Raw genomic sequence first — 225138 nt, forward strand, 5'->3', positions numbered from 1 at the left:
CCGCGACCGGCGACATGACCGCGTACACCCTGGATTTTGGCTATCTTGCTTCGGGCGGCGTGTTCGCCGCGGTGATCTGCGTGGCTGCTCTTGGGTATTGGCGTGGCCGGCTAGGGGCGATATCGTCGTTTTGGTTCGCGTACATCCTCACCCGGCCGCTCGGGGCGTCCTTCGCCGACTGGACGGCTGTTTCCGTCGATCGCGGCGGTCTGGGTTGGGGGACCGGCCCTGTCAGTCTGGGCCTCGCCGTGTGCATCGCGGCACTGGTCACCTATCTGTCCATCGCGGGTAAGAGAAACGCTTCCGCTTAGGTGGCTCACGTTGTGGGCAGGCAGCCGTGATTTCATTCGCGGCGTACTTCGGGGCAAAGCGGAGCGAACCCGGCAGCCCCCGGTGTACCAGGGCAGGGTCCGGGCCAGCGCAGCCACTCCAAAGATGACCTGGCTGATTCTGATCGTACGGCTGGGACGGGCCGCGCCCCGCTATCGGCGCCGCGTGGCTGCTGAGCGTTGGGCTGCAGGTGGTGTCCCTGTCTCCGACGGGTGTGGGCCGTCCCTGGCACCGGGTTCCACCGCGCGGGTGTGAACGATCGGCTTCTGCATGCGGGACTTCTTGGCTCGCGTCAGCTTCGCTGTGCGATGCTTTAAGTGTTGGCCGCTATCCAACACACAGTAGAAAGGGAGCGTCCTGGTCCATACCGGGGCGCTCCCTTTGCTCTGGTTGGGGAAATAGGCCGTAGGCCGTGGTCCTATTTCGGTGCTGACCTGCTGTTCATGGTTGCGATTGAAGTGGGGCCTCCTTTGATGCCTGGCGCTCTCGGGCCGTCAATGGAGACGGCACCGGCTCCCCTTCAAAACCAGGTTTTTGAATGGCTATTCGGCAAGCTTGGCTACTGCCTGTGCCCAGAGGAAGAACTTGTTCGTGCCCAGATCCTTGACCGTCTTGATCCCGAGTGCGGACTGAAGCTTTTCGGCGTCCGTATCCGAGAGGCCCTGAAGGGCTCCGACGGGTGCCTTAGCCAGGTCTTCCACGCTCTTGCCCTCGTAGGCCTTATCGAACTTCTTATCCAAACCTGCCATGGTTGATCCTCCGTTTCACGGCGGCCGACAGCATGCCGGTGTTATGCGTCGCAGGGTTTGGCGGTGGGGGCGTCTTTGCCGGTGACGATGCAGGTTTTCCCCGGGGTGTCTTGATTTAGTGCCGTTGGCGGCGTCAGGCTGACGATGACCGGATAGGACGAACGGCCCGGCGTGAGGTTTCGAAGGTCCACGCCGGGCCGTTCTGACGCGTAAAGGGCGCGCTGATGCTCACGGTAAATCATGATGCTTTCTCTGTCGAGTCGGATCTTCTGACCGGACGTCTGGCCTGCCCGGGATGCCGGGGTGTGCTGCGCCCGTGGGGGTGGGCGCGGGAGCGCCGGATCCGCCATGGCACCGGCATGGGTCAGGACCTGCAAAACCACCGTCCGCGCCGCGGACGCTGCGCCGGGTGCTCGGGCACCCATGTGCTCCTGGGCGTGGAACTGGCGGCCCGAAGGGCCGATGAGGCGGCGGTGATCGCCGCCGCCGTCGAGGCCAAAACCGCCGCGGGCCACGGGCACCGGAGGATCGCGGCCCGGCTGGGCCGGCCCGCGTCCACGGTGCGCGGCTGGCTGCGCTCTTTCGCGGCCTCCGCCGGCCCGATCCTGCGCGCCTTCACCGCACTGGCCCACCGCGACGGGGCCGATCCTGCCGGGCTCTGGCCCGCCCCGGCCCGGACCCCGGCAGGGGCGGCGCTGGCCGCGGTCACCGCATACGCGTCGGTGCTCGCGGACCGGTTCGCCGTCGCCGCGCTGCCGTGGCAGAGCACCGGGCTCGCCGCGTCCGGCCCGTTCTTCTTCAGCACCGGACGGTGGCAACACGAATTGGCCCTTACCCCGGCCGCCGGGGACGGCAAGGGTGAAGGAAGCTCCGGCTGACCTGGCCGGGGCCATCGCATTCTGAGCCTTTTGAAAGGACAGCGTCCCCAGTGCCAGAGGGCACTGTTGCCCAGTCAATCACACCGCGTGGCACGCGATCAGAATGCCGGCCAGCGTCGGCTCCTTAACCCGCCGGCTGTTGATGAATTCAACGTCCTACGTGCGGCAGATGCTTCAGCCTGCTCCACCGCGGTGGGCCGCTATTTACCGAGCAGGGAGACGGCGTGGGCGATGACGAGTGCCAGCAGCACGAAGCCGCCGAAGGCCTCCATCCCCATAAGCGATTTCGCCCGGGCGGAAAGCGGCATGGTGTCCGTCGGGCTTAAGGCCATGGAATTGGACAAGGAGAAGTAGACGTAGTCGATGAACGCGGCCGGCTCTCGGATGGGTCGGACCCGCGAAAAGTACGTCGCCCACGCCCGGCGCCTCCGGGGCACGCCAGGCAACCGGGGCGCAAGGACCGCGTCCACGGGCCGGGACGAGACCCAAAGGATCCGGGACTGGGCCAAAGCCCACGGCTATAACCCCAGCGCCAGGGGACGAATCAGCCAGGACATCAAAAAGGCCTACGACGCAGCCCAGGCATAAAGCGACGACCGGTCAGTCGCCGCTTACCGCACCGGTCCTCGAATCCCCGGGCACGACGTATGCGCTGTTATCGGCGTTGGACTGCCGGCCCCTTACCTCCGGGGCAGCCGCAAGGTGTCGGCCTTGCTATGTGTGCCCCAGCGCTGGAGCGAGCTGGCCAAGGTAATAGTTCTTCGGCCAGTGCCTGAGCCGTTGCGGAAGCAGCGGATAAACCCTGGCCAAAAGATTTATCGTGCGTTCGAAACACAGACGGTGCCGCCGGTTCCACGGCAGCCGGAAGTCCTTCCGAAGCTGGCGCGGCAGGAGCCCTGCCGTGATCAGGCGCGCCAGGGGCATGACCAGGCGCATCACGGCCGGTCCGGCGGACGGATAAAGCAGGTCGCGTGCGACGCGCACCGCGACCTCGTCGGCTTCCAGTCCGGCCAGGGTGCGGTTCCAGTATTCGCGGAAGGCCGCCCTGTCAGCCGGCCACATCTTCTCCGGCAACTGCAGGGCAGTGCCGATCTTGGCGTACTCGCGGTAGACAACATCGGCCGAGGCGTCGTCGAGCGGACCGTGGATTTTCTCGTGGACCGTGACCATTGTGTCGTACAGGGTTGCAACTACCCAGAGCTGGGTTTCGGCATCGAAGGCGTTGTACCCCCTCGAGGTGGCGTCCGGCTGGCGGAGGACACGGGCATGGGCCCGGTTCACGACACGCCTGACGGCGGCCACCTGGCCCGAGGTGCCGTAGACCACGGCGTAGACATAGCTCATCGTGCTGCGGAGCCTGTCCAACGGGCGCTCGGAGAAGTTGCTGTGCTCAGCGATGGCATGACCGATGGCAGGATGGGCGATCTGCAGCAACACGGCGCGCCCCGCGCCGGCAAGCAAAACACCCTCCGCCCCGATGTCGGCAAGTCCACGAACCATTCAAACACTGTACCCGAGCGGTTTTCCGGGGCTGTGGCAGGTCCGGATGGCCCCGGCAGGACGTTCTCATTCCTAGCCCCGGCTCACTGCAAGGCCCGTACCCGGAGGGGCGCCGCTGGCACGGCCGGCTGCTGGGGTCAGGTGCGTCGATGCAGTGTGTGGACACCTTTTGTAGGGACTATCGGCCCCTGTCTCAGTAAACGATCCATTGCTGAGATGACCGGCGGGCGAAGTGGCCAGGATCCGCAAGTTCCCAAATCGGCAACTGACTGCCAGGTGGCCCGTGCCCGGTAGAGGGGAGGCGTTATCCGTGCTGCGGGTCCGCCGTGAGGTACCGGTTCCTTGTCTCGATGAGTTTCTGGAGGTAGCCGGCCAGCACCAGTTTCTCGACCACCCGCCCGACTGGACCGAACGGGGCCGCGAACTCGATCCGGTCCACCATCAGGGTCCCCTCGGAATCCTCCCCGAACTCATGGACGTGCCGGAAGCGCCGGAGCGGCCCCTGAAACATTTGGGCTGCTGCGGCGCGCATTGAGACCTTGAACTTCGAGTCCGACCGTGCCCACCATGCGCTGTTGGCCGCAGTCAAGGCCGCACAGGCCGAAGACATGCCGCTGGAGCTGATAGCCGCCGCCGCGGGGAAGTCAGTGGCCGGTGTCCTTAAGGTATTGAGCAGGTCCAGCGCCGAACTCGTCGGCTGAACACATACACGGACCGCTTCAATCCGGGAAAAGCGGACCCGTCCCGTTCACCGCGGCGGTGGCCCGTTCTCGGGGCACGGCCATTCCAATTGATCATTATCAGGTTGCGCCCCCCGCTGCCCCTGGAGGATACCGGTTCCGGCGCAGCGTCCGGGTTGACGGGCGCCCAGGGATTAGCCAAGGTGTAACAGTGCCCGCGAAATCTGAACAACCCGTGCCCGCCCGGCCGCTGCCGGGCAAACCGGGCACCGGCCATCAGATTGCGGCGCTGCTGGGTTTTCTTGCCCTGTCCCACGCGGTGTCGTTCCTGGGCTCGCTGGCGATCATCGCGAACGCCCACGGCTGGTACGCGGCAGCTAACAAGGCGCTCTGGACACCCCCGGACTGGGTCTTCGGGACCGTCTGGACGGTGCTCTACACGGCGATGGCCATAGCCGCCTGGCTCGTATGGCGCCAGCGGTCCGGCCGCCGCCGCGGCGCCCTATCGGCCTACGGGGTCCAGCTGGCCCTGAACCTGGCCTGGGCACCGGCCTTCTTCGGCATGTATCCCATGCTCGGAACCGCCGCCCTGTGGCTGGCTTTCCTCGTCATCACGGCCCTGACCCTTGCAGTAAGCCTTACCGTTCTCCGCTTCGGCCCCCTCAGCAGGACCGCCGGACTCCTGATGCTCCCCTACATTTCCTGGATCATCTTCTCCGCGAGCCTGAACCTCTACGCGGCAACCACCAACTGACCCCGATACCCCTGCGGGGAGCCACGAGTTGAACCACGCCCGACACGTCAGGCGGCCGGCGCGGGGCCGCGGATTCCCCGGCTGGACGGCCGGGAAACGTCGTGCTGCGTTTTGGGACCGGCGGTGGCACACACGCTGCGCGGGCGTACCCACTGATTCCTCGAATACCGCCACGCTGGGCATCTTTGATGAGTTATCGTTTCGTGACCGGCCGGCGCGGCCAGCGGGAAACTGGGGAGGTGAATATGGACGATGAATCGAAAGCCGTCGACAATGTGGTCGAACGCCTCGCCGAACGATTCCCGCATATTCCGCGCCCGAGCATTGAACAGGCTGTCCGGGAGGAACACCAGGCTTTGGACGGGGGCCGGATACGTGACTATGTACCCGTTCTCGTTGAGCACGCAGCCAAGGCCCGCTTGTCCCGCTGACCGCGCAGCCAAGGGCCCGCTCACTTGATCAATCGGTGCGGCATTGTGACAGGATGGGCGTCCACCGAAGGCGAGGGACCATGAGCGACACCGTTGAGTTCAACACCCCGGATGAGGCTGTGACGTTCGTGCGGGAAGGCCGGAAGGCACTTCATCTGACCCGTGCCCATCTGGCTGAGAGGGCAGGCGTTTCGCGCGAATTCGTCGTTGCCCTCGAACGCGGCCAGACGAACAACGAGCCCGACCAGACACTGCAGGTGCTGACAGCCGTCGGTTTCCGGATCCGCGCCTGACGCACCGCGGCCCCGTCCGCCTGGTCGATGATCTTCAAGGTCGGGACAGCTCGGAGCGACATGCGCAGGTTCGCTCCTAGCCTAGGAGCGCGCCAGCGCATAAAAGCCGGCCGGCCTTTTGGACGGACTGGATCTCTCGTCCGAGACGACCGGCGGCACGGAGGCCTGGCCTCCCGTGGCTAGTTCACCGTGCACTGTGTCAGCGGAGACAGTGACCGATCAGGGTTCCCCTTCCGGACACTCAGTGACGCGTTGCCTTGGCAAACAGCGAGTTTTCCTCTTCCATTTCTTGAGCTGACCGAGTAGATACCTGCCTCCGAACACCCCTTAGCGTACGAGGCGGCCCCTTATGCCAATAGTAGCCACGCCGGATAGCGCGACTGCCTGCCCGCATGGTGTGCGGGCAGGCAGTCTGTCCTGGCCGATGTACCGGTTCCTCTCAGCCCCTTCTATCAGGACCGGGATCGCCGGGGTCGTTCTCTGGGTCAGGGGCGGAAGAGCTCCTCGAAGGTGCCCGATGTGGTGGGCGAGCACGTGTTGGCCAGGCAGCCCAGGTGCCACAGGTGCTCGATGGTGGAGAGCAGGCTGTAGTGGTCCGAAAGCTGGGTTGTCGTCTTGTGCGGGCCTTCAGCAGAGTTGATCACGATCATCGGTGCGTGGCCGCCGCCGAGGACGGCCCCGTTCTGCCCGACCGGGCTGCCCGGGCCGCCAGAGGATCCGGAGTAGTCGTTCTCGTCCCATGCGAGGACGATGCTGGACTTGGTCGTCTTCCACGTCGGGGAGCTCATGATCTGCTGGACCGTCTGGTTGACATAGTTGTCCCCGAGCTGGATCGCGCCGTGATCGAGGCCGGAGTCGGGGTAGCCGCACTGGGGCAGGTTGATGAGGGCCGCCCCGGAGGGGGAGATTCCGTGCATGTCGTGGCACTGGTTCGGGCTGATCCAGACGAAGTTCGGCACGGTGCCGTTCGCTAGGTCGGTCTTTAGGTTGTTCTCGAGCGGCACGATGTTTTGCAGGCGCGGGCTGTCCGGGTAGTTGATGTCCGAGAAGTACATGAAGGGGTTGTGCTTTTGCGCGTACAGCTTCACTGTTGTCGAGCCGATCGTAGGCGCGTATTCGACCTGCGAGCCGGCGCTCGGGAGGTTCTCCATGTACGCCTTCCAGCTCAGCCCCTTGTTCTCGAGCTGGTCAACAATGGTCTGGCCCGAGAACATGTGCGGAGTGGATGAGGCGCTGGCGGCCTGCTCCGGGGTGAGGCTCCCGGTGACACCCGCCTCGCCGGAACCCGGGACAAACTCCTCGGGGGCGCACGTGACATTCGCGCCGGCCTTGCAGTCATCCCAGATGCCCTGGGGGCTTCCCGAAATGGTTGCAAGGTAGTTCGGCAGGCTCGGGTGGGTCACGCCGTGGTAATTCGCCGCAGTGTTGTAGCGCTGGGCGAGTGAATTGATGTACGGCGCGTCGGAGGTGTTGCCGATGACCTGGTCGTAGCCGTGGTTCTCCATCATGATGACGAAAACATGGTCAGGACCGTTCGCCCCCTGCCCGCTGGCATGGGCCACAGTGCCCGACGTCGTTTGCGCGTCCGCGGGCGCAGCCGCACCAACGGCTGCGAATCCAGTGAACGCGACGGTGGCAGCAAGCGCCGCTGCGCCTGCCCTCCGGCTTTTCAACATATTGGGCATTGAATAATCCTTTCGGGTTGCGCCCCGGGACGGAGCGCCTGTTTCTCGGGTAAAGCAGCAAGGTAAGGCCCAGTTGCCTGCGGAGGGAACGTCGGCTATCAGCCTTCGCTCCGATGCTCGTGCGGTCATCGGCCCAGTTGGGGGTCGCTTGTGAGCGCGTGGCTGTTCTCGAGCCGGCCGGCCAGGACGCGGATGAGCTTCGGGTCGCCGGCGGACGTGATCGTCAGGTCGTACCAGCCGCCTTGGGTCGGGATGACGACCGTCTTGCCCTGGCCCGGGTTGAGCGAGAGCGTCTGGGAGCCGGCGCCGTAGGCGTCCTTGAGGGTTAGGGCCATGCCCGTGGGGCCGGTGTTCTCGATTCGGAACTGTGCGTGCGGCGACGTGCCGTCAGCGGTGACTGCCACGCGGAGGTCCGCGGCCGCGGTCGTGCCGGCGAGGCGCCGGTACCAGCCGGCCGGGCCGTGCATGTGTACGTCATACTCGGCGCCGAGTGCCCAGGATGCGTCGAGCGAAGCCTTGGCTCCGATGGTGTATGAGTATGGAGCCTGCGGCAGGAGGTTGGAGCGGACCTGCACGTGCGCACCGAGCGGGCCGTGGTTGGACCAGTGGGCGGTGAGCGTGCCGCCTGCAATGGTGGCCTCGACGTCGAGGGCGTAGCCGAGCGGACGGGACGGGCGCGTGCCTTTCTCCTGGGACGGCATACTGTTCACGGCCGGCGGAGTCGGAACGTAGTTCGGGTGGCGGTTGTGGTCCGCCGGCTTGTATGTGGACGTGTCCGGCAGGGCCGGCGCCGCGCCGCCGGCGGCGGTGAAGTCGAACGCGCTGGTGAGGTCGCCGCTGACCGTGCGGCGCCACGGTGTGATGTTCGGCGAGGCGACGCCGAAGCGGGTCTCGAGGAACCGGATGATCGATGTGTGGTCGAACGTCTCCGAACAGACCCAGCCGCCCATGCTCCACGGGGAGGCCACGATCATCGGCACGCGCATACCCAGGCCGAAGTGTCCCGGGACGTCCTTGCTGCCGTAGAAGGTCGGGGTGCCGTCGTACCATTCACCTGCGGTCGAGACGGTGGACGCACCCGGGATCTGCGGGGTGTTCGGGTGCGGCGGGACGATGTGGTCGAAGAAGCCGTCGTTCTCGTCGTACATGAAGAGCACAGCCGTCTTGCTCCAGACGTCCGGGTTGGAGGTGAGGATATCCAGGATGTTCGCTGCGTACCAGGCGCCGAAGTTCGGCGGCCAGTTCGAGTGCTCCGTGTAGGCCTCGGGGGCCACGATGTAGGACACCTGAGGGAGCTTCCCCGAGGCGACATCCTCGCGGAAGATGCTGAAGAGGTCCTCTCCGGCCTTGGCGTTCGTGCCGGTGCGCGCCTTCTCGTACAACGGAGTTCCGGGCTTCGCGTCCTGGTACTGCTTAAAGTACAGGAGCGAGTTGTCGCCGTAGTTGCCGATGTACGCGTCGTTGGTCCAGCCCTCGTAGTGCGCCGGGTCGAGGCCCTCCCCGATGTCCTGGTAGACCTTCCACGACACGCCCGCCTTCTCGAGCTCCTCGGGATAGGTGCTCCACCAGTAGCCCTTCTCGTCGTTCCACAGGTCCGGGCCGCCGCCCTTGCGCTCCGGGTCGTCGCCGCCGGCGAACATGAAATAGCGGTTCGGGTCCGTGGGGCCGAGCACTGAGCAGTGGTACTGGTCACATACCGTGAACGCGTCCGCGAGGGCGAAATGGAATGGAATGTCCTGGCGCCCGTAAAAGGCCATGGTCGCGTCCGACTTCGCGGGCAGCCACCGGTCGTACTTGCCCGCGTTGAAGGCCTCGTGGGTCATCTTCCATGAGTGGTCGAGGTCCTCCATGAACTGCATGCCCAGGTTCGGCGCGTCCGGGTGGTACGGGAGGACATCACGCGTGCCGTTGTTCTGGTGGAAGGCGTCCTTGCCGCTGGGCAGGACCGCGGGGTGCGGGTCCGAGAACCCGCGCACACCCTTCAACGTGCCGAAGTAGTGATCGAATGCGCGGTTCTCCTGCATGAAGATCACCACATGCTCAACATCCTTGATCGAGCCGGTGGCCCTGTTGGCCGGGATCGAGGCAGCGCGTGCAACGCTTTGGCCGAGCATCTCGGCGATCGCGGTGCTCGCAGCACCCGCTCCCGCGAGCTGAAGAAAACGTCGACGATCGAGACCGGGCATGAACTTCTCCTCATACTTGATTACTGGCAAACCCCCGAGGCAGTGTTCCAGCACCAGGTAAAGCACAGGTTTCGACACGGCAAACTCTCGGCGGAGCCCACGGTGGGCGAGCACCAATAGCAACCACCGGCAATGAACCTCCACCCAACGAACGCTCATGACGCAAAGACGTTCCCGACCAACTGGTCCACCGCTAGAGGCACCAGTGACCTCACCAACCAAACATGGCATCAGTCTGCCGGGTTTTCCGGTATCAGTTGTGCCCTGACTCAAGTCTTTGGCTGGGTGGTCTGATGGGCGTCAAACAAGCCCGCGTTTCTCACTCCATTGTTCGGGCCCTATTTCTAATTTTTTTGGAACTAACGGATCCCGGCCACTCGTCCACTGCCGTCTCAGCAAAGGATCCTTTGCTGAGACGGCCGGGTGGACAGGATTTTCAGTGACAAGGCCTTGGCCACGACCGTCCAACATCCGGTCATCCGGTCATTCGGGCATCAGGCGAACTGACGAGTTCATGTACCTGTGGTGGGGTCAGCCGTCAAAGCGCAGGATGATTACCAGGCTGATCAGCGCGAGCACGCCGGCCAGGAGCATCGCCGACGCGGGGTTGCCGAAGTTGAGGGTCCATCCGAGACCGAACCGGCGCGGGACCATCAGCGTGGGGTCTTCGCGGTTGATGTAGAAGAGGCCGCCGCGCCAGTTCTTGTCGTCGTCGCGGTGGGTCAGGCCGGTGTCCCGCTCGCCGACGTCGCGCTCCCGGTTGTTCCTGGCCAGGACGACGAGGGTCACAACGACGGCGGCCAGGATCGGGAGCGCCACTACCAGCGGCGCCCACCGCGTAAGAGTGCCGGTCCACATCAGCAGCGATGATCCGAGCATTCCCAGGTCGATCATCGCAACCAGTCCGAGCAGTGCTTTGACGCCCAGTGACATGTACTGGCGGTACCAGCGCGAGGAGCCGACCGGGTGCGCCGGGTCGATGTCGGGGCGGCTGCGGTAGATGGCCGCCGCGATACCTACGAGCAGCGCGGTCATGCCGAGCTGCACGAACACCAAAGAGAAAGCGGTGCCGACCGACTTGGCGGCCACCCGGTCGGGCACGCCCTTCGCGCCGGAGTGCACCGCGAGTATCTCGGGCATCGACGGATAGCTGATCACGCCGATCACCACCGTAGTGATCGTGACGATCAGGGCCGGGGCCAGCCAGAGCCAGGGAAACCGCGGTGGATCGGTCCGCAGTCCCGTATCCACCGCAATGCCCTGGTGCACGCCCTCGAACCAGCCCCCGGCAGCCTTCGCGGCACGGATCTCGTTGTTGGCCAGGAAGAAGCAGCCATACCAGATACCGACGAGCACCAGCACAGACAACGGCAGCAGCAATGTTTCGCCGGTCACGCCGTAGATGACGGCGCCGGCCCCGGCCGCAACGATCCCTCCGGAGAGCACCCGCCGCCGGTAGATGCGGGTCTGCCTGAGCACCGCCGGGTCATACGCATGCCGGGCCGGTACCCGGACCCCGAACGGTACGGTCGGGCTGTTGATCGAGGGCAGCACCAGGGCGACGACGACCACGAGGGTCAACAACCCGGAGATCAGGACGATGGTAACGGTCATGGCGTGTCCTCTGGCTGCGTTGCATTAAATGAATCGAGTACGGACCGGCAGGTTGTGAGAACCTCGTCCGCCGGCACTCCCTGGGCGACGGCCTCGGCCAGCAGCGTCCGTGCCCTCGCGGTCCACTCCGCGCGGAACGGCGAGTCCGCTGAAGCAGCGATCACTACCGCTCCGGTCTTGCGGTTGAGCCGGATCAGGCCCTGCTGGCGCAGGAGGTCGTAGGCCTTGTTCACAGTATGGAAGTTGATCCCGAAGTCCGCAGCAAGAGCCCTGGTGGCCGGCAACGAACTGCCCTCGACCAGCACGCCCTCAGCGATCGCCTCCGTGATCCGGTCCCGAAGCTGCTGGTAGATCGGCACCCCACTGGCCAGATCGACGCTAAGGATCACCACTCCCACCTCCCGTCTTTACTCTATAAGTTGTAGAACAAAGAGCTACTGGTGGCAACGCCAAACCACCTGCCCAGACGTTGCGTCCACGGCGGAGTACGGGAGCCGGATCTGGGAACAAACACCACATCTGGGACGGTTTGATCGGCCGTCCGGGAATGGGAACTGTTCGCGAGACCACCGCTTGGGTCTATATTGACCGTGTCCGGTGAGTCGGACGTCGGACCGGTCGGCGGGTGGGAGTGCTCGACGCCGGGCTGACGGAACGACACGGACGGCGCAGCATCCGGCAGTTGTCTTTTGCCGGTGATGAGTGTCTGCCGTCGCGAACCGGCAGACACTGCGGGGCCGTGCCGTGCCGTGCCGGGCGGCCCCGCAGCCCTTCCATTCCACTCGGTGGGCGGCGGCCGCCGCGCGCCCGGAGCAGGACTTGACGTTCCCCCTCAACCGCCCCACCTCGGCGCCCATGCCCGCCGCCGTGCCCAGCACTGTTCCCACGCTGCCCAACGCCACAGTTCCCATCGCGCAATCGCCGTCCGGGTTCGATACCGCCCTGCCGGCCGCTGTAGTCATTGGCTTCGGCACACGCAATACTGCGATCATCGGGGGCGCGGCGTTTCACCTCCGCACGAAACATCGGAACCCCCCGACCGCACCGGTGAAGCGGGTACACCTGTTGGAGGGCACGGCTTGGGTACGGGGCGTACCCAAGGTAGCGTGGGCCGGGCAGACCGCGGCTCCGCCGCTGCGACTTCTAAGGAGCAACCATCAGCAGGTCACACCGGACATCGACCCATGAAGCCGACAGCGCAGTTGAGCTGAACCCCTTGTTTAGCCGGCCCGGGGAATCCACCATCTTCCCTCGTTTCACGATTCCCGAGGGAGAGTCGCTGCCCTCGACGGCCTATCAGGTTGTCCACGACGAGGCGATGCTGGACGGGAACTCCCGGCTGAATCTGGCGACCTTCGTGGGCACGTGGATGGAAGCGGAAGCTTCGAAACTTTACGCTGAGACCTTCGACAAGAACATGATCGACAAGGATGAATACCCGCAGACGGCCCAGATCGAGACGCGGTGCTGGCGGATGCTCGCGGACCTGTGGAATGCGCCCGATGCGGCCAAAACCGTCGGGGCTTCAACGATCGGTTCCTCCGAGGCCTGCATGCTCGGCGGCCTGGCCCTCAAACGCAGATGGCAGCATGCCAGACGCTCCGCTGGCCGTTCGGCGGACAAACCCAACCTCGTCCTGAGTTCCGCGGTGCAGGTGTGCTGGGAGAAGTTCTGCAATTACTGGGACGTGGAAGCCCGTTTTGTTCCTGTGTCGAAGGAGCACCAGATGCTCGACGGACACGATCTGGACCGGTACGTCGATGAGAACACTATCGGCGTCGTCGCCATCATGGGTGTGACCTACACCGGAGTATACGAACCTGTAGAAAAAATCTCGGCGGCGCTGGACGAAATCCAGGCACGCCGCGGCCTGGATATTCCCATCCATGTGGACGGGGCCTCCGGGGCCATGATCGCGCCGTTCCTGCAGCCAGACACCGTCTGGGACTTCCGCCTCCCGCGGGTCGCTTCGATCAACACCTCGGGCCACAAATACGGTTTGGTCTACCCGGGCCTTGGCTGGATCATCTGGCGGGACGAAGAGGCGCTCCCCGAAGACCTGATTTTCCACGTCAGTTATCTTGGCGGGGACATGCCTACCTTCGCACTGAACTTTTCCCGTCCCGGCGCCCAGGTGCTGCTGCAGTATTACCTCTTCCTCCGGCTCGGATTTGCCGGATACAAGTCCGTTCAGGCAACTTCGCGGGACGTGGCGCTCTTTCTGTCAGGCGAAATCGGAGCAATGGAGCCCTTTACTCTGTGGAGCGACGGATCTGACATTCCTGTCTTCGCGTGGCAGCTCGCTGACGGCCACACGGCAAACTGGGACCTTCACCACCTCTCCGAACGACTGCGGATGAACGGATGGCTCGTCCCGGCTTATCCCCTGCCCGAGGGACTGGGTGAGATCACTGTGCAAAGGATCGTGGTCCGTAACGGCTTCACCCGCGACCTCGCATCCAGTTTCCTGAGTGACCTGAAGAAGGAAGTCGCCTATCTGGACGCGCTCACCGCACCGATGCCCGACGGTGGGCAAACTCAGGCGTTCCACCACTAGGTGCGTGGGTCAGTAGTCGATTTTGCCGATTTTTTGTGTTGAGAATCAACAAGAAGTTGGGCTTATTCGGCGCAAAATGGCTTCGGATTTGTAGGATTCATCAACCAGTCTCCATTACTGACCCACGCTCCTAGCCCAGCGGGCCCCAACTAAGGATCCCCCTATGTGCCGACTATTCGGCCTGCACGCTGGCCCCCGGCGCGTCCGTGCCACATTCTGGCTGCTGGACGCCCCGGACAGCCTGTCCGACCAAAGCAGGCGCGAGCCGGACGGCGCCGGCATCGGCACCTACGACGCCGACCGCAGAGCCCATGTGGCTAAGCAACCGCTCGCCGCCTGGGAGGACCATGCATTTGCCCGCGAGGCCAGAGATCTGAAGAGCACCACATTCCTGGCCCACGTCCGGTATGCCAGCACCGGTGCACACACGATGGTCAACACGCACCCGTTTGAGCAGGATGGACGGCTGTTCGCCCACAACGGCGCCTTCGGTGGCCTCGAGCGTCTCGATCAGCGTCTGGCCCAGCTCGGGGTCGCCGGTCTCGTGCACGGACAGACCGACAGCGAACGGCTCTTTGCCCTCATCACCGCCGAGAGCCGGCGGGCCGGCGGCGACGTCGGAGAAGGCATCACCCGCGCAGTCACCTGGATCGCCAAGGAGTTGCCCGTGTTAAGCCTGAACCTCATAGTGACGACCGCGACGGATCTTTGGGCGCTCAGGTACCCCGCCACCCATGAGCTGCACGTCCTGGAACGGGACCCCGCCGGTGGCCCCGGCCAGGGAGCGCCGCTGGACGCACGGAGCCCGCGTATCCACGCCCGCAGTGAAGAGCTCGCCAACTCCTCGCATGTCCTCATTGCCACCGAACCGATGGATCAGAACCCCGGGTGGCGACCCTTGGCGGCCGGTGAACTGGTGCACGTCGGCCCGAACCTTGCACTCACAGCCAGCTTTCCCTTTCCGGATGCCCCGGCGCATCCGCTCAGCCTGTCCGATCTTGACCCGGCCGCCGCGGCATCTCAAAAACCCTGACCCCGGCCCCCTGCGCCGTAGGGGGCAACCGGGCCGCTGAGGCGCAGCCGGCCCGGTTGCCGCCCGCGTTACGGCGCAAGGGGTCCCGGTATCCGTCAGCGAATCCGTGGCTGTTGATGGGAAGCACCGGTTGAAGCCGGCCCGACGGGTATGACGGGCCAGCGGGCAACCAGTCAGTCTACGATCGAATCAATCCGTTGAAGCACATTCCAGGCCAGCTGGCCGTTGACTCCTGCGTTCACGAAGTGAACGCAGGAGGACTGGTAACCGCGCTGGAACATCGACATCCAGACCCGGCTGACGTCGCCCGGGGTGATGCTGTCGGCTCGAATGGCAGCGAACGCTGCCGCAGCTGTATGCCTACCTATATCTACGGCCCGGACCGCGGTATCGGGTGCTCGGCGAGGCCCGACAGAAGGCGTCCCGCGATCCCGCGACTCGCTTCACGACGCTTCCCAGAAGTACTTACAAACGCTCGACGTTTAGGGGCGTTAACCTCGGCCCGGTAGAGGGACCCTAGAGGTCCGTCCGGCCGGCTCGTTCGTCGTCTAGGCGCGGTGAGCGCTTGCCGGCCGGGGCTCCGGTGGAGCGCAGGCAGCATTGTGGTCCTTTGACGGCGGGCACGGAGAACCAGACGAAACACTGCATTTGTTCCACATCCCGATGCCCAGGACGGCGCCGTCCAGCGGCCTTTGGCTTCCATGAAGAGTCCTGTCGCCGGAACGGCGCCTCGTGCCAGCGTTAGACGGAGACGGCGACCAAATCCATGCTTGGGCTTGTCGTTTCTCCGTCCCCTTCGAGGAACGGTTCGCCGAGGCTGGAGTAGCCGGCGGGTTCCTGGTGAGTGAGGCCGGTGGCGTGGGCGACGACGTCGGCGAGTCTGCCGTGGCGGTCGAACGCTTGCCGCTGCCGGCCGGCCCCCGTGCCCTGATCAAGGATCCTTTGCAGTGACTGTGCGACGTAGGCGGCATCGCCGGTATCTTCCAGGGCCTCCCGGACATGGCCGTAGAGTGCGTCGAAGACATTTCTTGCGGTGTCTGGCCGGTGCGTTACCGGGTGGAGGAGCTCCCCGTCCGTGCCCCAACGGCTGGCGCGCCAGGCTCCCTGACGCAGGATTGTGGCGGGAACCATGTCCGGTGACTGTCCGGCCTCCCATTCCCGGGCGGCGGTCTCCACCAGCGCCCGCACCAACGCGGCGATCAGTGCGGCGTCGCGGGTATCAAGGCAAACATCGGCCACCCGGACCTCGACGGTCGGGTGCCGGATGGACAGGCGCGCGTCAAAATCCGGGCTGGTTACGACCCCTGTGCCCGACAGGTCCTCCACCAGCGAGTGGTAGGCCTGTGCCGAGCCGAAGACCTCTGTGGGCCCGGCTGTGGACCACCGGTTCCACGCCTGGGTTCGGAAACTGGAGTAGCCGGTGTCTGTGCCGTTCCAGAACGGGGAATTTGAGCTCAATGCTATGAGCGGCGGCAGCCAGGATCTGATCCGGTCCAGGACCGCGACGCCTTCCTCATCGGAGTCCACGGAGACATGGACGTGGTATCCGCAGGTCAGTTGCTCGCGGGCCGTAAGAGCGTACTTTTCCATCAAGGCGTCATAGCGGTCGTTGCGGGTGGCGTGCGGTATGGCCGGCAGCGGAGACGTGGCCAAGGCAGCGATCCTCGCGCCCGCCGTCCGGGCCAGCGAATCGGCATAGGCCCGACCCGCCCGTATCTCGGCCGAGAGTCCGCTCAGGCTGCCATGCGGGTGGGTGATGACTTCGAGCTGCTCCTGGTGAAGCTCGGCGGCCAGCATCTGGAGGGGTGCCAGGTGGTTCGCCGCTTGGCGACCGGGATCGTGCAGGCGAAGCACCTCTCCGGCCAGGGGCAGAGGGTACCCGCTGTCGGGATCCACGATCAGGAATTCTTCTTCAACACCAAAAGTACGCACGTGCTAAGTGTGACCGACGAAAATGACAGCGGACGACCACGAGTCAGCATCGGCGCGCAGGGGCTGTCGAACTCCCCCAAAGCGAACGCCAGCCTTGCCCTCAACACTATTTCACTTCCAACACCATCGAGACCGCAGACCAATCGTCAGGTACTGTCTGCGGGCTCGCCGGCGGCGAGTGTCAGCGTGGCCCCATAGATCCTCTCGGCAAGGTGTCGGGAAATGCCACATCAGACCCCAGTCTGTCGCGAGTGTGGACAATTGCCTGACGCCAGGTTGAGGTATACCCCAACCGGACGATGAAATGCCCCTTCTGGCCCGAACGCCCTCTTGTCGGATTGTGTATCGTGAACGAACCCCGACACACTCAGGCAGCCTTTGGCGCTACTTTTCTGCGCGTTGGTCCCCGATCCGTGATAAAGCAAGCACTACCAGCGGCTAGAGGCCGAGGTCCTTGAGCGCAGTGGTCCAGTTCCTGGCGATCGCGTTCTGCGCATCGGCGAGCTTCACTTTATGGTCGCAGACCGCCTTGTGCAGGGTGTTCTCCACGGCATCCTTCGGGTTCGTCGTCCCGGTGGCCCCCACATGGTTCATTTCCGGCCACAGGTTCGAGGCCGAGTTGGTGCCTCCCAATTCCAAGGAGACCAGGTGGTCCAGCTCGATGGTGGACTCGGTGGGCTCGCCGTACGCACGGAGGCTGATTGCCTTGAACTTGTCTGTATCCGAGGCCGGCGGGCGGACCGTGGAGCTGTAGCCGGACTTGCAGACCGTGGAGTCGATGTTGTCCTGGGTGACGGCCGGGTCGATAGCGCCGGGGGTGCAGGAAGGGTCCGGGAGGTAGTCGCCCTTGGCGGCGTCCAGGACCTGGGCCTTGCAGGAGGTCAGCTGCTCGTCCATGGCGACCACACCGGGCGAGTGGACCTGCTTGACGCCCGGCCATCCGGAGACGGCCGCGCCGGGGGCCGGGACGTTCGCGGTCTTCAGGGCGCTGTCGGTTGCCGTGGCAGCCGATGACGTCGCAGTCTCCGCCTTGTTCGCCGTTGAACACCCGGTGGCAGTAGCCAGCAGGAGCAAGACGGCGGCAGTGGTCAGGATGCGCTGTGTGGTCTTCATGATCCTCACATGTACGGCAGATTGAAAGTGTATGCCCGGCAGGAGTCCTGCTTACCGTGCGGGCCAGAGGACCTGCGGGGCACTGTATGCATACGGGCCGCCCCCGGGAGGCAGTCGGTCCGTGCTTGTCTTTTACTACTGTCCTGGCTGACGGGCGATGAATCCCGCCATCCCGGGCACGGTGAAGGCTATGACACCGTGCTCCGGAGCGTACACGAGACCCTTCCCGATCAGGCTCGCCCGGATCGGACCGAGGCTGGCCGCACTGCGGCCAAGCCGCGCGGCGATTTCTCCCGAGGAGCTGCCGTTGTCTCCGTCTTCGGCCATCGCCCGCAGGTACCCCTGTTCGGCCCGGGTCGCACGGTCCCACCGGGCCCGGAAAAATCCGCTGTCCAGTGCCGCCCTGCCGTTGGCCGCACCGACCCGGGCATCGTCATAGGTTATTCTCGGACCGGCGGCCGCGTTCCACGTATCCTGCCCGAACTGCTGCAGGAAGTACGGATACCCCGCGCTTTCGCCGACGATAAGCTCAACAGCCGACTCCTCCCAGCCGACACCGTCCTCGGCAGCCGGCTTTGTCAGCGCGTCTGAGGCGAGGGATCCGCGGAGCTCTTCGATCTTCTCGTAGTTGAACCGCTCCGCGTAGGACTTCGCTTCGGCCAGTACCCGGGGAAGACTTGGCAAACCGGCCAACGCAAAGAGCACCCGCCAGTCGTCCTGAGCCGCCGCATGCGCAATCGCGCAAATGGCCACCCGCTCCGATGGCTTCAGATCCTGAGCTTCATCGATCAGAATTGCCAGGCCCACCCCTTCCTCTTCGGCCGCGGCGGCCAGGTCGTGGATAAGCTTGCGGAGATCTGTTTCCAAGACGCCGGTGTCTGCCCCTCCGCCGGAGGCCCCGGACAGGTCGAGCCCGAAGTTCCAGGTCCCTGCCGGGTCGTAGGATGCTTTAAAGCTGAGCGCCGTCTTGAGGGCCTTAATTAGACGCCGCCCCGCCGACGGCCGCGCGAGATCGGCCAGCGAAGCGTGCAGTGCCTCACCCAACGCCTCCCGCAGCGATTTCCCCGCACCCGCTTCTACCTGTGCGACAAGCCATTCGCGATCGACCGCAGCCCGCCGGAAATCCGACAGCAGAACCGTCTTCCCGACGCCGCGCAGTCCGTAGAGCACGAACGGCTGGGCTGACCGGCCGATTTCCACCCGGTCCAGCGCGACCGTCCAATTTGACCGGGGATGGTCCCGCCCGACGAGAGCGGCCGGCTTACGGCCCGCCCCAGGAGAGTACGGGTTAAGTACCGGATCCATCACGCCTCATCTCTATCGAAATCTACAGAAGTATAGCAAATTGCTAGATTTGAATAGATTTTTGTAGAGTCTTCGTCAAAGCTGTCCGGCAGAGGCCTCCTCTGGCGGCACCGCAGAACCGCACCAAGGGGCGATTACCCCATCTCGCCCCGACTTCCCTGCGGCAATGCGTGCGTGCCAAGTGTCCAGCAAAAACTCCGTCACAGTCACGGTGCTATTCAGCGCAAGCCTCGCATGGCGAGGATGAAGGTTGCTCCGCGTCGTCCGTCCATGACCCAGTCCTAGCTGGTTGCGTAGCTCGCTAATTCCTTGAATCGTCGTCGTCATGGCCCGAAGGATCAATTGGCTGCTCTGGCTCCCGCGTGTGTCTCCATCCACAGCTTCGGCATTGAGCGAGAGCAAGACTGAGACCTTCTTGTAGAGCGCGGGCAGGTCGTCGCTCTTCTTGTACTCGGTCTGGCTGTGGTCGAGGATGAGCTTGCACAGCGTCTCAATCAGCTCTTTGCATGATCCGATTGCAGCCGGCGGGTCAATCTCAACCCCACGTTCGATGCGGTCGAGAAGCGCGAGACAACGCGCTGCGAGCGTCTCGGCCCATCATGCTGGTAGTGGCCGTTATTCAAGTGGTCTGTGTTCGTCGGTGTTTTGATGTCCGGCCTGGGTTGGTTGGTCGTGGGTCCCTGGTGCGTAGCCGGCCCAGGGCGATCCGGCTTCGGCGGCGATCCTGATGGTGCTGGTGTGGTGGTAGCCCAGTGCCTGGGCGAGGACGGGGGCCGGGGCCTGGAGTACCAGGTGTCGTATTGCTGAGGTTCGTCCGCGTTGGGGCGGGATGCCGAGTTTTTGCAGGAAAGCCCGGAGGGTGGCCGGGTGAATTGGCTCTCCGGCGCGTTGTCCTGGGAATAGCCAGCGGGATCCGGGGTTGGTTGCCGTGTCCAGGTTGGGGCGGTTTTCCAGGTAGTTCTGCAGGAGCCGGGCCAGTGGGGCGGGTACCGGTGTTGGCGGATCGCCCAGGCGGATTGTGGTAGTGGTCCCGTCGTTGATGACGTCGCTGGTCGTGAGTCTGACGATGCGTGTTGCCGGTTGGGCGTAGAGCAGGATCAGCAGGCCGGCGATTCTGGAGTGAAGTGGGATGCTCTCCTCGGTGAGGAGGCGCTGGATGGTGCTGATTCTGTGGTGTTGGCTCATCGGAGCCTGGGTCGTTGTCTGGCGGGAATGGGTGGTTAGGACGGGCATGTTGCCGTTCTTCATGCACCAGGTCAGGAATGCGTGGGATGGCCGGCGCGTGGAGTATTTCTCGCTTTGCCAGGCGTCCAGATCGGCTTGCCGGGTGCGGTCGAGGGCAGTGCTGCGGCGGGTGAGCCAGGCCAGGAACGCCAGGGCCTGGGTCTGTTGTTCGCGGGCTTCCTTCGCCGGTGAACCGCCCAACGGGGCTTTGTTTGCTTTGGCCCGTAATTTGCGGAGCTGGTGCCATGTGGCAAAGCGGTGCAGGAGCCGGCCGTGTTCGGGGTCAGCCACGGCGGCCAGATGGACGGCCAGCCACCGTTCGAAGAGCAGGAGTTGCCGGTCCTTGAGGGGCAGGACGCCGCTTTGCATGAGCAGGTCGCGTAGATAGGCGGCGGTTCTCCAGTTGGGCAGTTGTTGGAACGCTTCGTGGGTCAGGGCGAGCCGTCCGGCGGCAAGATCCTCCAGCATGGTCCGGGGCTGGGCGCTCTGGATCCAGCCCAGCCCCAGGACTGGCCGTTGCATGGTCCTTATCTGGTCAAAGAGCGGGATCAGGGGTGGGTGGATGCGGCCGCTGCCATCATCGAGCAGCGTGCTCAGCAGGTCGGTGAGGGTGCATCGTTCGCACAGTCTGCCACCGAGCAATCGTCCTTCGAAGCGGCAACGGTTGCAGAAGAAATCGCGGGTAATTCCTGCACAGTCCCGGCAGGCGGGCGCGCCTGCACTGTCCCGGCCCGGCAGCAGACGCCCGGCACCACAGCCGGGGCAGGGACCGTAGGTGCGGGTGGCCTTGTCCAGGCAGGTCCGGCAGATTGGTCCATCCGACCAGTTCGCCGCCTTGGCGGCCTGTCGGCCGCAGCGGGCACAGGTGCGTATATGCCACCGCTCATATTTCTCGCGGGTGTTGTAGGCCGGGCTCACCGCTCGGGGGTGATCCTGGCACGCTTGGGCCGGATGGTGGAGGCAAGGTCCACGACCGCGGCGCCCGCGGCGGCCGTGCGGCGCGGGGCTACCGCTTCTGCCCGGGTGGCTATCAGCTCGGCGGGGGTCACTTCCAGGATGTCGCAGAGCGCGGCGAGGACCGGCAGCGAGAGTCGCTCGGGGATCTGGGTGACCAGCCGCCAGACCTGCACAGGGGACAGGGCAATACCGCGCTGGGCCAGCAGGGGGGACAGATCCGAGGCAGTGAAGATCCCGCGGGTGGCCATCACCTCGCGCAACCTCCACTGATAACTGACTTGGCGTTTCATTGCGGCTTCCTTTCAAGCTGCAGAGCAGCAGTAATCGTGGTGTCCAGGACCCGGCGGAGAGTCCTGGTGCGGAAATCGGAAGAGACGCAGGTGTAGATCGAGGTGGTGGACGCGTGCTCGTGGCCGACCTGTTCCTGGACGAACCGGGCGTCCCAGCCGTCCTCGATCAGGTGCGTGACGTAGGACCTTCGAAAGGAATGGAAATCCAGCCCCCTGTCCAGGCCAAGGCTGTCCCGGTAGGTGCCGAAGCGGGTGTTCATCTGGGTGAAGCCCACGCGTGCGGAGCGTTCCGAGGGCCATAGTGCTCCGGGCTTGGCCGTCGGGAACAACGGACGGACCTCTTCATTCCATTGCTGCAGGATCTCCGCTGACCAGTCGAAGACCGTCAGCACGCTGCGGCGCTTGGGCGGGGAGCCCTTCTTCGCCTTGCCGTGGCGGACGTAGAGGACGCCGTACTCCCCGAACTCCGGTCCCCGGGGGTTGCGGCCGAAGTCCACCACATCGAGCATCCGCGCCTCGTTGCGGCGCAGACCGAAGGCATAGGCGGTCTTGAAGAGCATCGCGTCACGGAAGGCCGGCAGCCAGCCCTTGCGTCCGAGCCCGCGCACCCGGCCGACCTGTTTATCCGCATGGTCGAAGAACGCCTGCAGCTCATCGCGGGTGAAGGCACGCTTGGCCGGGTCTGCCTCGGCCTCCTGGACATGCCACGGCGGCGTTCCACTCATGGACCACCTGCACCGGGTGGGTGCCGAACCGTTTCTGGCAGATGCCGGCCCAGCCGTAGGCGGGGTCGGTAAGGAAGGCACAGAAGGAGCGGATGGTCCCCTGGTAGTTCCGCAGCGTGGAGCGGCGCAGGTTCCGGACCGAGCGCAGATCACCCATCCACTCATCAACCATCTGCGGTGACCAGGCCCACGGGAAGGCATCGGCCTGGCGGGTAAACGCCCGCACCGCCTTCTCGCGGCCCTCGATCGTGGAGAACGCCAGGTTCCGGGCCAGCTGCTGGTTGCGCCAGCCGTCCAACATGGCCGTGAAGACCTGTTCCTCGGGCCGCAGCAACGGCAGACCGCCGACCAGATGCAGGCCCACCGCCCCCGGCGCAAAGCTGTTTCCAACCATCAAAAGCCACCCCTCCGCCGCTTGCATCAGATGAACACATCTTTCATCAGATGCAATCTGATTGCAAACGGGCAGGTCAGGGGCGTTTCCATGGCCGCGCGGGCCCGGGCCGGGAGGCGCACTTGATGGAAATCCCCGGCCCACAAAGAGGCCCTGACCTGCGCGAATGGTGACAGATCCCGGAATGTTCAAACCGAACGCAGTAGTACACCTGATGAAATTGCGGCCAGAACGAACAATGGAACAGGATCCGGCGCTAACGGCTCTGGCATCAACAGGGTCGTTACCGCGAAACCACTTTAGGGAGAATCAATGCGTGAGCCAATACAGCACCCAATCTCACAATTGGGTTTCTTCACCGAGTACACCGGTTCATGGCTTGTCGAAGTCAGCGAAGCCGCAGCATCGCTGGAAGAGGCCCGCAAGAAACCGCATGTCCTCACTGACAATGATGTGGCCCAGGTTCGCAGGGGCTACACCAAACAAGCCGATGACCTCGTCTTGTTCGAGGACACTGCGGCTCGGTGGGCAGCCCAAACAAACCTCACCGCTGAACAGCGCGCAGGGCTTGATGTCTTGGAGGGCAATCTTGCCCGGCTCAGGAAACTCAACACTTCCGCTCAAGAGTTGGTTGCCTATCTTGAACCACGCACGATCGACCGCGTCCTGGCAACCCCCGACATCGAGCTAGGCTTCAACACACTTCTGAAATACCTGGCAGACGAAAACCCAAAACCAACGCCCTGATCTATTTGACCTCATCGTTAACGGACGTTGAGGTTTGCCCGTGGCCCCTTTCCGCCGTATCTCGGCTGGACCCCTCCCACACCCGCACACAACCTCTCGCCCCACGAGAGCCCTCCACCCCCGCCAGGGCAACCAGGTCAACAAGTCCGAGTCCGCTAGCGCCGGATCCTGTTCCGTTGCTCGTGATGGGCCGAGTTCCTCCGGCCATCATCGGCCCTTGGCCAGGGCCACCGCCGAAGGTCCCCAATAATCCTGCGGGCGCCTTTCGGGCCGTATTCTGTTCTTGTTCACTGCTAGGGCGTGTCTCCTAATCGTGTGCTCCAGATGACGACGGCGTGCAGAACGGCCGCTGAGCGGTAGGTGAGGGCCACAGTCGTAGCGAGTGGCCAGGGAGCGCCATTGCTTGAGGGTGTTGAAACTGCGTTCGACGACATTGCGCCGCTTGTACGCGTCCTTGTCGTAGGTGACGGGCCGTCCTCCGGAGGAGCCCCTGCGTTTCCGGTTGGCTTTCTGGTCGTCCTTTTCGGGGATGACGCATTCAATGCCACGCCCGCGCAGGTAGCTCCTGATCGCTTTGGATGAGTAGGCTTTGTCAGCCATGGCCCGGTCCGGGCGGCTGCGGGGCCGGCCGGGACCTTCCCGTTCGACCTTCAGGGCATCCATGAGGTTTTCAAACATGGGCGAGTCCCCGCCCTGCCCGGGCCCCAGGAGCAGGACCAAGGGGCGCATGTTGCCGTCAACCAGGGCATGGATCTTCGTGGTCAGGCCGCCGCGGGAGCGTCCGACGGCATGATCATCCGGCTCATCAAGCAGATTCCTGTAATTCGAGAGGTCCCCCTGTGTGGCGGGGAAGGTTCGTGCCGTGCTGGTGGGCACGGTTGACCGTGGAGTCCACCGACACCTCCCAGTTGATCAGCCCTTGTGCGTCGGCACGGGTCAACAGCGCAGCCAGCACCCTGTCCCAGGTCCCGCTGGCGCTGTTGCGGCGGTGGTGCTTCCACACGGTCTTCCACGACCCGAAATGGGAAGGGAGATCCCGCCACGGGATACCTGCCCGGTAGCGGTAGATGATGCCCTCTGTCATCAACCGGTGGTCATTGAACGGCCGCCCCGGTTTCCCCGACGAATCAGGCATCAACGGGGCAATGAACTCCCACTGGGCATCGGACAACAAGGCATAACGCGAACTCACCACTCAATTTTGCCAAAAAGCCACCCCCAGCATTAGGAGACACGCCCTAGGAGGCTGCTGAAAAACGTGGTTGTGGGGCGGGCGGAACGCCACCAATGGCCGTCAAGCGGCGTGTTCTGGTCAGCACCCTTGGGTGCGACAACGGGGTCGTTCCGCCCGCTTGATTCATTGTGCCGCAGATGTGGGGCGTCATCCAGTGGTGGGATTGGACGGGTTCGAACGGATGGTTCATCCCAGCGTCCATGAGCCTTCGTTCACGGTCAGTCCGAGTGTGAGCAGGCGTCGCAGGTTTAGTCCCGCGATCCGCAGTTGCAGCCAGGCGTTGTTGCGGCTGGTGCCGCGGTGGGGAACGCGGCGGTTGCCGCGGGTGAGCCAGGCGATGGACCGTTCGACCATGGGCCGGTGGGTACGGTAGTTCTCCTGGAAGGCCGGGTCCGTGGCGCGTTGGCGGTGTTCGCGCTGCAACGCGTCGTGTTCGTGGAGGATAATCTTCCGTCCCCGTGGTGAGGTGGTGCACCGGGCCCGGAACGGGCAGCCGTTGCAGGCCGCTCCGAACGTGACCCGGCGTTTAGCGGTGATCCTGCGGGTGATCTTGTTCGGGCAGGTCATGGTCCCGGCTGCCTCATCGACGGCGAAGTCATCGAGGGTGAACCCGCCGTCGACGGCAGGGCGCAACGGCCAGGGTTTGATCACCGGGGTATGGGCGGTCAGGGCGAGGGCGGCGAGCATCTCCCCGGAACCGTAGGCCGAATCCGCCAGGACCTGCACGCTGGTACCGGTGATCGTGGGGTCCGCCGCGAGAAGCCGCGCACCAACGGTCCCGTCGCTGTTCTCCGGTCCGGAAGCCTTCGTCAGTTCCGCGGCGGTGATCAGCCCGGTATCGGGCTCGATCACGATGTGGGCCTTGAATCCGTCCTGCTGACGGGACTGGGTCTTATGCGCATGCCGGGTATCCGGGTCAACGGTGGAGATCATTCGGTCCGAGGCGACCCTGCGGGCGATCCGCCACCGCCCGTCGGTCCCGTCCGAGTCCTCGGCCGGTTCCACGTCCTGCCCGGCCACGAGGGCCAGCAGCGCGTACGCATCAGCGGCCTTGCCCTCGAGGGTGTCGGGATCGACCGCTCCCAGCAGGGCAAGCGCGTCGCTGACGAGCGCCGAGATCAACCGGTCTTTGGCGTCCTGGTCATCCCAGGCGATGTCCGGTTTGCCGGTGCGGGTGTAGTCGTACCCGGTAGCGTGGGTAGCCACCAGTTCCTGGCCGCCGGGGACTTCACGTCCGAAACGCCGGACACCGGCGATCAGCTGGGTGACCGTGTCCTGCCTCGCGACCGCGTCATCAAGGACCGTTGAATCCACTGCCCGCCGGCGCTTGCCCTTCAATACCCCGGTCCCTGCGACGACCTCGGCGATCGCCTCCATGATCCGGTGCGGGTTTCTCGATCCGGCCAGACGCCTCCGCCAATACGTCAGCGTGCTCGGGTGGAACGCCGTGTCGGTCAGCCCGTACCCGCACGCGGCCTTCCATCGCAGGTCAAAGGTCAACGCCTCCGCCGTTTCGCGGTCAGAGAGCCCCTGCAATGCCTGTAGCACCAGCACCGAACCAATCACCGGCGCCGGAACAGATGGCCGTCCTCGCCGCGACGGGAAGAGGTCCTCCATCATCGAATCCGGGAACAACCGCCCCCGATGTTTGGCCAGAAAAGCAAAGACGCTGCCCGGGGCCAACAACTCCCCGGCCAGCGCCTCAACATCCAAATACCCGCGTTGCGCGTCCTCACGTCCCTGCATAAGACCAGTCTTAACCACCAGCCCCACCAATCCAGCCGACGCGCCTTAACGCCCGCGACTTAATTCAGCAGCCTCCTAGTGGGTGGCGTAGCCTCCGTCGATGATGAGTTCTTCGCCTGTGACGAATTTTGCCTCGTCGGAGGCGAGGTAAAGGATGCCGTAGCCGATGTCGGACGACTCTCCGATGTGAGGAGGGAGCGTCACGTTGACCGGGTCCGCCGCTTGTTCCTCGGTGATGCCGTAGTTGGACATGAGGCTGGTGTAGATCGGGCCCGGGTGTACGGAGTTGACTCGGATTCTGTCTTTCGCGAACCACTGGGCTGCGTGTTTCGTCAGGGATCGCACGGGCCCTTTCGATGCCGAGTATGCGGCGCCGCCGCCGACCGCGGGGCCCGAGATGATGGCTGCGAGCGATGACACGTTCACGATCGACCCGTGGCCAGCCTTCTGCATGATGGGCAGGACGTTCTTCATGCCGAGCCACGTGCCGGTCGCGTTGATCGCCAGCACCGAGATTGTGGTTGAAGTGGCGCACCGGACCTCTATCCTGCCCTGGGTACTGGCAGGCGTAGGCCACGCGGTGATGCCTTCCTCGTGGGCGGCGGCCACCCATAAAGCCCGGTTGCGAACCCTGCTGATCGAGCCCGTCTCCATCTCGAAGTGGCATCCTCAGCCGGAAGGACGACCTGCCCCCTGCCCCCCGCGTTCCTCAAGGTAGCCCAACTGCATGCGGCAACGAAGGCCGGGCCCGAGACGCCTCCTAATCCATAAGCTCTGTCTATTTAGCGGATCGAATTTTGGTTTTGGACGTCACGTGACGGCAACCCGTCTACTTGAAGAGGAAAGAAACAGTGTGACCGCGCAGGCGGTGCGGTTCGCGGACAGGCTGGTGGTCGCGATCGATGGCACCCTCTAGCTCGCGCATGGAATAGATGTCGAGGCCGAGTTCGCCGGTGGCGAAGGCATGCGCGAGGACAGCGAGGAAGACAAGCGCCAGCGTGGGCGTTAGCTGGCGAATATTTGGCCGATTGACTCGCGCTTTTCAGCCTGGAAGCGCTCTTCGGCCCTGCCGTACGCCCAATAAGCCGAAAGGGACATCGAGCGCCGATCGAGTCCCCAACCGACTTGGAATGTTTCCCTTATGGATTTGATCGCCCCTTGTTCACCATGGGCAAAGACTTCAATGGTGCCCTCAACCGGGCAGCGGACGGGTACGACTGGATGGACACCCTCGAGGGCACCGCATGGTCGGTCCTGCCGAACTGAGCCATCCTGGGATGCCGAGCGGCACCGCCAACATCCGTTGACAACATCATTGAGATTCCTTATACAGCAGGGCACCCGCGGATTACGACCGGCCCCCGGAGCGACCTTCCCGGCGGATCCGGGCTCATAAGGGACCGGGATGCCGAACCTACCTACTCATGGTCGAGTTCTCCACCTACGATGAGGGCATGGAAAACTCGAACCGCCCCGAGACAGGAGAGTTCGCAGCATTCCTGGCCGGGATCTGCGACGGCCACCTCGCGTTCCGCAACCTCGACCTGCTCCGCGAAGAAGACCTGTAGGTCGGCGCCCGCGGGGAGGTCGCAATCCGGGTTCGGCCGCATCAAGCTGAAGAAATGTGAAGCTGCTGATCACCTCAATTATCTCAGGAAACAGGAGAAGTCAGATGACTTGGAACCCCTACGAGAACCTTCCCGCAGCGGCCTCGTTCTCACTGACCAGCAGCGACCTGCGGGAGGGCGAGAAGCTGGCGATGCCGCAAGTCAGCCGCATCTTCGGCGCCGGCGGCGAGGACGTTTCCCCGCAGCTCTCCTGGAGCGGGTTCCCGCCAGGGACGCAGAGCTTCGTGGTCACCATGTGCGACCCCGAAGCGCCCACGGTCACCGGTTTCTGGCACTGGGCCGTGGTGAACATTCCCGCCAACGTCACCGAGCTGCCCGCAGGCGCCGGCGACGAGTCGGGCTCGGGGCTCCCGCCGGGCGCCTTTCAGCTCCCGAACGACGCCAGGCTGAAGCGCTACGTCGGCGCCGGGCCTCCGGAGGGCACCGGGAAACACCGCTACATCTTTGCGGTCCTCGCCCTCCCCGCCGAGAAGATCGAGATTGACCCAGAGGCGACGCCCGCTCTGCTGATGTTCAACCTGTTCAACGGCACCCTTGGACGCGCCTTCCTCGAGGGCTGGTACGAGAGGTAGGCCTCCTTCGGCACCACTCAGAGGTGGCAGGACGGCGCCCGTCCGCGATCGCTCGTAGCGGGTGATCCCAGCCGGTTCGCCTCGTCGCATTGCCTACAGCGACACCTCCCGCATCAGTCAGCCCCCACTGGCGGATATCTTCCAGAACACGGTTGAGGAAACGCACGGAGCGTTGTTGCCCGCTGCGGCTGAGCAACGCGGCTTCGCGGAGTTGTCCCAGCCGGATCAGATGCGCCGTGGCCGGCAGAGCACCCTCGGTGATTGCGAACCGGTAAATCTCACGCACGGCGACGAGGATCCGGTTGGCCCGACCCGCCGTCCGGGGCGAGCCGGCATTCCGCCCGGATGTCAGGGGTTTTGTCGCGAGGTAGGCCGCGAACAGGTGAAGGTTTCGGGCTGCCTGCTCAAGGTCCCGTCCGCTCTAGCGTGCCCAAGTCAGGAATAAGGCGATGGAGCTGGCGTACTGCGCGCTGGTTGTTTCAGCTTGTGCCGTCCGAAGAAACGGACTTCAAGCCAGCGGGACGCGAGCTCGTGGGGCCGGTACTCCTCGTCGACCACGCCGTAGTGGGCCCCAAGGTTCGGGGTCAGGATGCGCAGACGTCGGTAGGCCACCGCCATGGCAACAGGATAGGAGCCTGTGTAAGCGGTACCGAGAACGTCCCCCGCGTGTCGCTTGAACGGGCATCCGGCCAGTGACGACCAGTGTTCAGCCGGTACCGAAACCAGGCCGTTGGACACAAGGGCAATGCTCGCAGGGGCTCGCACCCCTTCGGGCGTCCGCTGGCGCGGCCGGCTATTGGGTCCAGTGCCGTCCGTCGCAGAGCTCCGGACGCCCTGGCCCTGTGTGTTTACGACGATGCTCCTATAGGCGTCAAATCGTGTGGCGACGGCTTCTTTGGCCTGTTGGCGCAGTGAATTAGTGCAGTTTAAGCATTACCTCGTGACGTGGTCGATGAGGATCAAGACAGCGGGCAGGGTTGCCGCCGCGAGGACGGTTTGCGCGCCGGTGATGGAGGCCATTAGTCGGGTGTCCCCACCCATCTTGCTGGCCAGTACGTAGGCGGAAGGTGCCGTGGGGATGGCACAGATGAGTACGATGCTGGTTAGTGTCGCGCCGGTGGTGCCAAGGGGGATGGCGATCGCAGCGGCAGAGAGGGGCAACAATATGAGCTTGAGGATCACGGCAAGCCCGATGTCGACAGGGTCGCGTTTGCGGAAGCTGAAGTGAAGGGCGGCTCCTGCGATAAGGGTGCCGCAGGCCAGTGCCGGGGCTGCGAGCATGGTTAGGCTTGTCGCCAAGAAATCCGGCAGGGGAATGCCGGCAAGGCTCAGGGTAAATCCGATGGCGCAGCCCTGGAGGAGAGGGTTCTCCAGAAATTCGCGCCACACCGGGATATGGCGTGATGCGGCTGATTTGTCGCCGTAGACCGCCAGGGTGCTGACGCAGATGATGTTCACGAGGGGTACGACGACGGCGCTGGCGAGGGCGAAGGTGGCGACGCCTTCCTGGCCGTGCAGCGCGGTTGCGAAGATCAGGCCGATGTAGGTGTTGATCCGAACCGAGCCCTGCACGAGCGAAGTCAGCTGGGGACCGTTTGCGCGGAGGGGGCGGCGCAGGACGATTACCAGGCCGGCGGCCGAGACGATCGGAACGGTCAGGCTCAGCAGCAATGGGCCGGGCGAAACAGCGGTGAGGTCGGTGCCGGCGATGGAGGTGATGAACAGTGCCGGCGTGAAGACGCGGTAACTCATCCATTCCAGACCGCGCCAGAAAGCAGGTTCTGTGAGGAAGCGATGGCGCAGGAGGGCGCCTACGGCCAGGATGAGCACGACCGGGACGATCGCAGTGGTCACTAGAGTCATGAGTAGAACTGTGATGCAATGGGTTAGTGCAGTTCAACCATGATAACATGACTGGCCCGTTGCTCGCGGCCGACCTCGTTAATCTCGCCCGGGGCGGTGAGTGGACTCCCGGGGCCGCCAAGCAGATCCTAGACGGGCACCAGATCCGCAGGACGGCCCTGACCTCATCGTCCTCCGAACAGCTCAGGCAATGGTCGCTGCGGTTGCTGACCGCGTTCGAACCGACCAGTGTTGAGGCGCGCTGCGCGGCGATCAACGGGCTGCTCGAGAGGGGGACCTCCCGGGCCTATCTGACGACCCATGACCAGTTGCGGCCGCACCTGCATTTCGCGTCGGACGAGGATGACGTCGTCGCGCGCGTGAAGGCAGTCACAGCCGGAGGCCTTGCGATCTTCGCTGTTGGATCCGATGCATTAAGGCTCGGGGTCTGCCTCCGGGCCGGCTGTGGCATCGCCTTCGTGGACACTAGCCGAAACGGGCTTCGGTCCTACTGTTCGGCGCGGTGCGGGAACAACGACGCCGTCCAACGCCACCGAAAGGCGGCGTCAAAAGTCAACGTCTGACCTGAACTTTTCCCTGAAATGGTCAGGTATTGCAATTAACGTCAACTCACGCGCTGACAGTTGTCTGTTCGGTCAGCCATCGGCGGTAGGCCGCGGCGAGGGCATCGTTGCGGAGGAGGCCTCGTTCCAGGAGGGAAATTTTGGAGGGCCATTGGCCAAGTTCGCGGGCTGCGGTCGTGATGGTGACGCCGAGTGTGGTGCGCATTGGGCGCAGATCAGAGTTGTTTGGGGCTGCTTGGGGGTTGGTGATCTGGCGGTAAATTTCCCGGGCTGCGTAGCGTTTTAGGCAGCGCATGATTTCCCGTTTGCTCTTGCCCTCCGCGGTGCGTTTGGCCACGTAGTCCTTGGTCCGTTGGCACGAGGCCATGCGGACCAAGACGACCTGGTACAGGGCGTGGTTGGCGTTGCGGTCGCCGCCTCTGCTGAGCCGGTGACGGGTGGTTTTGCCTGAGGACGCGGGTATGGGTGCGACCCCGACGAGGGCGGCGAACTGGGCCTCATTTTCAAGGCGGTCCGGGTTGTCTCCGACGGTGACGAGGAGCTGGCTGGCTACTTCCGTTCCGACACCTGGAAGGTCACAGAGCATCGGTGCGTAGGTGTCGAGGATTTCCTGGACCGCGGCGTCAGCGGTGGCGATTTCTTCAGTAAGTGAGTGCCAGCGCGTTGCCAGGGCTTTCAGTGTCAGCAGGCACACGTACTCGGGGTCCGCCATATGGCCTGAAGGCCTGGTGCGCTGCAGTGCGGTGATTATCGCCGAGGTTCCGAGCCCTCTGTATTTCGCCCGGAGTTTGTCCGGAGCTGAAACGAGCAGGCCCCTGATCTGATTGATGGCTGCGGTGCGGGCCTTTAGGGCCGATGTGCGGCCGGCACGCAGGATTCGCAGGCATTCAACGGGACTGACTTTGGATTTCGGGACCGATTTGGTCCGGCCGTCGAGTACGGATTGGGCGGCTTGGTAGGCGTCCAGCGGATCGGATTTGCCCTTCAGCCGGCGCGCGGCCCGGTCTGGACGATTCACTTCCAGCACGCACAGTCCTTCACCGCGCAGGGTTCTGGCGATTTCGGCCCCGTAGGAGCCTGTTCCTTCGACCCCTACGGCGGTGACTGTGCCGTAGCTGGTGATGAAATCCACAATCTTCCGGTAGCCGGATCCCACGGCCAGGAATTCCCTGTCCGCGAGCGGCTTGCCGTGTTCGTTGATGACGGCCACGTGGTGTGTGTCGGCGTGGGTGTCGATACCGGCGATGACGCTGGTTGTTTCGGTTGCCAAGATGGAAGTTGCCCCCAGTCAGATTAATGGCTGATGAATGGGGTGCGGGCCAGGTGGGCAGACAAAACGGTAATGGGACTGGTCGAATCAGGCTCCTATGAAGTCATGTCCGCCTGGCGCAACACCCCCTTTGACGGACCTTGAGCCGGCAGACAAATCGTCGGTAAGACAGTGCGCAAAGCACGTCAGTTTTTTGCTGAGTCAAACCGGCTCAAGACCATTTCCAGTATTACCGTTTTTTGGCTGCTGTCCTGGCGGATTGTACGTGTCAGCTCCGGCCCGTCCAGCCCCTGTCGTTCCTCCGGGGCCTGCGGCCCGCACAATCGGCTCCGGCGCTCCTTCGTCGCTGATTTCCTTGAGCAGATTCCACGGTCAGGGTCCCCCTTACGGACCTGAGGGGCGACAGGGGCTGCTGTGTCCACCGTGAACTTCTTGGATCCGACAGATGATGACATGCCCTGTTGATCGGAGGTCTGGTACTCCAGCGTAAAGCTAAAGCCGCATGGAGGCATGGCGGAACAGGAATGGTTCTGTCCTCAACCGGGGCGGCGTTGGCTCTCATCGCAAGCGGTGGATGGAAAGACGGCGGTGAGTACCACCTGTCCCGGAACGCTTATCGGCTTCGCCCCGGCAAATGCCCGCATGACCGGAGTCGAGCTGGACCCTCTCACCGCATCCATCTCTCGCGGTCTGTACCCGGATGCGAACATCCGCAGCGAATCCTTCGCGGAGACCCGATCACGGCCATCTCCTTTACCTCGCTGTTGGAATGTCCCGTTCAGCAAGGGCGCCCTCTACGACAAGCCGCACAACCCGGACTCCGGCACTCCATGCACAACCACCTCATCCTGAAGAGCCTGGCCGCGGTTAATCCCGGCGGATACGTCGCCATGCTGACCTAAAGCTTCACCATGGACGCCGACTGCATATGTTCTGGTACAACAGCCACAGCCACAGCACCACCGGAGCTGGCCGTCGTCACGGCCACATGGCTCGAGGGAAACGATCCGGTCTCCGCCGTCAGGACTAAAGTGTTCGCCGGGTGGTCCCGGAGGAAGGCCGCCGTTGAGACCTCGGTAAGAACCAGGCCGGCGACACCGGCTGCCGCAGCGAAGATTTTCGTCTGCGGCCGGTTCCGGACCAGGAGCGCCAGCGCGAGCAACCCGTTGGCCACCAGGACGCCCCGGTAGCTGGCCAGATTCAGGAAGCGGTTGATGGCGCCCCGGAACGGTTGTGCAGGGTGCCCATGAACCGGCCCAGCCTTCGCCCAGGCCCTGGAACGGCGCCCGCGAAACGTTGGCCAGAAGGCCCGGCAGTAAGGTGGTCAGATGCGAAGCATGCTGAGGAAGGCGCCGGGCCGGCTGGAGAAGTTCGACCGGAAACTCGTGCGTGCAGTGTCGGCCCTGCCCGGCGGGAGCCATGACGAGTTCTTCCGGCTCTTGTCCGCGGCCGCGAACAACGGCAAGCTGTGGCTCGGGATGGCCGCCGTCATGGCGCTGGTGCCGGGCAAGACCCGGCGGGCTGCCCTGCACGGTGTCCTGGCACAGGGCGTGGCCTCCGGTGTGACCAGCCTGGTGTTCAAGACCCTCCTGCCCCGGGCGCGCCCCCTGCCCGAACATCTGCCGGCCTTCCGTTTCGTCCGCCCGCAACCCACGAGTTCCTCCATGCCCTCGGGCCACTCCGCCTCGGCTTTTGCCTTCGCGCTCGGCGTCGGAATGGTGCGCCCGGCCCTGGGTGCGGCGCTGGCGCCCGTCGCCGCGGGCGTGGCCTACTCCCGGGTCCACACCGGGGCCCACTGGCCCTCAGACGTGCTGTTCGGCTCGGCCATTGGAGCCGGAGCGGCCTTGGCGACAAGGAAATGGTGGCCTGTCCGGCCTCCGTTCCCGCAGACCCGCCGCACCCCTGTCCGGGCCGCGGAACTGCCGGACGGGCACGGGCTGGGCATCGCGGTGAACACCCTCGGCGGCTCCTACGCCGACGAAACCACGGACGCCCTCCAAAAAGTATTCCCCAAGGCGTATATTAAGGAAATCGCCCAGGACGAGGACGTCGCTGCCGAAATTGCCGGAGTCGCGGCCCGCCCCGGCATCGTGGCCCTCGGCGTCTGGGGCGGCGACGGGACGGTGGGCAGCGCGGCGGCCGCCGCCGTCGAACATTCCCTCCCGCTGCTGGTGCTCCCGGGCGGAACGCTCAACCACTTTGCCCGAGACGCCGGCACTCTGACCCTGGAAGCAGCCGTAGAAGCGGCCTCCCGCGGGGAGGCCGCACTGGCCGACGTGGGTAAGGTGGCCGTGGAGCGCGGACGCCCAGGCAGCCCGGGGCACCTCGAGCTGACCATGCTCAACACGGCCAGCGTCGGCCTCTACCCGAACCTGGTGCGCCGGCGGGAACAGCTCCAGCCGGCGCTGGGCAAACCCTTGGCCGGTGTGGTGGCCATGTTCAGGACCTTCGCCGCCGGCAAGCCCACCACGCTGATCGTGAACGGCGTGCGGCACAAACTCTGGATCCTTTACATCGGCCGGGGCCGCTACTACCCCCGGGACCACGCCCCGCTGGTGCGTCCGGTGCTGGACGACGGCGTCCTGGACCTGCGGATGATCACCGCCGACGAGTCCTTTGCGCGGCTGCGCCTGCTCTGGTCGGTGCTGACCGGCACGGTGGCGACCTCCAGGATCACGCACCTCAGCGAAACCAGCCGGATCATCGTGGAACGCACGGAATCGACCATGGTTCTGGCCGTGGACGGCGAGGTCGTGCCGGGCGTGCGGAGCGTCGACTTCACGGTCCGCCGTGGCGCGCTGACCTACTACTCGCCGACGCACGGACGGGCCTGAACCTTCTGGACCCCGACTCGTCATCCTCCCGGACTACCCTGATTCGCCCCTGAATCATCCCTGAGACCGGCGCAATCCGCGTGTCGCGTCGGTAGCGTGGTGTGTGCACACGGACCCGTGATTATGGCGGTCCCGAAATCCCCGCTACGCAAAGGAACGCTTCCATGATCGAAGCAAGAGGCCTGACCAAGGTTTACGGCGACAAGACCGCCGTCGCCGGCGTCAACTTCACTGTCGAAGCCGGCCGGGTCACCGGCTTCCTGGGCCCCAACGGAGCCGGCAAATCCACCACCATGCGCATGATCATGGGACTGGACCGACCGACGTCGGGCTCGGTGACCGTCAACGGTTCGCCGTTCGCCCGGCACGCCGCTCCGCTGCGCGACGTCGGCGCGTTGCTCGATGCCAAAGCCGTCCACACCAGCCGGTCCGCCCACAACCACCTCCTGGCGATGGCCGCCACGCACAGCATTCCCAAGAAGCGCGTGCACGAAGTCATCGAGATGACGGGCCTGGCCGAAGTGGCCAAGAAGAAGGTCAAGGGCTTCTCGCTCGGCATGGGGCAGCGGCTCGGCATCGCCGCCGCGCTGCTGGGCGACCCGCAGACCATCATCCTGGACGAGCCCGTCAACGGCCTCGACCCGGAGGGTGTGGTCTGGGTCCGGAACCTGGTCAGGTACCTGGCCTCCGAGGGGCGCACCGTTTTCCTCTCCAGCCACCTCATGAGTGAAATGGCCGTCACGGCCGACCACCTGATCGTGATCGGCCGCGGCCGGATCATCGCCGACGCCCCGATCCAGGAGATCATCACCGGCAAGGGCCAGGGCCGCACCCGCGTCCGCACCGATCAGCCGGACCAGCTGATGACACTGCTGGCCGGAACCGGAGTCTCGGTGGAGGTCCAGGACAACGAACTGCTCGAGGTCAAGGGCCTGGATCCGCGGCAGATTGCCCGCACCGCTCTCGACAGCCACGTCATGATCTACGAACTCACCCCGCTTCAGGCCAGCCTCGAGGAGGCCTACATGGAACTGACCAAGGATGAAGTCGAATACCACTCGCTGATCACCACGGGTGCCGCCGCCCCCGTCCAGTCCGGAGGCAACTAAGCCATGAGCTCCACCACCCTTGAACCCACGCCCTCCCGCCGAGGCGCACACTCCGCAAGCGACGTCAGCCATAAACGGTCCGGCAACAGCAACAGCACCAGTTCCGGCCCGGGCCCGGGCTTCCTGCGCGTGCTCAACTCCGAATTCATCAAGTTCCGCACCCTGCTGTCCACGCTGATCCTGCTCGGCTCGACCGTCCTGGTCATGGTGGGCTTCGGTGCCCTCTCCGCCTGGGGAACGGGACAGTTCTCGCAGGGAGCGGGCAGGGACCCGCAGGCGGCCGCCAGGATCGCAGCTCAGGGCGGCGACCTCGCCGTCGGCGTGCCCACTTCCGGCATCGCCTTCGCCCAGCTGATCCTCGGTTCGCTCGGTGTGCTGCTGATGAGCTCCGAGTTCACCACCGGTATGGCGCGGTCGACGTTCGCGGCAGTGCCGAAGCGGATCCCCGCGTTCGTCGCCAAGCTGCTCGTGGTCATGGCGACCGCATTCATCGTGACCGCCGTCTCCGTGTACCTCGCGGCCCTGGTGTCGCTGCCGATACTGGACAACTACAACCTCAAGCTGGATCTCGCCAGCTCCCAGTCGGTCAGGCTGCTGCTGGTCAACAGCCTCTACGTGGCAGCCGTCGCCGCCATCGGCATGTCGCTGGGCGCCCTGGTCCGCAACTCCGCGGGCGGCATTATGAGCCTGGTCGGCCTGTTCTTCGTGGCACCGATCGCCTTCCAGCTGATTCCGGGCGACTTCTTCGTCGAGGCCCGCAAGTACCTTCCCGGCAACACCGTGGAGCCGATGACGGCGGTGCAGCACGTCCCCGACACCCTGGAAGCCTGGCAGGCCGCCCTCGTCCTGGGCGCCTGGGTTGTCCTCCCGCTCCTCCTCGCCGGGATCCTGCTGAAGAAGCGGGACGTCTAGGCCTCGTCTAGGCCGGCCGCCGGTCCCGACCCTCTAGGCTCAGGACATGATCGATGCTGTACCTGTGAAGGACGCGCCAGCCGGGCAGGCTGACGCGTCCTTCGCCGAAATCACCGCCCGCCGGCGCGGCCGGCTCCGGCGCTATCTGTTCCAGCACCCGCGGGTCATGGATGGCCTGGTGGCGCTCTGCTACCTGCTCTTGGTCACTCCGACCGCGGTGGAAGCGGTGACCGACGGCGCCTGGCCGGCGGCGGCGCTGCTCGCGGGGGCCGCCGCGGCCCTGTTCTTCCGGCGCGATCGTCCGGTGCCGGTGGTGGCTGCCGTGGCGGCACTGGAAGTGGCCGTCACCCTGCTGCACCCCTGGGGATCCAACATCTCGGCCGGACTCTGGTTTTCGCTGTACGCCGTGGCCCTCGTCCGGACCAGGCGTTACGCCCTCGGCGCCCTGGCCCTGGCCACGGCGCCGCTGGCGCTCCTGTATTTCCTGATGGCGGTGGGACCGATGGACGGGCGGCTTCCGGACACGGCCGTCAGCACCCGGGAGAACTTCCAGCTCATCACTAGCATCGCGGCCGGGATCAGCATGACCCTCTCGAATGTGATCGCGACAGGAATCGGCATCTCGGTCCGGCAGCGGCGCGAGCACGAGCACGAGATCGCCGCCTGGGCAGCCCGGGCCGCGCGGCTGGGCTCGGTCAATGAACGCAACCGGATCGCCCGCGAAATGCACGATGTCGTGGCGCATTCACTGACCGTGATGATCAGCCTTTCGGACGGGGCCGCCGTCGTCGTCGGGAAAAATCCCCAGCGCGCCGCCGAAGTGCTCGGCGAACTCTCCCGCACGGGCCGCACGGCCATGGCGGACATGCGGCGCGTACGCGGGGTGCTGCGCGACGACTCGGCCGCGGGACATGCCCCCCGCGAGCCCCTCGTGGCGGGCGACAACCTGGCCAAGCTACTGGAGGGATTCCGCACTGCCGGCTTGCCGCTGCACTACACGCACACCGGCCCTTCGCTGCCCGGGGACGCCGCGTTCCAGCTGACCGTGTACCGGATCGTGCAGGAATCGCTGACCAACGTGCTGCGCTACGGCCGCTCGCTGGGCCGGGTGGATGTGAACATTGCCCGGGACGGCGATACTGTCACCATTGACGTGGTCGACGACGGCAAGGGGACCGTTGACTCCGGCGGGTCCGGTGCCGGTCCGCAGGGGCCGCCCGATTCCCTCGGCTCCCTGGGCTCCGGCCAGGGCCTGGCCGGGATGAGGGAACGGACCAGGATCTTTGCGGGTACCGTGGAGGCCGGGCGCACCATCGACGGCGGCTGGCGCGTGCACGCCGTCCTGAACTGCAACGGCGACAAGGGGGAATAGTGGACGAAATTGGACCCATACGCATTCTGCTGGTGGACGATCAGCCGCTCCTACGGATGGGCTTCCGCCTGATCCTGGAGGGCGAGGACGATGTGTGCATTGTGGGGGAGGCGTCCGACGGCGCCGAGGCGGTGCGCCGGGTCCGGGAACTCACTCCTGACGTGGTGCTGATGGATGTGCGGATGCTCGTGCTGGACGGAATCGAGGCCGCGCGGGCCATCACCGCCTCGGGATCGTCCAGGGTCATCATCCTGACCACATTCGACCTGGACGAGTACGCCTTTGCCGGGCTGCAGGCGGGCGCCTCGGCTTTCCTGCTCAAGGACGTGGCCCCCGCGGAACTGATCAGCGCCGTGCGGGTGGTGGCCAGCGGCGACGCCGTCGTGGCACCCCGCGTAACGCGGCGCCTCCTCGAGACCTACGTCCGCGGTGCCGTCCGGGCGGCCGGGGCAGCCGAGGGCCGGCCGCGCCCGGCCGCCGGGGAACGCCCCCTGCGGGACCCGCTGCTGGAGGACCTCACCCCGCGTGAGACCGAGATGCTGGAGGCCATGGCCGAGGCACTGTCCAACGCTGAGATCGCCCGCAAGTTCTTCCTCTCCGAGGCCACCGTCAAGACGCATGTGCGCCGCATCCTGACTAAACTCCACCTCCGCGACCGGGTCCAGGCTGTGGTGTACGCGTACGAGACCGGCCTGGTGGTCCCGAGCAACGCGGACTACTGACCGGTAGCCCTGAAGCAGTGGTTTCAGGCACATAACAGAATTGCCCTGAAGGCAACTTTCGTTGCCCTCTATGCTTTCTTGTTGGAGTGTCGCCCGGTTTCGTGCTGCGTCCTTTGTGGGGATGCACAGCCGGGGGCGCTCCCGTGCCGGTCTAGGGTGGGGACGACAGTGTGGCCCGCCACACAGCACATCACCGCGCGTCACCGCGCGTCACCACGCAAGCGGGACCAGACAATCCACGAAGAACGGCGCTTCCATGCACGCTGACCAGCAGCTCTCAAAATCCCTGAAACCCAGGCATCTGTCCATGATCGCTATTGCCGGCGTGATCGGCGCCGGACTCTTTGTCGGATCCGGTGCCGCCATCCAGCAGGCCGGACCCGGCATCCTGGTCGCCTACATGGCGGCGGGGCTGGTGGTCATCCTTGTCATGCGAATGCTGGGCGAAATGGCCGCAGCCAACCCGGAAACCGGCTCCTTCTCCACCTACGCGGACAAGGCGCTGGGCCGCTGGGCAGGGTTCAGCATCGGCTGGCTCTACGCCTGGTTCTGGATCATCGTCCTGGGCATCGAGGCCACGGCAGGAGCCGCGATCATGCACCGCTGGGTGCCGGGCATCGATCAATGGGTCTGGGCGCTGCTCCTGATGGTGCTGCTGACCCTCACCAACCTGGGTTCCGTGAAGTCCTTCGGCGAGTTTGAATTCTGGTTCGCTTCCATCAAGGTGGCCGCCATCTCGCTGTTCCTGCTCTTCGGCGTGGCGGCGATCCTCGGCCTCATTCCCGGCGTACCGGCCCCGGGACTGAGCAACTTGACCGAAAACGGCGGTTTCATGCCCAACGGCCCCGGCGCGGTCCTGGCCGGCATCCTCGTGGTTGTCTTCTCCTTCTTCGGCGCTGAAATCGCCACCATCGCCGCCGGCGAATCCGAGAACCCGGTCGACGCCGTCAAGAAGGCCGTGAAGTCCACCGTCTGGCGCATCCTCGTCTTCTATATCGGCTCCATCGCCGTTGTAGTCACCCTGCTGCCCTGGAACTCCGCCTCCGTGGCCAAGAGCCCCTACGTCGCCGTGATCGAGCTCTTCGGTATCCCGGGCGCCGGCACCATCATGGACATCGTAGTGCTGACCTCCGTGCTGTCCTGCCTGAACTCCGGCCTGTACACCGCCAGCCGGATGCTGTTCTCGCTGTCCCGGCGCGGAGACGCCCCCCGGGCGTGGATGCGGATCTCCAATCGCGGCGTTCCGGCCGCTGCGGTGCTGGCTTCCACCGTCGTCGGCTTCATCACCGTCGGCCTGAACTACATTGCCCCGGACTCGGTGTTCCTCTTCCTGGTCAACACCTCCGGTGCCATCGCCTTGTTCGTGTGGCTCGTGATCGCGGGTTCCCAGCTGATCCTGCGCCGCCGCATGGGTGCCGCAGCCAAGGACCTTGAGCTGAAAATGTGGCTTTTCCCGTACCTGACGTGGGTGGCCATCATCAGCATCGTCGCGCTGCTGATCGGGATGGTGATCCTGGAATCCACCCGCGAATCGCTGCTACTCTCACTGGCCCTCGCTGCGGTCGTGGTGGGCATCGGGCTCTGGCGCTACCGCAAGCACGGCGCGAAGGCCTCGGTTCCTGCCGCCGGCACGACCGCCGCCGAAGCGCCGGCCGAGGATGCCGCCGTCGGAGTCGGACCGGCGTCGTAATTGTCTCCCGGGCGCCGGAGCTGTTCCGGACCAAGGGACATGCCCAGCTCCGGCGCCAAAGGGTGGACATAGTGGCAATATGTCCAGTCCTGCACTGCTGGGGAGGGCATGTCCCCAACGGGCCGGAGGACATGTCCAGTCCTCCACCGCAAGGGAGGGCAGGTCCCGGGGCCGGGGCCGGGGCCACGGCCCAGCCGGCATACCGGGTGTGCATGTCCAAGCCACAGCGGCTTCACAGGAACGCCCTAGCCGCGGCATAGCCCTCCGGGGTTCCATGGAGCCATGAACACTTCAGCGCAGCCCCCGCACGAGCCGCACCCCAACCACGACCGCGGCCTGGAATTCGACCTCTCCACCCTGATCAGCCGCCGCTCGCTGGGCCTGGTCTTCGGGGCCGGCACGGCGGCCGCGCTTGCGGCCTGCACGCCGGGCGGTTCGGGCACCGCCACCGGATCAGGCGCCTCCACCGCCGCGCCGTCGGCCGGTTCGACGCCGGCAGCCTCCGGAAGTGTCGCAGCCAGCACGACGCCGTCCGCCTCCGGCTCTCCCACCCTCACGCGCGCGATTGCCGAGTGCGGCGTGCAAATCCCGCAGGAGACGGCAGGCCCGTACCCCGGCGACGGTTCGAACGGGCCCAATGCGCTGGAGGCCTCCGGCGTGGTCCGGCAGGACATCACCTCGAGCTTCGGGACCTCCACCACCGCCGCCGACGGCGTGCCGCTGACGGTCACGCTGACCCTGCTCGACGGTTCAACTAACAGCGGGTCAAACGGCTGTACACCCCTGGCCGGTGCCGCCGTCTATGCCTGGCACTGTGACCGGAGCGGCAGGTACTCCATGTACGATTCCGGACTCAAGAATGAGAACTACCTCCGCGGCGTCCAGGAGGCCGACGCGAACGGGCAGGTGACCTTCAAGACCATTTACCCGGGCGCCTACAGCGGACGCTGGCCGCACATCCACTTTGAAGTATTCGAGTCCATGAGCAACGCCACGGCGGCCGGCCAGGTCCTCACGGTCTCCCAGATCGCGCTGGCGGAGGCCGCCTGCAAGGATGTCTACGCCACCGCCGGCTACGAATCCAGCGCACAGAGCTTTCCCCGCACCACACTGAAATCCGACAACGTCTTCGGCAACGACGGCGGCATCTACCAGCTGGCCACCATGAGCGGCTCGGTGTCCGCAGGCTACGCGGCCGGGCTCAACGTCACGGTGTAGCCCGGCGCGGGACGCGGGCGGCACCGGACCGGCGCGGCGCTAGACTCGGAGCCATGCCAACACCGAGCACCGCCGCAGATCACATCCACGACCTCGGCGCGTATGTCAGCGCGTCGCCGTCGAGCTTCCATGCCGTCCACGAGGCCGCCCGCCGGCTGGACGAGGCGGGCTTCACGGGCCTGGACGAGCTGCAGCCGTGGAACGGTGTTTCAGACCCCGGCGCCGCACCCGCCGCCGCAACCTCCGCTGCCGCCGCAACCTCCGCAGCCGGCAAGTTCTATGTGATCCGCGACGGCGCCCTCATCGCGTGGGTGTTGCCGGACAGCGCCGGGCCCACCACGGGCTTCAATATCCTCGGTGCGCACACCGACTCGCCCTCGTTCAAACTCAAGCCGAAACCCACCACGGGCAGGTTCGGCTGGCTGCAGGCCGGCGTCGAGGTCTATGGCGGTCCCCTCCTGAACTCGTGGCTGGACCGCGAACTCCAGCTCGCCGGCCGCCTCGTGATGCTGGACGGCACGCAGCACCTCACCGCCACCGGCCCGCTGCTGCGCTTCCCCCAGCTGGCCATCCACCTGGACCGTGCGGTGAACGACGGCCTGGCCCTGGACAAGCAGCAGCACATGAATCCGGTCTTCGGGCTCGGCGATCCGGCCGGCGAGGACCTGCTGGGGCTGCTCGCGGGGCGGGTGCCGGGCTCGGAAGTGGATCCCGCGCAGATCGGCGGCTACGACGTCGTCATTGCCGACACCCAGGCGCCCGCGGTTTTCGGGGCGAAGGGTGAGTTCTTCGCCTCCGGCCGGCTGGACAACCTCTCGGCGACGCACGCCGGACTCACGGCGCTGATCGCCCACGCCTCGGCGCCGCTGCCGGACGGCGCGCCGATCGCCGTGCTGGCCGCCTTCGATCACGAGGAAATCGGTTCCGCGTCCCGCTCCGGCGCCTGCGGTCCCATCCTCGAGGACGTCCTAGTGCGCATCTCCGACGGGCTGGGAGCCTCGGCGAGCCAGCGGCGGCAGGCCTTCGCGGCGTCGTTCTGCGTCTCCGCCGACGCCGGCCACGCCGTGCACCCCAACTACGCCGAGCGGCACGACCCCGCCAACCGGCCTGCCCTGAACGGCGGCCCGCTGCTGAAGATCAACGCCAACCAGCGCTACGCGACGGACGCCGCCGGGGCCGCGCTCTGGGCGCGGCTGTGCACCGACGCCGGCATCCCGTACCAGGAATTCGTCTCCAACAACGTGATGCCGTGCGGCTCCACGATCGGCCCGCTGACAGCCACCCGCCTCGGCATCAGGACGGTCGACGTCGGCGTGCCGCTGCTGTCCATGCACTCGGCACGCGAGCTCTGCGGAGTCGAGGACCCCTACCGGCTGGCGAAGGTGACCGAGCTGTTCTTCCGGACGGCGTAGCCCGGATCAACGCTCAGGCGGCCAGCCCGATCACGAGGTTGATGGTGGTAGCCAGGATGACGGTGCCGAACAGGTAGGACAGCAGGCTGTGCTTGAGGGCCTCGGTACGCATGCCGTGGTTCTCAAGGGCGGTATCGGAGACCTGGTAGGTCATGCCGAGGCTCGTGGCGAGGTAGGCGAAGTCGGTGTACTGCGGCGGCCCATCCTGGTTGAAGTTGATGCCCCCGACCGCCGCCCCGGCCTTCTGCCCTGTGCCGTAGTAGAGCTCGGCATAACGCAGCGTGAAGAGCGTCTGCACGAGCATCCAGGACAGCGCCACCGAGGCCAGTGCCAGCAGGCCGCCGCCAAGGCGGGACCCGCCGTCGTTGCTGTGCGAATCGACGACGACGGCGGCGACAGCCACGAGGCTGGCGACGTTGGCGGCCAGGATGAGCAGGTCCGTGACGCTGCGCGAGGGGTCCTCGGATGTGGCGTGGGCCCGGGTTTCGGCGGGATCCAGCCGTCCCACCACGAGCCAGACCCAGAGCACGTAGCTCGCTGCCGCGCTGCTCCAGCCGACCGCCGGGGCCTCCACCCAATGCCCTGACAGCCCTGACGCGGCCCCTGCGAGCAGTCCTGCCAGGAGCATGACGGCGAAACGGAGGCGGCTTCGCCGGATGGTGCGGGCGGTGCCGCGGGGCGGGAATCCGGGGTTCATTCCCCGATCATGGCACAGCGCGGGCGCCCGGCCGGTGCGACGCGGCGCCCGGCGTCCCGGCCCGGGCCCGGGCAGTGATCCGTCCCGGCGGTTATCCACATGGCCGTCCCAGCGGCTTCCCGCCGTCCGGTGGTTGCGCCTACCGTGGGCACTCAAGGAATCGCCGAAACCGGTCAGGATGCACTAAGATATTGAAGTCTGTGCTGCGCCCTGCCTCCGTTCCGGCGGCCGAGCACCGCATGGCACCGCAAATGAACCTCCTGTTACGGAAATGCCGTAACCGCTTAGCCCAAAGGAGGTGGGTTCACATATGCGTCCTTACGAATTGATGGTAATCATCGACCCCGAGGTCGAAGAGCGTACCGTTGAGCCGTCGCTTCAGAAGTTCCTGAACGTCATCACCAACGATGGTGGAACCATCGAAAAGGTTGACATCTGGGGCCGTCGTCGCCTGGCTTACGAAATCCAGAAGAAGTCCGAAGGTATCTACGCCGTGGTGAACTTCACCGCTGAGCCGGCTACCGCCAAGGAACTTGACCGCCAGCTGAGTCTCAACGAGACCATCATGCGCACCAAGATCACCCGCCCCGAAGAGCAGAAGGTTGTTGCTGAGTAATTCAGCTCCTCAACTTTCAATCTTTATCCCCGCAGGAACGAACAAGGAGGCAGTAGATGGCAGGCGAAACCACTATTACGGTCATCGGTAATCTCACCAATGACCCCGAACTGAGGTTCACACCGTCAGGTTCGGCAGTAGCGAACTTCACCATCGCTTCTACTCCCCGCACCTTCGACCGCCAGTCCAATGAGTGGAAGGACGGGGAAACCCTGTTCCTCCGCGCGTCGGTATGGCGCGAAGCAGCCGAAAACGTCGCCGAATCCCTGACCAAGGGCATGCGCGTGATCGTTTCCGGCCGCCTGAAGAGCCGTTCCTACGAAACCAAAGAAGGCGAGAAGCGCACCGTTATCGAGCTCGAGGTCGATGAAATCGGCCCGAGCCTGCGGTACGCCAATGCCAAGGTCAACCGCACCCAGCGCTCCGGCGGTCAGGGTGGCCAGGGCGGCTTCGGCGGCGGCAACAGCGGCGGCTTCGGTGGCAACTCTGGTGGAAACCAGGGCGGCAACACCGGCGGAACGTGGGGCGGCAACCAGCCCGCAGCGCAGGAAGACCCCTGGGCCACGCCCGGTGTCAGCAATGCAGGCGGCGGCTGGGGCAACGGCCCGGATTCCGAACCTCCCTTCTAAACAACATCTAAGGTCCGACGACGGAACCCGCCAGGACGCCGCAACGCGGCCGGGCGCAGACGGCGTCGGATCACCACCATCCCGTGGATCAATATCCACGGGCTCCATCGAATAGGAGCTCCACGATGGCTAAGGCTGAACTCCGTAAGCCCAAACCAAAGTCCAACCCCTTGAAGGCCGCTGACATCACTGTCATCGACTACAAGGACGTAGCATTGCTGCGCAAGTTCATCTCCGACCGCGGAAAGATCCGCGCCCGTCGCGTCACCGGCGTCACGGTGCAGGAACAGCGCAAGATCGCCCAGGCAATCAAGAACGCCCGCGAAGTTGCTCTGCTGCCTTACTCCGGCGCTGGCCGCGGCTAAGGAAGGGATTAACTAACATGGCAAAGCTCATTCTGACCCACGAAGTAACCGGTCTCGGTGCTGCCGGCGATGTTGTCGAGGTCAAGGACGGTTACGCACGTAACTACCTGCTGCCCCGCAACTTCGCCCTGACCTGGTCCAAGGGCGGCGAGAAGCAGGTTGAGTCCATCAAGGCTGCCCGCGTTGCCCGCGAGCACGCTTCCCTGGAAGACGCTCAGAAGCAGGCCGCTGCACTCTCCGCCAAGCCGGTCAAGCTCGTCGTCAAGGCTGGCGAGACCGGACGCCTGTTCGGCACCGTCAAGCAGGGCGACGTGGCCGACGCTGTTGAGGCCGCTGGCCTTGGCCGCATCGACAAGCGCAAGGTTGAACTGCCGGCACACATCAAGTCGGTCGGTTCCTACCAGGCCAACGTCCGTCTGCACGACGACGTCGCCGCTGTGATCGAACTCGACGTCGTCGCCAGCAAGTAGCGCAGGGTTCCCTGAAACCGAGCTAGCGAGGTTTTAGGGGGCGCTACGAGCGCGAGTAGTCTTTTCGACTACCGCCGCTTCGGCCAAGCAGTCCTGAACTGCTGGAAGGCCCCCGCCTTCGGATTCCTCTTAGGAACCGGCGCCGGGGGCCTTCTGCGTTTCAGGCAGTCCGGCGCGCCTTGATGCAGCACCGCGGCCACGTGCCTGTAGCCGGCCCTGATCAGTTCCGCCAGCACGGCCTCGTCGACGTCGTCAAGCTTGTTGAGATACAGGCAGCCCGCGCCCATCTTGTGCTTGCCCAGCCTGCCCGGCAGCTCGGCCGACTCCGGACCGTACGCCAGGCCGTAGAGCGAGAGGCTGGCCTTTCTGGGCGAGAAGCCCACGGCCGCAGAGTCGCCTTCGCGGCCGCTCCCGTACTTGTAGTCGTAGCGGCCGAACCCCACAATCGTCGGCCCCCACATTTCCGCCTTTTCGCCCGTCAGCTCGGACATGAGCGACAGCAGCCGGAATCCGTCCCGGCGGCGGACGGGATGCTCGACGGCGGCAAGGAAGTCCTCGACCGGCGCGCCGGTCGCCTGGGTCCTATTTTCAGCCATGAGGGCAGTGTGGCACAGCCGGCCCCCGTTGCCCTATCACTTGTAGTTGCCATGCCGCCTCCTTGACGACCGAAAGTGATAGCGCAACGGGTGAGGGAATAAATCCCGGTGCCCGCTCCTTGTGTAGGTAGATGCAAACGCATGTATTACTTGGAATTACCTGACACTAGGAGCACCCCGTGGAAACCCGCCGCATCACCGTCCTCTCCGCCGGACTCGGCGTCCCGTCGTCGAGCCGCCTGCTGGCGGACCAGCTGGCAGCCTCGGCTGAACGGCAGCTGGCTGCGTCGGGCTATGCCGCCACCGTCGAAGTCGTGGAGCTGCGGGACCTCGCGGTGGAGATCGCCAACAACTTCGTGACAGGCTACGCTGCTCCGCGCCTGGCTGAGGTATTAGCCGGCGTCGATGCCTCGGACGGCATCATCGCCGTCAGCCCCGTGTTCAGCGCCTCGTACAGCGGCCTGTTCAAATCGTTCATCGATGTCCTGGACCCTAAGTCCCTGGAGGGCAAGGCTGTCCTGCTTGGCGCGACAGCCGGCACGGACCGGCACCAGATGGTGCTGGACTTCGCGATGCGGCCCCTCTTCACCTACCTGCGCACCCGCGTCGCGTCCACTGCAGTCTTCGCCGGCCCGCAGGATTGGGGGAACACCGACGACGGCGGCTCGCCGCTCTCGTCGCGGATCGACCGGGCGGCGGGGGAGTTCGCCCGCCTGCTGCAGGGATCGGAGCCGCAGCAGAAGCCGGCGGTGCTCGAGTCCCTGCCGTTCGAACAGCTGCTCGCCGGAATCTCGGGCGGGCAGTAGCAGTCCGGTCCCGGTACGCCGGCGTGAACTTATCGGCGGACCCGGTCGTTGTGCGGTACATGAAGTGTCCTGTGGATTCTGTAGACCTGATCATGAGCGAACGCAGCGGAGTCGAGATCGACTACTGCCCCCAATGCCGTGGCGTGTGGCTGGACCGTGGGGAGCTCGACAAGATCATCGACCGCGCGGCGGACGCGATGGGCCCCACGGTTTCCGCCGTCCCCGCGGCACGGCCGGCGGTGCCGACCCCGCCCGGGCACATCCCGCCGCCGCTGTACAGCAACCAGGGCCCAATTCGGGGCGTAAGCCGTCCAGCAGTAAGCCGTCCGGCGGTCAGTCGTCGAGCAGTCAGTCGTCGAGCAGGGCGATGAATTCCCTGGCCTGCTTCATGGAGATATCCGAGTGGCGCGTCAGCGCTGTCGCGGCCGCCTCGGTGTCGCCACTCTTGGCCAGGGTGCGGATCCTGCCGTAGATCTCGTCGTTGAGCATGTTGCTGCTCACCTCGCGCGTGACATCGCCCTTGCTGGCGATCGCCCGGTAACGGTAGGGGAAGCGCTGCGGCGCGTCGTCGTCGTCGCTTGCGGCTTGCTGGGGAGCCTCCGGGGCGCGGAACGGCTGCGGGTGCGCTGCCAGGGCGCCGACGGCGTCACGGGAGGCGCGGAGGCCCTCTCCGGTGGCCTCGAAGTAAAGCTTGATGGCGGCCATGGCCTGTCCCTGCGCGATCAGGGCGTACAGCCGGCGGTGCTGCTCCTGGGTCAGCTTGGCTGCTGCCGCGCGCGCAAGCTCCACGGGATCCCGCCCCGGCTGCGGCATGGCCTCCGGCCGTGGCCGGGCCCCGCGGCGGCCCAAGGCCCGGTACGCCAGCAGTACGCCCGCGCCGGCGAGGACCAGGATCAGGATGGGAATGAGCAGGGATTCCATGTACTACAGCCGATCTACATAATTCTTGGCGGTCAAGAGATCTGAGCGGGTTGCCTGACGCAGCAGCCTGATGGCCTGGACTTTCTTGCCGGTCCGGGCCAGCGACTGAAGCTGCAGGGCGAACTGGGGGTTCAGCTGTCCGCCAGGCAAAACGGCGCCCTGGTAGCCGGGCTGCCCCATGGCAGGCGCGGAGCCCGCCTGGGCCTGCAGGGCCGCCCGGGCATGATCCGCTTGCTGTGACTGCTGTTGTTCGTTCTGGCTGGGCCGTGTGGTCGCATCCACCCGGGCGCGTGCAGCCGTGGCGGCCTGAACCTGCGCCGCATAGTGGGCCTGGGATCGGGCAGCCAGTTCCAGCTGGTAGCGCTCCGCGTCCGAGATGCCAAAATCCCGTGGCTTGAGTGCCGTGACCAACGCCCAGAGGACTGCCGCCAGAATGAGGGCAGGAAAGATGACCAGCAGTACATCGCCCATGACTAGAGCTTATGCCAGATAGCAGTTATCCACAGCATGTCCCGCGGATTGCATACAGCGCGCCCCGCCAGCCGTCAATTCGGCCTCCGCCCGTGAGGCCGATCACAAAATGCGCATATTTTCCGCAGTTTGTGGCCCTGATTCCTGCCGCTATCCCCAGCCTCAGGCTGCAGGCTGTGGATGAAGGTTGGCGAAAATAGTTTAGTGTCCACAAGGTTAACCCGGTGTTTCCGCAGGTCAACGCTCGATTTCGGGCCTAACTATTTTTCTATCCACAGGTGTTCCCACAGGCTGTGCACAAGCACCAAGCAGTAGTGCACAGCTTATCCACAGGGGAGCCCTCGGGTCGGGTTGGTCCCTGTGCGATCGGGGGATAACGTAGCTGGATATCGGGCTTCGGCTAGGGACATCCGCCGGTCGCTGCACGATGCGTCCAGACAGTCTGGACGGTTTCCACTCCGGAATGGAGCTGTGGATAACGAGGCCCGGTAAATCCGGTAACACGGCAAAACAGTCGGTGCCCGCTGATAGTACTTAAGCGGACGGTGCGCCGGGTTTGACGCCAATGGCCACCTAGGCACATGGCTTACGCGCCGCGGGCGAACGAATATCCGCAGCGGCACACAATGGAGGACGGCAGTTTTGTCAGTTACGCATCTGGACTCAATCGAGGGCGCCCGGGGATCCGAAGGCAGCCGCAAGCCGCCGCAGGACATCCCCGCCGAGCAGTCCGTGCTGGGCGGCATGATGCTGTCCAAGGACGCCATTGCCGACGTCGTCGAAATCCTGCGTGGCCAGGACTTCTACCGCCCGGCCCACGAGACCATCTACGAGGCCATCATCGACCTCTACGGCCGCGGAGAACCGGCCGACGCCGTGACCGTCTCGGACGAGCTGACCAAACGCGGTGAGATCAACAGGATCGGCGGACCCGCCTACCTGCACGAACTCATCCAGACCGTCCCCACCGCCGCCAACGCCGGCTACTACGCCGAGATCGTGGCCGAACGCGCGGTCCTGCGCCGCCTCGTCAATGCCGGCACCAAGATCGTCCAGCTGGGCTACGGCGCCGACGGCGAGGTCGAGGACCTGGTCAACCAGGCGCAGGCCGAGATCTACGCCGTCGCCGAGCGCCGCACCGCGGAGGACTACGTTGTCCTCAAGGACGTCATGGAATCCACCGTGGACGAGATCGAAGCCTCAGGCCACCGCGGCGAGGGGCTGACGGGCGTGCCCACCGGCTTCTATGAACTCGATGAGCTGACCCATGGCCTGCACCCGGGGCAGATGATCGTCATCGCGGCCCGCCCGGCCGTCGGTAAGTCCACGTTCGCGCTGGACTTCGCCCGCTCCGCCGCCATCAAGAACAACCTCGCGACTGTCATGTTCTCCTTGGAAATGGGCCGGAACGAGATCGCCATGCGCCTGCTGTCCGCAGAGGCCACCATCGGCCTTCAGGACCTCCGCAAGGGCACCATCAAGGACGAGCAATGGTCCAAGATCGCCACGACGATGGGCCGCATGAACGATGCCCCGCTGTTCATTGACGACAGCCCGAACATGTCGCTGATGGAAATCCGCGCCAAATGCCGCCGCCTGAAGCAGCAGCACGACCTCAAACTGGTGATCCTGGACTACCTGCAGCTCATGAGCTCGGGCAAGAAAGTGGAGTCACGCCAGCAGGAAGTCTCCGAGTTCTCCCGTGCGCTCAAGCTGCTGGCCAAGGAACTCCAGGTGCCGGTGATCGCCCTCTCGCAGCTCAACCGTGGCTCCGAGCAGCGCCAGGACAAGCGGCCAATGGTCTCTGACCTCCGCGAATCCGGTTCCATCGAGCAGGACGCCGACATGGTGATCCTTCTGCACCGTGAGGATGTCTACGACAAGGAATCGCCCCGCGCCGGCGAGGCGGACATCCTGATCGCCAAGCACCGTAACGGCCCGACGAAGGACATTGTGGTGGCGTTCCAGGGCCACTACTCGCGGTTTGCCAACATGGCGGCCGACGCCGGCGGCGGCTTCTAGCCGCCGGCTGCGAGCAGGTGGTTGGGGAGCCTGTTTCCCGGCGCCCTGCCACGGATTTCCAGCAGCTCGCGGGCATGGGCGTGCAGCCGCTTGTCCTCCTCGGACACCGGAACCCACTGCGGGATCGGGACCGAGTTTCCGCCCTCGTCGCGGGCAACCATCACGGTCAGGCAGTAGGTCGTGAGGTTCAGTTCGCGACCCTTGGGGTCGCCCGAGCGGACGTGGACGGCGATGTGCATGCCCTTGGTACCGGTGTAGACTAGCCGGGCCTCCACCTCCACCACGTGGCCGATCAGCAGCGGCCGGTAGAACCGGACGCCACCGGAAAACACGGCCACCGTGTCCTTCCCGCAGTAGCGCGAGGCGCACACGTAGGCGGCCTCGTCGATCCATTTCATGACGATCCCGCCGTGCACCTTCCCGCCCCAGTTCACATCCGTCGGGGCGGCCATGAACCGCAGGACCACGCGCTCGGCGGTACCGGCGTCGGTGTATTCCTGGGCGCTCATGGCCTTGACGATGTCCTCGCGGACCTTGATCCGCGCCAGCGCATGATCGCGCTGCTCGATCTCCTCGGGCGTGGAGGGCTCAAACTGCGGCACCGGAATGGGCTTGCCGTCCTCGCCCACCGCCACAAAGATCACCATGCACTGGCTGCGCATGGTGGCGGGCCCGCCCTTCGGATCGCCGGAGGAAACCACGGAGCGGATGTGCATCGAGGACCGGCCCGTATAGACGATCGTGGCCGTGACTTCGACCATGTCGCCGCTGTTGACCGGATCGGCGAAGTGGATGTTTCCCACGTACGCCGTGACGCAGTAGGACTTGGCCCAGCCGACGGCCGCGGCGTAGGCCGCCTTGTCCACCCATTCCAGCACCGTGCCGGCGTCCACGGACCCGCTGTGCCCGACGTCGGTGGGCGCCGCCAGGAAGCGCAGGGTCACGGCGTTGGCGTCGGTCTCAGTCATGCTGTGAGTTTACTGACACGCCGCGCAGCGCGCCGCCGGGGAAAGACACAAACCCCGTCCCGGGCCGCCATATGCGGGCCGGGACGGCGGCCATCAGGCCGTGGAGCCCCGTACCACCAACGAACTTTCCAGCGTCAGCTGGGGCTGCTCCAAGGCGCGGCATTCGATGAGGGCGCGCAGCTGTTCGCCGGCCTTGAGTCCCAGGGGTGTTGCGGGCAGGTGCACGCTGGTCAGGCTGGGGTTGCTGATGGCCGAGTACGGCAGATCGTCGAAGCCGGCCACGGCGAGTTGCTCCGGGATCCGCACCGCGGCGACGCGGGCCTCCTGCAGCACGCCGCAGGCGTGCCCTCAACGAAGGCTCCAAGCTGGTCAGCGCCTTCTCCGCAAGCACGCTGATCCTGGCCGTCGTCTTGATCGTCGTTGCCGCCGCCGCGTTCTTCGCGTTCTGGACGGTGGAGCAGCGCGCCAAGCAGCCCATGGTCGAAACCGCCCATCTGCGCCAGCGCTCCACCTGGGCGCCGCTGCTGACCACCATGCTGACCATGACCGGCATCTTCGCCGTCATCAACGGCATCGTCCCGGCCTATGTGCAGGCCGCGGCCCCCGGCTTCGCCGCCGGCCCCACCGAAATGTCCCTCATGATCCTCACGCCTTACGCCCTCTTGGTCTGGGTCTTCGGCCCGATCAGCGGCCGCCTCGCTCCCGTCCTGGGCTACACGAAGGTCCTTCGCATCGGCATGGCCGGCAGCCTGGTGGCCCTGGCCATCATCGCGTTCTTCGGCCTCAGCAGCCTGCCCATGATGATCACCGGAACGGCCTTGCTGGGCATCATGTACGCAGGTACGGTCAACATCATGCTGAACGGACTCGGAGTTGTGCCCTCGCCCCAGGGGAACCCGGGCTTCCTGCCGGGCATGAACGCCGGCGCCTTCAACCTCGGCGCGGGCCTGAGCTTCCTCGTACTTCCCGCGGTGCTCGTGGCGACCTCGGCACTTGGCGACGCCAAGGCCTCGTACCTGACGGTCGGGGTGGTTGGTCTGGCCATCACGGTGGCGGCCTTCGCCGCCTCGCTGCTGATCCCGAAGCCCGTCGAAGCGGAGGTGGCGAAGTGAGCCCCGCCGAGACAACCGCGGCAGGGTCCGACGGCGACGCGCAAGCCGGTCGGATTGTCGTCGTCGGGTCCCTTAACGCGGACCTGACCATCTACTGTGAGCGACTGCCCCTGCCGGGCGAAACCGCGCACGGCAGCGGCTTCGCCGTCAATCCCGGCGGCAAGAGCGCCAACCAGGCGGTGGCCGCGAGCAAGCTCGGCGGCCGCGTCAGCCTGGTCGGGGCAGTGGGCGAGGACGCCAACGGGGCCATGCTCCTGGCCTCTACCGCCGGTGCCGGCGTGGACGTATCCCGCGTGCGCCGCTCGCCCGATGCCGCCACCGGCGTCGCGGTCATCTCCGTGGACGCGCACGGCGAGAACAGCATCATCATCTCGGCCGGCGCCAACGGCACCCTGGCTCCCGCCGACGTCGTGGCATCCGCCGATGCGTTCGACGGCGCCGCCGTGGTCTGCCTCTGCCTCGAGGTCAGCCTGGAGACCGTCGAGGCGGCCGCCCGGTCAGGGCGCGACGGCGGCGCGATGGTCCTGCTGAACCTCTCGCCCTATGCGCAGATCCCGCAGAGCCTGGCCGAGCTAAGCGACGTCCTGCTGGTGAACGCCCACGAGGCTTCGCTCTTCCTGGGCGCCGCCGAGGTGCCCGGCGCCGACGCGGATGCCCTGGCCTGGGAACCGGTGCGGCTCAAGTTCGCCGAGCGCGGGCTGGACCGCGTCCTGGTCACCCTGGGTGCCCACGGCTCCGTGGTGTTGGACTCGCAGGCCGCCAAAGGCCACCGGATCACGCGGATTGCCCCCACCAGGGTCAAGGCGGTGGACACCACGGGAGCCGGCGATGCCTTCACGGGCGCCGTCGCGACCAGGCTTGCCGCGGGCGAGACGCTGGCCGACGCGGCCGCGTTTGCTTCTGTTGCGGCAGCACTCGCCGCCACCAGAAAGGGCACCCAGGCCGCGTACCCGGGCATCCAGGATGTGGAGCGCCTGCGCGCTTCCTAATACGAAGTTACGACGGCCTCTCGCCGTGGATCTTCGTGCTGAGCCCGCCGCTGGGCCGGCCGATCCCATGATCGGCCGGCCCAGTGCGCAGATTCAGGTAATTCGACGGGTCCCCCTGTGGTGCGCGGCAGGTTCGTCGCGTGCTGGTGCGCACGGAGCCCTCTAGACGAGGACCCTGAGCTTGGAGTTGCTGCGGCCGAAGAGCGCGCGGTCCGCGGAGAACCCTCCCGCGCCGACCAGGGCGACTGCCAGGGCGGCGGCCGCCAGCAGCAGCACGAGTTCGTACCCGCCTGTCGCGACAAAGACGCCGGCGGAGGCGTGGACCAGGAACAGGGCCCCCAGCATGTCCACGGCGAGGAGCACGGCGAACACGCGGGTGAGCACACCGAGGATCAGTGCGACGCCGCCGACCAGTTCGAGGGTGGCGACGACGGGTGCCGCCACTTGGGCCGCCGGAACGCCCATCTGGGCGAATGCGGCCTGGGTGCCGGCGATCGTGAATTCGTTGAATTTCTGCCAACCGTGGGCGGCGAAGAGGAATCCGGTGACGATGCGCAGGATGGTGCGGGCCGAGGTGGTGAGTGTGGGCTGGTTCATGTGATGTGCCGTTTCAGGAGTAGGGGTGCTGTCTTGGGCATCCTGGGACAGCCGGACAGTTGTAGCTTCAACTTCCAGTGTTCTGGCATTTGGTTGAAATGTCAACTAAACGTCGCCCGGTGGAGCGTCCTGCGTCCCGGTAGGGTTAATCCGTGCCCGCCTCTCCTGCCCTTCCCGAGACCCTGCCTGCCCCCGCCGGCCACAGGCGTGAAATCCTGCGCCTCGCAGTGCCGGCCTTCGGCGCGCTGATCGCCGAACCGCTGTTCCTGCTCGCTGATTCCGCGATTGTGGGCCACCTCGGCGTGGCTCAGCTTGCCGGCGTCGGACTGGCGTCCGCGGTGCTTCACACGGCGGTGGGACTCACGGTGTTCCTCGCCTATTCCACGACCCCGGCCGTCGCGCGGGCGATCGGCCACGGCCAGCTCCCGAAAGCCCTCGCGGCCGGGCGCGACGGCGTCTGGCTGGCACTCGTGCTGGGAACCGTCCTGGCCGGCGCCGGGTTGCTGGCCGCCGAGCCGCTCCTGGACCTGATGGGGGCGCGCGGCGCGGTGCGGGGGTTCGCCGTCGACTACCTGCGCTGGTCCATGCCGGGCCTCGTGGCGATGCTGCTCATCTTCGCAGGCACCGGCGTGCTGCGGGGGCTGCAGGACACCCGGACACCGCTGGCCGTCGCCGCGGCGGGCTTCACGCTGAACATCGTGCTGAACCTGATCCTGGTCTACGGGTGTCACTGGTCCGTGACCGGCTCCGCCGTGGGCACCAGCATCGCCCAATGGGCCATGGCGCTCGTGTACGTCGTGATAGTCCAGCGCAACGCCGGCCGCCACGACGTGTCCCTGCTGCCGGACTGGCGCGGCATCCGGGCCATGACCAAGGTGGGCTCGTGGCTGATGCTGCGCACGCTCAGCCTGCGGATCGCGATCCTCGCCACGGTCGTCGTCGTCACGGCCCAGGGGTCCGTCAACCTGGCCGCCCACCAGCTCGCCATGACGATCTTCACGTTCCTCGCGTTCGCCCTGGATGCCCTCGCCATTGCGGCCCAGGCCCTGATCGGCAAGGAGCTCGGCGCAGCCCACGCGGACAAGGCGCGCGGGCTGACGCGCACGATGACCCGCTGGGGCCTCGGCTTTGGCGTCCTGACCGGGGTCCTCCTGGCCGCGGCGGCGCCCTGGGCCGGCGCGCTGTTCACTTCCGACGCCGAGGTCGGGGCATCGCTCACGCTCGCGCTCTGGGTGCTCGCCGCCGGCCAGCCGATCGCCGGTTACGTCTTCGTCCTCGACGGCGTCCTGATCGGTGCGGGCGACGCGCGATACCTGGCCATCGCCGGCGTCGTCAATCTGGCCGTCTACTTGCCGCTGTTGCTGGCCGTCCGCCTCTCCGGGGCCGACGGCAGTGCGGGGCTGCTCTGGCTGTGGACGGCCTTCTCGCTCGGCTACATGCCGGCGCGGGCGATCACGCTCGGCCTCCGCGCCCGGACGGATCGGTGGATGGTGCTTGGCGCGCACTGAGCCGGGACCGTTCAGCGGGATCCCGGACGCCCGGCGCGCACCGGAGCGGCTTCGCACTAAACTGGACGGGTGACTCTCCCCGCTGCCCCCGACGCTTCCACTGCCATCCCCGCTGCCGCGGATGTTTGGAAGCCCGTGCTCGTCCGGGCCGCCGTTGCGCTCGTGTTCGGTGCGCTGACGGTGTTCTGGGCCGCGCCCTCCGAGGCGGGATTGGGCTGGGCCGGCGGGCTCTACCTGCTGGCCACCGGCGTCGTGCTGATCTGGAGCGTCAAGAAGGCCGGATTCCGGCCCGCGGAACGCGCCGGCAAGATCCTCTCCGCCGGCGGGGCCGTTCTGGCCGGGGCCGGTGCGGCGGTCGCCCTGATCCCCGGCGCACTTGTCTTCGGAACCATTGCGGCCGTGGGCGTGGGCCTAGCGGGGGCCGGGGAGCTGTATCTCGGCATCACCGGCCGGGGCCGCTCCGTGCTGGCACGCGACTGGATTGCCTCCGGCGTGATCGGACTCGGCACCGCGATCGCGCTGCCGTTCTTCATCGGCCTGGGCGCACACGCGCTCCTCGGCGTCGCCGGCGGCGGAGCCATCATCGGCGGCGTGCTGTGGATGCTCGCAGGCCTGAGCCTGCGGCACGATGCACAGGGCGATTCCGTGGAGGCCGTAAACTAGTACCGACAGGTTCTACCCTGCGTAGAACAATTGCGGTATCAAAACTGCCACGCCTGCCGGGCGTCGGCTGCAGGAGGAAAGCACCTTGGCACAGCAGAAATCCGGAGAACCGCGCAGCCTGCGGACCTCGGTCAAGGGACCGCTCATGTTCTCCGCGTTCTGGGCCGTACTGGTCTTTTTCGGCGTCCTGATCTTCGCTTCCGGCGGCAGCGCCCGCTCACCCCGGTTTGACCTGGCCTTCACCGGCGCGGGCATCGCCTTCATCGTGACACTCGTGCTGGCCGCCATGCTCTCGATGAGCCATAAGGACAATGCCGAGCACCTGGGCAAGGGGTCAGGCGTCAACCTGAGCTCCAAGAGGTCACCCGGCCACGGCGGCCACTCCGCAAAGCCGGGCCCCGGCGCTCCCGGGACCCCGGACGACACCCCCGGCGACGATCTTCGCTAGGGCGTCCTCCGCCGGCTGCGCTCGCTTGATGGCTTGACGTCCCGCCGTCAGGAGGCGGCTTTCCGCGCCCGGTAGGCCGCCACATGCGCGCGGTTGGCGCAGTTGCCGGTGTCGCAGTAGCGCTTCGAGCGGTTCCGGCTGAGATCCAGCACGACGGCGTCGCAGTCCTCGGCAGCGCACACCAGCATGCGGTCCATCTCCTTGGTGCGGATCACGTCAACGAGGGCCATGGCCGCTTCGGTGCTCATCCGGTCCTCCAGCGGGGCCTCCGGTGTGGTGGCATGCAGATGCCAGTCCCATTCATCATGCCGGACCAGCTGGGGGAGCGCCCGGGCGTCCCTGAGTAGCCGGTTCACGGTCTCCACGGCGGTGGCTTCATCTGCTAGCCAGAGCTCGGCGAGCTGGCCGCGGAGCCGGTGCACGCTGGCGAGCTCGGCCGCGTCGTGGGTCCTGGAGCCGGTGAATCCCTCGGTTTTGAGGAAGCGGTCCAGATCCGCCGTTGTGGCCAACAGCTCCTCACCGTTGGCCGAGGTGTTGACGAGATCCACCACCGAACGCAGGGCAATTTCCGTGTCAGGGGCAAAAACCATCTTGACTCCTTACCTCGTCTGGGCGTACTGTCATGACCATAACCCTACTTTACTCCTGACAGGAGGCAGCCCGTGTCTGCCGCACGCCACCCCGCCGATGCCCCGGTCAAAGACCTTTCCGGAAATCAAGGCGTCGGAAATCAAGGCGCCCGAAAGCGCGGGGCTGGAAACCCCGGCGCCGCTTCGGGCTTCATGGCCTCGGGCCTGGGTGTTGCCCTGTTCTCCTCTGCCGTGTTCGGCCTGTCCGGCTCCTTTGCCAAGGCATTGCTGGAGACGGGCTGGACGCCCGGCGCCGCGGTCACTGCACGCCTCACCGGCGCCGCGCTGATCCTGGCGGTTCCGGCCGTTCCCGCCCTGCGGGGACGCTGGCATCAGCTCAAGGACAACTGGCTCACTGTCCTGCTTTTCGGCGTCATCGGTGTCGCCGCCTGCCAGCTGTTCTACTTCAACGCGGTGTCACGGTTGTCGGTCGGCGTCGCCCTCCTGCTGGAGTATCTGGCTCCCGTCATCATCGTGCTATGGCTCTGGGCGGCGAGCCGGAAACGGCCCCGGCCGCTGACTATCGCCGGCACCCTCCTGTCCCTAGGCGGGCTGGTTCTGGTTCTGGACCTCACGGCGGCCGTGAAGATCGATCTGATCGGCGTCCTGTGGGGGATGGCGGCCGCCGTCTGCCTTGCCATCTATTTCTTCATCACGGCCAAGGAAAATGACACCCTCCCGCCGCTCGTCCTGGCCTCAGCAGGCCTGATGGTGGGGGCCGCGGTGATGTGGCTCGCCGCCGCTACAGGCCTGCTGCCGATGGCGTTCAGCACGGCAGACACCCGGCTGGGGCCGTGGGTCACTCCCTGGTGGGTGGCCCTCGGGGGCCTCGTTGTCCTGGCCACCGTCATTGCCTATGTCTCCGGCATCATGGCGGCGCGGGCCCTCGGATCGAAGGTGGCGTCCTTCGTCTCGCTCACCGAAGTGCTGTTCGCGGTCATCTGGGCGTGGCTGCTGCTCGGCGAACTGCCCGGCCCGATCCAGCTCGTGGGCGGGATCCTGATTGTCGGCGGCGTGGTGCTGGTCCGCGTGGATGAGCTCCGTGCGGCTCAGCTGGCGGCGCCGCTGCCGGCTCAGCTGGATCACGCGAACGACGTCGAACCCGTTCCGTAAGCCGTCTGCGGAACTTCCTCCCAACTAACTCCCAGCAGGGGTCGTTTGAGCGCTCAGAACGACCCCCGCTGCTAGCCAGTTGGGGCGTGGCGGGCTACTTGCCGAAGCTGCGCAGCCGCAGCGAGTTGGCCACCACCAGCACGGAGCTGGCGGCCATCGCGGCGCCGGCGATCATCGGGTTCAGCAGTCCCAGGGCCGCCACCGGAATGCCGACCGCGTTGTAGAAGAAGGCCCAGAAGAGGTTGGTCTTGATGGTGGCCAGGGTCCGGCGGGACAGTTGAATGGCCTGCGCCACCTGCCCCAGCTCGTTGCCCATGACCGTCAGGTCGGCGGCCTCGATGGCGACGTCGGTGCCCGAGCCCATGGCGATCCCCAGGTCCGCCTGTGCCAGCGCCGCGGCGTCGTTCACGCCGTCGCCGGCCATCGCCACGGTGGCGCCGCCCGCCTGCAGCTTCCGCACGGCCTCGACCTTGCCTTCCGGCAGCACGCCGGCGAACACATCCTCAGGGCCGATGCCGACAGCGGTAGCCACCTGCGCGGCCACCGCAGCGTTGTCCCCGGTCAGCAGGATCGGCCTGAGCCCGAGCTGCCTGAGCCTCGCGATCGCCGCCGCCGAGCCGGGCTTGAGCGTGTCCCGCAGGCTGATGATGCCCGCGGCTTCCCCGTCGACGGCCACCCAGATGGCAGTGGCGCCGGACTCCTCGGCGACGCGGAGGGCGGCCTGCTGCGCCGCCGTCGTGGCAATGCCGTTTTCCCGCAGCCAACCCGTGCGGCCCGCGGTAATGCGGCGTCCATCCACGGTCCCCTGGACACCGCCGCCGGGGGCGGAGCGGAAGCCATCGACGGCGGGGAGGCGGCCGGCGTCGTTGTTCGGGCCCGCTGCGGAGCGTGCCGCGGCAACGATGGCGTGGGCAATGGGGTGCTCGGACGCGGACTCCACGGCCCCGGCGAGGCGCAGGACCTCGGCCTCACCGAACGTGCCGAACGACTGGCTGCCGTCGACGGCCAGGTGGCCGGTGGTGACGGTGCCGGTCTTGTCCAGCAGGATGGTGTCCACGGTCCGGGTGTCTTCGAGGACCTGGGGGCCCTTGATCAGGATGCCTAGCTGGGCTCCGCGGCCTGTCCCGGTGAGGAGTCCCACGGGCGTGGCGAGCCCCAGGGCGCACGGGCAGGCAATGACCAGCACGGCGACGGCCGCAGTGAAGGCGGCGCGCAGCTCGGCGTCGCTTATGACCGGTCCGGCCGCGAGCAGCCAGGCGCCGAAGGTAGCGGCGGCGATACCCAGCACGACGGGCACGAACACGGCGCTGATGCGGTCCGCGAGGCGGGCGATCGGGGCCTTCCCAGTCTGCGCCTGGGAGACGAGCCGGCCCATTTGGGCGAGGGTGGTCTCGGCACCGACGCGCGTGGCGCGGACCAGGAGGCGGCCGGAGGTGTTGATGGTGGCACCGATGACGGGGCTGTCCGGGCCGACTTCCACGGGCACGGATTCGCCGGTCACGAGGGAGGCGTCGACGGCGGAGGATCCTTCGATGACGACGCCGTCGGTGGCGATCTTCTCGCCGGGGCGGACCACGATGACATCGCCCACGCCAAGCTGCCCGGCCGGGATCTTGTGCTCGCGGCCGTCCCTGAGGACCGTGGCATCCTTGGCGCCGAGGTTAAGCAGGGCCTTGAGGGCATCCCCGGCCTTCCGCTTGGCGTTGGCCTCAAGATAGCGGCCGAGCAGCAGGAACGTGGTGACAACCGACGCGACTTCGAAGTAGAGCCCGCCGGCGCCCATCTCCGTGCCTGCCATGCCCGGGTGGGCCGTCAGCGACGGGTCGGCAAGCAGCTGCCAGGCCGAGAAAACGTAGGCCGCGGATACGCCGAGCGACACCAGGGTGTCCATGGTGGAGGCGAAATGCCGGGCGTTGACGGCCGCGGCCCGGTGGAACGGCCATGCCGCCCAGCTGACCACGGGCAGGGCGAGCGTGGCCGCCACCCAGCCCCAGTTGGCGAACTGCAAGGCCGGGAACATCGAAATAAGGAACACGGGGATGGTGAGGATGGCGGCGAGTATCAGGCGTGGGCGCAGCTGGGCTGCAGCGCCGTGGGCCATGTGGTCGCCAGTCGCGACGCCACCGGCCACATGCTCCGCGTGCTCGGTCGTTCCTCCCCACCGGCCCCCTAGCCTCGCAAGCTCGGCCAGGGAACCCGGCCGGCGTGGGCCCAGCTTAGACGCGCGCTTCCGCATGCCCCCGGCCGCGCCGCTAGCGGGCACCTCGCCGGCGTCGACTCCGGTGGTTGAGCTTGTCGAAACCCCAGTCCCGCCTGCGATTTCGACAGCCTCAAGCTGCGGGCTCGCGTACCGGCTCGGGCGGATCGTGGCCTTGTAGCCGGCTGCCGCCACTGTGGCGGTGATCTGTTCGTCGGTGATGTCCGAGGAGACGGTGACGTGGGCGGACTCGAGGGGCAGGTTGACCGAGGCTTCCACGCCGTCGAGCCTTCCGAGCTTGCGTTCGACGCGGTTGACGCAGGACGCGCACGTCATGCCCTCGATATCGAGTTCAATCACCCGGCTCGCGGCCTGGTCCAGCAGTTGCTCTTTGCTTACGGTGCTGCTCACGGTGTTTCCTGTCCTGACGGCGGGCCGGCCTGGGGCTGGGGTCTTAGGCTTCGTTGGCGACTACCAGGTAGCCGGCTTCGGCGACGGCCTCGCCGATCTCGGATGATGACAGTGCATCGCTGGAGGTGATGGTGACGGTAGAGATGCCGCCGGTGTTGAGGTCGACGTCGACCTTCTCGACGCCGGCCAGCGACTCGAGCTCTTCGCTGACGGAGGACACGCAGTGGCCGCAGGTCATGCCGGAAACGCTTACGGTGGTGGAAACGGTGCTCATGGCTTGCTCCTTGTCGATGGGCTGGTTGTGGTTCATCAGCCCGGAGATGTGGTGGGTGGTGTTGCCGTTACCGCAGGAGGCGCCCGATGGCATCGGTGGCCTCCTTGACCTTGAAGTCGATGGCTTCCGCGCGCAGTCCTGGATCCGGCTCGGAGGCAGCACCGACGACGCAGTGGCCGATGTGTTCCTCCACCAGCCCCAGGCTGACGGCGTGCAGGGCCTTGGTGACGGCGGCGACCTGGGTGAGGATGTCGATGCAGTACTTGTCCTCGTCGACCATCCGGGCGATGCCGCGGACCTGGCCTTCGATCCGTTTGAGCCGCCGCAGGTAGGCCTCCTTGTTGGAGGAGTAGCCGTGCTGCTGATGCGTGTCAGCAGCACGGGGAACCAAGGGGGGAAGTTCGGACTCGTTCATTACCCCAACATATACCCCCTAGGGGTATGTTTCAAGTACCCGGAGGGGGTATCGCGCAGGGCTGAAACCGTCCCGGAAATTAAAGAGCTCCGGAGTGCGTTATTGGGGGATACGCACTCCGGAGCAGCCTTGGGGCAGGCGTTCGATCGCCCACACATTCAAGCTTAGTTGGCAGTAGCCAAGGAATGCCAGCACCCGGAATAACTACTTTCGCTTTATTTTCCGGCGCCCGTTTCCGGGCGGGAATGGAGGTCCAGTGACAGCTGGGCGGCATGGAAATCGAAGTGTTCGATGGGATACGCGTAGACGTCCGCCAAGGACATCGTTTCGTTGAAGAAGGGGTCCCAGCGGGTCGGAAAGAACATGCTCCGCCGCAGGCCAGCCTCGTTCTCCCGGCCGAGCCGGCGCTCAAGCGAAGCGGTGACCCGGCACAGCTTGGCTGCCATCCGCCGGCGGTTGTAGACCCGGGCTCCCGCCCTGGACCCCCAGTAATTGACGACGTCGAACGGCATCGTGCCGGCGTTCAGCAGCGCCGCGAAACCCTGGCTGAGCCGTGGCGGCAGCCGTCCGAAGCCCCGCACCAGCGGGAGCAGGGCCAGCACAACGAGGTATCCGAACACCATGTGGAACAGCAGTTCTTCATTGGTCCAGCGGGTACCCGCGCTGCCCTGCCGCAATTCGGCGGGCGATGCAGCGGCGAGGACGGCGCTCAGTTCTGAGCAGTTGCGCCGATAGCCGGCCAGGACGCCGTCGCGGTCAAGAGCCACGGGGCTAGGAGCCATGGGTCGGCCGATGGTGAGCCGGCACCGGCGCCGGAACGATCAGGATCGGATGGTCCTGATGGTGGCTCAGCCACGCGGCCACGGAGCCGTTCAGCGCTGCGGAAATACGGTGCCCGAGCCCGCGTTCCGGGGTCCCGACGATGATCATTCCCGCGTCGGAGTCAACAGCCAGCCTGCCGATCGCCCGGGCGGGATCCCCTGCCAGGGTGCGCAGCGTCCAGTCGATGCCCAGGCCCTGGCAGGCTGCCTCGATGGTGGACCGCAGTTCCTGGGTCACCTCCCGGATTTTGTCGTCGTCCGTGTCCGGGTGCACGGAGAGCCGGTGCGCGGACCGCGCCGGGTCCCACTCCACGAGGTAGCTTGCCTCGTCCACGTAAGCGCAGATCATGGGAACCGCGAGGCTTTTCGCAAGCGACGCCGCGGTCTGCAGCACTTCCGGATGCTGTCCAGGAAGCACGCCCACCACCAAGGGGGACGAACGGCTGACGCTCTCTGGAGACATACTCAATTGTTGCCCCCGGGCGCGGGCCTGAACAGGGACTTACTTCCCGATCTTCCGGCGAGTGACGCGGCCGCCGCCGTGGCGTACGTCATCGCCGTGTAGGAGTGGCGGTGGTGAGCTCCGCGTAGAGCGCGCTCACCCTGCCCTTGATGTCGTCCCGCACCAGCCGCATGCGTTCCATGCCGTCAATGCTGCGCAGCGACGGCTCGTCAGTCGCCCAGACCTCGAAGCGGGCGCTGCCGTGCGGAGCGAGTTTCGCCTCGGTGCCCAGGACAACGACGGCGTCCACGGCGTACAGCACCTCCTCCGTCACGGACTTGGGGTGCTCGTCCCGGATATCGATGCCGAGCTCGGCCAGGGAGGCGACCGCTTCGGCGTTCAGTGAGCTGCCGGGCAGGGTGCCGGCAGAGTGGACATCCACTGCCCCCGCCGCCAGCTGGTTCATCAGGGCCGCGGCCAGCTGGGATTTGCCGCCGTTCTTGCTGCAGACAAACAGGACGCTGGGCTTCCGCGCCGGGCTGCCGCCGTCTGCTGTCTCGCTGGGGTCAGTCATGTGCTTCATTCCTCCTTGTTTCGCGGGCTCCTCTCGCATGCAGGATTCAGTTGCCGCCGGTGGGCCGGGGGGATTTCCAGCCCGATGCCGCGCTCCAGCAGGTGTGCCGCCGCGGCGAGGCCGATGGGTCCCGCTCCGATCACAGCAACGGGAAGCTTGGCTTCTACATCCACGGGGTCCTCTTTCCGGAGCGGGTTGGTGGTTGTCAGCCAGCGGCCGGGCTCAGGGATGCGATCAGGTCCTCGATGCGGGCCTTGATTTCGTCGCGGATGGGGCGCACGGCCTCCACGCCCTGGCCGGCGGGGTCCTCGAGGACCCAGTCCTCGTAGCGCTTGCCCGGGAAGTACGGGCACTCGTCGCCGCAGCCCATGGTGATCACGACGTCGGATTCCTTCACGGCCTCGGCGGTGAGGATCTTGGGGATTTCGGCGGACATGTCGATGCCGAGTTCGGCCATGGCCTCGACGGCGGCCGGGTTGACCTTATCCGCGGGCTGCGAGCCGGCGGAGCGGACCTCGACGGCGTCCTTGCCGAGGGTGGTGAGGAAGGCGGCGGCCATCTGGGAGCGGCCGGCGTTGTGGATGCAGACGAACAGGACGGAGGGCTTCTTGGCGGTTTCGGCGCTCATCGGGGTCTCCTTACGATTGCGGGGGTTTGGGGGTTTGGGGGTTTGGGGGTTTAGGGGTTTGCCGGATGCGGGTTCGAAGAAGCGTTTGCGGGCCCACAGGGCCGCGTAGACCAGTGCAACAAGGGCGGGGACTTCGATCAGGGGACCCACGACGCCGGCGAGGGCCTGCCCGGAGGTGACGCCGAACGCGCCGATCGCCACGGCGATGGCGAGTTCGAAGTTGTTGCCGGCGGCCGTGAATGCCAGCGTGATGGTCTTGGCGTAGCCGAGATCCAGCCCGCGGCCGATCAGCATGCCGGCCACGAACACCACCACGAAGTACACCAGCAGTGGCAGCGCGATCCGTGCCACGTCCAGCGGTCGGGCGGTGATGGTCCCGCCCTGCAGAGCGAACAGCAGTGTGATCGTGAGGAGCAGGCCGTAGAGCGCCCACGGGCCGAGCTTCGGCAGGAGCGTGGATTCGTACCAGTCCCGGCCCCGGGCCTTTTCGCCGATGGTCCGGGTGAGGAAACCGGCGAGGAGCGGGAGCCCTAAGAAGACCAGGACGGAGGCCGTGATGGCCCAAAAGGAGAAGTCGGCGCTGGTGGCGGGCAGGCCGAGCCAGGCGGGGAGCAGCTGCAGGTAGAACCAGCCGAGGGCGCCGAACGCAAGAACCTGGAACACCGAGTTGATTGCCACCAGCACCGCCGCGGCCTCCCGGTCTCCGCAGGCGAGGTCGTTCCAGATCATCACCATGGCGATGCAGCGGGCCAGGCCCACGATGATAAGACCGGTGCGGTAGTCCGGCAGGTCCGGGAGGAAGATCCAAGCCAGGACGAACATGAACGCCGGCGCCAGGACCCAGTTTAGGACCAGGGAGGTGATCAGGAGCTTGCGGTCGCCGATGACGCGGTGGGCCTGGTCGTAGCGGACCTTGGCGAGCACCGGGTACATCATCACCAGCAGGCCCACGGCGATCGGCAGCGAAACCTCGCCGATCTTCACCGCTTCCAGGGCCGTGTGGAGGCCCGGCAGCAGATTGCCCAGAAGCAGCCCTGCCGCCATAGCCGCGATGATCCACACCGGCAGGAAGCGGTCCAGCACGGACAGCCGCGCGGAAACCGCCGGCTTCTCCGCAGGGTTCGCTGCGGCGCCCTGCGGCGGTGCTGGGACTGGCTGGATTTGGGTGCTCACGGTTCTCCCGGGATTGCCTGCTGCAGATTGATGACTGTCGATATAGGAAAGTATTCCCAGATATATCGACCCTTGTCAATATATGTGCATAATGGATGCATGACGGCACTCCAGATCACCGCAGTCCAGAGGAACGAGCCCAGGGCGGCGGATGCGTGCTGCACTTCGGCCGGCGCGCCCGTGCTGGGCTCGGAAGAGGCACAGGGCAAGGCCCATCTCTTTAAGGCCCTCGCCGACCCGAACCGCCTGCGCCTGCTATCCATCGTCAAGGCGAGCGACGGCGGCGAGGCGTGCGTCTGCGACCTCACCGAACCGCTGGGGCTGGGCCAGCCCACGGTCTCCCACCATTTGAAGATCCTGGTCGACGCCGGCCTGCTGCACCGCCAGAAGCGCGGCACCTGGGCCTACTACTCACTGGTGCCTGGCGCGCTGGAGCGGACCGCTGGAGTTCTGGCCACTCTGTGACCCTCCGGCGCCCGCCGTCGCCGGCCCGAAAAACAACCCCGGAATAACCCGGGAAGAACGCGTGAAGAAGCTGAACGGCAAGGCGCGCGGGACGGCTATTGAACAGCATCGTGGCGGGGCCTAACGTTGAAGAACAAAGGAAGAGGTGACCGCCGTGGAGATCTTCATGTGGTGGCTTGATACTGATCTGGCGTGCAAGGAATGGCTGCGCGAAAACTTGCGTGCCACCGAGCTGCCGCCGTCGGTGCTGCAAGGCATCGCAGAGGCCGGCGGCCCCCGCCCAGACGACGTGGCAGGGGTGTTGACCGACGCCGACTGGGACTTCATCGAGACGCAGTCGGAGTTCGTGGACTGACTCCCGCTCCGGGTTCGAAGAGCCGACGCTTGCTGGCAGACAACGCCGGCAGAAAACGCCGGCAGAAAACCATTGCGGCTATCCGGCCGGGGTGGTTGCATGGGGGGCATGGCTACCGCAGAAAGTTATGTCCTGGCGATCGGGACCAAGAAGGGACTCTGGTTTGCAACCAGCCAGGACCGCAAGGACTGGTCCCTTTCCGGGCCACATTTCCTGATGAGCGAAATCCCCAGCATCGGCATCGACACACGCGACGGACGGACCCGGATCCTGGTCGGAGTCCGTTCCGAGCACTGGGGCCCCACCGTTTTCCACTCGGATGATCTGGGCGAAACGTGGAACGAGCCCGAGCAGGGCGCCATCCGGTTCCCCGAAGACACCGACGCCGCGCTGGAGCGGATCTGGCAGATCCACCCCGACGCCGAATCCCGCCCGGGTGTAGTGTGGGCCGGCTGCGAGCCGATCTCCGTCTGGAAATCAACCGACGGCGGCGAGCACTTCGAACTCAACCGGGGTCTTTGGGACCATCCGCACCGCAGCGAATGGGGTGCCGGCTACGGCGGCGCGGCGGCCCACTCGATCGTCGTCGGCCCGACAGGGGAGAAGGTGCACGTCGCCATGAGTACGGGCGGGGTATACCGCTCGCTCGACGGCGGGGCCTCCTGGGAGCCCCGCAATAAGGGCATCTCGGCCTACTTCATGCCCGACCCCAACCCCGAATTCGGCCAGTGCGTCCACAAGATTGCCGCCGACGCGGTCGTCGACGGCCGGCTGTACGCCCAGAACCATCACGGCGTCTACCGCAGCGACGATGACGCCGAGACCTGGGAATCGATTGCCGAAGGGCTGCCGGCGGACTTCGGCTTCGTGATGCTGACGCATCCGCGCCGGGCGGGCACCGCGTGGGTTGTTCCGTTGAAGGCCGACAGCGAAAGAATCCCGCCGGACGGCAAGCTCGCAGTCCACCGGACCGATGACGCCGGCGGAAGCTGGAAACGGCTCGACACAGGGCTGCCGGAACCAGAGTACAACGCCGTGCTGCGCGATGCCGCGTGCGTCGACTCGGGCGAGCCGGCCGGAGTGTACTTCGGAACGCGCGGCGGCAGCGTCTACGCCAGCGCCGATGAAGGCGAACACTTCACCGAGGTGGCCTCGCACCTGCCGGACGTGCTGTGCGTGCGGGTAGCCGCCGTCTCCGCAGCCCTGTTCCCGGGATTTCCGTGACCGCATGAGCATCTCCCCGGAGCCAGGGATCAGCGTTCTACTGCCGAGCGTCCTCCAGCCGCTCGCCGGCGGGCAGTCCATCCTGACTGCGCCCGCGCAGGGGGCGGTGACGGTGGAGTGGTTGCTGGATTCGGTGACCCGGGAATACCCGGCGCTCTCGAGGAGGCTGCGGGACGAGACCGGCACGATCCGCCGTTACGTGAATATATACGTCAACGGGAATGAGATCCGGCGCTTGCAGGGCCTCGTGACGGCGGTGGCACCGGGCCAGGATGTCCTGATCATCCAGTCGGTTGCGGGAGGCTGACGCCTCAGGCGACCCGCCAGACAGTGCATTCGTCCGCGTTGATGGCCTTGCGCATGCCGGACTGGCGGTCCATGATCCAGACGACGCCGATTCCCGGGGCTGTTTCCTGGACGTTGCCGCGGCGGATCACGACGTCGTCGTAGTTCGGACCCACTCGCAGGCGGGCTTCAATCTCGTCGCCGCGGTGCAGCTGGTCCAGGGCGCGGATACGGGTCACATGGGCTTTGGCTTCCTTCAACATGGCGGGGCCTCCCGAACTGGAGCTGGTGCCTGCTATTGCCGGCACTTCCAGTGTCCTGCGCCAATGTTGCCGCCGCGTTTCGGCAGGGTAAGGGATGGGTTAGCTTTGGGCGCCGGTGCTGTAAATCCCTGCCGGCTCCAGCCGGGGGAAGCCCGGCACGGGCAGAGGGCTGGCGGGAAGCGGACCGTCGGGCAAGAATGGGCCCCATGCGACTGCCGCTGATGCCCCCGATTGCGCCGATGCTTGCCAAGGCCGTGAGTGCCCTGCCCGACGGTTTGATGAGTTTTGAACCGAAGTGGGATGGCTTCCGCTCCATCGTCTTTCGTGACGGTGACGAGGTCGAGATCGGCAGCCGCAATGGGAAGCCGATGACCCGGTACTTCCCGGAACTCGTCCAGCCTCTGAAGGCGAACCTGCCGTTGCGGTGCGTGATCGACGGCGAGATCATCCTGGTGGGTGCTTCCGGTGACCGGCTCGACTTCGATGCGCTCCAGCAGCGGATCCATCCTGCTGCCAGCAGGGTCAGGCTGCTGGCCGAGCAGACTCCGGCGAGGTTCGTCGCCTTCGATCTACTGGCCCTCGGCGACGAGGACTTCACCGCACGGCCGTTCGCCGAGCGGCGCAGCGCGCTGGAACGGGCGCTTGCCCATAGTGCCGCGCCAGTCCATCTGACGGCCGCGACCCGGGACAAGCGGACCGCCGAGCAGTGGTTCCGCCAGTTTGAAGGGGCAGGCCTTGACGGGATCGTCGCCAAACCGCTCGGCGGCGGGTACCAGCCGGACAAACGGTCGATGTTCAAGATCAAGCATGAACGCACCGCGGATTGCGTCGTCGCCGGTTACCGGGTGCACACGAGCGGACAGGGCCGGATCGGCTCGCTGCTGCTGGGTCTTTATGACGACGACGGCGGACTCGCCAATGTGGGGGTTGTGGGCGCCTTTCCAATGCAGCGCCGAAAAGAACTGTTCGAGGAACTCCAGCCGCTTGTGGCGGGCTTCGACGAGCATCCCTGGTCGTGGGCGAGGCAGGAGGAAGGTACCCGTACACCGCGCAACGCCGAGGGCAGCCGGTGGAGCGGGGGCAAGGACCTGTCTTTTACGCCGCTTCGCCCTGAACGCGTTCTGGAAGTGAAATACGACCATATGGAGGGCCAACGGTTCAGGCACACGGCGCAGTTCGTGCGCTGGCGGCCGGACCGGGATCCGCGGTCCTGCACTTATGAACAGCTGGAGGAGCCGGTTAAATATGATCTCTCCTCTGTCTTGGCATCGGGCAGGAGTTAACGACGACGGCGGCCCGCCCCCTGACGGGGAGGGCCGCCGTCGTGGTCTTGCGTCCTTAGCGCAGGCCGAGTTCCCTGGTGGGGACCTTGAAGGTTTCCTTGGCGGTCAGTGCCGAGACGGCGGCGATCACGCAGATGATGGCGGTGAAGATGCTGATCTGGACCCAGCCGCCGGGCTTGATGCCCCCCATGGCTGCCACGATCGCCGGTGCGAACCCGGCCATGAGGAAGCCGAGCTGGGTGCCGATCGCGAGGCCGGAGAAGCGGACCTTGGTGCTGAACATCTCGGCGTAGAAGGAGGGCCAGACCGCGTTGGAGGCCGCGTAGCCGAAGGAGAAGAAACCGATGGCGGCGAGGAACATCAGCGGTACGCTGCCGGACTCCAGGCTGAGCAGGAACACGGGCGTCAGGACCGCGCTGGACAGCGCGCCGTAGATGAAGACCGGCTTGCGGCCGATCCTGTCCGCGAGCTTGCCGAAGAGCGGCTGCGTGCCGAGGGCGACGAGGTTGGCCCCGACGACGAGCCACAGCGTGGTGGTGCCGTCCACGCCGGCGACGTTCTTGGCGTAGCTGATGGCGAGGGTGCCGAACACGGTGGAGACGGCGGCGATGAAGGCGCACGCGATCACGCGGAGGACATCGCGCCAGTGGTCCTTGAGGAGGTCGGCAACGGGGAGCTTGGCGATCTGGGCGGACTTCTGGGCTTCCTCGAAGGCCGGCGGCTCGTGCAGGGTGCGGCGGATGAAGAACGCCACCATCACCACGACAGCACTGAGCCAGAACGGGATGCGCCAGCCGATGCCGTACTTGACCTCGTCGGGCAGGGCCAGGACCGGGATGAAGACGAGGGCGGCGAGGATCTGGCCGCCCTGGGTGCCGGTCAGGGTCCAGGAGGTAAAGAAGGAGCGGCGGTTGTCCGGGGCGTGCTCGAGCGTCATGGAGGACGCGCCGGCCTGTTCACCCGCTGCGGAGAGGCCCTGGCAGAGGCGCGCCAGCACCAGCAGCACGGGGGCCCACCAGCCGACGGTCTTGAAGTCCGGGAGGCAGCCGATAACGAAGGTGGAGGCGCCCATCAGCAGCAGTGTGAACATGAGGACCTTCCGGCGACCCACCCGGTCACCGAAGTGGCCCAGGATGACGGCGCCGACCGGTCGGGCCACATAGGCGAAGCCGAAGGTCGCGAAGGACATGATCGCCGCGTTGGCGTCAGCGTCCGGGAAGAAGACCTTGGGGAAGATCAGGGCGGCTGCGGAACCGAAAATGAAAAAGTCGTAGTACTCGACGGCGCTGCCCAGGAAGCTGGCGAGGGCTGCCTTCTTCGGCGTCCCGGCCGGCGTGGCGGTCCCCGGCGTCGTGGACGGGAGTGTCTGGCTCATGGTGTTCCTTTGGTGTGACGACGTTGTCGCGGATGGATCAGGAAGCTAACGACTGCCACTGGCTTAAGTTTGGGGCAGCCGGAGGTCCGTGGAAAGACCCGGACTAGTAGCCACATGGTGGAAGCTACTTGTGCGATGTAGCAATCATGACTGTGAGCGCAGTCACTTGTCAAGAAAAATAATCACCATCTAGAAATAGCTCTCACCATGTGAGAACATCGAAGTATGAGTGTGAATCGAGACACAGAGGCGGCCGAGCCTGCCGAGTACCCCGCGGAAGCCGGTCCCAAGGCATCAAAGCCGTCAAAGTCGTCAAAGGCAGCCAGGGAGGACTCCCGGACAGACATGGTGGGAAAGGCCCTTGGCCTGTTGGTCCTCCTGGGGGACGAGCCGCGCGGCGCCAGCGCCGCCGAGCTGTCCCGTCGGGCTGAGCTTCCCTTCAGTACCACCTACCGCCTGCTTGGCTCCCTGACGCGGGACGGCTTCGTGGACTACGAGCCGGACGGCCGCCGCTACCACCTGGGCCTGCGCGTCTTCCAGCTTGGCCAGCGCGTCTCCAACCATCACGGCTTCGCCGGCACGGCACTGCCGATCCTGCGGCGCGTCACTGAGGAGACAGGGGAGGCCACCATCCTGTCCGTGCGCGACGGCAACCACCATCTGACAGTGAACAAGGTGGACGGGCCGCAGACGTTCCGGGTCACCAGCGATCCCGGACATCTGGGGGCACTGCATGCGACGTCCGTGGGCAAAGTGCTCGTGGCGTTTGCCGATGACGCCACCCGCACCCAGCTTGTGGAAGCGCTGGACCTGGAGCCGCTAACGGAGTTTTCCATCACCGACCGCGACGCTTTCCGGACCGAGATCGAGCTGATCCGTCGCCGCGGCTACGCCACGATGGATGAGGAGAACGAGCTCGGCATGCGTGCTGTCGCGGTTCCGGTATTCAACTCGCAGGGCCACGCCTTCGCGTCCCTCGCCACTGCCGTCCCGGTCTTCCGCCTGAGCCTGGAGGCCTTGGTGGCACTCGTTCCCCTGCTGCAGGCGGCCGCCGCCGAGCTGTCCGCCCGGCTGCCCCAGCAATGAGGGCCCCAGCGATGAGCCCCCAGCAATGAGGGTCCCGGAACTGGGTGGCGGAGGCCGCCGTCGTAATAACCTGTTCGCCATAAGAACTTCGGTGCAATATGTGAACAAATCCTGTAGTGTAGTCCCTGTCACCCGGCCCGCCGCCGACGCCGTCCCCGCCCGCCGAGTGCCGTTGTCAAAGGAGCTGAACGGATGAGCAATCGAGCAGAGTCCTATCTCGTGGGCCTCGTGGGAGACGGTGTCATGCCGTCCCTCACGCCCTACATGCACGAACGCGAAGGTGACATGCAGGGCCTCCGGTACCTCTACCGCCCCATCGACCTCAACGAACTGGGCCTGCCCGGCCAGGCCGTGGGGGAGCTCCTGGCCGGAGCCCGGCTGCTTGGCTTCAACGGACTGAACATCACCCACCCCTGCAAGCAGTTGGTCCTCGAATACCTGGATGAGGTCTCCGCCGACGCCCGGCGCCTCGGCGCAGTCAACACCGTCGTGATCCGGGACGGCCGCTTCGTCGGCCATAACACCGACTTTTCCGGCTTCGCGGCGGCCCTGGTCTCCGGACTCCCCGGCGCGAAACTGGGCCGCGTGGTGCAGCTGGGTGCGGGCGGCGCCGGGTCCGCCGTCGCCTACGCCCTGCTCAGCGCGGGTGTCCGCGAACTGGAACTCGTGGACATGGACGCGGCCCGTTGCGCGGCCCGCGCCGCCGAGCTGGCCGGATTCTTCCCGGACAGTAAAGTCACGGCCCGCACGACGGCGGAGCTGCCGCAGCTGATGCCGCAGGCCGACGGCCTGGTGCACTGCACCCCGGTGGGCATGGCCGCCCATCCCGGCGTCCCGCTGGACATGTCCCTCGTGGAGTCCCGGCACTGGGTCGCGGACATCGTGTACCGGCCGATCGAAACCGAGCTCGTCCGCGAGGCCCGTGCCAAGGGCTGCGAGGTGCTCGACGGCGGCCGCATGGCCGTGGGACAGGCGGCGGACGCCTTCCGGATCTTCACCGGACTCGAGGCCGATGCGGACCGCATGCGCGCCCACTTCCTGGAACTCGTGGCCGCGGAAGAGGTGGCCGCCTGATGCGCACCGGAATTGCGACCGTCTGCCTCTCCGGCACCTTGAGGGAAAAGATGCAGGCCTGCGCCATCGCCGGCTTCGACGGAATCGAAATCTTCGAGCAGGACCTGGTCACGTCGCCGCTGAGCCCGGAGGACGTCCGCAAGCTGGCCGCCGACCTCGGCCTCACCCTGGATCTCTACCAGCCGTTCCGCGACTTCGACAGCGTTCCCGAGGAGCTGCTCGCCGCCAACCTGCGTCGGGCCGAAGCCAAGGTCCGGCTGATGTCCCGGCTGGGCATGGACACCATCCTGGTCTGCTCCAACGTGGGCACCGCCTCCATAGACGATGACGAGCTCCGGGCCGGCCAGCTCTCCCGGCTCGCGGCCCTCGCCGGGGAGCACGGCGTCAAGGTCGCCTACGAGGCCCTCGCCTGGGGCAAGTACGTCAACGACTATGAGCACGCCCACCGCCTCGTGGAAATGGTGGACCACCCCAACCTTGGCACGTGCCTGGACTCGTTCCACATCCTCTCCCGCGACTGGGACACCGCGCCGATCGAGACCTTCAATCCGGACAAGATCTTCTTCGTTCAGGTGGCCGACGCCCCCAAGCTCTCCCTGGACGTGCTGTCCTGGAGCCGGCACTACCGGGTGTTCCCGGGCGAGGGGCAGTTCGAACTCGCCAAGTTCATGGGCCACGTGGTCCGCGCCGGCTACACCGGGCCGGTGTCGCTGGAGGTCTTCAACGACGTCTTCCGCCAGTCCGACGTCGAACGGACCGCCGTCGACGCCATGCGGTCGCTGATCTGGCTCGAAGAGCAGAGCGCCAAATGGCTCGAGGCGAACCCGGCGCCCGGTGCGGGTGCCGGGGCACGTCCCGCCGGCCGCCGTCGCTACCCGATGGAACTGGCCACCCTGCCGCAGGTGGCGGAACCGGCAGGCTTCAACTTCGCCGAAGTCAGGGCCGCGGACACCGCCGGCCTGGAAACCCTGCTCGGCCAGCTGGGGTTCGCATTCAACGGGCGCCACCGCACCAAGAACGTGCAATTGTGGACCATGGGCCACGCGCGCGTGATCATCAACGAACAGCCCCTTGCCGTGGACGGCACCATCGGAGCCGCCACGTCCGGGACGGCCACCGCCGGCGCCGGAAGCCAGCGGACCGCCATCGCGCCTGCCATTACTGCCGTGGGCGTTGACGTCGATTCCCCCGTGATTGCCGCCGCCCGCGCCCGGCAGCTCAAGGCCCCGGCCGTGGCGCGCACGAGCCAGGCCGACGAGGAAATCTTCCAGGGCTTCGCCGCCCCGGACTCCACCGAGATCTTCCTCTGCCAGGGCAGTCCGGACGGCACGGCCGCTTGGACCCGGGAATTCGGGGAAGGGCTGGAAGTTCCAGCCGCCGGCCGGGCAGGCGAAGCAAGTGCCGTGATCGACCACGTGAACCTCGCCCAGCCCTGGCAGCACTTCGACGAGGCCGTGCTGTTCTACACGAGCGCCCTGGCGCTGGAACCTCAGCCGTATGCCGAAGTCGCAAGCCCCACCGGCCTGGTCCGTTCCCAGGTGATGCTCACCAAGGACCGAGGCGTCCGCCTCGTGCTGAACCTGGCACCGCTCATCCAGCAGGAGGGCTCCGCCGACACGTCCGGAACCGGCCAGCGCCGGACCTACCAGGAGCATGTTGCCTTCGCGGTGGATGACCTCGTGGCCACGGCCCGCGCCGCAAGGGGCCGCGGCCTGGACTTCCTGCGGATCCCGGCGAACTACTACGAGGACCTCGACGCTCGGTTCGCGCTGGACCCGGCCTTCCTGGCCACGCTGCGGGATCTCAACCTGCTCTACGACCGGGACGCCGACGGCGAGTTCCTGCACTTCTACACCGCCACCATAGGCAGCGTGTTCTTCGAAATGGTGGAACGCCGCGGCGCCTACGACGGCTACGGGGCCCCCAACGCCCCGGTGCGGCACGCGGTCCAGTACGACCACCTGCACCAGCTCAAAGTCACCACCTGACCCCCACCCGACCCAACACGCCCTATCCAACTCCCAACGAAAGGAGGCTGCTGTGCCGGAAGAAATCAGCCTCGAAATATTCAACGCTGACCCGATCACCGAAGACGTGTCGGACGACGTCACGGAGGCCGCACCAAAGACGTACGCGAGTGCTGTCGCTGCCGGGGATGCCGCCGCAGAGTCGCAGGCGGACCTCAGTGCCGAGATGAAGGCCATCGGCGAGGCCTACGCGCAGGCGCTCAAGAACGGTGCCCCGGCGGAAACCCAGCCCCGGCTCGACTACGCCCCGTACCGCAGCAGCGTCCTGCGCCACCCCACCAAGAGCCTGCACCACGCGGACCCGGAAACCATCGAGCTGTACTCCCCGGCCTTCGGGCACATGGACGTGCACGCCCTCGAATCCGATCTCACGATTCAGCACAACGGTGAACCCCAGGGTGAGCGCATCATCGTCGCGGGCAAGGTCCTGGACGGCGACGGCCGCCCTGTGGCGGGCCAGCTCGTCGAGATCTGGCAGGCCAACGCCTCCGGCCGCTACATCCACAAGCGCGACCAGCACCCTGCCCCGATCGATCCCCATTTCACCGGCGTCGGCCGCTGCATCACCGGCGCGGACGGCTCGTACAGCTTCACCACCATCAAGCCCGGCGCCTACCCGTGGAAGAACCACCTCAACGCCTGGCGCCCGGCCCACATCCACTTCTCCCTGTTCGGCTCGGAATTCACCCAGCGGATCATCACCCAGATGTACTTCCCCGGCGACCAGCTCTTCCCGCTGGACCCGATCTACCAGTCGATCGTCGACCAGGACGCCCGCGACCGGCTCGTGGCCAGCTACAACCACGATCAGACCAAACCCGAATGGGCCCTGGCGTACAACTGGGACATCGTGCTGACCGGCTCGAAGCGGACCTGGACCGAAAACGAGGCTCTGGGAGCAGACGGAGACGACCATGAGTAAGCTGACCCCCGCCAAACTGACTCCAACACCGGGCCAGACCGTCGGACCCTTCTACGGCTACGCGCTGCCTTATGCCAAGGACCGCGACCTGCTGCCCCCCTGTTCCCCGGGCTCCATCCGGCTCCAGGGCACCGTGTACGACGGCGCCGGGCACCCGACCCCGGACGCGATCCTGGAAATCTGGCAGGCGGACGCGGACGGAAAGGTCCCGCACCACACCGGCTCCCTGGTCCGGGACGGGTACACCTTCACCGGCTTCGGCCGCAGCGCGGTGGGAAACACCGGCACCTTCACCTTCACCACGGTGAACCCGGGCCCCACCGATGCGGGGGCCGCGCCGTTCATCTCGGTGGCAGTGTTTGCCCGCGGCCTCATGAACCGGCTGTTCACGCGGGTCTACCTTCCGGAAGATGAGGAAGCCCTGGCCAAGGACCGGCTGCTCAGCTCGCTGGAACCCGAACGCCGCCGGACGCTGATCGCGCGCCGGGACGCCGACGGCGGACTCACCTGGGACATCCGGCTCCAGGGCGAGGACGAGACCGTGTTCCTCGATTTCGAAGCCAGCGACTCCGAGGGCATTGATTCCCTGGACTCCTCGAAGTGACCTCCTTCGAAAGCGACAGCGACATCGGCCTGCAAGGCGATTTCAACCTACTCAGTCCTGTGTCGGCGTCGCCCCTCGTGGCGGCGCTGACGGGGGACCGGGCGGTGCTGGCTGCCATCCTCCGGGTCGAGGCCGCCTGGGCCGCGGTCCTGGAAGAGGCTGGCCTCGCGCCGGCCGGTTCTGCCGCCGTGGTGGCAGCGGCCGCCGAGGTGCACCGTTACGACGTCGCGGGCATCGCCGTGCGCGCGCAGGGCGGGGCCAACCCTGTCATCCCGCTGCTCGCGGACCTCCGCGAGCAGGTCAGGGCCCTCGACACCGGCGGGACCGGCGCCGCGGGCGTTGGTGCAGTGCAGGCCGTGCACACCTCATTGACCAGCCAGGACGTGCTCGACTCGGCCCTCATGCTGCTGGCCCGCGGCGCCGTCCGCGAACTGCTCGCCGAGCTCAGGGCAACGACGGCGGCGCTGGCGGCCCTTGCGGAACAGCACGCGCAGACGCTGTGCGTGGGCCGCAGCCTGACCCAGCACTCCCTGCCGTTCAGCTTCGGGCTCAAGGCGGCGCAATGGTTCTCCGGGCTGGCTGCCGCCGCACGCCGGCTCGAAGCCCTCGAACTGCCGGTCCAGTCCGGCGGAGCGGCCGGAACCCTGGCCGCCGGGACCGTGCTGACCGCAGGCTCCCGGCTCTCGCCGTTTGATCTTTCGGACCGACTGGCCGCCGAGCTGGGCCTCGCCCCCGTTCCGGCGCCGTGGCACACCAACCGCCTCGCCGTGACCGCACTTGGCGACGCGCTGGCTGCCGTCACGGACGCGGCGGGCAAGATCGCGTCCGACGTCCTGTTCCTGAGCCGGCCGGAAGTGGCCGAGCTAGCCGAACCGCGCGCCGCCGGACGCGGCGTCTCCTCGGCCATGCCGCAGAAACAGAACCCCGTGCTGTCAGTGCTGGTCCGCAGCGCCGCCCTGCAGTCGCCGAACCTGGCCGCGCAGCTGCACTTGGCCGCCGCCAATTTCAACGACGAACGCCCTGACGGCGCGTGGCACAGCGAATGGCCGGCCCTGCGCCAGCTGCTCCGGCTGGCCCTCGGCGCCGCCGGGCAGCTCCGCGAGCTGGCCGGGGGACTACAGCTCTTCCCGGATGCCATGCGCCGCAACCTGGACCTCTCCGGCCCGCTGCTGCTGTCCGAGGCCGTGACCGCCGCCGTCGCGCCTTTGCTGGGTACCGACAATTCCGGACGTACCGGCCAGCAGCGCCTGCAGGCCGTCGTGGACCAGACGCTCCAGGCCCCGGCCGCGGAGCAGGCCGCCGCCTACCGTCGGCTGCTCCGTGCGGCCGTCCCGGCGGAGCTGCTCCCCGACGCCCGGCTCGAGGAGCTGCTGGATCCGGCCAACTACCTCGGCCAGGCCGCCGAAATCTCCCGCCGCATCCTCGCGGCGTATCCCGAGTACGCCCCTGGCAGGGACGCCGGCGCGGCCAGCCCACCGACCCTCGACCTGAACGGAGCCTCCCGTGGCTAGACCAACAGTCAAGGCAGTACTGCTTTCGCCCCAGCGCGCGCTCGGCGACAAGCCCCTCCTCATCGTGGGGCCGTCGCTGGGGACATCCTCCCTGCTCTGGACCCAGGCCGGCGCCCTGCTGGGGGACGACGTCGACGTCGTCGCCTGGGACCTGCCCGGCCACGGCATCTCGCCGGCCGCGAGGGAAGCGTTCGACGTCGCCGAACTGGCTGACGCCGTCGTCGAACTGGTCGACTCGATCGCCCCGGGCACGCGGTTCCACTACGCCGGGGTTTCCCTCGGCGGCGCCACCGGCCTGCAGCTGGGCATCAAGCACGGCGACCGGCTCAAGAGCCTCTCCGTGCAGTGCACCGGAGCGAAACTCGGCACCCCCGAAGGCTGGCTGGAACGCGCCGAAACCGTGCGGACCCAGGGCACGCCGGTGATGATCCAGGGCTCGGCACAGCGCTGGTTCGGCCCCGGCTTCATGGAACGCCAGCCGGAGCTCAGCAGCCGGCTCCTGCACAGCCTGCGCGACGCCGACCGCTTCAGCTACGCCTTCTGCTGTGAAGCCCTCGCCGGATTCGACGTCCGCGCCCAGCTCGGCAGCATCCGCGTCCCCACGCTGGCAGTAGCCGGCATGGAGGACACCGTCGCCCCGCCGTCGTTCGCGGACGAAATGGTCGAGGGCATCACCGCCGGCGGCGGCACCGCCACGGCCGTCGCGCTGGCAGGCGTCGCCCACCTGGCACCCTTCGAGGCACCCGCCAAGGTCGCCGACCTGCTGCGGAACTTTATCGCCGGCGTCGAAAAAGCCGGAGTCGAACAAGCAGGAGTCGAACGAGCAGGAGTCGAACAAGCAGGCGTCGAACAATGAGCGGCCCCGAAAGAAACGGGGTCGTCCAGCCGGACGCCACGAGCCAGGAGATCCACGACGGCGGCATGGCCGTCCGCCGCGAGGTCCTGGGCGCCGCGCACGTGGACCGCGCCAACACCAACAAGGACTCCTTCACCGAGGATTTCCAGGACATGATCACCCGCATCGCCTGGGGCGGGATCTGGACCCGCCCGGGCCTGCCGCGGCAGATGCGCTCCGCCGTCACCATCACCGCCATGGTGGCCCACGGGCACTGGGAAGAACTGGCCATGCATATCCGCGCGGCCATCACCAACGGCCTGAGCAGGGACGAAATCAAGGAAATCCTGCTGCAGACCGCCATCTATTGCGGGGTCCCCTCCGCCAACACCGCCTTCAAGACCGCCCAGCAGGTCTTTAAAGAAATGGATACAGAAGAAATGGGCGATAAATAATGAACCAGGCCTACATTTACGACGCCGTGCGGACGCCCTTCGGCAAGTTCGGCTCCGGCCTCGCCGCCGTCCGCCCGGACGACCTCGCCGCCCACGTGATCCGCGAATCCGTCAAGCGCGCGCCGAAGCTCGACGTCGAGCGGATAGACGAAGTGGTGTTCGGCAACGCCAACGGCGCCGGCGAGGAAAACCGCAATATCGCCCGGATGGGCACCCTGCTGGCCGGACTGCCGGTGTCGATCCCCGGCACCACGGTCAACCGGCTCTGCGGTTCCTCCCTGGACGCCGCCATCATCGCCTCCCGCCAGATCAACACCGGCGACGCCGAGCTCATGCTGATCGGCGGCGCCGAATCCATGAGCCGCGCCCCCTGGGTCCTGCCCAAGACCGAGAAGCCCTACCCGGCCGGCGACCTCAACCTCGCCTCCACCACGCTGGGCTGGCGCCTGGTGAACAAGGCCATGCCGAAGGAGTGGACCATCTCCCTGGGCGAGGCCACCGAACGGCTGCGCGAGAAGTACGGCGTGACCCGCGAACAGCAGGACGAATTCTCCGCCAACTCGCATAACCTCGCCGCCGCGGCCTGGGACGAGGGGTTCTACGACAATCTCGTGACCGTCGTCCCCGGCACCGAGCTCACCCGGGACGAAGGCATCCGCGCCGGGTCCTCGGCCGAAAAGCTCGCCGGGCTCAAGACCGTGTTCCGCACCGAGAACGGCACCGTCACCGCCGGCAACGCCTCCCCGCTCTCCGACGGTGCCTCCGCGGCCTGGCTCGGCAGCGAAAACGCCGCCGGGCTGCTCGGCCTGGAACCGCTGGCCCGCATCGCCGGCCGCGGCGCGCACGCCAACGATCCCCAGTTCTTCGGCTACGCCCCCGTGGAGGCCGCCAACAAGGCCCTCGCCAAGGCGGGCATCGGCTGGGACCAGGTGGGCGCCGTCGAACTCAACGAGGCCTTCGCCGCGCAGTCACTGGCGTGCATCAACGCCTGGGGCATCGACCCCGGAATCGTGAACCGGCACGGCGGCGCCATCGCCATGGGCCACCCGCTGGGCGCCTCCGGCGGCCGCCTCCTCGGCACCCTGGCCCGCAGCCTGCAGGCCTCCGGTGAGCGCTGGGGCGTCGCCGCGATCTGCATCGGCGTCGGGCAGGGCCTGGCCGTGGTGCTCGAAAACGTCACCGCTTCCTCCGGCACCAGCACAGTAAAGGGCTAGGACATGCTGAACTTCGTAGACACCGTCGGCGAGGCCGTCGCCGGCATCAAGGACGGCTCCACCGTCATGATCGGCGGCTTCGGCAACGCCGGCCAGCCGTTCGAACTCATCGACGCCCTGATGGACTGTGGCGCCACGGACCTGACCGTGGTCAACAACAACGCCGGCCAGGGCGACCAGGGACTCGCGCTGCTGATCAAGGAGGGCCGGGTGAAGAAGATGATCTGTTCCTTCCCCCGCCAGTCCGACTCGTGGCACTTCGACGCAAAGTACCGCCTCGGGCAGATCGAACTGGAACTCGTGCCGCAGGGCAACCTCGCCGAGCGGATCCGTGCCGCGGGCGCCGGGATCGGCGGATTCTTCACCCCCACGGGCTACGGCACCATGCTCGCCGAAGGCAAGGAAACGCGTATCCTCGACGGCCGCGGCCAGGTCTTCGAGACCCCCATCCACGCCGACGTTGCACTCATCAAGGCGCTCAAGGCGGACGGCAAGGGCAACCTCGTCTACCGCAAGACCGCCCGCAACTTCGGCCCCATCATGGCCGCCGCAGCCAAGCACACCGTGGTCCAGGTGTCCGAGATCGTCCCCACGGGCGGCCTCGACCCGGAGATCATCGTGACCCCCGGAATCTACGTCAACAGCGTTGTCCTCGTTAGCAACACAGGGAAGGTGGCCTGAGATGAGCGTGCAGTCCAGTGACCAGACCAGCAGCCACGCCGGCGTCCAGGCCGGCACACAGACGTCCATCCAGACCTCCGACAAGCCGCTGGGCCGGGACGACCTCGCGCGCCTCGTGGCCCGCGACATCAAGCCCGGCTCCTTCGTGAACCTCGGCATCGGCCAGCCCACCCTGGTCTCCAACTACCTCGAACCGGAGCAGAACATCACGCTCCACACCGAGAACGGCATGCTGGGCATGGGCCCGGAAGCCACCGGGAACCAGATTGACGGCGACCTCATCAACGCCGGCAAGATCCCGGTGACCGAACTGCCCGGGGCGTCCTACTTCCACCACGCGGATTCCTTCGCGATCATGCGCGGCGAGCACCTGGATATCTGCGTGCTGGGCGCCTTCCAGGTCTCGGCCACGGGCGACCTCGCCAACTGGCACACCGGTGCCCCTGACGCGATCCCCGCCGTCGGCGGGGCCATGGACCTCGCCACCGGCGCCAAGGACGTCTTCGTGATGATGACGCTCCTGACCCGCGAGGGCGTGTCCAAGGTCGTCGAGGCCTGCACCTACCCGCTCACCGGGATCGGCTGCGTGACCCGCGTCTACACCGACAAGGCCGTCTTCCTGACCGGCCCCGACGGCGTCGAGGTGCGCGAGACCTTCGGCTGCAGCCTCGAGGAGCTCCAGGCGATGGTCCCGGTACCGCTCAAGGCCGCCTCCGCCGTCGGAAGCTGACAACTCGTCCCGCGCGTATAAAGTGATGCGGGAACATGAGGTGGGAAATGATTGAGGCAGCCAAGAGCGCCAGGGCGGACGGTGCCCCCGCCGCCAGCGACCAGTACGTGCAGTCGCTGGCACGGGGACTCGCCGTGATCCGCGCCTTCGACACGGACCATCCGAAGATGACGCTGACCGAAGTGGCGGCCCGGACAGAGCTGACCCGGGCGACCGCCCGCCGGTTCCTGCACACCCTGGTGGAGCTGGGCTACGTCCGCACCGACGGCAAGATCTTCGCACTGACCGCCAAGGTGCTGCAGCTCGGCTACGCCTACCTGTCCGGGCTGTCCCTGCCGCAGCTCGCCCAGCCGCACCTGGAGGAACTCTCGCTCGAGCTGGGGGAGTCGACGTCGGCCGCGGTGCTTGAGGGCACCGACATCGCCTACATCGCCCGCGTTTCGACCCGGCGGATCATGACCGTCGGCATCACCGTGGGCACGCGTTTCCCGGCCTACGCCACGTCCATGGGCCGGGTGCTGCTCGCGGCCCTGCCGCCCGCCAAGCTGGAGGAATACCTCGCGGCCGCCGAGATCCGGCCCCTCACCCCGCTGGCCATCGGGACGCGGGCGGCGCTACTGGCGGAGCTGGACACCGTCCGCGCACAGGGCTGGTGCCTGCTGAACCAGGAACTGGAAGTCGGGCTGATGTCCGTCGCGGCGCCGGTCCATGACGGGCCGAAGGTCGTGGCGGCCATCAACGTCTCAATGCAGGCCCAGGCCGTGGCCGCGCGGCCGGACCCGGAAGCCTTCCTGGACTCGGTGCGCGAGGCGACAGTGGCCACCGCCGAGCTCATCTCCGAAGACCTGTCCTCAGGACGGTGACTCCGGGCTCAGCCTTCCGGGACGGGGCTCAGCCTTCGGGACCGGAGATGGGCCCTGTTGAAACCCTGATGGTGACTCCGGCAGGGTCGTCACTGATCTTGAGGTGCAGGTCCCTGCCCACCAGGGAGGCGTGAATGTCGTCGCTGCCCTCAGGCGCCAGCTGCTCGGCGAGCCGTGTGACCGCCAGCGCCATTGCCCGGCCCCAGTCATGGGGATCCATGCTGGATGCCTCAGCCGCGGCTGTGTACTTCTCTGCTTCAGTCATGTGTCCCCTTTCATAAGCATGCCCAGTCTAGTGACCCCGCGGATCGAACGTCCATGATTTGTGCCCGCGCTGCGGAAGTTACGCGGCGACTCCGGCTAGGATTTCATCTCGGGACACCTCCCGCCCACTTGCCCTCGAAGGACGCCATGCCAGAGAACAACCCTGCGCCTGATAGCAATACACAGGCCAAGCGCGCCGCCGTGATCATCAACCCCATGAAATCCCCGGGCGAAGCCTTCCGGGCGGCGTTCTACCGGCTGTGCGAGAACGAAGGCTGGGCCGAGCCGCTCTGGCTGGAAACCACGGCAGAGGACACCGGGCTGGGCCAGGCCCGCCAGGCCCAGGAGGCAGGGGTCGACGTCGTCGTTGCCGCCGGCGGCGACGGCACCGTCCGCTGCGTGGCAGAGGTCCTCGCGGGCACCGGCACCCCGATGGGAATCGTCCCGCTGGGCACCGGAAACCTGCTGGCCCGCAACCTCGGCATCGACATAACCGATCCCGTGGCCGCCAGCCACGACGTACTCACGGGCACGGACACTAAGGTGGATGTCGTGAAGGCCAGCCTTGACCACGCCGAGGTGCAACAGCTCTTCCTGGTCATGGCAGGCCTTGGCTATGACGCCGCCATCATGGCCAACACCGTGGACGAACTCAAGGACCGGGTGGGCTGGCTCGCGTACGTCGATGCCGGCATCCGTCGCCTGCCGGGCAGGCCCGTAAAAGCGAGTATCAGCATTGACGGACAGCACCCGGTGCGCCGCCGGATCCGCAGCGTGATGATCGGAAACTGCGGCAAGATCATGGGCGGCGTGGAGATCTTCCCCGACGCCAAAGTGGACGACGGAATCCTCGACGTCGTCATCCTGGCCCCGGTCGGGCGGCTCGGCTGGCTGAACGTGCTGGCCGGGGTCTTCGGCCGGAAGAACAGCAAGAACCAGTCAGTCGAGTACTTCGCGGGCAAATCCGCCGAAATCGACCTGGACCACGAGCAGGAATTCCAGCTCGACGGCGACCACCTCGGCAAGGCGAAACACCTCAAGGTCACGGCGGAACATGAGGCCCTCACCCTCAGGATGACTGCCGCGAAGGCGGCCTGAGTTAAGGTTCGACGGCGGCCCGCTCCCAGTGGGCGGGCCGCCGTCGGTACTTGCCTGGACTGCCTGGCTAGTTGTTAGGACATCTAGTCGGTCAGCAGCCGGCCCCACCTTGGTGCGAGCAAGGGGGACCCGGCAAGTTTGAGGCAGTGCCACAGGGTGACGGCGACGGAGTCCAGCACCGGCACCCCGGTCCTCTCCTCCACCTCCGCCGTGATGTTGGCACCGTACAGGTTTGTGCACAGGTAGATGAGCGCGTCCGGCCGGGAGGCCGCGAGTTCCAGCGCACCCGGCAGCATCTCCTGGTCCGTGACCCGGGCGAAGGACTCGTTGTCGCTCAGGTCCAGGTGCCGGTGGTCGATTGTCTTGATCCCCTCACGCGCATAGGACCCGACGACGGCCTCGTTCACATCCGCCGTGTACGGGGTGAGCATGCCGATCCGATCGGTGCCGAACGACTTGAACGCCTCCAGGTAGGCGAGCGTCGACGTCGTGGCAGGGATGCCGGTCGCCTCGGTGATCCCGCGGACGAGTGCCCGGTCGTGGTCCGCTCCGAGCCAGGAGCCGGAGGTGCCGTTCCAGGCGATGACGTCCACGTCCGACGTCGCCAGCAGTTCTGCGGCGGCCCGCATCCCGGCGGCGTCGAACTGAGTGTCAGAGGACTCGTCGAGCGCGATGCGCGTGACGTTGATGCGCGTGAAGTGCAGGGTGACGTCGCGGCGCTCGCCCAGGATGCGGTAGCTCTGCGGCTCCAGGCACGTGTTGGACGACGGCACGATCATGCCGATGCGGGTGGGGCGGGTGGCGGAAGGCATGGGGGCTCCTAACGGGCAGCGAGAATGGAGGGGCCGGCGGGGGACGGCTGCGGGGACAGCGCGCCGCGGTGTTCGATGAAGCCGTTCCGGGCTACGAAGCGGCCCACGGGGCCCGGATCGTGGAAGCCGTCGGCGTCCACCACCACCCGCCCGGCGGAAATCACAACGGCGGGCCAGCCGGTGAGCGTCCGGCCGTCGAACGGCGAGAAGTCCGTGCCCATATGCAGTGCCCCGCCGTCAACGGTGCGTTCCTCGGCGGGATCGAAGACGACGAGGTCGGCATCGTAGCCTGCCGCGATGGTCCCCTTGCCCGGCACGGCATTGATCCGAGCCGGCCCGGCCGAGAACACCTCCACGAAGTCCTCCACCCGTCTCGTGCCGGCGTCGCCGGAGCGCCCCATCATGGCCGTGAACGTCACGGGCATCCGGGTTTCCACGCCCGGCAGGCCGTGCGGCATGAATCGTATGTCATCGGTGCGTTCCCTCTTCTGTGAGAGGTCGTAGCAGGAGTGGTCCGAGGCGATCGTGTGGATGGCGCCGGTGGCAAGCCGGTCCTTGAGCGCGGCGACGGTTTCGGCGCTGCGCATGGGCGGGCAGCAGGCGTACCACTCCGGAAACGTGGAGCCGTAGACCGAGTCGTCCAGGGTGAGGTAGTGCGGGCATGTTTCCGAGAACGCTTCCTGGCCGCGGCTGCGGGCCTCCGTGACCAGGTCAACAGCACCGGGCGTGGACTGGTGCACAAAGTACACGGGCGCCGTGGTGTACTCGGCCATGGCCAGCGTTTCCTTGACCGAAATCTCCTCCGCCAGCTCCGGTCGGGTCCGGTGCAGGTGCCCGATGCCGATCCTGCCGTCGTCCGCGTGCTGCTGGGTGCAGTCCGCGATGATGGGATCGTGCTCCGCGTGGATGTAGGTGAGCCCGTCCAGCCGCACCATCTCGCGCATGACCTTCAGGATGGTGTCCCCGTCCGCCATGGTGGTGCCGCGGTTGGTGGTGTACATCTTGACGGACCGGACGCCCTCGGCGGCCAGTTGCTCCAGCTGCCACGGCACGGTTTCGTCCCAGCTGACCACCGAGCCGTGGAGGGCGACGTCGCAGCGGGAGTCCTGTGCCAGCTCCTTCTTGTGGAGGACCGCCGCCAGCGGGGTTTCCTGGGCGTCGCGGGGGATGCCGAAGTCGATGATGGTGGTGGTGCCGCCCCACAGCGCGGCGGTGGACGTGGTCCGGTAGTCGTCCAGGGTGCGGAAGCGCCCGGTCACCTGGGCCACGTGGCAGTGGCCGTCCACGCCGCCGGGAATCACGAGGCGGCCGGTGGCGTCGACGGTGCGGGCGGCTGCGGGGGCCGGTTCCGAGGCATCCAGCAGTCGGTCGATCCTGCCGTTCCGCACCACGATGTGCGCGTGCTGGCGGCCGAAACTGTTGACGACGGTCCCGTTGGCAATGACGAGGTCTGGGGTGTTGGACATCGGTGTCCTCCTAAGGCGATGAAGCTAGTGGGATGCGGCGGATTGGGCGGCGCTCAGGGCGGCGTCGAGGTTTTCAGAGAGCCCCTTGCGTTTCTTGACCGGCGGCGGAGCGAAGGCGCCGGCCCGGTGCGGGCCGGACCGGAGACCGACGACGGCTTCGGCCATGCTGATGCCGGCGGAGATGCCGTCAACAACGGGCACGGGGATCTGGCCGTTGAGTTCGCGGGCCAGTCCGGCGAGGGGCGCGCCGGCGAGGATCACGACGTCGGCCCCGTCCTCGGTGACGGCCCGTCGGCTGAGCGCCAGCAGGGTTTCCTTGAAGTCCTGCTGCACCGAGCCGATGCCGTTGAGGCTTTCGTTGATGGAGCGGATGGAGGCCAGCCGGCCGCCGAGGCCGAAGCGCTCCACGCAGTCCAGGTACCACGGCCGGATCCGGTCCGAGATGGCGATGATGGAGAAGCGGTGGCCCTGCAGCACCGCGGCGCAGAGGGCAGCCTCGGTGATGCCGATGACGGGGACGTCGGTGAGCTCCTTCAGGGCGGGCATGCCGGGGTCGCCAAAGGCCGCCACGACAATGCCGTCGACTTTATCGCCGTCGGCCTGGCTGGAGGCCGGGCCACCGCTGTAGCCGGCGATGATTTCGGCGACAGCGCTGGCGGCGATCAGCGACTCGAAGCGGGTTTCGATGTATTCCACACCATGGGCGGCGGTGCGGACCACCAGTTCGGTGCCCGGTGCGGCGGAGCGGAGGGCCTCCGCTCCAATGAGCGCGGTGACGTCTTCGCTGATATTGGGATTGATAACAAGAAGTTTCATTTGTTCTTCCGATGAAGCGCGGGTTCTGTCCGGAGGAAATCCTCTGGGAACTGCTCGCGGTACTTGCCGATGTGCGACGCCGACTGGGTTGCGGCGCGCTCGGGGTCGCCGCCGGCAATGGCGGCGTAGAGCTCCCGGTGTTCCTGGATCAGTTCCGGCAGGTCGCTTACATGGCGGAACAGCCAATGCATGCGGCCCTGCAGGGGTTCCAGTGCGGACTTGAGGAAGCCGTTGTCAGCGATCCGTGTGATTGCGTCGTGGAACTCGCTGTTGGCGCGGTGCGCCTCCATGACGGCGCCCTTGGTGAGGCATCGCTGGGCCTCTTCGAGGAGGCCTTCGAGGTATTCGAGGTCCTGTGGCGTGGCGCGGACCGCGGCGAGCCGGCAGGCCAGCACCTCGAGCGACTGCCGGACATCGAACAGGTCCTCGACGTCCTTGGGGCTGAGGGTGCTGACCTCCGTCCCCCGGGAGGCGCGGTCGCTGATGAGGCCTTCCTGGCGCAGCATCCGCAGCGCCTCCCGGATGGGAAGCCGCGACACGCTGAACTCGGCGGCGAGGTCCCGTTCCACCAGCCGGGTGCCGGGAGCGTAATGACCTTCAAAAATCCGGGTGCGGAGCGTGTCCCGGACGGCCTCGCGGAGGGGGCGTTCTTTGTCCTGGGTTTCTTCTGCGGCAAGCATGGTGCTCCATTCGGGTTTCTTGTGTGGCATTGCGCCCCCGGCGCCGGCCCGAGGAAGCGCGGGAGGAAGGTAATGCGGCGCCTAGCCTAGGACTGTTAGCTTAGACAGCAAGCCGCTTGTTGTAATCCAGCGTCAGTACGGACACTCCCATGATGATTGCGGATCCGACGAAGTAGAGCAGCGCCCAGGTGTAGGAGCCGGTGGCGCCCACGATCAGGCCCACCACAATGGGTGTGACGAACCCGGAGATGTTGCCGCTGAAGTTCATGGCGCCGCCGAGTACGCCCGCATTGGTCCGGCCGCCCAGGATGGAGGGGATACTCCAGAACAGGCCCACCCAGCGCAGGAAGAACATCACCACGGAGAGCAGGACTACGGCCGTCGTCGGGTCCGCCACGACGGTGACGCCTACGAGGCCTCCGATCACAACAACGCTGGAGAATCCCAGCAGGGTGCGCATGACGCGGTTGGCTGACGCGCCGGCAGCCCGCCACTTGTCGGCGATGGTGCCGCCCAGGATCTCGCCCACGAAGCCGGCGCCGAAGATCACGAACGTGGACCAGCCGATGGTCTTGAGGTCGAAGCCCTTGGCCTGGGCCAGGTAGAGGGGGCCCCACGTGAGGAGGCCGTAGAAGACGCCGTTGAAGCCCAGCCAGCCGAAGCACATGGCCCAGAAGGAACGGAACTTCAGGTAGGGCAACAGTGCGCGCTTGCCCTTGACACCGTCCAGCTCTGCGGCGGCGTCCTCTTCGGCATGCGAAGACTCGATGTATTCGGCTTCGGCGTCGTTGACTCCGCGGTGCTGGCGCGGATTGTCCCGGACGTACCACCACACGGCCAGTCCCATCAGCACCGTGGCGGCGCCGGCGATGATAAAGGAGCTCCGCCAGCTGCCGGTGGATGCGATCAGGCCGGCGATGAGGATGCCGCCGAGCCCCGCCCCCAGAGGGGCGCCGGCGTCGAGGATGGTTGCGCCGCGGCCGCGCTCTGCCTTGTGCATCCAGATGGCGTTGAGCTTTCCGCCGGCCGGCATGACGCCGGCTTCGGTGACGCCGATGCCCAGGCGGGCGATGAACATGCTCAGGAAGCCGCCGGCCAGGCCGGATGCCGCAGTGGCAGCGCCCCAGCCGAGGCAGGAGGCTGTCATCACCTTCCGGGGGCCGAACTTATCAATCAGAAGGCCCACCGGGATCTGCATCAGCGCGTAGGTCCAGAAAAAGGCCGAAAGAAGCAGGCCCACCAGCTCCGGGGCGAGGTTGAATTCCTTCTGGATGATGGGGAGCGCCACCGAGATGGAGCCCCTGTCGATGTAGTTGACCGCTACGAGCACCAGCAGGAGCAGGAACATTTTCCAGCGGACGTTGGTGCGCCGTCGCACGCCGTCCTTGCCGGTTTTGCGTTCCGTCTTGCTGTCAATGTTGCTAGTAGGTGCAGATGTTTCAGTTTCGGTATTTTGAAGAGACACAGCTTCTCCTTCACGGGGAAGATTGCGGGCAGGGGAAAGACTCAGGTGCGGTGGCGGGCCGGCGGCCGGATTGGGCTGCGGCCGTCCCGTCACCGGTGGGATTCGAAGGCGCGCTGGGCGGCGTCGGTCCGGGACCGCGGCACTTTGGGATCCCGGTTTGGGATCCCAAAATTAAAGATAGAAGTGACCTGTGCCACTGTCAAGGATTTTTTATGTTGATGCCCGACCGCGGCCGTTTTTACCGATTGTGACTGCCCTGGATGAGTCGGCCCGAAGGGACTCCCGAGGCGGTTCGCGGTCACGAAGGGAATGACAGCCCGCTCGCGTCCTGGTCTGCCGGGACGGCCGGGCGGTGGGCCAGGATCTCGGCAAGCTCCGCGAGCCGGTGCGCGCGCGCGGATTCCGCCGGCGTGAACGGTTCGCCGGGCCGGGAGAACGTGATGGGCCCGTGCCAGGCGGTCGGGATCCTGAGGACGGTCCCGTCCGTCGCCGGGGGAATTCTTGCTTCGGCGGTGCCGGAGGCCTGTCGGGCCTCTATCCGCGCCCGGAGGAGCTCCGCCACGGCCAGCGGCAGCTCATCCGGGTTGGCGGCGATCCGGGCGGCCAGGCTCAGGGCGCCGGTCTGCCCGTCCGCCATGGCCAGGGCCGTGGTGGGCCAGACGTGCGGATCAGCCCCGCCGCCCACCCGCAGCGCCCTGAGCAGTTCGCCTTCGCGGAGTTCCCCCGGCGCGGAAAGCACGAACTCGTCCAGTACTCCGCCGGCCACCGGGTGGACGTGGATGCTCAGGATGTTGGTGTCCAGCCCGGCCAGGGCCTGCGTCATCTTCTGCAATGACCCCGGTCTGTCCTTCAGCACGGTCCGGGCCCGCCACAGGGCAGGCGCCGTCCCGAGCCTTTTGCGGTGGCGCAGGGCCGGGGCATGCAGCCAGCGCCTCAGCATCCGCGCCGCCGAGGGCTCCGCCACCCAGATCACGAGGCTGGTCGCGGTCATCGTGAGGACCAGGACCTTGGCGACATACGGCAGGTGCGTTTCCACTACCGCTGCATGCACGAGCAGTTCGATGGGGAGCATGACGGCGATGTTGGCCAGGGTGAGCCGCGCCTTGGTCGGCTCGGGCATCTGGCCGCACACTTCGCAGCTCAACTCGGCGGTGGCCGGCGACGGTGTTCTGCCATTGGCTTTGGGCTTCATGCTCCCATCATGGTGTCCCGCTGTTTCAGGCGGGTTGCCGCCGGGTGAAGGTTTCGGACCCACCGCACAAGGCCCGGACGTGCGGCCGCGCCACCACTTTGTGCGTTTTCCTGCCGGGTTCCGATCAACGGGGCTCGATGCCGTGAGCGCGCCGCACCGGCGTAGAATCCAGCGTGGATGCCAATGCCGCCGTCGTAACATTCCGGCCGTAAGGAAAGGCGCCTGACCCATGAAGATGTGCCCGTGAAGATGCTCGCCGAGATGTTCACCATGGCACCCGGCAACAAGGACCACCGCGTCGCGCTCCGCTGCGGCGTCGGCGTCTTCGTTCCCCTGATCACCCTGGTGCTGCTGGACCGCCTGGATCTCGCCATCTTCGCCTCCTTCGGTGCCTTCACCGGGATCTACGGCCGGAATGAGCCGCACGGCAGACGTTTCACGACCCAACTGCGGGCCGGAGCGCTGATGCTGCTGGTGGTCCTCCTGGCCGCCCTCACGGCCCGCGCGGGCGAGGCCTTCGCGCTCTCCCCGGCCAGCACCACCTGGATCCAGGTCCTGGCCACCACGCTCGTGGCGGGCGGCGGCTCCCTGATCGTCGCCTGGTGGCGACTCCGCCCGGCAGGCTCGCTATTCCACATCTTCGCCTTCGCGGCCATCGCGTCCATCCCCAGCCAGCCGCCGCTGTGGCAGGGCATGCTGGCGGCGGCGCTCACGGTCGCCTTCTGCCTGCTGGTGGGAATGTCCTCCCGCCTGGCCAGGAGCCGCCGGACGCCGTGGGAGAGGCCGAAACCCGCGCGGCTCACGCCGGGCGAGAAGCGGGCCGCGTGGCTCGAAGGCGTGGGCTACCTCGTGGCGGCCGGGCTGGCCGGAACCCTGGGGACCGTGGCCGGCGAATGGCTGGGCTTCGGCCACAACTACTGGGCTATGGTGGCCGCCGTGGTCCCGCTCGTGGGGCACAGCACCCGCCACCGCGTGAGCCGGGGCGTGCAGCGCATCATCGGCACGGCTCTGGGCCTGGTGCTGCTGGCAGGGATCCTGCTGCTGCAGCCTGCGCCATGGCAGACCGTGCTGGTGATCGCGGCGTGCCAGTTCGGCGCCGAGATGTTCATCGCGCGCCAGTATGTGCTGGCCCAGGTGTTCGTCACGCCGCTGGCCCTGATCTCGACGCTCCTGGTGGCGCCCACGGCGCCGGGAATCCTGCTGCGCGACAGGATCCTGGAGACCGTCATCGGCGCCGCCGTCGGCATCGCAGTTGTGCTGCCGCCGGGTGCCTGGCGCCGCCTCCGTGCCGGGCAGTCAGCGCGGCGGGCCACCGCCTGAGCCGGCCGGAAGCCCGGCGTCCGGCCCCGCCCTGAGGGTTCGCCTGGGAAGGTCCGGCTGGGACGGCCCGGCTAAGGGCGTCCGACGGCGGTCGGAGTGCCGGACATTGCGGTGACGGTCTGCGGCACCAGCACGAGGGCCGCGACTGCCAGGACCGCGGCTGCGGCGAAAACGTAGAAGCCCCACGGGTACGCGATCCCGGCGGCCACGAGGGCGCCGGTTACGGCCGGCCCCAGGATGGCGCCGAGGCGCCCCACGCCCGCGGCGAAGCCCAGCGCAGTCCCGCGCAGGCGGACCGGGAAGAGCTGGCTAACCCAGGCATAGACCAGGACCTGGGAGCTGAAGACGAACACGCCGGTGACAAACACCGCGGCGTTGAGCAGGAGTTCGTTCTGGATCTTGACGCTGAGTACCGCGAGGAACACGGCGGAGAGGCCGAACCAGAGGAGCACGATCCTCTTGGTCCCGTGCCGGTCCGCCAGGATGCCGGCAATCACGAGGCCCACTACGGCGCCCACATTGAGCACCAGCAGGAGTGAAAGCCCGGCGTTGAGCGTGTAGCCGGCGGATGACATGAGCTGCGGCAGCCACGTGTTCAGTCCGTAGACCAGGAGCAGCCCCATGAACGACGCCACGGCCACGCCCGCGGCCACCAGCGGGTAGGGCTTGCGGCCGAGGTGCCGGAAGCTGGCGCGTTCTTCCGTGGGCGCGGCCTCCGGCTGGGCTTCGCGCCGGACCGCGGGGGCAGCGGCGGGGGCAGCGGCCGAGGTGGTGGCTGCGGTGCCCGCCGCCGGAACGCGGCGGACGGCGGCCTGGGGCACCTGGTACACCGCCGGGAGGGTTTCCGGAAGCTTGAACCAGAGGAACGGGACCAGGGCAAAGCCGGCGAGGCCGCCCACTACGAACATGGTCCGCCAGCTAGGAATGACCATGATGGCAAGGAACGCCGTGGCCACGGCACCGGCGTGGTAGCCGGTCATGGTCCGCGTGGTGGACTTCCCGGCCGAACCCGCGGGGGCGTAGTCGTTCATATATGCCAGCGCAGCGGGAAGGCAGGCCCCCAGGCCGAGTCCGGCGAGCAGCCGGAAGGTGCTGAACAGTGCCACGTTGGGCGCGAAGACAACGGCGATCGTGAAGATGGAGAACCATGTCACGCAGGCCACCAGGAGGTTGCGCCGGCCGAGCCGGTCCGAGAGCGGGGCGATGAACAGGGCGCCGAGCCCGACGCCCACGAGGGAGATGGTGGCCGCGAACGTGGCCCCCACGGCGTCGAATCCGAGGTCGTGCGATTTGATCAGGGTCGGGATGACCGTGCCGAGGACCACCAGGTCAAAGCCGTCCAGCACCATGGCCAGCCAGCAGAGCCACACGGGCCACCGTGATTTGTCTTCCAATGACGACATTGACATTGCTACCTCAGCGCTATTCTGTACGGGTCTGTACGGGCGTTATTTTGTACGTGCGGCCGCTTTCGGCCGGACCTTCCCTATGCTGAGAGTTCTATCACTCCAAGGTGTTGTGTGGGACACTGCAAACCATTCAACGGAAGGGGAGAAGCGTGGCCAACTCGGGCTCCGGCGATTCCGTGGTGGACCGCGTGGTGCGCGTGATCGCCGCATTTCCGGAGGGCGTCACCGTCCTGCAGCTCTCGGAACTGGCCGCCCGGACCGGGCTGCCCCTGACGACTGCCCACCGGCTGGTCCGGCAGCTGGCCGGGCACGGCCTGCTTGACGTCGGCACGGGCGGGTCGGTGCGGCTGGGGCTGCGCTTGTGGGAAATCGTCAACCGGAATTCCCCCACATTGGAACTCCGCCAGGCGGCCATGCCTTTCATGGAGGACATCCAGCAGGTGCTCAACCAGAACGTGAACCTCGCCGTACTGGACGGCTGGGAGGCGTTGTTCGTTGAGCGGCTGTCCCGGCGCGGCTCGGCGGCCAACCGTGCGCAGGTGGCCGGCCGGATGCCCGTGCACCTGTCCTCCGCCGGGCTCGTGCTGATGGCCAACCAGCCCATGCCGGTCCAGGCCGAGTACCTTGAAAGATTCACCGACCCCACCGGCAGGCTGGCTCTCGAGGACCTCCGCATCCTCCTGGGCGAAGCCGCCCACCAGGGCTACGCGCAGCTGGCCGGCGTGGTGGACCCGGACACATGGGGCATAGCCGTCCCCGTGCTGGACCGCAAGAAGCGCATCGTGGCCGCCCTCGGCGTCGTGGTTCCCCTGCGCGAGGTGCGCCTGCAGGCGCTCGTGCCCGCCCTCCAGACCGCAGCCCGGGGCATCGGGCGCCGGCTGGGGGAGTCGCAAAGCGGAGCTGAATTCCGTTCAATGGAATAGCTGTAACGCGTATCACGCCTCCGGCAGCAGACTGGTAGCCAGACGATCCAGCGGGCCCAGGGCATCCAGCCACCGAGGCCCCCGCAATGAAGCGAGGAACACATGGCAAACCGTAAAGTCATCGCCACCCAGGTCGCCATCATGGGCGCCGGCCCCGCAGGGCTCATGCTCTCCCACCTGCTGGCCAAGGCGGGAATCGAGTCCACCGTCGTCGAGGTCCGCAGCCACCAGGAAATCTCGGAAACCGTCCGCGCAGGCATCCTTGAACACGGCTCGGTCAAGCTCCTCGTGGACAGCGGTGTTTCCGACGGCGTGCTCAGCGATGGCGACCGTCACGACGGGATCGAACTGCGCTTCAACGGCGAAAGCCACCGGATCGATTTCCAGGACCTTGTCGGGGAGTCCGTCTGGCTTTACCCGCAGACGGACGTCTTCATCGACCTCGCCGCGCGGCGCCGGGCCGACGGCGGCGACGTCCGGTACAGCGTCACGGACACCACCATCCACGACATCGAAGGCAGGCCGAAAGTCTGGTTCACGGACGCCGACGGCGTGGAATACGAACTCCAGGCCGACTTCATCACGGGCGCAGACGGCTCCCGCAGCCACTGCCGCTTCCAGATCCCCGAGGCACAGAGGAAGTGGTACTTCCACGAATACCCCTTCGCCTGGTTCGGCATCCTGGCCGAGGCCCCGCGCAGCTCCGACGAGCTGATATACGCCAACTCCGAGAACGGCTTCGCCCTGATCAGCCAGCGGACCGAGAAGGTCCAGCGGATGTACTTCCAGTGCAATCCCAACGAGGACGTCAACAACTGGAGCGAGGACCGCATCTGGGAGGCCTTCCGCAGCCGCGTCAACGGCAACGGCTTCGTGCTGAAGGAAGGGCCGGTCATCGACAAGACGGTCCTGAAGTTCCGCAGCTTTGTACACGCCCCGATGCGGCACGGAAACCTCTTCCTGGCCGGGGACGCCGCACACACCGTCCCGCCCACCGGCGCCAAGGGCCTGAACCTAGCACTCAACGACGTCAAGGTGCTCTTCGAAGGACTCGACAGCTTCTATTCGACCGGTTCCACCGTGCTCCTGGACACCTACAGCGGCCGCGCCCTGGACCGCGTCTGGAAGGCCCAGCAGTTCTCCTACTGGATGACGTCCATGCTGCACGCCCCGGCCGACGCCGATGACTTCGCCCGCGCCCGCCAGCTCGGCGAGCTCAACTCGGTGGTGTCATCCCGCCACGGCCGCGCATACCTCGCGGAGGCCTACACGGGCTGGCCGGGCGCGCGCTAGGCGTATCAATTTTCCATCGACAGGCACCTGCGTCAGGAATAGCCTTAAGCCGTCCCAGCATGACCCGACAAGGATGACGGAGAGGTAACCGACATGGGAACCACAGAAAATGCTGAACTGGTCCGGCGGGGGTACGAGGCCTTCATTGCAGGGGATATGGCGACACTCAGCGAGATATTCGCGGAGGACGCAGTCTGGCACGCTGCCGGAAGCGGCGTGCTATCCGGGACCAAGCAGGGGCGTGACGCTATCCTGGCGTACTTCGGCGAGCTGGGCACGCGCTCCGAGGGAACCTTGGAAGTTACCGTCCAGGACATCGTCGGCGGGGAAAAACATACCGTGGCGCTGCAGCACAACCACGCCGAAACCAATGGCAAGATCATGGACCTGGACGGCGCCCTCGCGTTCGAAGTCCGCGACGGAAGGATTACCGCCGGCCGGGAGTTCTTCGAGGACACGGCCAAGGGGGATGAGTTCTGGGCCTAATTGAGCAGCCGCTAGTCCTGGTCCAGGGTTTCGGTCAGGTGGTGCGTCGGAATCCGGTCCCGGTCATAGGTGATCTCGTTGTAGCCGTGCGGTTCCGGTTTGCCGGAATGGTTCAGGTTCACGAAGACGATTTCCTCGATCGTGAGGATGCTCTGGCGCGTGATCATGTTACGGACTTCGGCGCGCATGGTCAGGGAGGTGCGGCCGAAGCGGGTCGCGGTCAGGCCCATTTCGATCAGGTCGCCCTGGACTGCGGAGCTGACGAAGTTGATTTCGGAAATGTACTTCGTGACAGCCCGGCCGTTGCCCAGCTGCAGGATGGCGTAGATGGCCGCTTCCTCGTCGATCCATTTCAGCAGGCTTCCGCCGAACAGGGTGCCGTTGGCGTTGAGGTCTTCGGGCCGCACCCATTTGCGGGTGCGGAAGGTGATATCGGCCGGTTCCATAGTGCGAGGTTAGCCGACGTCGGCGCGTCGGGAAGAGTATGGCGGGTTGCGCAGTGCCAGGTCCGGGCCGCTGCGCACGGTGTCAGGCCATGGCGGTGTGGGCGGCAGTGTGCGAATCGATGGCCTTGGCATAGCAGTAGGAGTGCTCCACACCCGCGTAGGGTCCGAAGTTGGGCACGGCCTCGAAGCCCGAGCTCTCGTAGAAATTCCTGCCGTCGGGCTGCGCCGAGCCTGCCTCCGCGGTGATCGAGGTGATGCCGAGGGCGTGGGCGTGGGCTTCGAGCGCGGCCAGGATCGAGCTCGCGATGCCGGAGCCGCGCGTGTAAGGCAGCACGTACAGCCGCTTGATCTCGGCAGTGTGCCCGTCCAGGATCCGCAGTCCGCCGCAGCCCACGGGCTGGCCTGAGGCCTTGTCGTGCGCGACGAGGAAGACGGCGGTGTCGGCTTCCGACGGCGGCGGTCCGGGTTCGTGGTCGCTCGTGCCGAAGCGGGCGTCCAGTTCCGCCTGCTGTGCGGCGCGGAGATCGGCGCCGACGGGGTTGGCCCAGGTGACCTGCCGGATGTTGAGCCGTGGATTGGTCTGCATGGCTGCCTCGTTTCGCCGAAGGGTTATGCACATCAAGCCTAGGAGCCAGCGGTTACCGTGGTGTTTCCTGCGCGTAAGCGTCCAGAGAACTGTGGGTTCAGCTTCGGACCAGCGTTCTGAGCAGCTTGAGTGCCACGGAGATGGAGGCGATGTCCACTTGCCCCGGTTTGGTCACCTCCGCGAAAGTGTCCTTGATGCGACCCAGCTGCTCCTGGTGTCCGCGCTCCCACGCCACGATGCGTTCCAGACTGTCGGCGCCCGCGAAGTCACCGCCTTGGGTGGTCTGCATGACGTACAACGTCATGTCCGCCACGGCGGAGTAGACGTCATCACGCAGAGCCGCCCGGGCCAGAGCCTCCCAGCGGCTGTGCCGGGGCAGGTCGGTGATGCGCAGCAGCAGACCCACCGCACCGATCCGCTGAAGAACCGCCCAATAGAGATCGGCGATCGTGGTGAGTGGTTCGTCAACCAGTTCCGAAACCCCGGAGATGTCCAGAAGCGCGAAACTTTCGAGCAGGTCTGAGGCGCGTCTTCCCAAATCCCGCGGCAGGCCGACGTCGTCCCAATGCGCCAGCCGACTATGGACGAGGTCGCGATCGGCGCCGCGCAGAAAGTCCACGGTCCTGGTCCGCAGCAGGTCCAAAGTGGGCATGACCCGGCCCAGGGCCTCGGCGACGGACTGGTCCCGGTGGTCATGCGTCACGTACCACCGGGTCGCCCGGTCCAGGAGCCTGCGCATGTGCAGGGCCACCTGGGCGGCGTGTTCGCTGGGAAATCCGGGGGGAAGCCCGGCAATCCGGTCCACTATCCATGGCAGGTCGTATGCATCCCGCACCACAACAAAGGCCCTGGCGACCGCCGCAGCAGTTGCTGTGGTTTCTTCGATGGCACGGAAGGCGAAGGTGATTCCTCCCAGGTTGATCATGTCGTTGGCCACCACCGTGCACACGATCTGGCGGCGCAGGGGGTGGGCGTCCAGCTCGGCGTCGAAGCGCTCGGACAGCTGGCGGGGGAAGTAGCCGCGGAGTACCCGCTTGAACCAGGGGTCATCGGCAAGATCGCTGGCGCTGAGCTCCCTGGCCAGTTCGATCTTCGCGTAGGCGGCGAGCACGGCGAGTTCGGGAGCGGTGAGTCCATGCCCGGACCGCAGCCGGTCCTGCAGCTCCTCCGTGCTCGGCAGACCCTCCAGGCTGCGGTCCAGGTCGGTGGCATTTTCCAGCCAGTCCATGGTCCGCTCGAACCCGGGGCTCCACTCCCGCACCAAGTGACGGTCGTTGAGCAGGAGGACGTTCTGGTCCGCGTTGTTTGCCAGGACAAGGCGGGCCACCTCATCGGTGAGGGAGTGCAGGAAACCGGTGCGTTCCGAGGCGGGCATCTTCCCGGCCGCGATCATCCGGTCAATGAAAATCTTGATGTTGACCTCATGGTCCGAACAATCCACGCCGGCCGAGTTGTCGATCGCATCCGTGTTGAGCAGGACGCCGTTCAGGGCCGCTTCGATCCGTCCGCGCTGGGTGATGCCAAGGTTGCCGCCCTCGGCAACGATCCTGGCCCTCAGTTCATTGCCGTTGACCCGGATGGCGTCGTTCGCCTTGTCGCCCACCTCTGTGTGGTTCTCCGTGGAGGCCTTGACGTAGGTTCCGATGCCGCCGTTGTAGACCAGATCCACGGGTGCCCGGAGGATGGCCTGAAGGAGGGCATGAGGCGGTAGTGTTGCCGTTCCCGGTTCCAGGCCGAGGGACATCCGGACCCGCTCCGTGATCGCGATGGTCTTGGCCCTGCGGGAATGGACGCCGCCGCCCTGGCTGATCAGCGAGGGATCGTAGTCGGCCCACGACGAGCGGGGGAGACCGAAGAGACGCTTGCGTTCCTCGAAGGATGCCGTGGCATCCGGGGCCGGGTCGAGGAAGATGTGCCGATGGTCAAACGCCGCCACCAGCCGAATGTGGGGCGAGAGCAGCATCCCGTTCCCGAAGACGTCGCCGCTCATGTCGCCGATGCCCACCACCGTGAAGTCTTCGCTCTGCGGATCCATGCCAAGCTCGCGGAAAAGGTGCTTCACGGATTCCCACGCCCCGCGGGCCGTGATTCCCATCTGCTTGTGGTCATATCCGACGGACCCGCCGGAAGCGAACGCGTCCCCGAGCCAGAACCCGTACTCCTGGGCCACGGCGTTGGCAGCATCCGAAAATGATGCCGTTCCCTTGTCTGCCGCAACCACCAGGTAGTAGTCGTCGCCGTCGTGGCGTACCACCCGTTCCGGCGGGATCACAGATTCGCCGCTTGCGGAGGTGACCAGATTGTCCGTGAGGTCCAGCAACCCGCTGATGAAAATCCGGTAGCACTCCAGTCCTTCGGCCAGCCATGCCCCCCGGTCCGCGGCCGGGTCCGGCAGTTGCTTGGGATAGAAGCCTCCCTTGGCCCCCGTAGGCACAATGACGGAGTTCTTCACGTTTTGTGCTTTGACCAGCCCCAGGACCTCGGTGCGGAAATCCTCGCTCCGCTCGGACCAGCGCAGCCCGCCGCGGGCCAGTTCTCCGAAACGGAGGTGGACGCCTTCAACTCGCGGGGAGTAGACCCAGATCTCGCACTTCGGACGGGGAAACGGGGCACTGGGGATGGCGGCCGGCTTCAGTTTGAAACTCAGGTGGGGCTTGTCCTGGAAGAAGTTGGTACGGAGCGTGGCTTCCACCAGATTCATGAAGGTGCGCAGCAGCCGATCGGCGTCGAGGACGGGAATCTCGTCGATCGCGGCCAGCAGTTCCTTCCGGGCAGCGGCGGTGATCTGAAACCGGCCGGGCCCGTCCAGCCCGGGATCGAACTTCGCGTCGAATAGGGCGAGGAGTGCGTGCGTTGCCCGGACACTGGCCATCAGCGTATCCGCTATGAAGCCGTACGAGTTGGTTGTCCCCAGTTGCTGGAGATACTTCGCATAGCTTCGCAGGATTGCCGCCTGACGCCAGCCCACACCCTCCCGGATGACCAGTGCGTCGATCCGGTCGGATTCGGCGTCTCCCCGCATGGCAGCGCAGAAAGCATCCTCCAGAAGTGCGCTGGTTGCCTCCGGGTCCACGCCGATGGGGTACTTCACGCCGAGGTCGTAAAGGAACACGTCCTGGCCCGTCCCGCGCCGGATGTCGAAGGGGCGCTGGTCCAGCACTTCGAGCCCGAGGTTGTGCAGGAACGGCAGGATCTGGGTGAGGCTCCGGGGCTTCGTCAGGTACAGGCGGATCCGGGCGTCTTCGGCCAGGGTGGGGAAGGCCCCCTGCCGTACGTACACCGTAAGCAGCGGATCCCCGTGGGGGCGGCCGCCTGTGCCGTCCAGGTCGAAGGTTTCGAAATTGATGATGTCCCTGATCGCGGCTTCCGCCTCGTAGTCCGCGCGATAACTCGGGGGAAACGAGTCCGACCACAGCCTGGAGAGCCGTGCAGCCTCTTCCGCGGGGAAGTGTTCACGGATCAATTCGTCGAGCCCCTCCGCCCATGAACGGGTGGCTGATATCAGGCGCCGCTCCAGCTGGGAGGGGTCGACGTCGGAGGGGTTGGCGTACGCCCCGGGGGCGCCGGACGCCGGAGCATCCGACGGGGCATCGGCCATGCGGATCCGGAAGAACACACGGGCCATGGGGGATTCGGTCAGCCGGACCTCGAACTCAATGGATTTGGCTTTGAAAGCCTGCCGCAGTTCCTGCTCCATCAGCAGGCGGACGGCTGTGCTGTAGCGGTGGCGGGGGAAGAAGACCAACGCGGACATGAACCGGCCGAAGCTGTCAGGCCGGAGGAACAGGCGCGTCCGGCGGAGTTGCTCCGCGCGGAGAATTTCGCCCGCCAGCCGGGTGAGGTCATTCACCTCAATGTGAAAGAGTTCATCGCGCGGAAACGACTCCAGAACAGCCAGCAGGTCCTTGCCGTCGTGGGATCGTGGAGTGAAGCCAAGGCGTTCGCTGACAGCCTGGACCTTTTCGCGAATCACTGGAATCCGGCGAACGGACTGATGCGCGGCACCCGGGGTGAACAACCCCACGAACCGTCTTTCCCCGGTGACTGCACCTGCCTGGTCGAACACCGGCAGGCGCAATTCGTCCAGGTACGACCGTCTGAGTACGGTGGACCGGATATCCGAAGTGGCGAGGGTGAGTACCCGGGGCCCCAGGATCCTCGCCTGCCCGTGGTCCAGCCGCCGAGCAGCGTCCCCCCGTGGCCGCCTCAGCAGGCCCAGCGCGGACCCGGGGCGCTCAGTGAGCAGCTCCTGGTCACCCGCCGTTGTGAGGTCATAGTCGCAATACCCGAGGAATACGAAGTTGCCGTCGTGCAGCCAGAGGAGCAGGTCACGAAGCTGTCCCGCTGGCGGAACAGCGGCCTGGGGGAATCCGTCCACAGAGGCGACGGCTTCGAACATCTTCCCGTGGATGGCGGCGGCGTCCTCGGCGGCAACCCGGACGTCGTCCAGCACCCTGTGCAGGTTTTCTGTGAGTTCCCGGGCGGCCGCGTCGTCAGCCAGCCTGCCGATTTCCACGGCCACCCACGTCTCCGTGGTTCCGCCGGTCTCCGGTGCGGGCTCGTCGGAAAGGCCCTCCGCGGAGGGACTCGGCCGGACGTCTAGCAAGGCGTGGGAGGTTGGATCCCGGAGCACCTCAAACGTCGGATGCACCAACAACCCGATCGCGGCGTCTTCGCGCGTCAGTTCGGCCGTGACGGAGTGAACCAGGTAAGGCATGTCCTCCACGACCACCGCAATGACGCTGGCGTCCATTTCGTGCAGGATCCCGACGGCGTTCTGGCCGGGCAGTCGCGACGACGCCACTTTCAGGTGGTGCACCGCCCGTGCTCGAAGTGTCCCTGGGCTGTAGCTCCGGAGATCCTCCGCGGCTACGTGCTCGTAATAGTCCCTCAGGAATGGCTCGCCGGGCCCGAGGGAACCGGCAGCCGGAGCGTGCTCCACGGACACCGATTTGCGTGACATGCCACTGCGCCTCCACGGCGCGGGGTGCTACCGCAACCGCGGCTGACCATCCTGTCCCCACGCCTTCTTTCATCATGGCTGGCTTCAGGGGAGTCGTCCAGTGCGCGCGTTGACTCATCAAAGATGCCCGCGTAGCCGTATTCGAAGAATCATTTGAGAATGCCCGCGTAGCGGCGTGTCCGCCGGGCCGGTGTCCGCCGCTTCGGCATTGTGAGCCATGGAGCTTTCGATGAGTGAACGCAGGGCTGTCACGAAGACCATCGCAACCCGCTACGTCCGTTCGGGCCGGGCGGCGAAGAAGCAGGTTCTGGATGAGCTGTGCGCGACGACGGGCTGGCACCGCGACCATGCCCGCAAGGCGCTGCGGATGGCACTGGTGCTGAAGGTTGCCCGGCCCAGGGCGCCCCGTGCGGGCGGCTGCTCGCGGCCGCGCTGCCGGATCTGGTGCCGCGCCTGCGACGGTTCAAGGAACTTCAGATTGATGCCGGCACGGCCGCACTGCTGCTGCGGATCGCGCCGGCGACGATTGACCGCCGGCTCCGGGCGGACCGGGTGAAACTGGATCCGCGGGGCCGGTCCCATACCAAGCCCGGTACGTTGCTGAAGGACTCCATCCAGATGCGGACCTGGGCTGAATGGGATGACGCGGTGCCCGGTTTCGTCGAGATTGATCTGGTCGGCCACGAGGGCGGGAACAGTGCCGGTGAGTTCTGTTTCACCCTTGATATCACTGACATCGCGACCGGCTGGACCGAAACCCGGTCCGTGAAGAACAAGGCGCAGAAATGGGTCTTCGAAGCCATCAGGGACGCCACCGCGGCGTTTCCCTTTCCGATCCTGGGCATCGACTCGGACAACGGCTCGGAGTTCATTAATTGGGAGCTGTTCCGGTGGTGCGAGCAGGAGAAACTGACGTTCACGCGGTCCCGGTCCGGGAACAAGAATGACGGGGCGCACGTGGAGCAGAAGAACTGGCACATCGTGCGCCAGACGGTCGGCTACCACCGGTACGACACTGCCCGCGAGCTGGAGCTGCTGAACCGGATCTGGGACCTGCAGAGACTGCTCACCAACCATTTCGGACCCCAGCAGAAACTCGTCGCGAAGGTCCGCACCGGCGCGAAGATCAGCAAGAAATACGACCTTCCCGCGACCCCGTTCCAGCGCGTCCTGGCAGACACCGGCACCGTCGCCCGGGATGTGAAGGCCCGGTTGAAGCGGGAGAACAAACCCTTGAACCCGGCCGCGATCCAGCGTCAGGTCCAGGCCCTTTCCGCAGAGCTCCTGACCCTGACCACCGCCAAACAGGCCGCCAAACCCCGGCCGGCTACCCGGGCAAAATCAGATGATTCCACGAACCAGCCCAGGCGGGCATCTTGACATGATTCCTCGGGGTGCGGGCCGCAACCGGCACGGCGGAACTACGCGGGTACGGCTGAACTACACCGGGCGGCCGGTGGGGTCTTCCGCCGTCGGATCCGCGAGGGCCAGGCCGCCCAGCGGGCTGTCATCCCAGTGGATGAGCTTCCAGCCGGCGTCGGGGTCGCCTTCCAGTGCCACGATGCCGGTGTTGGCGAGCACGTGGCGGGCCGCGAAGCCGGGTTCGACGTTGGACGCCCGCAGGCCGGCCCAGACCCGGATCGCCGCGCCGTGGCTGATCACGGCCGCCGCGCCCGGATCAGCGGACGCCGCAGCCGCGGCGGCAATCCGGGCGATCGAGTCGTCGAAGCGTTCAAAGAAGTCGAGGCCGTTGGGTCCGGCGGGCATCCTGCGGTCCAGTTCGCCGGCGCTCCAGGCAAAGACGGTCCCGAGATAGCGCAGGTGCGATTCCCGGTCGGTGAGCTTCTCGAGCGACCCTGCTTCGATCTCCCCCAGCCCTTCCAGCACCTCGACGTCCAGTCCCCGCATGGTTGCCAGTGGCTGGGCCGTGATCTGGGTGCGGATAAGCGTGGACGCGTAGAGAAGGCCGATCTGCTCATTCGCCAGGGACCGCGCCAGAGCGGCAGCCTGCCGCTCGCCGAGCTCGGTCAGTCCGGGGCCCGGGCGGGCGGTATCCAGCTGGCCGAGAACGTTCCCGGGTGTCTGCCCGTGGCGGATGAGCAGGAGCTTCATTTGAGGTGGTCCACCAGCTCGTCCGCGATGCCGGTGTATTTGCCGGGGGTGAGCGCCAGCAGGCGCGCTTCGGCGTCCCCGGACAAGCCAAGGCTCTGGACGAATTCCTGCATCCGGGCAGCATCGACGCGCTGACCGCGGGTCAGGTCCTTGAGCCGCTCGTACGGGTTCTCCATGCCTTCGACGCCGGCGATGGCCTCGGCGCGCATGACCATCTGGATGGCCTCGCCCAGGACTTCCCAGTTCGTGTCCAGATCCGCGGCCAGCACCTCCTCCGCGACATTGAGCCGGTCCAGGCCCTTGGCCACATTGGAAATGGCCAGCAGCGAGTGGCCGAAGGCGACGCCGATATTGCGCTGGGAGGAGGAGTCGGTAAGGTCGCGCTGCCAGCGGGAGGTGACCAGGGTGGAGCCCAGCACGTCCAGCAGGCCGGAAGAGATCTCCAGGTTGGCCTCGGCGTTCTCGAAGCGGATCGGGTTGACCTTGTGCGGCATGGTTGAGGATCCCGTGGCGCCCGCAACGGGAATCTGCACGAAGTAGCCGATGGAGATGTAGCTCCAGATGTCGGTGCAGACGTTGTGCAGGATGCGGTTGAAACGCGCGACGTCTGCGTAGAGCTCTGCCTGCCAGTCGTGGCTTTCGATCTGGGTGGTCAGCGGGTTCCAGGTCAGGCCGAGGCCTTCGACGAAAGTCTTCGAGACGTGCTGCCAGTCGGCGCCCGGGACGGAGGCCACATGGGCGGCGTAGGTGCCGGTGGCCCCGTTGATCTTGCCGAGGTATTCGGTCCGGGCAATCCGGTCCAGCTGCCGGGTGAGCCGGTGCGCGATGACGGCCAGTTCCTTGCCGAGGGTGGTGGGGGTGGCCGGCTGGCCGTGCGTGCGGGAGAGCATTGGCACGGCGCGGTTGCCCTGGGCCATGCTGCTGATCTGCGCGACGAGGGCGCGGGCGGCGGGCAGCCACACGTCCTCCACAGCACCCTTGACGCCGAGGGCGTAGGAGAGGTTGTTGATGTCCTCCGAGGTGCAGCCGAAGTGCACCATGGCCGTGAGCCGCTCGATTCCGATGCCGGGCAGGCGGCGGCCGATGTAGTACTCGACGGCCTTGACGTCGTGCACCGTGACGGCCTCGATGTCGGCCAGTTCCGTGACGGAATCGGCGTCGAATTCGGTGACGATGCCGCGCAGTTGCGTCTGCTGATCCGCGGTCAGCGGTCCGGCGCCGGGCAGGACGTTGTGGCTGGTCAGGTGGATCAGCCATTCAACTTCCACGGCCACGCGGTCGCGGTTGAGGGCGGCTTCGGAGAGGTAGTCGACCAGCGGCGCGACGGCGGACTGGTAGCGGCCATCCAGCGGGCCGAGCGCGATCTGGCGTGATGACGCGGCGAGGGCCAGGCGTCCGGAAGGCGTGCGGGTAGCGGCTGTGGCGGCAGTTTCAGGCATGCTCCGATTCTTTCACGAAGTCCTGCCGGGCCTTAAGCGCGCCCGTCCGTATGACTTCCACCGCGGCGTCCCGTTGTCCACATAGCCGTGCCGGGCGCTTCAGGACCGTGACCGCGCTGCCTAGCGTGGGAGCCATCCGAGAAGGAAAGGAACAACGGCATGACGAGCGCAGTGACAGGTGAAGTGTCCACCACAGCGACCGGCACCGTGTCAGCGGCCGATGCCGCCGCGTGCGCCTCTCGCGGCGAAGAAGTTCGGCAGCTGGCCGTGCGCGTGGCGGTCTGCGCCGACCATGCGGACGCGGTGATCGCCCACCTGGCCCGGCTGGAGCTGCAGACCTGGGAGTCGCCGGCCGGGCGTGCCTACCGGACCGCGCTGTCCCTGCAGGCCGCTTCGCTGCGCAGGAGCCGGAACGCGCTGCAGGACGCCGCCGCCGTAGTGCGCCGGCACGCCCAGAACGTAGTGCTTTCCTCCGGTCGGCCCGGTTACTGATGTCGGACGCGACACCCGCTGGTTCGGGAGGGGCGCCACGCCCGTCCGCGCCTCCCGCCGACGGCATGCTCCAGATCCGCGGCGGGGTGGGTGGACTCAGCGTCCAGTTCGAGGAGTTGCTGGCAGGAGCCGCGGCGCTGGACGGCGTCGCGAAGCAACTGGCATCCGTGGAAGCGGAGGCAGACGCGGTGCGGCGAGCCCTGTTCCCGTACCAGTCCGATTCCTACACCAGCGGCAGCAACGCGATCATCGCCGTCGGGGATGGCGCCCAGGCGCTGGGCCGTGTCCGGACGGAGCTGGAGCGCCTCTGCCGCGAGGTCCGGGCAAGCCACCGGGAGTACGAGTACGCCGAGGCCCGGAACACCCTCCTCCTGAGGATCGGCAAGACGGGGGCGGGCTTTGGGCCGTTGTGGGGGCTGTTCGGCTTGCCGCCGATGACCGCGCGCGACGTCGTAGAGGATGAGATGTCGCTGGCCCCCGGGCGGTTAGCGCTACTGCTGGGGCTGCCCGCCGTGTGGGCAGGGGCGGCTGGTGCAGTTAACGGCGCGGACGGCGTCGGCGGCGTCGTCCGGGGATTAGCGTCGGCGCCCGGGAGGGACCTGCTGAAACCCCGTCCGGTCCGCATCGTGGGCAGGGAAACAAGGTTGGAGCACGTCGATGTCTCGCCGGCCGGGCTGCTGCTGCGGGCCGAGGCTGTAGGCGGCACCAGCGGAGAGATCGAGGTCCTGCAGCTCGGGGAGGGAAGTCAGCGCGCGTGGGTGGTGATCATCCCGGGAACGCAGGACGAACTGCCGGCGGGCACGAACCCCTTTGACGCTACCGGCATTGCCGAGGGTCTGGGCTACGGCTCGGCAGAGACGGCGGCGGGCATCCGTGAGGCCCTCCGGGAGGCCGGGGCCCAGACGGGCGAACAGATTGCCGCGGTGGGTTACAGCCAGGGCGGCATCCATGCCATGAACCTCAGCCAGGACAAGGCGTTCCTCGCCGACTACGACCTCAAATTCGTGCTGACCGCTGGCTCCCCGGTCGGCGGCATCGAGCCGGCCCCGGGGATCAGTAGCCTTCACCTCGAGCATCAGCAGGACTGGGTGCCCGGGGCGGACGGACTGCCCAACGCAGACACGAAGGACCGCGTGACCGTGACGCTGACCAACCCGCTGGAGATTCCCGCCCCGAAGGATTTCGGCCTGGGCCCGGGACACCGCCTGGGGAACTACGCAGACGGGGCCGAAGCCGTCTCCGCCAGCAGGGATCCGTCCCTCCAGGCCTCCACTGCGGCGCTGGCAGCGGTGGTTGGCGCGGGAGGCGCGGCGACCGTCACCCGGTTCTCCCTGAGGCGGGAAGCGATGCCGGCTCGGCGGGGAGTGCCCACAGCGCCGGGGCCGGGCCGGAACGCCGACGCGCCGCAGGGTCCGGCGGCCTAGCGCCGACGGGCCCCCGGCAGCCAGCTTGCCACGAGGGAAATGATGGAGATGATGATGGCCGCCAGAACCGCTGTCCAGAAGAAAGAGTCGATGGTGAAGTGGACGGGTGTGAAGCTGCCGAGCCACGACGTCAGATAGAGCATCGCCGCATTGATGACGATCGTGAACAGGCCCAGCGTCAGGATGGTAATCGGCAGGGACAGCAGGCTGACCAGCGGGCGCACGAACGCGTTGACCATGCCGAAAATCAGCCCGATGAACAGATACGCCAGGATGATCCCGATGGTGTCCGTACCCCGCGTCACGCCGCTGTTGGCCACGGCGGCGGTGGTGGCGGACGTGGAGATGTCCAGTCCGGGGAGGATCCAGCTCGCGACCCAGAGGGCCAGCCCGTTGATGATTACCCGCACAAAGAAAGAGCCCATGGCCTCATGCTGTCATATCCCCTCGCATTGTGGCAGGGACGGCGAAGTAGGCTAGTGGGCATGACTTCATCAGAGAACACGGCCGGGGGAATCCGGCCGCGCCCGGTGGTAGACCTTCTCCCCCGCTACGCGGCCGGCAAGCCGCCGGTCCCCGTCGAGGGCCTTGTCAGCTACAAGCTTTCCTCCAACGAGAACCCCTTGCCCCCGATCCCTGCAGTGCAGCAGGCGATCGCGGCACAGACCGACTTCAACCGATACCCGGACCCGCTTAGCAGCAAATTGCGCGCCGTGCTAGCCCGGTTCCTGGACGTTCCCGCTGAGGACATCGTCACGGGCGCCGGAAGCCTGGGAGCCTTGAACCAGCTCCTGGCCACCTTCGCTGGCCAGAACGACGACGGCAAGACCGACGAAGTCATCTACGCTTGGCGGTCGTTCGAGGCATACCCCATCTGCGTCGGGCTCGCGGGTGCGGAGAGCGTCAGGGTCCCGCTGACTGGCGACGGCCGCCACGACCTCGATGCCATGGCGGCGGCCGTCTCGGCGCGCACCAAGATGATCCTGCTGTGCACGCCCAACAACCCGACCGGGCCCATCCTCACCACAGAGGAAGCCGAGCGCTTCATCAAGGCTGTGCCCTCCGACGTCGTGGTGGTCATCGATGAGGCCTATCAGGAGTTCGTCCGCGACGAGAACGCCGTTGACGGCATCGAGATGTACCGGAAATATCCGAACGTAGTCGTGCTGCGGACCTTCTCGAAGGCGCACGGACTGGCCGGGCTGCGCGTGGGTTACAGCGTGTCCCGCCCCGAACTGACCCAGCACCTGCGCGTCGCCGCCACGCCGTTCTCGGTGTCCCAGATCGCCGAAACGGCGGCCGTCACCTCACTGGAGCATTTCAGCGAGGTTGTAGAAAGGGTACAAAGCCTGGTGGACGAACGGGACCGGGTCACTGCCGGACTGCGGGCGCTCGGCTGGTTCGTGCCGGAGGCCCAAGGGAACTTCGTGTGGCTCAATCTGGGCACGGACAGCGGGGAATTTGCCGCACTGGCGGGGGAACGGGCGCTTTCCGTGCGGGCCTTCGGGGACGAGGGAGTGCGGGTCAGCATCGGCGAGACCGAGGCCAACACCCGCTTCCTGGAGCTCTGTGCGATCTATACAAAACAGCCACGGCGTTCCTAGCGCTTAACATGACGCCCGCAGGCAGCCCCCTGCGGATAAAGTAAGGACGAGTAAGCCAAAATATATGCCGGGTCGGGAATACATTCCCGATCCGGCATATATCCCAGCGATTGCGGCGCATTCGGATGCGGCAAGCAAGGAGACGGTATGGGCGCCACACATCTGCCCTCTACCGAGTTCGACGGAACCGATATGGACGACCAGCTCGAGGCTGCAGCAGAAGCCCGGCTCGGCAACCCTGCCACGCCTATGGTCCAGTTGCTGGGCCCCGACGGCGTGCTGGGCACCGACCCTGTCTTCTCGGAGTACGCCCAACGGCTGGACGCGGAGAAACTGCGCGGTTTCTACGCCGACATGGCTGCCATCCGGCGGTTCGACCAGGAGGCCACCGCCCTGCAGAGGCAGGGCCAGCTGGCGCTGTGGGTCCCGCTGACCGGACAGGAAGCGGCGCAGATCGGCTCCGGCCGGGCCAGCCAGCCGCAGGACTACATCTTTCCCACCTACCGCGAACACGGCGTGGCGCTGACCCGAAACGTTGATCTGGCCGAATTGCTGCGCCAGTTCCGCGGCATCTCCAACGGCGGCTGGAACCCCAAGGACACCAACTTCCACCTCTACACGCTGGTCCTCGCGGCCCAGACCCCGCACGCAGTCGGCTACGCCATGGGCATCCAGCGGGACCAGAAGCTCGCGGCAGCCACCGCGGCCGCGGGCGATGCAGGGGGCCAGGCGCCGGAGCCGAAGGCCGCCGTCGTGGTCTACTTCGGTGACGGGGCCAGTTCCGAGGGGGACGTCCACGAATCCATGGTGTTCGCCTCGTCCTACAACGCCCCCGTAGTGTTCTTCTGCCAGAACAACCACTGGGCCATCTCCGTCCCCAGCTCCGTGCAAACCCGGATCCCGCTGTCCAACCGCGCCAAGGGCTACGGCTTCCCCGGCATCCGGGTGGACGGCAATGACGTGATCGCCGTCCACGCCGTCACTGAATGGGCGCTGGAGCATGCCCGCGAGGGCAAGGGCCCGGTGCTGATCGAGGCCTTCACGTACCGCGTCGGCGCCCACACCACCGCCGACGATCCCACGAAGTACCGCGAATCCGCCGAAGAGGCCCTGTGGCGGGCCAAGGATCCGCTGGAGCGCCTGGAAAAGTACCTCCGCACCGAGGGCCTGGCCGATGAGGCCTTCTTCGCGCAGGTCAAGGCCGACGGCGACGAGCTGGCCGCCTATGTCCGCAAGACCACCTACGACCTCGAAACCCCGGACATCCGGACAGCCTTCGCCAACACCTACGTGGAAGCACACCCCCTGGTGGCCGAAGAGCTGGCCTGGTTCGAGGAATACAGTGCAGGTTTCGCCGACGAGGCGACAGCCGATCGGGCAGACACAGGGGCGGCCCACTCATGACCACCATGACCATTGCAAAGGCCATCAACGAAGGCCTGCGCGCGACACTCAGCAACAACCCGCGGTCCCTGCTCATGGGCGAAGACATCGGACCCCTGGGCGGGGTCTACCGGGTCACGGACGGCCTCATCGCCGAGTTCGGCGCGGACCGCGTGGTGGACACCCCTCTCGCCGAGTCCGGCATCATCGGCACCGCGATCGGCCTTGCCCTGCGCGGCTACCAGCCCGTCTGCGAGATCCAGTTCGACGGCTTCGTCTTCCCGGGCTTCAACCAGATCACCACGCAGCTGGCCAAGATGCACTCGCGCAGCAACGGCAACCTCACCGTGCCGGTCGTCATCCGGATCCCCTACGGCGGCGGCATCGGCTCGATCGAACACCACTCGGAATCGCCGGAAGCGCTGTTCGCCCACACGGCCGGACTGCGCATCATCACGCCGTCCAACCCGCACGACGCCTACTGGATGATCCAGCAGGCCGTCGACTGCCAGGACCCCGTGATCGTCTTCGAACCCAAGCGCCGCTACTGGCTCAAGGGCGAGGTCGACACGGAATCACCCGGCATCGCCGCGGACCCGTTCCGGGCCCATGTGCTGCGGAATGGAACGGACGCCACCGTCGTGGTCTACGGGCCGCTCGTGCCCGTGGCCCTGGCCGCGGCCAACGCCGCCGCCGAGGACGGCCACAGCGTCGAAGTGATCGACCTGCGTTCCATCTCCCCGATCGACTTTGACACCGTCACGGAGTCCGTCAAGAAGACGGGCCGGCTCATCGTGGCCCACGAGGCCCCCACCTTTGGCGGCATCGGCGGCGAAATCGCGGCCCGGATCGGCGAGCGGGCGTTCCACTCGCTCGAGGCTCCCGTGATCCGCGTCGGCGGTTTCCACATGCCGTACCCAGTGGCCAAGGTTGAAGAAGACTACCTGCCGGACATCGACCGCATCCTTGAGGCTCTGGACCGTGCCCTGTCCTACTGACGGCCAGCGTACTGACGGCCAACGTACTGATGACGACGTTCGAAACCGAGGACCCCATGACGCTTAACAAGTTCAACCTCCCCGATGTCGGCGAAGGGCTGACCGAGGCCGAGATCGTCTCCTGGAAGGTCAAGGCCGGCGACACCGTGGCCATCAACGACGTCCTGTGCGAGATCGAGACCGCCAAGTCCCTGGTCGAGCTGCCCTCGCCGTTCGCCGGCACCGTCACGGAACTGCTGGTTCCCGAGGGAGTCACGATCGACGTCGGCACCCCGATCATCAGTGTGACCGACGCGGCGGCCGGGACGCCCACGGCGGCTCCACCTGCTGCCGCTGTGCTGCACGAAACGACCACCGTTGCGGCACCCATGTACGGCACGCTGACGACGGAGACGTCCGACGCCGGAGAGTCGGCCGGGCGTCCGGCCGGCGGTCCGCTCGTGGGGTCCGGCCCCAAGGCCGACGCCGTCAAGCGGCGACGGCGCGTCTCCGCCACGCCGGTGGCCGAGCCTGCCCCGGCGGTTCCGCTCCCCACCCGCTCCCTAACCTCGCCAGCTCGGCCAGGGAACCCGGCGGGCGTGGCCCCAGGCTCAACCACCGCGGCTGTCCCGGTTGAGCCTGTCGCCAGCCCCGAACGCGCCGCCCCTGCCGGCGACCCCGAGCGCCCCACCCTGGGCGGGGCCATCAGCGGCCTCGTCAACAAGGTGCTGGCCAAGCCGCCGGTGCGCAAGATCGCGCGTGACCTCGGCATCGACCTGGCCGACGTCGTCCCCACCGGGGCCCGGGGCGAAGTGACCCGCGAGGACCTGGTGAGCTACCAGGCCCAGCGCGACGCCGAGGTGGACAAGGCGGACACGTTCTGGGGGAAGTCCGGCCGTCCGCAGGAACAGCGGATCGAGCGCATCCCGGTCAAGGGCGTCCGCAAGGCCACGGCGAAGGCCATGGTCGAGTCGGCCTTCGCGGCTCCGCACGTCAGCATCTTCGTGGACGTCGACGCCAGCCGCACCATGGAATTCGTCAAGCGGCTCAAGGTGTCCCGCGACTTCGAAGGCATCAAGGTTTCCCCGCTGCTGATCCTCGCCAAGGCCGTCATCTGGGCCGCGGCGCGCAATCCCAGCGTCAATGCCACCTGGGTGGACAGCCCGGACGGCAGCGATTCCGCCGAAATACACGTCAAGCACTTCATGAACCTGGGCATCGCGGCCGCCACACCCCGCGGCCTGATGGTGCCGAACATCAAGAACGCCCAGGACCTTTCGCTCAAGGAACTGGCCCTGGCCCTGAACGAGCTGGCCACCACCGCCCGTGCGGGCAAGACCCAGCCCGCCCAGATGCAGGGCGGCACCCTCACCGTCACCAACATCGGCGCCCTCGGCATCGACACCGGCACGCCGATCATCAACCCCGGCGAGGTGGCGATCGTGGCCTTCGGCACCATCAAGCAGAAGCCCTGGGTCCTCGACGGCGAAGTCATCCCGCGCTGGATCACCACCCTCGGCGGTTCCTTCGACCACCGCGTGGTGGACGGGGACCTCTCGGCCCGCTTCATGGCCGACGTCGCCGCCATCCTCGAAGAGCCCGCGCTGCTCCTCGACTGACTGCTCTTCGATTGACGCACGGCATTAGAACCTGAAGCGTCCTAATGGCTCCGAAATAGGTATTTCCCCTTACTAATCGGGGATCTTAAGCTGGTCACAGCACGGCACTCAGCCTTGCTCCGATCCGCCCGGGAGCGTCAATGGAGACACGACATCTGAAGTACTTCATTGCCGTGGCCGAGGAGCGGCATTTCGGCCGTGCCGCCCAGCGGCTGCACATGGCCCAGCCGCCGCTGTCGCAGCAGATCCGGCAGCTCGAGGAACAGCTGGGTACAGCGCTTCTGATCCGCACCACGCGCAAGGTGGAACTGACCCCTGCCGGGCAGGTCCTGCTGGACCGGGGTCGGGTGCTGCTGCACGAGCTCGACGCGCTGGAGGAGGATGTCCAACAGGTGGGCGCCGGCGCCACCGGCGTCATCCGGGTGGGTTTCACCGGAACCGCCACCTACCGGCTGATGCCCAGCATTGTCCAGGCGGCACGTCGCACCCTGCCGGGGCTCCGCATCACCGTCCAGGGCGAGATGCTGACGCCGCAGATGGAGTCGGCACTTGAGGATGGCCGGCTCGACGCCGCCGTCCTCCGCCCGCCGGTCCGGTCCGGAACGGTGACCCTCAAGCTGCTCGAACAGGACCGGCTGGTCGCTGCCCTTCCGGCGGATTCCCCGCTGGCGGAGAAGGGCACCGTGGACCTCGCGGATCTGGCAGGCCAGGACTTCATCGGCTACCCCAGCTACTCTGCCGTCAGCAGCATCTTTGTCGATGCCTGCCGCAAAGCCGGGTTTCAGCCGCGCCTGGTCCAGGAGGCCAAAGAGACCTCCACGCTACTCTCGCTCGTGGCGGCGGGTATGGGGATCGCCCTGGTTCCCATGACGTCCCGGATGTTTTCCTTCCCGGGCGTGGTGTTCCGGCCCCTGCGCAATCCGCCGCCGGTTGACCTCGCCGTCGCCTGGAACCGCAACAACGAGACGCCGCTGCTGCGCCGCTTCCTGGACCTGTTCGACTCCCTGCACACTTCGCTGCCCGGCGGTCAGCCGGCTCCGCAGCCCACCTCGCCGCCCTCTTCGCAGCCGTCAGGGCAACCCGACGCCGCAAAGGAAATCTCCCCGTGAAAATCGAACGCATCGAGGCCATCCCCTATGCCATCCCCTACGCGCGGCCCCTGAAATTCGCCAGCGGCGAGGTGACCACCGCCGAGCATGTCCTCGTCCGGATCCATACGGACACCGGCATCTGCGGTGTAGCCGACACCCCTCCGCGCCCGTACACCTACGGCGAGACGCAGGACTCCATCGTCTCGGTGATGACCAAGGTCTTCGCGCCGCAGCTGATCGGACTGGACCCGCTGGACCGCTCCAAGGTCCAGCAGCTGCTCCGCCGCACGGTCAACAACCCCACGGCCAAGGGCGCCCTGGACATCGCCCTGTGGGATGTCATCGGCATCTCCCTCGGCACACCGGTGCACAAGCTGCTGGGCGGCTTCACCGACAGCATGCGTGTCTCGCATATGCTCGGCTTCAAACCCGCCGCCGAACTCCTCCAGGAAGCCCTGCGGTTCCGTGAGACCTACGGCATCAACACCTTCAAACTCAAGACCGGGCGGCGACCGCTGTCCCTCGACATCGAAGCCTGCCATGTGCTGCGGGACGGCCTGGGCGAGGACACCGAGATTTACCTCGACGCCAACCGCGGCTGGACCGCCAACGAGGCCATGGAGGTGCTGCGCCGGACCGAAGGCCTGGGCCTGTCAATGCTGGAAGAGCCCTGCGACGCCGGGGAGGTCCTGGGCCGGCGCCGGCTCGTGCAGCATTCACGGATCCCGATCGTGGGCGATGAAAGCGTCCCCACGCTCGGGGACGTCTCCCGCGAGCTGCTGTCCGGGGGCAGCAATGCCATCTGCATCAAGACAGCGCGCAGCGGCTTCACGGAGGCCCAGCAGATCCTGGGCCTGTGCGAGGGGCTGGGCGCCGACGTCACCATGGGCAACCAGATCGACACCCAGGTGGGAAGCCTGGCCACCGTGACGTTCGGTGCGGCGTTCGAGGCCAGTTCCCGGCGGGCGGGGGAACTCTCCAACTTCCTGGACATGACCGACGACCTCCTGGCGGAACCGCTCGAGATCACGGCCGGCGTCATCCGGGTCCGCGAGGTGCCCGGCGTCGGCGCGGAAATCGATGCCGACAAACTGGAAAAATACCGGCAGGACTGACCCTGCACTGCCCACTGCCCCCAACCTCTAGGAGAAACCCATGCTGTACCTCGTTCGAATGGACGTCAACATCCCGCTGGACATGCCCCACCAGAGGGCCGAAGCCATCAAGGCGCAGGAACGGGACTACTCCCAGCAGCTGCAGCGCGACGGCCGCTGGGCACATTTGTGGCGGGTTGTGGGGGAGTACTCCAACTACTCGGTGTTCGACGTGGCGGATCATGACGAACTGCACACCCTGCTCTCCGGCCTGCCGCTGTTTCCGTACATGGACATCAAGGTGACGCCGCTGGCCACGCACCCGTCCGCCGTCGAGTAGCCAGCGCCTGGTCAGCGGCTGTGCCGCGGCATTCATATGCAAAAGCTTTCGATAAGCCGGAAATAGGTATTTCCCATCGATCAATTCGAGTCCTACCGTTGAATCAACACCGGATGTGACAGAGCCCACAACCCTCCGGAACCCACCCACCATGCATCGACACACGTTTTTGACAAAGGAGTCACTATGACGACGGAAACCCAGGCCACCGCCGCCGCTTCAGGCGCAGGGGCAACCGCCCGCTTCAGGGGAAACAAGCACCTTGCTGCCGCCACCAGCCAGGAACGCGTCAGCGCGATCGCCGGCCGGGTCATCAAGGCGATTAACGACACCGTCATCGACGAAAAAGTCACCTACGACGAATACAACGCCTTCAAGGCCTGGCTCATCAAAGTCGGAGAAGACGGGGAATGGCCGCTGTTCCTGGACGTCTGGGTCGAGCACTGCGTCGAAGAGGTTGCCAACGCCAACCGGCACGGCTCCAAGGGAACCATCGAGGGCCCCTACTACATCCCGGACGCCCCCTCCCAGAACAGCCCGGCCACGGTGCCCATGCGCGACGACGAGCCGGGCACCCCGCTGCTGTTCCAAGGCCAGGTCAGGAGCGTCGCCGGTGAATCCCTTCCGGGCGCGCTGATCGAACTGTGGCACGCCGACGACCTCGGCTTCTACTCCCAGTTCGCGCCGGGCCTGCCGGAATGGAACCTCCGCGGCTCCATCATCGCCGACGGCCAGGGCAACTTCCAGATCAACACCATACAGCCCGCGCCCTACCAGATCCCCACCGACGGCGCCTGCGGAGCACTCATCGCCGCCGCCGGCTGGCATGCCTGGCGGCCGGCCCACCTGCACCTGAAGGTCTCGGCACCAGGGCACCAGCTCATCACCACCCAGCTGTACTTCCAGGGTGACGAGCACGTCGCCGACGACATCGCCTCGGCCGTGAAGCCCGAACTCATCCTCACACCCACCGAGCGCGCGGACGGTAACGGCCGTGAAGTCACCTACGACTTCATCCTCGATCCCCAGGACTAACGCAGGACGGACCTCCTGGACTGAGCCGGCCCGCCCGGGCGCAGCCCCCGACGCCGACGGGTGGCGGTAATTCCGCCGCCCGTCATCCAACCCGCACGGCCCGCCCTGATGCCGCCTTGCCAAAATCAGGTCCTAGCTAAGGAGGCGTCAGTGACTCAGGAAGCAGTCATGACCCCTATCGACACCCGCGAACTGCGCCACGCGTTCGGGACGTTCGCCACAGGGGTCACAGTAGTAACGTGCCGGTCGGAGGACGGCGTCCCTCACGGCGCCACGGTGAATGCCTTCACCGCTGTCTCCCTTGATCCGCCGCTGGCCCAGGTGACGCTGACCCGCACCTCGCGGGCTGCCCGCTACCTCGAAGGTGCCCCCTTCGCCATCAACATCCTCTCCCTGGAACAAATGGACGTGGCCCTTCATTTCGCCGGGAAAGTCCTGGACGAGGAGCCCGAATGGACCCTGGACGGCAACGTTCCGGTGCTGCTGAAGAACGCAGCCACGCTGGAATGCCGGCCCTGGAACATCTACGACGGCGGTGACCACATCATCGTGGTCGGTGAAGTCACTTCCATTGAGATCACCAACCGCGAACCGCTCCTGTTCTTCGGCGGAAAATTCCGCCAGATAGGACGGTTCGTCGAGGGGGCTCCGTGGGACCACTCCGGGGACGCGCCCGAATCCGGCTGGTTCGCCGGCGCCAAATCCTTCAAGACCCTTCACAGCCTCTAGCCCTGGCCAGACCAGACCCGCTAACAGCTCTTAATTCCTCCCCAGAAAGGGACGATCATGACCGAAATTCTTGACCAATCAGCGCCCGCTTCCGATCCCGCTTCATCTCCCTCTGCGGTTCCGTCGATGGGGGAGAGGACGACGCCTGCGAATCCGTTGATGCCGATGACGGGGGATGAGTACATCAGGTCGCTCCAGGATGACCGTGAGGTCTGGATCTATGGTGAGCGGGTCAAGGACGTCACGACCCACCCGGCGTTCCGGAACTCGATCCGGATGGCGGCGAGGCTTTACGACGCGATGCACAAGCCCGAGCTGCAGGACAAGCTCATGGTGCCCACCGACACCGGCTCCGGCGGCAAGACGATGTCCTTCTTCCGCACCCCGCACAGCGTCGAGGACCTCAAGCAGGACCGCGTCGCGATCGAGACCTGGGCGCGGATGAGCTACGGCTGGCTGGGACGTTCGCCGGACTACAAGGCGGCCTTCCTGGGCACCCTGGGCGGCATGCCGGACTTCTACGAGCCGTTCCAGGAGAACGCCAAGCGCTGGTACAAGGAGTCCCAGGAAAAGGTCCTGTACTGGAACCACGCGATCATCAACCCGCCGGTGGACCGCCACCTGCCGCCGGACCAGGTCGGCGACGTATTCATGAAGGTCGAGAAGGAAACCGGCTCCGGACTCATTGTCTCCGGCGCCAAGGTGGTGGCCACCGGATCCGCGATCACCAACTACAACTTCATCGCACACTACGGGCTGCCGATCAAGCGCAAGGAATTCGCGCTGATCTGTACCGTCCCGATGGACGCGCCGGGCGTGAAGCTGATCAGCCGGGCCTCCTACAGCCACCAGGCCGCGGTGATGGGCACTCCGTTCGACTACCCGCTCTCGAGCCGGATGGACGAGAACGATTCCGTGTTCGTCTTCGACAAGGTCCTGATCCCGTGGGAGAACGTCTTCGCCTACGGCGACGTGGAGAAGATCAACAACTTCTTCCCGCAGACCGGGTTCATCAACCGCTTCACCTTCCAGGGCGTGATCCGGCTGGCGACCAAGCTGGACTTCATCGCAGGGCTGCTGATGAAGGCCCTGGAGATCGCCGGCACGCAGGACTTCCGCGGCGTCCAGACCCGGGTCGGGGAGGTCCTGGGCTGGCGCAACATGTTCTACGCCCTGATCGACGGCATGACGCTGAACCCCGACGCCGGCCCCAACGGCACCGTGCTGCCCAAGCTCGACTACGGCCTGTCCTACCGGATGTTCATGTCCATCGGCTACCCGCGGATCAAGGAGATCATCGAACAGGACGTCGCCTCGGGCCTGATCTACCTGAACTCCTCCGCACTGGACTTCAAGACCCCGGAGATCCGGCCGTACCTGGACAAGTACGTCCGCGGCTCCGACGGCGTCGAGGCCGTGGACCGGGTGAAGCTGATGAAGCTGCTCTGGGATTCCATCGGCACCGAATTCGGCGGCCGGCACGAGCTCTACGAGCGGAACTACTCCGGCAACCACGAGAACGTGAAGGCCGAAATCCTCTTCGCCGCTCAGGCACAGGGCACCACCGACTACATGAAGGGCTTCGCGGACCAGTGCCTGGCCGAGTACGACCTCGACGGCTGGACCGTGCCGGACCTCATCAGCAACGACGACGTCAGCCTCTTCCTCAAACGCAACTAACCAGCAAAAATGGTGCCCGGGCTGCCCAACGGCGGCCAGCCCGGGTATCTGCGAAGGAGGCATCATGCCGACATCCGGCGTCAATGACGAGACCGCCCACCAGCACTCAGAACTGCCTTCCGTTGGCTCCGAGCACCAACAAGCGGTGGTGCTGGTCCATACGGCATGGGCCGGATGGCAATACGAAACTGATTCTGTCAATCACAAATGAGCAGGTGAACGCGAGAGAAGAACGCACAGTTGAAGAGGCAGTGAGAGCGTCCAGAACTTCGCAGTCGGCCCGCGAAAGACCAGGCTCCGAGGACGAGATGCACGTGCTGGTCGTCAAAGGGCGGAAGATGGTGCGGTCCCGGACAGGCATGTCGGCTGGCCCTGAGAGCAGCAGCCCGCGGATCCGGAAGCGGCCCGGCACGATTCCGGACGGCCCAGCGCACGAAGGTCCAGGTGGTGCTGCGCAGATGCTGCCAGGTGGCGAATTGTTTGATGAGGGCGCGGTGATCCGAAATCGGTGAGCTCTCCCGGGATCCCCTCCATCCAGGTTTCGAAGAGCAGCAGGTTCCGATCGATGGGCGCCCAACGCAGGAGCCCCGCCGCTGGGAATCCCAGCGGCGGGGTTCCTGTGCCCGGCGGACGGCACTAGAGTGGCACCAGCCGCCGCCAGCACGGCGGACGCGGATCAAAGGAGATGTTGCGTGTTCTCGAGCCCCTTCCCCGACGTCGATGTTCCCGATCTCAGCATTTACGATTACCTCTTTGGCGGCCTGCGGGAGGAGGACCTGGACCGGGTCGCCGTCGTTGACGGCACAAGCGGCGTGGAGACCAGCTACCGCGAACTGCTCGGACAGATCGATGCCCTCGCCGGCGCCGTGGCCGCCCAGGGGCTGGGCGTCGACAGCGTTGCCGCGATCCTGTGCCCCAACATCCCCGCGTTCGCCGTGGTCTTCCACGGCCTGTTGCGGTCCGGCGCCACCGTAACCACCGTCAACTCGCTGTACACGGCGGATGAGATCGCCCGCCAGCTCACCGACGCCGGAGCCGGCTGGCTGTTCACCATCTCGGCGCTGCTGCCCGCCGCCCGCGAGGCCGCCGCCCGGACCGGGATCCCGGCCGGACGGCTGGTGGTGCTCGACGGCGCCGACGGCCACCCTTCGCTGCGTGACCTCCTCACCGCGGGCGCGCCGGCCCCGCAGGTCTCTTTTGATCCGGCCACGCACGTGGCGGTGTTGCCGTATTCCTCCGGAACCACCGGCCGGCCCAAGGGGGTCATGCTCAGCCACAGGAACCTCGTGGCGAACGTGGAGCAGTCCCGCGGCCTGCTCGATGTCGGCCCCGAAGACCGGCTGCTGGCGCTGCTGCCGTTCTTCCATATCTATGGACTGACGGTGCTGCTGAACCTGGCCCTGCGCCAGCGGGCCCGCCTGGTCACGATGCCCAAGTTCGAGCTCGCCGAGTTCCTGCGCATCATCCAGGACCAAAAGTGCAGCTACCTGTTCATCGCCCCGCCGGTGGCCGTGGCGCTGTCCAAGCACCCGCTTGTTGCCGAGTACGATCTCAGCTCCGTGCACACCACGCTGTCCGGCGCGGCACCTCTGGACGGGGAACTCGGGGCCAGGGTGGCGGAACGGCTCGGCTGCCGGGTGCTGCAGGGCTACGGCATGACCGAGATGAGCCCAGTGTCCCACGTCATCCCACGCGATGGCCCGGACGTGCCTGTCAGTTCGGTCGGTTACACGGTGCCGAACATGGACTGCAGGCTGGTGGACCCGGCCACCGGGGAGGACATCGAGGTCCCCGCCGAGGGCACGAGCGCCCCGGGCCACCTGCTGTGCCGCGGACCCAACGTGATGCTCGGCTACCTCAACCGGCCCGAGGAAACCGCGGACACCCTCGATGCCGAGGGCTTCCTGCACACCGGCGACATCGCCACGGTGCGCGCCGACGGCGTCGTGACCATCGTGGACCGGCTCAAGGAACTCATTAAGTACAAGGGCTACCAGATCGCCCCGGCGGAGCTTGAGGCGCTGCTCCTAAGGCACCCCGGCATCGCTGATGTCGCGGTGATAGGGACGCCCGACGCCGACGGCCAGGAAGTGCCGATGGCTTTCGTCGTGCGCCAGTCCGGGCCCGAGGGGGACACCCTGAATGAGGCCGCCGTGATGGACTTCGTGGCAGCCAAGGTGGCCGCGTTCAAGAAGATCCGCCGCGTGGAGTTCATCGACGCCGTGCCGAAGTCCTCCTCGGGCAAGATCCTGCGGCGGATGCTGAAGCCGGCCGAGCCGGCGGTGCAGCCCTAGGCTTCTTTTCCTAGGGCTGCACCGCCTAGCGCTTCTCTTCCTAGCGCTTCTCTGCCTAATCGGCGGAGTCGGTCTTGGCGATGTAGACGTCGCAGGGAGCGTTGTGGGCCACACTGTTCGCAACGCTCCCGAGGACCCGGCCGATCCCGCGCATGCGCCGGTTGCCGACCACGATCATCTGGGCGCCGGTACGCTCGGCTTCCTTGATGAGGGCCTCCGCGGGCTTCCCGCGTGCGGCGGCATAGGTGACGTTAGTGCCGGCCGAGCGCAGGCCCTCCGCGATGCTCTTCGCAACCTTCTCTGCATTGTCGGCGTCCGACACGATCCACTTGTCGCCGCCGCTGCTGAAGACCTCGGTCCTGTCACTGTCGAAGGCGCTGACCACGTGGAGTGCGGCCCCAAGAGATGCGGCCAGGTCCCGCGCGGTGTGCGCCGCCCGCAGGGCAGTCTCACTTCCGTCGACACCGACAACGATTATTCCGGTCATGAACTGCCCCTCTGGGTTAGGAATCTCTGTCAACAAACGTCTTCGGTCATGTCTTCGGTCAGGGACCAACGACGCTTCAGGCTACAGTGCGGCGATGGCTTCCCGCAGGACCGGCGCCAGCCGGCGGACCCCTTCTTGGATGGATTCCGGCGGCACGGCGCTGAATGCCAGGCGGATCTTGTTGGACGGTTCGTCCGAATGGGTGAATGCCGCTCCCGGAATGAACACGACCCCGGCGTCGATGGCCTTCTTCAGCAAGGGGTAGGTGTCCACGCCGTCGGGCAGCGTGACCCAGACAAAGAAGCCGCCCTCGGGGTGCGTCCAGCTCAGGCCCTCGGGCATGAATTCGTCCAGGGCGGCGAGCATGGCATCGCAGCGCTCCTTGTACAGCCCCCGGTACGTCTCGATCTGGCCGCGCCAGTCGTAGTCGCGCAGGTACGCGGACACTAGCATCTGGTTGAGCGTCGGCGGGCACAGGGTCACGGCCTCCGAGGCCAGATAGTAGCGGCGCTGCAGGTGCGCCGGGACGAGGGCCCAGCCGATCCTGAGGCCCGGCGCGAAGATCTTGGAGAAGGAGCCCATGTAGATGACGTCGTCCGGGTTGGCGGCCCGCAAGGGGGTCAGGGGCTTGCCGTCGAAGCGGAGCAGGCCGTAGGGATTGTCCTCCAGTACCAATATATTCGCATGGCGGCATATATCGACGACCTGCTGGCGGCGCTCCCCGGACAAGGTGATGCCGGACGGGTTGTTGAAGCTGGGGATCGTGTAGAGGAACTTGATGTTCTTGCCCGCGGCCTGGAGGGCCGCGATCCTGGCCTCGAGAAGATCCGGAATGATGCCGTCCCCGTCCATCGGCACCGTCTCGACCTCCACCTGGTACGCCTCGAAAGTGTTGAGGGCGCCCACATAGGTGGGATCCTCCACGAGGACGACGTCTCCCGGGTTGCAGAAGACCTTGGTGGCAACATCCTGGGCGGACTGGGAGCCTGCGGTGATCACGACGTTCGCGGGGTCGGCAGTGAGGATCCCCTCCGCGGCCATTACCTCGCAGACCTGGGTACGGAGTTCCTCCGTGCCCTGGCCGCCGCCGTACTGCAGGGCGGTCATTCCCTGGTCGGCGATGATCCTGGCGGCTGTCTGGCCGAGCCGTTCCAGCGGGAGGGACTGGAGGTACGGGCTGCCGCCGGCGAGCGAAACGAGGCCGGGGCGCATCGAGATGTCGAAGACGTCGCGGACTGCTGACTGCTTGATATTGGCTGCGCGCTCCGAGAAAAGGATCTCGTGGCGGTGGGCGGACGTAGCCGCACGTTCGATTGCATCAATTGCCTCGGCCGGAAGGACATCTGCGGCGGCATCAAGTGTTTCGTGAGTCACATTCCTAAGAATACAACGCATGTTGCCCCAGGGGAAACGTTTGTTCACAAAATCCCGAAGAAGAAGGCCCGGGGCGGGAACGGTCAACCGGAACGCACGACGCCCCCGGCAGCGGGGTGCTGCCGGGGGCGTCGCGGGGTGAACCCGGAAATGCGGGGGAGCTAGGCTGCTTCGGCGACCCGTGCCGTTGCGAGGGCATCGAAGACGCCCTTGATCTGCTCGACAACCTCGGCGTCGTCCTTCGGGTGGACCTCGGCGAAGCGGACCATGGAGCCGGGGACGGCCAGCTTGACGTCCTCGAGGACCCGGGCGCCGGCGATGCCGACGGCCTTGCGGGCCTCATCCTGTGCCCAGACCCCGCCGAACTGTCCGAAGGCGGTTCCGACGACGGCGGTCGGCTTGCCGTTGAGGGCACCCGCGCCGAACGGGCGTGACAGCCAGTCGATGGCGTTCTTGAGCGAGGCAGGGACGGTGCCGTTGTGCTCCGGGGTGACGAGGAGGATGGTGTCGGCGTCGTTCGCTGCGGCGCGCAGTGCTGCTGCCGCGGCGGGAACCTGGCCCTCGACGTCGATGTCCTCGTTGTAGAACGGGATGTTGCCGAGGCTGTCATGGATGACAACGTCAACCTGCTCCGGCGCGTTCAGCTGGATGGCCTCGGCGAGCTTCTGGTTAGTGGAGCCGGCGCGCAGGCTGCCGACCAGGGTGAGAACGGTGATCTTGGACATATGAACTCCTATTCATCGCGCCGCGGAGGTTCCGGCGGCTGGCTGATCTTCGAGGCTTTGGGGCCTTCACTGGAGCTAAACGGACTGCGGTCCGGTTAATATTCCCCGGGGCTAGAATAAGCGATGTGAGCCTCATCCCAATCCGCTCCCACGCGCCCGGTGCGGACACCGAACGCCGCGATGCCGCGAGGAACCGCGAACTCCTGCTCTGTGCCGCCAGGGAGATCATCGAGGAATCCGGCGCTGACGGTCTCACAATGGACCGGGTGGCCCGGCGCGCCGGCGTCGGCAAGGGCACGGTGTTCCGGCGGTTCGGCAGCCGCGCCGGGCTGATGATGACGCTGCTCAGCGATGCCGAGGCGGAATTCCAGGGCCGGTTCATGTTCGGGCCGCCGCCGGTGGGCCCCGGGGCTCCGCCGCTGGAGCGGCTGATCGCCGTCGGCACGGAACGCATCACCTGGATCCTGGAATTCGGGGAGCTGGCCCGGGCCGCCGATGAGTCCGCCCACAACAGGTTCGATGTGCCGGCGGCCGTGCTGTGGCACCGGCACCTTGAGATGCTGCTGCGCGAAGCCGGTGTCACGGCGGATCAGTGGCTCCTGGCATCGGCCCTGGGCGCGGCGCTGGAGCCGGAGCTCCTGCTGCACGCCGTCGGCGTGCACGGGATAGCGCCGGATCGGCTCGCGGAGACGTGGCGAGAGCTTGTCACGCGGATAGTGCGCGGAGCGTAGGCTGGCACTGACTGCAGGCCAAAGATCCCGGAGCAGCGGCTGAATCCCCTGCAGGCCGGGGGCGACGGAAGGACCGAAGTTGTGAATAATGTAATCATCCCGGCGTGCAGTCAGGCCCTTCCAGCCGGACCCGCGATGCCCGGAACCGCACAGACAACGGCCATTCAGAACTAATCGACTCATGCTCCGATATCTCGCAAAACGCGCCATCACGTATGTCTTTATGATCTTCCTGACCACCAGTGCCGGGTATCTTCTGGCTGTGAGCACCCTGCAGCCGGCGCTGCTCGAGCAGGAGCGGATTCCGCGGCCCACCCCCGAACAAGTGGTCAATTCCTTTCGGCTGAAGGGCCTCGACCCGACCCTCAGCCCGTGGGAGCGCTACGTTAACTGGGTCACCGGGATCGTCACCCGATGGGACTGGGGACGGAGCCCCAACGGGGCCTTCATCAATGCCGAGTTCGGCGACCGCGTGCTGATCTCAACGCGCCTGTTCCTTGCCGCGATCATCCTGACCCTGGTCATCGGCGTCGCCCTGGGCGTGTACACCGCCGCGCGGCAGTACAAGGCCTCGGACAGGGTGATCACCTCCTACAGCTACCTGATGTACATCGTTCCTGCGCCGATCGCCTACTTCCTGGTGCAACTCGGTGCCATCAGCATCAACGAGGCCGTGGGCGACCGCATCCTGTTCGTCACCGGCGTCTCCACCCCGGGCCTGGATGGGGACGGCTGGGCCCTGTTCGTCGACCTGCTGGCCCACTATGCGGTGCCGACCTTCGCCATCACGATCGTGGGCTGGGGCGCGTACCAGATCGCCCAGCGTCAGTACCTGCTGGACAATGTCAACGCGGACTTCGTCCGGACGGCGCGGGCCAAGGGGCTGACCCGCAACCAGGCCATCACCCGCCACGCCCTGCGCGTGTCCTTCATCCCCGTGGCGCAGAGCATTGCGTTCACCATCCCGGCCATCTTTGCCGGCGGCTTCTTTGCGGAGAAGATCTTCGCCTGGCACGGCATCGGTGCCTGGTCCATCGACTCGATCGCCCTGCAGGACGTCAACGCGGCGACGGCGACCCTCGCGTACGGCTCCCTGATCTTCGCGATCGGGGCCATTCTCGCGGACTTCGCCACCACGCTGGTCGACCCCAGGGTAAGGGTGCAGTAGCCATGACCAACCTGAACTCCATCGACCCGGCCGCCGTCGCCGCCGAGGCCAAGATCGAGAACGACGACGTCGTCATCGCCAAGTCGCGGATCATCCTACGGCGCTTCCTGCGTAACAAGACCGCCGTCGCCGGCCTGGCCATCTTCCTGGCCCTGACCGTCCTTTCCTTTGTCGGCGGCGCTTTCAGCAGTTGGAACAAGGAGACCATCGACCCCTTCAACATCGGCATGGGACCGTCCGGGGAGCACCTGCTGGGCACCTCCCAGGCCGGGATCGACCTCTGCGCCCTGACCGTGGAAGGCACCCGGGTCTCGATCCTCATCGGCCTGGTGGTGGGCCTCGTATCGGTCCTGATCGCCGCCGTCTACGGCTGCACCATGGCCTATTTCGGCGGGAAGGTGGACAAGGTCATGCTGTTCATCCTCGAGGCCCTGATCATGATGCCGGCCCTGCTGGTGGTGGCCGTGGCCACGAGCGGCGGCGGCAACGGCCTGAAGAACACCCTCCCCAGCTGGCTGCTGCTGATCATCGTCCTGCTGGTCTTCAGCTGGATGGGCACCGCCCGCCTCATCCGGTCCCTCTCGATGTCCCTCATGCAGCGCGACTTCGTCAAGGCGGCCCAATACATGGGGATCCCGGCGCGCCGGATCGTGTGGCGGCACCTCATCCCCAACATCGGCTCGTTGCTGGTCCTGGACATTACCCGCGGCGTCACCGGCGCCATCCTCGCCGAAGTCGCCTTCTCCTTCATCGGCATCGGCATCAAGGTCCCGGATGTGAGCCTGGGCGTGCTGATCGGCCAGGCGACGTCCCAGGTCTCCACCTTCCCGTGGATGTTCTGGGTGCCGCTGGTGGTCATGTTCCTGCTGACCGGTTCGCTGGCCATGATGAACGACGGCCTGCGTGACGCGTTCGACCCCAACTCCAGCTCCATTGGCAGCGCCAATAGGAGCAACGCAAAGAAGACCGTGAAAAAGAAAAGCAAATGAGCAGCGAAGTCACCGCCCAGTCCGCCGAATCCGACAAGTCAACCGGCAAGTCGACAGTCGAGCGCCTGCACGTGGCCGGACGTCACGCCCCCACGGATGCCGTCCTTTCCGTCCGGGACCTCAACGTCCGCTTCAATACGGAGAACGGGGTGGTGCACGCCGTCCGCGGCGTCGACTTCGACCTCCTGCCGGGCAAGACGCTGGGCATCGTGGGCGAATCCGGTTCCGGCAAGTCCGTCACGTCCATGGCCATCATGGGCCTGCTGCCCTCCACCGCGGAGATCGGCGGCTCCGTCCGTCTGCTCGGAAAGGAACTGCTGGGCCTGAGTGACAAGGCCATGTGCCAGTACCGCGGCAACGATATCTCCATGGTGTTCCAGGACCCGCTGTCCTCGCTGACCCCGGTCTTCACGGTCGGCAACCAGATCATCGAGGCCCTGACGGTCCACAACCCGACCATGAGCAAGCAGGCCAAGGCGGCGCGCGCCGTCGAACTGCTGGGCATGGTGGGCATCCCCAGCCCGAAGGACCGGTTCAAGGCCTTCCCGCACGAGTTCTCGGGCGGCATGCGCCAGCGCGTCATGATCGCCATCGCGATCGCCAACAACCCCCGGGTGCTCATCGCCGATGAGCCGACGACGGCGCTGGACGTCACCATCCAGGCGCAGGTGCTCGAGGTGCTGCACACCGCGCAGGAGGAAACCGGCGCCGCCGTCGTCATGATCACGCACGACCTCGGCGTGGTCGCCGGCATGGCCGACGACATCGTGGTGATGTATGCCGGCAGGCCGGTGGAGACCGGCACGGTGGAGGACATCTACTACAACCCCCGCATGCCGTACACGATGGGGCTGCTCGGCGCCGTGCCGCGCGTGGACGCGGCGGGGAAGACCTCCCTGATCCCCATCGAGGGCATCCCGCCGAAGCTGATCGACGCCCCCACGGGCTGCTCCTTCGCGCCGCGCTGCCCCCTGGCCGGCGACGCCTGCCTGGCCGGCGAACCTGCCCTCTCGGGAGTCCCAGACAGCCCCGGCCACAAGGCCGCCTGCATCAAGTCCGATTCGCTCGCGGCCGGCGTTGACGTGCACGAGATCTTCTCCGCCCCGGCCGTCCCGGTCTCCCGCTTTGACGCCATTCCCCGGGAACAGCGGAAGGCCGTGCTCGAGCTCAGGGACGTCAGGAAGCACTTCCCGCTCCTGAAGGGCTCGCTGATCAAGCGCCGGATCGGCGCGGTCAAGGCGGTGGACGGGCTGAGCTTCGACATCCGCGAGGGCGAGTGCTTCTCGATCGTGGGCGAGTCCGGCTGCGGAAAGACCACGACGCTGCTGGAAATCATGGAATTCCGAAAGGACCAGGACGGCGAGGTGGTCATCGGCGGGCTGAGCAACAAGGCGGCTGCAGACGGCAGGACCAAGGCCGCCATGCGCAAGGAACTCCAGATGGTGTTCCAGGACCCCACCGGCGCACTGGATCCACGTTTCACCGTGTACGAGGTCCTCTCCGAGCCGCTGGAAAACTCCGGGATGGCCAAGCCGGCCATCCGGAAGCGGATCATGGAACTTATGGAGCTCGTGGGCCTCCAGCCGGACCACGTCAACCGCTTCCCCAACCAGTTCTCCGGCGGCCAGCGCCAGCGCATCGGCATCGCCCGCGCCCTGGCTGTGAACCCCAAGCTGGTGGTTCTCGACGAGCCGGTGTCCGCCCTGGATGTCTCCGTCCAGGCCGGCGTCATCAACCTCCTGGACAAGCTCCGCGCCGAACTCGGCCTGAGCTACCTCATGGTGGCCCATGACCTGTCCGTGGTGCGCCACATCTCCAATCGGGTGGCCGTGATGTACCTGGGCAAAATCGTGGAGATCGGGGACGTCGACAGCGTCTTCGACAACCCCCGCCACCCGTACACCCGGGCGCTGCTGTCCGCGATTCCAGTCCCGGACCCGCAGCTGGAACGCACCCGCGAACGCATCATCCTGAAAGGGGACCTGCCCTCGCCGCTGGATGCCCCCAAGGGCTGCAACTTCGCCTCCCGCTGCCCGGTATTCGCCGCACTTCCCCCGGCAAAGCAGGAGAAGTGCCTGACGCTGGAGCCCCCGCTGGAATCGGATACCGCGGACCCGGACGCCGGTGCCCCGGCGCAGCACCCGGACCAGCAGTTCGCGTGTTTCTACCCCGACGGCGAACTGGACGCGGACCTGCTGGTGGTCCACGAAACCAACTGAGCTTACTGATCCGAACTTGCACGACAACTCGTACCAAAGGGGAACTATGAAGAATCTGACAAAGATCGGCGGCGTGACCGCCCTCGTGGCGGCGCTTGCGCTGACCGGCTGCGGCAACGGCGGCAAGGCCTCCGGTCCCGAAGCCGGCAAGGGCCAGGACGCGGGAGGCGATCTTGCCAAGCTCGTCAGCATCAACGCGAAGGACGCCAAGGACCTCGAGCCGGGCGGTACCGTGACGTTGCCGCTGGGCAACATCGGACCGGACTTCAACGGATTCTCCAACAACGGCAACAGCGGAGACAACACCGCGCTGCACGCCCCAATGGACCAGGCCGGCTGCTGGAACTACGACTTCGACGGCACGGCCACGCCGGACAAGGATTTTTGCGAAGACGTCAAGAGCGAAATCAAGGACGGCAAGCAGACCATCACCATCAAGGTGAACGAGAAGGCCACGTACAACGACGGAACGCCGATCGACGTCAAGACCTTCCAGAACACCTGGCAGATGCTCAAGGGCGAAAACAAGGACATCGACATCGTCACCTCCGGCGCCTACGCGTTCGTTGATTCCGTGAAGGCCGGCGCAAACGACAAGGAAGTCATTGTCACCACCACCCAGCCCGTCTACCCGCTGGACTCCCTTTTCGCCGGTTTCGTCCATCCGAAGGTCAACACCCCGGCAATCTTCAATGACGGATTCAACGGTGAAATGCACCCGGAGTGGATGGCCGGCCCGTTCAGGCTGGACCAGTACGACAGTGCCGCCAAGACTGTCACCCTGGTCCCGAACGACAAATGGTGGGGCAACAAGCCGGTCCTGAACAAGGTCGTGTTCCGCCAGCTGGAGAGCAGCGCCGCGATCGCCGCGTTCAAGAACGGTGAAATCGACGCCGTCTCCGCCAACGCGATCACCCCGTACAAGCAGCTGGAGGGCACCAAGAACTCCGAGGTCCGGCGTGGCCAGCGCCTGTTCGCCGGTGGCCTGAACATCAACGCCCAGAAGGCACCGCTGACCGACGTCGCAATCCGCAAGGCGATCTTCACCGCCGTGGACCGCGAAGCACTGCGTAAGGTCCGCTTCAACGGCCTGAACTGGGACGAGGTCAGTTCCGGATCGATGATGCTGCTGCCGTTCTCGAAGTACTACCAGGACAACTACCCCGTCAAGGAAACCGGCGCGGACGCCGCCAAGAAGGTCCTGAGTGACGCGGGTTACCAGGCCAACGCCGCCGGCATCATGGAGAAGGACGGCGTCCGCGCCGCATTCACCATCACCAACTTCGGTGACGATCCCACTATCCTGGCCTTCACGCAGACGCTTCAGAAGCAGCTCCAGGCCGGCGGGATGGACGTCGGAATCGACCAGCGAGGTTCCGCCGACTTCGGCAAGGTCATGGGCAGCCGCGACTTCTTCCTGGCCGTCTCCGGCTACACCGTCGGCCCCGACGCCACCGAGACCGTCAAGCAGTTCTACGATTCCACGACAAACCAGAACCAGCTCGGCGACGCCGAGCTGGACGCCGACATCAAGAAGCTGCCCAGCATTGCCGACAACGCGGAACGCAACAAGGCGGCCATGGAGGTTGAAAAGAGGTACATGGCGAAGTACTTCTCCTTGGGTCCCGTGTTGAACGGCCCGCAGATCTCATTCGTGCGCACGGGTCTGGCCAACTTCGGCCCGTCACTGTTCAAGAGCTTCTCCCAGGTTCCGGACTGGACTACCCTCGGCTGGGAAAAGAAGAAGTAGCGTAGGAGCCATGACCTCTGATCCCGCCGTGCCTTTCCGTGCTGCCGTGGCCGGCTTCGGCCTTTCCGGCAGCGTCTTCCATGCGCCGCTGATCGCGGCAAATCCCGCATTTTCCCTCGACGTGATCTCCACGTCCGACGCCGGCAGGAAGTCCGCGGCGGCCGCCCGCTACCCGGGGGCCAGGATCGTGGACACCCCGGCGGAGATCCTGGAGCTTGCCGGCGACGTGGACCTGCTGGTGCTGGGGACGCCGCCCGCCACCCACTACCCGCTCGCGAAGGCCGCGCTGGAAGCCGGACTCGACGTCGTCGTCGACAAGCCGTTTACGGTGCGCAGCGCCGAGGGTCAGGAGTTGACCGAACTCGCCGCGCGGCTGGGGCGGGTGCTGACAGTGTTCCAGAACCGGCGCTGGGACGGTGACTTCCTGACGGTCAAGGCCCTGCTGGGGAGCGGCGTCCTCGGCACCGTCACGCGCTTTGAATCGCGCTTCGAGCGCTGGTCGCCGGCGGTCGCCAAGGCCTGGAAGGCGGCCGCGACGGCGGACGACGGCGGCGGCGTCCTGTTCGACCTCGGCACCCACCTGCTGGACCAGGCCGTGCAGCTCTTCGGTCCGGCCACGGTCACCCACGCAGAGCTGCAGGCCCGCCGGCCGGGGGAGAAGGTGGATGACGACGTGTTCCTGGCCCTGCGGCACGACTCCGGGGTGAGCAGCCATCTGTGGATGAACATGCTCTGCGCCCAGCAGGGGCCGCGCTACCGTCTGCTGGGCAGCGAGGGAGGGTTCACCAAGCATGGCGTCGACCCGCAGGAGCCGTACATCGTGGCCGGCGGAAGCCCGCTGGATGCCGAATACGGCGTCGAGGACCGGGACTGGGCCGGAATGCTCGGCAGGGACGGGCACCTGGACCGGCTGCCCACCGAACGCGGGGCCTACCCGGAGTTCTACCGGATCCTGGCGGACAAGATCGCCGACGGCGGTGCTGCCTCGGCGCTGCCCGTCCCGGTGGATCCGGCCGGACCGGTCGAAGTGCTGCGGCTGATCGAACAGGCCCGTTCACTGGGTTAAACAGCAATCGACTGCTCCGCAACTGCCGTTCTGGGGGTCCAAAAGGGCAGTTACGGAGCAGCCGATCGGGGAAACTAAGCGGAGACCAGCTCGTGCCAGTCGGTCACGAGGGGAAGGTTGTGCGCCTCGGAGACCGAGCGGTGCGCGACCTTGCCGGCGGCGATGTTGAGGCCGGCGGCCAGGGCGGCGTCGCGCTCAAAGGCAGCGGAGACGCCCAGGTTGGCCAGGGCCACCCCGTAGCGCAGGGTGACGTTGGTCAGCGCGTAGGTGGACGTGTTCGGGACGGCGCCGGGCATGTTGGCGACGCAGTAGAAGATCGTGTTGTGGACCTTGTACGTCGGTTCCTGGTGCGTGGTGGGGTGCGTGTCCTCGAAGCAGCCGCCCTGGTCTACCGCGATGTCCACCAGCACGGAGCCTGGCTTCATGCGGGACACGAGTTCGTTCGTGACCAGCTTCGGTGCCTTGGCGCCGGGGATCAGCACGGAACCGATCACGAGGTCGGCGTCGACAACCGACTTCTCGATCTCGTAGGCGTTGGAGGCCACGGTCTTCAGGCGGCCCTGGTACTGGGCGTCCAGTTCGCGGAGGCGGTTGATGTTGATGTCCAGGATGGTGACGTCGGCGCCGAGGCCCAGCGCCATGGCTGCGGCGTTGGTTCCGGCAACACCGGCGCCGAGGACAACGACCTTGGCCGGGCGGACGCCCGGTACGCCGCCGAGCAGCACACCCTTGCCGCCGGCCGGAGCCATCAGCGACGTCGCGCCGACCTGCACGGACAGGCGGCCGGCAACCTCGGACATCGGGGCCAGCAGCGGCAGTGAGCGGCCCTCCTGGACGGTCTCGTACGCGATGGCGGTGACGCCGGAGTTGATGAGCTCCTGGGTCAGTTCCGGCTCGGCGGCCAGGTGCAGGTAGGTGAAGAGGATCAGGCCCTTGTGGAAGCGGTGGTATTCGGCCTTGACAGGCTCCTTGACCTTCATGACCATGTCAGCGCGGGACCAGACGTCATCGGCTTCGGCAACTATCTCCGCGCCGGCAATGGCGTATTCCTCGTCCGTGATGCCGGAACCCAGGCCTGCGCCGCGCTCCACCAGGACGATGTGGCCGTGGGTGCGGAATTCGTGAACGCCCGCGGCCGTGATGGCGACGCGGAATTCGTTGTTCTTGATCTCTTTGGGGACACCGATGATCATTTTTGGGCTCCAGTGGTGGCGGCTTTGCGGGCCTGGGTGTTCGGGGGATTCGTATTTCCAGAATAGATCCAGCTGTGAGGCACACGACAGGCGCCGGTCCCGGGCAGGCGCCGCCGCCCCCGTCTTTCCGGGGTTTTCGAAATCGTGAGGTAGACATTTGTCGAGAGCGCAAGCGTCAGGTGTCGGCTGCTGTCCGTTCGCTGTGGCATTCGCGGGACGGCGGGCCGGGGCAGTAGTCTGGCAGCATGCAGCAGCAGGACGTGGAGCAGCTCGTGGAACGGGTGGCACTCAGGCTGGGCCGCGGGCTCTCACTCGAGGATCTCGACGGACTGCTCCTCGCCTACAGCTCCAATCAATCGCACGCGGACCGGGTCCGGGTGAACTTCCTGCTCAGCAAGAGGGTACCGGTGGATGTCAGCGCCTGGCAGCTCTCCCACGGGATCGCGACGGCGGTGCGCCCCGTCGTCGTGCCGGCGAACGAGGAGCTCGGGATGCTGGGGCGGGTCTGCGTGCCGCTGTTGGTGCGCGGCTTCCGGGTGGGATACCTGTGGGTCCAGCTGGACCCCGAGGAGCCCAGTGCGACGTCGGTCCTCGCCCAGCTGCCGGACGTGGCACGCGAGCTGGAGCACCTGTCCGCCCTGCTGCTGGACTCCAACACCGCCGAGTCCGAGTTCCGCCGGCGCCGCGAGCAGGAATTCCTCGCCGCCTGCGCCGGCGAGGCGAACGCGGTGGCCGCTGTGGCCGGCTGGAAGGAAGTGCAGGGCCGCGGTCCCTGGCAGCTTGTGACCGTGCTGGATGCCGACGGCTGGGCTGAAGGCTCGGACCCCATCGCCGCCACGCTGATCCACCGCTCCGCGGCGCTGCAGGCCACCATCGGGGTGGACGCGGCCCTGTTCAGCGCCGGCACGGAAACCCACGCCGTCGTGCTCTTCAAGGAGTCCACCGGGCGCGCGGACCACGCCCAGGTGTTGGTCCACTACCAGCTGGAACTGGCCAAACGCTCGGGACGGACTGTCAGGAGGATCATCCTGGGCACCAGCGAGGGCTTCGCCAGGCCCCGTGAGATGGCCGAGGCCTACCGGGAGTCGAGGCAGGCGGCCCAGGCCGCGGCGGTGGACGCCCAACTGGGCGAACTCGTCGACTGCCGGGCCACCGGCGTCTACCAGCTCCTGGCCTCAGCCGGCGGCGGTGCGGGGGCCTGGGCGGACTCGGGATCCGTGTATTTCCGCCTCCTCGAGGACCACGACCGCAACGACGAACTGCTGCCCGTGCTGGAACTGTTCTATGACAACGACGGTTCCGTCCAGGAGGTCGCGACCAAGCTGCACCTGCACCGGAGCAGCATCTACAACCGGCTGGGCAGGATTCGCCAGGTGTTGGGCGTGGACCCGCTCAAGGGGATGGTGCGGCTGGAGCTCCACGCGGCACTCAAGGCGCGGCGCTGGGCCGGCAGGCCGCGGATCTAGGGACTCCGGAGCTAGGAGCTGCGGCCGTCGCGCTTAGGAGTATCCGGATCAAGGGCCGGGTCCACGTCCTCGCCGGGCTGGCGGGCGGTGTTCCGAGCTGTCTCCCGCGCCGTCTCCCGCCTGTGGCGGGTGATCCGGCTGTCCATCCACATGGAGACGGCCACGAACGCGACGCAACTGGACATGAAGGCGGCTGTGTTGTTCAGTCCCATGGCTGTTCCGAGGATGCCGGTCAGCACCATGGCGGCGATGCCTGCCACAATGTGCCACCCTCTGAACTTACCCACAATTCAAGCGTAACCCCCGGCTCATCCGCGTTTCCGCGCCGGACCGGGATCGTTGCTTGATCCTTATCACTGCTTCACGAAGCATCCGTACCGCCGTCATCCTGGCGGGCCGGCGCACCGTCCGCAGTATTGTTCTTCTTCTGCGTTTCGAGCCAAGCCATGATGTCCGCGAGCCGGATCCGCCGGTGCGTGCCCCGGTATTCCACCGGGATCTCGCCGCGGTCGGTCATGTTCCGGAGATAGGTATGCGAGATCCCCGCCAGCTGCGCGGCCTGGGAGGTGGTCAGCATGTCCTCGACGCTGCTCACCGTCACCGCCTCGCCCCTGCTGAACCGGCTCAGCAGATCGACGACGGCGTCCCTCGCCTGGGGCGGCAGCCGGTGCACGGTGCCGTCGACGAACACGGTGACGTCGTGGCTGCCGCCGAGGGCGTACTGGAGTTTCTGCGCGTCGTTGGCCGGGAGTCCGGCCGTCACCCGGGGAGCTATCAGTGCCATGCGTGCATCCTAGCTGAGGCCGCCCTCGGTCCCGCCGCTACAGGCCGAGCTCCTCGAGTACCGGCAGCTTCGCCCTGACCCAGGCGCGAGCCTCGGTGGCGCTCGGCGCCGACAGCGCCAGCTTGGCCAGTTCCCGCGCCTCGGCCAGGGTGACGGTCTTCAACACGGCGGCAACGGCGGCGAGGGAGCGCGCCGTCATGGACAGCGTGGAAACGCCCAGTCCGGTGAGGACGACGGCGAGGGCCGGGTCCGCCGCGGCCTCGCCGCAGACGCCCACCGGCTTGTTGTGGCCTTCTGTCGCCGATCCTTCGACCGTCAGGCCCACGAGCCGGAGCACGGCAGGCTGCCAGGGGGTGTTGAGGGCGGCGAGCGGGCCGAGCTGGCGGTCCGCGGCCATGGCGTACTGGGTGAGGTCGTTTGTGCCCAGGCTTGCAAAGGCGACTTCCCGGAGGATGGCCTCGGCCGTGAGGGCAGCCGACGGCACTTCCACCATGACGCCGGGCGTCCTGATGCCGGCCTCGGCACACAGCGAGGCGAAGCGCGCTGCCTCCTCCGCAGTGGAAATCATCGGCGCCATGACCCAGACGTCGGCCTCGGATTCCTTGTCGGCCAGGGCGATCGCCTGCAGCTGGCGTTCCAGGACGCCCGGGGAGGTGAAGTCTGTCCGGTAGCCGCGGACGCCGAGAGCCGGGTTGGGTTCCGTGGCGTCGGTCAGGAAGGGCAACGGCTTGTCCGCGCCGGCGTCGAGCGTCCGGAGCACCACCTTCTTGCCCGGGAAGGCATCGAACACGCCCTTGTAGGCGGCGGCCTGTTCTTCCACGGTGGGTTCGGTGTCCCGCTCCAGGAAGCAGAACTCGGTCCGGAACAGCCCGACGCCCTGGGCGTTCAGGCCCGCGGCGGCCGCGGCGTCCTTGGCACCGCCGACGTTGGCGAGGAGCGGGACGAGGTGGCCGTCCGCCGTCGAACCTGTGCCGTCAAACGCGGACAGCAGCGACGCTGTGGCGCCCCAGTGGGCTGCGGCGGCGCGCTGGGACTCGTCGGGGTCCGCGGTGACGGTGCCGGCGGCCCCGTCCACGTAGACCTCGGTGCCGTCAGCGAGCTGGTCAACGCCGGTCGCGGCCACCACGGCGGGCAGGCCGAGGGAGCGGGCGATGATGGCGGTGTGGGACTGCGGGCCGCCACCGGCCGTGACGAGGGCCAGGATCTTCTCCGGATCCAGTGTGGCGGTGTCCGCAGGGGCCAGGTCCTCGGCAATGAGGATGAACGGGGTGGCGGAGGCGGGAATGCCCGGGGCGGGAACGCCACGCAGTTCGGCCACGATCCGGGCCCGGACGTCCAGGACGTCGGTGGCGCGTTCTGCCATGTAGCCGCCCAGGTTGTGCAGCATTTCCGAGACGGAGGCGCCGGCCTCCCAGATGGCCCGCTGGCCGGACGTGCCGCGGCCGATCAGCTTGGCGGCGGACTTCAGCAGCATGGTGTCGGTGGCCATAAGCGCCGTCGCTTCCAGGACGGCCTTGCCGTCGCCGCTGACGGTCTGGGACCGGGCCTTGAGCTCGTCATGGACCGCCCTCGCAGCCGCCTTCAGTGCCGCGGTGCCTTCGTCCGCGGTGACGCCGGCCGGCAGTTGCTCCCCGGCAGGGGGCTCGCTGATGGGTTTGGGCATCTGGCGGATGGTGCCGATGATGCGGCCGGGGCTGACGCCTACTCCTGGGAAGTTCTGCACTGAAGGTCCTCATTCTCTGCTGTAAGCCAGTAAGCCAGTAGGCCGGCAAGCCAGTAAGTCAGGTACCGCGGCTGATCCGGCTGATCCTGCTGATCCTGCTGGACGAACTGACGGCCACGTCAGCGGGCGGATCGCGGTACTTGAAAATTGTATGTGATGCAGTTCATATAGCGTTGCTATAGGTGATAGGGTAGCGGTTATGAGTTTCGATGGCCAGCTGCCGCCCAAAGTGCGGCTGTTGCGTGCGGCCGCCGAGTTGCTGGCCAACTCCGGGGGATCGGCGGTTTCCACCCGCCAAATCACCCAGCTGGCGGGTGTCACGGCGCCGACTCTGTATCACCACTTCGGTGACAAGGAAGGACTGTTCGACGCCGTCGTCGCTGCAGGTTTTGACGAATATGTAGCGGGCGAACGCGACTTCGCGCCGTCCGGCCAGCCGCTGGAGGACATCCGGCGGATGTGGGACAACCACGTGCAGTTCGGACTGAACCAGCCGGAACTGTACCTGGTCATGTTTGGCAATATCCGCCCGGAGAGCCGGCCTGTCATCGTCGCTGATGCCGAGGCGCTCATGGAGGAGATGCTCAACAAGGCCGCGGTCGCCGGCCAACTCAACGTCCCGCCCAGGGAGGCGGCCAGGAGCATCCTGGCGGCCAACGTCGGCGTGACGCTCATGCTGATCACTGAAAAGGTGCCCGAGCGCAATCTCGAGCTCTCGGCCATGACCCGCGACGCCATGATCTTTGCGGTGTCCACGGAGCAGGCCCGGGACAACGGGACTGAAGACACCGGGAAATCGTCAGTGGTCGTGGCTGCAATCGCCCTGAATGCGGCGCTCCAGGCTTCGCACTCGGACCAGCTCTCCAGCTCGGAACTCAAGCTGTTCCTCGAATGGCTCCACCGCATCTCCACCAGCTCCACCAGCTAGCTCGTCGACATTATCGGATCATCCTGCGGTGCCGCAGGAATGACGGTTAGGAAATCACATGGCAACAGAGACAGTTGCGAAACCCCGTACCAGCGTGCGGGTTAGCGTCCAGAAATTCGGGACGTTCCTGTCAGGAATGATCATGCCCAACATCGGGGCGTTCATCGCCTGGGGCATCATCACGGCGCTGTTCATCCCCGCGGGGTTTCTTCCCAATGCGGAGCTTGCCAAGCTCGTAGGGCCGATGATCACGTTCCTGCTCCCGCTCCTGATCGGTTACACCGGCGGCCGGATGGTCTACGGCGTGCGCGGCGGCGTGGTGGGCGCGGTGGCCACCATGGGAGTCATCATCGGAACGGACATTCCGATGTTCATCGGCGCCATGCTCTTGGGCCCGCTCACGTCCTGGCTCATGATGAAGCTGGACAAGGTCTGGGAAGGACGGGTCAAGCCCGGCTTCGAAATGTTGATCGATAATTTCTCGGCCGGCATCCTTTCCGCCGCCATGGCCATCGTCGGCATGCTGGTGATCGGCCCGGTGGTGAAGGCGTTCAGCAACGGAGCCAGCGCCGTCGTCGAATTCCTGGTCCACAACGGGCTGCTGCCCCTCACGAGCATCTTCATCGAGCCCGCGAAGGTCCTGTTCCTGAACAACGCGGTCAACCACGGCATCCTGACACCCCTGGGAACCGAACAAGCGCTCGCCAACGGCAAGTCCATCCTGTTCCTGCTCGAGGCCAACCCCGGCCCCGGTGTGGGGATCCTGCTCGCCTACATGATCTTCGGCAAGGGCCTCGCCAAGGCGTCCGCGCCGGGCGCCGCGCTGATCCAGTTCGTCGGCGGCATCCACGAGATCTACTTCCCGTACGTGCTCATGAAGCCCATCATCATCCTCGCCGCGATCGGCGGCGGCATGACGGGTATCTTCACCCTGGTGGTTACCGGCGCCGGCCTGCGCTCGCCTGCCGCTCCTGGCAGCATCATCGCTGTCTTCGCCGCGACGGCGAAGGACAGCTACTTCGGCGTGGCGCTGTCCGTACTCCTGGCCGCCACGGTGTCCTTCCTCATCGCCTCCGTCATCCTCAAGTCGAGCAAGACTCCCGCGGAAGACGACCTCGGCGAGGCGACCTCCCGGATGGAAGCCATGAAGGGCAAGAAGAGTTCGGTGTCCTCCGCCCTCACCGGCGCCGGTGCCGGTGCCGGCAGTGTTGCGGTGCTCGCCGGCCCAGTCCGGAACATCGTTTTTGCGTGCGACGCCGGCATGGGCTCCAGCGCCATGGGCGCCTCGGTGCTGCGGAACAAGATCAAGGCCGCCGGTTTCCCGGACGTCAAGGTCGCCAACTCCGCCATCGCCAACCTGAGCGACACCTACGACGTCGTCATCACCCACCAGGACCTGACCGAGCGGGCCAAGCCGGTGACGTCCAGCGCCGTGCACGTGTCCGTGGACAACTTCATGAACAGCCCGCGCTATGACGAGATCGTGGAGCTGGTCAGAACCAGCAACACCGCGACCGCGCCGCAGGGCGGGGCGGTTGCCGGCGGGGCGGTTGCCGGCGCGGCTCTTGCCGGCGCGGCAGGCTCCGCGCCCGCCGCCGTCGAAACGCCCGAGCCGGAAGCCGAAGCCGGCCCCGCCGGCATCCTGGTGGCCGAAAGCGTGGTCCTCAACGGCACCGCAACCACCCGGGACGCCGCGATCGACGAAGCCGGGCGGCTCCTGCTGGACCGCGGCGCCGTCGACACCGGCTACCTGGACGCCATGCACGAACGCGAGGAATCCGTGTCCACGTACATGGGCAGCTTCCTCGCCATCCCGCACGGCACCAACGCGGCCAAGGACCACATCATGAAGTCGGCGGTTTCCGTGGTCCGCTACCCGGACGGCATCGACTGGAACGGCAAGGAGGTCAAGTTCGTCGTCGGTGTCGCCGGCATCAACAACGAGCACCTGCACATCTTGTCCTCGATCGCTAAGGTCTTCACGAACAAGGCGCAGGTCGCGCAGCTTGAGGCGGCCACCACGGTCGAAGAAGTGCTGGACCTGTTCGGGAAGGTCAATTCCTAGTGAAGGCCGTTCATTTCGGAGCCGGAAACATCGGGCGCGGATTCGTGGGCCTGCTGCTGCACGAGGCGGGGTATGAGGTGGTGTTCGCGGATGTCGCGGAGGCCCTCATCACCCAGCTGGCCGCCGCGGACAGCTACCAGGTCCACGAGGTGGGGGAGCGCCCCACCGTCCGCACCGTGGACAACTTCCGCGCGCTGAACTCCAGCACCCAGGAAGCGGCCGTCATCGCGGAAATCGCGACGGCGGACATCGTCACCACCGCGGTGGGGCCGCACATCCTCAAGTTCGTGGCCCCCGTGATCGCCAAGGGAATCGCCGCCCGGGCCGCCGGATTGGCCCCGCTGCAGGTGATGGCGTGCGAAAACGCCATCAACGCGACGGACATCCTGAAGTCCGAAGTCGCCCAGCAGTGGGATCCGGCCGCCGGGTCGCTGGATGCTGCAGCCGTCTTCGCGAACACGGCGGTGGACCGGATCGTGCCGAACCAGGAGGCCGGACAGGGCCTGGATGTCACGGTGGAGACGTTCTACGAGTGGGTCATCGACCGCACCCCGTTTGCGGGGAAGGAACCGGTCATTCCGGGGGCGACCTTCGTGGACGAGCTCGAGCCGTACATCGAGCGGAAACTGTTCACGGTGAACACGGGCCATGCCGCGGCAGCGTACTTCGGGTTCGAGGCCGGGCTCGGGAAGATTTCCGAGGCCATGGCCGATCAGGACGTCGCCGCCGATGTGCGCGCAGTCCTCGACGAAACCAAAGAGCTCCTGGTGGCCAAGCACGGCTTCAACCGTGACGCGCAGGAGGCCTACGTCCAGAAGATCCTGGGCCGCTTCTCCAACCCCCACCTGCCGGACACCGTGAACCGCGTCGGCCGGGCACCGCTGCGCAAGCTCAGCCGGCACGAACGCTTCATCGGCCCGGCCGCGGAGCTGGCCGAACGCGGGATTGTCCCGGAGGCGCTGCTCGGTGCGATCGCCGCCGCCCTGCGCTTCAACGATCCGGCCGACGCCGAGGCCATGGAGCTCGCGAAGATCCTTGCCGCCTCCCCCGCGGAGGAAGCCACCGAGCAGATCACCGGACTGGCAGCAGGGCACCCGCTGTTCCCGGCCGTCTGCGCCCTGGTGGAAGAGGCCAAGGCCGTCGTTTAGGCCGTCCCATAACGCCGAGCCCTAAACCCCGACGCCGGAACTCAAGCGAGTTCCGGCGTCGGCGTCTGCGTTGCCCCCGCCCCCGTTGCGCTATCACTTACGGCTCCTATTCGCCGGTGTTAGCGACCATGAGTGATAGGGCAATGTCCACGCCGTCGGGGTGGCTGCCGCGTGCGACCCGCGGAAATCTTGACTCTTAGGTGGCCTAACTGTTAGGCTACCTAACTATGAACTCCAGTGAACCGGCCGACGCCGGGCTTGTCGCCCTCGCGCAGGACTTCCGTGAGGCCCTCCGCCACAGCATCTACCTGGTGCGCCGCCTGGACGCCGACGGCGAACTCACCGCCGCGCAGCTCAGCACGCTCAAGATGCTGCTGGACGACGGCGTGCGCGTGGGTGAAATCGCCCGCAACCTCGGCGTCAGGGTCCCGAGCGCCACCGAACAGATCATCAAGCTCGAACGCGCAGGGCTCGCCAGGCGGGAACCGGACCCGGACGACTCACGGGGCGTCCGGGTGACCATCACCGAGGAAGGCCGCGCCGCCGTCGAGTCGGCCAACGCGCGCCGCAATGCCGTCATGGCCGGAATCCTCGCGTCCCTCTCGGCCAGCGACCGGGCCGCCCTCGCGGCCGCGCTGCCGGTGATCGGAAAGATCAACGCGACGCTTCAGGCCTGACACTTGCCCGGCTCGCAGCAGCGCACGGCGTCAACCCTTCAACCGCAATTCCAACACTTAGGAGTGCCCTCCATGGACGGCCAGCTCGCCGACACACTGCCGGCAGTAGAAGAAACCCTCGAGGCCGAAAAAGCCTCGTTGCTCAATCAGCCCAAGGCGGTGTGGGCGACGGCCCTGGCGGCGGTGTTCGCTTTCATGGGCATCGGCCTCGTGGACCCCATCCTGCCCGCAATCGCGAAGAACCTGGACGCCTCGCCGAGCCAGGTGTCGCTGCTCTTCACCAGCTACTTCCTGGTCACTGCCGTCGCGATGCTGGTCACCGGCTACGTCTCGTCCCGGATCGGAGGCAAAAGGACGCTGCTGATCGGCCTCGCCATCATCGTCGTCTTCGCCTCCCTGTCCGGCACGTCCGTGAGCGTGGCTGAACTGATCGGCTTCCGGGCCGGCTGGGGCCTGGGCAACGCCCTATTCGTCGCCACGGCCCTGGCCGTCATCGTCGGCGTGGCCAGCGGCGGCGCCGGCACCGCCATCATCCTGTACGAGGCCGCACTGGGCCTGGGCATTTCCCTCGGCCCGCTCCTCGGCGCCCTGCTGGGCGGCTGGCAGTGGCGCGCGCCGTTCTTCGGCACCGCCGTGCTGATGGCGTCCGCGTTCGTCGCCCTCATTACCCTGCTGCCCAAGACCCCGCTTCCCGAGCGGAAAGTCCTGCTCCGGGACCCGCTGCTCGCCCTGGGCCACAAGGGACTGCGGACGACGGCGGCCAGCGGGCTGTTCTACAACTACGGCTTCTTCACCGTCCTCGCCTTCACGCCGTTCATCCTGGGCATGGATGCCTACGGGATCGGCGGGGTGTTCTTCGGCTGGGGCGTCGCCGTCGCCGTCTCCTCGGTGTTCGTGGCCCCCGTGCTGCAGAACCGCTTCGGCGCCGTCCGGGTCCTCGGCGGCACCTTGGCCCTGCTGATGCTGGACCTCGTGGGACTGGGCCTGGCCGCCGGGCACTCGGTGCCCGCCGTCGTCGTCCTCGTGGTGATCTCCGGGGCACTGCTGGGCGTCAACAACACGATCTACACCGAACTCGCCATGGGCGTTTCCGACTCGCCGCGGCCGGTCGCCTCCGCCGGATACAACTTTGTGCGCTGGATGGGCGGCGCCCTGGCACCGTTCGCCGCCGCACAGCTGGGTGAGCACTTCGGCCCGCAGGTGCCGTTCTTCGCCGCGGCGGTGGCCATGGTGGTCGCGATCGCCGTGGTCTACGGCGGACGCCGCTACCTGGCCGCTCACGAGCCGCACGTGGTCTAGGGCTTTCAACCCCCTCCCACCCGCCGAGGTGAGACTTGGCGCACATGTTTGACCGCGGCACATGGGCGCGAAGTCTCACCTCGACGGAAATGGCGGGCGGGGCGGCCTGGCTGTGTGGAGCGAGGCAGTCCGCGGAGTGTGGATAACTTAAGCGGCCTCTCCGGATCTCAGCATGATGAGGGGACGCGCAGACTTGAGCTCCCGGCGACACTGACAGACGGCTCGTTCTCCGTCCTGGCTTCGGACGCGGCCGGGATTCCGCGGAAACGGACCCGCGCCCAGGACCTGATCATGGTGTCCCGAGGCATCCGCATCCCCTCCCGGAGCACCGCCGGCGGCACGGCGGCGGCACCGCCGCACTCAGGGCCTACTGCCAGCTCGACGAGTGCTCGGTGCTCTGCCACTTCACTGCGGCACGGATCTGGCGCGCGGGCCTGCCTCCATGGGCGGATAGCGACTGGCGGGTCCACCTCGCCCGACCATCGGGCGGGAGTATCCCGAAGCGGGCGAACGTCGTCGGGCACCGTCTTGCGCTGCGGCCGGGGGAGGTGGTGATGCTCGACGGCGTCAGGGTCACCTCGCCGGAACGGACCTGGCTGGATCTGGCCGCGGCGCTGGCGCTGGATGATCTCGTGGCTGCCGGCGATGCCCTCGTTTCCGAGCACGGGCCGGAGGTCCCGGCTCCCAGGGAGGCAACGTCCAGCATCTGCGCGCTGAACCGGATCGTTCCGGATCATGGCGGTGCCCGAAACATCCGGCGGGCCCGGGAAGCGCTTGGGCTGATCCGTGTGGGCGCCGATTCGCCGCCGGAGACGCACCTTCGCCTCGCCCTCGTCCGGCCGGGCTCCCGGAACCACTGCTGAACCATGTGGTCTGGGGTAGGTGGGGAGCGCCGGAGCTTTGGCCGGACGCGGCCTATCCCGAGTATGCGATCTCGCTGCAGTACGACGGCGCCCACCACGGTGAACCGGGACAGCATCTGCGGGACATCCGACGGGCGGGCACCACGGACCGGCTCGGCTGGCTCGAGGTGCGGGTTTCCAAGGAGGACCTGCTGGGTGACCGTCCCGCCGCCGTCGGCAAGGTCCGGCGCGCGCTTTTGTCCCGCGGCTGGGCGCCGAGGTGAGACTTCACGCCGATGTTCGCGGAAACCATGGGCGCGAAGTCTCACTCCGGCTGAACGAGGGGACCGCAGCGGACCGGCGGGCCTAGTGGGCCGCCACCGACTCGGCGCCGGCCTTCGCGGTTGCCTTCGGGTCCGTGAGCTTCCTGTTCGGCAGGGCGAAGCTGATCAGGAACGCGATGCCCGTGAGGACGGCGGCGGTGAGCATGACGGCGTCGATCGACTGGGCGAACCCCTCGGTGATCGGCCGCGTCAGTACCGGGTTGGCCGCGTGCAGCCAGCTCGTGTCGTTGAGGGAGTCGTTGGTGGCGCCGTTCTTGAAGAACCCGTAGAGCTGGGCGTTGGCGGGATCGGCGGCCACCGCGGGATCCTTCAGGACCTTGAGGAAGTCCGCGTTCTGCATGGCGTCCTTCATGCCGGCGGCAACCTTGTCCGCGGCCAGGCTGAACAGCATGGAGATGAACACGGCCGTACCCACGGCGCCGCCCATGGACCGGAAGAACGCGGCGGAGGACGTCCCTACGCCCATGTCCTTCGCCGGCACGGAGACCTGCATGGCCAGGGTGAGCGGCTGCATGCAGAAGCCCAGGCCCAGGCCGAAGAACACGGCAATGGTGCCGGGGACCCACAGCGGGGTGTCCACCCCGAGGGAGAGGCCCATGACGACGGCGGCCGCGGTCAGGACGGCGGTGCCCAGGATCGGGAAGATCCGGTACGTGCCCGACGCCGAGATGGTCCGGCCGGCCGTGATGGAACCGGTGAGGATGCCCACGGTGAAGGTGATCATCATCAGGCCGGCCTCGGTGGGGGTGAGGCCCTTGACGAGCTGCAGGTACATCGGGAGCATCGCGATCGCCCCGAACATGCCGATGCCGATGATGAAGTTCAGCAGCGAGGACAGGCCGAAGGTGATGTTCTGGAAGAGGCGGAGCGGGATCAGGGCGTAGTCGGCGGCGCGTTTTTCGGCCAGCAGGAACGCCACGATGCCCACGATGCCCAGGCCGATGCAGAGGAAGGAATTCACCGAGGCCCAGCCCCAGCTGCGGCCCTGTTCGGCTACCAGCAGCAGCGGCACGATCGCCAGTGTGATTGCAGCGGCGCCCCAGTAGTCGATCTTCTGCTTCACGTGCTTGGCGGGCAGGTGCAGGTAGAGGAACACCACGGCCAGGGCGGCGAGGCCGATCGGCAGGTTGATGAAGAACACCCAGCGCCAGCCGTCGAAGCCCAGGATGTTGGCGGAACCGGCGAAGGCGCCGCCGATCACCGGGCCCAGGACTGAGGAGATGCCGAAGACCGACATGAAGTAGCCCTGGTACTTGGCGCGGTCCTTCAGCGCCACGATGTCGCCGATAATGGTCAGGGCGAGGGCCAGCAGGCCGCCGGCGCCCATGCCCTGGATGCCGCGGGCAATGGCCAGTTCGGTCATCGAATGGACCGAGCCGGCGTAGAGCGAACCGGCGAGGAAGATCAGGATCGCGGCGAGGTACAGCGGGCGCCGGCCGAAGATGTCGCTGAGCTTGCCGTAGAGCGGGGTGCTCACCGTGGAGGTGATGAGGTACGCCGTGGTGGCCCAGGCCTGCAGGGAGAGCCCGTCGAGGTCATTGGCGATGGTGTAGATCGAAGTGGACACGATCGTCTGGTCCAGCGAGGACAGGAACATGCCGAGCATGAGTCCCACCATGACTGTGATGGTCTGACGGTGGGTCAGGACCTCTCCTGCCGCGCGCACGGAAGTGGTTTTGGACATGACTGCTCCAGGGGGAAGTTTCGGGATCAAGCTGATAGTTGCTTTCAGTAACTATGTTAGTGGCTCGTTTGTTCCCGCCGCCACATATTTCCCGAGCGGCAGCGTCAGCGCTCGACCAGAATCCCGTCCGGGTCGCACCAGATCCATGCGCCGGTCCGAAATGTCACGCCGTCGATCTCCAGATCCATACCGATCTCCCCGGCGCCGTCTTTGGCGCTCTTGCGCGGGTTGCTGCCCAGCGCCTTCACGCCGAGCGGCAGTTCCGCGATGGCGAGCCGGTCACGGATGGCGCCGTTGATGACGACGCCGGCCCAGCCGTTCGCCACGGCGCTCGCCGCGATCATGTCGCCCATGAGGGCCGTGCGCAGGGAGCCGCCGCCGTCCACCACCAGGACCGAGCCGTCGCCGGGCGCGGCCAGCGTGGACTTGACCAGCGCGTTGTCCTCGAAGCACCTGATGGTCCGGACTGGTCCGCTGAAGTGGGCTTGTCCGCCCAGCGACTGGAACTGCAGGGCCACGGAGTCGAGCTCCTCGCCGCGTTCATCGTAGAGATCGGCGGTATTGACGGGGGAGGCGGTCATTGGTTCTCCTCGGCGCTGGGAATGGGGGCGGATCTTGATCCCCACGATAGTCTGGCTCCACACTGATTCATCAGCCATCGCCGTCAGTTCTGGGGGAACCATGAGCCTGTCCGATACAACAGCGGTGGCGCTCGCCGAACCCGAACGCCGCGTCCGTCCTGTCTGGACCGCGGGGGTCGTGCTGGTCAACGTCGGCATCAACGCGGCGTTCTTCGGCCCGATCCAGGTGCTCCTCGGCCAGCAGGCGGCGGCCTTCGGCGAAGCGGATAAGGAGGCCATTCTTGCCCTCGTGACCGGCGCGGGCGCCGCGGTCTCACTCGTGGCCAACCCCCTGTTCGGCGCCTTCAGCGACCGCACCACCTCGCGCCTGGGCCGCAGGGTGCCTTGGGTGCTCGCCGGGGCCGTCCTCGGCGCGGCGGCCCTCATCGCGCTGGCGGGGGCCCCGAACGTCGCCGTCATGACGCTGCTCTGGTGTCTGGTGCAGGTCGGCTGCAACGGCGCCTACGCGGCCATCACGGCCGCCATCCCGGACCGGGTGCCGGTGCCGCAGCGCGGCACGGTGGGCGGATTGGCGGCCATGGGCCAGACGGTCGGGATCCTGGCCGGTGCGGTAATCGCCGCAGCCGTCACGGGAAACTTCGCCGCCGGCTATCTGGTCTGCGCCGCGGCGCTGCTCGCCGGCGTCGTGCTCTATTTCTTCAAGAACGACGACGTGCGGCTGCCTGCGCAGGCGCGTCCGCCGTTCAGCCTGGCCGGCTTCGTGAAAGGCTTTTGGATTTCCCCGGCGCGCCACCCCGACTTCGCCTGGGCCTGGCTGACCCGGCTGCTGGTGAACATCGGCAACCACATGGTCACGCTCTACCTGCTGTTCTTCCTCAAGGACGCCGTTCATGTCCGCGAGACCCAGGGCATCGAGCCGGAGTTCGGCGTGCTGATCCTCACCGGCCTCTATGCGGTCATGGTGATCGTCACCAGCGTGATCGGCGGCCCTCTGAGTGACCGGATGGGCAGACGGAAGCCGCTCGTCATCCTCTCCTCCGCCATCATCGCCGCGGCCTCGCTCATCCTCGCCTTCGCCCCGACCTGGACCGGCGCCATGATCGGCGCGGGGGTGCTGGGCATCGGCTTCGGCTGCTATCTGGCGGTGGACTTTGCCCTCATCACCCAGGTGCTGCCCACTGCCCTGAACCGCGGCAAGGATCTCGGCGTCATCAACATCGCCAACTCGCTGCCCCAGGTGCTCGCCCCGCTCATCGCCTTTCCGTTCGTGACCCTATGGGGCGGCTATGTCTCCCTGTACGTGGCGGCAGCGGTGATCGGGCTCCTTGGTGCCGTCTTCGTGGTCAAGATCAAGGGCGTGGACTAGGCCGCTGGCGTACTGTCCGGGCGCCATCCGGAGGCGCTGTCCCGGGGCCGTCGGGAGCGCCGTTTGACTGGCTGACCGTCCAGTGTCGTGGCGTATAGTGGACGGGAATTGCCGCGGCAGCGCTGTGGGGGATCCCTCCCGGCTGCCGAGAAAAACGACCCCCGGAACGCTGCTGATGCCTGAATTTCACTCAGATCTTCCACCGATGGCCCCTCCGCCCACCCTGCCCCGGCAACGGCTCCGTTACGTGCGGATCCTTGATGTTGCCGCCGGGTTTGCCCGCAAGGGCCTCGAATCGGTGGTGCTCTCCGAGGTGGCGGCCAAGGCCGACGTTCCGCTGGGGACCCTGTACCGTTACTTCCCCTCCGCCACCCAGCTGGTGCTGGCGCTGTACCGCAAACAGCTGGGTGAACTGCACGCGGGCAGCTCCCCGGCCGCGGGAAAGGTTCCGGCCCACGCGCTCGTGGGGGTCGTGATGGAGATCTTCCATATGCGACTCATGCAGCCCGCCGTCGAGCAGTGCCTGAACCGGGCCGTCTACGTCAAGGACACGGACACCACGCGGCTTCTCCGCGAGATCGACTCCATCGCGGAGAAAGCCGTGACTGCGGTGAGCGGCGACGCCGCCATCTCCCGGGTCCTGCTGCTGACGGTCACCGGTCTGGTCCAGGCGGTCCGCTGCCGCCGGCTGTCGCTGTTTGAGGCCGAAGAGGACCTGAAGAAGGCCTGCTCACTGCTGCAGCGCACGCCCCAGCCCGCGTAACTGGTCTAGACCAACACCCCCGAAAAACCGAGCTGTTTCAGTGATCTGGGTCACTTAGATGCTTGGGGAAACGTTTCACCAGGTCAGGTACGGGTCCCGCCGGGAGTTAAGGCGGGCGGCGTTGTTTACCATTGCAGAACCGGAGCTGGCCGCAGCCAGCACTTCCGGGAGCCTCACCGCCGGCCCTCCACCCATCGGACCGGCACCGACGTTCCCGCCAGACCATCTTGAGCATCCCTGTGCTTGAGCTTCCATGAGCCGTGTGCCCACGGTGAGCCCCAGGAGACAACGACGTGTCCACTGAAACGATCATTCCCGCCGACACCACTTCCCCCGCCGAGCCCGTAGCCGTGCTCAGCGACGAGGAAATCTTCGCATCCCACCAGGGCGGCAAGCTTTCGATTTCCAGCACCGTCCCGCTCGCCAGCAAGCGTGATCTTTCCATCGCCTACACGCCCGGCGTCGCCCAGGTCAGCCGCGCGATCCACGCCAACCCGGAGTTGGCCAAGACCCTCACCTGGGCGCAGCGCCTCGTGGTCGTGGTCAGCGACGGCACAGCCGTCCTGGGCCTCGGGAACATCGGCGCCAGCGCCTCGCTGCCCGTGATGGAGGGCAAGTCAGCCCTGTTCAAGGCCTTCGGCGAGCTCGACTCCATCCCGCTGGTGCTCGACACCACCGACGTCGACGAAATCGTCGAGACCCTTGTCCGGCTGCGCCCCAGCTTCGGCGCCGTCAACCTCGAGGACGTCTCGGCGCCGCGCTGCTTCGAGCTGGAGGAAAAGCTCATCGAGGCCCTGGACTGCCCCGTCATGCATGACGACCAGCACGGCACCGCCGTCGTGGTCCTCGCCGCCCTGACCGGCGCCGCCAAGGTGACCGGACGGACGCTGGAAAGCCTGCGCGTGGTGATCTCCGGTGCCGGAGCGGCCGGAATCGCCGTCGCCGAAATCCTGCTCACCGCCGGCATCGGCGACGTCGTGCTGCTGGACTCCCGCGGCGTCATCAACCGGGACCGCGCAGACATCGCCGCCGACCCCGCCAGCAAGAAGGCCCAGCTGGCCCAGCGCAGCAACCCGCGCGGCGTCACCGGCGGCCCGGCCGAGGCACTGCTCGGCGCCGACGTTTTCATCGGTGTCTCCTCCTCCAAGCTGGACGAGGAGCACCTCAAGCTCATGAACCAGAGCTCGATCGTCTTCGCCCTGTCCAACCCGGACCCGGAAGTCCTGCCGGAGGTTGCGAGCAAGTACGCGGCCGTCGTCGCCACCGGGCGCAGCGACTTCCCGAACCAGATCAACAACGTCCTGGCATTCCCCGGCATCTTCCGCGGAGCCCTCGACGCAGGTGCCCGCCGGATCACCCCGGCCATGAAGCTGGCGGCCGCCCGGGCCATCGCTGCGCTGGCGGAGGACGAACTCTCCGCGGACTACATCGTGCCCAGCCCGCTGGACCCCCGCGTGGCCCCGGCCGTCTCTGCCGCCGTCGCCGCGGCGGTCGAAGCGGAGTAGTTGAAGCCAGCGGCGTAGTTTCCGCAGCAGCCCATCGCACGACGACGGCGGCGCTTCCTCGGGGGACGCGTTGCCGTCGGCGTCCGGGGGCAACCCTAGACTGGGGCCATGAATCCCGAAACCGTCGTGACGGTGCTTTGCGGCCTGGCCATCCTGGTGGGCGTGGCCGGAACCATTATCCCGATCCTGCCGGGAAGCATCCTGATCGGGCTGAGCCTGCTCGCCTGGGCCATCTGGGGCGGCGCCGGAACCACCGGCTGGGTGGTGTTCGGCATCGGCCTGGTCTTTGTCCTGGCCGGGATGGCGGCCGGCGCCGTGCTGACGGGCCGGAAGCTCAAGCAGCACAGCATCCCCGGCCGCTCGGTCGTTGCCGGCCTGATCCTGGGCGTGGTGGGGATGTTCATCATCCCCGTGGCGGGACTCTTCGTCGGCTTCGCCGCCGGGCTCCTGCTCAGCGAGTTCCAGCGCACCCGCGTCCTGCGCACCGCCGTGGCCTCCAGCTGGGCCGCGCTGAAAGCCACCGGGCTGGGCATGATCGCCGAGTTCGGGCTCGCCTGCCTTGCCGCCAGCACCTGGGTCATCGGCCTCTGGGTGGCCGCGGCCCACTAGCATAGGTGCATGAGCGCCGGACCCCCAGAATCCGCACCCCTTTCTCCAAAAAACCTGCCTCCAAAAAACCAGACTCCCCCAAACCAGTACCCGTACAGGCTCTACCACGACACCCGTGACCTGACCCCCTTCCGCAAGGTGGTGGTGCGGACGCCCGTGCGCGGTGTCGCGGAGGGCGTGGGAGGGCTTGTTTCCGGACTCCTGGCCGCACGGATCCGCGGCACGCTCGCCGTGGAGGGCGGAGCGCCCCGGCTCGGTAAAGTGGCCGGCCGGATGCCCGGCAAGGCGGCCAAAGCCGTGCACGGCGCGATCTTCGGCAGCACCGATCCGGACCGGCTCATCACCCTGGCCCGGTCCTTCCCCGGCTGGGCGGGACTCTGCTACCTCATGGCCGGGCTGCTGGCATACTCGCACGGGGGCCATCTGCGCGCCTCCGAGCTGCTGCAGCGCGGCCTGTCCGTCCGGAACGACGACGACGCCAACCGTTACGCCGCCGACTACCTTCCCGGGGTGGTCATCCGGGTGGAGGTGGCCGAACGGATCGAGGTTCCCGTGCTGTTCAGCGAGGAGGCCGTGTTCCTGGCCCTGTCCCACTCGCTGCGGGAGACCGGCCAGGCGGAGGCCGCGCTGGCGGCGCTGGCCGGCCTGCCGCCGTCGTTGCCCCTGGCCCTGGCGCGCTGTTCCCTGGCGGCCGCGCTGGGACGGGACGCGGACGTGGTGGCGGACACCGAGGGTCTGCTCAACGCGGACGACCTCTCGGCGGCGCTGCTGCTGGTGCGGGCCCGTTCGCTACGGAAGCTCGGGGACTACGGCCCGGCCCGGGCCGCGCTGCAGGAAGTCCTGCGGCGCCGGAAAACGAGCCTTTCACTGCGCAACGATGCCCGGACAGACCGTGCGCTGCTCCTGCTGGACGCCGGGCGGAAAACCCTGAATCCCAGGGAATGGCAGCGCCGGAAACCGGCGGAACTGGAGACGGTGAAGGCCATCCGGAAGGACGCGGAAATGCACGAGCTGTGGGACCGCGAGTACGGCCGCGCCGAAGACGGCTGACGTCCGGCTGGCACCCGCGCGACGCCCGGCAGCCGGCGCCCGCGGCGGCCGCTGAGCCACTTGCGGGCCCCCGCGGCGGGGAGTACAAACAAGGCATGAGAGATGCAGCGGCCCGCTGGATGCAGCACTACATCACGGCGTGGAGGTCGAACGAACCGCAGGACATTCAGGCGCTGTTCACCGAGGACGCCGTCTACGCCACGAGTCCGCAGGAACCCGAACCTTGGCGCGGGCGGGAGCAGATCGTAGAGCACTGGCTTGCCGTGCGCGATGACCCCGAAGACTGGACGTTCGAGTGGAAGCTGCTGGGGATCGACGGCGGCCGTGCGTTCGTGCAGGGCCTCACCACCTACCGGGGAATCAGCCGCAGCTACGACAACCTGTGGGTTGTCCAGCTGACGGCGGATGGCCGCGCCTCGTCCTTCACCGAGTGGTACATGCAGCGCAAGTAGGTCCGGCTCCTGCCGCAGGCGGATCACGGCCTCGGATCCCGGCCTCAGCTGCGGGTGATGGCCGCGCTCACCCAGGGTATGAGCTGCTCGGAGAGCAGTACCGCGCCGAGGAGCAGCATGATGATCCCGCTGGCAAGGGTCACCCGGCGGGCCGCTCCGGGCCGGGAGTGCAGCAGTTTCCGGGCCAGGAGTGCCACGCAGCTGTAGACGACCGCCACCAGGACGACAAAAGTCAGACCCAGCAGACCGGACTGGACCGGAACGGGGAGCGTTGCCTCGGGGCTGACGAACTGCGGCACCAGGGCCACGAAGAACAGCAGGCCCTTCGGGTTGATCCCGCTGATTCCCATGCCCTGGCAGAAGATCCGGAATTGGCTGTCCGGTGCCGGCGCCGGGGTTTCTTCGGGGCCGGCGTTGAAGCTGGCCCCGCGCCACGACCGGACGGTGCTGAAGCCGAGCCAGAGCAGGTAGGCGGCACCCGCAGCAGTCAGCCAGCCGAGCACGCCGGGCATCCCGGTGAGCAAGGCAGCCAGTCCGAGCGCCATGAGTGCCGTATGGATGACGTAGCCGCCGCAGAGCCCGGCGACGGCCGGGACGAAGCTGCGCTGCCTCAGCCCGGCCGCGATCGAGTAGGCCCAGTCGACCCCGGGAGTGCAGGCCAGGGCGACTGCAACAACCATGAAGGCGAGAAAAAGCTGCGGGTTCACGGCGGGCTCCTGAGGTGCGGTACATCCTGGCGGGTACAAGAGAAACTCTAGGCAATTCAGCCCCATAAGTGTTCCCTGATTTACTGAAGAATTGCGGGAGTTCGGTAAGGTTATTGCGTGATCGACCACATTGACAGAAGTATTTTGCGCCACCTGAAAATGGACGGGCGGATGACCGCTACTGCCCTGGCGGCGAAGGTCGGGCTGACGGTGGCGCCCTGTCATCGCAGGCTGCGAGATCTGGAGGCCTCCGGGGTAATCCGGGGATACCGGGCAGACATCGATCCGGCCGCCGTCGGGCTGGGGTTTGAGGCGATCGTGTTTGTCACGCTGCGGCAGGTGGATCGCGCCACCATGGAGATTTTCGAGAACCGTGTGGCGGACAATCCGAATATCGTGGAGGCCCAGCGGCTCTTTGGCTCGCCGGACTACCTGCTGAAAGTCATCGCCGAGGATCTCCCGGCCTACCAGCGCTTCTACGACAGCGAACTGACCTCGCTGCCCGGCGTGGAGCGGCTGACATCGACGCTGGTGATGAAGAACCTGAAAGCCAACGTCGGGCCGCCGGTCTAAGGCGGCTCAGGCGCCCAGCAGGCCGGTGGTCCGGTAGGGGATGACCTCGCGCAGGAACATGCTGGTGGATGTCCGCACGATCCCCGGGCACAGCCGGATTTCCTCGGACACGCGGTAGAGATCGTCCGGGCTCCGGGCCACCACGCGGATCAGCAGGTCCGTGTCGCCGGCCGGGGCGTGGCATTCGAGCACTTCCGGGATGTTCCGCAGGGCCGCGATCGCGTCATTGAGGTGGCTCTGGTCCAGTTCGGCGCTCACCGCGGCCGCCACGCCCCGGCCCAGGGCGGACGGCAGCACCCTGCTGCTGTTCGGGCGGAGGGCGCCCGACGCCGACATCCGCTCCAGGCGCGACTGCACGGTGCCGCGGGCCAGGCCCAGCTTCTGGGCCAGCACCATGACCGGCACCCGCGGGTCCTCATCCAGCGCGGCGAGGATCCGCCGGTCCGTCGCGTCGAGTTCCTGCAAAATGACCACTTCCTGTTCATAGCCGCGGCCATCGGTGGTCAGATTGACCACTACAAGCGGAGTCCGTTGCACCAACTGTAGGTCTTCTGCTCAAATAGTGACAACAAAGGACAGAGGCTACCGCCGGATCCCGAAGGCTACAGGCACCCCGGCACACCACCCGGACCCTGGATGAGGCTCCCCGCAAGGAACCCGCCGCTGATTGACACTTGTTCACGCATCGTCTGTCCGCAAACCGCAAGAAAATACGGCAAGAGCCCCTGAGCCACCGACGTCGGATTGCCCGAAGTCATCGGTAGCTGAGGGGCTCTTGTGTTGCTGCTGTGTTGCTCCCATAGGGTTGGTCCCATGACGTCTGCCGGCCGCTTCGCCCCCAGCCCCTCCGGCGAGCTGCATGTGGGCAACCTCCGGACGGCCATCCTGGCGTGGCTCTTTGCCCGGTCCAGCGGCCGGCGGTTCCTGATGCGGGTGGAGGACCTGGACCGGGCCCGGGCCGGCGCCGAGGCGGAGCAGCTCCGCGATCTGGCGGCGATCGGCGTGACCTGGGACGGCGGCGTCGTCCGCCAGACGGACCGCCAGCCCCTGTATGCGGAGGCGATCGGACGGTTGACCGCGGCGGGCCTGACCTACGAATGCTTCTGCACGCGCCGCGAAATCCAGGAGGCCCCGTCCGCACCGCATGCGCCGCAGGGCGCGTACCCGGGGACGTGCCGGGGGCTGTCCGCGGCGGAACTCGAGCTCAAACGGGCCGCCCGGCCGGCGGCGGTCCGGCTCCGCGCCTCCGTGGCTGAGGGGACGGTGCGGGACGTGCTGCATGGCAGCTACACCGGCATGGTGGATGACTTCGTGCTCCGGCGCAACGACGGGGTCACCGCCTACAACCTGGCCGTGGTGGTGGACGACGCCGCGCAAGGCATCGACCAGGTGGTCCGCGGCGATGACCTGCTTCCCTCCACACCGCGGCAGGCCTATCTGGCATCCCTCCTGAATATGCCGGTTCCGGAATATGCCCATGTGCCGCTGGTGCTGAACGCCGACGGCGCCCGGCTGGCCAAGCGCGACGGCGCCGTCACGCTCGCGGACCTGGCGCGCGCCGGCGTTCCGGTGGACGCGGTGCGGGACGCACTGCTGGCATCGCTCGCGCTGCCGGAAGGAGCACTGGAGCAGGCACTCGCCGTCTTTGACCCCGCAGCGCTGCCGCGGGAGCCTTGGGTGTGGCCCGGGGTGCGGCACGGGACTGGCAGGCGCGGCACTGGCAGGCGCGGCGCGTAGGCTGGAATCATGTCAGAACGAGCACTCCCTCAGCCCCGATTCAGTGTCGAGACAGCCAAGATCCTGGCCGAAGTGGCCCACAACCGCCAGAAGGACAAGCTCAAGCGCCCCTACCGGGAGCACGTCCTCGCCGTCGGGGATGCCCTGGCGGATTTCGACGACGACATCCGGATCGCCGGCTACCTGCACGACATCGCCGAGGACACTCCGATGACCAGGCAGGCGCTGCTGGACATGGGCGTCTCGGAGCGGGCCGCGGACATCATCGAGCGCGTCACGAAGCGCCTGCACGAAAACCCGGACGACTATCAGGCGGGCATCCGCTACATCGCCGAAGACCATGACGCCACCCTGGTCAAGATCGCCGACAACGCGCACAATTCGCTGCCCGAGCGGGTCCGGGCGCTGGCCGAGAAGTGGCCGGACAAGCCGCCGGTCACCCGCTACGACGAGGCCCGCCCGGTACTATACGCCGCCGTCCCCGTGGAAGAGACCCGGAAGATCCTGGCGCGGGTGAACCCGTGGCTGCTCGAGGAACTGGACGACATGCTCGACGAGGCGGACGACACCGACTACGAGAACCTCTCCTACGAGCCGGCTCCGGTGGTCGAGCGAGTCGAGACCCCAGGGACCTCCGGGACCTCCGAGACTCCCAGGGGCTGACCGTGCGCGCCTACGTCCTCACCCGCTATGGCGGGGCGGCGGCCATGGAGTTCCGGGACGTCCCCGAGCCGCAGCCCGGCCCCGGTGAGGTCCGCATAAAAGTCGCCGCGGCAGGCCTGAACCCGGTGGACTACAAGATCCGCGAGGGCGCGCTGCGCCCCATCAACCGGCTCCGCCTGCCCGTCATCGCCGGCTGTGAATGCGCCGGGACGGTGGACGCAGTCGGCCCGGGGGAGGGCCGCTTCGCCGTCGGGGACCGCGTCTTTGCACAGGTGGACAGGATCCGGCTCGGCGCCTTTGCCGAGTTCGCGTGCGTGCGGCAGGAACTGGTGGCCGCCATGCCGGCGTCGCTCGGCTTCGCTGAAGCGGCGGGCCTGCCATTGGCCGGGCTCACCGCCCTGCAGGCCCTTCGCGATGAACTTGCCGTCCGCCCCGGCACCCGGCTGTTTATCTCCGGCGGCGCCGGCGGCGTGGGCACGCTGGCCATCCAGCTCGCCAAGCACCTCGGGGTGGAGGTGACCACGACGGCGTCGCCCCGAGGCGAGGCCCTGGTGCGGAGGCTGGGCGCGGACCGCGTGGTCGACTACACACGGGAAGACTTCGCCGAGGTCCTGAAGGACTTCGACGCCGTGCTGGACCTGATCGGCGGCGCGACGCTCAAGGAATCCTTCCGCATCCTCAGGCCAGGCGGCAGGGTGGTCTCCATTGCCGGGGTGCCGGAACCGCTGTCCGCGAAGAAGGACCTCGGCTCGCCCCGCTGGGTTGCGGCCGTGTTCTGGGCGATGAGCCTGGGCATCCGGCGCCGGGCCCGGAAGGCGGAAGCCACCTACCGGTACCTGTTCATGAACCCCAGCGGGGATGACCTCCGGGTTCTGGCCTCGCTCGTCGACGGCGGCCAGCTGGAGCCGATCCTGGACAGCACCTTCCCGTTCGAGCGGATCGCGGAAGCGTTCGCCGCGCTCGAACGGGGCCGCGCCAAGGGCAAGATCGTCGTCACGCTCTAGAGGCAACGACGTTCGAGCCGCTCCAGACCCTCACCTGGCCGCTGTCGAGGCGAGCGAACCCGGCTTTGAGCGTGCCCACCACAGAAGGCCGATGTAGGCCAGATCGAAGACGCTGCAGAGCGCGCCGACGCCCAGGATGAGCGTTGAGTTCCCGAACCAGCCGAAGACGATCGTGGGCGCAAGCGTCCCGATCCACTTGGCGACGCCGATCAGCACGGACTGCCCCCGCATTCCGTCGCGGGCTGCGAACATGGCGATGAACAGCCCGGACATCAGGAGGTTCTGCAGGAAGGCCGCATACCGGGCAGCATCCTCCCAGCCGAACTCCACGACGAACAGCAGCTGCACGGCGAAGGACGTGACACCCAGCAGGAGCGCCCAGCCGACGAAGAGTCTCCGCGTCACCCAGGGCGGCAGCTCGGATCTGCCGAACTTGAGGAAGGTGTACACAATCACGACATCGGCCAGACCCCACGCGATGTTGAAGATGCCCTGGACGGATATTCCTGTGGCGACCGAACGTGAGGCGTAGACGGCCTCCCAAGCGAAGTTCAGCCCGAGCGCGGCGGCGGGGATTGCGTAGCTCTTGTCCCTGAATCCAATCCGGATGGCGTCAACGTACACCACCGTCCAGGCGAGGCCGCTCACAATCGTCAGGAACAGGATCACGGTTTCCTCCTCGTCCTTCGAGACTCACAGCCAGTTCGCGGGAATCGTTCGTAGTCGCCGTAACCATACGGCGAAGTCGCACGATTCCCGCGAGTTCGGCCTGCGAACGCGCCGAACCGAGGAGTTACACCCGGCCCAGGGCGTCGATGTCCTCGAGGAATTCCTGGTGGACTTCCTCGCTCACTGTGGTCCGGGTGTCCCGGATCGTGCCGAGATAGTCCTCGGTCGCGGGGCCCTTCCGGACCGCCGCCCGGGACGCGGTGTCGCCACCGGAGGCCGCGCCGCCGTCGTCGTACACCGCCTTTTCCAGCGCCCGCTGGGAGGCGCTGCGGGCCGCGTACTCGATGTCCGCGGGGGAGAATCCCTCGGTGCGGTCCACCAGCTGCTCCACATCCACGTCGTCCACCACGGCGGCGGGGATGAAGCGCTGCCACATGGCCTCGCGGGCCTGGCGGTCCGGCAGCCCGATGGGGATGACGTAATCGAACCGGCCGTGCCGCAGGAACGCGGTGTCCAGGGCACGGATGAAGTTGGTGGCGCAGACCAGCAGGCGGCCGGGCTGTTCGCGGAACGCGGGGATGATCTTGAGGAGCTCGTTCGTGACGCCCTGCAGCGGCGACGGCGGCTCGCCGGAACGCTGGGAGGCGATCTCCTCCACCTCGTCGATGAACACGACGGCGTGCTCCAGCTCGGCGATCTCCAGGAACGTCTCGCGCAACGCCCCGGCCAGGCCCTTGGGATCGGAGGCCAGCCGGGAGGGGAACACCTCCACAAACGGCCATTCCAGGCGGGACGCGATCGCCTTCGCGAAGGTCGTTTTGCCGGTGCCGGGAGGGCCGAAGAGTACGACGGCGCGCGGCGGCACCACACCGTATTCGTCGGCGAGATCGGCTTCGGCCAGCGGCAGCACCAGGCGGCGTTCCAGCAGTTCCTTCTCATTGCGCATGCCGGCCACGTTTTCCCAGAGGTCACGGGCGAGGATGCGGCCGCCAAGCTGGCTCAGCGGCTCGAGCTCGGCCCGCTGGACCGGGATTTTGCGTTCGAAGTAGCGCAGGTTCTTCTTGAGCACGAAGCCGCGGCTCAGGAACGCTTCCACCCGGGTTTCGGATTCCGGCATGAGGGCCGAGAGCTTGTTCAGCCCGTGCGGGGCCATCCGGTTTTCGACGGCGGCCAGCAGCGACGTGCCGATCCCGCGGCCCCGGTACTCCGGAAGGGTCGCCAGGAAGACGATCCAGCCCTGGTCATGGGCGGCGCGTCCGACGGCGGCGCCCACCACCATGTCGCCCTGCACCGCCACCACCGCGTGGTCTTTCTCGCACGAGGCCAGGACCTCGGAGAGGGCATAGACGGGCTCAACGTTGGTGGCCTTGAGCGTTTCCCACAGGTGCAGGATCCCGTCCAGGTCCGCCGAGTGGAAATCCCTGATCCGCCAGTTGGTCATGCCGTGTCTCCCGGGTGGTTCGTCGTTGAGCCAGTGTGAGCTTGTCTGCTGAGCATATGCGACCCGTCCGGCCGGGAGGTTGCGACGGCGTTGCGTTACGCGGGGACGGCCCAACTGGCTGGCATTAGTTGTCGTTCTGAGGGCTCAAAACGACCACGAATGCGAGCCAGTTGGGGGGCGGGGTGTTTAGTCGCGGTCTTCCCTGGCGCCCTGCATGGGCCGGTTGGCCACCAGCGGGTAGGGGCCGGTGAAGCCGTCGCGGACCGCTGCGAGCTCCAGGATGCGGTGCCGGCAGAGGCGCCAGCCCAGCATCAGCGCGGGAATCACCACCACCAGTGACGCGATGGTCCAGGTGCCCACGGGGGAATCGAACGCCATCAGCACCAGCACCGCGGCCAGGAACGCGAGCGTGACCCAACCGGTAACCGGGGAACCGGGCATCCGGAAGGCTGGGCGCAGCAGTTCGCCGCGTTTGGAGAGCTTGACCAGTTGCATCTGACACAGGACGATCATGCCCCATGTGCTGATAATGCCCAGCGAAGCAATGTTCAGGACGATCTCGAACGCCTCCGCGGGAACCACCGCGTTCAGCACCACACCCAGGCAGGCCACGGCCGCGGTCAGCGCAACGCCGCCGTAGGGGACACCGGCCTTGTTCATCCGGCTGGCGAACTTCGGGGCCGAGCCGGTGACGGACATGGAGCGCATGATGCGGCCCGTGGAATAGAGCCCGGCATTCAGCGAGGAAAGGGCCGCCGTGAGGACCACCAGGTTCATGATGGCATCCACACCCTCAACACCGATGGAACCGAAGAACGTGACGAACGGGCTTTCGCCGGCCTTGTACGAGGTGTACGGGAGCAGCAGCGAGAGCAGGATCAGGGAACCGACGTAGAAGACCGCGATACGGACTATGACCGTGTTGATGGCCTTGGGCATGATCTTCTCGGGGTTTTCCGTTTCGCCGGCCGCGGTACCGATCAGCTCGATCGACGCGTAGGCGAACACAACACCCTGCATCACCACGATGGCGGGCAACAGGCCGTTGGGGAAGAGGCCGCCGTTGTCAGCGATGAGGGTGAATCCGACTTCCTGGCCGGCCACCGGGGTGCCGAAGATGACGAAGTAGACGCCGACGACCAGGAAGGTCAGCAGGGCCACGACCTTGATCAGCGCGAACCAGAACTCCAGTTCTCCAAACACCTTGACGGAGATCAGGTTCAGGCCGAGGACCAGGATGAGCGCCGCCAGCGCCCACATCCACTGCGGAACATCGGCAATGGGGGCCCAGTATTTCTTGAAGAAGTTCATGTAAAGCGCGACGGCGGTGATGTCCACGATCGCCGTCATGGCCCAGTTCAGCCAGTAGAGCCATCCGGTGACGAACGCGGCCTTCTCACCGAAGAACTCGCGGGCATAGGAGACGAATGAGCCTGAGGACGGGCGGTGCATGACCAGTTCGCCGAGGGCACGGAGGATCATGAAGGCGAAGAAGCCGCAGACTGCGTAGCTGATGATCAGGGCTGGGCCTGCCGTGGCGAGTCGGCCGCCGGCGCCCATGAACAGGCCGGTGCCGATCGCGCCGCCGATCGCGATCATCTGGACCTGGCGGGGCTTTAGGCCCTTGTGGTAACCCTCGTCCTCCCGGTGCAGGGTGGCTTCGGAGGCGTGGGCGTGCGCTGGAATGGTGTGGTCGGAGATGGCCTGCTTTTGGGCAGTGTCCTGCTGTGGCTGTGTCATGGGAGTCCTTTGGTTTCCTGTTGGGGAGGAGCCGGAGGTGCTTCGGTGGTTGTTGGTGTCTACTTGCTGAGGTTTGCGAGTCTTTCGGGGCTGAGGAGTTCCTGCAGCTGTTCGGCGGTGAGCAGGCCGTGTTCCAGGACCAGTTCGGCGACACCCTTGCCGGTGGCGAGGGCTTCCTGGGCGATGGCGGTGGCGGTGGCGTAGCCGAGGTGGGGGTTCAGGGCGGTGACCAGGCCGATTGACTGTTCCACCGTGAGCCGGAGGTGTTCGGTGTTGGCGGTGATGCCCCGGACGCAGCGGGCCGTGAGGGTGCGGCAGGCTGCTTCCAGGTGGGAGATGCTCTTGTGGAGGCTGTGGACGATGATCGGTTCGAAGGCGTTGAGCTGGAGCTGGCCGGCTTCGGCGGCCATGGTGATGGTGACGTCGTTGCCGATGACCTCGTAGGCCACCTGGCTGACCACTTCGGGGATTACCGGGTTGATTTTGCCGGGCATGATGGAGGAGCCGGACTGCACGGCGGGCAGGTTGATTTCGCCGAAGCCGGCACGCGGGCCGGAGGAGAGCAGCCGGAGGTCGTTGCAGATCTTGGAGAGCTTCACGGCGACGCGCTTGAGCACGCCGGAGAGGTGCACGAAGGCGCCCACGTCCTGGGTGGCTTCGATGAGGTCCACGGCGGTGACCAGGGGCAGGCCGGTGATTTCGGCCAGGTGCCGGCAGGCCGCTTCGGCGTAGCCGGCCGGGGCGTTCAGCCCGGTGCCGATCGCGGTGGCGCCGAGGTTGATTTCGTGGATCAGCAGGTCCGCTTCGGCCAGCCGGAGGCGGTCTTCGCCGATGGTCACGGCGTAGCTGCCGAATTCCTGGCCCAGGGTCATGGGGACGGCATCCTGGAGTTGGGTCCGGCCCATTTTGACCACCGTGCGGAATTCGGCGGCTTTGGCCGCGAACGCGTCCTCAAGTTCAGCCAGGGCCGCGAGCAGTTCCCGGACGGCGAAGATGGTGCCCAGCTTCACGGCCGTGGGGTAGACGTCGTTGGTGGACTGGCTGAGGTTCACGTGGTCGTTGGGGTGCAGGCGCGCGTAGTCCCCCTTGGGGTGGCCCAGGATTTCCAGGGCGCGGTTGGCGATGACCTCGTTGGCGTTCATGTTCGACGACGTTCCGGCTCCGCCCTGGATGACGTCCACTACGAACTGCTCGCTGAGCTTTCCGTTCATGACGTCGGCGCAGGCTTGCTCGATGGCCCGGGTGCGCCCGGCGTCCAGGAGGCCCAGCTCGTGGTTGGTGCGCGCGGCTGCGAGTTTCACGGCGGCCAGGCCGCGGACCAGGTGCATGTTGGAGGCGAGCGGCTGTCCGGTGATGGGGAAATTTTCAACGGCGCGGAGCGTGTGGACGCCCCAGTAGGCGTGGGCGGGAACGTCCCGGTCGCCCAGGAGATCGTGTTCGGAACGGAAGACGGTGTGTCCGTCAGTGGCTGTCATGAGTGTCCTTACGGGGCTTCGGGGGCGGGGAGGAAATCGGTGGCCTGCAACAAGCCCAGGGGGCGGCCGCCGCCCAGTACGGAGGCGGCGGCGATGCGGGCCAGCGGTGCGGTGTCGACGCCGAGCGCTTCCAGCACCCGCACGGTGACGGGCATGCGTGCGCGGTCCCCGCCGTCGGAAATCTTCACCGCGACGGCGCGGCCGTCCGGCAGTCCCACCAGTTGGACGCCTTCGAAGCCGTCCTTGGCCAGCAGCCCGGGAGCCAGGCGCATCAGTGCGGTGACGTCCCGGCCTTCGCCGGCCACCATGGCGGGGTGCTGGCGCATGGCGTGCGCGACGGCGGCTTCCGGATTATCGGCGGGGGCGGCGCCGTCGGGCAGCTCCGCCGAGGCGAGCCGGCCGAAGGCGCGGGCCATGCCGCGCAGCGTGAGCGCGAAGAGCGGGGTGCCGCAGCCATCGGTGGTGGTGCGCTCCGGTGTCTCGCCGGTCAGGTCCGTCACGGTCCCGGCGATGAGTTGCTGCAGCGGGTGCCCCGGATCCAGGTAGCCCCGGACCGGCCAGCCGTTGATCACACAGGTGGCCGCCATCGAGGCATGCTTGCCGGAGCAGTTCTGGGCAAGTTGGGCGGGCTGCCCGCCCTCGCGGAGCCATTCCTCGCGCTCCGCGGCTCCGTAGGGAAGGTCGGTGCTGTTCTCCAAGGCCGCAGGGGTCAGCCCGTGCAGGTCCAGGATGCGTTCGGCACCGTCTCGGTGCCGGGCCGCTCCGGAATGGCTGGCGGCCGTGAGGGCCAGGAGGTCCGCGGGAAGATCCAGTCCGGCGCGAACCATGGCGACGGCCTGCAGGGGTTTGAGGGCGGAGCGCGGGTAGAAATGGGCGAGGGGATCGCCGGCAGCCAGGAGCGTCCTGCCGTCCGGTGCCGTGGCGATCATCGAGCCGTAGTGCACACTCTCCACGAGTCCGTCGCGGGTCTGGGCCACCAGGGGTGCGTGCTGCGGAAGCCGGTCGTGAGCGAGGGCGTTGGGTGTATCGGCAAGGGCGGGGGAGTACATGGGGTCCTTATGCTTAGTTGTCTCTGGTGGTGACTGGGAGTCGTATGCCGGGCTGTTGCGCCACATGTCAGGGGTTGAGGATCGAGTCGACCGCGACGCCGACGGCGTGAAGGTGTTCGCTCATGGCGGCGCAGGCCTCAGCGGCGGAGCCCGATTCGATGGCCTGCAGGATGCGCTGGTGCTCCTTGTCCGAGGCGTGCTGCCGGTCCGCCACGACGTTCAGGGTTTCGGACTGGTGCGCCAGTGCCTCGCGGATGTCCGCCACCACGTTTTCGAACACTTTGTTGCGGCTTGCACGTGCGATGGCCGCATGGAAGCTTGAATCGAGCCCCACCCATGCTTCGGGATCGTCCTCGGCGGCCATCGCTGCCACGATGTCCCGCATTGCCGCGAGCTCTTCGGGGGTGCGGCGTTCGGCGGCGAGTCCGGCGGCAGGCACCTCGATGTGGGGGCGTGCCTCGGTCAGCTCCAGCGCGGAGTAGTGGCCGAGGACGAGGTCCTTCGCCACGCGGTCGGCGACTACGAACGTGCCGCGGCCTGTCTTGGTGACGGTGAGGCCCAGGGCGGTGCAGGAGCGCAACGCCTCGCGGATGACGGAGCGGCTCACCCCGTACTCCTGGGCGAGCGTGGCTTCGGAGCTGAGCTTGGCGCCGACCTCGAGCCTGCCGGATTCGATTGCGGAGCGGAGTTCGTTGAAGACGGCTTCGGCCGCGCTGAGGCGGGCAAGCGGCTGTCCTGCTGTCCGGCTGTCTGACAGGTTCACGTCCATAAATATGGCATGGATCACACCTGGGTGTCAATTGTGACGGCGACCCCTGGCGTTTCAGGGGCCGCCGCCACGGCGCCGGGTGCCTGCCGCCTACAGCGCGGCGAGCAGTTCCTTCATTTCCTTGATCTCGGCTTCCTGGGCGGCCACGATGTCCTTGCCCAACTGGACGGCGTCGGCGTTCCTGCCGTCGGCGGTTTCTGCCTTCGCCATTTCGACGGCGCCTTGGTGGTGGACGATCATCTGGGTGAGGAAGAGCTTCGCCGCCTCGGTGCCCTGTGCGGCGTCGAGCGTCTTGAGGTCGTCGTCGCCCATCATGCCGGCCATGGAGTGGCCGGCGGCCATCTGCATGGGCTCATTCCAGCCTTTGAGCCATCCGGTCATCTTCTCGATTTCGGGTCCTTGGGCGGCCTTGATCTTCGTGGCGAGCGCGGTGATCATGGCGTCCATGCCCTGCTTCCTGAGCATCATTTCGCTCATCTCCACGGCCTGGCTGTGGTGGGGGATCATCCCCTGGGTGAACATGGTGTCCGCCGCATTGTGCTCCGATGTGGAGCCGGCCGTGGCCGGGGCGGAGCTGGAACCCATGGTGCTGTGGTCCATGCCGGGCGTGGTACTTCCGCCGGAGCTGGCTCCGGTGGAGCAGCCGGCGAGGGCGATGACAGCGGCGAGGGCAGTGGCGGAAATTGTCAGGGTTTTCGTCATGGAAAGTCGTGTCCTTTGCGGATCCGGCGTTGCCGGCGTCTGGGGGCGCGCGGGATGACCTTGGGTCAGAAGGACCGTAGATCCGGCTGGCCTGTCAGTGGTCCGCGCCGTGGGGAACGTGGTGCGCCGGGGTGTTCACGGCACATGCTCCTTTTTACGTGCGGCTGATGGACAGATCGCTGGGCGTGGGCGTCCCGGGCAGGTAGGAGTAGCTGCTCCCCTGCTCCGTCAGGACGGCTGTCCTGGCCCGCGTCTGCAGCGGGGCGGTTCCGGGCGGGGGTGCGCTGAGCGATGCGCCCGCGGGCGCCGGAATGCAGCCCAGGTGCATGGCCGGCTTGTCGGTGCAGTCCCCCGGGCAGAGGCACGACGGCGGCACTGGAGTGCCGCTGGAAGTTGCGGTGCCGTGGTGGCCCGGGGTCGTAGAGCCTAGAGCCGAGTGGCCTGCGGCGGTGCTGGCCGGCGAGGCGTGGCTGCCGGCCGCGATCGTGCTGCTGCCGCCGTGGCCGTCGTGCATGGAGTGGGAACCCGAGAGGATGTGCATGCCCAGGAACCCCGCGATGACGGCGAGTATGCCGACCAACAGTGCCGCACGCCGGAGGGTGAAGGACACTGCGCGGGCAGCGGGCATGACGCTCCTCCTTGTCCGTGCTGATCTGGCCAGGTTTCCAGCGTACCCGTTCCGGTCGGCCCGGCCTGCGGCCGTGCGCTGCGCTGCGCCGACGGGAAATCCGGGCCGGCGGGGTGGCCGGCCCGGACAATCTGTGAAAGTATCTGCATATGAATGCAGATATGCAGATCGATGTGGACAGTCCGTATGTAGAGCTGGCCGTTGAGGTGTTTTCGATGTTGGCCGATGCCACGCGCGTCAGGCTGATCCTTGCGTTGGGGAACGGCGAAATGCCCGTCAATGCCTTGGCCGAGACGGTCGGGAAGCCGGCCGCGGCGGTCTCGCAGCACCTGGCAAAGATGCGTCTAGGCGGCATGGTCACCACCCGCCAGGAGGGCACCAAGGTGTACTACCGTCTGCAGAACGACCACGCCCGCGAACTGGTGATGGACGCGATCCATCAGGCCGAGCACGCGCTCGGCACGGCACCTGGCCACATCGTATGAGCCGCCCATCGAACGCCGTGGGCCACCACGGCCATGGCGATGATCACGGTCACGGCCACGGTCATGACCACGGCCACGCCCACGGTCATGACCACGCCCACGCCACGGGGCTGAAGGGCTGGCTGCGCGAGATCTTCGTACCGCACTCGCACGACTCGGTCGTCTCCTTTGACCAAGCCCTCGAATCCAGTGCCCAAGGTATCCGTGCCGTCAAGGTGTCCCTGGCGGGCCTCGGCGCCACCTCGCTCTTCCAGTTGGTGATCGTGCTGATCAGCGGTTCCGTGGCGCTGCTGGCCGACACGGTCCACAACTTCTCGGATGCCCTGACCGCGGTGCCGCTGTGGATCGCGTTCCTCCTGGGCCGCCGCAGGCCGACGCGGACGTACACCTACGGCTTCGGGCGTGCCGAAGACCTGGCCGGGCTCTTCATCGTGGCCATGATTGCCCTCTCCGCGATTGTTGCCGCCGTCGAATCCGTTCTTCGGTTCTTTGCGCCGCAGCCCGTCCAGAACCTGGGCTGGGTCCTTGCCGCCGGGCTGGTGGGCTTCGCCGGAAACGAGCTGGTCGCCATCTACCGGATCCGCGTCGGACGGCGGATCGGTTCGGCCGCCCTGATCGCAGACGGCGTCCATGCCCGCACCGACGGCTTCACATCGCTGGCGGTGGTGGCGGGCGTCATAGGCGTCTGGCTCGGGTTTCCGCTGGCGGACCCGGTCGTAGGCCTGCTGATCTCGGTGGCAATCATGGTGCTGCTCTGGGGAACCATGCGCGACGTCGGGCGCCGCCTCATGGACGGCGTCGATCCCGGACTTTCGGACGCACTGGCCGCCGCCGTCCGGGACCACTCTCCGGAGGGAACCTCGCGGCTCCGCTGGTCCGGCCACCGGCTCCACGCCGAGATCAGCGTACCGGTCCGGCTGGATGCCCCCATGGTTGAGCAGGCCGCCATGACGGCCAGGCTGGAGCAGGCAGCCAGGAAAGCACTGCCCCACGTCGGATCCGTGACGGTGGTGCCCCGGCTGGGGTAGGCCGCGTCACAGGTCTTGGAGCGGCCAGGCGCCGAAGCGACCTACGGCCACGAAGAGCGCCAGCACGGCCAGCACGATGTTGATGCCGATCATCTGCCTCTCGCCACGCTTTGCGTGGGTAACGGCGGCGCCGATCATCACGACGGCGAGCCCGGTGGCCGCGAGGGGCACCAGGGCGGGCGCGATGCCGGTAACGGCCGGCAGCACTAGCCCGAGCGCGCCGAGGACTTGCACGGCACCGATGGCCTTGACCGAGCCCGCGTTGAAGTCGCCGGCCCAGGCCATGCCGGCGGCGGCCAGTTTTTGCTGGGGCTGGGCCATCTTCATGAGGCCGGCCGCCAGGAAGGCGAGGGCCAGTACCCCGGCGATGATCCACAAAACGATGTTCATGACGGTTGTTTCCTTTTGCTTGGTGCTTGAGTCCCCGGTGGCTCGATGCGCACGAGCGCGACGCCTGGCTGTCGCTGGCGGCAATAATGTTCACGCTTCCCGCCGCGCTGGATTCGCAGCTGCAGCGCGACGAGGACCTGACCCTCGCCGGTTACATGGTGCTGGCCATGTTGTCTGAATCAGCGGAGAAGCAGATGCGGATGACCGATCTGGCGGCGGCAGCCAGCACGTCCCCAGTCCCGGCTCTCGCGGATCGTGTCCCGCCTTGAAAAGCAGGGATTAGTCACGCGGTCGATGTCGCCGGAAGACCGTCGTGCCGTGCTGGCCCACCTTACGGACGCGGGGATGGCGAAAGATTGTCGCCGCCGCACCAGGGCACGTGCAGGCGGTCGGTCGCTCGTGTTCGACCGGCTGGACGCGGATCAGGTCACCCAGATGGCCGCCCTTGGCAAGGCCGTGCTCGGTGACTCCTGCGGGCAACTCGGGCAGGTCGCTGCCCCCGCGCTGCCGTCACTCAGCCAAGGGCTCGGCTAGGAGACGGACGCCTCAGATCCCGACGACGTCGGCAGCCGGTACGAACGTGCCGAAATTGCCCTATTCAGCGTCGTTCCGGCGGGCTATGCTGGGAATTCAGGGAAAACGGTACGTTCGTGCCTATCCGGAGGGGGCGCAGTGGCAGAATTCCCCGCCCGGCTGGCTGCCGAGGTCCGCGCGCGCCGCGGGGCGCTGGGGCTGAGCCAGCGGGACCTGGCCGAGCTCGCCGGCGTGTCCGAACGCTTTGTCCGGTTCGTCGAGCAGGGCAAGCGCAGCGTGCAGCTGGACTCGCTGCTGGCACTCCTGGGCACGCTGGGGCTCGAATTGCGGCTGGGAACGCGGACCAGCTCCGCCGCCCGGGCCCTTGCCGGCGAACCCGCCGGCGAACCTACCAACGAACCCGAAGATGTACCGGAGCCTCGGCCATGAGGCACCGCGTCGCGGATGTCTACAAGGCGGGCGTGCTGGCCGCGCGGCTGGAACGGTTCGGCGGCGGCACCCGGTTCAGCTACCTGCCGGCCTATCTGGCGGCCGGGGGCGCCGCGGTCGCGAGTTCCCTGCCGCTGACCGCGGAGCCCGTGCTGTCCGCGGCGGGGGCCGCTCCGCCGTATTTCACCGGGCTGCTGCCGGAGGGCCGGCGGCTGAACGCGCTGCGCCGGTCCGTGAAGACCAGCGTGGACGATGAACTCTCGCTGCTCATCGCGGCCGGCGCCAATCCCGTGGGCGATGTGCAGATCGTGGGCCACGGCGAGACCCTGGACCCGGACGAGCACGCCGTGCAGCTCGATCCGAAGACACCCGTGGACTTCGATGCGTTGCTGGGGGACTCGGGGCTGATCGATCCGGTGGCGCTCGCCGGGGTGCAGGACAAGATGTCCGCCGGGATGATCTCCATGCCGGTGGCGAGTGCGGGCCGGCGGTTCATCCTCAAGCTCAACGCGCCCGAGTTTCCCCATGTGGTGGAGAACGAGTTCGCGATGTTCCGCTATGCGGCCCGGCTGCGGATTCCCTTGAGCCGGGTGCGGCTGATCCGCGACGTCGCGGGGCGGCCGGGGCTGCTGGTGGAGCGCTTCGACCGTATTCCCGCCGCGGAATATAAGCGGGGCGGCACGCCCGATGCGGTGCAGCGACTCGCCGTCGAGGACGGGGCGCAGGTGCTGGGGCTGTACCCGGCGGACAAGTACAACGTGGGGTACGGGCAGGTGTGCCATGCGCTGGCGGCGTACTGCGCGGCGCCGCTGCCGGCGCTCCGGAACCTGGCGATCCAGGCGGCGTTCGCCTGGCTGAGCGGCAACGGGGACCTGCACGCCAAGAACGTGTCCATGGTGCAGCAGCCGTCGGGGGAGTGGTCCGTCGCCCCGGTGTATGACATCCCCTCTACCGTGGTTTACGGGGACAAGACGCTTGCCCTCACGCTGGACGGCAAGCGGACGGGGATCTCACGGAAGCATTTCCTGGGCTGGGCCGCCGGGCTGGGACTGACCGACCGCGCCGCGGTCCAGGTGCTGGAGCTCGGGCTGAAGGCGTCCGGGCCGCTCCTGGCGGATCTGGAGGCGGGCACGGCTTTCAGTTCCACGAACGACGGCAGCGCCTCGCCGTTCCCGGGGATGGTCACCAGGAACTGGGTCAAGGAGCTCAAGCACCGGCGGAGGCTGCTGGAGGGGTAAAGCCTCAGAGGTGCTGGATGCCGGCCCGCTGCATGGCGTCCTTGTAGACCTCGACGTTCTTGGCGAGGAGTTCTTCCTGTTTGGCCGCGGAGACTGCGAAGGCGCGGCCGCCGAGGGCTGTGGCCTTGTAGATCTTGACGCCGTGGTTTTTCAGCGAGGAATGGTAGGTCTTCTCGAAGAGTGTCAGGAAGGCATGGGCATCGGCGCCGTGGGCGATCACGGCGGAGACGCGCTTGTTGATCTTCAGGAACTGGCGGAAGGGCCGGAGGCCGTCCGTCTTCTCCTGGACGTTCAGGGCTGAGGGCAGCTCGGGGTCGCGGACCCAGGGGTAGGCGTTCCACGGCATCACGTAGCGGGGATCAAGCTCGGCGGCCTCGTAGATGGAGGTGGCGCGGCGGGCTGCTTCGTCGTCGTTGAAATGGGAGACGAAGCCGGACTCGGTGCCCTTGCCGGGGCTGATCTGGAGGCTGACGATCCGGCACTCGTCCTCGTCATGGACGGGGTCGATGTAGGGGACCACGGACCCCGGCTTCTTCTCCATGAGTTCGTCACAAAGCTGCGTTACCGCCGCGATGTTCGGTTCCTGCAGCAGAGTCTTCTTTTCGTCCCAGTCAATCGTCACGATTTCTCCCTCAGCACACGGCGTCCAGAAACAGGCGTCTTCTTCCACTCTACGCGTTTGGCGGAGGGGGTGCTTTGGGATGACGATCGCTGACCGCGTTGGCGGCTCCCGCCGGTTCAGTCCTCTAGGAAGGCCGGCGTGAACTGCAGGGTCAGGCCCTCCGCGATCGTCGGGTGGGTGATGATGGCGTCGCGCACGGCCATGTACTCAAATCCGGCCAGCATCGCCATCTGCACCACGGCGATCGCTTCGCTCGCATCGGTTCCCAGCAGGGCGGCGCCGAGGATGCGGTTGGTGTCCCGGTCGACGACGGCTTTCCACAGCCCGTCGAGGTGGCCGGCGGTCCTGGCACGGGGGATAGCGGAGACCGGCATTGTGGCGATGCGGACGCTGTGACCGGAGTCCCGGGCCTCCCGTTCGCTCAGGCCCGCCCGGCCGAGTTCCGGGGTGGTGAACACCGCGTACGGGATCAGCCGGCCGGCGGTGCTGCGGGGCGTGCCTTCGCTGCGCTGGGCGGCGAGGTTCGTCTTCAGCACGCGGTAGTCGTCGTAGGACGCGTGGGTGAATTGCGGGGAGCCGGCGGCGTCCCCGGCTGCCCAGACGCCGTTGGCCGTGGTGTGCAGATACTCGTCCACCTTGATGAAGCCGCGGTCCGTGAGTTCCACGCCCACATTCCCCAGGTTCAGCCCGTCCGTCACGGGCCTGCGGCCGACGGCGACGAGGATGTCGGCGCTCGCCGCCCTGGATGATGGTGACGCGTACGCCGACGGTGTTGAGCAGATCCGCGAATTCGCAGCCCACGTAGCCGCCGTTCAGGATGACAATGCTCTCCGGGAGCGATTCGAGCCGCAGCAAAGTATTGCTGGTCTGGACGTAGGACGCGGCGAGACCCTCGATGGGCGGCAGCAACGGTTCTGTGCCCAGGTTGATGACGACGTCGGCGCCCCGCAGGGTGCGTGTGCCGCCGTCGTTCAGCGCCACACGGACTGTGCGGTCGCCTACGAAGGCGGCCTTGCCCAGGATGAAGTCCATGCCGGAGGCAGTGAAGGAGGAGAGCTGGCCATTGACCATGGTGGAGACGACGTCTTCCTTGCGGTGGAGCAGGAGCGCGAGGTCCATCCGGGGCTCCTCGGCGCCGGTGACCCCGAATTCGGCTGCGCGCCGGACGGTTTGCAGCACGCGTCCGCTGTTGATGAGGGTCTTGGTGGGGATGCAGGCCACATTGATGCACGTGCCGCCGATCATGGCACGCTCGATCATGGCGACTTTCTGGCCGCTCTTGGCCGCGTCCATGGCCAGGGTCTTGCCGGCCTTTCCACCTCCGACCACCAGAAGGTCCACGTTTTCAACGTCGGCGTCCGCAACGTCAACGTCCTCAGCGTCGCTGTTCCGGGCGTTCATGGCTGCGTTCATGGCTGCGTTCATGGCTGCGTCCTTTGCGGTGGCCGGCCACGGCGCCGTGGCCAGGGGTGTTGTTGGGATGAGACTACGCTTGTCCGCGGAGCGGGCGGCGCCGGACACATCGGATCCCTAGTCAGGGAGTGGTGCCCGGAGTATCGTTTGAAATGCCTGCAGGTAACCAACAGATGACGCCGGGTTGTTCAGGACATGCAAATGTCCGAGCCGTCTCTTAGCGAGATCGCGAAGGTACCTGCAGGTCTTGCGCGGATGGCGCCGCCCGGGGTTGCAGGGCGTTTTTTCTTTGCGGCAACGCAGGGCTGCAGTCCGCCGGGGGAGTCACCCAGGAGTCCGTCTACCGGCTGGCCGATGACCCGGATGCCGTGCCGGTGCTCCACCACTTCGGTTCCGTCGACGCAGCCCGGGCGTTCTTCGCCAACCCGGAACTCCGCGACGCCATGCAGCGAGGCGGCGTCCAGGGCGAGCCGCGGATCGAGTTCTTCGAGTAGGGCGGGGCGCCGCTATTCAGTTTCCGTAGTGATATCGGCAGGCGGCAATCAGGATTTCGACGTCGTCATCCGCCTCGACAAACCTGTAGACCAGTCGATGCTCGTCGGTGATCAGGGCCGGCAAGCTGCACGACCAATTCATTATCGACGTCGTCCAGGGCGGCGCCGGCACCTCCACCAATATGAACGCGAACGAGGTGATCGCCAACCTGGCGCTGGAACTTATGGGTGCCAGACGCGGGCAGTACGAGCTGCTGCACCCGCTGGACCATGTGAACCTCGGCCAAAGCACCAATGATGTCTATCCAACGGCCCTGCGGGTGGGCTGCACCGCGCCGCAGAGGATCTGCTGGCCGCGATGGCGGGACTGCGCGAATCCTTCGCGGCCAAGGCCGAGGAATTCACCGGCTGCCTGAAGATGGGGCGCACCCAGCTCCAGGACGCGGTGCCAATGACGCTGGGCCAGGGATTCCGGACGTTCGCGGTGATGATGGCCGAGGACGAGCAGCGGCTCCGCGAAGCCATGGACCTGATCCGCGAAATCAACCTTGGCGGCACAGCCATCGGCACGGTACTGAACTCGCACGTCGACTATGCCGGGCTGGCCTGCGAGCAGCTGGCCGCAATCAGCGGTGTGCCTGTAGTACTTGCCGGAGATTTGATCGAGGCGACGCAGGACGTGGGCGGGCTGGTGCAGTTGCACAGCGTACTCAAGCGCCTTGCCTTGAAGCTGTCCAAGGTGGCTAATGACCTACGCCTGCTCTCGTCCGGCCCGCGGGCCGGACTCCGGGAGATCCGATTGCCGTCCGTTCAGGCCGGATCCTCCATCATGCCAGGCAAGGTAAACCCCGTGATCCCCGAGGTAGTCAACCAGGTGGCCTATTCGGTCGTCGGCAATGACGTCACGATTTCCATGGCAGCCGAATCCGGCCAGCTGCAGCTGAATCCGTTCGAGCCGGTCATTGCCCGGGCGCTGTTCTCTTCGATAGGGGAGCTGCAGTCGGCCTGCACTGTGTTAGCCGAACGCTGCATAGACGGCATCACCGCGGATCCGCAGGCGCTGCTGGCGAGCGTCGAACAGTCAATTGGCCTAGTTACTGCGCTGGTTCCATACTTGGGCTATCTGCGCCCAACACAGGTGGCGCAGCAGGCCATGGCCACCGGTGCCAGTGTCGTGGACTTGGTCCGCGGGCTCGGGCTGATGATCGAGGTCGAGCTTGACGGGCGTGCTGGGCGCCCCACAACTGCTTACCGTACCTGGATTGCGGGCCAACGCGTCCTGAGCCAAGTCTGTATGCAGTGGGTGCCGATAGCCTCTCCCGCCCCCACGGGCACTGTTTCAAGATGGGCACTGTTTCAAACGGCGGCCAAGGGCCATCATGGTGGTGGGGGGTCCGCCCGACGTCCCGCCGGTGACGCTAGGCGGTGCCGCCAGGCAGTGACGTCAGGTGGGAAAATGTTGTTGGTGAACCTGAGGGGATCTTCGTGACCAGGATCAGCTCCGTGTCCTCTGACCGCCGTTCGCTGCTGAAGGCCGCGGGCGTCGGGGCTGCCGGAATCGCTGGAATTCCGCTGCTGGCCGCCTGTACTTCTCAAAGCAGCGGCCCTGGTTCCGGCCCCGTCGGTTCCGCTTCTGACACGGGCACGCCGACGGCGTCGCTCCTCCCCGCGCCGGAACCGCAGGTCAAACCCCTGCTGGACCAGCAGACGGTTAACGACGCCTTGGCCAAGCTGGACGGGATGGTCCAGGGCGCAATGGAGAGCACCGGAGTTCCCGGGATCGCCGTGGCAGTGGTCTACCGGGACCAGACGGTGTACGCCAAGGGCTTCGGCGTGCGGGAGTCCGGCAGGCCCGAGACGGTCGACGCCGCTACGGTCTTCCAGCTGGCGTCGGTGTCCAAGCCCCTGGCATCCACGGTGGCCGCCGGAGCCGTGGGCCATAACGCCCTCAAATGGACCGACCCGGTGATCAGCCACACCCCAAGCTTTTCGTTGAAGGACCCGTTCGTCACCCGGAATGCCACGGTGACGGATCTGTTGTCACATCAGGGCGGACTGCGAACGGGTGCCGGCGATCTGCTGGAGGATCTCGGATTCGACCAGTCCTATATTCTCAGCCACCTCAACCAGGAGCCGCTTGACTCGTTCCGGTCCAGCTACAACTACAGCAACTTCGGCTATACCGCGGGCGCCCAGGCAGTCGCCGATGCCATGAAAATGTCATGGGCGGACCTGGCCGACGAGATGCTGTTCAAGCCCCTCAACATGACCGACACCAGCTATCGCCACGCGGACTACCAAAAGGCGTCGAACAAGGCGCTCATCCACGTGCCCGCCGGGAACCGGACCTGGCTGGCCAAATACAGCCGCGACGCCGATGCGGAAGCGCCCGCCGGTGGAGCCAGCTCCTCAGTACGTGACCTTGCCCGCTGGATCCGTCTGCAGCTCGCCAACGGCAGCTATGACGGCAAGCAGATCATCGACCCTGAGGCGCTAGGGGTCACTCATGTTCCGCACGCCGTCTCGGGGCTGCCCGCCACCCCCGGCGCCCGTACCCGTTTCTACGGTCTGGGCTGGAATGTCTCCTATGACGATCATGCCCGGCTCCAGCTCGGGCACTCCGGAGCCTTCAACCTTGGTGCCGCGACCGCCGTGTCCATGCTTCCGGGCGAACAACTGGGCATCGTGGTCCTGACAAACGGCCGGCCGCAGGGGATTCCCGAAGCCATCGGCGCAGGCTTCCTGGACGTTGCCCAGAACGGAGCGCCCACGGTCGACTGGCTCGGCTTCACCGCTGGCGTCTTCCAGAAGATCGATGAGTCGGAGAAGCCAAAAGTGGATTACTCCAAGACTCCGGACCGGGCCGCACCCGCGCAGACCAACACTTTCTACACAGGCAGCTACGCCAACTCCTACTACGGCCCGCTGATCGTGGCCGAAGGGAACGGCGGGCTTACCCTCGAGCTGGGACCGGCCGGCAGGTCCACCACGTTGCGCCTAAGCCACTTCGACGCCGACACCTTCAGCTTTGAATCCATCGGAGAGAACGGCAACGGAGTGGCCGGGGCTATCTTTACCCCGGGTGCCGGCGGCACGGCATCGAGTGTCAGGCTCGACTTCTACGACGAGACCGGGCTGGGCACCTTCACCCGCGCCTGAGCGATGGGGCGCACGTCCGTAAACTTTAAGGGAGCCAAACCACCCTGCCCCGATCCAAGGAACCCATGCCGATCAACAAACAGACGCTCAAAGACGCCGGGTTCGCCGGGTTCAGGACTCTCGCGGCCCTCGAGATCAACCGGATCCCGCAGCGTACGGGGATCTTCGCCGTGCTGCGGCCGGAAGGCTTTGAGCCGCGGTTCCTGGCCAAAAGCACGGCAGGGATTTTCAAGAAGAAGGATCCCTCCCTGCCGGAGGCGGCGCTCGCCGCGGAATGGGTCGACGGCGCGGAGGTCCTGTACGTCGGGAAAGCCGGCGCCGGCAGCAAGGGCAACCGCGGGCTTCGCCGGCAAATCCAGGAATTCATCGACTTCGGGAAGGGAAAGCCCCCGGGCCATTGGGACGGGCGGCTGATCTGGCAGCTCGCTGACGCCGGGTCCCTGATAATCGCCTGGAAGGAGCTGCCCCCAGACGAATTGAACACGGCGGAGGCCAACTATCATACCGACTTCCGTCAGCTTCATGGCAGGCTGCCGTTCGCCAACCTCGTCCAGGCCCGCGTCAAGGGCAACTAAACGCCGTCGTGCGTGAATCTCCACGCCACGAGGGTGGCTGCCACCGGCATCGCTGCGAACGCCGCGTCTGACACGGCGAGCGGGTCGCCGCCGAGCACAGCAAGGTCCGCCGGGTCCCCGACCCGGATCCTGGCACGGCCGCGGGCCGACGACGCCAGCGCTTCCTGCCGCGTGAGGGCCTGCTCGGGGTGCCAGGGTCCGCGTCCGTCCCGCCGCGCCCGGGTGGTGGCCGCCGACATCGCGGTCCAGGGATCCAGCGGTGCCACCGGAGCGTCGGAACCCAGGGCGAGAGCAGCCCCGGAAGCCAGCAAGGAACGCAGCGGGAAGGCCCGGTTCGTGCGGCCGGCCCAGTTCGAATCGGCGGCGTCGCGGTCGTCGAGGGCGTGCGCGGGCTGGACGCTGGCGGTCAGGCCGAACTGACCGAAGCGGGCGAAATCCTCCCTCCGGACAAACTGGGCATGCTCAATACGCCCGGGGATGCCGGCGGCGGAGAAGGCGTTCAACGCCACCTCGTTGGCCGCGTCGCCGATCGCATCCACCGCGGGAACGAAACCAGCCTCCCGGGCCCGGACCAGCAGGGAGAGAAGCTCGTCTTTGCTGACAGTGAGCAGACCGTGCCCGCCGTGCGGGTACGGCTCGACGCAATAGGCCGTGCGGGTGTTCAGCGAGCCGTCGATCAGCACCTTCAGCGGACCAACAGTCAGCAGCCTGCCCCGTCCGCCGGCCACCTCCTGCCCCGTCCGCAGGCCCGCGGCGATAGCCCGGTCCAGATCCTGCGGATAGACCCCCGCTTCCACCCGGAAAGCGTCAAAGCCCCCGGCCATCCGCCGCAGCCATACGTCGCGGTTCCAGGTCATCTCGAAATCGACAACACCCACGATCCCGCGCCCGGCAGCCGCGCGGCCTGCCTCCAGCACCCAGGCATCAACCACGACGTCGTGCAGCTTGCCCAGCTCGCGGGTCAGGGCGAACGCCGGCTCCTCCCGGAGCAGACCGCTGGCGTCCACCGGCACGCCGTACCGTCCAGCCGTCGCGCTGTTCAGCCAGACACAATGAAGATCGTGGCTGATCAGCGCCGTCGGCAGTCCCTGCGTCACGCCGTCGAGCAGGTCCAGGCTAGGCACGTCCGGCCAGACGGCGTCCCGGAACCCGACCCCCACCAGCGTCAGCGTCCGGTCCGCGCCGGAAAAGTGCGAGCTGGAAGCGATCCCGCCGGCAGCGCGGGCGTCCGCACCATGCGAGCGGACGACGTCGGCCGCCTCCCGGGCAGACGCGGCGCCGGACAGGTCCATTCGGTTGATGGACAGAGCCCACTGGGTCATATGGACATGCTCATCCCACAGATCCGGAATGACGCAGCGTCCCTGGAGGTCGGCCACCAGGGAGCCAGCGGGAGCAGTCCCGGCGGGACTGATCCGCGAGACCACGCCGTCGGCGATGTGGATGTCACAAAGCGCGGCGTCGCCCGGTTGCCTCACGGAGGAGAGAACAAGGTCAGGCACAGCGGAGAGGTCAAGGGTTGAAGGCACAGGAAACAGGCTATGGGCGAAACGCCCAGGCAACAATGACTTCGGTGCCGGATCGCAGGCCTGAGTATGGCCTTTGACGGCTTCCGGCCCGTTACGGCATGACTTTGTATAGATCGATAACCGTCTCTTCGGGCTGTGATGCGAACCCGCCCTCGATACCCTGTTGCATCCGAGGAAGGAGGATGTTGTCGCGGAATTTCTCCCAGCTCTCTGTCGAGTCATGGACGGCCATGATGGTCCAACCACCGGCGGAAGGACCTCCGGCGTGGAAGATCTGGCCCTCGGGCAAGAGCCCTTCCCCCGGGTGAACCGCGGCCATTGAGGCCTCGTACTGCTCCTGTGTGCCTCCTGGGAAAAAGTGAACAACACCGTAGGCCGTGGTCGCCATTTTCTGCTCCTTGGATGGTGGGAGGTACTTTGATATGCCAAGTCATAGACCCGGGTATTTGGCGTGTCAACGAGTTTTTTTCTAGGTGCCATGGGGTGGAAGGCCGAAGCACCCAAAACCCAGACAAGGGACTTTCGCCCCTTACCGCCGTGACACGCACCCGCCAAGCTGTAATCGGGGCGGTTCCTGCACGGCCATCTGGGGATGAACCGGGATGCATTGGGGGACGAACCGCTTTGAGGAACGCAACATCGGTCTCGCCAGTCATTGGGGAGGGAAATGGCATTTTGCACTTTCCAGCTTCAGCAGGAAAAGGCAGGAGACCACGGCCGCATGAGCAAATTCAGCGCAGTTCCGGGGATGCGCGAAGATCCGGAAACCGTCAGGGAGCTCTGACGGTTCAATGCACCACCATGCTGGGGATCCCCGACTCAAAGTTCTTATCCATATCGATGCCGACACGGAATCGACACGCATCGAGGTGCACGGCGTGGTCACGGCAGCCAACGTCCGGGCGCTCTACGTGGTCGCGCGGAGGGTGAGCGTCAAGTTGCCCGGGTACGAAATCGTGATCGACCTGGCCCACGCCCGGGTATCAGCCGCCGCCATCGAGGAGCTCCGCGAACGTGCCCGCCTCTCGTTGCTGTATTCAGGAATTGACGCCTCGGAGACCCCGTGCCGCCTGCGCCTCGTGGACCCACTGGTCATCGTCAAAACGAAAGAGAACGCATGAAAGCCCTCGTCTACGGCGGTCCCGGGGAAAAGTCCTGGAGGGACGTCCCCGATCCCAAGATCCAGAATCCTTCCGACGTGATCGTCAAGGTCGACACCACCACCATCTGCGGCACGGACCTCCACATCCTCAAGGGCGACGTCCCCGCGGTGACAAAAGGCAGGATCCTAGGCCATGAAGGCGTCGGAACCATCACGGAAATCGGTTCGTCCGTGACCAGCCTCAAAGTCGGGGACCGCGTCATCATCTCCTGCATCAAGTCCTGCGGGCACTGCGCGAACTGCAAGACCGGCCTCTACTCCCATTGCCTGGGGAAGGAAGGCAAATCCGGCATCGGCTGGGTCTTCGGACACCTGATCGACGGAACCCAGGCGGAATACGTCCGCGTCCCCTACGCCGAGAACTCCCTCCACCTGCTGCCCGAAGGCGTCAGCGACGACCAGGCCGTCATGCTCTCCGACATCCTCCCCACCGGCTTCGAGATCGGTGTCCAGTACGGCCGGGTCAAGCCCGGTGACACGGTCGCCGTCGTCGGTGCCGGCCCCGTCGGCCTCGCCGCGATCGCCACCGCCGGCCTTTACGGCGCCGCCACGATCATCGCGATCGACCTCGACGCGAACCGGCTGGAGAAATCCCGCGAATTCGGCGCCACCGACGTCGTCCTCTCCAGCGACGCCGACTGGAAGGAGCAGGTGCTGGCCCTGACCGACGGACAGGGCGTGGACGTGGCCATCGAGGCGGTCGGCATCCCGGCTACCTTCGGCATGTGCACGGAGATCGTCCGGCCCGGCGGCAACGTGGCCAACGTCGGCGTACACGGCAAATCCGTGGAACTGCACGTGGAAAACCTCTGGATCCAGAACATCAACATCAGCATGGGCCTGGTCAACGCCAACACCACCCCCATGCTGCTCAAGCTTGTGGCCCAGCAGAAGGTGCCGGCGGAGAAATTCGCCACCCACCACTTCACGTTCGACGAGTTCATGGAGGCCTATGACACCTTCGCCCGTGCGGCGGAGACGAAAGCGCTCAAGGTGGTGATCACCGCATGAAAGCCTTCCTCGTCGTCGGCAGTCCCATTAACGGTTGGCGTCCGACGCCGAGGGTCACCGAGCTGCTCTCCGCCCTCGGCGACGGCCACCTCAAGGGAGTCAAAGCCGCGGCGTTCGACACCCGCGTCAGGCTGTTCATCCACGGTGACGCGGCCAAGAAGATGATCGAAATGCTCCGGGCAGGCGGAGCCGACATCATTTCCGAACCCATGCCGTTTTACTTCAGGGGCAAGGAAGGGCCGCTGCGCAACGGCGAAATCGAGAAAGCCGGGAGTTGGGCGAAAGCCCTCCTGACATCGCTGAGGCGGTAAGCGGATCATCTGAAAGGACGGCGGTCATGAGGCCAGGCCGGATTGTCATGCTGGTGCTGGGCACGGTGGGTGCCCTTCTGGGCCTGGGGCTGCTGGCCGGCGCCGGCGCGGCGGGGTGGGCCAACTACCAGCAGCGCGACGGCGGGTACTTCACGTCGCCGTTGGAGCGTTTCTCAGGCGGTTCCTACGCCCTGGCGTCCCCGCGCCTCGACGTCATGACCGGACGCGGCGTGCCCGACGGCGCCTCCGTGGACCTTGCGGGCAGCGTGCTGCTCCGTGGCTCCGCGGCCGATCCCGCGAAGGAAATCTTCATCGGGATCGCACCCCGGGCCGACGTGGCGGCGTATCTGGCTAATGTCAAACACACCGAAATCATCGATGTCAGGTTCGATCCCTTCCGCGCGCAATACCGCGATGTCGCGGGCACCAAGGCTCCGGCACGGCCGGCACAACAGGGTTTCTGGGCCGCGTCCGCCACGGGGCCGGGGGAGCAGGAGCTCAAGTGGGACCTGCGCTCCGGGACCTGGGCCGTGGTCATCATGAATGCCGACGCCAGCAGTCCCGTCGCCGTTGACCTGCAGGCAGGTGCCCGCTCCGATCTGCTCTGGCCAATCTTTATCGGCCTGCTGATCGGCGGCATTGTGCTGCTGGTGGTAGGCGTGCCGCTGATCGTGCTGGGCGCCGCGGGACTGGGCCGCGGCGGACCGCCTGCCTACCCGCCGCGCTACCCCGGGCAGCCGTACCAACCGCAGCCCGGCCCGCCGCAGCCTTTTGCCGCGGTGCCGAATGCTGCGGCGCCTTATGCTGCGGCGCCATTTGCTGCGGCGCCTTATGCCGCGGGCGGCCGTCCCTATTCGGCGCGGCTCAGCGGCTATCTGGACCCCAACCTGTCCCGCTGGATGTGGCTCGTGAAATGGTTCCTTGCCATCCCGCACTACATCATCCTGTTCTTCCTGTGGTTCGCCTTCGTGGTCACCACAATCGTGTCCTGGTTCGCGATCTTGTTCACCGGCCGCTATCCGCGCTCGCTGTTCAACTTCAACGTCGGGGTGATCCGCTGGAACTGGCGGGTGGCTTTCTACTCCTACGGGGCGCTCGGCACGGACCTCTACCCGCCCTTCACCCTGGCCCGCACCGACTACCCGGCGGACTTCGACGTCGACTATCCGGAGAGGCTGTCCCGCGGCCTGGTGCTGGTGAAGTCCTGGCTGCTGGCATTTCCGCATCTGCTCATCATCGGTGTGCTGACCGGGACGGCGCGGACCTGGGTCGCACGCGACGGCCGCTGGGTGCAGGAGGGCATGGGCATTTCCCTGATTGGGCTGCTGGTCTGCATTGCCGGGGTCATTTTGCTGTTCACCGGCCAGTACTGGAAGGGCCTGTTCGACCTCCTGCTCGGCCTGAACCGCTGGGTCTACCGCGTGATCTCCTACGTCGCCCTCATGCGGGACGAGTACCCGCCGTTCCATCTGGACATGGGGCCCGCCGATCCGGGGGATGTCCCGGCGGTGGCTTACGGCGGCCCTCCCGCTGAGTTCCCGCCCGACGGCGCGCCCGGCGCTCTCCGTGGCCCGGGTGGTCCAGCCAGCTTCTACGGCGCCGGTGGCCCAGGATTCTCTGGGGGCCCCGAGGAGCCTGGAGGGCCCGCCGGCCCCGGCGTTCCCTCCGGCCCGGACGACCCCCGCGGTCCCGCCGGACCGGCCGCTCCTCCAACGGTTCCTCCGGAAGGCTAGAACCAGGCCCGCTCTTGCCACCGGCCCTCTGCAAGAACATAGTTGAGGGAATTCACCACTCCGCGGCAGGAGGCAGGCGGCCATGCTGAATAACGGGAATCCGGAAAGCGGCTTGCTGCACGGCAAGACCGCCCTGATCTACGGCGGCGGCGGGGCGATCGGCGGGGCCGTGGCGAGGGCGTTCGCGGCCGAAGGCGCAGTCGTGCACCTCGCGGGGCGCACCGAGTCGCGGCTGGAGAAAGTAGCCCGGGACATCCAGGAGTCGGGCGGCAGGGCCGAGACCGCCGTCGTCGACGCCCTGGACGAAGAACAGGTCGACGCCTTCGTGGACCGGGTGGCCAAGAAGAGCCGGCGGATCGACATCTCCTTCAATGTGATCTCCTTCGGCGACGTCCAGCAGTCGCTGATGGAAATCGACGTGGATGACTTCACCCAGCCCATTGCCCTGGCCACGCGCACCCACTTCCTCACTACCCGCGCGGCGGCCACGCACATGATCAAACAGCGCTCCGGCGTCGTGCTGATGTTCGGCGGCTCCGGGCCGCAGACCCTGCCCGGGCTCGGCGGGTTCAAGGTGGCCCTGGACGCGATGGAGGGGCTGCGCCGGCAGTGGGCGCTTGAGCTGGGCAAACACGGCATCCGGGTGGTCACCATGGTGACCGGCGGCATCATCGAGACCATTCCCTGGCAGGCCGAGGGGCGCGATGAGATCGTGGGGGAGATCGCCAAGGCCGCCCACCTGAACCGCACCGCCACCCTGGCCGACGTCGGGAACGTGGCGTCCTTCATGGTCTCGGACAAGGCGGCGGCCATCACTGACGCCACGGTCAACATTTCCAGCGGCGCGATCGTGGACTACTGATACATGGACTATCAGCCGGGCGCATCCCCGTCAGTGCGGTCATTGCCGTCCGGGGCCGGATCCCGCGCGCCGTCCCGCGCGCCGTCCCGCGCGCCGTCCCGCGCGCCGGCAAGCTGCCGCAGCTCGCGGAGGATTTCCAGCTGCTGGTTGTTGATGGTGGTGAGCCGGTCGATCTCCGCCTTGGACTGCAGATCGGTGTCGTAGTCGTGCTGGGCCATGGCGGCGGCAATGGCATCCTGCCGCTTCGCGGCGATGAGCAGGATGGCGCCCTGCAGGCCGGCAAGCATGGACAGGAACAGGTTCAGCAGGATATAGGGGTACGGGTCCCAGGCGTGCGCGGCCAGCACCGCGGAGTTCAGCAGGGCCCAGACGATCATGAAGCCGATGAAGGATCCCACGAACGGCCAGCTGCCCATCCCGTTCCGCATGATGTCTGCTGCCCGCTGGCCCCTGCTGAGTCCGGCCTTATGCGCGGCGTGCCACGTCTTTCTTTGCTCGCTCATGTGCCAAGCGTAAGGGCCCCGCGGCCGTCTTGAGACCGGGCGGCTACTCGACGGTGACCTTTACCCGCTGCACCACGTTGTTGCCCATGCCCTGGTAGTTCCACGCCTGCTCCAGCGGCTGCACGGCCCCGCTAGCATCCGTGGCACGGCACGCCAGCACGTGTTCGCCGGGGTCGGCCACCCACGGCATCGACCAGGCGCACCAGGCAAAGGGTGCCGCCGGATGCTCCAGATGGGCCGGCGCCCACTTGCCGTCGATCCCCACATCGACGCGCTGAACTGCCCCCTCGCCGGACCAGGCCCGGCCCGTCAGCATCACGGGCCCGGGAGGCAGGATCCGCCGCCGGGTGAAGAAGTCCGGGACTCCCGGCGGGACCATCAGCGAACGGACCTTCATCCACGTGACCGGGGTGCCGGCGTCGTCCGCGTCCTGCTGGTAGCGGTACGCGACCGACTGCTGGAACCCGGCAAAGGGCTTGGTCACCACGTTGATCGAGGCCAGCCACTTGACGCTCGCCATGCCGTACCAGCCCGGGACAACCAGCCGAAGCGGGTAGCCGTGCTGCGGCGGCAGCTCAGCGCCGTTCATCCGGTAGGCCAGCACGACGTCGGGCCGCAGCGCCTCGGCGATCGGCAGGCTCCGTGCAAACTGCTGCCGGACGCCGCCCTGGACCCCGGTGTCGGCGCCGGTGAACACGACCTCGGCGGCGTCGTCATCCACCCCGGCGCGGGCCAGGAGGTAGGCCAGCGGGACGCCGGTCCACGTCGCCGTGCCGACAGCCTCCAGCATCCAGGGCTGGCTCAGCGGGCGGGGCCGCAGCAGGGAGCGTCCGTTGCCCGCGCATTCCAGGGTGACGGGGGCGCTGATGCTCGGTGCCCGGAGCAGGGCCCGGAGGCTCAGTTCCACGGACCGCTGCACGGCGCCGCCGATCCGCAGATGCCAGTGCTCGGCGTCGATGAACGGGATGTCGAAGTGGTTGAGCACATAGTGCAAACCGGGCGGCGTCGTGTCAATCCGCAGGGCTTCCAGCGGCATCGAGTGGTTCCGCACGGCGAGCTGGAGTTCCTCGGCCGTGAGCGGGCCGTGGCTCGGCTCGCCGGAATGTGCACTGAGCCGCTGCGTCTGACGGCGCACGCCGCCTGGGGTCTGTTTTGACATTTGCTTTGGCATGGCGCTGCCATTCTGCTCCGGACCAGCCCGGTTTTGGCCGGTCTCCCTGCCTTCAGGTCTACGCCGCAGCTCGGAGACGGTCAATACTGGGCTAGTCCCGCAGGCGGCGCTCCTGCGGGGTGCGCCCGCGGCGCGCCTACAGCCTGTGCGCCTCGGCCAGGAACTGGGCCAGGCCCAGGGGTTCGCGGCCGGTGAGCTCATGCACAGCCGAGGTCGGTCCGGCCATCTCGCCGGCTGCGATGGCCGTGTAGGTGCTCACCCACGCGTCCACCTGCCACGGCGGCGCACCATAGGACGCCCGTGAGGCGTAGGCCTCCTCCAGCGTTTCGTTGTGGAAGCTGATGGTCCGGCCGGTTCCGGCGGTGAGGATTTCGGCGGCCCGGGCCAGCGAGATGTCCTCCGGCCCCGTGAGATTGTAGCTCCGGCGCACGTGCAGGTCCGGCTCCCGCAGTACTGTGACTGCGGAGCGGGCAATGTCCGCGCGGGCGACGGCGGCCATGACACCGTCCCCGGCTGGCCCGCGGATGACGCCGTCCTCCCCGGCCAGCAGCGGCAGGAAGTCCATGTAGAAGTTGTCCCGCAGGAATGTGTAGTCCATGCCGGAGGACTTGATCCGCTGCTCCGTGGCGAAGTGGTCCCGCGCCAGGGTGAACGTGGCATCAGGGGCCGCCCCGAAGAACGAGGTGTACACAATGTGCCGCACCCCGGCCGCGGCCGCCGCATCAACGAAGGTGTAGTGCTGCTGCAGCCGGTCTTCGGCCTCGGCGGCGGAGACCATGAACAGGGTCTTCACCCCGTCCAGCGATTCCCGCGCCAGCTCCGGGTCCGAATACGTGAAGACCACGGGAGCCGCGTCCGGGAGCGCCGGTGCCCGGCCGGCGTCGCGCACCAGAAGCCGCTGCGGGCTGCCCGCCTGGGCCAGGAGTCTGGCCACCATGGCACCCAGTTGTCCGGTGGAACCGGTGACGGCGAGCTCGGGCCCGGCAGTCATTGGCCTATGCCTCCCGGGCGGCGGGCGACTTGGTCTGCGCGGGGTCGCGCTCGGCCAGGGCGCCGATGGCGGCGTCGATCTTGTCCATGATGACCTCATCCAGCTTCACGCCGGCAGCCGCCACGTTGCCGGCGATCTGCTCCGGGCGGGACGCGCCCATGATCGCCGAGGCCACGTTCTTGTTCTGCAGCACCCAGGCGATGCTCAGCTGGGCCATGGTGAGCCCGGCCTCCTCCGCGATCGGCTTGAGCTGCTGCACCCCGGTAAGGACCTCGGAGGACATCCAACGCTCGATCATCTTCGAGCCGCCCTTGGCATCCGTGGCGCGGCTGCCCTCGGGGGCAGGCTTCCCGGGGTGGTATTTTCCGCTCAGGACGCCCTGCGCCATGGGGGACCAGACGATCTGGGAGAGGCCCAGCTCCTCCGACGCCGGAACCACCTCGGCCTCGATGACCCGCCACAGCATGGAGTACTGCGGCTGGTTTGAAATCAGCTGGAAGCCCAGTTCCTTGGCGAGGGCGTGGCCGTCGCGGATCTGGCTGGCCGTCCACTCGCTGACGCCGATGTACAGCGCCTTGCCTTGCCGCACGATGTCGGCGAAAGCCTGCATGGTCTCTTCCAGCGGGGTCTCGAAGTCGTAGCGGTGGGCCTGGTACAGATCCACGTAGTCCGTCTGCAGCCTGGTCAGGGAGCCGTCGATGGATTCCATGATGTGTTTGCGGGACAGGCCCAGATCGTTGTGGCCCTTGGGCCCGGTGGGGCCGAACACCTTGGTGAAGATCTCCAGCGACTGCCGGCGCTCGCCCTTCAGGGCTTCGCCGAGGACCGTCTCCGCCGCCGTGTTGGCATAGACGTCCGCCGTGTCAAAGGTGCTGATACCGGCGTCGAGCGCTGCCCGGACACACTGGGTGGCGACGTCGTTCTCCACCTGCGAGCCATGCGTCAGCCAGTTGCCGAACGTGATTCTGAAATCTTGAAGCCGCTGTGCCCGAGGTATCTGAATTCCATGGGTTTCACCGTAGCGGACTTGCCTGTCCGGGGTAAGGGCTCAGCCGGCTTTGCGCTGGTGGGCCTGCTGCTTGTCCTTCACGAGCGGCAGCCCGCCCGGCAGCCCGCCCGGGAGCCCGCCTGGGAGCCGGCCCGGCAGCGACACGAGCGAGCCGGTGTCCAGCAGGGACTTCGCCGCGGGCATGGGAGGTTTCTTGAAGGTGCGCGGGACGGCGTCGAGCTTGCCGTTCCGGTCCGTGGCCGACTCCACGAGGGGGGAGACTTCCATGATGTCCCGCACCGGAACCCTTGGGTCGGGGAGGTCGCGGACGGAGACCCTGACGGCCGGGGCAGCTTCGGCTTTGGCCCTCGCCGTGGCGCGCGCATCCGCCCGGGCCACGGCGGCGGCCCATTCCGGTGATAGCGCGGGTTGCTTTTTGGCTTCCTTCTTGGCCGGGCGGACCGGCATTGCGGCGCTGGCCGGCTTTTCCTGCTGCCGGTCCGGGCCCTGCTGCTGCTCCGGGTCCTTGCCCAGGATCCCGGTGATGGCCATGACCGTGACACCTACGAGCCGGCCGACTCCGGCGATCACCAGCGTGGCGACAAAAACGATGAAGAGACCGAGGAACATGACGAGCGCCACTCCAAGGGTCCCGAAAAAGGTCAGGTTCAGCGCGATGGTTGTCGGATCTTCCACTTCACCTCTCCTATCCAGCCTGCAGCGGGTCCCTGCCGCAACTATCCCGGCAGGCAAGGGCCCCTCTTAACAATACGGACTTTTCGCTGCGGACACGCAGGCATCGGCGGCCTCGGCGGAGATGTGTCAAAGCTGTTATCCCGCAGCATGCGTCGGCGCCGCGGGCCATGCGTCTATAGTCGGAAGCAGCCCCGCCGGCGTCGTCCGGCCCGCCGGAAGGACACCTTGTGACGCACGCCGCAGCAGCCGATTCCGAGCCGGACAGCAGCCCGTCCAGGACTCCGTATGAGGGGAACTGCCCGTGCCTCTCCGGCGAGCAGTACGCTGATTGCTGCGGCCGGTTCCACCGCGGTGACGCGGAGGCGCCGGCCGCGGAGCAGCTCATGCGTTCCCGGTACAGCGCCTTCGTGGTGCTGGACGCCGACTACCTGCTGCGGACCTGGCATCCGGACACCCTGCCGTCCGGGCTGGACCTGGATCCCGCCATGGAGTGGCGGCGCCTGGATATCCTCTCCACCGGCCGCGGCGGCCCGCTGGACAGCGAGGGCACCGTCGAGTTCGCGGCGCATTTCCGGTACGACGGCGAACGCGGAGTCCACCACGAAACAAGCCGTTTCGTGCGGCAGGATCGCCGCTGGTTCTACCTCGACGCCGTCTTGCTGGCTTAGCGTTCCTCGACGGTCTCCGCCGGAGTGAACCCGGCACGGTCCACCTTGCGGTGGAAGCGCATGCCCGCGAGGCCGCCGAGCACGGCGCCGATTAGGGCAACCACGGCCACCACGACGGCGGCGATGATGCTCATGGTGTTCAACTGGCCCTCATTGACCGGGATGCGCGGAAAGCTGTTTAGGTTGGCGAGGATGTTGTAGCGCTGCCCGGCGACCAGGCCGAGCACGGCGACGACGACGGCGGCGATGATGGCCCACACCCAGACCATGAGGCCCTGCCGGGCGCCGTTGAACCGTGCCATCCGCCCGGCCACGTAGCCGCCGCAGTAGTAGGCAACGAGCAGGATCACCAGCAGCACGATGATGCCGACGAGCCCCACTGTCTGGTTGTTGGAGGCCTGGTCCACGGCCTCGTTGACGTCGGTGTTGGTGGCGAGGCCGACGGCGGTGCCCGCGGCGGCGACCAGGGCGGTCAGCAGCACGGCGGTGCCGGTGGCGGCGAGCCAGCCGAAGAAGGCTGAGCCGATCTTGATGCCGCCGAACTGCTCCTTCTCCCGGGCCACCACGGTTTCGCGGGTGGGAACCTCTTCCCAGACCTGTTCCTCCCCGACTTCGTCATAGCCGGCGTCATAGCCTGCGTCGGCGCGGGCGCCGGGAGTGTCCTCCTCGGGGCGGGCGCGCCGGGGCGTTCGATCTTCGGGGCCTGCTGTGCTGCTCATGGCCGCTGCTCACTTTCACTGATTGACCCGGCTCATTGTTCGAACCGGTCACCGCAAAACTGAGACCGGGGTGGAGGTCTCATCTCCACTTAACCACTGTCGGAACTCAGTTAGCAAGGGTGCTTACCATTCAGGTGCTTACTATCCAGTTGCAGCAGGAGTGAGACCAGCCGCTAGTCAGCGGTATTTCCGGTGCAGGTTCTCCTTCGCTGAGGCGCGCGGGCTGGCGTCTGCAATCCATGGACCGGTTCCTTCGGACTGGTCCAGCACGCCGGCTTCGAGCCATTCGTAGTCGCCGGCGAGGACCTTGCGGGCGAGCACATGGTCGGCGTCGTCCGTGTTCCTCCACAGCCGGTCAAAGTATTCATCCACGCGCACACGGGCCTGTTCGCAGTAGGCCTCGGCGAGCTCGTACGCGGAGGCGCCGCGTTCCGGCGAGGTGCGCAGCAGCATCTCCGCCCGCGAACAGCACGCCGCCATCGCGAACAGCTCGGCCCCGATGTCAACGATCCGTCCCAGGAACGCCTGCTTGTGCTCGAGCTTCGCCTGCCAGCGGCCCATCCCGTAGAAGGTCTGCCGGGCCAGCCGCCGCGAGGACCGCTCGACGAAGCGCAGCTGCTTCGCCAGCCGGCCGAAGTCGCTGTAGGACCGTGGGTCCATGCCGGCGCCGGCGACGAGCTTGGGCAGCCACTTCGCGTAGAAGCCGGACGCGCCGAGGGCGGCCTTCGCCTTGTCCGACAGGCTGGCATCCTCGGAAGCGAGATCGCCGGCGACCGCCAGATGGGCGTCCACGGCTTCGCGGGCGATCAGGAGCTTCATGATTTCAGAGGAGCCCTCGAAGATCCGGTTGATCCGCAGATCGCGGAGCTGCTGTTCGGCAGGCACTGCGCGCTCGCCGCGGGCCTCGAGCGAGTCCGCCGTTTCGAAGCCGCGGCCGCCGCGGATCTGCACCAGCTCGTCCGCAATCAGGCAGCTGATCTCCGTGGACCACAGCTTGGCGAGGGCTGCCTCGATCCGGACGTCCTTCTGCCCGGCGTCGGCCATTTCAGCGGAAAGCTCGAACACGGCGTCCAGGGCGAAGGCGCTGGCCGCGATGAAGGCAATCTTTTTTCCCACGGCCTCGTGCTGGCCGACAGGCCGGCCCCACTGGGTGCGGGCATTGGACCATTCGCGGGCGATCTTCAGGCTCCAGCGTCCGGACGCGACACAGAGCGCGGGAATCGAGAGCCGGCCGGTGTTGAGCGTGGTGAGGGCAATCTTCAGGCCCTGGCCTTCGCGTCCCAGCCGGTTGGCCGCCGGAACCCTGACCTGGTGGAAGCGGGTGACACCGTTTTCGATGCCGCGGAGGCCCATGAAGGCATTGCGGTTTTCCACCGTGATGCCGGGGGAGTCCATTTCCACCACGAACGCGCTGATGCCGCCGTTGTGGACTATCCCGTCCGCGCCGGTGTGGGCCGGAACCAGCGCCATGACGACGACTAGTTCGGCGATCACCCCGTTGGTGGTCCACAGCTTCACGCCATCCAGGACATACGATTCGCCGTCGTCCGCGAGGACCGCGGTGCTGCCCATCCGGGCAGGGTCGCTGCCGACGTCGGGCTCGGTCAGCAGGAAAGCGGTGATGGCTCCGGCGGCGCAGCGCGGCAGGTACTCCTGCTTCTGTGCCGGCGTGCCGAAGACTTTGACCGGCTCCGGAACGCCGATGGACTGGTGAGCAGAGAGCAGGGCGCCCAGGGTCGGATGGACCGAGCCCAGGAGCGCCAGCGCGCGGCCGTAGTACACGAGCGTGAGGCCCAGGCCGCCGTATTCGCGCGGAATCTTCATGCCGAACGCGCCCAGCTCCGCCAGTCCTTTGAGGTATTCGTCCGGGACGCGGGCGTCGCGCTCGATGGTGCGCCCGGACATGGTGCGGCAGAAGTCGGTCAGACGGGCCATGAACGCCTCGCCGCGTTCGACATCGTCCGCGGGGGCCTCCGGCCACGGGTGGATCAGGTTCAGCTCAAAGCTGCCAAGGTAAAGCCGCTTGGCGAAGCTGGGCCGCTCCCAGCTGGTCTCGCGGGCGGCCTCGGCGATGGCCCGCGCATCGGCGGCGGTGGCGTCGGGACCGATGTGCTCCGGCGCGACAGGATCTTCTGCGGCGGGGATGTCGGTGGCTGGATCTTCAATGGCGGAGCTCATCGGGCATCTCCTCTAACCGGGTAACCGGCTCGAGCCCTGGGTCCGCCGTGGGTGGAGGGCCCTTCAGCTGTCCCGCAATACTACCCGCGGGTAGGTGCCCGTACTAGGGGAGGACTGCCCTGGAAAATCAGCGCCGAAATCAACCCGGAAGTCAACCTGGAAATCACCGGGCAGGTCCACGGTGGACGCGTGGTGCACCAGCTTGTCCCAGGCGTGGTTGATGCCGCGGACCAGACCCAGCAGGGTCCCTGCCACGATGAGCCACGCGAGCCGTCCGACGCCTACCAGCACCATCGCCGCGAAGGCCGCCGTCATCATGAAGAGGGTGATCACCAGGGCAAACACAAGGGTTCCCATGAACACCATGGTGCCCGTTTCCACTGCGCTTAGGTCGAACTGCATTCTTCCCCCTGCACCATTGCTTCGGCTGAACCGGTAGCCTGAGCGTAGGGTGCCGGAGGTGCGCTCAACCAGAGTCCCCTGGGCGTTCCGGGGCTCTTGATATGGGATCGAAATGCTACCGGAGCGTAGGTCACGGAGAGGTTGCGGAAACCTCATCAGTCACATGCGTCACAGGACCGCGTTAGTCGTCGTCGTGCTCCGGTGCGCTCTGGTGCTCCGGTGCGCTCTGGTTCAGGACCTGGAAGTCCGCTGCGAGCTCGACGTCGACCTCGGACCCGTCGTCAAGACGCACCGCCACCTCAAAGGCAGAACCCGCGTCATCGTCCCGTTCCACTTCGGTCGCTTTGCCCTGACCGACCTTGGACAGCGCGGCGCTCGTGGCCTTGTCGCGGTCGGCGTCACTGAGCGCCTGCGCCGAGCCGGCCGCATCGTCGAGCTCCAGATCGCCGACCCTGACCACGAGGGAGCTCGCATCCCAGGGACGAAAATCCCTGGACTGCTGGATGACCGCCACCGCCACGGACGCGCCGCCCAGAACCACTGCGGCTGACGCCGCCCCGGTGATCCACATCCTCTGCTTCCGCATGACAGTCTCCTCTCAAGTGGTCTCTACAGTGTGCTCCGGCTGCGGACGGCATACAACGATTAATGCGGACGGGAAATACGGACTGGGGCCTGCGTTAACCTTGTAGTTGGCAGTTTTTCGAATCCGCTGCCCGACAACATCGCCAGGCAGCTGAAGGAGAGTGCGTGTCCCGCTCCGCCGTGTCCCCGGCCGACGCCATCGGCGCCCGTCTCCGGGACCTCGAACTCCTCACGAAGGGACCGGCCTGGGCGCTCACCCGGTCCGCACCATGGGTGATCGCCGTGCTGCAGGCCTCCTTCACGCGCACCCGGGCGCAGCTGCCGCTGGAACAGTTCCACGCCGACGTCGACGCCTTCCTTGAGCAGCTCCGCCGCCAGGCTCCCGGTTCGGGAGAGCAACACACGGGAGAGAGCGGTGCTGTGAACGGAGCGCTTTCCGGAAAAAAGTATGCGGACGAATGGACCCGCAAGAACTTCCTGACCCGCCGCAACCAGTCGGGCCAGATCGTCTACGAAGTCACCGAGCCCGCAGCCCGCGTTCTAGCGTTCCTGGACAGCCTCTCCAGCGAACGCTCCACCCTCAACGGCTCCCGGCTCGGCACACTGCTGGGCGACGTCGAGAAGCTCGCCAACGAAACGAACCCGGACCAGAGCGCACGGCTCGAATCCCTCGAAGAGGAGATCGGCGAACGGCGCCAGCTGATCGAGGACATCGGTTCCGGTGACTTTGACGGCCTGCTCGACGACGACGAGGCCGTGGAAGCCGCCGGCAACATCCTGGACCTCGCCGCGAGCCTGCCCGCGGACTACAAGAAGATGCGTGACCGCATCGAGGAGCTCGTGGGGGAGCTCCGCAACCAGATCATCGAGGAATCCCTCAGCAAGGGCGCCACCATGGCCCAGGTGCTCGAGGCGGACAAGCGGCTCCGGCAGAGCCCCGAGGGCAGGACGTTCCGCTCCTTCACCGCGTTCCTGGATGACCCGCAACAGCAGCTGAGGTTCCGGTCAGCGATCGGCGAGGTGCTCAGCCGGCAGTTCGCGGACGAGCTCAGCCATGACGAACGCGAGACCCTCAAGAACCTCGTGGCCGAACTCCGCACGCAGCACAGCCAGATCCAGCGGATCTACGGCAAGCTCAGCGAAAGCCTCAACACCTACGTCCAAAGCGACGACTTCCGGCAGTCGGTCCGGCTCCGTAAGGTCCTGCGCGAGGCCGAGCAGGCGATCCGGTCCCTGCCGTACGAGCGCGAACGTCCCGGCCTGGTCCGCGGCCCGGTGCTCTTCAACGCCTGCTTCGAATCCCTGGCCATGGTCAAGCTGTTCGACCCGGACGAGTTCGCGGCCCCGCCCAAGCTCGCCGACCCGATCGCCTTCAGCGACTCGGACCGCACCCGCTCGCCGCGGACCGGCAAGGCCAAGCCGGAGGCTATCCGCGCCGCACTAGCGGGTGCCTCGTCCCTGGCCGAGGCCTGGGGGCAGCTCCCCGCCGAAGAGCGCCACATCAATTCCATCCGCACCCTGCTCGCCCAGGCCCTCCACGACGGGGCCGGCTTCGACCGCGAGGCCTGGGGACCCATTGACTTCGAACAGATCGACGGCACCACCCGCACGGCCTACCTGCCAGTGGTCACGCTCAAGAAGGATTGAAGATGACTGAAACTACCCAAGACACCCACGGTGAGCTGGGCACTGGTGCGGAGCCCGAACACATCCACGCCAATCCCTTCACGGTCACTCCGCGTGACACCTTCGTCGACGGTGCCGCCTTGTTCCCCGGGGACACCGGGGTGCTGCCGATGAAGGTCCGCCAGGCGCTCGTGAAATTGCTCAAGGGCCCGTACATCGACGGCGGGCGTGACGAAAAACTGTGGACCACGTTGCTGGACAACCAGCTCATCCTGCGCAGCCGCCTCTCCGAGCTGTTCCTGACGCTGCAGTTGGATCACGAACGCAAGGTTGCCGTGCTGCGGCCGGTGGATCCCGAGGCGATCGGCGGCAGCGCCCGCTCGAGCATCTTGCGACAACAGCGCGCGCTGAGCCGGGTCGAAACCATCGTGCTCCTCCGCCTGCGGCTGCTCCTGGACCGCCACGTCACCGCCCAGACCGACCCCACCATCACGCGCGAGGAAATCGCCGAACTAGTGGCCCACTACCAGCCGGCCGGCCAGCAGGACGCCCTGAGGGATTCCGACGTCGTCAACCGCGCCATCACCAAACTCCTGGCCCGCCAGCTCCTCCTCACTACAGGCCTGGACGATGTCTACACGATCTCCAACGTCCTCCCGCTGGCCCTCCCGTTCGAGAACATCGGCGACATCCCCGCCCAAATCGAGGCGCTCGTGGCGGCCAGCACCGACCCCGCGGGAACAGAACCGCTGATAGAGCTCGACGGCGCCACGGCCCCATCTGATGACGCCGACGATTCCGAGGACGATGGGGAAGGTGAGGCACCCAACGACGACGACGGCGATGCCGCCCCGGGAGTGGCATCGGGCCTGTCGGAGCCGGCAGCATCGTCCGCAGGACGATTGCTGTCCGGCGAAGGGGCGGGGGCGGCATCGCCGTCGGCGTCACCTGACCACACCGGGGCCCAGTCAAAGGCAACCACGACTGACGCAACTGCTGAAGCGGAGGCCAACAAGTGAGCATCGCAACCATGCTGCCGATGGGCGAGCTCACCAACCCGGGCCAGATGCGCCTGGCCCTCGTCCAGGTGGTCAACTGGGGCACCTTCCATGGCGCCCACACCATGCACGTGGACCGCAACGGCACCCTGCTGACCGGCAACTCCGGCGTCGGCAAGTCCACGCTGTTCGACGCGATGCTGCGGGTCTTCGATGCCCGGCCGCGCTCCAACGAGGCAGCCGCCCAGCGTGCCGGCGGCGCCGTGGAGGACAAGCGGACCACCTTCACGTACATGCGCGGCAAGGTGGGGGACAAGGCCGTCGGCGTGGGCTCGGCCAGTGCGTTCCAGCGTCCCGGCGCCACGTGGTCCGCCGTCGCCCTGACCTTCGACAACGCCGCGGGCACCAAGGTGACCGTGTCGGCACTTTTCGACCTGCCCAAGAACGGCACGGAGTCCAGCGTCGGCCGATATTACCTGGTCGACAACAAGCCGCTGGATCTCGCGGCCATCGAAGGCATCGCGGAGAAGCGGTTCACGAAGGCGGCCCTGGACGCGATCTTCCCGGACGCCCAGGTCTTCGACGTACACAAGGCCTTTGCCGAACGATTCCGGCGCCTCCTCGGCATCAACTCGGACCAGGCCCTGCCGCTGCTGCGCGTGATCCAGGCAGGCAAGGGCCTGGGCGGCAGCGTCAACACGTTCTTCCGGGACCAGGTCCTGGACGCCCCCGCCACGCTGGCCGCCGCAGACGACGTCGTCGAGGAATTCAGCAACCTCATGTCCATCCGGCAGCGGCTTGAGGACGTCCGGCAGCAGCGCGACCAGCTGGCTCCGGTGCCCGGGCTGAACAAGGAGTATGCCCAGTCGCTGCTGGACGCGAACCGTTTGCGGGACCTCGCGGGCCAGGAATTCGAGGCGTACCAGCAACAGCTTGCCGTCACCGTCCACGAGAAGACTCTGGCCCGGTTCAAAGAGCTCGCGCAGGCGAAGGCCAAGGATTTGGGCACCGAACGAAGCATCCGTGACGGCCTCGCCAAGGAGCTGCGCCAGCTGGAGGCGGATTACAACAACCAGGGCGGCAACGCGATTTCCGCGATCGAGCAGGCGCTGGAGAACGCCCGGGTGGGGCTCAAGCTCGGTCAGCAGGTGGAGGAATCGGCCCGCCAGGCGCTGTCCGCCGCCGGCCTGGAACTTCAGTGGACGGCCGCCGGCTGGGAGCAGGCCCACACGCACGCTGCCGCACGCTCGTCCGAGCTCAAGGACGATTCGGAGGCGCTCCAGGAGCTGCGCTTCGAGGCATTCGACGGCCACGCCACGAAGAAGCGGGAGCTCGCCGCGGCCCAGCAGGAGCTCGTCTCGCTGAAGACCCGCAAGTCCCTGCTGCCGCCGTCGAGCATTGAAAACCGGGCCTCGATCGCCGCGGCGACCGGGATCCCCGAGGAGCACATGCCCTACGGCGGCGAGCTGATCGACCTCGCCGAGGGGCAGGAGCAGTGGCGGCCGGCCGCCGAGCGCGCGCTGCGGAGCCTGGCCACCACGCTGCTGGTGCCGGGCGAGCATTTCGCCGCCGTCACCCGCTACCTCAATGATCATTCCGTCCGCGGAGCCCTCCGCGCCGTGGACGTGTCCAAGCCGCTGTCCAGCGGCGCCCTGGCCGTGGAGGACGTGGCCGACGGCGATCTGCTGACCAAGCTGAGCTTGCTGACCGACGCCGCTCCCCGCCCGGAGGCGCTTGCGGAGGCCAGCGCCTGGCTCCGCGAACGGATTGCCGTCGACTTCGCCTACCCGTGCGTGGAAGACCCGGACGAGCTGGCCAGGCTGGACAAGGGTCTCAGCCTGGGCGGCGTGGTCAAGCGCAACCGCCACACGGTGGAGAAGGACGACCGCTTCGCGAGCCGCCAGGACTACGTGCTCGGCTTCGACAACGCCGCCAAGCTCGACCTCGTGGCGGCGCAGGTCGCGGACCTGCAGCAGGAACTGGCCAAGGCCGCCGAACTCGCGCAGAGCCGCGAAGAGTCGCACCAGGGCATGACCCGGCAGCTCGAGGCCCTGCGCCGCGTGGCCGATGACCACCGGCCCTGGGAACAGGTCTCGGCCGCTGTGGCCGCGGACGAGCTCGCCAGGATCGAGCAGCGGCTCAAGGACGCCCTCGCCGCGCAGGCGGACCTGGAACCCCTGCGCGCCAAGATCGAGGCCGCCCGGCACAAACACCAGTCCAGCACCGAGGCCGCGGCAGTGCTGCAGAGCGAATACAAGGCCCTTGACTCGCAGCTGACGGCCGCCGATTCGCTGCTGGACGCCGCGCGGGCGCGCCTGGCCCAGTCGCCGCCGTCGGACTCCACCGTCGCCGCGCTGGAACCGTACTTCGCCGGGTTCGGCGACGTCCTGGAGATGCACGAGCTGGACAACCTCGCCAACCAGGTGCGCACCCGGCTCCTCGCCGAACTGCACGCCTCCGAATCCCGCGGACAGGCCACCTCCGAGCGGCTCACGCGTATCTTCGAGGGCTTCGTCCGCGAATGGGGCACGGCGATCTCCGCGGACCACGGCACTTCGATCGGCGCCGCCGGCGAGTTCGAATCCCGGTACCACGCGATCGTCAGCGACGGACTGCCCGCCCAGGAGGCCGAATTCCGGCAGTTCTTCAACCAGCGCACGCACGAATCCTTCAGCACGCTGCTGCACCTGCTGGACGAGGAGCGCCGCTCCATCTCGAGCCGCATCCTGCCGCTCAACGGCATCCTGTCCGAGGTCAACTTCCACGAAGGCAGCTTCCTGGAACTGGACATCAAGCAGACGCTGCCGGCCACGGCCAAGCAGTTCAAGGACGCCATCCAGAACGCCCTCAGGGTCCGGCACACCCGGCCAACCCGCACCGTTTCGGGGCCTGAGACGGACGACGACGCCGAGCTCACCAACCGCTACAAGTCGCTCGAAACGCTCGTGAAGCGGCTCGGCTCGCAGACCCCGGAGGATCGGCGCTGGCGTGCCGAGGTCCTGGACGTCCGCGGGCACCTGTTCATCCAGTGCAAGGAGCACCGGGAGGTGGCGGGCTCGCGCGTTTCGAAAGACGGACGGCAGAAGACCGAAGTGTTCATGCACGCGGACACCGGCGCCATGTCCGGCGGCGAACGGCAGCGCTTCACCGCCTTCATCATGGCCGCTGCGCTGAGCTACCAGCTGGGCATCGCCGAACAGGGCTTCACCACCTACGGCACCGTCATGATGGACGAGGCCTTCGTGCTCGCCTCGGAGGAGTTCGCCGGCGCCGGCATCAAGGCGCTGCACGATTTTGGCTTCCAGCTGCTCCTGGCCGCGCCGGAGAACGTGATCGACCTGTCCCGGCACCTCGGCTCCGTCACCGAGATCCTTCGGGACAAGCGCACCAACCGCTCGGGTGTCCTGACGGCTCCCGTGATCGGTCCGCGTCCCGGGTCCGTGGGCATCTGGCGCTCCGAGGCGAATCCGGTGGACATTATTCTCCGGTAGTTACCTGTCCCTCTCGGCCTTCGGTTGCCTGCGGTTCATCTCCTCTTTCCCTGCCGGCTCTTTGGGTTCGGTAGCTTGGCACCGTGGCCGGAAAACTTCTGAACGCCGGGCCTGAGGGACGACGTCGGTACGTCGCCTTGGGGGATTCCTTCACCGAGGGAGTGGGGGACCGGAGCAAACGCCTGCCGAACGGCGTGCGGGGCTGGGCGGACCGGGTCGCGGAGCACCTGGCCAAGGCGGAGCCCGGGTGGGAGTACGCCAACCTGGCTATCCGCAGCAAACGGCTGCGCCACATCATCGACGAACAGCTCCCGGCGGCGCTCGCCATGGAGCCGACCCTGATCACGGTCTACGCCGGCGGAAACGACATCCTCGATTTCGGCACGGACATCGGGTCCCTCATGAGGGACTACGAAAGCCTCGTGGCCGCGCTCGCCGGCACCGGAGCCACGGTGGTGCTCTTTACCGGGTTCGACGTCAAGGTCTCGGCGCTCCTGGAACCACTGAAGAAAAGGAACGCTTTCTACAACCAGCGCGTCCGTGAAATCGCCGCGAAGTACGGTGCCGTGCTCGTGGACTATTGGTGCTTCGACGCGTTCCACGACCCGCGGATGTGGGATTCGGACCGCCTGCATATGTCCAAGGCAGGCCACAAGTACCTCGCCGGGCAGGTCCTGGACCACATCCGGGTGCCCCATAAGATCAGGCCCAAGGACTGGGAACCGCCGGTAAAGCCGGGCCTGCGCGAGTGGGAGCGCCGGCAGCGCCGCTGGGTGCACGACTGGGTGCTGCCCCTCTTCGGGCGCAAGCTCCGCGGCATCACGTTGGGGGATCAGCTCAGCGCGCGCTGGCCCGAACCGGTAAGGGTCCCGCGCAAGGGCGGCCTCAAGAAGCTGCTTCGGGACTGAAGCCGCCCGGGCCGAAGCCGGGGCTTAGCTGTCCAGCAGGTTTTCGTAGCCCGGGGCCACCCTGTTGGCATGGAACTCCATGACTTCGAATTCGGCCACCCCGTTGACGTAGAACGGGTCCTTGGCCAGGGCTGCGTCCAGGCTGGCCCGGTCGGCGTTGGAGAGAAGCAGCCCGCCCGTGCGCGGGATCTTGCGCCCCGCTACCATGAAGACACCGTCATCGAACGCGTCCTGCAGCCACGTCACGTGCGCCGGGAGGTGGAACTCGACGATCTCTTCGGGGACCTTGTATGTCAGGGAGACTACGTACATACGGTCAGCCTACCGGTAGCCCGCGGCGGGAAGGCAGGAAGTTTTCCGGAATCAACGCGCGAGGTTGAACCGTCAAGCTTCAAGTCTCCTAGAATGTAGCCATGACCGAACCGCGCTGGCTCAACGCCGACGAACGCCGTGCCTGGCTGGCCCAGCTGAGCATCAACACCCTGCTGCCGGCGGCCCTGGACACACAGCTGCACGCCTCGGGCAAGGTCTCCCTGTTCGACTACAACGTGCTGGCAATGCTCTCCGAGGCCGACGGCCGGTTCCTGCCCATGAGCGAACTCGCCGCGCGCACCAGCGCCTCCCTGTCCCGGCTCTCCCACGTGGTCACCAAGCTGCAGAACCGCGGCTGGGTCGAACGCCGGCCCCACCCCGGCGACGCCCGCGTCACGACGGCCCACCTCACCGACGCCGGAATGGCCACCATCGAGGAGCTCGCCCCCGGCCACGTCGAGGCGGTCCGGTCGCTGTTCCTCGACGCCCTGAGCCCGGACGACGTCGCGGACCTGGCCCGTATCGGCGAGAAAATCGTGGCCCGCCTCGACGACGACCACTGGATCCTGCGCGAAAGCTGAGTCCGCCCCGGCACCGGGCACACCCGTCTTTGTTGCTCGCGGCAACTGCTGGCAGACTTGGGGCATGGATTTCACGTCCCGGTATGTAGCCCTTGGAGATTCCTTCACGGAAGGCGTTGGCGACGACGACACGGGCCGCCCCAACGGTGTCCGGGGCTGGACCGACCGGGTGGCCGAACAGCTCGGCGCCGCGGATCCGTCCTTCGGCTACGCCAACCTCGCCATCCGCGGCCGGAAGCTCCACCAGATCATGGCCGAGCAGGTGGATGCCGCCGTCGCACTCAATCCCACACTGGTGACCATCTACGCCGGTGCCAATGACATCCTCCGGCCCAAGGTCGATATCGATGACCTGCTGGTGGAATACGACGCCGGCATCCGCAAGTTGAGCGCCACCGGCGCCACGGTGCTGATGTTCACGGGCTTCGATTCGCGCGGCTCGAAGGTTTTCGGCACCATGCGCGGCCGTACCGCCATCTACAACGAGCTGGTGCGCGGGATCGCCGGGGACCACGGCGCCCTGCTGGTGGATTACTGGCGCTTCAGCGAGTACTACGACTGGGGAATGTGGGCCACGGACCGGATGCACATGTCCGCCGCCGGGCACGCGAACATGGCCAAGCGCGTTCTCACGGTCCTGGAACACGAGCACTCGATCGACGTCCCGCCCATGACACCGGTGCCGGAGCTGAGCCGGGTGGACGCCATCCGCGCGAACGCCCGCTGGGTCCGCGAATTCGCCGGACCGTGGGTTGTCCGGCGCGTCACCGGCAAGTCATCGGGCGACGGCCTCCAGCCGCGGTACGGCCAGCTCACGCACCTCTAGGCCCGGAATCCCGGCGTCGCGAGCAGTTCGCCGCTGCGGCGGACGGCGAGCACGTCGATGTCCCACCCGTCCGTAGCCCGGTTCAGCATTGCGGTCCCGCCGGCGACGATCGCCGTCGCGAGCACATCCGCGGTGACAATATCCGCCGCTGCCACTGACACCTGGCTGAACTCGGCGCTTTCGGTGCCGGCCGTCCAGATGTGGTCACCCCGCTCCGCGGAGCCGGACGTGGCCAGGGCCCGCTTCGCGCCGGGGCCGCCCAAAGCGTGGCCGGCAAGCAGCACGGCACGGTCCTGCGGGTCCGCAATCCCGGCCTGCCATGGTGCCGCGCCTCCCGGACCGGGCGAGCCGCTGACCAGCACATCGCCCCCGGCGTTCAGGCACCAGTCGTCGATCCCGAGCGCCAGCAGCGCGTCCCCGGCCTGCTGGATCGCGTATCCCTTGATGATCCCGGAAAGGTCCAGCACGCCGTCGGGCCGCTCCGGCGAGAAGGCGCCTCCGGTCAGGATTCGCCAGCTGATGGCATCCGCGTAGCGGTTCCGCATCTCTGCCGAAGCTTGCCGAAGCGTGACTTCGCCGCGCGCCAGCCGGCTGGCCTCGGAATCGGGGCGGTACACGCTGAACGTTTCATCCCACGCGGCAAACAGCCGTTCGACGGCGGCCGTGGCCGCATCGAGAACCTCCGCGGCCCCGCGCGTCCCCGGAACAGGCACTCCCGGAACAGGCCCGGCCGGAACGGCCCCTGCCGGAACGGCCAGGCTGATGACGGTGCCCATGCAGCCGAAGGTCCTGGCCGTCAGGGCAGGAGACCCAAGCTCAGAGGTTCGCTGCATCGAGGGCCGCCTGGAGTGAGTTCAAATAGGCGTCGCTTGTCACCGTGGCTCCGCTGATGGTCTGCACGTTGGCCGACTGGGCCTTGAGCACCTCGGCCCGCAACAGCGGGGCGGCCCGGTTGCTGATCTGCACGGACTTGCGCTCCGCATCGGTCAGCTGGAGCGCCGTGACATCGGTGATCGTGCCGGCCTTCACCGTGATCTGCACCTGGACGGCGCCGAACCGGGTCTGGACGACGGCGCCAGCGTAGGTTCCAGCCGCCTTGGCCGCGGCCCCGGTGGAACCGGAAGTCCCGGTGGGCCCGGAGGTGCCGGAGGATCCGCTGGCGCTTGGCGTTTCGGTCCCCGTTGCGCCGCCGGACCCGGCCGACGTGCTGGCGGCGGTGCTTCCGGTATCGGCGACGTGGACGCCCGACTGCCAGCCCGCCAGGAGGATGCCGGCGGAAGCTAGTGCTGCTGAAACCGCTGCGCGTTTTCTCACCAGTCGAACCTTTCGTAATGGAGTTGGTCTTCCCGGACGCCGGCCGTGCGGGCGTCTTGAAGCACGCTCCTGGCCCAGGCTGCTGGTCCACAGACGTAGACGTCGGCATCGGCGATGTTCGGCGCGTAGGTGGCCAGCCGGTGCCCCGAGCGGGCTGCGTTCTCAGGCAACCAGGTCCAGACGCCAGTCGGGCGTGACCCGGTCAGGTGGAAGAGGATGCCGCCCCGTCGGCGGCAGAGGTCGAGGATTTCCTCGCCCAGGTAGAGCTCGGCTTCGCTGTGCCCGCGGAGGATGACGGTGGCATTTCCTGGCTGAAAGGGCGTACTTTCCAGCAGCGCCCGGATCGGGGTTATGCCGATGCCCGCACCGATCATGACCACATGATTGCGGCTCCGTGCCGCCGTGCTGAACAGCCCGTACGGGCCTTCCACGGCCACCTTCGTCCCGGGCTTCAGCGCCGCAAGCTGCGCCGAACCCCTGCCGAGGTTGCGGACCGTAATCCTCAGCGTCCCCTGGCCGGCGGCGTCGAACTGTACGGGTTCGGCGGAAAGGCTGAACGGATGCGGGTGCCACCATACGCCGGGTGCGAGGAACCGCCAGATGAAGAATCGGCCGCCGCTTCCCGTCAGCTGCTCAAGGTGGAGTCCGGACATTTCAATGCTTACGACGCCGGGGGCCACCGGAACCACCCGGCTGACTTTGAGCTGGTGCCTGAAGGTGGCTATGAGGGGCTGCGCCACCCGGAAGTACAGGAGGGCGGCGCCCGTAGCGATGCACAGTGCCAGCCAGTACCAGCGCTGCCAGGTGCCCTCGGCAAAGAGGCCTCCGAGGCTGAACTGGTGCGGCAGTGCGGTCAGGACCGCGGCGTACGTCAGCAGATGGACGGCGTACCAGAATTCGTAGGGAAAACGGCGCCTGACGGCCACCAGGGAGGTGACCACGACGGCGATGAAGAGGGCGATGGACAGGTAGGCCAGCCACATGTCCGGAACGAGGACCCATAGCGCTACTGCCTCGCTAACCGGGTCCAGCCCCTCCGCCATGCCATAGCCGATCGCGATCAGGACCCCGTGCGCGAGGAGGAGATAGAGGGCCGGCTTGCCGAGTTTGCGGTGGAACTCAAGGGCACGGTCGTGGCCCACGGTCCGGTCGATCATGGGGATGCGGGCCGCCAGGAGCAACATGAGGAGCACCAGGTCCATGCCGGCGAGACCGGCCACAATCCCCAGCGCGGTGAATGAACCGGCGAGGGTCGAGAACCCCGCTGCGCCGCCGTCGGCCAGCCACAATGCGACGGCGCCCGCCAGGGACGTCCAGAAGAGGACTGTCAGAAGGTCCGCCGTCAGCAACCGCCGTCGATGCTGCCCCCTGAAAGGGTTCGCGACGCCGGAGGAGCGGCGGGGAGCCGCTGGACGGGCCGTCAGGAGTTGTGTATTCATGACTCCAGAATCCGTCGGCTGCCTATCATTTGGCTGTGAAAATGCTTCGGCGGGGGTATGACGTGCCAGCGGCGCCGTTCCGGGCATCCAGCCGCTGCCTGCAGCACAGGATTGGTCTTTAATTCCCCCAGCTCGTAGACTTGGTAGGCGCTAGGTGGCGCGGAGCGTGTGCAATTGCTCCGGTTGGCAGGATCTGTCTGAGAAATCGACGGTCCCGACGGCCGGTAGTTAGGGGCTCAAGTTGCGCGCATTCCTGTATTCGCCCAGTATCCCGGTACTTCGCGGTGGCTTTCCGAAAGATTGCCACCGCCCGGTGCCCGTGGCCCACAATCTTCGCCGCAGTGAGGAAAACAGCCGGTTTCTGCCGTCTGTCTGAAACCTGCGGAACTACGGGACGTGGGCGGGAGCCGGATGCGGACGCTGCCTATCGCACGGTTCGCGGGAACTCCGCCAAACCGTTTCATTTATTTTTGAGGAGAGTCGACATGGCAGCACACTGCCAGGTGACCGGAGCCGAGCCGGGCTTTGGACACAGCATTTCGCACTCGCACCGCCGCAACAAGCGCCGGTTCGACCCGAACATCCAGAAGAAGCGCTACTGGGTTCCGTCCCTGCGCCGTAACGTCACGCTGCAGGTTTCTGCACGTGGCATCAAAACCATCGACGTGCGTGGCATCGACGTAGTCGTAGCCGCCATCCTGGCACGAGGAGTGAAGCTCTAGTGGCAAAGGACAAGGACGTACGTCCGATCATCAAGCTCAAGTCGACCGCGGGCACGGGTTACACCTACGTGACGCGCAAGAACCGTCGTAACGATCCGGACCGTTTGGTTCTGAAGAAGTACGACCCCAAAATCCGCCAGCACGTCGAATTCCGAGAGGAGCGCTAAACACATGGCTAAGAAGTCAATGATCGCTAAGAACGAACAGCGTAAAGTCATCGTCGAGCGTTACGCTGCAAAGCGCCTCGAGCTGAAGAAGGCCCTGGTTGACCCCAACTCAACCGACGAAGCACGCGAAGCAGCACGCCTCGGCCTGCAGAAGCTGCCCCGCAACGCGTCGCCCGTCCGTCTGCGTAACCGCGACATCATCGACGGCCGTCCCCGCGGTACGTTCCAGAAGTTCGGTATCTCCCGTGTTCGCTTCCGCGACATGGCTCACCGCGGTGAGCTCCCGGGCATCACGAAGTCTTCCTGGTAAATCAGTACTCCTGAAGCCAGTGGCTTGAGAAGGGCCGGCAACCGTTTGGTTGCCGGCCCTTCCTGCGTCTAAGCGGTTCCGACAGGCAGCTCACGGCCGGGTGATGCACCACACAGAACCAATTACGACGCCGGCACTCCGGTTTTGCGCGCGGTGACCCCGTTTTGGCCCGGGTTGCCGCGGATCTTGGTGCCTTCGGGGGTGGATTTGCGCCGGGTGTTCCGGGCGTGTAGAGTCATTCGAGTCGCCGCCGCTGATGCGGAAAGATTGCGACCGACCCCCTGATGAACAGCCTGGAAAATGGTACGCAAATTTGCGCGCTAAATACGGGCGGGGACCCACCTCGTGGAAATGGAAATCACGGAAACGCTGATTTGCAAAGCTCCACGGGACCGGGTAACTTTGGAAAGTTGCTCCGGAGCGATCCTGGACCGTTTGGGTCTTAGGTGGTGCCGGGTGTGTCTGTTGTTTGAGAACTCAATAGTGTGCCAAGTTTGTTGATACCAATTTATTTATATGGATTGGTTGAATTTGCCGGATCCCGCCACCCCGTGGTGTGGTCTGGTGTTTTTGGCTGGTTTCAAATTTTGTGCAGCCTTCTTCTCCCGTTTTCCCGGGGGTGTTGGTTGTGTCTGTTTTTGTTTTACTTCAACGGAGAGTTTGATCCTGGCTCAGGATGAACGCTGGCGGCGTGCTTAACACATGCAAGTCGAACGATGATCCGGTGCTTGCACCGGGGATTAGTGGCGAACGGGTGAGTAACACGTGAGTAACCTGCCCTTGACTCTGGGATAAGCCTGGGAAACCGGGTCTAATACCGGATATGACTTCCTGCCGCATGGCGGGGGGTGGAAAGCTTTACGGCGGTTTTGGATGGACTCGCGGCCTATCAGCTTGTTGGTGAGGTAATGGCTCACCAAGGCGACGACGGGTAGCCGGCCTGAGAGGGTGACCGGCCACACTGGGACTGAGACACGGCCCAGACTCCTACGGGAGGCAGCAGTGGGGAATATTGCACAATGGGCGCAAGCCTGATGCAGCGACGCCGCGTGAGGGATGACGGCCTTCGGGTTGTAAACCTCTTTCAGTAGGGAAGAAGCGAAAGTGACGGTACCTGCAGAAGAAGCGCCGGCTAACTACGTGCCAGCAGCCGCGGTAATACGTAGGGCGCAAGCGTTATCCGGAATTATTGGGCGTAAAGAGCTCGTAGGCGGTTTGTCGCGTCTGCCGTGAAAGTCCGGGGCTCAACTCCGGATCTGCGGTGGGTACGGGCAGACTAGAGTGATGTAGGGGAGACTGGAATTCCTGGTGTAGCGGTGAAATGCGCAGATATCAGGAGGAACACCGATGGCGAAGGCAGGTCTCTGGGCATTAACTGACGCTGAGGAGCGAAAGCATGGGGAGCGAACAGGATTAGATACCCTGGTAGTCCATGCCGTAAACGTTGGGCACTAGGTGTGGGGGACATTCCACGTTTTCCGCGCCGTAGCTAACGCATTAAGTGCCCCGCCTGGGGAGTACGGCCGCAAGGCTAAAACTCAAAGGAATTGACGGGGGCCCGCACAAGCGGCGGAGCATGCGGATTAATTCGATGCAACGCGAAGAACCTTACCAAGGCTTGACATGGACCGGAAACACCTGGAAACAGGTGCCCCGCTTGCGGCCGGTTCACAGGTGGTGCATGGTTGTCGTCAGCTCGTGTCGTGAGATGTTGGGTTAAGTCCCGCAACGAGCGCAACCCTCGTTCCATGTTGCCAGCGCGTAGTGGCGGGGACTCATGGGAGACTGCCGGGGTCAACTCGGAGGAAGGTGGGGACGACGTCAAATCATCATGCCCCTTATGTCTTGGGCTTCACGCATGCTACAATGGCCGGTACAAAGGGTTGCGATACTGTGAGGTGGAGCTAATCCCAAAAAGCCGGTCTCAGTTCGGATTGGGGTCTGCAACTCGACCCCATGAAGTCGGAGTCGCTAGTAATCGCAGATCAGCAACGCTGCGGTGAATACGTTCCCGGGCCTTGTACACACCGCCCGTCAAGTCACGAAAGTTGGTAACACCCGAAGCCGGTGGCCTAACCCCTTGTGGGAGGGAGCTGTCGAAGGTGGGACTGGCGATTGGGACTAAGTCGTAACAAGGTAGCCGTACCGGAAGGTGCGGCTGGATCACCTCCTTTCTAAGGAGCACCTACAGGCTGTCTGTCCCGTGTATGCGGGATGCGAGAGTCTGTCAGGAGTATATGCCCGCTGCGCAGACGATTGTTCTGCGGCGGGTGCTCACGGGTGGAATATCAACGAATAGGTGCCTGGCGGCACGGGCCGGTAACAAGTACGGACACTCCTTTCGGGGAGGGTCCTGGAACGTCACCGGATTGATGCTGCCGGGTAGTGTTTGGCACACTGTTGGGTCCTGAGGCAACAGGACCGCGGCGCATGCCTGTTCCCGTTTTGTCGGTGGCGGGTGTGCGGTGCGGGACGTTTGTTTCTGGTTTCCTGGCCGCGCCGATCATGCACGGAGCCCCTTGGGGGTGTGTGTGGGGTGTGGGGTACGGGGTTGTTGTTTGAGAACTACATAGTGGACGCGAGCATCTTTTATAAGAAGCAATTTCCAAGAATATGAACCTGGATCTGTGCCGTGGACTTGGTTGTGCCTTCGGGTGTGGCTGGTTGCGGTGTGGTTTCCGTGGTTCTCTCGTGAAGTAGTTTTTGATCTTTTGTGGTCAAGTTTTTAAGAGCACACGGTGGATGCCTTGGCATTAGGAGCCGAAGAAGGACGTAGGAATCTGCGATAAGCCTGGGGGAGTCGATAACCGGACTGTGATCCCAGGGTGTCCGAATGGGGAAACCCCGCCACGCGTCGCAAGGCGACGTGGTGACCCGCATCTGAACACATAGGGTGCGTGGAGGGAACGCGGGGAAGTGAAACATCTCAGTACCCGCAGGAAGAGAAAACAATAGTGATTCCGTCAGTAGTGGCGAGCGAACGCGGATCAGGCTAAACCGTTCCATGTGTGATAGCCGGCGGGCGTTGCATGGTCGGGGTTGTGGGACTTTCCATACCAGCTCTGCCGGGCTGGGAAGGTGAGAGTGTGGACATAGGTGAACGGTCTTGAAAGGCCGGCCGTAGAGGGTGTGAGCCCCGTAACCGAAATGTTGTGCACCGCCTGGGAGGTATCCCAAGTAGCACGGGGCCCGAGAAATCCCGTGTGAATCTGTCAGGACCACCTGATAAGCCTAAATACTCCCTAATGACCGATAGCGGACCAGTACCGTGAGGGAAAGGTGAAAAGTACCCCGGGAGGGGAGTGAAACAGTACCTGAAACCGTGTGCTTACAATCCGTCGGAGCAGCCGTGAGTAATCACAAGTAGCTGTGACGGCGTGCCTTTTGAAGAATGAGCCTGCGAGTTAGTGTTACGTCGCGAGGTTAACCCGTGTGGGGAAGCCGTAGCGAAAGCGAGTCTGAACAGGGCGTTGCAGTGGCGTGATCTAGACCCGAAGCGAAGTGATCTACCCATGGCCAGGTTGAAGCGACGGTAAGACGTCGTGGAGGACCGAACCCACTTCAGTTGAAAATGGAGGGGATGAGCTGTGGGTAGGGGTGAAAGGCCAATCAAACTTCGTGATAGCTGGTTCTCCCCGAAATGCATTTAGGTGCAGCGTTGCGTGTTTCTTGCCGGAGGTAGAGCTACTGGATGGCTAATGGGCCCTACAAGGTTACTGACGTCAGCCAAACTCCGAATGCCGGTAAGTGAGAGCGCAGCAGTGAGACTGTGGGGGATAAGCTTCATAGTCGAGAGGGAAACAGCCCAGACCACCAACTAAGGCCCCTAAGCGTGTGCTAAGTGGGAAAGGATGTGGAGTTGCGAAGACAACCAGGAGGTTGGCTTAGAAGCAGCCATCCTTAAAAGAGTGCGTAATAGCTCACTGGTCAAGTGATTCCGCGCCGACAATGTAGCGGGGCTCAAGTACACCGCCGAAGTTGTGGATTTCGGACAACAGCCAAGCCGCCCCTTGTGGGTTGGTTCAGGCGTCCGGAGTGGTAGGGGAGCGTCGTGTGGGCAGTGAAGTCGCGGTGTAAACCAGCGGTGGAGCCCACACGAGTGAGAATGCAGGCATGAGTAGCGAAAGACGGGTGAGAAACCCGTCCGCCGAATGATCAAGGGTTCCAGGGTCAAGCTAATCTGCCCTGGGTAAGTCGGGACCTAAGGCGAGGCCGACAGGCGTAGTCGATGGACAACGGGTTGATATTCCCGTACCGGTGAAAAACCGTCCATGCCGAACGGGGGACACTAACCGCCCGAAACCTGCCCGATCGTCCTTCGGGATGTGCGGGTTTTGGTGGAGCGCGGGACCTGATCCCGGGAGGCAAGCGTATTAACAGGTGTGACGCAGGAAGGTAGCCGAGCCGGGCGATGGTTGTCCCGGTCTAAGGATGTAGGGCGAACGGTAGGCAAATCCGCCGTTCATGATGCCTGAGATCTGACGGGACCCCCGTGAGGGGGGATTCGGTGATCCTATGCTGCCGAGAAAAGCATCGACGCGAGGTTTCAGCCGCCCGTACCCCAAACCGACACAGGTGATCAGGTAGAGAATACTAAGGCGATCGAGAGAATTATGGTTAAGGAACTCGGCAAAATGCCCCCGTAACTTCGGGAGAAGGGGGGCCCCCAGCGTGATGGACACTTTGCTGTCCGGAGCGTGCAGGGGCCGCAGAGACCAGGGGGAAGCGACTGTTTACTAAAAACACAGGTCCGTGCGAAGTCGCAAGACGATGTATACGGACTGACTCCTGCCCGGTGCTGGAAGGTTAAGAGGACCGGTTAGCCGCAAGGCGAAGCTGAGAATTCAAGCCCCAGTAAACGGCGGTGGTAACTATAACCATCCTAAGGTAGCGAAATTCCTTGTCGGGTAAGTTCCGACCTGCACGAATGGAGTAACGACTTCCCCGCTGTCTCAACCATAAACTCGGCGAAATTGCAGTACGAGTAAAGATGCTCGTTACGCGCAGCAGGACGGAAAGACCCCGAGACCTTTACTATAGTTTGGTATTGGTGTTCGGAGTGGCTTGTGTAGGATAGGTGGGAGACGTGGAAGCCCGGACGCCAGTCCGGGTGGAGTCATCGTTGAAATACCACTCTGGTCACTTTGGACATCTAACTTCGGCCCGTAATCCGGGTCAGGGACAGTGCCTGATGGGTAGTTTAACTGGGGCGGTTGCCTCCTAAAAAGTAACGGAGGCGCCCAAAGGTTCCCTCAGCCTGGTTGGCAATCAGGTGTCGAGTGTAAGTGCACAAGGGAGCTTGACTGTGAGAGAGACATCTCGAGCAGGGACGAAAGTCGGGACTAGTGATCCGGCGGTACATTGTGGAATGGCCGTCGCTCAACGGATAAAAGGTACCTCGGGGATAACAGGCTGATCTTGCCCAAGAGTCCATATCGACGGCATGGTTTGGCACCTCGATGTCGGCTCGTCGCATCCTGGGGCTGGAGTAGGTCCCAAGGGTTGGGCTGTTCGCCCATTAAAGCGGTACGCGAGCTGGGTTTAGAACGTCGTGAGACAGTTCGGTCCCTATCCGCTGCGCGCGCAGGAAATTTGAGAAGGGCTGTCCTTAGTACGAGAGGACCGGGACGGACGAACCTCTGGTGTGTCAGTTGTACTGCCAAGTGCACCGCTGATTAGCTACGTTCGGATGGGATAACCGCTGAAAGCATCTAAGCGGGAAGCTCGCTTCGAGATGAGATTTCCATACACCTTGTGTGTGAGAGGCCCCCAGCCAGACCACTGGGTTGATAGGCCGGATGTGGAAGCGAGGACCAACGACTCGTGAAGCTGACCGGTACTAATAGGCCGATAACTTACACCACACACCACCGGTGAACGGCGTCAAAAGACGTTCACACCAACGGCGGTAAAAAAGAAAACAAGACTGCTTGCGTCCACTATGTGGTTCCCAGACAACAAAACCGTTGTCACAGGAACAAAAACACCACAACTGAATAACAACACCACAGCTGCGGCATCCGCAGCGGCCATGTTGTCACCACAGACTTCCCACCCCCGGCACACCCGGCGGGACGGGACGAAGGGTTACGGCGGTCATAGCGTGGGGGAAACGCCCGGTCCCATCCCGAACCCGGAAGCTAAGACCCACAGCGCCGATGGTACTGCACCCGGGAGGGTGTGGGAGAGTAGGTCACCGCCGGACAACCATTAAACGGTCGAGAGCCCCCAACCACAGGTCGGGGGCTCTCCCGCATTTAACACCCAACACCCAACCCACCAAGCCAGAACCCGCTGCCAGCACGCCAGGCAGCGGGTTCAGCTCTCGTAGCGGTACCAGCCTTCGCCGGACTTCCGACCGAGTTTCCCGGCGTCGACCAGCGCCGCAACTGCTTCGGACGGCCTGTCCAGGGGTCGTTGCTCTCCTGGCACGTGGCTTGTGTCGCTTGCCACTGGCTTCGGCCACCTTGGAGGAGCCCGGCGTTGAGGAGTTCGCGGTTAGGATAGAGCTCACTCTGCCGGTACGGATAAGGGGCTCTTGGTGGTTCGTGGGGAAATGGATTCCCGGATGAGTGTCATGCCGCCGTCCGGACGGCACTTCTCATGAGGATAACCGATTTGTAGTTGGCGGCGTTGTGAGGCATGCAGCGTGTCTCGGAGTATTCCAGCGTTGGCTTTGAGCCGCCGCTGCCTCGCCGCAAGCAGCAAATGCACCAGCACCAGTCGCTGGGCCAGGTCATCAAGGTCCACGCGGTGTATGAAACGCCCTTCTGGCGCGAGGAAGGCCTCTCGGGCACCTGCTTCAGCCCGGATCTGGTGGTGCAGGAAATCTACGACAACAGCAACCACGGCGATCCCCGCGGCACCCTGGTGTCCCTTGTGCCGGATAAGAAGGCCGATGCGGTGTTTGCGCTGGATGCTGAGGAACGGCGCCGGGTGATCCTGGAGTCCATGGCGAAGTCCCTGGGTCTGCGGACGCTGGAGCCGGTGGTCTACTACGAGTCCGACTGGGGCTCGGAGGAATGGACCCGCGGCGCGTACGCGGCCAGCTACGACCTCAGGGCTCCTGACATGGGGATTCGGGGGCTGGCCGGGTTTCCCGGATTGGCGGGGATTTTGCGGGTCCGGGGTCTTTTAATCCTGCCCGCAGTGTCATATAATTAGGGGGAGATTTTATTGGGTTCCGGGAGGTGGGAAGATGGGCTGGATGACCGAGCAGCCGCCCCTTCCCCTGTGTCCGCCCGAGGCGGTGGAGCTCGGGGCCGCCGCCGTCCTGGAAGACGAAACCGGCGGCCGGGTCTACCTCTTCGGGGTACTGTCCTTCCAGTGGGACGCCGGGGACGAGACGGGCCGGCGGCTGGCCGCGGTACAGCTGCTCAAGCTCAAGGCCGCCCCGGTGGCGCAGGTCGCCGCGGCGTTTGGCACGGCCCCGGGCACCGCGTGGCGGTGGCGGAAGGACTACCAGTCCGGCGGGACCGCGGCCCTGGTCCCGGAGAAACCCGGCCCGAGGGGCCCCTCCCGGCTCACGGACACCGTGGTCGCCGAGATCCTCCGGCGCCGGGCGGACGGGCAGTCCCTGCGCGCGATCGGCGCCGCGACCGGGCTGTCCACGACCACCGTGATGCGCGCCCTCGAACCCGCGGAAACCGCCGCCGGGCAGGCCGTACCGGAGGCAGAACAGCCGCAAGACGCCGCGCACGGTGGGCAGCTTCCGGGGCAGGAGGCACTGGATCTACCGGTGCTCCCGGCACCGGCGGACCGCACGGGTGAGCGCGCCGCAGCCCGGACCGGACTTATGTCCCATGCGGAGCCGGTTTTCGCCCCGGCCGCCCGGGTCCCGCTGGCCGGACTGTTCCTGGCCCTGCCGGCCCTGGCGTCGACTGGGCTGCTCGCCTGCGCGAACGAGGTTTACAGGCAGTTGGCCCCGGGGTTCTACGGGCTGGAGACGGTGCTGCTGGATGCGGTGTTCCGCGCCCTGGCCGGCGAACCCCGCGCCGAGGGCGCGACCCGGTTCGACCCGCACGCCCTGGGCCGGATCCTGGGGATGGACCGCGCCCCGGAGGTCAAAACCATCCGCCGCAAATTCGCTGCCCTCGCCGAAACGGGGAAAGCCGCTGAGCTGATCACGGCGATGGCCTCCCGCCACCTCTCCGGCAGCGGCCCGGACGGGGAGGACCTGGCGGCTTTGCTGTAGTGGACGGGCACGTGCGCGCCTACCATGGCACCCGGAAGATCGCGAAGCAGCATTCCACCCGGTTGAAGTTCCCGGCCCCGGCCACCCTGGAGACCTGGGTCAGTGACGCCGCCGGGGACCCGGTCATGGTCGTCCTGGCCGAACCCGGGGCCTCCCTGGCGATGGAGCTGCGCCGGCTGCTGCCCACCCTGCGGGACATCGTCGGCAATGACAGGCGGGTCCTCGTCGGGTTCGACCGCGGCGGCTGGTCCCCGGCCCTCTTCAAACACATGGCCGCCAAAGGCTTCGACACCCTGACCTGGCGCAAGGGAACCGCCGAGGACCTCGGCGCAGAGCTTTTCGGCACTGTGACTTTCACCGATCCGGAGACCGGGCTGGCCCACGCATGGGAGGCCGCCGACGCCCTGGTGGACCTGCCCGTCGGGGAGAAGAAGGACGCTGAAGTCTTCGGCATGCGCCAGATCACCCGGCTGATCGACAACGGCAAGGGTGCCGTGCGCCAGATCCACCTGCTCACCACCCGCACCGACCTCACACCCGGGGAACTGCTGTTCCGGATGGGCTCGCGCTGGCGGCAGGAAAACCACTTCCGCTACGCGCGCATGCACTTCGACCTGGACTCCCAGGACGCCTACGCCGTCAGCGACGATGACGCCGAACGCATGGTGCCGAACCCGGCGAAGAAGATTGCCCACGCCACAGTGGTGTCCGCGACGGCCCGCCATGCCGCGGCGAAGGCCGCCACCGACGCGGCCCTGCTCACCGCCCGCACCCCCGCTAACGGCCACGGGTCCGTGCTCATCACGAACGAGGCCTACAACCTGCTCACCGCACCACTGCGTCAGGCGGAACAGGACCTGGACAACGCGCAGGCCGCCCACCGGGCCGTGCCGGCCCGGCTTCGGCTCGGGGACATCGCCCCCGCACAGAAGATCCTGGACACCGAAACCAAGCTGCTCACCCACGCGGTGAAGATCGCCGCGTTCAACACCGTCACCGCTCGCTCGCCCGCGACGTCCGGATGAACACCGGCTACGCCCGTGCGTCCGACGAGGCCCACGCCCTCATCCGGCAGATGCTTGTCCGGCCCGGCGATATCCGGCCCGCCGGCGGCCACCTCGAGATCACCCTGGACCCGCTGCCAACCGCCCGCGCCACGAAGGCCGCCGCCGAACTCTGCGACCATCTCACCGCCACCGAAACCGTCTATCCCGGCACCAGCCTGGTGCTGCAGTTCGGCATCAAAAACCGCCACTGACATCACACCGAATATGTGACCATGTCAGGAGCCCTGGACCTGGGCGGGCCGCCCCGTTACGGGGCCGAGCAGCTGGCCCCGGTGGGCCCCATCTACTGGGCCTCCTGCGACCTCGCCGCCGAGGGCTACCAGCACGTGGACGGTGCCGTGCGCATGGGGCGGGCCACCGCGGCGAAGATCCTGGCACGGCACTCAGCATCCGAAAGCACCGCCGCCTGAGGAGACAGCAAGGGGAGGACGACGCCGGAACCCGTGTTCCGCCGGCGTCCTCCCTTTTGCTTGCTTGGGGCTACGCCCGCAGCGCCGTGCGCCTGCCGCTCGCGGTCGGTTGGCGGGGTTTCGGAGTAGTGCGGAAGTGGGTTTGCGGTTGGGGCGGAACGGGTGTATAGTTTTTTAAGTCGCCACGAGGGAGACCAGCGGAAATGCTGGGAACCGGAGGCGGCCAAACCCCTAAAATTTTCAAAACCAGGATCTGGTTGGCGCCTCTTGTGCGCTGCTGGGTGTTGGTGGGGCGGCTTGTCTGCCGGTGTGGGTCTTGGAAACGGGATTTGCGCCGGGGGTCGGGACCGGGTAAGTTTGGAAAGTTGCTCCGGAGCGATCCTCGACCGATAGATGGTTGTGGTGGTGCCGGGTGTGTCTGTTGTTTGAGAACTCAATAGTGTGCCAAGTTTGTTGATACCAATTTATTTATATGGATTGGTTGAATTTGCCGGACCGTGCCACCCCGTGGTGTGGTCTGGTGTTTTTGGCTGGTTTCAAATTTTGTGCAGCCTTCTTCTCCCGTTTTCCCGGGGGTGTTGGTTGTGTCTGTTTTTGTTTTACTTCAACGGAGAGTTTGATCCTGGCTCAGGATGAACGCTGGCGGCGTGCTTAACACATGCAAGTCGAACGATGATCCGGTGCTTGCACCGGGGATTAGTGGCGAACGGGTGAGTAACACGTGAGTAACCTGCCCTTGACTCTGGGATAAGCCTGGGAAACCGGGTCTAATACCGGATATGACTTCCTGCCGCATGGCGGGGGGTGGAAAGCTTTACGGCGGTTTTGGATGGACTCGCGGCCTATCAGCTTGTTGGTGAGGTAATGGCTCACCAAGGCGACGACGGGTAGCCGGCCTGAGAGGGTGACCGGCCACACTGGGACTGAGACACGGCCCAGACTCCTACGGGAGGCAGCAGTGGGGAATATTGCACAATGGGCGCAAGCCTGATGCAGCGACGCCGCGTGAGGGATGACGGCCTTCGGGTTGTAAACCTCTTTCAGTAGGGAAGAAGCGAAAGTGACGGTACCTGCAGAAGAAGCGCCGGCTAACTACGTGCCAGCAGCCGCGGTAATACGTAGGGCGCAAGCGTTATCCGGAATTATTGGGCGTAAAGAGCTCGTAGGCGGTTTGTCGCGTCTGCCGTGAAAGTCCGGGGCTCAACTCCGGATCTGCGGTGGGTACGGGCAGACTAGAGTGATGTAGGGGAGACTGGAATTCCTGGTGTAGCGGTGAAATGCGCAGATATCAGGAGGAACACCGATGGCGAAGGCAGGTCTCTGGGCATTAACTGACGCTGAGGAGCGAAAGCATGGGGAGCGAACAGGATTAGATACCCTGGTAGTCCATGCCGTAAACGTTGGGCACTAGGTGTGGGGGACATTCCACGTTTTCCGCGCCGTAGCTAACGCATTAAGTGCCCCGCCTGGGGAGTACGGCCGCAAGGCTAAAACTCAAAGGAATTGACGGGGGCCCGCACAAGCGGCGGAGCATGCGGATTAATTCGATGCAACGCGAAGAACCTTACCAAGGCTTGACATGGACCGGAAACACCTGGAAACAGGTGCCCCGCTTGCGGCCGGTTCACAGGTGGTGCATGGTTGTCGTCAGCTCGTGTCGTGAGATGTTGGGTTAAGTCCCGCAACGAGCGCAACCCTCGTTCCATGTTGCCAGCGCGTAGTGGCGGGGACTCATGGGAGACTGCCGGGGTCAACTCGGAGGAAGGTGGGGACGACGTCAAATCATCATGCCCCTTATGTCTTGGGCTTCACGCATGCTACAATGGCCGGTACAAAGGGTTGCGATACTGTGAGGTGGAGCTAATCCCAAAAAGCCGGTCTCAGTTCGGATTGGGGTCTGCAACTCGACCCCATGAAGTCGGAGTCGCTAGTAATCGCAGATCAGCAACGCTGCGGTGAATACGTTCCCGGGCCTTGTACACACCGCCCGTCAAGTCACGAAAGTTGGTAACACCCGAAGCCGGTGGCCTAACCCCTTGTGGGAGGGAGCTGTCGAAGGTGGGACTGGCGATTGGGACTAAGTCGTAACAAGGTAGCCGTACCGGAAGGTGCGGCTGGATCACCTCCTTTCTAAGGAGCACCTACAGGCTGTCTGTCCCGTGTATGCGGGGTGCGAGAGTCTGTCAGGAGTATATGCCCGCTGCGCAGACGATTGTTCTGCGGCGGGTGCTCACGGGTGGAATATCAACGAATAGGTGCCTGGCGGCACGGGCCGGTAACAAGTACGGACACTCCTTTCGGGGAGGGTCCTGGAACGTCACCGGATTGATGCTGCCGGGTAGTGTTTGGCACACTGTTGGGTCCTGAGGCAACAGGACCGCGGCGCATGCCTGTTCCCGTTTTGTCGGTGGCGGGTGTGCGGTGCGGGACGTTTGTTTCTGGTTTCCTGGCCGCGCCGATCATGCACGGAGCCCCTTGGGGGTGTGTGTGGGGTGTGGGGTACGGGGTTGTTGTTTGAGAACTACATAGTGGACGCGAGCATCTTTTATAAGAAGCAATTTCCAAGAATATGAACCTGGATCTGTGCCGTGGACTTGGTTGTGCCTTCGGGTGTGGCTGGTTGCGGTGTGGTTTCCGTGGTTCTCTCGTGAAGTAGTTTTTGATCTTTTGTGGTCAAGTTTTTAAGAGCACACGGTGGATGCCTTGGCATTAGGAGCCGAAGAAGGACGTAGGAATCTGCGATAAGCCTGGGGGAGTCGATAACCGGACTGTGATCCCAGGGTGTCCGAATGGGGAAACCCCGCCACGCGTCGCAAGGCGACGTGGTGACCCGCATCTGAACACATAGGGTGCGTGGAGGGAACGCGGGGAAGTGAAACATCTCAGTACCCGCAGGAAGAGAAAACAATAGTGATTCCGTCAGTAGTGGCGAGCGAACGCGGATCAGGCTAAACCGTTCCATGTGTGATAGCCGGCGGGCGTTGCATGGTCGGGGTTGTGGGACTTTCCATACCAGCTCTGCCGGGCTGGGAAGGTGAGAGTGTGGACATAGGTGAACGGTCTTGAAAGGCCGGCCGTAGAGGGTGTGAGCCCCGTAACCGAAATGTTGTGCACCGCCTGGGAGGTATCCCAAGTAGCACGGGGCCCGAGAAATCCCGTGTGAATCTGTCAGGACCACCTGATAAGCCTAAATACTCCCTAATGACCGATAGCGGACCAGTACCGTGAGGGAAAGGTGAAAAGTACCCCGGGAGGGGAGTGAAACAGTACCTGAAACCGTGTGCTTACAATCCGTCGGAGCAGCCGTGAGTAATCACAAGTAGCTGTGACGGCGTGCCTTTTGAAGAATGAGCCTGCGAGTTAGTGTTACGTCGCGAGGTTAACCCGTGTGGGGAAGCCGTAGCGAAAGCGAGTCTGAACAGGGCGTTGCAGTGGCGTGATCTAGACCCGAAGCGAAGTGATCTACCCATGGCCAGGTTGAAGCGACGGTAAGACGTCGTGGAGGACCGAACCCACTTCAGTTGAAAATGGAGGGGATGAGCTGTGGGTAGGGGTGAAAGGCCAATCAAACTTCGTGATAGCTGGTTCTCCCCGAAATGCATTTAGGTGCAGCGTTGCGTGTTTCTTGCCGGAGGTAGAGCTACTGGATGGCTAATGGGCCCTACAAGGTTACTGACGTCAGCCAAACTCCGAATGCCGGTAAGTGAGAGCGCAGCAGTGAGACTGTGGGGGATAAGCTTCATAGTCGAGAGGGAAACAGCCCAGACCACCAACTAAGGCCCCTAAGCGTGTGCTAAGTGGGAAAGGATGTGGAGTTGCGAAGACAACCAGGAGGTTGGCTTAGAAGCAGCCATCCTTAAAAGAGTGCGTAATAGCTCACTGGTCAAGTGATTCCGCGCCGACAATGTAGCGGGGCTCAAGTACACCGCCGAAGTTGTGGATTTCGGACAACAGCCAAGCCGCCCCTTGTGGGTTGGTTCAGGCGTCCGGAGTGGTAGGGGAGCGTCGTGTGGGCAGTGAAGTCGCGGTGTAAACCAGCGGTGGAGCCCACACGAGTGAGAATGCAGGCATGAGTAGCGAAAGACGGGTGAGAAACCCGTCCGCCGAATGATCAAGGGTTCCAGGGTCAAGCTAATCTGCCCTGGGTAAGTCGGGACCTAAGGCGAGGCCGACAGGCGTAGTCGATGGACAACGGGTTGATATTCCCGTACCGGTGAAAAACCGTCCATGCCGAACGGGGGACACTAACCGCCCGAAACCTGCCCGATCGTCCTTCGGGATGTGCGGGTTTTGGTGGAGCGCGGGACCTGATCCCGGGAGGCAAGCGTATTAACAGGTGTGACGCAGGAAGGTAGCCGAGCCGGGCGATGGTTGTCCCGGTCTAAGGATGTAGGGCGAACGGTAGGCAAATCCGCCGTTCATGATGCCTGAGATCTGACGGGACCCCCGTGAGGGGGGATTCGGTGATCCTATGCTGCCGAGAAAAGCATCGACGCGAGGTTTCAGCCGCCCGTACCCCAAACCGACACAGGTGATCAGGTAGAGAATACTAAGGCGATCGAGAGAATTATGGTTAAGGAACTCGGCAAAATGCCCCCGTAACTTCGGGAGAAGGGGGCCCCCAGCGTGATGGACACTTTGCTGTCCGGAGCGTGCAGGGGCCGCAGAGACCAGGGGGAAGCGACTGTTTACTAAAAACACAGGTCCGTGCGAAGTCGCAAGACGATGTATACGGACTGACTCCTGCCCGGTGCTGGAAGGTTAAGAGGACCGGTTAGCCGCAAGGCGAAGCTGAGAATTCAAGCCCCAGTAAACGGCGGTGGTAACTATAACCATCCTAAGGTAGCGAAATTCCTTGTCGGGTAAGTTCCGACCTGCACGAATGGAGTAACGACTTCCCCGCTGTCTCAACCATAAACTCGGCGAAATTGCAGTACGAGTAAAGATGCTCGTTACGCGCAGCAGGACGGAAAGACCCCGAGACCTTTACTATAGTTTGGTATTGGTGTTCGGAGTGGCTTGTGTAGGATAGGTGGGAGACGTGGAAGCCCGGACGCCAGTCCGGGTGGAGTCATCGTTGAAATACCACTCTGGTCACTTTGGACATCTAACTTCGGCCCGTAATCCGGGTCAGGGACAGTGCCTGATGGGTAGTTTAACTGGGGCGGTTGCCTCCTAAAAAGTAACGGAGGCGCCCAAAGGTTCCCTCAGCCTGGTTGGCAATCAGGTGTCGAGTGTAAGTGCACAAGGGAGCTTGACTGTGAGAGAGACATCTCGAGCAGGGACGAAAGTCGGGACTAGTGATCCGGCGGTACATTGTGGAATGGCCGTCGCTCAACGGATAAAAGGTACCTCGGGGATAACAGGCTGATCTTGCCCAAGAGTCCATATCGACGGCATGGTTTGGCACCTCGATGTCGGCTCGTCGCATCCTGGGGCTGGAGTAGGTCCCAAGGGTTGGGCTGTTCGCCCATTAAAGCGGTACGCGAGCTGGGTTTAGAACGTCGTGAGACAGTTCGGTCCCTCGCTGCGCGCGCAGGAAATTTGAGAAGGGCTGTCCTTAGTACGAGAGGACCGGGACGGACGAACCTCTGGTGTGTCAGTTGTACTGCCAAGTGCACCGCTGATTAGCTACGTTCGGATGGGATAACCGCTGAAAGCATCTAAGCGGGAAGCTCGCTTCGAGATGAGATTTCCATACACCTTGTGTGTGAGAGGCCCCCAGCCAGACCACTGGGTTGATAGGCCGGATGTGGAAGCGAGGACCAACGACTCGTGAAGCTGACCGGTACTAATAGGCCGATAACTTACACCACACACCACCGGTGAACGGCGTCAAAAGACGTTCACACCAACGGCGGTAAAAAAGAAAACAAGACTGCTTGCGTCCACTATGTGGTTCCCAGACAACAAAACCGTTGTCACAGGAACAAAAACACCACAACTGAATAACAACACCACAGCTGCGGCATCCGCAGCGGCCATGTTGTCACCACAGACTTCCCACCCCCGGCACACCCGGCGGGACGGGACGAAGGGTTACGGCGGTCATAGCGTGGGGGAAACGCCCGGTCCCATCCCGAACCCGGAAGCTAAGACCCACAGCGCCGATGGTACTGCACCCGGGAGGGTGTGGGAGAGTAGGTCACCGCCGGACAACCATTAAACGGTCGAGAGCCCCCAACCACAGGTCGGGGGCTCTCCCGCATTTAACACCCAACACAGCCCGCTGCCCGGCCCTTCACCCGGCCTGCCATGCGGCCCGTCACCCGGCCCGGGGCACCGGCGCCACGGCAGGGTCCCCACCGGCGTCGAAGGTGCGGGACCGCTCGCCTCCTGGCCGATGCTTGTGGCCGGTCACGCTGCCCAGACCTAGGACGGTAGCGGGCCGTCCGCTGTTGGCGAAATTTGACCTCCAAAGCCGCCGATTCCCGTGATTTTCCCCAAAAAAGGCCGAAAACACGCGGAATTTGCCACCTCGACGGCGGCAAGCTGGTAAGTTTTCGAACAGTGGCTTGTGCGCATGCCGTGTGCAGGCTCCAGAAATCATGACCGTCCAGGAGGACATAAATGGCTAAGAACCGTAGTGAACTTGTTGCAGAGGTAGCTGGCAAGGCCGGCACCAGCCAGGCATCAGTCAACTCCGTGCTCGATGCACTGTTCGAGGTTTTCGAGACCTCTGTCGCCGCGGGCGAAAAGATCACCATCCCGGGCTGGCTCGCAGTCGAGCGCACCGACCGTGCAGCTCGCACCGGCCGCAACCCGCAGACCGGCGAGACCATCCAGATCGCCGCTGGCCACAGCGTCAAGCTGACCGCCGGCTCCAAGCTGAAGGCTGCAGTCGCCAAGAAGAAGTAGTCCTCTTCGAAGGCTTGAAAGGAGCGGCAACCCTAGGGTTGCCGCTCCTTTTGCTTTAAGCGGGTCCGCGCCTTCCGTCCAGCCCCTTCCCACCGATTCGCTGAGCACGCAGGCGTAGCGGACAATGGAGGTGTGCCTTCCGCCGCAAAGCCCACTCCCACAGCCGCAGCTCCCGTCCCCACCGGGGGAGTTCGCGGCCCTGTTCCCGGTCCGGGCGGAATTTCCCGGCCTTGGCTGTTCGCAGGCCTGGCCGCGTTGTTCGTGGGCCTTGCCGCGGCGCTTCTCTTTTCCGGCGCGGCCACCGCCCGTGAAGTCTCCGACCCGGGTGCACTGGTCCGCTGGGGCCTGCCGGTGAGCAAGGCGCTCCACAATGTCTCCCTGGCCACCGTGATCGGCGGCCTGATCTTCGCCGTCGGCATCCTCCCCCGGAGCCAGAACGACTCCCGGTCCAAGGAACACGGCGCCCCGGAGCATCCGGCTTTCACCCGCGCGCTGGCCGTGGCCGCGGCCGCAGGAGCTGTCTGGACCCTTTCCGCGATCGCCGTGCTGGTCCTCGGCTATGCGGACATCGCGGGGCAGGGGATCTCCGGGGACCAGGAGTTCACCAGGTCCTTGGTCTACTTCATGACGGATATCGAAACGGGCCGGGCCTGGCTGACAGTCGTCATCATCGCGGCTGTGGTCACCACGGCACTGTTCGGTGTCCGCTCCCGCGGCGGGCTGGCAGCCACGCTGGTGGTCTCCCTGGCGGGGCTGGTGCCGGCGGCGCTGATCGGCCACTCATCCAGCTCGAATGACCACGAAGGCGCCATCAACTCCCTCGGCCTGCACCTGGTGGGCGTATCGGCCTGGGTGGGCGGCATCATCATGCTGGCCCTCCTCTCGGGCGTGCTGGGCGGGGCTGGCGCCGCAGGCAGGAGCCCGGGCGGAACTGCAGGCACCGGGGATATCACCGAGCCGACGCTCCGCCGCTTCTCCGCCCTGGCAGGCTTCGCCTTCGCGCTGGTCTTCGCCTCCGGCGTGATCAACGCCAGCATCCGCGTCAACAACTGGGCCGACCTGTTCGGATCCGCCTACGGGCAGCTGATCCTGGCCAAGACCGCGGCGGCCCTCGTGCTGGGCGGCATCGGACTGATGCACCGCCGCTGGGTCATCCCGCAGCTGGGAAACCGGGCCGTCGGCAGGTCCGCGCGCCGGGTGCTGTGGCAGCTGGTGCTTGTGGAGCTGCTCATCATGGGAGCAACGTCGGGAATCGCCGTCGCGCTGGGCCGCTCCGCCCCGCCGCAGTCCGCCACATTCGCCACCGACGCATCACCGGCCTTCATCCTGTCCGGCTACGAACTGCCGCCCGAACTCACGCCGGAGCGCTGGCTCACGGAATGGCGGCTCGACTGGCTCTGGATCGCCGTCGCAGTCTTTGGCCTGGTGGCCTACGTCCTCGGCGTCAGGAGGGTGCTGCAACGTGGCGACCCGTGGCCCTGGTTCCGGTCCGTCAACTGGGTGATCGGGCTGGCCGTCCTGACATACGTCACCTCCGGCCCGCCGTCGGTCTATGGACGCGTGCTCTTCTCGGCGCACATGGTGGACCATATGGCCCTGACCATGGTGGCCCCCATCTTCCTGGTCCTTGGCGCCCCCGTGACACTCGCGCTCCGGGCGCTGACGCCGCGGCGGGACAGCTCCCGCGGGCCGCGTGAATGGCTGCTGATCTTTGTGCACTCGAAGTTCTCGCAGCTGGTGACTCACCCGCTGTTCGCGGCCGCCAACTTCGCCGGCTCGATCGTGCTCTTCTACTATTCGGACGCGTTCGGTTACGCCATGCGCGACCACGTCGGCCACGAGCTGATGAACCTGCACTTCGCGCTGACCGGCTACATTTTCGTGCTGACCATGATCGGCACCGATCCGCTGCCGCGCCGGGCGCCGTACCCCATGCGGCTGCTGCTGCTGCTGGCGACCATGGGCTTCCACGCCTTCTTCGGTGTGGCCATCATGGGCGGCACGGGTCTGCTGGCTGCGGACTACTTCGGCAACCTGGGCCGGACCTGGGGTGCCCCGGCCCTGCTGGATCAGCAGATGGGCGGCGCAGTGGCCTGGGGCATCGGCGAAGTGCCGACGCTTCTGGTGGCGATCGGCGTCGCCGTCATGTGGTCACGTTCCGACGACCGGGAGTCCAAGCGCACGGACCGGGCGGCGGATAGGAATAACGACGCCGATCTCAGTGCTTACAACGATATGTTTGCCAAGCTGGCCGAGCGCGATGCCAAGCTGGCCGAACGCAACTCCAAGCTGGAAGGACGCTGATGAGCGAAACCGTACGCACCCACCTCCGGGTCCGGGCCTCCGAACTGGTGGGCCGCGGCTGGCTGAACACCGGCGGCAAGTCCCTGGACCTCGAATCCCTGCGCGGCAAGATCGTGCTGCTGGACTTCTGGACCTTCTGCTGCATCAACTGCCTGCACGTCCTCGACGAACTCCGTCCCCTCGAGCAGCAGTACTCCGACATCCTCGTGACTGTCGGCGTGCACTCGCCCAAGTTCGAGCACGAGGCTGATCCCGTGGCGCTGGCCGCCGCCGTCGAACGCTACGAGATCCGGCACCCGGTGCTGGACGATCCCGAGCTGGACACCTGGAAGGCCTACACGGCCCGGGCCTGGCCCACCCTGGTGGTCATCGACCCCGAGGGCTACATCGTGGCCCACCTCTCGGGCGAAGGCCACTCGGACGGCCTCGCCGTGCTCATTCCCGAGCTGATCGCCGAGCACGAGGCCAAGGGGACCCTGCACCGCGGCGACGGCCCCTACGTGGCGCCGGAACCGACGTCGGGCACGCTGCGCTTCCCCGGCAAGGCACTGTACCTCCCCGCCGGACGCGGCATCGGAACCGCGCCGGATACGGGTTCCTGGCTGGTCACAGACACTGGCCACCACCGCTTGGTGGAGCTGTCCACCGACTTCCAGACAGTTCTGGGGGTCTATGGCTCCGGCGAAAAGGGGCACGCCGACGGAAACGCCGCCGCGGCCCGGTTCAACGAACCGCAGGGCCTTGTCCTGCTCCCTGAAGACGTTGCGGCGGGGGTTGGCTACGACGTCGTCATCGCTGACTCGGTGAACCACCGGCTCCGCGGGCTCTCCCTCACGGACGGAACCGCCAGCACGCTCGCAGGCAACGGCGTCCAGCGCCTGCTCGAGACCGGCCCGGCCCGCGTGGATGAAGAGGGCGCCGCCTACGGCGCACGGCTGGAGGCGGATCCGCTCTCGGTTTCCCTCAGCTCCCCTTGGGACGTCGTGTGGTCCACCAAGCTCAACGCCGTTGTGGTGGCGATGGCCGGCGTGCATCAGATCTTCAGTTTTAATCCTGTTTCCGGCGCCGTGTCCATCATCGCCGGCAACGGGCTCGAAGGACTCCTGGACGGCCCGGCCGCGGAAGCCTGGTTCGCCCAGCCCTCCGGCCTCGCCGAGGACGCTGACGGCAACATCTGGGTGGCGGACTCCGAAACTTCGGCGCTGCGCAAACTGGTGATCGGCGACGGCGGGTCGGTCAAGGTCGAATCCGCCGTGGGCAAGGGCCTGTTCGACTTCGGCTTCCGTGACGGCAACGCGACCGAAGCCCGGTTGCAGCATCCGCTCGGCGTCACCGTGCTGCCGGACGGTTCCGTGGCGATCGCGGACACCTACAACGGTGCCGTCCGCCGCTACGACCCCGCCTCGGGCACCGTCTCCACCCTCGCCCGGGGACTGTCGGAACCCTCCGACGTCATTGTGGACCACACGCACGTTGCCGGTGCGGAGCCGCTGCTGGTGGTTGTCGAGGCCAACAAGCACCAGCTGGTCTACGTGCCCATCCCGAAGGAAGCCCAGCAGGTGGACGAGGGCGCGGCGCAGACGCACCGGCCCAAGAGCCCCGTGGCCCCCGGGCTGCTGGAGCTGACAGTCCGCTTCACCGCACCGACGGGACAGAAGCTGGACGGCCGCTGGGGTGATCCTACCCAGCTGAAGATCTCCTCCACCCCGCCGGAGCTGCTGCTGGCCGG

The 225138-nt window shown here is 66.2% G+C and carries 211 protein-coding genes, 6 rRNA genes and 12 pseudogenes (2 of these 229 cut by a window edge); 134 read left to right on the forward strand and 95 right to left on the reverse strand.

The window, feature by feature from the left end:
- Positions 1–311: the final stretch of a hypothetical protein gene (locus ACQCSY_RS09960; protein ID WP_427135272.1), read on the forward strand. Its footprint begins 427 nt before the window's first position; 311 of the gene's 738 nt are visible here — the last part of the coding sequence; its start codon lies off the left edge, out of view; it ends in the stop codon at positions 309–311.
- 561 nt (positions 312–872) lie between these two features.
- Here ACQCSY_RS09960 and ACQCSY_RS09965 read toward each other — a convergent pair.
- Entirely contained in the window at positions 873–1079 is a 207-nt protein-coding gene (locus ACQCSY_RS09965) for a hypothetical protein (RefSeq protein WP_427135274.1), read from the reverse strand.
- 41 nt (positions 1080–1120) lie between these two features.
- Positions 1121–1321 carry a hypothetical protein gene (locus ACQCSY_RS09970; protein ID WP_427131100.1) on the reverse strand — a complete coding sequence of 67 codons (201 nt, stop codon included), beginning with the start codon at positions 1319–1321 and terminating at the stop codon, positions 1121–1123.
- A gap of 63 nt (positions 1322–1384) precedes the next feature.
- Here ACQCSY_RS09970 and ACQCSY_RS09975 point away from each other — a divergent pair, with 63 nt between their 5' ends.
- Entirely contained in the window at positions 1385–1957 is a 573-nt protein-coding gene (locus ACQCSY_RS09975; protein WP_427131098.1) for a hypothetical protein, read from the forward strand.
- A 363-nt stretch (positions 1958–2320) separates the two neighbouring features.
- Complete coding sequence (locus tag ACQCSY_RS09980; RefSeq protein ID WP_427135276.1) at positions 2321–2545, forward strand: Lsr2 family DNA-binding protein; 225 nt, start codon at positions 2321–2323, stop codon at positions 2543–2545.
- Positions 2546–2671: 126 nt separating this feature from the next.
- On the opposite strand, the gene ACQCSY_RS09985 is transcribed toward ACQCSY_RS09980, so the two are convergent.
- Positions 2672–3457 (reverse strand): oxygenase MpaB family protein, encoded by a 786-nt coding sequence (locus tag ACQCSY_RS09985; RefSeq protein ID WP_427135278.1) that lies wholly within the window; start codon positions 3455–3457, stop codon positions 2672–2674.
- Positions 3458–3761: 304 nt separating this feature from the next.
- Entirely contained in the window at positions 3762–3989 is a 228-nt protein-coding gene (locus tag ACQCSY_RS09990; protein ID WP_427135280.1) for a hypothetical protein, read from the reverse strand.
- A 7-nt stretch (positions 3990–3996) separates the two neighbouring features.
- Here ACQCSY_RS09990 and ACQCSY_RS09995 point away from each other — a divergent pair, with 7 nt between their 5' ends.
- The 4 genes from ACQCSY_RS09995 (at position 3997) to ACQCSY_RS10010 (ending at position 5615) form a co-directional block, all read left to right on the forward strand.
- A complete protein-coding gene (locus ACQCSY_RS09995; RefSeq protein ID WP_427135282.1) occupies positions 3997–4158 on the forward strand; it encodes a hypothetical protein in 162 nt (53 codons plus the stop codon).
- 190 nt (positions 4159–4348) lie between these two features.
- On the forward strand, positions 4349–4891 hold the full coding sequence (locus tag ACQCSY_RS10000) for a TspO/MBR family protein (RefSeq protein ID WP_427135284.1): 543 nt from the start codon (positions 4349–4351) through the stop codon (positions 4889–4891).
- Positions 4892–5136: 245 nt separating this feature from the next.
- On the forward strand, positions 5137–5322 hold the full coding sequence (locus ACQCSY_RS10005; protein ID WP_427135285.1) for a three-helix bundle dimerization domain-containing protein: 186 nt from the start codon (positions 5137–5139) through the stop codon (positions 5320–5322).
- An 80-nt stretch (positions 5323–5402) separates the two neighbouring features.
- Positions 5403–5615, forward strand: a complete 213-nt coding sequence (locus ACQCSY_RS10010; protein ID WP_427135287.1) for a helix-turn-helix domain-containing protein — start codon at positions 5403–5405, stop codon at positions 5613–5615.
- Positions 5616–6100: 485 nt separating this feature from the next.
- On the opposite strand, the gene ACQCSY_RS10015 is transcribed toward ACQCSY_RS10010, so the two are convergent.
- The 4 genes from ACQCSY_RS10015 to ACQCSY_RS10030 form a co-directional block, all read right to left on the reverse strand.
- Entirely contained in the window at positions 6101–7300 is a 1200-nt protein-coding gene (locus ACQCSY_RS10015) for an alkaline phosphatase family protein (RefSeq protein WP_427135289.1), read from the reverse strand.
- Between the two features lie 125 nt (positions 7301–7425).
- Entirely contained in the window at positions 7426–9486 is a 2061-nt protein-coding gene (locus ACQCSY_RS10020; protein ID WP_427135291.1) for a phosphocholine-specific phospholipase C, read from the reverse strand.
- Positions 9487–10017: 531 nt separating this feature from the next.
- A complete protein-coding gene (locus ACQCSY_RS10025; protein ID WP_427135293.1) occupies positions 10018–11100 on the reverse strand; it encodes a DUF1648 domain-containing protein in 1083 nt (360 codons plus the stop codon).
- Positions 11097–11492, reverse strand: a complete 396-nt coding sequence (locus ACQCSY_RS10030) for a GntR family transcriptional regulator (RefSeq protein ID WP_427135294.1) — start codon at positions 11490–11492, stop codon at positions 11097–11099. The genes ACQCSY_RS10025 and ACQCSY_RS10030 overlap by 4 nt, the downstream gene beginning before the upstream one ends.
- Positions 11493–12256: 764 nt before the next feature.
- On the opposite strand from ACQCSY_RS10030, the gene ACQCSY_RS10035 reads away from it, so the two are divergent.
- Positions 12257–13657, forward strand: coding sequence for a glutamate decarboxylase (locus ACQCSY_RS10035; protein ID WP_427135772.1), 1401 nt, complete (start codon positions 12257–12259; stop codon positions 13655–13657).
- 163 nt (positions 13658–13820) lie between these two features.
- The gene (locus ACQCSY_RS10040; RefSeq protein ID WP_427135296.1) at positions 13821–14690 is read left to right on the forward strand and encodes a class II glutamine amidotransferase; all 870 of its coding nucleotides are present in this window, start codon (positions 13821–13823) and stop codon (positions 14688–14690) included.
- Positions 14691–15431: 741 nt separating this feature from the next.
- Here ACQCSY_RS10040 and ACQCSY_RS10045 read toward each other — a convergent pair.
- From ACQCSY_RS10045 to ACQCSY_RS10080, 8 genes are all read right to left on the reverse strand, one after another.
- The gene (locus tag ACQCSY_RS10045; RefSeq protein ID WP_427135298.1) at positions 15432–16622 is read right to left on the reverse strand and encodes a glutamate--cysteine ligase; all 1191 of its coding nucleotides are present in this window, start codon (positions 16620–16622) and stop codon (positions 15432–15434) included.
- Positions 16623–17060: 438 nt separating this feature from the next.
- A complete protein-coding gene (locus ACQCSY_RS10050) occupies positions 17061–17735 on the reverse strand; it encodes a hypothetical protein (protein ID WP_211882345.1) in 675 nt (224 codons plus the stop codon).
- A 135-nt stretch (positions 17736–17870) separates the two neighbouring features.
- The gene (locus ACQCSY_RS10055) at positions 17871–19040 is read right to left on the reverse strand and encodes an ATP-binding protein (RefSeq protein ID WP_211882356.1); all 1170 of its coding nucleotides are present in this window, start codon (positions 19038–19040) and stop codon (positions 17871–17873) included.
- Positions 19041–19115: 75 nt separating this feature from the next.
- Positions 19116–19592, reverse strand: coding sequence for an abortive infection family protein (locus ACQCSY_RS10060; protein WP_427135774.1), 477 nt, complete (start codon positions 19590–19592; stop codon positions 19116–19118).
- A 63-nt stretch (positions 19593–19655) separates the two neighbouring features.
- A complete protein-coding gene (locus ACQCSY_RS10065; protein WP_427130527.1) occupies positions 19656–20906 on the reverse strand; it encodes a hypothetical protein in 1251 nt (416 codons plus the stop codon).
- Positions 20907–21178: 272 nt separating this feature from the next.
- Positions 21179–21511, reverse strand: a complete 333-nt coding sequence (locus ACQCSY_RS10070; RefSeq protein ID WP_427130525.1) for a helix-turn-helix domain-containing protein — start codon at positions 21509–21511, stop codon at positions 21179–21181.
- Positions 21508–22236, reverse strand: a complete 729-nt coding sequence (locus tag ACQCSY_RS10075; RefSeq protein WP_427135300.1) for a tyrosine-type recombinase/integrase — start codon at positions 22234–22236, stop codon at positions 21508–21510. The genes ACQCSY_RS10070 and ACQCSY_RS10075 overlap by 4 nt, the downstream gene beginning before the upstream one ends.
- Positions 22163–22630, reverse strand: coding sequence for a hypothetical protein (locus ACQCSY_RS10080; RefSeq protein WP_427135302.1), 468 nt, complete (start codon positions 22628–22630; stop codon positions 22163–22165). The genes ACQCSY_RS10075 and ACQCSY_RS10080 overlap by 74 nt, the downstream gene beginning before the upstream one ends.
- A gap of 312 nt (positions 22631–22942) precedes the next feature.
- Here ACQCSY_RS10080 and ACQCSY_RS10085 point away from each other — a divergent pair, with 312 nt between their 5' ends.
- The gene (locus ACQCSY_RS10085) at positions 22943–23377 is read left to right on the forward strand and encodes a hypothetical protein (RefSeq protein WP_427135303.1); all 435 of its coding nucleotides are present in this window, start codon (positions 22943–22945) and stop codon (positions 23375–23377) included.
- A gap of 293 nt (positions 23378–23670) precedes the next feature.
- Here ACQCSY_RS10085 and ACQCSY_RS10090 read toward each other — a convergent pair.
- The 4 genes and pseudogenes from ACQCSY_RS10090 to ACQCSY_RS10105 all read right to left on the reverse strand — a co-directional run bounded on the left by ACQCSY_RS10090 (position 23671) and on the right by ACQCSY_RS10105 (position 27542).
- Positions 23671–24512, reverse strand: a pseudogene (locus ACQCSY_RS10090) (IS5 family transposase).
- A 285-nt stretch (positions 24513–24797) separates the two neighbouring features.
- Positions 24798–26357, reverse strand: a complete 1560-nt coding sequence (locus tag ACQCSY_RS10095) for an IS1182 family transposase (RefSeq protein ID WP_427132313.1) — start codon at positions 26355–26357, stop codon at positions 24798–24800.
- Between the two features lie 75 nt (positions 26358–26432).
- Positions 26433–27011, reverse strand: coding sequence for an SDR family oxidoreductase (locus ACQCSY_RS10100; RefSeq protein WP_427135304.1), 579 nt, complete (start codon positions 27009–27011; stop codon positions 26433–26435).
- Positions 27012–27362: 351 nt separating this feature from the next.
- Positions 27363–27542: an SIP domain-containing protein gene (locus ACQCSY_RS10105; RefSeq protein WP_427135776.1), complete on the reverse strand. Its 180-nt coding sequence runs from the start codon at positions 27540–27542 to the stop codon at positions 27363–27365.
- A 239-nt stretch (positions 27543–27781) separates the two neighbouring features.
- On the opposite strand from ACQCSY_RS10105, the gene ACQCSY_RS10110 reads away from it, so the two are divergent.
- Together ACQCSY_RS10110 and ACQCSY_RS10115 are read left to right on the forward strand one after the other, a co-directional pair.
- Positions 27782–27925, forward strand: a complete 144-nt coding sequence (locus ACQCSY_RS10110; protein WP_427135306.1) for a hypothetical protein — start codon at positions 27782–27784, stop codon at positions 27923–27925.
- Between the two features lie 104 nt (positions 27926–28029).
- Entirely contained in the window at positions 28030–28557 is a 528-nt protein-coding gene (locus tag ACQCSY_RS10115) for a YbhB/YbcL family Raf kinase inhibitor-like protein (protein ID WP_427135308.1), read from the forward strand.
- A gap of 933 nt (positions 28558–29490) precedes the next feature.
- On the opposite strand, the gene ACQCSY_RS10120 is transcribed toward ACQCSY_RS10115, so the two are convergent.
- Positions 29491–30420 (reverse strand): AEC family transporter, encoded by a 930-nt coding sequence (locus ACQCSY_RS10120; RefSeq protein ID WP_427135309.1) that lies wholly within the window; start codon positions 30418–30420, stop codon positions 29491–29493.
- A gap of 47 nt (positions 30421–30467) precedes the next feature.
- On the opposite strand from ACQCSY_RS10120, the gene ACQCSY_RS10125 reads away from it, so the two are divergent.
- Complete coding sequence (locus ACQCSY_RS10125; RefSeq protein WP_427135311.1) at positions 30468–30983, forward strand: CGNR zinc finger domain-containing protein; 516 nt, start codon at positions 30468–30470, stop codon at positions 30981–30983.
- Positions 30984–31029: 46 nt separating this feature from the next.
- On the opposite strand, the gene ACQCSY_RS10130 is transcribed toward ACQCSY_RS10125, so the two are convergent.
- Positions 31030–32253: an IS110 family transposase gene (locus ACQCSY_RS10130; RefSeq protein WP_427135312.1), complete on the reverse strand. Its 1224-nt coding sequence runs from the start codon at positions 32251–32253 to the stop codon at positions 31030–31032.
- Positions 32254–33151: 898 nt separating this feature from the next.
- Positions 33152–33427 carry a hypothetical protein gene (locus ACQCSY_RS10135; RefSeq protein WP_427135314.1) on the reverse strand — a complete coding sequence of 92 codons (276 nt, stop codon included), beginning with the start codon at positions 33425–33427 and terminating at the stop codon, positions 33152–33154.
- Positions 33428–33581: 154 nt separating this feature from the next.
- On the opposite strand from ACQCSY_RS10135, the gene ACQCSY_RS10140 reads away from it, so the two are divergent.
- The 8 genes from ACQCSY_RS10140 to ACQCSY_RS10175 all read left to right on the forward strand — a co-directional run bounded on the left by ACQCSY_RS10140 (position 33582) and on the right by ACQCSY_RS10175 (position 43522).
- Complete coding sequence (locus tag ACQCSY_RS10140; protein ID WP_427135316.1) at positions 33582–35087, forward strand: bifunctional phosphatase PAP2/diacylglycerol kinase family protein; 1506 nt, start codon at positions 33582–33584, stop codon at positions 35085–35087.
- A gap of 164 nt (positions 35088–35251) precedes the next feature.
- A complete protein-coding gene (locus ACQCSY_RS10145) occupies positions 35252–36196 on the forward strand; it encodes an ABC transporter ATP-binding protein (protein ID WP_427135318.1) in 945 nt (314 codons plus the stop codon).
- 3 nt (positions 36197–36199) lie between these two features.
- A complete protein-coding gene (locus tag ACQCSY_RS10150; protein WP_427135320.1) occupies positions 36200–37108 on the forward strand; it encodes an ABC transporter permease in 909 nt (302 codons plus the stop codon).
- 46 nt (positions 37109–37154) lie between these two features.
- Complete coding sequence (locus ACQCSY_RS10155) at positions 37155–38480, forward strand: sensor histidine kinase (RefSeq protein ID WP_427135321.1); 1326 nt, start codon at positions 37155–37157, stop codon at positions 38478–38480.
- The gene (locus tag ACQCSY_RS10160; protein WP_427135323.1) at positions 38480–39202 is read left to right on the forward strand and encodes a response regulator; all 723 of its coding nucleotides are present in this window, start codon (positions 38480–38482) and stop codon (positions 39200–39202) included. The genes ACQCSY_RS10155 and ACQCSY_RS10160 overlap by 1 nt, the downstream gene beginning before the upstream one ends.
- Positions 39203–39458: 256 nt before the next feature.
- Positions 39459–40892 carry an amino acid permease gene (locus ACQCSY_RS10165; protein ID WP_427135325.1) on the forward strand — a complete coding sequence of 478 codons (1434 nt, stop codon included), beginning with the start codon at positions 39459–39461 and terminating at the stop codon, positions 40890–40892.
- Between the two features lie 282 nt (positions 40893–41174).
- Positions 41175–42110 carry an intradiol ring-cleavage dioxygenase gene (locus ACQCSY_RS10170; RefSeq protein ID WP_427135327.1) on the forward strand — a complete coding sequence of 312 codons (936 nt, stop codon included), beginning with the start codon at positions 41175–41177 and terminating at the stop codon, positions 42108–42110.
- A gap of 53 nt (positions 42111–42163) precedes the next feature.
- A complete protein-coding gene (locus ACQCSY_RS10175; RefSeq protein ID WP_427135329.1) occupies positions 42164–43522 on the forward strand; it encodes a M18 family aminopeptidase in 1359 nt (452 codons plus the stop codon).
- A 13-nt stretch (positions 43523–43535) separates the two neighbouring features.
- On the opposite strand, the gene ACQCSY_RS10180 is transcribed toward ACQCSY_RS10175, so the two are convergent.
- Positions 43536–44219, reverse strand: coding sequence for a DUF1345 domain-containing protein (locus ACQCSY_RS10180; RefSeq protein ID WP_427135330.1), 684 nt, complete (start codon positions 44217–44219; stop codon positions 43536–43538).
- 310 nt (positions 44220–44529) lie between these two features.
- On the opposite strand from ACQCSY_RS10180, the gene rpsF reads away from it, so the two are divergent.
- From rpsF to rplI, 4 genes are all read left to right on the forward strand, one after another.
- Complete coding sequence (rpsF, locus tag ACQCSY_RS10185) at positions 44530–44835, forward strand: 30S ribosomal protein S6 (protein ID WP_056736825.1); 306 nt, start codon at positions 44530–44532, stop codon at positions 44833–44835.
- A 56-nt stretch (positions 44836–44891) separates the two neighbouring features.
- Positions 44892–45464 (forward strand): single-stranded DNA-binding protein, encoded by a 573-nt coding sequence (locus tag ACQCSY_RS10190; protein ID WP_427135333.1) that lies wholly within the window; start codon positions 44892–44894, stop codon positions 45462–45464.
- 125 nt (positions 45465–45589) lie between these two features.
- Entirely contained in the window at positions 45590–45829 is a 240-nt protein-coding gene (rpsR, locus tag ACQCSY_RS10195) for a 30S ribosomal protein S18 (RefSeq protein WP_003800144.1), read from the forward strand.
- Positions 45830–45846: 17 nt separating this feature from the next.
- The gene (rplI, locus tag ACQCSY_RS10200) at positions 45847–46299 is read left to right on the forward strand and encodes a 50S ribosomal protein L9 (RefSeq protein WP_427135334.1); all 453 of its coding nucleotides are present in this window, start codon (positions 45847–45849) and stop codon (positions 46297–46299) included.
- A gap of 182 nt (positions 46300–46481) precedes the next feature.
- On the opposite strand, the pseudogene ACQCSY_RS10205 reads toward rplI, so the two are convergent.
- Positions 46482–46895, reverse strand: a pseudogene (locus tag ACQCSY_RS10205) (DUF1801 domain-containing protein); the annotation flags it as partial.
- 179 nt (positions 46896–47074) lie between these two features.
- Between ACQCSY_RS10205 and ACQCSY_RS10210 the strand changes: the two are divergent.
- A complete protein-coding gene (locus ACQCSY_RS10210; RefSeq protein WP_427135336.1) occupies positions 47075–47701 on the forward strand; it encodes an FMN reductase in 627 nt (208 codons plus the stop codon).
- 59 nt (positions 47702–47760) lie between these two features.
- A pseudogene (locus tag ACQCSY_RS10215) lies at positions 47761–47994 on the forward strand (zf-TFIIB domain-containing protein); the annotation flags it as partial.
- Positions 47995–48049: 55 nt separating this feature from the next.
- Here the strand turns inward: ACQCSY_RS10215 and ACQCSY_RS10220 are convergent.
- Positions 48050–48622 (reverse strand): hypothetical protein, encoded by a 573-nt coding sequence (locus ACQCSY_RS10220; RefSeq protein WP_427135338.1) that lies wholly within the window; start codon positions 48620–48622, stop codon positions 48050–48052.
- A gap of 3 nt (positions 48623–48625) precedes the next feature.
- Positions 48626–49093: a hypothetical protein gene (locus ACQCSY_RS10225; protein ID WP_427135340.1), complete on the reverse strand. Its 468-nt coding sequence runs from the start codon at positions 49091–49093 to the stop codon at positions 48626–48628.
- A 642-nt stretch (positions 49094–49735) separates the two neighbouring features.
- Here ACQCSY_RS10225 and dnaB point away from each other — a divergent pair.
- Positions 49736–51115 (forward strand): replicative DNA helicase, encoded by a 1380-nt coding sequence (gene dnaB / locus ACQCSY_RS10230; protein ID WP_427135342.1) that lies wholly within the window; start codon positions 49736–49738, stop codon positions 51113–51115.
- Here dnaB and ACQCSY_RS10235 read toward each other — a convergent pair.
- The gene (locus ACQCSY_RS10235) at positions 51112–52083 is read right to left on the reverse strand and encodes an acyl-CoA thioesterase (RefSeq protein WP_427135344.1); all 972 of its coding nucleotides are present in this window, start codon (positions 52081–52083) and stop codon (positions 51112–51114) included. The genes dnaB and ACQCSY_RS10235 overlap by 4 nt on opposite strands.
- A 93-nt stretch (positions 52084–52176) precedes the next feature.
- Positions 52177–52428: pseudogene (locus tag ACQCSY_RS10240) on the reverse strand (substrate-binding domain-containing protein); the annotation flags it as partial.
- Here ACQCSY_RS10240 and ACQCSY_RS10245 point away from each other — a divergent pair.
- Both ACQCSY_RS10245 and ACQCSY_RS10250 read left to right on the forward strand, forming a co-directional pair.
- Positions 52428–53195 (forward strand): annotated as a pseudogene (locus tag ACQCSY_RS10245) (MFS transporter); the annotation flags it as partial. The pseudogenes ACQCSY_RS10240 and ACQCSY_RS10245 overlap by 1 nt on opposite strands.
- The gene (locus tag ACQCSY_RS10250) at positions 53192–54184 is read left to right on the forward strand and encodes a ribokinase (protein WP_427135345.1); all 993 of its coding nucleotides are present in this window, start codon (positions 53192–53194) and stop codon (positions 54182–54184) included. The pseudogene ACQCSY_RS10245 and the gene ACQCSY_RS10250, both read left to right, overlap by 4 nt.
- A gap of 162 nt (positions 54185–54346) precedes the next feature.
- On the opposite strand, the gene ACQCSY_RS10255 is transcribed toward ACQCSY_RS10250, so the two are convergent.
- On the reverse strand, positions 54347–54781 hold the full coding sequence (locus ACQCSY_RS10255) for a DoxX family protein (protein WP_427135347.1): 435 nt from the start codon (positions 54779–54781) through the stop codon (positions 54347–54349).
- 152 nt (positions 54782–54933) lie between these two features.
- Between ACQCSY_RS10255 and ACQCSY_RS10260 the strand changes: the two genes are divergently transcribed.
- From ACQCSY_RS10260 to ACQCSY_RS10270, 3 genes are all read left to right on the forward strand, one after another.
- Complete coding sequence (locus ACQCSY_RS10260; protein WP_427135349.1) at positions 54934–56289, forward strand: MATE family efflux transporter; 1356 nt, start codon at positions 54934–54936, stop codon at positions 56287–56289.
- A gap of 69 nt (positions 56290–56358) precedes the next feature.
- Entirely contained in the window at positions 56359–56952 is a 594-nt protein-coding gene (locus ACQCSY_RS10265) for a hypothetical protein (RefSeq protein ID WP_427135350.1), read from the forward strand.
- A gap of 85 nt (positions 56953–57037) precedes the next feature.
- Positions 57038–57400, forward strand: a complete 363-nt coding sequence (locus tag ACQCSY_RS10270) for a hypothetical protein (protein WP_427135351.1) — start codon at positions 57038–57040, stop codon at positions 57398–57400.
- 47 nt (positions 57401–57447) lie between these two features.
- On the opposite strand, the gene ACQCSY_RS10275 is transcribed toward ACQCSY_RS10270, so the two are convergent.
- Positions 57448–57990 carry a CGNR zinc finger domain-containing protein gene (locus tag ACQCSY_RS10275; protein WP_427135352.1) on the reverse strand — a complete coding sequence of 181 codons (543 nt, stop codon included), beginning with the start codon at positions 57988–57990 and terminating at the stop codon, positions 57448–57450.
- 192 nt (positions 57991–58182) lie between these two features.
- Between ACQCSY_RS10275 and ACQCSY_RS10280 the strand changes: the two genes are divergently transcribed.
- The gene (locus ACQCSY_RS10280) at positions 58183–59142 is read left to right on the forward strand and encodes an EamA family transporter (protein ID WP_427135778.1); all 960 of its coding nucleotides are present in this window, start codon (positions 58183–58185) and stop codon (positions 59140–59142) included.
- Between the two features lie 94 nt (positions 59143–59236).
- On the opposite strand, the gene ACQCSY_RS10285 is transcribed toward ACQCSY_RS10280, so the two are convergent.
- From ACQCSY_RS10285 to arsB, 9 genes and pseudogenes are all read right to left on the reverse strand, one after another.
- Positions 59237–61675: a heavy metal translocating P-type ATPase gene (locus ACQCSY_RS10285; RefSeq protein WP_427135780.1), complete on the reverse strand. Its 2439-nt coding sequence runs from the start codon at positions 61673–61675 to the stop codon at positions 59237–59239.
- Between the two features lie 118 nt (positions 61676–61793).
- Positions 61794–62024, reverse strand: a complete 231-nt coding sequence (locus tag ACQCSY_RS10290; RefSeq protein WP_427135782.1) for a heavy-metal-associated domain-containing protein — start codon at positions 62022–62024, stop codon at positions 61794–61796.
- A 67-nt stretch (positions 62025–62091) separates the two neighbouring features.
- A complete protein-coding gene (locus ACQCSY_RS10295) occupies positions 62092–62439 on the reverse strand; it encodes a metal-sensitive transcriptional regulator (protein ID WP_427135354.1) in 348 nt (115 codons plus the stop codon).
- A gap of 215 nt (positions 62440–62654) precedes the next feature.
- Positions 62655–63206, reverse strand: coding sequence for a DinB family protein (locus ACQCSY_RS10300; RefSeq protein WP_427135356.1), 552 nt, complete (start codon positions 63204–63206; stop codon positions 62655–62657).
- Positions 63207–63210: 4 nt separating this feature from the next.
- On the reverse strand, positions 63211–63723 hold the full coding sequence (locus tag ACQCSY_RS10305) for a universal stress protein (RefSeq protein ID WP_427135357.1): 513 nt from the start codon (positions 63721–63723) through the stop codon (positions 63211–63213).
- Positions 63724–63811: 88 nt separating this feature from the next.
- Positions 63812–64276 (reverse strand): low molecular weight phosphatase family protein, encoded by a 465-nt coding sequence (locus tag ACQCSY_RS10310; protein WP_427135359.1) that lies wholly within the window; start codon positions 64274–64276, stop codon positions 63812–63814.
- Between the two features lie 5 nt (positions 64277–64281).
- Positions 64282–64449, reverse strand: a complete 168-nt coding sequence (locus ACQCSY_RS10315) for a hypothetical protein (RefSeq protein ID WP_427136045.1) — start codon at positions 64447–64449, stop codon at positions 64282–64284.
- Positions 64450–64481: 32 nt separating this feature from the next.
- Positions 64482–64904: an arsenate reductase ArsC gene (locus ACQCSY_RS10320; RefSeq protein WP_427135784.1), complete on the reverse strand. Its 423-nt coding sequence runs from the start codon at positions 64902–64904 to the stop codon at positions 64482–64484.
- Positions 64905–64979: 75 nt separating this feature from the next.
- Positions 64980–65993, reverse strand: a pseudogene (arsB, locus tag ACQCSY_RS10325) (ACR3 family arsenite efflux transporter); the annotation flags it as partial.
- Positions 65994–66176: 183 nt separating this feature from the next.
- Between arsB and ACQCSY_RS10330 the strand changes: the two are divergent.
- The 4 genes from ACQCSY_RS10330 (at position 66177) to ACQCSY_RS10345 (ending at position 68428) form a co-directional block, all read left to right on the forward strand.
- Positions 66177–66542, forward strand: coding sequence for an ArsR/SmtB family transcription factor (locus ACQCSY_RS10330; protein WP_427135360.1), 366 nt, complete (start codon positions 66177–66179; stop codon positions 66540–66542).
- 154 nt (positions 66543–66696) lie between these two features.
- Positions 66697–66897, forward strand: coding sequence for a hypothetical protein (locus ACQCSY_RS10335; protein WP_427135786.1), 201 nt, complete (start codon positions 66697–66699; stop codon positions 66895–66897).
- A gap of 99 nt (positions 66898–66996) precedes the next feature.
- The gene (locus ACQCSY_RS10340) at positions 66997–68121 is read left to right on the forward strand and encodes a WD40/YVTN/BNR-like repeat-containing protein (protein WP_427135362.1); all 1125 of its coding nucleotides are present in this window, start codon (positions 66997–66999) and stop codon (positions 68119–68121) included.
- Positions 68122–68125: 4 nt separating this feature from the next.
- Complete coding sequence (locus ACQCSY_RS10345) at positions 68126–68428, forward strand: MoaD/ThiS family protein (RefSeq protein WP_427135364.1); 303 nt, start codon at positions 68126–68128, stop codon at positions 68426–68428.
- 4 nt (positions 68429–68432) lie between these two features.
- Here ACQCSY_RS10345 and ACQCSY_RS10350 read toward each other — a convergent pair whose 3' ends face one another.
- Complete coding sequence (locus ACQCSY_RS10350; protein WP_427135366.1) at positions 68433–68669, reverse strand: hypothetical protein; 237 nt, start codon at positions 68667–68669, stop codon at positions 68433–68435.
- A 206-nt stretch (positions 68670–68875) separates the two neighbouring features.
- On the opposite strand from ACQCSY_RS10350, the gene ACQCSY_RS10355 reads away from it, so the two are divergent.
- The gene (locus ACQCSY_RS10355) at positions 68876–69952 is read left to right on the forward strand and encodes an ATP-dependent DNA ligase (RefSeq protein ID WP_427135368.1); all 1077 of its coding nucleotides are present in this window, start codon (positions 68876–68878) and stop codon (positions 69950–69952) included.
- A gap of 55 nt (positions 69953–70007) precedes the next feature.
- Here ACQCSY_RS10355 and ACQCSY_RS10360 read toward each other — a convergent pair whose 3' ends face one another.
- Positions 70008–71327: an MFS transporter gene (locus tag ACQCSY_RS10360; RefSeq protein ID WP_427135370.1), complete on the reverse strand. Its 1320-nt coding sequence runs from the start codon at positions 71325–71327 to the stop codon at positions 70008–70010.
- Between the two features lie 225 nt (positions 71328–71552).
- Here ACQCSY_RS10360 and ACQCSY_RS10365 point away from each other — a divergent pair, with 225 nt between their 5' ends.
- The 12 genes from ACQCSY_RS10365 to ACQCSY_RS10420 all read left to right on the forward strand — a co-directional run bounded on the left by ACQCSY_RS10365 (position 71553) and on the right by ACQCSY_RS10420 (position 83329).
- Entirely contained in the window at positions 71553–72413 is an 861-nt protein-coding gene (locus tag ACQCSY_RS10365) for an IclR family transcriptional regulator (protein ID WP_427135371.1), read from the forward strand.
- A gap of 192 nt (positions 72414–72605) precedes the next feature.
- Positions 72606–73487: a shikimate dehydrogenase gene (locus tag ACQCSY_RS10370; protein WP_427135373.1), complete on the forward strand. Its 882-nt coding sequence runs from the start codon at positions 72606–72608 to the stop codon at positions 73485–73487.
- The gene (locus tag ACQCSY_RS10375; protein WP_427135375.1) at positions 73487–75475 is read left to right on the forward strand and encodes a TIM barrel protein; all 1989 of its coding nucleotides are present in this window, start codon (positions 73487–73489) and stop codon (positions 75473–75475) included. The genes ACQCSY_RS10370 and ACQCSY_RS10375 overlap by 1 nt, the downstream gene beginning before the upstream one ends.
- A gap of 52 nt (positions 75476–75527) precedes the next feature.
- The gene (pcaH, locus tag ACQCSY_RS10380) at positions 75528–76436 is read left to right on the forward strand and encodes a protocatechuate 3,4-dioxygenase subunit beta (RefSeq protein ID WP_427135377.1); all 909 of its coding nucleotides are present in this window, start codon (positions 75528–75530) and stop codon (positions 76434–76436) included.
- Entirely contained in the window at positions 76429–77040 is a 612-nt protein-coding gene (gene pcaG / locus ACQCSY_RS10385; protein ID WP_427135378.1) for a protocatechuate 3,4-dioxygenase subunit alpha, read from the forward strand. Before pcaH ends, pcaG begins: the two co-directional genes overlap by 8 nt.
- Positions 77037–78551 (forward strand): lyase family protein, encoded by a 1515-nt coding sequence (locus tag ACQCSY_RS10390; RefSeq protein ID WP_427135380.1) that lies wholly within the window; start codon positions 77037–77039, stop codon positions 78549–78551. The genes pcaG and ACQCSY_RS10390 overlap by 4 nt, the downstream gene beginning before the upstream one ends.
- On the forward strand, positions 78544–79407 hold the full coding sequence (locus ACQCSY_RS10395) for an alpha/beta fold hydrolase (protein WP_427135382.1): 864 nt from the start codon (positions 78544–78546) through the stop codon (positions 79405–79407). Before ACQCSY_RS10390 ends, ACQCSY_RS10395 begins: the two co-directional genes overlap by 8 nt.
- Positions 79404–79841: a 4-carboxymuconolactone decarboxylase gene (pcaC, locus tag ACQCSY_RS10400; protein ID WP_427135384.1), complete on the forward strand. Its 438-nt coding sequence runs from the start codon at positions 79404–79406 to the stop codon at positions 79839–79841. The genes ACQCSY_RS10395 and pcaC overlap by 4 nt, the downstream gene beginning before the upstream one ends.
- Positions 79841–81055, forward strand: a complete 1215-nt coding sequence (locus ACQCSY_RS10405) for a thiolase family protein (RefSeq protein WP_427135386.1) — start codon at positions 79841–79843, stop codon at positions 81053–81055. Before pcaC ends, ACQCSY_RS10405 begins: the two co-directional genes overlap by 1 nt.
- 3 nt (positions 81056–81058) lie before the next feature.
- A complete protein-coding gene (locus ACQCSY_RS10410) occupies positions 81059–81736 on the forward strand; it encodes a 3-oxoacid CoA-transferase subunit A (RefSeq protein ID WP_427135388.1) in 678 nt (225 codons plus the stop codon).
- Between the two features lies 1 nt (position 81737).
- Positions 81738–82466, forward strand: coding sequence for a 3-oxoacid CoA-transferase subunit B (locus tag ACQCSY_RS10415; protein ID WP_427135390.1), 729 nt, complete (start codon positions 81738–81740; stop codon positions 82464–82466).
- Between the two features lie 47 nt (positions 82467–82513).
- A complete protein-coding gene (locus ACQCSY_RS10420) occupies positions 82514–83329 on the forward strand; it encodes an IclR family transcriptional regulator domain-containing protein (protein ID WP_427135392.1) in 816 nt (271 codons plus the stop codon).
- 28 nt (positions 83330–83357) lie between these two features.
- Here ACQCSY_RS10420 and ACQCSY_RS10425 read toward each other — a convergent pair whose 3' ends face one another.
- The gene (locus ACQCSY_RS10425) at positions 83358–83594 is read right to left on the reverse strand and encodes a hypothetical protein (RefSeq protein WP_427135394.1); all 237 of its coding nucleotides are present in this window, start codon (positions 83592–83594) and stop codon (positions 83358–83360) included.
- A 146-nt stretch (positions 83595–83740) separates the two neighbouring features.
- On the opposite strand from ACQCSY_RS10425, the gene ACQCSY_RS10430 reads away from it, so the two are divergent.
- A complete protein-coding gene (locus ACQCSY_RS10430) occupies positions 83741–84691 on the forward strand; it encodes a diacylglycerol/lipid kinase family protein (RefSeq protein ID WP_427135396.1) in 951 nt (316 codons plus the stop codon).
- Positions 84692–84774: 83 nt separating this feature from the next.
- Here the strand turns inward: ACQCSY_RS10430 and ACQCSY_RS10435 are convergent, their stop codons facing one another.
- The 6 genes from ACQCSY_RS10435 to ACQCSY_RS10460 all read right to left on the reverse strand — a co-directional run bounded on the left by ACQCSY_RS10435 (position 84775) and on the right by ACQCSY_RS10460 (position 91122).
- Entirely contained in the window at positions 84775–85503 is a 729-nt protein-coding gene (locus ACQCSY_RS10435; RefSeq protein WP_427135398.1) for a maleate cis-trans isomerase family protein, read from the reverse strand.
- Positions 85504–85511: 8 nt separating this feature from the next.
- Entirely contained in the window at positions 85512–86969 is a 1458-nt protein-coding gene (locus tag ACQCSY_RS10440; RefSeq protein ID WP_427135400.1) for an amidohydrolase family protein, read from the reverse strand.
- Positions 86970–86993: 24 nt separating this feature from the next.
- Positions 86994–87785 (reverse strand): aspartate/glutamate racemase family protein, encoded by a 792-nt coding sequence (locus ACQCSY_RS10445; protein ID WP_427135402.1) that lies wholly within the window; start codon positions 87783–87785, stop codon positions 86994–86996.
- On the reverse strand, positions 87782–88465 hold the full coding sequence (locus ACQCSY_RS10450; RefSeq protein ID WP_427135404.1) for a GntR family transcriptional regulator: 684 nt from the start codon (positions 88463–88465) through the stop codon (positions 87782–87784). The genes ACQCSY_RS10445 and ACQCSY_RS10450 overlap by 4 nt, the downstream gene beginning before the upstream one ends.
- Positions 88466–88565: 100 nt before the next feature.
- Positions 88566–89930 carry an MFS transporter gene (locus ACQCSY_RS10455; RefSeq protein WP_427135405.1) on the reverse strand — a complete coding sequence of 455 codons (1365 nt, stop codon included), beginning with the start codon at positions 89928–89930 and terminating at the stop codon, positions 88566–88568.
- A gap of 298 nt (positions 89931–90228) precedes the next feature.
- Complete coding sequence (locus tag ACQCSY_RS10460) at positions 90229–91122, reverse strand: amino acid-binding protein (protein ID WP_427135407.1); 894 nt, start codon at positions 91120–91122, stop codon at positions 90229–90231.
- A gap of 243 nt (positions 91123–91365) precedes the next feature.
- On the opposite strand from ACQCSY_RS10460, the gene ACQCSY_RS10465 reads away from it, so the two are divergent.
- A complete protein-coding gene (locus tag ACQCSY_RS10465; RefSeq protein WP_427135409.1) occupies positions 91366–92442 on the forward strand; it encodes an FUSC family protein in 1077 nt (358 codons plus the stop codon).
- A gap of 71 nt (positions 92443–92513) precedes the next feature.
- Here ACQCSY_RS10465 and ACQCSY_RS10470 read toward each other — a convergent pair whose 3' ends face one another.
- Complete coding sequence (locus ACQCSY_RS10470; RefSeq protein WP_427135411.1) at positions 92514–93851, reverse strand: MFS transporter; 1338 nt, start codon at positions 93849–93851, stop codon at positions 92514–92516.
- A 149-nt stretch (positions 93852–94000) separates the two neighbouring features.
- On the opposite strand from ACQCSY_RS10470, the gene ACQCSY_RS10475 reads away from it, so the two are divergent.
- The 3 genes from ACQCSY_RS10475 to ACQCSY_RS10485 all read left to right on the forward strand — a co-directional run bounded on the left by ACQCSY_RS10475 (position 94001) and on the right by ACQCSY_RS10485 (position 96553).
- Positions 94001–94774 carry an IclR family transcriptional regulator gene (locus ACQCSY_RS10475; protein ID WP_427135412.1) on the forward strand — a complete coding sequence of 258 codons (774 nt, stop codon included), beginning with the start codon at positions 94001–94003 and terminating at the stop codon, positions 94772–94774.
- Positions 94775–94876: 102 nt separating this feature from the next.
- Positions 94877–96067 (forward strand): 4-hydroxybenzoate 3-monooxygenase, encoded by a 1191-nt coding sequence (locus ACQCSY_RS10480; protein WP_427135414.1) that lies wholly within the window; start codon positions 94877–94879, stop codon positions 96065–96067.
- 93 nt (positions 96068–96160) lie between these two features.
- A complete protein-coding gene (locus tag ACQCSY_RS10485; RefSeq protein WP_427135416.1) occupies positions 96161–96553 on the forward strand; it encodes a nuclear transport factor 2 family protein in 393 nt (130 codons plus the stop codon).
- A gap of 11 nt (positions 96554–96564) precedes the next feature.
- Here the strand turns inward: ACQCSY_RS10485 and ACQCSY_RS10490 are convergent, their stop codons facing one another.
- From ACQCSY_RS10490 to ACQCSY_RS10500, 3 genes are all read right to left on the reverse strand, one after another.
- Positions 96565–96999: an acyl-CoA thioesterase gene (locus ACQCSY_RS10490; RefSeq protein WP_427135418.1), complete on the reverse strand. Its 435-nt coding sequence runs from the start codon at positions 96997–96999 to the stop codon at positions 96565–96567.
- A gap of 82 nt (positions 97000–97081) precedes the next feature.
- Positions 97082–97585 carry a GNAT family N-acetyltransferase gene (locus ACQCSY_RS10495; protein WP_427135420.1) on the reverse strand — a complete coding sequence of 168 codons (504 nt, stop codon included), beginning with the start codon at positions 97583–97585 and terminating at the stop codon, positions 97082–97084.
- Positions 97586–97682: 97 nt separating this feature from the next.
- On the reverse strand, positions 97683–102548 hold the full coding sequence (locus ACQCSY_RS10500; protein ID WP_427135422.1) for an NAD-glutamate dehydrogenase: 4866 nt from the start codon (positions 102546–102548) through the stop codon (positions 97683–97685).
- Between the two features lie 318 nt (positions 102549–102866).
- Between ACQCSY_RS10500 and ACQCSY_RS10505 the strand changes: the two genes are divergently transcribed.
- The gene (locus ACQCSY_RS10505; RefSeq protein ID WP_427135423.1) at positions 102867–103928 is read left to right on the forward strand and encodes an integrase; all 1062 of its coding nucleotides are present in this window, start codon (positions 102867–102869) and stop codon (positions 103926–103928) included.
- Positions 103929–103988: 60 nt separating this feature from the next.
- Here ACQCSY_RS10505 and ACQCSY_RS10510 read toward each other — a convergent pair whose 3' ends face one another.
- A complete protein-coding gene (locus tag ACQCSY_RS10510) occupies positions 103989–104660 on the reverse strand; it encodes a histidine phosphatase family protein (RefSeq protein WP_427135425.1) in 672 nt (223 codons plus the stop codon).
- Entirely contained in the window at positions 104657–106099 is a 1443-nt protein-coding gene (gene purB / locus ACQCSY_RS10515) for an adenylosuccinate lyase (protein WP_427135427.1), read from the reverse strand. Before purB ends, ACQCSY_RS10510 begins: the two co-directional genes overlap by 4 nt.
- 159 nt (positions 106100–106258) lie before the next feature.
- On the opposite strand from purB, the gene ACQCSY_RS10520 reads away from it, so the two are divergent.
- A complete protein-coding gene (locus ACQCSY_RS10520) occupies positions 106259–106591 on the forward strand; it encodes a hypothetical protein (RefSeq protein ID WP_427135429.1) in 333 nt (110 codons plus the stop codon).
- Positions 106592–106656: 65 nt separating this feature from the next.
- Positions 106657–108015, forward strand: coding sequence for a hypothetical protein (locus ACQCSY_RS10525; protein WP_427135431.1), 1359 nt, complete (start codon positions 106657–106659; stop codon positions 108013–108015).
- On the opposite strand, the gene ACQCSY_RS10530 is transcribed toward ACQCSY_RS10525, so the two are convergent.
- On the reverse strand, positions 108012–108440 hold the full coding sequence (locus ACQCSY_RS10530) for a phage holin family protein (protein ID WP_427135432.1): 429 nt from the start codon (positions 108438–108440) through the stop codon (positions 108012–108014). The genes ACQCSY_RS10525 and ACQCSY_RS10530 overlap by 4 nt on opposite strands.
- 60 nt (positions 108441–108500) lie before the next feature.
- Between ACQCSY_RS10530 and ACQCSY_RS10535 the strand changes: the two genes are divergently transcribed.
- The 12 genes from ACQCSY_RS10535 (at position 108501) to ACQCSY_RS10590 (ending at position 121861) form a co-directional block, all read left to right on the forward strand.
- Positions 108501–109619, forward strand: coding sequence for a histidinol-phosphate transaminase (locus ACQCSY_RS10535; RefSeq protein WP_427135434.1), 1119 nt, complete (start codon positions 108501–108503; stop codon positions 109617–109619).
- A 147-nt stretch (positions 109620–109766) separates the two neighbouring features.
- Positions 109767–111023 (forward strand): thiamine pyrophosphate-dependent dehydrogenase E1 component subunit alpha, encoded by a 1257-nt coding sequence (locus ACQCSY_RS10540; RefSeq protein WP_427135436.1) that lies wholly within the window; start codon positions 109767–109769, stop codon positions 111021–111023.
- Positions 111020–112000, forward strand: coding sequence for an alpha-ketoacid dehydrogenase subunit beta (locus tag ACQCSY_RS10545; RefSeq protein WP_427135438.1), 981 nt, complete (start codon positions 111020–111022; stop codon positions 111998–112000). The genes ACQCSY_RS10540 and ACQCSY_RS10545 overlap by 4 nt, the downstream gene beginning before the upstream one ends.
- Before the next feature lie 56 nt (positions 112001–112056).
- Positions 112057–113598, forward strand: coding sequence for a dihydrolipoamide acetyltransferase family protein (locus tag ACQCSY_RS10550; RefSeq protein WP_427135787.1), 1542 nt, complete (start codon positions 112057–112059; stop codon positions 113596–113598).
- Between the two features lie 140 nt (positions 113599–113738).
- Complete coding sequence (locus ACQCSY_RS10555; protein WP_427135440.1) at positions 113739–114707, forward strand: LysR substrate-binding domain-containing protein; 969 nt, start codon at positions 113739–113741, stop codon at positions 114705–114707.
- Positions 114704–115804: a mandelate racemase/muconate lactonizing enzyme family protein gene (locus tag ACQCSY_RS10560; protein ID WP_427135442.1), complete on the forward strand. Its 1101-nt coding sequence runs from the start codon at positions 114704–114706 to the stop codon at positions 115802–115804. Before ACQCSY_RS10555 ends, ACQCSY_RS10560 begins: the two co-directional genes overlap by 4 nt.
- 40 nt (positions 115805–115844) lie before the next feature.
- Positions 115845–116123, forward strand: coding sequence for a muconolactone Delta-isomerase (gene catC / locus ACQCSY_RS10565; RefSeq protein ID WP_427135444.1), 279 nt, complete (start codon positions 115845–115847; stop codon positions 116121–116123).
- A 186-nt stretch (positions 116124–116309) separates the two neighbouring features.
- Positions 116310–117158 (forward strand): catechol 1,2-dioxygenase, encoded by an 849-nt coding sequence (gene catA, locus ACQCSY_RS10570; protein ID WP_427135446.1) that lies wholly within the window; start codon positions 116310–116312, stop codon positions 117156–117158.
- Positions 117159–117308: 150 nt separating this feature from the next.
- Positions 117309–117887: a flavin reductase family protein gene (locus ACQCSY_RS10575; protein ID WP_427135447.1), complete on the forward strand. Its 579-nt coding sequence runs from the start codon at positions 117309–117311 to the stop codon at positions 117885–117887.
- Between the two features lie 165 nt (positions 117888–118052).
- Positions 118053–119567 (forward strand): 4-hydroxyphenylacetate 3-hydroxylase family protein, encoded by a 1515-nt coding sequence (locus tag ACQCSY_RS10580; RefSeq protein WP_427135449.1) that lies wholly within the window; start codon positions 118053–118055, stop codon positions 119565–119567.
- Between the two features lie 64 nt (positions 119568–119631).
- Complete coding sequence (locus tag ACQCSY_RS10585) at positions 119632–119778, forward strand: hypothetical protein (protein ID WP_427135451.1); 147 nt, start codon at positions 119632–119634, stop codon at positions 119776–119778.
- Between the two features lie 481 nt (positions 119779–120259).
- A complete protein-coding gene (locus ACQCSY_RS10590) occupies positions 120260–121861 on the forward strand; it encodes an AMP-binding protein (RefSeq protein WP_427135453.1) in 1602 nt (533 codons plus the stop codon).
- 55 nt (positions 121862–121916) lie between these two features.
- Here the strand turns inward: ACQCSY_RS10590 and ACQCSY_RS10595 are convergent, their stop codons facing one another.
- From ACQCSY_RS10595 to ACQCSY_RS10605, 3 genes are all read right to left on the reverse strand, one after another.
- Positions 121917–122348, reverse strand: coding sequence for a universal stress protein (locus tag ACQCSY_RS10595; protein ID WP_427135455.1), 432 nt, complete (start codon positions 122346–122348; stop codon positions 121917–121919).
- Between the two features lie 81 nt (positions 122349–122429).
- Positions 122430–123722 (reverse strand): PLP-dependent aminotransferase family protein, encoded by a 1293-nt coding sequence (locus ACQCSY_RS10600; RefSeq protein ID WP_427135457.1) that lies wholly within the window; start codon positions 123720–123722, stop codon positions 122430–122432.
- A 161-nt stretch (positions 123723–123883) separates the two neighbouring features.
- Complete coding sequence (locus tag ACQCSY_RS10605; RefSeq protein WP_427135459.1) at positions 123884–124447, reverse strand: NAD(P)H-dependent oxidoreductase; 564 nt, start codon at positions 124445–124447, stop codon at positions 123884–123886.
- A gap of 125 nt (positions 124448–124572) precedes the next feature.
- Here ACQCSY_RS10605 and ACQCSY_RS10610 point away from each other — a divergent pair, with 125 nt between their 5' ends.
- The 6 genes from ACQCSY_RS10610 (at position 124573) to ACQCSY_RS10635 (ending at position 132370) form a co-directional block, all read left to right on the forward strand.
- Positions 124573–125178: a TetR/AcrR family transcriptional regulator gene (locus ACQCSY_RS10610; RefSeq protein ID WP_427135461.1), complete on the forward strand. Its 606-nt coding sequence runs from the start codon at positions 124573–124575 to the stop codon at positions 125176–125178.
- 181 nt (positions 125179–125359) lie between these two features.
- Entirely contained in the window at positions 125360–126346 is a 987-nt protein-coding gene (locus tag ACQCSY_RS10615; RefSeq protein WP_427135463.1) for an ABC transporter permease, read from the forward strand.
- A 2-nt stretch (positions 126347–126348) separates the two neighbouring features.
- The gene (locus tag ACQCSY_RS10620) at positions 126349–127335 is read left to right on the forward strand and encodes an ABC transporter permease (RefSeq protein WP_427135464.1); all 987 of its coding nucleotides are present in this window, start codon (positions 126349–126351) and stop codon (positions 127333–127335) included.
- Positions 127332–129554 (forward strand): dipeptide ABC transporter ATP-binding protein, encoded by a 2223-nt coding sequence (locus ACQCSY_RS10625; protein ID WP_427135466.1) that lies wholly within the window; start codon positions 127332–127334, stop codon positions 129552–129554. Before ACQCSY_RS10620 ends, ACQCSY_RS10625 begins: the two co-directional genes overlap by 4 nt.
- A gap of 46 nt (positions 129555–129600) precedes the next feature.
- A complete protein-coding gene (locus ACQCSY_RS10630) occupies positions 129601–131304 on the forward strand; it encodes an ABC transporter family substrate-binding protein (protein WP_427135468.1) in 1704 nt (567 codons plus the stop codon).
- 10 nt (positions 131305–131314) lie between these two features.
- Entirely contained in the window at positions 131315–132370 is a 1056-nt protein-coding gene (locus ACQCSY_RS10635) for a Gfo/Idh/MocA family protein (protein ID WP_427135470.1), read from the forward strand.
- Between the two features lie 74 nt (positions 132371–132444).
- On the opposite strand, the gene ald is transcribed toward ACQCSY_RS10635, so the two are convergent.
- A complete protein-coding gene (ald, locus tag ACQCSY_RS10640) occupies positions 132445–133563 on the reverse strand; it encodes an alanine dehydrogenase (RefSeq protein ID WP_427135472.1) in 1119 nt (372 codons plus the stop codon).
- A gap of 245 nt (positions 133564–133808) precedes the next feature.
- On the opposite strand from ald, the gene ACQCSY_RS10645 reads away from it, so the two are divergent.
- The gene (locus ACQCSY_RS10645) at positions 133809–135029 is read left to right on the forward strand and encodes a PucR family transcriptional regulator (RefSeq protein ID WP_427135474.1); all 1221 of its coding nucleotides are present in this window, start codon (positions 133809–133811) and stop codon (positions 135027–135029) included.
- Positions 135030–135040: 11 nt separating this feature from the next.
- Here ACQCSY_RS10645 and ACQCSY_RS10650 read toward each other — a convergent pair whose 3' ends face one another.
- The 3 genes from ACQCSY_RS10650 to ptsP all read right to left on the reverse strand — a co-directional run bounded on the left by ACQCSY_RS10650 (position 135041) and on the right by ptsP (position 137536).
- Positions 135041–135316: a hypothetical protein gene (locus ACQCSY_RS10650; protein WP_427135476.1), complete on the reverse strand. Its 276-nt coding sequence runs from the start codon at positions 135314–135316 to the stop codon at positions 135041–135043.
- A gap of 74 nt (positions 135317–135390) precedes the next feature.
- Positions 135391–135813, reverse strand: coding sequence for a helix-turn-helix domain-containing protein (locus ACQCSY_RS10655; RefSeq protein WP_427135478.1), 423 nt, complete (start codon positions 135811–135813; stop codon positions 135391–135393).
- 37 nt (positions 135814–135850) lie between these two features.
- On the reverse strand, positions 135851–137536 hold the full coding sequence (gene ptsP, locus ACQCSY_RS10660) for a phosphoenolpyruvate--protein phosphotransferase (protein WP_427135480.1): 1686 nt from the start codon (positions 137534–137536) through the stop codon (positions 135851–135853).
- A gap of 199 nt (positions 137537–137735) precedes the next feature.
- On the opposite strand from ptsP, the gene ACQCSY_RS10665 reads away from it, so the two are divergent.
- The 7 genes from ACQCSY_RS10665 (at position 137736) to ACQCSY_RS10695 (ending at position 144779) form a co-directional block, all read left to right on the forward strand.
- Positions 137736–138464 (forward strand): TetR/AcrR family transcriptional regulator, encoded by a 729-nt coding sequence (locus tag ACQCSY_RS10665; RefSeq protein WP_427135482.1) that lies wholly within the window; start codon positions 137736–137738, stop codon positions 138462–138464.
- Positions 138465–138522: 58 nt separating this feature from the next.
- Positions 138523–140529 carry a PTS mannitol transporter subunit IICBA gene (locus tag ACQCSY_RS10670; RefSeq protein ID WP_427135483.1) on the forward strand — a complete coding sequence of 669 codons (2007 nt, stop codon included), beginning with the start codon at positions 138523–138525 and terminating at the stop codon, positions 140527–140529.
- Positions 140529–141677 carry a mannitol-1-phosphate 5-dehydrogenase gene (locus ACQCSY_RS10675; protein WP_427135485.1) on the forward strand — a complete coding sequence of 383 codons (1149 nt, stop codon included), beginning with the start codon at positions 140529–140531 and terminating at the stop codon, positions 141675–141677. Before ACQCSY_RS10670 ends, ACQCSY_RS10675 begins: the two co-directional genes overlap by 1 nt.
- A 227-nt stretch (positions 141678–141904) precedes the next feature.
- Positions 141905–142354 carry a MarR family winged helix-turn-helix transcriptional regulator gene (locus ACQCSY_RS10680; RefSeq protein WP_427135487.1) on the forward strand — a complete coding sequence of 150 codons (450 nt, stop codon included), beginning with the start codon at positions 141905–141907 and terminating at the stop codon, positions 142352–142354.
- Between the two features lie 72 nt (positions 142355–142426).
- On the forward strand, positions 142427–143653 hold the full coding sequence (locus tag ACQCSY_RS10685) for an MFS transporter (protein WP_427135489.1): 1227 nt from the start codon (positions 142427–142429) through the stop codon (positions 143651–143653).
- Between the two features lie 554 nt (positions 143654–144207).
- Positions 144208–144516 carry a hypothetical protein gene (locus tag ACQCSY_RS10690; RefSeq protein WP_427135490.1) on the forward strand — a complete coding sequence of 103 codons (309 nt, stop codon included), beginning with the start codon at positions 144208–144210 and terminating at the stop codon, positions 144514–144516.
- Between the two features lie 5 nt (positions 144517–144521).
- Positions 144522–144779, forward strand: a complete 258-nt coding sequence (locus ACQCSY_RS10695; protein ID WP_427135492.1) for a hypothetical protein — start codon at positions 144522–144524, stop codon at positions 144777–144779.
- 82 nt (positions 144780–144861) lie between these two features.
- Here ACQCSY_RS10695 and ACQCSY_RS10700 read toward each other — a convergent pair whose 3' ends face one another.
- Positions 144862–146523 (reverse strand): MDR family MFS transporter, encoded by a 1662-nt coding sequence (locus ACQCSY_RS10700; protein ID WP_427135494.1) that lies wholly within the window; start codon positions 146521–146523, stop codon positions 144862–144864.
- Between the two features lie 104 nt (positions 146524–146627).
- Positions 146628–147104 carry a ribonuclease E activity regulator RraA gene (rraA, locus tag ACQCSY_RS10705; RefSeq protein ID WP_427135496.1) on the reverse strand — a complete coding sequence of 159 codons (477 nt, stop codon included), beginning with the start codon at positions 147102–147104 and terminating at the stop codon, positions 146628–146630.
- A 100-nt stretch (positions 147105–147204) separates the two neighbouring features.
- Between rraA and ACQCSY_RS10710 the strand changes: the two genes are divergently transcribed.
- From ACQCSY_RS10710 to ACQCSY_RS10735, 6 genes are all read left to right on the forward strand, one after another.
- Positions 147205–148470, forward strand: coding sequence for an MFS transporter (locus tag ACQCSY_RS10710; RefSeq protein ID WP_427135498.1), 1266 nt, complete (start codon positions 147205–147207; stop codon positions 148468–148470).
- A gap of 205 nt (positions 148471–148675) precedes the next feature.
- The gene (locus ACQCSY_RS10715) at positions 148676–149233 is read left to right on the forward strand and encodes a TetR/AcrR family transcriptional regulator (RefSeq protein ID WP_427135500.1); all 558 of its coding nucleotides are present in this window, start codon (positions 148676–148678) and stop codon (positions 149231–149233) included.
- Between the two features lie 311 nt (positions 149234–149544).
- A complete protein-coding gene (locus ACQCSY_RS10720) occupies positions 149545–150738 on the forward strand; it encodes an NAD(P)-dependent malic enzyme (RefSeq protein ID WP_427135789.1) in 1194 nt (397 codons plus the stop codon).
- A gap of 108 nt (positions 150739–150846) precedes the next feature.
- A complete protein-coding gene (locus ACQCSY_RS10725; RefSeq protein WP_427135502.1) occupies positions 150847–151347 on the forward strand; it encodes a DUF456 domain-containing protein in 501 nt (166 codons plus the stop codon).
- Between the two features lie 9 nt (positions 151348–151356).
- A complete protein-coding gene (locus ACQCSY_RS10730; protein ID WP_427135504.1) occupies positions 151357–152397 on the forward strand; it encodes a hypothetical protein in 1041 nt (346 codons plus the stop codon).
- A gap of 95 nt (positions 152398–152492) precedes the next feature.
- Complete coding sequence (locus ACQCSY_RS10735; RefSeq protein WP_427135506.1) at positions 152493–152849, forward strand: nuclear transport factor 2 family protein; 357 nt, start codon at positions 152493–152495, stop codon at positions 152847–152849.
- 44 nt (positions 152850–152893) lie between these two features.
- Here the strand turns inward: ACQCSY_RS10735 and ACQCSY_RS10740 are convergent, their stop codons facing one another.
- Positions 152894–153556, reverse strand: a complete 663-nt coding sequence (locus tag ACQCSY_RS10740; RefSeq protein ID WP_427135508.1) for a LysE family translocator — start codon at positions 153554–153556, stop codon at positions 152894–152896.
- 117 nt (positions 153557–153673) lie between these two features.
- Here ACQCSY_RS10740 and ACQCSY_RS10745 point away from each other — a divergent pair, with 117 nt between their 5' ends.
- Positions 153674–154129, forward strand: coding sequence for an Lrp/AsnC family transcriptional regulator (locus ACQCSY_RS10745; protein WP_427135510.1), 456 nt, complete (start codon positions 153674–153676; stop codon positions 154127–154129).
- A 6-nt stretch (positions 154130–154135) separates the two neighbouring features.
- On the opposite strand, the gene ACQCSY_RS10750 is transcribed toward ACQCSY_RS10745, so the two are convergent.
- On the reverse strand, positions 154136–154594 hold the full coding sequence (locus ACQCSY_RS10750) for an Lrp/AsnC family transcriptional regulator (protein WP_427135791.1): 459 nt from the start codon (positions 154592–154594) through the stop codon (positions 154136–154138).
- A gap of 348 nt (positions 154595–154942) precedes the next feature.
- Here ACQCSY_RS10750 and gluQRS point away from each other — a divergent pair, with 348 nt between their 5' ends.
- The 3 genes from gluQRS to ACQCSY_RS10765 are packed head-to-tail and all read left to right on the forward strand — an operon-like array spanning position 154943 to position 157533.
- Positions 154943–155866: a tRNA glutamyl-Q(34) synthetase GluQRS gene (gluQRS, locus tag ACQCSY_RS10755; protein WP_427135512.1), complete on the forward strand. Its 924-nt coding sequence runs from the start codon at positions 154943–154945 to the stop codon at positions 155864–155866.
- 9 nt (positions 155867–155875) lie between these two features.
- Complete coding sequence (locus ACQCSY_RS10760) at positions 155876–156529, forward strand: HD domain-containing protein (RefSeq protein WP_427135514.1); 654 nt, start codon at positions 155876–155878, stop codon at positions 156527–156529.
- A 2-nt stretch (positions 156530–156531) separates the two neighbouring features.
- A complete protein-coding gene (locus tag ACQCSY_RS10765; protein ID WP_427135516.1) occupies positions 156532–157533 on the forward strand; it encodes an NADP-dependent oxidoreductase in 1002 nt (333 codons plus the stop codon).
- Positions 157534–157563: 30 nt separating this feature from the next.
- Here ACQCSY_RS10765 and ACQCSY_RS10770 read toward each other — a convergent pair whose 3' ends face one another.
- The 8 genes from ACQCSY_RS10770 to ACQCSY_RS10805 all read right to left on the reverse strand — a co-directional run bounded on the left by ACQCSY_RS10770 (position 157564) and on the right by ACQCSY_RS10805 (position 166006).
- On the reverse strand, positions 157564–158202 hold the full coding sequence (locus tag ACQCSY_RS10770; protein WP_427135518.1) for a hypothetical protein: 639 nt from the start codon (positions 158200–158202) through the stop codon (positions 157564–157566).
- A 124-nt stretch (positions 158203–158326) separates the two neighbouring features.
- Positions 158327–159643, reverse strand: a complete 1317-nt coding sequence (locus ACQCSY_RS10775) for an ATP-binding protein (protein WP_427135520.1) — start codon at positions 159641–159643, stop codon at positions 158327–158329.
- A 186-nt stretch (positions 159644–159829) separates the two neighbouring features.
- A complete protein-coding gene (locus ACQCSY_RS10780; RefSeq protein ID WP_427135522.1) occupies positions 159830–161383 on the reverse strand; it encodes an amino acid permease in 1554 nt (517 codons plus the stop codon).
- Between the two features lie 59 nt (positions 161384–161442).
- Positions 161443–162858, reverse strand: a complete 1416-nt coding sequence (locus ACQCSY_RS10785; protein ID WP_427135524.1) for an aspartate ammonia-lyase — start codon at positions 162856–162858, stop codon at positions 161443–161445.
- Positions 162859–162866: 8 nt separating this feature from the next.
- Positions 162867–163907: an asparaginase gene (locus ACQCSY_RS10790; RefSeq protein ID WP_427135526.1), complete on the reverse strand. Its 1041-nt coding sequence runs from the start codon at positions 163905–163907 to the stop codon at positions 162867–162869.
- Between the two features lie 67 nt (positions 163908–163974).
- The gene (locus ACQCSY_RS10795; protein ID WP_427135528.1) at positions 163975–164670 is read right to left on the reverse strand and encodes a FadR/GntR family transcriptional regulator; all 696 of its coding nucleotides are present in this window, start codon (positions 164668–164670) and stop codon (positions 163975–163977) included.
- Between the two features lie 96 nt (positions 164671–164766).
- A complete protein-coding gene (locus ACQCSY_RS10800) occupies positions 164767–165378 on the reverse strand; it encodes a DUF305 domain-containing protein (RefSeq protein WP_427135530.1) in 612 nt (203 codons plus the stop codon).
- A gap of 154 nt (positions 165379–165532) precedes the next feature.
- A complete protein-coding gene (locus ACQCSY_RS10805) occupies positions 165533–166006 on the reverse strand; it encodes a hypothetical protein (RefSeq protein ID WP_427135532.1) in 474 nt (157 codons plus the stop codon).
- A 149-nt stretch (positions 166007–166155) separates the two neighbouring features.
- Here ACQCSY_RS10805 and ACQCSY_RS10810 point away from each other — a divergent pair, with 149 nt between their 5' ends.
- Both ACQCSY_RS10810 and ACQCSY_RS10815 read left to right on the forward strand, forming a co-directional pair.
- A complete protein-coding gene (locus ACQCSY_RS10810) occupies positions 166156–166491 on the forward strand; it encodes an ArsR/SmtB family transcription factor (protein WP_427135533.1) in 336 nt (111 codons plus the stop codon).
- Positions 166488–167519, forward strand: a complete 1032-nt coding sequence (locus tag ACQCSY_RS10815; protein ID WP_427135535.1) for a cation diffusion facilitator family transporter — start codon at positions 166488–166490, stop codon at positions 167517–167519. Before ACQCSY_RS10810 ends, ACQCSY_RS10815 begins: the two co-directional genes overlap by 4 nt.
- A 6-nt stretch (positions 167520–167525) precedes the next feature.
- Here the strand turns inward: ACQCSY_RS10815 and ACQCSY_RS10820 are convergent, their stop codons facing one another.
- Positions 167526–167909 (reverse strand): DoxX family protein, encoded by a 384-nt coding sequence (locus ACQCSY_RS10820; RefSeq protein ID WP_427135537.1) that lies wholly within the window; start codon positions 167907–167909, stop codon positions 167526–167528.
- Between the two features lie 26 nt (positions 167910–167935).
- Between ACQCSY_RS10820 and ACQCSY_RS10825 the strand changes: the two genes are divergently transcribed.
- From ACQCSY_RS10825 to ACQCSY_RS10840, 4 genes are all read left to right on the forward strand, one after another.
- The gene (locus tag ACQCSY_RS10825; protein ID WP_427135539.1) at positions 167936–168178 is read left to right on the forward strand and encodes a hypothetical protein; all 243 of its coding nucleotides are present in this window, start codon (positions 167936–167938) and stop codon (positions 168176–168178) included.
- A gap of 76 nt (positions 168179–168254) precedes the next feature.
- The gene (locus ACQCSY_RS10830; protein ID WP_427136047.1) at positions 168255–168443 is read left to right on the forward strand and encodes a hypothetical protein; all 189 of its coding nucleotides are present in this window, start codon (positions 168255–168257) and stop codon (positions 168441–168443) included.
- Positions 168444–168581: 138 nt separating this feature from the next.
- Positions 168582–168872, forward strand: coding sequence for a type II toxin-antitoxin system Y4mF family antitoxin (locus tag ACQCSY_RS10835; RefSeq protein ID WP_427135541.1), 291 nt, complete (start codon positions 168582–168584; stop codon positions 168870–168872).
- Positions 168869–170110, forward strand: coding sequence for a type II toxin-antitoxin system HipA family toxin (locus tag ACQCSY_RS10840; RefSeq protein WP_427135543.1), 1242 nt, complete (start codon positions 168869–168871; stop codon positions 170108–170110). The genes ACQCSY_RS10835 and ACQCSY_RS10840 overlap by 4 nt, the downstream gene beginning before the upstream one ends.
- Positions 170111–170114: 4 nt before the next feature.
- On the opposite strand, the gene ACQCSY_RS10845 is transcribed toward ACQCSY_RS10840, so the two are convergent.
- The 3 genes and pseudogenes from ACQCSY_RS10845 to ACQCSY_RS10855 form a co-directional block, all read right to left on the reverse strand.
- A complete protein-coding gene (locus ACQCSY_RS10845; RefSeq protein WP_427135545.1) occupies positions 170115–170732 on the reverse strand; it encodes a uracil-DNA glycosylase in 618 nt (205 codons plus the stop codon).
- 116 nt (positions 170733–170848) lie between these two features.
- The gene (locus tag ACQCSY_RS10850; RefSeq protein WP_427135546.1) at positions 170849–171397 is read right to left on the reverse strand and encodes an FAD-dependent oxidoreductase; all 549 of its coding nucleotides are present in this window, start codon (positions 171395–171397) and stop codon (positions 170849–170851) included.
- Between the two features lie 124 nt (positions 171398–171521).
- A pseudogene (locus ACQCSY_RS10855) lies at positions 171522–172157 on the reverse strand (FAD-dependent oxidoreductase); the annotation flags it as partial.
- Between the two features lie 356 nt (positions 172158–172513).
- Between ACQCSY_RS10855 and ACQCSY_RS10860 the strand changes: the two are divergent.
- From ACQCSY_RS10860 to ACQCSY_RS10875, 4 genes and pseudogenes are all read left to right on the forward strand, one after another.
- The gene (locus ACQCSY_RS10860) at positions 172514–172639 is read left to right on the forward strand and encodes a hypothetical protein (protein ID WP_427135548.1); all 126 of its coding nucleotides are present in this window, start codon (positions 172514–172516) and stop codon (positions 172637–172639) included.
- Positions 172640–172749: 110 nt separating this feature from the next.
- Positions 172750–174128 (forward strand): annotated as a pseudogene (locus ACQCSY_RS10865) (aspartate ammonia-lyase); the annotation flags it as partial.
- Positions 174125–175798: a serine hydrolase gene (locus ACQCSY_RS10870; protein WP_427135550.1), complete on the forward strand. Its 1674-nt coding sequence runs from the start codon at positions 174125–174127 to the stop codon at positions 175796–175798. The pseudogene ACQCSY_RS10865 and the gene ACQCSY_RS10870, both read left to right, overlap by 4 nt.
- A gap of 65 nt (positions 175799–175863) precedes the next feature.
- The gene (locus tag ACQCSY_RS10875) at positions 175864–176373 is read left to right on the forward strand and encodes a hypothetical protein (RefSeq protein WP_427135552.1); all 510 of its coding nucleotides are present in this window, start codon (positions 175864–175866) and stop codon (positions 176371–176373) included.
- Here ACQCSY_RS10875 and ACQCSY_RS10880 read toward each other — a convergent pair.
- Together ACQCSY_RS10880 and ACQCSY_RS10885 are read right to left on the reverse strand one after the other, a co-directional pair.
- A complete protein-coding gene (locus ACQCSY_RS10880; RefSeq protein ID WP_427135554.1) occupies positions 176370–177902 on the reverse strand; it encodes an amidohydrolase family protein in 1533 nt (510 codons plus the stop codon). The genes ACQCSY_RS10875 and ACQCSY_RS10880 overlap by 4 nt on opposite strands.
- Positions 177903–177993: 91 nt before the next feature.
- Complete coding sequence (locus ACQCSY_RS10885; RefSeq protein ID WP_427135556.1) at positions 177994–178290, reverse strand: hypothetical protein; 297 nt, start codon at positions 178288–178290, stop codon at positions 177994–177996.
- Positions 178291–178693: 403 nt separating this feature from the next.
- On the opposite strand from ACQCSY_RS10885, the gene ACQCSY_RS10890 reads away from it, so the two are divergent.
- From ACQCSY_RS10890 to ACQCSY_RS10910, 5 genes are all read left to right on the forward strand, one after another.
- The gene (locus tag ACQCSY_RS10890; protein ID WP_427135558.1) at positions 178694–179023 is read left to right on the forward strand and encodes a hypothetical protein; all 330 of its coding nucleotides are present in this window, start codon (positions 178694–178696) and stop codon (positions 179021–179023) included.
- On the forward strand, positions 179020–180075 hold the full coding sequence (locus tag ACQCSY_RS10895; protein WP_427135559.1) for a zinc-dependent alcohol dehydrogenase family protein: 1056 nt from the start codon (positions 179020–179022) through the stop codon (positions 180073–180075). Before ACQCSY_RS10890 ends, ACQCSY_RS10895 begins: the two co-directional genes overlap by 4 nt.
- Positions 180072–180386 (forward strand): flavodoxin family protein, encoded by a 315-nt coding sequence (locus ACQCSY_RS10900; RefSeq protein WP_427135561.1) that lies wholly within the window; start codon positions 180072–180074, stop codon positions 180384–180386. Before ACQCSY_RS10895 ends, ACQCSY_RS10900 begins: the two co-directional genes overlap by 4 nt.
- 26 nt (positions 180387–180412) lie before the next feature.
- Entirely contained in the window at positions 180413–182119 is a 1707-nt protein-coding gene (locus tag ACQCSY_RS10905) for a DUF4389 domain-containing protein (RefSeq protein WP_427135563.1), read from the forward strand.
- Positions 182120–182201: 82 nt separating this feature from the next.
- A complete protein-coding gene (locus ACQCSY_RS10910; RefSeq protein WP_427135565.1) occupies positions 182202–182981 on the forward strand; it encodes an SDR family NAD(P)-dependent oxidoreductase in 780 nt (259 codons plus the stop codon).
- 11 nt (positions 182982–182992) lie between these two features.
- Here ACQCSY_RS10910 and ACQCSY_RS10915 read toward each other — a convergent pair whose 3' ends face one another.
- From ACQCSY_RS10915 to ACQCSY_RS10935, 5 genes and pseudogenes are all read right to left on the reverse strand, one after another.
- Positions 182993–183484: a DUF1003 domain-containing protein gene (locus ACQCSY_RS10915; protein WP_427135567.1), complete on the reverse strand. Its 492-nt coding sequence runs from the start codon at positions 183482–183484 to the stop codon at positions 182993–182995.
- A gap of 43 nt (positions 183485–183527) precedes the next feature.
- Positions 183528–184643 carry a sulfite oxidase gene (locus tag ACQCSY_RS10920; RefSeq protein WP_427135568.1) on the reverse strand — a complete coding sequence of 372 codons (1116 nt, stop codon included), beginning with the start codon at positions 184641–184643 and terminating at the stop codon, positions 183528–183530.
- Positions 184644–184791: 148 nt separating this feature from the next.
- Positions 184792–185646, reverse strand: a complete 855-nt coding sequence (locus tag ACQCSY_RS10925) for an SDR family oxidoreductase (RefSeq protein WP_427135570.1) — start codon at positions 185644–185646, stop codon at positions 184792–184794.
- Positions 185647–185650: 4 nt separating this feature from the next.
- Positions 185651–186654 (reverse strand): annotated as a pseudogene (locus ACQCSY_RS10930) (aldo/keto reductase family protein).
- A 40-nt stretch (positions 186655–186694) separates the two neighbouring features.
- Positions 186695–187330: a hypothetical protein gene (locus ACQCSY_RS10935; protein ID WP_427135572.1), complete on the reverse strand. Its 636-nt coding sequence runs from the start codon at positions 187328–187330 to the stop codon at positions 186695–186697.
- Between the two features lie 227 nt (positions 187331–187557).
- On the opposite strand from ACQCSY_RS10935, the gene ACQCSY_RS10940 reads away from it, so the two are divergent.
- On the forward strand, positions 187558–187998 hold the full coding sequence (locus ACQCSY_RS10940) for a YchJ family protein (RefSeq protein ID WP_427135574.1): 441 nt from the start codon (positions 187558–187560) through the stop codon (positions 187996–187998).
- Here the strand turns inward: ACQCSY_RS10940 and ACQCSY_RS10945 are convergent.
- The 4 genes from ACQCSY_RS10945 to ACQCSY_RS10960 all read right to left on the reverse strand — a co-directional run bounded on the left by ACQCSY_RS10945 (position 187995) and on the right by ACQCSY_RS10960 (position 191883).
- Positions 187995–188717 (reverse strand): hypothetical protein, encoded by a 723-nt coding sequence (locus tag ACQCSY_RS10945; RefSeq protein ID WP_427135575.1) that lies wholly within the window; start codon positions 188715–188717, stop codon positions 187995–187997. The genes ACQCSY_RS10940 and ACQCSY_RS10945 overlap by 4 nt on opposite strands.
- 177 nt (positions 188718–188894) lie before the next feature.
- Positions 188895–190895, reverse strand: coding sequence for an acyl-CoA dehydrogenase family protein (locus tag ACQCSY_RS10950; RefSeq protein WP_427135577.1), 2001 nt, complete (start codon positions 190893–190895; stop codon positions 188895–188897).
- Between the two features lie 63 nt (positions 190896–190958).
- A complete protein-coding gene (locus ACQCSY_RS10955; protein ID WP_427128727.1) occupies positions 190959–191297 on the reverse strand; it encodes a hypothetical protein in 339 nt (112 codons plus the stop codon).
- 181 nt (positions 191298–191478) lie between these two features.
- Complete coding sequence (locus ACQCSY_RS10960) at positions 191479–191883, reverse strand: hypothetical protein (RefSeq protein WP_427128728.1); 405 nt, start codon at positions 191881–191883, stop codon at positions 191479–191481.
- Between the two features lie 164 nt (positions 191884–192047).
- Between ACQCSY_RS10960 and ACQCSY_RS10965 the strand changes: the two genes are divergently transcribed.
- The 4 genes and pseudogenes from ACQCSY_RS10965 (at position 192048) to ACQCSY_RS10980 (ending at position 198905) form a co-directional block, all read left to right on the forward strand.
- Positions 192048–193529, forward strand: a complete 1482-nt coding sequence (locus ACQCSY_RS10965; RefSeq protein WP_427128729.1) for a DUF3375 family protein — start codon at positions 192048–192050, stop codon at positions 193527–193529.
- Between the two features lie 2 nt (positions 193530–193531).
- Positions 193532–194321, forward strand: a pseudogene (locus tag ACQCSY_RS10970) (DUF4194 domain-containing protein); the annotation flags it as partial.
- Positions 194322–194523: 202 nt separating this feature from the next.
- On the forward strand, positions 194524–197997 hold the full coding sequence (locus ACQCSY_RS10975) for an ATP-binding protein (protein WP_427128730.1): 3474 nt from the start codon (positions 194524–194526) through the stop codon (positions 197995–197997).
- Between the two features lie 83 nt (positions 197998–198080).
- Complete coding sequence (locus ACQCSY_RS10980) at positions 198081–198905, forward strand: SGNH/GDSL hydrolase family protein (protein ID WP_427128731.1); 825 nt, start codon at positions 198081–198083, stop codon at positions 198903–198905.
- 24 nt (positions 198906–198929) lie between these two features.
- Here ACQCSY_RS10980 and ACQCSY_RS10985 read toward each other — a convergent pair whose 3' ends face one another.
- A complete protein-coding gene (locus tag ACQCSY_RS10985; protein WP_427128732.1) occupies positions 198930–199217 on the reverse strand; it encodes a YciI family protein in 288 nt (95 codons plus the stop codon).
- 101 nt (positions 199218–199318) lie between these two features.
- Here ACQCSY_RS10985 and ACQCSY_RS10990 point away from each other — a divergent pair, with 101 nt between their 5' ends.
- Positions 199319–199798, forward strand: coding sequence for a MarR family winged helix-turn-helix transcriptional regulator (locus ACQCSY_RS10990; protein WP_427128733.1), 480 nt, complete (start codon positions 199319–199321; stop codon positions 199796–199798).
- 64 nt (positions 199799–199862) lie between these two features.
- Entirely contained in the window at positions 199863–200624 is a 762-nt protein-coding gene (locus ACQCSY_RS10995; RefSeq protein WP_427128734.1) for an SGNH/GDSL hydrolase family protein, read from the forward strand.
- On the opposite strand, the gene ACQCSY_RS11000 is transcribed toward ACQCSY_RS10995, so the two are convergent.
- Genes ACQCSY_RS11000 through ACQCSY_RS11010 form a run of 3 tightly spaced genes read right to left on the reverse strand, consistent with a single transcriptional unit; the run spans position 200621 to position 203377 of the window.
- On the reverse strand, positions 200621–201457 hold the full coding sequence (locus ACQCSY_RS11000) for an FAD:protein FMN transferase (RefSeq protein WP_427128735.1): 837 nt from the start codon (positions 201455–201457) through the stop codon (positions 200621–200623). The genes ACQCSY_RS10995 and ACQCSY_RS11000 overlap by 4 nt on opposite strands.
- Positions 201441–201938: an FMN-binding protein gene (locus tag ACQCSY_RS11005; RefSeq protein WP_427128736.1), complete on the reverse strand. Its 498-nt coding sequence runs from the start codon at positions 201936–201938 to the stop codon at positions 201441–201443. Before ACQCSY_RS11005 ends, ACQCSY_RS11000 begins: the two co-directional genes overlap by 17 nt.
- Positions 201935–203377 carry a ferredoxin reductase family protein gene (locus ACQCSY_RS11010; RefSeq protein WP_427128737.1) on the reverse strand — a complete coding sequence of 481 codons (1443 nt, stop codon included), beginning with the start codon at positions 203375–203377 and terminating at the stop codon, positions 201935–201937. The genes ACQCSY_RS11005 and ACQCSY_RS11010 overlap by 4 nt, the downstream gene beginning before the upstream one ends.
- Positions 203378–203862: 485 nt before the next feature.
- Between ACQCSY_RS11010 and rpmB the strand changes: the two genes are divergently transcribed.
- The 6 genes from rpmB (at position 203863) to rrf (ACQCSY_RS11040) (ending at position 210781) form a co-directional block, all read left to right on the forward strand.
- Entirely contained in the window at positions 203863–204099 is a 237-nt protein-coding gene (rpmB, locus tag ACQCSY_RS11015) for a 50S ribosomal protein L28 (protein WP_011693744.1), read from the forward strand.
- Positions 204099–204266 carry a 50S ribosomal protein L33 gene (gene rpmG / locus ACQCSY_RS11020; RefSeq protein WP_003798558.1) on the forward strand — a complete coding sequence of 56 codons (168 nt, stop codon included), beginning with the start codon at positions 204099–204101 and terminating at the stop codon, positions 204264–204266. Before rpmB ends, rpmG begins: the two co-directional genes overlap by 1 nt.
- Positions 204267–204270: 4 nt before the next feature.
- On the forward strand, positions 204271–204576 hold the full coding sequence (gene rpsN, locus ACQCSY_RS11025; RefSeq protein ID WP_043485315.1) for a 30S ribosomal protein S14: 306 nt from the start codon (positions 204271–204273) through the stop codon (positions 204574–204576).
- Positions 204577–205224: 648 nt separating this feature from the next.
- Positions 205225–206750: ribosomal RNA gene (locus tag ACQCSY_RS11030) — 16S ribosomal RNA — on the forward strand.
- A 541-nt stretch (positions 206751–207291) separates the two neighbouring features.
- Positions 207292–210440, forward strand: a 23S ribosomal RNA gene (locus tag ACQCSY_RS11035).
- Between the two features lie 224 nt (positions 210441–210664).
- Positions 210665–210781, forward strand: a 5S ribosomal RNA gene (gene rrf, locus ACQCSY_RS11040).
- Together the 16S, 23S and 5S rRNA genes form the textbook arrangement of a ribosomal RNA operon.
- A 113-nt stretch (positions 210782–210894) precedes the next feature.
- Here rrf (ACQCSY_RS11040) and ACQCSY_RS11045 read toward each other — a convergent pair.
- Positions 210895–211029, reverse strand: a complete 135-nt coding sequence (locus ACQCSY_RS11045) for a 3-hydroxyacyl-CoA dehydrogenase family protein (RefSeq protein WP_427128738.1) — start codon at positions 211027–211029, stop codon at positions 210895–210897.
- A gap of 207 nt (positions 211030–211236) precedes the next feature.
- On the opposite strand from ACQCSY_RS11045, the pseudogene ACQCSY_RS11050 reads away from it, so the two are divergent.
- From ACQCSY_RS11050 to ACQCSY_RS11100, 11 genes and pseudogenes are all read left to right on the forward strand, one after another.
- Positions 211237–211635: pseudogene (locus ACQCSY_RS11050) on the forward strand (flavin monoamine oxidase family protein); the annotation flags it as partial.
- Positions 211636–211783: 148 nt separating this feature from the next.
- Positions 211784–212770, forward strand: a complete 987-nt coding sequence (locus ACQCSY_RS11055; RefSeq protein WP_427128739.1) for a putative transposase — start codon at positions 211784–211786, stop codon at positions 212768–212770.
- Positions 212771–212781: 11 nt separating this feature from the next.
- Complete coding sequence (locus ACQCSY_RS11060; RefSeq protein ID WP_427128740.1) at positions 212782–213795, forward strand: putative transposase; 1014 nt, start codon at positions 212782–212784, stop codon at positions 213793–213795.
- Positions 213792–214028 (forward strand): putative transposase, encoded by a 237-nt coding sequence (locus ACQCSY_RS11065; protein WP_427128741.1) that lies wholly within the window; start codon positions 213792–213794, stop codon positions 214026–214028. Before ACQCSY_RS11060 ends, ACQCSY_RS11065 begins: the two co-directional genes overlap by 4 nt.
- Before the next feature lie 24 nt (positions 214029–214052).
- Positions 214053–214247, forward strand: a pseudogene (locus tag ACQCSY_RS11070) (putrescine oxidase); the annotation flags it as partial.
- Between the two features lie 604 nt (positions 214248–214851).
- A 16S ribosomal RNA gene (locus ACQCSY_RS11075) occupies positions 214852–216377 on the forward strand.
- Between the two features lie 541 nt (positions 216378–216918).
- A 23S ribosomal RNA gene (locus ACQCSY_RS11080) occupies positions 216919–220063 on the forward strand.
- A gap of 224 nt (positions 220064–220287) precedes the next feature.
- Positions 220288–220404, forward strand: a 5S ribosomal RNA gene (rrf, locus tag ACQCSY_RS11085).
- A 413-nt stretch (positions 220405–220817) separates the two neighbouring features.
- A complete protein-coding gene (locus ACQCSY_RS11090) occupies positions 220818–221105 on the forward strand; it encodes an HU family DNA-binding protein (RefSeq protein WP_427128742.1) in 288 nt (95 codons plus the stop codon).
- A 132-nt stretch (positions 221106–221237) separates the two neighbouring features.
- Positions 221238–223409 (forward strand): cytochrome c oxidase assembly protein, encoded by a 2172-nt coding sequence (locus tag ACQCSY_RS11095; protein WP_427128744.1) that lies wholly within the window; start codon positions 221238–221240, stop codon positions 223407–223409.
- Positions 223409–225138, forward strand: partial view of an NHL domain-containing thioredoxin family protein gene (locus tag ACQCSY_RS11100; RefSeq protein ID WP_427128746.1) — the 5' portion only. It continues 232 nt past the right edge of the window; the window shows 1730 of its 1962 coding nt (coding positions 1–1730); it begins with the start codon at positions 223409–223411; its stop codon lies off the right edge, out of view. The genes ACQCSY_RS11095 and ACQCSY_RS11100 overlap by 1 nt, the downstream gene beginning before the upstream one ends.

Source organism: Pseudarthrobacter sp. S9, assembly GCF_050156545.1.
Lineage (GTDB): Bacteria > Actinomycetota > Actinomycetes > Actinomycetales > Micrococcaceae > Arthrobacter.

What these genes read in the sequence shown, in the direction of transcription:
- ACQCSY_RS10140 (WP_427135316.1), top strand. Translation starts at nt 33,582, where the DNA reads ATGCGAAGCATGCTGAGGAAGGCGCCGGGCCGGCTGGAGAAGTTCGAC.
- ACQCSY_RS10790 (WP_427135526.1), bottom strand. Translation starts at nt 163,907, where the DNA reads ATGTACTCCCCCGCCCTTGCCGATACACCCAACGCCCTCGCTCACGAC.
- ACQCSY_RS10780 (WP_427135522.1), bottom strand. Translation starts at nt 161,383, where the DNA reads ATGACACAGCCACAGCAGGACACTGCCCAAAAGCAGGCCATCTCCGAC.
- ACQCSY_RS10810 (WP_427135533.1), top strand. Translation starts at nt 166,156, where the DNA reads ATGAATGCAGATATGCAGATCGATGTGGACAGTCCGTATGTAGAGCTG.
- ACQCSY_RS10375 (WP_427135375.1), top strand. Translation starts at nt 73,487, where the DNA reads ATGCGCACCGGAATTGCGACCGTCTGCCTCTCCGGCACCTTGAGGGAA.
- ACQCSY_RS11055 (WP_427128739.1), top strand. Translation starts at nt 211,784, where the DNA reads ATGACCGAGCAGCCGCCCCTTCCCCTGTGTCCGCCCGAGGCGGTGGAG.
- ACQCSY_RS10085 (WP_427135303.1), top strand. Translation starts at nt 22,943, where the DNA reads ATGCGTGAGCCAATACAGCACCCAATCTCACAATTGGGTTTCTTCACC.
- ACQCSY_RS09965 (WP_427135274.1), bottom strand. Translation starts at nt 1,079, where the DNA reads ATGGCAGGTTTGGATAAGAAGTTCGATAAGGCCTACGAGGGCAAGAGC.
- ACQCSY_RS10990 (WP_427128733.1), top strand. Translation starts at nt 199,319, where the DNA reads ATGACCGAACCGCGCTGGCTCAACGCCGACGAACGCCGTGCCTGGCTG.
- ACQCSY_RS10005 (WP_427135285.1), top strand. Translation starts at nt 5,137, where the DNA reads ATGGACGATGAATCGAAAGCCGTCGACAATGTGGTCGAACGCCTCGCC.
- ACQCSY_RS10275 (WP_427135352.1), bottom strand. Translation starts at nt 57,990, where the DNA reads ATGGTTTTTGCCCCTGACACGGAAATTGCCCTGCGTTCGGTGGTGGAT.
- pcaC (WP_427135384.1), top strand. Translation starts at nt 79,404, where the DNA reads ATGAGCGGCCCCGAAAGAAACGGGGTCGTCCAGCCGGACGCCACGAGC.
- ACQCSY_RS10405 (WP_427135386.1), top strand. Translation starts at nt 79,841, where the DNA reads ATGAACCAGGCCTACATTTACGACGCCGTGCGGACGCCCTTCGGCAAG.
- ACQCSY_RS10470 (WP_427135411.1), bottom strand. Translation starts at nt 93,851, where the DNA reads ATGTCAATGTCGTCATTGGAAGACAAATCACGGTGGCCCGTGTGGCTC.
- rpmB (WP_011693744.1), top strand. Translation starts at nt 203,863, where the DNA reads ATGGCAGCACACTGCCAGGTGACCGGAGCCGAGCCGGGCTTTGGACAC.
- ACQCSY_RS10885 (WP_427135556.1), bottom strand. Translation starts at nt 178,290, where the DNA reads ATGGCGACCACGGCCTACGGTGTTGTTCACTTTTTCCCAGGAGGCACA.
- ald (WP_427135472.1), bottom strand. Translation starts at nt 133,563, where the DNA reads ATGATCATCGGTGTCCCCAAAGAGATCAAGAACAACGAATTCCGCGTC.
- ACQCSY_RS10585 (WP_427135451.1), top strand. Translation starts at nt 119,632, where the DNA reads ATGCCGACATCCGGCGTCAATGACGAGACCGCCCACCAGCACTCAGAA.
- ACQCSY_RS11000 (WP_427128735.1), bottom strand. Translation starts at nt 201,457, where the DNA reads ATGCAGCGAACCTCTGAGCTTGGGTCTCCTGCCCTGACGGCCAGGACC.
- ACQCSY_RS10890 (WP_427135558.1), top strand. Translation starts at nt 178,694, where the DNA reads ATGCACCACCATGCTGGGGATCCCCGACTCAAAGTTCTTATCCATATC.
- ACQCSY_RS10020 (WP_427135291.1), bottom strand. Translation starts at nt 9,486, where the DNA reads ATGCCCGGTCTCGATCGTCGACGTTTTCTTCAGCTCGCGGGAGCGGGT.
- ACQCSY_RS10165 (WP_427135325.1), top strand. Translation starts at nt 39,459, where the DNA reads ATGCACGCTGACCAGCAGCTCTCAAAATCCCTGAAACCCAGGCATCTG.
- ACQCSY_RS10915 (WP_427135567.1), bottom strand. Translation starts at nt 183,484, where the DNA reads ATGAGCGAGCAAAGAAAGACGTGGCACGCCGCGCATAAGGCCGGACTC.
- ACQCSY_RS10040 (WP_427135296.1), top strand. Translation starts at nt 13,821, where the DNA reads ATGTGCCGACTATTCGGCCTGCACGCTGGCCCCCGGCGCGTCCGTGCC.
- ACQCSY_RS10645 (WP_427135474.1), top strand. Translation starts at nt 133,809, where the DNA reads ATGCAGCAGCAGGACGTGGAGCAGCTCGTGGAACGGGTGGCACTCAGG.
- ACQCSY_RS10155 (WP_427135321.1), top strand. Translation starts at nt 37,155, where the DNA reads ATGATCGATGCTGTACCTGTGAAGGACGCGCCAGCCGGGCAGGCTGAC.
- ACQCSY_RS10540 (WP_427135436.1), top strand. Translation starts at nt 109,767, where the DNA reads ATGGGCGCCACACATCTGCCCTCTACCGAGTTCGACGGAACCGATATG.
- ACQCSY_RS10955 (WP_427128727.1), bottom strand. Translation starts at nt 191,297, where the DNA reads ATGCAGTTCGACCTAAGCGCAGTGGAAACGGGCACCATGGTGTTCATG.
- ACQCSY_RS09990 (WP_427135280.1), bottom strand. Translation starts at nt 3,989, where the DNA reads ATGCGCGCCGCAGCAGCCCAAATGTTTCAGGGGCCGCTCCGGCGCTTC.
- ACQCSY_RS10320 (WP_427135784.1), bottom strand. Translation starts at nt 64,904, where the DNA reads ATGAGCGCCGAAACCGCCAAGAAGCCCTCCGTCCTGTTCGTCTGCATC.
- ACQCSY_RS10420 (WP_427135392.1), top strand. Translation starts at nt 82,514, where the DNA reads ATGATTGAGGCAGCCAAGAGCGCCAGGGCGGACGGTGCCCCCGCCGCC.
- ACQCSY_RS10775 (WP_427135520.1), bottom strand. Translation starts at nt 159,643, where the DNA reads ATGACCAACTGGCGGATCAGGGATTTCCACTCGGCGGACCTGGACGGG.
- ACQCSY_RS10690 (WP_427135490.1), top strand. Translation starts at nt 144,208, where the DNA reads ATGCTCGACGGCGTCAGGGTCACCTCGCCGGAACGGACCTGGCTGGAT.
- ACQCSY_RS10445 (WP_427135402.1), bottom strand. Translation starts at nt 87,785, where the DNA reads ATGAAACTTCTTGTTATCAATCCCAATATCAGCGAAGACGTCACCGCG.
- ACQCSY_RS10180 (WP_427135330.1), bottom strand. Translation starts at nt 44,219, where the DNA reads ATGAACCCCGGATTCCCGCCCCGCGGCACCGCCCGCACCATCCGGCGA.
- ACQCSY_RS10500 (WP_427135422.1), bottom strand. Translation starts at nt 102,548, where the DNA reads ATGTCACGCAAATCGGTGTCCGTGGAGCACGCTCCGGCTGCCGGTTCC.
- ACQCSY_RS10290 (WP_427135782.1), bottom strand. Translation starts at nt 62,024, where the DNA reads ATGAGCACCGTTTCCACCACCGTAAGCGTTTCCGGCATGACCTGCGGC.
- ACQCSY_RS10100 (WP_427135304.1), bottom strand. Translation starts at nt 27,011, where the DNA reads ATGGAGACGGGCTCGATCAGCAGGGTTCGCAACCGGGCTTTATGGGTG.
- purB (WP_427135427.1), bottom strand. Translation starts at nt 106,099, where the DNA reads ATGCCTGAAACTGCCGCCACAGCCGCTACCCGCACGCCTTCCGGACGC.
- ACQCSY_RS10605 (WP_427135459.1), bottom strand. Translation starts at nt 124,447, where the DNA reads ATGTCCAAGATCACCGTTCTCACCCTGGTCGGCAGCCTGCGCGCCGGC.
- ACQCSY_RS10305 (WP_427135357.1), bottom strand. Translation starts at nt 63,723, where the DNA reads ATGTCTCCAGAGAGCGTCAGCCGTTCGTCCCCCTTGGTGGTGGGCGTG.
- ACQCSY_RS10895 (WP_427135559.1), top strand. Translation starts at nt 179,020, where the DNA reads ATGAAAGCCCTCGTCTACGGCGGTCCCGGGGAAAAGTCCTGGAGGGAC.
- ACQCSY_RS10355 (WP_427135368.1), top strand. Translation starts at nt 68,876, where the DNA reads ATGCGACTGCCGCTGATGCCCCCGATTGCGCCGATGCTTGCCAAGGCC.
- ACQCSY_RS10960 (WP_427128728.1), bottom strand. Translation starts at nt 191,883, where the DNA reads ATGCGGAAGCAGAGGATGTGGATCACCGGGGCGGCGTCAGCCGCAGTG.
- ACQCSY_RS10920 (WP_427135568.1), bottom strand. Translation starts at nt 184,643, where the DNA reads ATGTCAAAACAGACCCCAGGCGGCGTGCGCCGTCAGACGCAGCGGCTC.
- ACQCSY_RS10255 (WP_427135347.1), bottom strand. Translation starts at nt 54,781, where the DNA reads ATGAACCAGCCCACACTCACCACCTCGGCCCGCACCATCCTGCGCATC.
- ACQCSY_RS10735 (WP_427135506.1), top strand. Translation starts at nt 152,493, where the DNA reads ATGAGAGATGCAGCGGCCCGCTGGATGCAGCACTACATCACGGCGTGG.
- ACQCSY_RS10430 (WP_427135396.1), top strand. Translation starts at nt 83,741, where the DNA reads ATGCCAGAGAACAACCCTGCGCCTGATAGCAATACACAGGCCAAGCGC.
- ACQCSY_RS10310 (WP_427135359.1), bottom strand. Translation starts at nt 64,276, where the DNA reads ATGACTGACCCCAGCGAGACAGCAGACGGCGGCAGCCCGGCGCGGAAG.
- ACQCSY_RS10615 (WP_427135463.1), top strand. Translation starts at nt 125,360, where the DNA reads ATGCTCCGATATCTCGCAAAACGCGCCATCACGTATGTCTTTATGATC.
- ACQCSY_RS10760 (WP_427135514.1), top strand. Translation starts at nt 155,876, where the DNA reads ATGTCAGAACGAGCACTCCCTCAGCCCCGATTCAGTGTCGAGACAGCC.
- ACQCSY_RS10225 (WP_427135340.1), bottom strand. Translation starts at nt 49,093, where the DNA reads ATGGGCGATGTACTGCTGGTCATCTTTCCTGCCCTCATTCTGGCGGCA.
- ACQCSY_RS10425 (WP_427135394.1), bottom strand. Translation starts at nt 83,594, where the DNA reads ATGACTGAAGCAGAGAAGTACACAGCCGCGGCTGAGGCATCCAGCATG.
- ACQCSY_RS10840 (WP_427135543.1), top strand. Translation starts at nt 168,869, where the DNA reads ATGAGGCACCGCGTCGCGGATGTCTACAAGGCGGGCGTGCTGGCCGCG.
- ACQCSY_RS10010 (WP_427135287.1), top strand. Translation starts at nt 5,403, where the DNA reads ATGAGCGACACCGTTGAGTTCAACACCCCGGATGAGGCTGTGACGTTC.
- ACQCSY_RS10435 (WP_427135398.1), bottom strand. Translation starts at nt 85,503, where the DNA reads ATGCCTTCCGCCACCCGCCCCACCCGCATCGGCATGATCGTGCCGTCG.
- ACQCSY_RS10415 (WP_427135390.1), top strand. Translation starts at nt 81,738, where the DNA reads ATGAGCGTGCAGTCCAGTGACCAGACCAGCAGCCACGCCGGCGTCCAG.
- ACQCSY_RS10530 (WP_427135432.1), bottom strand. Translation starts at nt 108,440, where the DNA reads ATGGGCTCTTTCTTTGTGCGGGTAATCATCAACGGGCTGGCCCTCTGG.
- ACQCSY_RS10125 (WP_427135311.1), top strand. Translation starts at nt 30,468, where the DNA reads ATGACTGGCCCGTTGCTCGCGGCCGACCTCGTTAATCTCGCCCGGGGC.
- ACQCSY_RS10370 (WP_427135373.1), top strand. Translation starts at nt 72,606, where the DNA reads ATGAGCAATCGAGCAGAGTCCTATCTCGTGGGCCTCGTGGGAGACGGT.
- ACQCSY_RS10630 (WP_427135468.1), top strand. Translation starts at nt 129,601, where the DNA reads ATGAAGAATCTGACAAAGATCGGCGGCGTGACCGCCCTCGTGGCGGCG.
- ACQCSY_RS10875 (WP_427135552.1), top strand. Translation starts at nt 175,864, where the DNA reads ATGCCGATCAACAAACAGACGCTCAAAGACGCCGGGTTCGCCGGGTTC.
- ACQCSY_RS10170 (WP_427135327.1), top strand. Translation starts at nt 41,175, where the DNA reads ATGAACACTTCAGCGCAGCCCCCGCACGAGCCGCACCCCAACCACGAC.
- ACQCSY_RS11065 (WP_427128741.1), top strand. Translation starts at nt 213,792, where the DNA reads ATGAACACCGGCTACGCCCGTGCGTCCGACGAGGCCCACGCCCTCATC.
- ACQCSY_RS10410 (WP_427135388.1), top strand. Translation starts at nt 81,059, where the DNA reads ATGCTGAACTTCGTAGACACCGTCGGCGAGGCCGTCGCCGGCATCAAG.
- ACQCSY_RS10480 (WP_427135414.1), top strand. Translation starts at nt 94,877, where the DNA reads ATGGCAAACCGTAAAGTCATCGCCACCCAGGTCGCCATCATGGGCGCC.
- ACQCSY_RS10995 (WP_427128734.1), top strand. Translation starts at nt 199,863, where the DNA reads ATGGATTTCACGTCCCGGTATGTAGCCCTTGGAGATTCCTTCACGGAA.
- ACQCSY_RS10080 (WP_427135302.1), bottom strand. Translation starts at nt 22,630, where the DNA reads ATGGTTGGAAACAGCTTTGCGCCGGGGGCGGTGGGCCTGCATCTGGTC.
- ACQCSY_RS10095 (WP_427132313.1), bottom strand. Translation starts at nt 26,357, where the DNA reads ATGCAGGGACGTGAGGACGCGCAACGCGGGTATTTGGATGTTGAGGCG.
- ACQCSY_RS10520 (WP_427135429.1), top strand. Translation starts at nt 106,259, where the DNA reads ATGACGAGCGCAGTGACAGGTGAAGTGTCCACCACAGCGACCGGCACC.
- ACQCSY_RS10110 (WP_427135306.1), top strand. Translation starts at nt 27,782, where the DNA reads ATGGTCGAGTTCTCCACCTACGATGAGGGCATGGAAAACTCGAACCGC.
- ACQCSY_RS10805 (WP_427135532.1), bottom strand. Translation starts at nt 166,006, where the DNA reads ATGCCCGCTGCCCGCGCAGTGTCCTTCACCCTCCGGCGTGCGGCACTG.
- ACQCSY_RS11090 (WP_427128742.1), top strand. Translation starts at nt 220,818, where the DNA reads ATGGCTAAGAACCGTAGTGAACTTGTTGCAGAGGTAGCTGGCAAGGCC.
- ACQCSY_RS10620 (WP_427135464.1), top strand. Translation starts at nt 126,349, where the DNA reads ATGACCAACCTGAACTCCATCGACCCGGCCGCCGTCGCCGCCGAGGCC.
- ACQCSY_RS10725 (WP_427135502.1), top strand. Translation starts at nt 150,847, where the DNA reads ATGAATCCCGAAACCGTCGTGACGGTGCTTTGCGGCCTGGCCATCCTG.
- ACQCSY_RS10595 (WP_427135455.1), bottom strand. Translation starts at nt 122,348, where the DNA reads ATGACCGGAATAATCGTTGTCGGTGTCGACGGAAGTGAGACTGCCCTG.
- ACQCSY_RS10625 (WP_427135466.1), top strand. Translation starts at nt 127,332, where the DNA reads ATGAGCAGCGAAGTCACCGCCCAGTCCGCCGAATCCGACAAGTCAACC.
- ACQCSY_RS10150 (WP_427135320.1), top strand. Translation starts at nt 36,200, where the DNA reads ATGAGCTCCACCACCCTTGAACCCACGCCCTCCCGCCGAGGCGCACAC.
- ACQCSY_RS11010 (WP_427128737.1), bottom strand. Translation starts at nt 203,377, where the DNA reads ATGAATACACAACTCCTGACGGCCCGTCCAGCGGCTCCCCGCCGCTCC.
- rraA (WP_427135496.1), bottom strand. Translation starts at nt 147,104, where the DNA reads ATGACCGCCTCCCCCGTCAATACCGCCGATCTCTACGATGAACGCGGC.
- ACQCSY_RS10330 (WP_427135360.1), top strand. Translation starts at nt 66,177, where the DNA reads ATGACGGCACTCCAGATCACCGCAGTCCAGAGGAACGAGCCCAGGGCG.
- catC (WP_427135444.1), top strand. Translation starts at nt 115,845, where the DNA reads ATGCTGTACCTCGTTCGAATGGACGTCAACATCCCGCTGGACATGCCC.
- ACQCSY_RS10015 (WP_427135289.1), bottom strand. Translation starts at nt 7,300, where the DNA reads ATGCCCAATATGTTGAAAAGCCGGAGGGCAGGCGCAGCGGCGCTTGCT.
- ACQCSY_RS10945 (WP_427135575.1), bottom strand. Translation starts at nt 188,717, where the DNA reads ATGAGCAGCACAGCAGGCCCCGAAGATCGAACGCCCCGGCGCGCCCGC.
- ACQCSY_RS10055 (WP_211882356.1), bottom strand. Translation starts at nt 19,040, where the DNA reads ATGGATCCGGTACTTAACCCGTACTCTCCTGGGGCGGGCCGTAAGCCG.
- ACQCSY_RS10820 (WP_427135537.1), bottom strand. Translation starts at nt 167,909, where the DNA reads ATGAACATCGTTTTGTGGATCATCGCCGGGGTACTGGCCCTCGCCTTC.
- ACQCSY_RS10025 (WP_427135293.1), bottom strand. Translation starts at nt 11,100, where the DNA reads ATGACCGTTACCATCGTCCTGATCTCCGGGTTGTTGACCCTCGTGGTC.
- ACQCSY_RS10235 (WP_427135344.1), bottom strand. Translation starts at nt 52,083, where the DNA reads ATGACTGAGACCGACGCCAACGCCGTGACCCTGCGCTTCCTGGCGGCG.
- ACQCSY_RS10535 (WP_427135434.1), top strand. Translation starts at nt 108,501, where the DNA reads ATGACTTCATCAGAGAACACGGCCGGGGGAATCCGGCCGCGCCCGGTG.
- ACQCSY_RS10075 (WP_427135300.1), bottom strand. Translation starts at nt 22,236, where the DNA reads ATGAGTGGAACGCCGCCGTGGCATGTCCAGGAGGCCGAGGCAGACCCG.
- ACQCSY_RS10685 (WP_427135489.1), top strand. Translation starts at nt 142,427, where the DNA reads ATGGACGGCCAGCTCGCCGACACACTGCCGGCAGTAGAAGAAACCCTC.
- ACQCSY_RS10815 (WP_427135535.1), top strand. Translation starts at nt 166,488, where the DNA reads ATGAGCCGCCCATCGAACGCCGTGGGCCACCACGGCCATGGCGATGAT.
- ACQCSY_RS10295 (WP_427135354.1), bottom strand. Translation starts at nt 62,439, where the DNA reads ATGAACGAGTCCGAACTTCCCCCCTTGGTTCCCCGTGCTGCTGACACG.
- ACQCSY_RS10450 (WP_427135404.1), bottom strand. Translation starts at nt 88,465, where the DNA reads ATGCTTGCCGCAGAAGAAACCCAGGACAAAGAACGCCCCCTCCGCGAG.
- ACQCSY_RS10900 (WP_427135561.1), top strand. Translation starts at nt 180,072, where the DNA reads ATGAAAGCCTTCCTCGTCGTCGGCAGTCCCATTAACGGTTGGCGTCCG.
- ACQCSY_RS10925 (WP_427135570.1), bottom strand. Translation starts at nt 185,646, where the DNA reads ATGACTGCCGGGCCCGAGCTCGCCGTCACCGGTTCCACCGGACAACTG.
- gluQRS (WP_427135512.1), top strand. Translation starts at nt 154,943, where the DNA reads ATGACGTCTGCCGGCCGCTTCGCCCCCAGCCCCTCCGGCGAGCTGCAT.
- ACQCSY_RS10280 (WP_427135778.1), top strand. Translation starts at nt 58,183, where the DNA reads ATGGCCTCGGGCCTGGGTGTTGCCCTGTTCTCCTCTGCCGTGTTCGGC.
- ACQCSY_RS10050 (WP_211882345.1), bottom strand. Translation starts at nt 17,735, where the DNA reads ATGAAGACCACACAGCGCATCCTGACCACTGCCGCCGTCTTGCTCCTG.
- catA (WP_427135446.1), top strand. Translation starts at nt 116,310, where the DNA reads ATGACGACGGAAACCCAGGCCACCGCCGCCGCTTCAGGCGCAGGGGCA.
- rpsN (WP_043485315.1), top strand. Translation starts at nt 204,271, where the DNA reads ATGGCTAAGAAGTCAATGATCGCTAAGAACGAACAGCGTAAAGTCATC.
- ACQCSY_RS10910 (WP_427135565.1), top strand. Translation starts at nt 182,202, where the DNA reads ATGCTGAATAACGGGAATCCGGAAAGCGGCTTGCTGCACGGCAAGACC.
- ACQCSY_RS10525 (WP_427135431.1), top strand. Translation starts at nt 106,657, where the DNA reads ATGCTCCAGATCCGCGGCGGGGTGGGTGGACTCAGCGTCCAGTTCGAG.
- ACQCSY_RS10070 (WP_427130525.1), bottom strand. Translation starts at nt 21,511, where the DNA reads ATGAAACGCCAAGTCAGTTATCAGTGGAGGTTGCGCGAGGTGATGGCC.
- ACQCSY_RS10350 (WP_427135366.1), bottom strand. Translation starts at nt 68,669, where the DNA reads ATGTTGAAGGAAGCCAAAGCCCATGTGACCCGTATCCGCGCCCTGGAC.
- ACQCSY_RS10665 (WP_427135482.1), top strand. Translation starts at nt 137,736, where the DNA reads ATGAGTTTCGATGGCCAGCTGCCGCCCAAAGTGCGGCTGTTGCGTGCG.
- ACQCSY_RS09970 (WP_427131100.1), bottom strand. Translation starts at nt 1,321, where the DNA reads ATGATTTACCGTGAGCATCAGCGCGCCCTTTACGCGTCAGAACGGCCC.
- ACQCSY_RS10360 (WP_427135370.1), bottom strand. Translation starts at nt 71,327, where the DNA reads ATGAGCCAGACACTCCCGTCCACGACGCCGGGGACCGCCACGCCGGCC.
- ACQCSY_RS10905 (WP_427135563.1), top strand. Translation starts at nt 180,413, where the DNA reads ATGAGGCCAGGCCGGATTGTCATGCTGGTGCTGGGCACGGTGGGTGCC.
- ACQCSY_RS10220 (WP_427135338.1), bottom strand. Translation starts at nt 48,622, where the DNA reads ATGGAATCCCTGCTCATTCCCATCCTGATCCTGGTCCTCGCCGGCGCG.
- ACQCSY_RS10730 (WP_427135504.1), top strand. Translation starts at nt 151,357, where the DNA reads ATGAGCGCCGGACCCCCAGAATCCGCACCCCTTTCTCCAAAAAACCTG.
- ACQCSY_RS10550 (WP_427135787.1), top strand. Translation starts at nt 112,057, where the DNA reads ATGACGCTTAACAAGTTCAACCTCCCCGATGTCGGCGAAGGGCTGACC.
- rplI (WP_427135334.1), top strand. Translation starts at nt 45,847, where the DNA reads ATGGCAAAGCTCATTCTGACCCACGAAGTAACCGGTCTCGGTGCTGCC.
- ACQCSY_RS10345 (WP_427135364.1), top strand. Translation starts at nt 68,126, where the DNA reads ATGAGCATCTCCCCGGAGCCAGGGATCAGCGTTCTACTGCCGAGCGTC.
- rpsF (WP_056736825.1), top strand. Translation starts at nt 44,530, where the DNA reads ATGCGTCCTTACGAATTGATGGTAATCATCGACCCCGAGGTCGAAGAG.
- ACQCSY_RS10785 (WP_427135524.1), bottom strand. Translation starts at nt 162,858, where the DNA reads ATGACAGCCACTGACGGACACACCGTCTTCCGTTCCGAACACGATCTC.
- ACQCSY_RS10670 (WP_427135483.1), top strand. Translation starts at nt 138,523, where the DNA reads ATGGCAACAGAGACAGTTGCGAAACCCCGTACCAGCGTGCGGGTTAGC.
- ACQCSY_RS10710 (WP_427135498.1), top strand. Translation starts at nt 147,205, where the DNA reads ATGAGCCTGTCCGATACAACAGCGGTGGCGCTCGCCGAACCCGAACGC.
- ACQCSY_RS10700 (WP_427135494.1), bottom strand. Translation starts at nt 146,523, where the DNA reads ATGTCCAAAACCACTTCCGTGCGCGCGGCAGGAGAGGTCCTGACCCAC.
- ACQCSY_RS10285 (WP_427135780.1), bottom strand. Translation starts at nt 61,675, where the DNA reads ATGACGTGCGCGTCCTGCGTCAACCGCGTCGAACGCAAGCTCGGAAGG.
- ACQCSY_RS10495 (WP_427135420.1), bottom strand. Translation starts at nt 97,585, where the DNA reads ATGCAGACCAATCCACGGCTCAACATCCGGCAGGTCACCTGGGCCAAC.
- ACQCSY_RS10510 (WP_427135425.1), bottom strand. Translation starts at nt 104,660, where the DNA reads ATGAAGCTCCTGCTCATCCGCCACGGGCAGACACCCGGGAACGTTCTC.
- pcaG (WP_427135378.1), top strand. Translation starts at nt 76,429, where the DNA reads ATGAGTAAGCTGACCCCCGCCAAACTGACTCCAACACCGGGCCAGACC.
- ACQCSY_RS10120 (WP_427135309.1), bottom strand. Translation starts at nt 30,420, where the DNA reads ATGACTCTAGTGACCACTGCGATCGTCCCGGTCGTGCTCATCCTGGCC.
- rpsR (WP_003800144.1), top strand. Translation starts at nt 45,590, where the DNA reads ATGGCTAAGGCTGAACTCCGTAAGCCCAAACCAAAGTCCAACCCCTTG.
- ACQCSY_RS10555 (WP_427135440.1), top strand. Translation starts at nt 113,739, where the DNA reads ATGGAGACACGACATCTGAAGTACTTCATTGCCGTGGCCGAGGAGCGG.
- ACQCSY_RS10655 (WP_427135478.1), bottom strand. Translation starts at nt 135,813, where the DNA reads ATGGCACTGATAGCTCCCCGGGTGACGGCCGGACTCCCGGCCAACGAC.
- ACQCSY_RS10680 (WP_427135487.1), top strand. Translation starts at nt 141,905, where the DNA reads ATGAACTCCAGTGAACCGGCCGACGCCGGGCTTGTCGCCCTCGCGCAG.
- ACQCSY_RS10485 (WP_427135416.1), top strand. Translation starts at nt 96,161, where the DNA reads ATGGGAACCACAGAAAATGCTGAACTGGTCCGGCGGGGGTACGAGGCC.
- ACQCSY_RS09985 (WP_427135278.1), bottom strand. Translation starts at nt 3,457, where the DNA reads ATGGTTCGTGGACTTGCCGACATCGGGGCGGAGGGTGTTTTGCTTGCC.
- ACQCSY_RS10545 (WP_427135438.1), top strand. Translation starts at nt 111,020, where the DNA reads ATGACCACCATGACCATTGCAAAGGCCATCAACGAAGGCCTGCGCGCG.
- ACQCSY_RS10190 (WP_427135333.1), top strand. Translation starts at nt 44,892, where the DNA reads ATGGCAGGCGAAACCACTATTACGGTCATCGGTAATCTCACCAATGAC.
- ACQCSY_RS10950 (WP_427135577.1), bottom strand. Translation starts at nt 190,895, where the DNA reads ATGAGCTCCGCCATTGAAGATCCAGCCACCGACATCCCCGCCGCAGAA.
- ACQCSY_RS10490 (WP_427135418.1), bottom strand. Translation starts at nt 96,999, where the DNA reads ATGGAACCGGCCGATATCACCTTCCGCACCCGCAAATGGGTGCGGCCC.
- ACQCSY_RS10830 (WP_427136047.1), top strand. Translation starts at nt 168,255, where the DNA reads ATGGCGAAAGATTGTCGCCGCCGCACCAGGGCACGTGCAGGCGGTCGG.
- ACQCSY_RS10175 (WP_427135329.1), top strand. Translation starts at nt 42,164, where the DNA reads ATGCCAACACCGAGCACCGCCGCAGATCACATCCACGACCTCGGCGCG.
- ACQCSY_RS10365 (WP_427135371.1), top strand. Translation starts at nt 71,553, where the DNA reads ATGAGTGTGAATCGAGACACAGAGGCGGCCGAGCCTGCCGAGTACCCC.
- ACQCSY_RS10440 (WP_427135400.1), bottom strand. Translation starts at nt 86,969, where the DNA reads ATGTCCAACACCCCAGACCTCGTCATTGCCAACGGGACCGTCGTCAAC.
- ACQCSY_RS10580 (WP_427135449.1), top strand. Translation starts at nt 118,053, where the DNA reads ATGACGGGGGATGAGTACATCAGGTCGCTCCAGGATGACCGTGAGGTC.
- ACQCSY_RS10715 (WP_427135500.1), top strand. Translation starts at nt 148,676, where the DNA reads ATGGCCCCTCCGCCCACCCTGCCCCGGCAACGGCTCCGTTACGTGCGG.
- ACQCSY_RS10340 (WP_427135362.1), top strand. Translation starts at nt 66,997, where the DNA reads ATGGGGGGCATGGCTACCGCAGAAAGTTATGTCCTGGCGATCGGGACC.
- ACQCSY_RS10985 (WP_427128732.1), bottom strand. Translation starts at nt 199,217, where the DNA reads ATGTACGTAGTCTCCCTGACATACAAGGTCCCCGAAGAGATCGTCGAG.
- ACQCSY_RS09980 (WP_427135276.1), top strand. Translation starts at nt 2,321, where the DNA reads ATGAACGCGGCCGGCTCTCGGATGGGTCGGACCCGCGAAAAGTACGTC.
- ACQCSY_RS10115 (WP_427135308.1), top strand. Translation starts at nt 28,030, where the DNA reads ATGACTTGGAACCCCTACGAGAACCTTCCCGCAGCGGCCTCGTTCTCA.
- ACQCSY_RS10460 (WP_427135407.1), bottom strand. Translation starts at nt 91,122, where the DNA reads ATGAAGCCCAAAGCCAATGGCAGAACACCGTCGCCGGCCACCGCCGAG.
- ACQCSY_RS10800 (WP_427135530.1), bottom strand. Translation starts at nt 165,378, where the DNA reads ATGACGAAAACCCTGACAATTTCCGCCACTGCCCTCGCCGCTGTCATC.
- ACQCSY_RS10145 (WP_427135318.1), top strand. Translation starts at nt 35,252, where the DNA reads ATGATCGAAGCAAGAGGCCTGACCAAGGTTTACGGCGACAAGACCGCC.
- ACQCSY_RS10635 (WP_427135470.1), top strand. Translation starts at nt 131,315, where the DNA reads ATGACCTCTGATCCCGCCGTGCCTTTCCGTGCTGCCGTGGCCGGCTTC.